The sequence below is a fragment of the Pseudomonas sp. FP1154 genome (genome assembly GCF_030687245.1).
Lineage (GTDB): Bacteria > Pseudomonadota > Gammaproteobacteria > Pseudomonadales > Pseudomonadaceae > Aquipseudomonas > Aquipseudomonas rhizophila.
Genome location: NZ_CP117465.1, coordinates 2,812,790 through 3,043,475, shown reverse-complemented (window position 1 = coordinate 3,043,475; position 230,686 = coordinate 2,812,790). Strand labels below are relative to the sequence as shown.

Genomic DNA, 230,686 nt, shown 5'->3' with positions numbered 1-230,686 from the left:
GATCGCCAAGCGTTCGCGGCAGGTGTTGCACGGGGTGGTGCTGGTGCTTTACAGCGCCGGCATCGCGCTGGCCTGGCAGCATCGCGGTGCATTGAGCCAACCGTTGAGCAACAGCTTCGGCCTGTTGCTGAGCCTGAAGATCCTCCTGGCCTTGAGCATCATCGGCCATTATTTGTGGCTGGCGTACTGGCTCAAGAGCGGGCGGCTGACCCCGGACCGCGCCTGCTGGCTGCGTCGCAGTATCCTGGGACACATGGTGCTGATTGTGGTGTTGGCCAAGGCGATGTTCTATTGGCAGTTTTGAGCAGGAATGAGAGCCACAAACGGCTGTGGGAGCAAAGCTTGCTCGCGATGGCGCAATGTCAGTCGGTATCAATGTTGACTGATCCAGCGCTATCGCGAGCAAGCTTTGCTCCCACAGGGGTAATGGCAATGTTTGAGAGTCAGCGAACGGGTTTCATCGCATTGACGAACAACACATTGTTTTCCAGATGGATGTGCTGCATCAGGTCATCACGAAACTCCACCAGCCCGCGATACAGGGCGCGCCAGGTGTTGCAGGCATCGGAGGGCGGGGTGATCTGGTCGGTCAGGGCAAGCATGGTTTCCAGCGCTTCACCGTGCTGGTCGTGTTCGTAGCGCAGTACCTGGATGGGGGCCGAGGCCCGATCACCCAGGCCCTGTTGCAGCATCGGGAACAGCACCTGCTCCTCCTTGAGCATGTGGCCTTCGAGTTCCTGATACATGTCCTGCAAGTGATCGGCCAGGCCGACGGGGCAACTGGCCCGGGCGCCATGGACCATCTCGACGCGGCGGGCCAGACGGATCAATTCCGGCAGCTGTTCGCGGTGACGGGCGTGGTAGCGTTCCAGGATGTGGGCGATCAACAGCGCCTGGGGTTCGTCGCGCCAGTCATGGCCCAGTTCCCCAGCGGCCTGCAGGGTGCGCAGGGCATCGGCGATCAGCAGTGGGTTCAGGCCCTTGCCCAGCGCTGCTTCGCGCAAGGATTTTTGCCCGCCACAACAGAAGTCGAGGTTGTAGTGATGGAAGGTACGGGTGGCACCGGGAATGTCGCAGGCCAATTGGCCGAGGCTTTGTTCCAGCAGATCGAGGCTCATCATGTTTCCTTGGGTTGAATCCCGGGAGGGACAGATGAGCGAACTTTGCAGCCGACGTGCCAGAATTAACTGTCTGAAAATTAACGGATAAATATTTACCAGGGTGATTCTCACCCTGGCTGCAAGGGGTCAAACGAACCCTGGAGGGTAATCACTACCATGCTGCGTGAAAGCCTGGCCGCCGACCTGATCGTCGAGTTGCCCAATGCCGTTCGATTGCAACGCCTGGTACAGACCCTGCGCGAATACTTCAACAGTGGCGCCGTAGGCTTGTTGCGCCTGGACGATGACAGCCTCAGGCCCGTCGCCACTGTAGGCCTGGTGCATGAAGCGCTCGGCCGTCGGTTCGTGATCGCCCAGCATCCGCGTCTGGCGGCGATCATGGCGTCGCGCGAACCTACCTGGTTCGAGCCCGACAGCCGCTTGCCCGACCCTTATGACGGCTTGCTCGATAACCACGTCGGCGAACCGCTGCCGGTGCACGACTGCATGGGCGTGAGCCTGTACGTGGAAGGGCGGCTCTGGGGTGCGATCACCCTGGATGCCTTGCACGCCGGCACCTTCGACAGCCGCGCAAGGGAAGAACTCAAACGGTGCACCTTGCAGATCGAAGCGGCGGTGCGGGTGACCCGGCTCGAGCAGGAAAACCGCAGCCTGCGCGCCTCGCGCAGTGATCTGCCGGATGTCCGTCGGCCGGCCGAGGAGGGCGAGATCCTTGGGCGCAGCGAGGTGCTGGATCAACTGCTCAACGAGCTGGACGTATTGGCCGACTCCGAACTGCCGGTGCTGCTGCTGGGAGAAACCGGTGTCGGCAAGGAGTTGTTTGCGCGTCGTTTGCATCGCTTGTCCCGGCGCAGTCACAAGCCGCTGGTGCAGGTCAATTGCGCAGCCTTGCCCGAGTCCCTGGCCGAAAGCGAACTGTTCGGCCACGTCAAAGGGGCATTCTCCGGCGCTACGACTGACCGCGCGGGGCGTTTCGACGCGGCCAATGGCGGCACGCTGTTTCTCGACGAGGTGGGTGAATTGCCGTTGAGTGTGCAGGCCAAGTTGCTGCGCACCCTGCAAAACGGCGAGATCCAGCGCCTGGGTGCTGACAAGCCGCTGCACGTCGATGTGCGGATCATCGCCGCCACCAACCGCCACCTGCCGGACAGCATTCGCGATGGGCTATTTCGCGCCGACCTGTATCACCGGCTCTCGGTCTACCCGGTGCCGATCCCGCCGTTGCGCGAACGCGGTAGCGATGTGCTGATGCTCGCCGGGCATTTCCTCGAGTTGAACCGCACGCGCCTGGGCTTGCGCGGCTTGCGCCTGTCACCGGCCGCTGAACAGGCGCTGCTGGCGTACTCCTGGCCGGGCAATGTGCGGGAGCTGGAGCACGTGATCAGTCGCGCGGCGTTGAAGCAACTCAGCCGCGGGGCCAGTCGCAGCCTGATCATGACCCTGGAGCCGCAGGTGCTGGATCTGGACGTCAATGCCAGCGCAGCCTCGGCCCAGGCACTGCCGGACCAAGCCCTGGAGGCTCTGGATGCGCCCGTGCAACCCTTGAGCGAAGCCGTCGATGGTTGTCAGCGCCAGGCGATCCTCAAGGCCCTGGAGCATTGCGGGCAGAACTGGGCCGGTGCGGCGCGGCTGTTGGAGGTTGATCCGAGCAATCTGCATAAGCTGGCGCGGCGGTTGGGGCTCAAGTAGCCGGCGACCTATTAGACCGAGTCGTCTTCATCGCGAGCAGGCTCGCTCCCACAGGGAACTCCATAGGCCCAATGTGGGAGCGAGCCTGCTCGCGATGGCATCGGCACGTTCAACACAAGATCCGCCATTGACAACGATCAAGGCCTGCCCGCGCGACAGAACCCACACTGGAGCAAATCCATCGTGGAGATCATCGTCATGCCCCTTTCCCTGGCCAAAATGCGTCGTCAGTACACCCTGGACGGGTTGGATGAAGCCCAGGCACCGGACGATCCGATGGTTCTGTTCGGGTTATGGATGCAACAAGCCCGCGACACCGAAAGCCCTCCGGTGGAAGCCAACAGCATGACCCTGGCGACCGTGGACGAGCAGGGCCGGCCGCACTGTCGGGTGCTGCTGCTCAAGGGGTTCAGCGATGAAGGTTTCACATTTTTCGGCAACTACGACAGTGGCAAGGGACGGGACCTGGCGATCAATCCGTGGGCGGCCATGACGTTTTTCTGGCCGGGGCTGGAACGGCAAGTGCGGGTTGAAGGGCAGGTCCACAAGCTCGATTCCGGGCTATCGGATGCCTATTTCATTTCCCGCCCCCTGGCCAGTCGTCTTGGTGCCTGGGCCTCGCCGCAAAGCCGTGAGCTGGAGGATCGGGCCGTCCTTGAGGCGTTGCTGACGCAGACCGAACGACGGTTTATCAATCAGCCAGTGCCGCGTCCCGAACACTGGGGCGGCTACTGCCTGAGGCCTGAACGGCTGGAGTTCTGGCAAGGCCGCGCCGACCGTCTGCACGATCGCCTCGACTACCGCCTGCAAGAAGGCGCCTGGCAGCGTAGCCGACTGGCACCGTAAACGCCGAGGGAGGTACCTCTATCGGGGAATAGGCCCGGCCCCGATTGCGGTTCAGGCTGGGCCATCTTTTTTTAAAGGACGGCTGACCATGGCCCATCTGACGCAACGCCACTTTCAACCGCTGAATATTGCGGTGCTGACCATCAGCGATACCCGTAGCTCCGAAACCGATACCTCCGGGAAAACCCTCGCCGATCTGCTGCAAACCGCCGGGCATGTGCTGATCGACCGTGGGCTGGTGAAGGACGATATCTACCAGATCCGCGCCCAGGTCTCGCAGTGGATCGCCGACCCTGAAGTGCAAGTGGTGCTGATGACCGGCGGCACCGGTTTTACCCCCCGCGATAACACTCCCCAGGCGGTGCTGCCGCTGCTGGACAAGCAGGTGGACGGGTTCGGCGAACTGTTCCGGCAGGTGTCACTGGCAGAGATCGGCATGTCCAGCCTGCAATCAAGGGCATTGGCGGGTATGAGCAACGGCGTATTGGTGTGCTGCCTGCCGGGTTCGCCGGGCGCGTGTCGCACCGGTTGGGAACAGATCCTGGTCGGTCAACTGGACAACCGCACCGGCCCGTGCAACTTCACTCCCCACCTCAAGCCGCAGCCCGGCGTTGTCGTTGAGCCTTGCGGGACGCGCTCATGAGCAGCGGCGCGTGTGGCAGCGTCTGTGAGAGCGGCGCGCTGATGCCGGTGGATGAAGCCATCCGCTACCTGCTGGATCAGGCACCGCTGCCGCCTCCGGTGCAACGGGTGGCGCTGGACCAGGCCCTGGGTCGGGTGCTGGCGACAGACATCCGCAGCCCCATGAACTTGCCTGCGTGGGACAACAGCGCCATGGACGGTTATGCCCTGCGGGCCGCTGACCTGCCAGCCGGCGGAGGTTATCTGACCCTGGCCGGGCGCATTGCCGCCGGACAGGCATCCAATAATCCGCTGCAGCCCGGGCAGGCGGTACGGATTTTCACGGGCGCGCCGCTGCCGCCGGGGGCAGACACCGTGGTGCCCCAGGAAAGCTGTCAGGTAGCAGGTGAGCGGGTCTGGTTGCCACCGGTCAATGACGGCGACCATGTGCGCAAGGAAGGCGAGGAAGTGCGCCGAGGAGACCTGTTGCTTCGTGCCGGCAAGCGCTTGCGGGCCCAGGAGCTGGGGTTGCTGGCCGGTGCCGGGATTGACCGAATGGAGGTCTATCGGCCGTTGCAGGTCGGTCTGCTCAGCAGCGGCGATGAACTGCGCGAACCGGGCGAAGCATTGGCGCCGGGGCAGATCTACAACAGCAATCGCCATAGCCTCGCGGCACTGCTGCGCGGCTGGGGCATGGAGGTGCATGACTACGGCGCCATGCCCGACAAGCTGCTCGCCAGTCGCCAGGCCTTGAGCCTGGCGGCGGCCGAGTGTGATGTGCTGCTGACCTCCGGCGGCGTTTCGGTGGGCGAGGAGGATCATCTCAAACAAGCCATCGAAGCGCTGGGCAGCGTTGACCTGTGGCGCCTGGCAATCCAGCCGGGCAAACCGCTGGCCTTTGGCGAAGTGGCCGGCAAACCCTGGATCGGTTTGCCAGGTAACCCATCGGCGGCGCTGATTACCGCGTTGATCGTCGTGCGCCCGTTCCTGTTCCGGGCCCAAGGCATGGACGAAGTAATACCGGTCCCGTTGCAGTTGCCGGCCGGGTTTGACTGGCCAAAGCCCAACCGGCGGCGGCAGTACCTGCGGGCGAAACTGGTCCCCGGTGCCGATGGTTCGCTGTGTGTCGAGCTGCATCCCCAGCAAAGTTCGGCCATGTTGGCTGCCGCATGCTGGGCCGACGGTCTGGCCGTGGTCGAGTGCCAGGCGCACGTGCGCATGCTCGACAAGGTGATGTACTTGCCGTTCGCGAGCCTGATGCATTAACGGCAATTGATTGTCGTCAAGGTCGCCGCCGATGAGCTGACTAGACTGGCGGCGCTCCGAGTTTTCTCATGAGGATGCCCCATGCAACTGGTTTGCCCGGCAGGGAATCTGCCTGCCCTCAAAGCGGCGGTGCGCCAAGGCGCCGATGCCGTCTATGTCGGCTTTCGCGATGACACCAACGCCCGGCATTTCGCCGGGCTGAACATGGACGACAAACAGTTCGACGCGGCGGTCGCGCACATCCGCCAGCACCAACGCAAACTCTATGTGGCGGTCAACACCTACCCACAACCCAAGGGCTGGGAGCGTTGGCAGCGCGCGGTGGATCGCGCCGCCGATCTGGGCGTCGACGCCCTGATCGCCGCCGACCCCGGGGTGCTCGGCTACGCCAGCCAGCGCCACCCACAACTGGCCCTGCATCTTTCGGTACAAGGTTCGGCGACCCATGCCGCGGCGCTGGCTTTTTACGCCGAGCGCTACGGCATTCGGCGTGCGGTGCTGCCACGGGTGCTGTCCCTGGCCCAGGTGCGGCAGGTAGCAGCAGCGAGCCCAGTGCCGATCGAAGTCTTCGGTTTCGGCAGCCTGTGCATCATGGCCGAGGGCCGTTGTCACTTGTCCTCTTACATCACCGGTGAGTCGCCGAACCTGTGCGGCGTGTGCTCACCGGCCAAGGCAGTGCGCTGGAGCGAAGACGCCGACGGCCTGAGCGCACGCTTGAGCGAGGTGCTGATCGATCGCTACACCCCTGACGAGCCGGCCGGTTACCCGACCCTGTGCAAGGGCCGCTTCCTGGTCGGCGGCAAGCGCTTCCATGCCCTGGAAGAACCCACCAGCCTCGACACCCTGGACCTGCTGCCGGAGCTGGCGGCCATCGGCGTCGAGGCAGTGAAGATTGAGGGCCGCCAGCGCAGCCCGGCCTACGTTGAACAAGTGACCCGGGTCTGGCGCGCCGCACTGGATGCCCACCGGGCTGCGCCGCAACGATTCCGGGTGCGGGAAGAATGGCGCCAGGTGTTGGCCGGTTTGTCGGAAGGCAGCCAGACCACCCTGGGCGCTTACCATCGATCATGGCAATGAGGGAGGCCAGATGAAACTCAGCCTGGGACCGGTCCTGTTTTACTGGGACAAAGCGCAACTGGGGAATTTCTACGCCGAGATGTCGGCCTTGCCGCTGGATGTGATTTACCTGGGGGAAACCGTGTGCTCAAAGCGCCGGGCATTCTCCCTGGATCAATGGCTGGGCCTGGGGCGCGAACTGCAAGCGTGCAGCCAGGCACAGATTGTGTTGTCGAGCCTGACGCTGATCGAAGCGGCCTCGGAGCTGTCATCCTTGCGTCGGCTGTGTGACAACGGCCAATTGTTGGTGGAAGCCAATGACATGGGCGCGGTGCAGTTTCTCGCTGAACGCAAGTTGCCTTTCGTGGGCGGCCCGGCGTTGAACCTGTACAACGGCCATGCGCTGGGGCAATTGCTCGACAGCGGCATGATTCGCTGGGTGCCACCTGTGGAATGCTCGGCGGCGCTGATCGGCGATGTGCTGGAGCAGGTGCGGGAAATGGAACGCGAGGTCCCCGAGGTGGAGATTTTTGCCTACGGCCACTTGCCCCTGGCTTATTCGGCACGCTGCTTCACCGCCCGGGCCGAAAACCGGCCCAAGGACGACTGTCAGTTCTGTTGCATCAACTATCCCGACGGCCTGGCGTTGAGCAGTCAGGAGGGCCAGCAACTGTTCACCCTCAATGGCATTCAGACGATGTCCGGTGAGGTGACCAATCTGTTGGCCGATTACCCCGCGCTGATGGCCAGTGGCGCCGACGTGCTGCGTCTGAGCCCGCGCGCCCAGGGCATGGCCGAGGTGGTCAGGGCCTTCGACAACGTTCGCCAGGGCGAGGCACCACCGCTGTTTGTGGCCGGTTGCAACGGCTATTGGCACGGTCATGCCGGTATGTTGAAAGTTGAGGAGGCGGGCCTGTGCTGAGTCGAAAAAAATGGTTGCTCAAAGGCGCTGACCGGGTGCTCCCGCTGGTGGGCAAGGTGCCCTTTGTCGTACAGCGCCTGGCGTTGCAGCAGGCGCTCAACCGTTGCCTGGCCGAGCCGCTGCGCGATGGCGGGTTCGAGGTGTTGCGCGGGCGTTGGCTATGCCTGCGGGTACCGGACCTGAAGTTGTGCTGGTACCTGACGCTGTCGCGGGACGGACTGCGCATTGCCGAACAAGCCGAAGCCCAGGTCAGCATCAGCGGTAACTGGCGTGAATTTCTCTTGCTCGCCAGTCGGCAGGAAGATCCCGACACGTTGTTCTTCCGGCGACGCCTGGTGATTGAGGGCGACACCGAATTGGGGCTGGCGCTGAAGAACCTGATCGACAGCCTCGACCCGGAGGTCTTGCCGCCCTGGTTATGGCGCAATCTGGAACGGGCGGGCAAGGGATTGGCGGCGGCCTGATGAAAGCTCCAGGCTCACTGCCCCTGGTGTACTCCTGTTCCGGTTGTTCCAACGTGGCGCAACTGGCCAACACCGTCGCCCTGCGCCTGGACCGCGCCGGCCTGGCCGAGATGTCCTGCATCGTCGGGGTCGGCGGGCATGTGCCGGCACTGGTCAACAAAGCGCGCTCGGGGCGGCGGATCATCGCGCTGGACGGTTGTCCGTTGCAGTGCGTCCAGGCGTGTTTGCAGCAGCATGATCTGGAAGCGGATGTGCATGTGATTTTGAGCCAGTTGGGCTGGCGCAAGCGTTTCGGCGTCGATTGCACGCAAGAGGAGGGGGACGCGTTGTTTGAGCGGTTGATACCGATGATCGTTGAAAATGACACAGCAGATAGTGAGTCTGGCTGAGCCTGTGGCGAGGGGATTTATCCCCGCTGGACTGCGAAGCAGTCCCAATGCGCTGTGTCAGACAGTTTGAATAGGGGCCGCTTCGCGCCCCAGCGGGGATAAATCCCCTCGCCACAAGGGAATTGGGGCTGCGCGGGTTATTGCTGGTAAGCGTCCAGCTCATCTTCGGCCAGGATGCGAATGTTGCGCCGCTCCATGGCAATCAGGCCACCGTCTACCAGGCGATGGAGAATGCGCGAAAAAGTCTCTGGCTGGATTCCCAGCTTGGAGGCCACCAGGCGTTTGGACACCTGTAGCACCACCTGGCCGTCGCGCGGGTCGCGTTCCTGAAGCAGAAAGTTGATGACCCGCCGGCTGGCGCTGGCCAGGGTCAGGTTGTCGATGTCCTTGAGGCGCTGGTGCAAATGGATACTCATGCTCGCCAGGATCGCCAGGCAGACCTTCGGCTGGTCTTCCAGGGCCTTGCGGTAATGAGTGCCTTCGATACTCACCAGTACGCTGTCCTTGAGCGCCGACGCACTGACCGGGTAGCACCGGGCCTGGCTGAACAGCAGAGCCTCGGCGAAGGTCTGTCCGGGCTGGATGATTTCCACCAGGTTTTCCTGACCTTCACCGGTGACCCGGAACAGCTTGATCTGACCGCTGACCAGCAGGAAAAACCGCTTGGCCGGGTCGCCCTGGTGCATGAGCGTGCTGTTGCACTCCAGGCGTTTGAGCACGGCCAGGTTGCACACGTCTTCGAAGACCCGCTCCGGTAACTGGCTGAACAGGTGATGACGACGCAACAGTAAAACGATGGAAGGATGAGTCAGCATGGCGTACCTCCGCGTGCCGTCATGGTAGAACCCCACGCGCCCCCGGCCTATGCCTCCGCAGGCCTACCTCGGAAGAGGGAGGTGCGTCCCCGCTCAAACACAAACCCTGTGGGAGCGAGCCTGCTCGCGATAGCGGAGGGTCGGCTTGCAGGGATGTTGAACGTGCCGCCGTCATCGCGAGCAAGCTCGCTCCCACAGTTTTTCGGGCCGTGCGCAGACGCTGTATTCGCCTGAAACACCCTGTGGGAGCAAAGCTTGCTCGCGATAGCGGAGGGTCGGCTTGCAGGGATGTTGAATGCGCCGCCGTCATCGCGAGCAGGCTCGCTCCCACAGTTTTTTCGAGTCGTGCGCAGGCGCTGTATTCGCCTGAAACACCCTGTGGAAGCAAAGCTTGCTCGCGATAGCGGAGGGTCAGCTTGCAGGAATGTTGAATGTGCCGCCGTCATCGCGAGCAAGCTTTGCTCCCACAGGAGGTTTGGTTTGCCGGGCTAGCCCACTCCGCGCAGATGCTCCATGGCCCACACGGCGGCTTCGACCCGTGAGCGCAACCCCAGTTTGTGCAGCAGGTTCTTCACATGGACCTTGACCGTGCCTTCGGTGATGCCCAGCTTGTGGCCGATGACTTTGTTGCTGCAGCCGCCGGCGATGGTCTTGAGCACCTGGCGTTCGCGTTCGGTCAGTTCCACGTCGGCCTGGCGGGGAGGGGAGCGCAAGGCCTGGGCCATGACGCGGGTCAGGCCGGGGCTGATCACCAGCGCGCCGTTGAGGGCATCGCGGATGTACTGCACCAGCAACTCCGGCTCCATGTCCTTGAGCAGGTAACCGTTGGCATCCAGGCGCAGGGCATCGCGAATGTCGTCCTCGGCGTCGGATACGGTGAACAGCAATACCTTGCCGGTGTAATGCATGGCCCGCAGCCGGCGCAGGGTTTCGATGCCGTTCATTTGCGGCATGTTGTTGTCCAGCAGGACCAGGTCAGGTTTGAGCGGTTCGATCAGTGTCAGGGCTTCTTCGCCGTGGCTGGCTTCGCCGACGATGTGCAAGTCGTCTTCGAGTTCGAGCATTTGGCGGATCCCTCGACGCATCATTGGATGGTCGTCGACCAGCAGGAGGGTGTGACGCAGGGGGGCGTTCATGTTGCGAGACCTTCGCTGTGTTGGCCCAGGAATTCCGGTTGGAAATGCACCTGGATACGGGTGCCCTGGGGCGTTCGGGAGATAATTTGCAGTTGGCCGCGCAAGCTGCGGGCCCGTTCGTTCATGATGTTCAGGCCGTGGTGTTCGCGCTGGTCCACTTCGCCACTGAAGCCCCGGCCATCGTCTTCGACCGACAGTCGCACGGTTTCGCCTTCCTGGCGCAGTTCGAGCCAGGCGTTCTCTGCGTGGGCATGGCGCAGGCAGTTGGAGAGCGCCTCGCGGGTGATCTGCAGGATATGGATCTGCTCACTGGCCGACAGCTCGAAGGCCAGGGTGTCGACGAACAGATGCACCCGGAAATCGCCCCGGCGGGAGAACTCTTCAGCGGTGTCCTTGAGTTCCTGGACCAGCCCGTCGTCGTGGATCTGCAAGCGGAACGTGGTGAGCAGTTCGCGCAACTGCCGGTAGGCATTGTTCAGGCCTTCGCGCAGTTCGGCGGTGACGGTTTCCAGGGTTTGCACCGGTTCGCCGCGACGCATCAGGGTTTGCATGCGGCTGACTTGCAGCTTCATGTACGACAAGGCCTGGGCCAGGGAGTCATGCAGTTCGCGGGCGATGATCGTGCGCTCATCGAGCAACAGCAGGCGATGGTCCTGTTCGCGCTGGCGCTTGAGAGACAGCGAGGTGCCGATCAGGTTTGCCAGGGCCTGGATCAGTGCGGTTTCCCAGGGTTGCGCCGCGTGACCGTCGACAAAATGCGCCTTGAGTTCACCCAGTTCCGTGCCCTGGTTACTGATGCTGAACGTCTGCGGCCGGGCGCTGTGGTGTTTCTGGCAGGTGGCGCAATCGCTGCTGGCGCAGACCTCGCGGCTGTTGGCGCCATGCAGCGACAGCAGTTGCCGGGCGGGCGCCTGCAACTGGCCTTGCAGACACAGCGACAGGCGCAGGCCCGGCAGTCGCTGCTGGAACCGGCTGATCAGTTCATCCAGCCCTTCGGCATTGGCCTGCCGCGTGGCCAGGCTGCGGCTGCTCTGGTACAGCAGTTCCAGGGCGGCATTGGCCTGTTGCAGGTTCAGGGTCTTTTGCTGGACCTGATTCTCCAGGGTGCGATGGGATTGCTCGATGGTCTCGGCCATGGTGTTGAAGCTGGTCGCCAACTGGCCCAGTTCATCCTCGGACTGATGGTTGACCCGCACCTGGAATTCGCCACGGCGAAAGCGCTGGGTGGCGTCCACCAGTTCCTGCAAGGGCGTGACCACACCGTACTGCAATTCATACAGACCGATCAGCAGGATGATCATGGTGGTGAACAGCGCCATGCCCTGGATCGTCTGTTGCCAGGCTTGCTTGTGCTCGCTCTGGCGTTGCAACAGGGTGACGAACTGGTCCAGTTGCGCAACGAAGGAAGCGGCACTGGCCTGGAAGAACGCCGAATCGCCGCGTTCGATCGCCGGGCGCAAGGTCTGGTTCCAACGCTGCATGAGGCTCTGATAACTCTGATGCAGGGAGGTCGCCGGTCCGTCTTCCAGCACGGCGCGCAAGGACGGGCTTTCGAGACGTCGTTGCAGGCTGTCGATGATCGCCGGGACATCGTCGCTGGCCCCGGCTGCCAGTTTCCAGCTCAGGTGATAGGTCTCCATACGCACGGAACCGGCGGTGTTGATGGCGGCCGCGTCGCCCTGGCTGAACCAGGCAATCAGACCTGCGCTCAAGGAACTGGCCAGGGCGAGGATGGCGATCAGGATCACCGCCAGCCCGGCGCGAGCGGGCAGGGAACTGCGCAGCCACCGCATCATCGAGACTGGCCCTGGAGGAAATTCTGCAAACCGAACATGGGGACGCCCTGGCGTTGGGGGGGTATAGCAGCCGATCCCGGGCGCACTACCTCTAAAGAGTTGTCGGCCGCTACGTTTCGATAAAAGCCACGGCCGAAATGTTCAAAGCCTTGATAAATAAAGGTTCTTATCAACTTCAGGCTCTACCCCCTAAGAGGTAGACGGGCCCAGCATAGGCCAGTACCGCCGGGACGCACGTTGACCCAGGTCAAGTTTTTACGGGGTACGCATCACTAGGCTGCGCTCATCGAACTGACGGGGAGTGCATCGAGATGCGAGCGCAAGTGCAACAAGGGTTGGTGCTGGGGATGAGTACCCTGGCCTTCACCGTGTGCTTCATGGTCTGGATGATGTTTGCCGTGCTCGGTGTTCCGATCAAGGAAATGCTGGCGCTCAACGAAACCCAATTCGGTCTGCTGGCCGCCACGCCGGTGCTGACCGGTTCCCTGGTGCGCTTGCCCCTGGGCCTGCTGACCGACCGCTTCGGCGGGCGCATCGTGTTCTTCCTGCTGATGCTCTCCTGTGTGCTGCCGTTGTACCTGATCACCCTGGCCACGGCTTTCTGGCAGTTCCTGGTGCTGGGCCTGTTTGTCGGGCTGGCCGGTGGATCGTTCTCGGTGGGCATCGCTTATGTGGCCAAGTGGTTCGACAAGCAGAATCAAGGCTTCGCCATGGGTGTGTTCGGCGCGGGCAACGCCGGCGCCGCGCTGACCAAATTCCTCGCTCCGGCCTTGATCGCCTTCGGTTCCTGGCACCTGGTGCCGAAGGTGTTCAGCGCCATTCTGTTCATCACCGCGCTGCTGTTCTGGTTTCTCACAACCGAGAAGAAGGAGCACAGCGGCACCGGCGGCGCCACGTTGCGCGAGCAACTGAAAACCCTGAAAGAACCAGCGGTGTGGCGCTACTGCCAGTACTACTCGATCGTGTTCGGCGGCTATGTAGCCCTGGCCCTGTGGATGACCAAATACTACGTGCAGGAATACGGCTTCAGCCTGCAAAGCGCGGCGCTGCTGGCGGCCTGCTTCTCCCTGCCCGGTGGCGTATTGCGGGCCGTCGGTGGCTGGATGTCCGACCGCTGGGGCGCCCAGAGCGTGACCTGGTGGGTGTTGTGGGTCAGCTGGATCTGCCTGTTCCTGCTCTCGTACCCACAGACCCAACTGCAAGTGCAGACCGTCAACGGCACGGTGGATTTTCACATCGGCCTCAACGCCACGCTGTTCACCGTGCTGCTGTTCGTGATGGGCATCGCCTTCGCGTTCGGCAAGGCCTCGGTCTTCAAGTACATCGCCAACGACTACCCGAAAAACATGGGCGCGGTGTCCGGCATCGTCGGCCTGGCCGGCGGCCTGGGCGGGTTCGTGTTGCCGATCATGTTCGGCGCCCTGGTGGACCTCACCGGCGTGCGCTCGTCCTGCTTCATGTTGATGTACGGCGTGGTCTGGGTCTCCCTGACCTGGATGTACTTCAGCGAAGTTCGCAAGCGCCCGCTGCTGGGTAAACAGCCGCCGGCCAGCCAATCCCCGTTTTCCAGCATTGCCCAAGGAGAAGAACATGTCCGTTCTGCAAACGCCTGAAAAGGGCCCGGTCATTCATGACTGGCGTCCGGAAGACCCCGCGTTCTGGGGCAAGAGTGGCAAACAGACTGCCCGGCGTAACCTGTGGATTTCCATCCCGGCGCTGCTGTTGGCCTTCGCGGTGTGGATGGTCTGGAGCACGGTGATCGTGCGCCTGAACGCCATCGGTTTCAGTTTCAGCACCGACCAGTTGTTCTGGCTCGCGGCGTTGCCGGGCCTGTCCGGCGCGACCTTGCGCATCTTCTATTCGTTCATGGTGCCGATCTTCGGCGGTCGTCGCTGGACGGCCCTGAGCACTGCGTCGCTGCTGTTGCCGGCGCTGTGGATGGGCTTTGCCGTGCAGGATCCGGCCACGCCTTACAGCGTGTTCGTGCTGATCGCGCTGCTCTGCGGCTTTGGCGGCGGTAACTTCGCCTCGAGCATGTCCAACATCAGCTTCTTTTACCCCAAGTCCCAGCAGGGCACGGCCCTGGGCCTGAACGCCGGGCTGGGCAACCTGGGCGTGTCGGTGATGCAGTTCAGCGTGCCGCTGGTGATTTCCTTCGGCGTGTTCGGCTTCATGGGCGGCCAGCCGCAGGTACTGGCTGACGGCAGCTCGCTGTGGCTGCAAAACGCCGGTTTTATCTGGGTGCCGTTCATCCTCGCCGTGACCGTGATTGCCTGGTTCGGCATGAACGACCTGTCCAGCGCCCGCGCTTCGTTCAGTGAGCAGGCAGTGATTTTCAAGCGCAAGCACAACTGGCTGATGTGCTGGCTGTACCTGGCGACCTTCGGCTCGTTCATCGGCTTCTCCGCCGCGTTTCCGCTGCTGATCAAAACCTCGTTCCCGGAAGTCATCGCCCTGAAATTCGCTTTCCTCGGTCCGCTGGTCGGTGCCCTGGTGCGGCCACTGGGTGGCTGGCTGGCGGACAAGCTCGGCGGCGCGAAGGTTACGTTGTGGAACTTCGTGCTGATGATCGCGATGGTGTTCGGGGTCCTTCATTTCCTGCCCCAAGGCGGCCAGGGCGGCAGCTTCTACGGCTTCCTGGGGATGTTCATGTTGCTGTTCGTCACCACTGGCGTGGGCAACGGTTCGACCTTCCGCATGATCCCGGTGATCTTCCGCACCCTGCATGAAAAAGCCAGCCGCGGCCAAAAGCCCGAGCTACGCGAACAAGCACTCAAGAACGCCGGCAAGGAATCGGCCGCAGTGCTGGGTTTCAGCTCGGCCATGGGCGCCTTCGGCGCGTTCTTCATCCCCAAATCATTCGGCACTTCGATGGCCCTGACCGGCGGCCCGGAGATGGCCTTCTACATGTTCGTCGGCTTTTACCTGAGCTGCATCGTGGTGACCTGGTGGTGGTATGCCCGCAAGGGCGCCGCAACACCGTGCTAAGCCGAACCTAAACCTGCGTGGGCGGGGCGCAGACCCCGCGGAGCAAGCCTGAGAGGAACACACTGTGAGTCATTTACTGGATCAACTGCGGTTTTTCAACCGCAAGCAAGGCGAGTTTTCCGAGGGGCACGGCGAGACCCGCAAGGAGTCCCGCGACTGGGAGAACGTCTACCGCAACCGCTGGCAGTACGACAAGATCGTGCGCTCCACCCATGGGGTGAACTGCACCGGCTCGTGCTCGTGGAAAATCTACGTCAAGAACGGCCTGATCACCTGGGAAACCCAGCAGACCGACTACCCGCGCACCCGTAACGACCTGCCCAACCACGAGCCGCGTGGCTGCCCTCGTGGCGCCAGCTACAGCTGGTACATCTACAGCGCCAACCGGCTCAAGTATCCGAAGATCCGCAAGCCATTGCTCAAGCTGTGGCGCGAAGCCCGGTTGACCCTGCCGCCCGTGGAAGCGTGGGCCAGCATCGTCGAAAACAAGGCCAAGGCCGACTCGTATAAAAGCAAGCGCGGCATGGGCGGTTTCATCCGTTCCAACTGGGAAGAAGTCAACGAGATCATCGCCGCCGCCAACGTCTACACCGTCAAGCAATACGGCCCGGATCGGGTGGTTGGCTTCTCGCCGATCCCGGCGATGTCGATGGTCAGCTACGCCGCGGGTTCGCGTTACCTGTCGCTGATCGGTGGCGTGTGCCTGAGCTTCTACGACTGGTACTGCGACCTGCCGCCAGCCTCACCGATGGTCTGGGGCGAGCAGACCGACGTGCCGGAATCGGCCGACTGGTACAACTCCAACTACATCATTGCCTGGGGCTCCAACGTCCCGCAGACCCGTACCCCCGACGCGCACTTTTTCACCGAGGTGCGTTACAAGGGCACCAAGACCGTGGCGATCACCCCGGACTATTCGGAAGTCGCCAAACTCACCGACCTGTGGCTCAACCCCAAGCAGGGCACCGACGCGGCACTGGCCCAGGCTTTCAACCATGTGATCTTCAAAGAGTTTCACCTGGACAAGCCCAGCGCCTACTTCACCGAGTACGCCAAGCGCTACACCGACCTGCCGGTGCTGGTGATGCTCAAGCCGATGCTCGGCGTGGCGCCGGGCTCCGGCTACCAGCCTGATCGCTTCCTGCGCGCCAGCGACCTGACCAACAACCTCGGCCAGGACAATAACCCGGAGTGGAAAACCATCGCCCTGGATGCCAGCGGTGAACTGGTTTCTCCCCAAGGCTCCATAGGCTATCGCTGGGGCGAAGAGGGCAAATGGAACATCCTGGCCCGTGAAGGCGGCGAGGGCCGTGAGATCGACCTCAAGCTCAGCCTGATTGGCGATGACGTAGCTGAAGTGGCCTTCCCGTATTTTGCCGGTGAAGCCCAGGAGTACTTCCAGCATGTGGCCGGTGACGCGGTGCAGTACCGCCGGGTGCCGGTGCACAACGTGGTGCTGGCCGACGGCAGCGTGGTGAAAGTCGCCACGGTGTTTGACCTGTCGGCGGCCAACCTGGCCATCGACCGTGGCCTGGGCGGCGCCAACGTCGCCAAGGACTACGACGACGCCTCGGTGCCCGGCACCCCGGCCTGGCAGGAGCAGATCACCGGTGTGAGCCGCGAGAAAGCGATCCAGATCGCCCGCGAATTCGCCGACAACGCCGACAAGACCCGTGGCCGTTCGATGATCATCGTCGGCGCGGCGATGAACCACTGGTACCACATGGACATGAACTACCGTGGGCTGATCAACATGCTCATGCTGTGTGGTTGTGTCGGCCAGACCGGCGGCGGTTGGGCCCACTATGTCGGCCAGGAAAAACTCCGTCCGCAATGTGGCTGGCTGCCCCTGGCCTTCGGCCTGGACTGGAACCGTCCGCCACGGCAGATGAACGGCACCAGCTTCTTCTACGGCCACAGCTCGCAATGGCGCCACGAGAAGATGAGCATGCACGACGTGCTGTCGCCTCTGGCGGATAAGTCGCAGTTCCCTGAGCATGCCCTGGACTACAACATCCGCGCCGAACGCGCCGGCTGGTTGCCCAGCGCGCCACAATTGAACACCAACCCGCTGAACATTTGCCGCGATGCTGCCGCCGCCGGCATGGACCCGAAAGACTACGTGGTCAAGTCCTGGCAGGACGGCAGCCTGCGGTTTGCCTGCGAACAACCCGACAGCCCGGAAAACTTCCCGCGCAACATGTTCATCTGGCGCTCCAACCTGCTGGGCTCCTCGGGCAAAGGCCACGAGTACATGCTCAAGTACCTGCTGGGCACCAAGAACGGCGTGATGAACGAAGACATCGGCTTTGGTGGCGAATCCAAGCCGACCGAGGCTGAATGGGTCGACAACGGTGCCATCGGCAAACTGGACCTGGTGACCACCCTGGACTTCCGCATGTCCTCGACCTGCGTGTATTCCGACATCGTCTTGCCGACCGCGACCTGGTACGAAAAAGACGACATGAACACCTCGGACATGCACCCGTTCATTCACCCGCTGTCAGCGGCTATCGACCCGGCCTGGGAGTCGCGTTCGGACTGGGAAATCTACAAGGGCATCGCCAAGGCGTTCTCCGCCATGTCGGTCGGGCACCTGGGTGTCGAGAAAGACCTGGTCACCGTGCCGTTGATGCATGACAGCGTCGGTGAACTGGCCCAGCCGTTTGGCGGCACTGACTGGAAAAGTGCCGGCGTGGCGCCGCAACCGGGCAAGAACGCACCGAACCTGCAAGTGGTGGAGCGCGATTACCCCAACATCTACAAGCAGTTCACCTCCCTGGGCCCGATGTTGGAGAAACTCGGCAACGGCGGCAAGGGCATCAACTGGAACACCGACGATGAAGTGAAATTCCTCGGTGAACTCAATCACCATGAAGTCGACGCCGGTATCAGCCAGGGTCGGCCGAAGATCGACAGCGCCATTGACGCGGCCGAAGTGATTCTGTCCCTGGCCCCGGAAACCAACGGCCAGGTGGCCGTCAAGGCCTGGGCGGCCCTGTCGAAATTCACCGGCATCGATCACAGCCACCTGGCGCTGTCCAAGGCCCACGAGGCGATTCGCTTCCGCGACATCCAGGCGCAGCCGCGCAAGATCATTTCCAGCCCGACCTGGTCTGGCCTGGAAGACGATCACGTCAGCTACAACGCCGGTTACACCAACGTTCACGAAGCGATTCCATGGCGCACCATCACCGGCCGCCAGCAGTTCTACCAGGATCACCCGTGGATGCAGGCGTTCGGCGAGCAATTGATGAGTTATCGGCCGCCGGTCAACACCCGCACCATCGAAGGCGTGAAGGGCAAGCGCAGCAATGGCGAGACCGAAATCGTCCTGAACTGGATCACCCCGCACCAGAAGTGGGGCATCCACAGCACCTACAGCGACAACCTGCTGATGCTCACCTTGAGCCGCGGCGGGCCGATTGTCTGGCTCTCTGAAATCGACGCCAAGCGCGCCGGTATCGAGGACAACGACTGGATTGAATGCTTCAACGTCAACGGTGCGCTGACCGCCCGTGCGGTGGTCAGCCAGCGGGTCAAGGAAGGCATGGTGATGATGTACCACGCCCAGGAACGGATCGTGAACGTGCCCGGCTCGGAAACCACCAAGACCCGTGGCGGCCACCACAACTCGGTGACCCGCGTGGTGCTCAAGCCCACTCATATGATCGGTGGCTACGCGCAACAGGCCTACGGTTTCAACTATTACGGCACGGTCGGTTGCAACCGCGACGAGTTCGTCGTGGTGCGCAAGATGTCCAAGGTCGATTGGCTCGACGGTTCCAGTGGCGATGATCTGCCGCGTCCACTGCCAACCGATATCGAGGAGAACTGAGATGAAAATTCGCTCACAAATCGGCATGGTCCTGAACCTGGACAAATGCATCGGCTGTCACACCTGCTCGATTACCTGCAAGAACGTCTGGACCAGCCGCGAAGGCATGGAATACGCCTGGTTCAACAACGTCGAATCCAAGCCTGGCATCGGCTACCCCAAAGAGTGGGAAAACCAGGACAAGTGGAAGGGCGGCTGGATCCGTAACGCCGACGGTTCGATCAACCCACGCATCGGCGGCAAGTTCCGCGTGCTGGCGAACATCTTCGCCAACCCGGACTTGCCGAGCCTGGACGATTACTACGAACCGTTCGACTTCGACTACCAGCACCTGCACACCGCGCCTTTGGGCGAGCATCAGCCCACCGCACGGCCGCGCTCGCTGGTGTCCGGCAAGCGCATGGAGAAAATCGAGTGGGGCCCGAACTGGGAGGAGATCCTGGGCACCGAGTTTGCCAAGCGGCGCAAGGACAAGAACTTCGACCAGATCCAGGCGGACATTTACGGCGAGTACGAAAACACCTTCATGATGTACCTGCCGCGCCTGTGCGAGCACTGCCTGAACCCGGCGTGCGCGGCGTCCTGCCCGAGCGGGGCGATCTACAAGCGCGAGGAGGACGGCATCGTCCTGATTGACCAGGAGAAATGCCGCGGCTGGCGCATGTGCATCAGCGGCTGCCCGTACAAGAAAATCTATTTCAACTGGAAGAGCGGCAAATCGGAGAAATGCATTTTCTGCTACCCGCGCATCGAAGCCGGGATGCCGACGGTTTGCGCTGAAACCTGCGTCGGCCGCATCCGCTACCTCGGGGTGTTGCTGTACGACGCCGACCGCATCAGCGAAGTGGCGAGCACCGCCAACGAGCACGATCTGTATGAGAAGCAACTGGAGATCTTCCTCGACCCGAACGACCCGGCGGTGATTCGCCAGGCCCTGGCCGACGGCGTGCCGCAGTCGGTGATCGACTCGGCGCAACGCTCGCCGGTCTACAAAATGGCCGTGGACTGGAAACTCGCGCTGCCGTTGCACCCGGAATACCGCACCTTGCCAATGGTCTGGTACGTGCCGCCACTGTCGCCGATCCAGAACGCTGCGGCGGCCGGCACCGTGGGCATGAACGGGGTGATCCCGGACGTCGACAGCCTGCGCATTCCGCTGCGCTACCTGGCCAACATGCTCACCGCCGGCGATGAAAAACCGGTCAAGCGCGCCCTCAAGCGCCTGCTGGCGATGCGTGCCTACAAGCGTTCCGAACAGGTGGACGGCGTGCAGGACCTGCAAGTGCTGGCCGATGTCGGCCTGAGCGTGAACCAGGTGGAAGAGATGTACCGCTATCTGGCCATCGCCAACTACGAAGACCGTTTTGTCGTACCAAGCGCCCACCGCGAAGACGCCATGAGCGATGCGTTCGCCGAACGCTCCGGTTGTGGTTTCAGTTTCGGCAGCGGTTGCAGCGGCAGTACCGACACCAACATGTTCGGCGCCAAGAAGGCCAACCGCCGCGACGTCATCAAAACCGTGCAGTTGTGGGAGGAATGAACATGCGCATTCTCAAGGTGATTTCGTTGCTGCTCGATTATCCGACCGAAACCCTGGTGGCCGGTCGCGACGAGCTGGAGCAGGCGATTGTGCAGGCACGGGAAATCAGCCCGAAGCAGCGCGCTGCGCTGTTCGAGTTGCTGGAACTGATCTGTGGCCAGGACCTGATGGACGGCCAGGAGCACTACGGCGCGCTGTTCGGCCGTGGGCGCTCGCTGTCGCTGCTGCTGTTCGAACACGTCCATGGCGAGTCCCGCGACCGGGGCCAGGCCATGGTGGACATGATGGCCCAGTACGAAGAGGCCGGTTTTGCCATCGGCGTGAAGGAACTGCCCGATTACATCCCGCTGTACCTGGAGTTTCTCTCCACCCGCGAAGACATCGAGGCCCGCGAAGGACTGGCCGATGTGGCGCATCTGCTGGCCTTGCTGGCGGCGCGTCTGGAAGAGCGCGAGAGTGCCTACGCCAGTTGTTTCCGGGCCTTGCTGCAAATCGCTGGGGCCGAGCCCCAGGTGGCGGTGGCCGAGTTGCGTGAGCAGGTCAAGGCCGAGCCACGCGACGACTCCCTCGAAGCCCTGGACAGGATCTGGGAAGAGGAAGCGGTGGATTTCATGAAGGCCGAGCAGCAGGACCGTTGCAGTTCGCTGCCGAGTGCGCCGGGCAAGGCCCGGGACGAAAGCGCGGTGCCGTTGCATTGGGTGGATTTTCAGCATGAAGGACGGGCCGCTGCGCCCGCCGGGGAGGTGGGCAATGTCTAAATGGGATCTGTTGATGTTCGGGGTCTACCCCTATGTCGCCTTGGCGATTTGCCTGATCGGCAGTTGGGCGCGGTTTGACCTGTCCCAGTACACCTGGAAGGCCGGCTCCAGCCAGATGCTGAGCAACCGTGGCATGCGCGTGGCGAGCAACCTGTTCCATGTCGGTGTGTTGTTCGTCCTGGCCGGCCACTTTGTCGGCCTGCTGACGCCGGCGGCGATCTATCACCATGTGTTGAGCACTGAGAACAAACAGTTGCTGGCGATGGTGTCCGGCGGGTTCTTTGGAGTGCTGGGTCTGATCGGTCTGGTGATGCTGCTCAACCGGCGGCTGAGCGACCCGCGAGTGCGCGCCACGTCCAGCACGTCGGACATCCTGGTGTTGGTGGTGCTGCTGGTGCAACTGGTGTTGGGGTTGATGACCATTGTGGCATCCACCGCCCATATGGACGGTTCGGTGATGGTGATGCTGGCCGACTGGGCACAGAACACTGTGCTGTTGCGTCCGGTGGAGGCGGCCGCGGCCATTGCGCCGGTGGGCTTGGTCTACAAGCTTCATGTGGTACTGGGCCTGACCCTGTTCGTGCTGTTCCCGTTTACCCGTCTCGTCCATATCGTCAGTGCGCCGGTCTGGTACCTGGGGCGTCGTTATCAAATCGTGCGGCAGAAGTTCTAAGGAGACGATCATGGCTAGTGGATGCGGATGTGGCGGCGGTAACGGGGGCAGCGGCGGCTGCGGTTCTTCAGCGAAAGCAGCGCCAGTGACCCCGCCGCTCAGCGATATCGAGCCGGCGGGCGCGGTGCAGTTCGAACCGGCCCAGGCCGGGCCGGTGGCCGGTGAGGAAGCCCCGGCACAATTGATTGCCAGCAGTGAGCAGGAGTGGCCGATCATCAGCGTCAACGGGGTGTCGATCACACCCCAGGCGATGGCCCAGGAGCTGCAGTATCACCCGGCTGAGAGCCGCGAGGATGCGGTCTACCAGGCGGCCCGGGCGTTGGTGATCCGGGAGTTGCTCCAGCAACGCATTGCCGAGCTGGGGCTGGCGTTGCAGGTGGGCGCCGGTGAAAACGAAGAGGAGGCGGCCACGCGGCTGTTGCTCGAGCGTGAGGTGCAGGTGCCGCAATGTGATGAGGCGACCTGTCTGCGCTACTACGAAAGCAATCGGGCGCGCTTTCACAGCGCCCCCTTGCTGGCGGTGCGGCACATTCTGCTCGAATGCGCACCGGACGACGCCGAAGCGCGCGACCAGGCTCACGGCCAGGCCGAAACCCTGCTGCAACGCCTGGACGAGTTCCCCGGTAGCTTTGCCGAACTGGCGTTGAACCACTCGGCCTGCCCGTCCAAGGCTCAGGGCGGCTCGCTGGGGCAGATCAGTAAGGGCCAGACCGTGCCCGAACTGGAGCGCCAGTTGTTTGCCTTGCCGGCGGGCCTGGTGGGCAAACCGCTGGAAAGCCGCTACGGCTGGCATGTGATCAGCATCGATCAGCGTGTCGAAGGCCAACCGTTGCCTTATGAGGCGGTGGCGACGGCGATTCGCACCCAGCTGCAACAAGGCGTGTGGCAGAAGGCGCTGGTGCAGTACCTGCAAACCCTGATCGGTGCGGCGGACATTCGCGGCATTCATCTTCAGGGCGCCGACTCGCCGCTGGTGCAGTGAGCACCGGCTCAATCAGGGGACAGACATGAACGCCGTGTTGCAGGACGGATTTGGGCGCCAGATCGATTATCTGCGGATGTCGGTGACCGATCGTTGTGATTTTCGCTGTGTGTATTGCATGGCGAAAAACATGACCTTCCTGCCGCGCCAGCAGGTGTTGACCCTGGAGGAACTGCACCGATTGGCGCGGTTGTTCGTGGGGCTGGGGGTCAAGAAAATCCGCCTGACCGGTGGCGAACCGCTGATCCGTCCGGGCATCGTCGGGTTGTGTCGCGACATCGCGGCATTGCCCGGCCTGCGGGAACTGGTGATGACCAGCAACGGTTCGCAGCTGGGGCGACTGGCCCGGCCGCTGGTCGATGCCGGGGTCAAGCGCATGAACATCAGCCTGGACAGTCTGGATGGCGAGCGCTTTCGGGCGATCACCCGCAACGGCGATCTGGATCGGGTGCTGGCGGGCATTGAAGCGGCGAAGGGCGCAGGGTTCGAGCGGATCAAGCTCAACTGCGTGGTGATGAAAGGGCGCAACTTCGATGAAGTCCCGGCGCTGGTGCAGTACGCCATCGAGCAACGCATCGACATCAGCTTCATCGAGGAAATGCCCTTGGGTGAGGTCGGGCGTGCCCGGGGCGAGTCGTTCTGTTCCAGCGATGAGGTGCGGGCGGTCATTGCCAATCATCACCGCTTGCTCGACAGCACCGAAAACAGCGGCGGCCCGGCGCGTTATGTGCGCCTGGAGCAGCACGCGCAGACCCGGATCGGTTTCATTTCCCCCAATACCCACAACTTTTGCGCCAGTTGCAACCGGGTGCGCATGACCGTTGAAGGGCGGTTGCTGCTGTGCCTGGGACAGGAAGATTCTCTGGACCTGCGCAGTTTGTTGCGGCGCTATCCGCTGGACGATCAACCGCTGATCCAGGCGGTACAACAGGCGCTGCGCGGCAAACCCCTGCGTCACGACTTCAACCCTGGCGGGGAAGTGCAGATTGTGCGGTTCATGAACATGAGTGGTGGGTGAGCCTCAGCGCAGATGTTGAATGGACCGCCGTTATCGCGAGCAGGCTCGCTCCCACAGGGATTTGTGGTGTACGCAGAAAGAGCAGACACCTGAAAACCCATGTGGGAGCGAGCCTGCTCGCGATGGGTTATACCGGTCGACATCTCAAGGGCTGATCCACCCTCGATTCTTGATATCGATCAATTGCAACCCTGACTTTTGGCCGTACTCTCCACTGCATATTGTGTTTGAAGATTGTTAATTATCTATATGTAGTGTCTGGAGCCAAAATGCAGAGCACGTTGATCTCAGTAGGCTGTAACCGCTTGCACAAGCGCGATGGCAGTGTGGTTGCCTTCGACGCGGACAAGATCCGCCAGGCGCTGATCGCCGCCGGCAAGGCCACCGGCGAATACGCTGAGGGGGAGGCTGAAGGGCTGCTGGAAGCGGTGCTGACGCGATTGGAAGGACAGACGCGCTTGAGCGTCGAGCAGATCCAGGACCGTGTCGAGCGAGTGCTGATGGACGCCGGTTTCTTTCTGGCCATGCGTGCCTATATCGTCTACCGCGAGCAACATGGACGCCTGCGCCGGGATCGTCGCACCCTGGTGGAAGTCGCCACCTCGATGAACGAATACCTGGACCGCGAAGACTGGCGCGTACAGGCCAATGCCAACCAGGGTTACTCCCTCGGTGGGCTGATCCTCAACGTATCGGGCAAGGTCACCGCCAACTATTGGCTCGACGAGGTCTACAGCCAGGCCATCGGCCAGGCGCACCGCGAGGCCGACCTGCATATCCCCGACCTCGACATGCTCGCCGGTTACTGCGCCGGCTGGTCGCTGCGCACGCTGCTGCACGAAGGCCTCAATGGGGTGCCGGGACGGGTTGAGGCCGGGCCGCCCAAACATTTGAGCAGCGCCTTGGGGCAGATGGTGAATTTCCTCGGCACGCTGCAAAACGAATGGGCCGGTGCCCAGGCGTTCAGCTCGTTCGACACCTACCTGGCGCCGTATGTGCGCAAGGACAGACTCAGCTATGACGAGGTCCGCCAGTCGTTGCAGGAGTTCATCTACAACCTCAACGTCCCGTCACGCTGGGGTACGCAAACACCTTTTACCAACCTTACGTTCGACTGGGTCTGCCCGGAGGATCTGCGTGAACAGATTCCGGTGATCGGTGGCGAGGAGATGCCGTTCGCCTACGGTGATCTGCAAGTGGAAATGGAATTGATCAATCGCGCCTACATCGAGGTGATGCAGGCCGGTGATGCAAAGGGCCGGGTGTTCACTTTCCCGATCCCGACCTACAACATCACCCATGACTTCCCGTGGGACAGCGAGAACGCCGACCGCTTGTTCGAGATGACCGCCCGCTACGGTCTGCCGTATTTCCAGAACTTCCTCAACTCGGACATGCAACCCAACCAGGTGCGCTCGATGTGCTGCCGCCTGCAACTGGATGTGCGCGAGTTGCTCAAGCGCGGAGGAGGCCTGTTCGGCTCGGCGGAACAGACCGGCTCACTAGGTGTGGTGACGATCAACTGCGCACGACTGGGCTACCTGTACAAAGGCGATACCAGCGCATTGCTGCAACGCATCGATACGCTGATGGAACTGGCGAAGGAGAGCCTGGAGGTCAAGCGCAAGGTCATCCAGCACCACATGGACGCCGGGCTGTACCCGTACACCAAGCGCTACCTGGGCACCCTGCGTAATCACTTCTCCACCATCGGCGTGAACGGCCTGCACGAAATGCTGCGCAATTTCACCGATGACCAGCAAGGCCTGCATACCGAGCAAGGCCGGGCATTCGCCCTGAAACTGCTGGATCACGTGCGCGCCACGCTGCTGCGCTTTCAGGAAGAAACCGGCCACCTCTACAACCTGGAAGCCACCCCTGCCGAGGGCACCACCTACCGTTTCGCCAAGGAAGACCTCAAGCGTTACCCCGATATCTTGCAGGCCGGCAGCCCGATCGCCCCGTATTACACCAACTCGTCGCAGTTGCCGGTGGGCTTCACCGACGATCCGTTCGAAGCCTTGGAGCTGCAAGACGAACTGCAATGCAAATACACCGGCGGCACCGTGCTGCACCTGTACATGGCCGAGCAGATTTCCTCCACACAGGCCTGCAAGCAGCTGGTGCGCAAGGCCCTGGGACGCTTCCGGCTGCCGTACCTGACCATCACGCCGACGTTTTCCATCTGCCCGGTCCACGGCTACCTGGCCGGCGAACATGAGTTTTGCCCCAAATGCGACGAGGCCTTGCTGTTGCAACAGCAGTTGGCAGGCAGCGTTCACTGATCCGATCCATCGACCGCAAGGAGCTTCATCCATGAACGCATCACAATCTCTTCCGCAGGCACAGCGTCAACGTTGCGAAGTCTGGACCCGCGTGATGGGTTATCACCGTCCGGTGGCGGCCTTCAACCCAGGCAAACAGTCCGAGCATCGCGAACGGGTTCACTTCACTGAAAGCGCGGCCGGGCGTCCATGAGTCGAGCGCTACGGGTTGGGGGCATGGTGCCCCTGACCACCCTCGATTATCCGGGCCAACTGGCTTGCGTACTGTTTTGCCAGGGCTGCGCCTGGCGTTGTCGTTATTGCCACAACCCGCAACTGATCCCGCCGCGCGGCAGCGAAGAGGTGGATTGGTGTCGGGTGTTGGCATTTTTGCAACGTCGCCAGGATCTGCTTGACGCCGTGGTGTTCAGCGGTGGTGAGCCGACCCTGCAGGAGGGCCTGGCGCCAGCCATGGAGCAAGTGCGGCAGATGGGTTTTCGCATCGGCCTGCACAGCGCCGGCATCAAACCGGCGGCCTTCGCCAAAGTGGTCGGGCAAGCCGACTGGGTTGGCTTCGACATCAAGGCCTTGCCCGAAGACGCCCTGGACGTGACTCGGGTTCATGGCAGCGGTGCCGCCAACTGGCGCAGCCTCGACTATCTGCTGGCCAGCGGCGTGGATTATGAATGCCGGACCACCGTGCATTGGCATTTGTTCGATCCCGAACGGTTGTTGACCCTGGCTCGCCGCCTGAGCGAGCAGGGCGTCACGCGTTTCGCTGTGCAACTGGTGCGCACGGCCCGGATGCTCGACCCCCATCTTTCCAGTGTTTCGGCACAGGCCTTGCAGCCGGAGTTGTGGGCCGCCATGCGCGAGTTGTTTCCCTCGTTCGTTTTACGCAGTTGACCGTCCCCGGGGATGAACGACCGGCAGCGGTTCGGGATCGCCGGGCCGCCCTTTTTTATGGCTTTTTTTATGGTTTTCAAATGCGCTGCCAATCGGCAGGTAGTTGAACAGGGAGCATTTGATATGACCAGACTCACCACTGCCCACCGTATCGTGATCGGTTTTGCCATCGCGCCACTGGCGTTGATCGCCCTGGCGTTATACGCCTTGAACGACCTGGCCACGCTGCGCGACCAGGCGGTGCAAATCGTCAGACAGGATTGGCCGAAGATCGACCCGATCATGGTGATCGCCACGGGTGTGCGCGATAACGCCAGGAACACCCGGGACCTGTTGATCGACAAGAACAACGCGCAGGTCCAGCAATCGATCGACATGACCCGGCAACGTATTACCCAGGCCTTTACCACGCTGGAGCCGCTGTTCGATCAGCCGGAAGGCAAAGCGGCGTATGCGGCACTGAAGAAGCACCGTGAGGCGTACGTGGCCGCGTTCGTTCAGGTGCAGGCGCTGATTCGCCAGGGTGCGATGGACGACGCGATGACACAACTCAAGCAGGGCGTGATGCCGGCCGAGCTTGAGGTCTACAAAAGCCTGGAAGGGTTGATGGCGATGCAGGGCCGGTTGTTTGTCGAGCGTGAACAGCTGGCCCAGGCGCGCTACAGCGACGCGCGGCGCAACATGCTGACACTGGTGCTGGCCTGCCTGGCCCTGGTCAGTACCGTTGCGGTCCTGGTGACCCGCAGCGTGACCCGTCCGCTGGGTGGCGAGCCCGATGATGCGGCGCGGGTGCTGAGCCAGATTGCCCAAGGCGACTTGACGATCCGCGTGCCGCTGGACGCCGGGAGTGCAAACGACAGCGTAATGAGCAACATGCATGACATGCAGCAGAGCCTCAACAGCATGGTCCGGCACATTGCGGCTTCGGTGGATCGGGTGGCCAGTTCCTCCGAAGAGCTGAGTGCGGTGAGCAGTCAGACCAACAGCACCCTGGAACTGCAAGGCCAGGAAATCGAACAGGCCGCGGCGGCCGTGAACCAGATGACGGCGGCGGTGGACGAAGTGGCGCGCAATGCGGTGAGTACCAGCGAAGCCTCGCGGATTTCCGAGCAAACCGCCCAGCGTGGTCGTGAGCAGGTTCAGGAGACCGTTGCTTCGATCAGCGCATTGGCGCTTGGGGTGACGGACTCTTCGGGACGCATCCAGCAGTTGGCAGGCAGGGTCGAGCACATCAGTTCGGTGTTGGACGTGATCCGCGGCATTGCCGATCAAACCAATCTGCTGGCCTTGAACGCCGCCATTGAAGCAGCCCGCGCTGGCGATGCCGGGCGTGGTTTTGCCGTGGTGGCCGACGAAGTCCGGGCACTGGCCCATCGCACCCAGGATTCGACTCGGGAAATCGAGGAGATGATCGGCAACATCCGCCAGGACAGCGAGCACGCCGTGACCGCCATGCAAAGCAACAGCGAACTGGTGCAGACCACTTTGCAAGTGGCCCGCCGCTCCGGCGATGCCCTGGATGAAATCGCCCGTTCGATCTCGCAGATCAACGAGCGCAACCTGATGATCGCCAGCGCCACCGAAGAACAGGCGCTGGTAGCCCGGGAAGTGGACCGTAACCTGGTGGGTATTCGCAACCTGTCCGAACAGGTATTGCTCGGGGCCCGGCATACCGATACCGCCGGTCAGGACCTGGCGCAGATGGCCGGCTCACTGCATGAGACCGTGGCGCGGTTCAAGGTCTAGGCCAGCCCCGCGTCAGATGTTGTGAACCACACAAATCCACCGTGGGAGCAACGCTTGCACTGCGTGTTCACCATCCCCAGAACTGCAACCACCAGCCATAACCCACCAGGCCATTGGCTAATACCAGGCAGGCCATTGCGAGGGGCCTGCGGGCTGCATGTTCCAGGCGCTTGTAGCCCAGCCACAGACTCCAGGCGATTGCCGCGACCAGCAGCGCGGCCCGAGCCGGTTGTACCCAGTCGAGCAACAACCCTTCATAGCGCAGCAGTTTGACGGTGGTGGCCGACAAGCCGAGGAACAACCCTGCACCGGCGAGGGGCGTCAGGGTGATGGCCAAGGGCCAATACTGTGCAGGATCGCCCGAGAGTCTTGCCGCCAGGCGCATCAACAGCAGCAGCGACGTGCCCAACAGCAAGGCACTCATGCCCAGATAAGCGACGATGCAAAAGCCATCGAGCCAACTGAAACTGTCATTAAGCTGCGGATAGTGGGTCAGCAACCACCAAGGGGCGTTGTCTTGCAACGGCCAGAACAGCTCATGGGCGACCAGCCATTGGGCCAGGCTCTGCTTCATGGCAATGAACCAGGGGCTGACGGTCCACTGAAAAGCTCCCATGGCCAGGCCAATGACGCCGAACAACAACAAGCGCGCGTCCCAAGGCGAAAGGGTGGTTGCGCTCGAGTGAAGGATTTCCTCGTTACTGGAACGGGCTATCAGGCGTACCGCATCGCGCTGGCCGCTGCAGCGACCACAGGCGTGGCAATCGGCGGCACCGCGCATCCGGCGAATGTCCAGCAATGGCGCGCAGTTGGGAGGCGGGCGGCGCGGCGCGGGGTTTTCCAGCCAGCGTTGCTCGTCCACCTGGAAGTGCACCGGTGCCAGGCGAGCAAGCAGGGCGAAGACGCCACTGACTGGACACAGGTAGCGGCACCACACTCGCTTGCGTCGGGCGAACAGCAGGCCAACGATCACCGCTGCGACCGTCGAGCCCCCCAGGATCAACAGCGCCGCCTGGGCATAGTCATAGACGCTGATCAACTGCCCATAGATCGTGGTCAGGCAGAACGCCAGGGTCGGCCAGCCGGCCCAGCGCACCCCGCGTGGCACGCCCAGGCCTTTGCCATACTGGCTGGCCCATTCACTCAAGGCACCTTCAGGACACAGCACGCCACACCAGAGTCGACCGAACAGCACAATCGACAGCAACACGAAAGGCCACCAGATGCCCCAGAACATAAACTGCGCCAGCAGCGTGAGGTTGTCCAACAGCCGAGCCTGGCTGCTGGGCAATGGCAACAGCGCCGGCACCACCAGCAGCACCGCATAGAACAGCACCACCGCCCATTGCACGGCGCGAATGGTTGCGCCGTGGCGCCGCATGCCGTCGCCCAGACGTTGCAGCCAGAGGTTCAAGTCGGACATGGCAGCGTTTGCGCTTTGCGTGGCCGCAGCCAGCCGGCAACCCCCAGCCAGTAGCCGAGCCACACCAACAAGGTCATGGCACTGGGACTGGCTCGATAGCCGGTGAAATCCGCCAGGAAACCGCCCAGGCCATGGCCGTCATCCAATATCGCGCTGCTGTCCCAGAGCGCGTCGCCGATGCCTTGGTAGACCACTTCGGGCCAGTCCATCGCCAGCAACTGACCGCTGATCCGCTCAATGCCGTTGACCAGCAGCGCTGCCCCCAATAACAACAGAATGGTTTCGCTGATGGCAAAGAAACGCGGCCATGAGATGAACCGTCGACTGCCGTGCAGCAAGACGATGGTCAGCAGCGCCAGCAGCAGGCCGGCCACCGCGCCCACGGCGAACAAGCCCAGTGGCGCCCCTTGCAGACGCGCCCCGGCGCCATACAGGAAGACCACGGTTTCACTGCCTTCGCGGCTGACGGCCAGCAGCGCCAACACCATCAGCCCCCATCCACCCTGGCGGCTGAAACGATGGTCGGCGTGACGCGTCAGATCCTGTTTCAACGTCCCGGCGTTTCGGTGCATCCAACCGACCATTTGCACGATCAGCAGACTGGCGACCAGCGCCAACGCCGCCTGGAACCATTCATTGGCCGCGCCGCTCATGGCTTCGCCGACCAACAGAATCAGACCGGCCAAGATGCCCGACAACAGCAAACCCAGCGCCACGCCAGCCCACACGAACTGCAACAAGCGACCGGCCTGTTGCTGCCGGCTGACCCAGGCCTGGAGTATGCCGATTACCAACAGCGCCTCGACGCTTTCGCGCCAGACAATAAACATGGATTGAGTCATGCAAACACCTCCTGTTCGCCGACTACTGGGCGAGGATGCCGGCCTCGGGCAGTTGCGGGTTGAATTCATCGAAAAACGGATAGTGCCCGGGGCGCAGCGGGTGAATGACGACAAACGTGGTAACGCCGGGCGACAGGACCTTTTCCACCCGCAGGGGCGTGCTCTCGAATTCCGCCGGACCCTGGCCGACGTTTTTCAGCACGATCTTGAAGCGCTGCCCGGCCGGTACTTCCAGCAGCGGCGGGGTGAAATGGCCGTCGCGCATGCTCAACTCGTAAGTAAGCAGTTGGGCATGGGCGATTGAAGGCAACAGCAATCCGGCCAGCATCCACCCGGCCAGCTGTCGCGCTGTTCGGCTCGTTGAACGACGCATCTTCAATACCCGCCTTTTTTGCCAATCCCGGCGTAGACGAATTCGTAATGCAGTTCACAGCGCTCGAACCACGGTGCCACGCCGGTTTCCTTGTCGGTATGACGGCCGAGGGAGCCATGGCCGCCGGGCGGCAGGACGGTGAAGGTCAATTGGTATTTGCCGGGGCCCAGCAGCTTGACGTTGTCGCCATAGTGCGGCCCGTCATTGGCCACCATGGCGTGGAAGTCGCCCTTGAGCGGGGTGTCGTTGCCTTGTTTTTTCAGTTGGAACGACACGTTGAGGTAGGGCACGAAGCTGCCTTCCTGGAAACCTTGCTGGTTGTCGGCCGTGGCCCTGATATCGGCCTCCAGGTGAACGTCAGACTCGGCGGTTGGGCGCATCATGCCGGCCGGGGCCATTTCGATCGGTTGCAGGTACACCGCGCCGACCTCCAGACCCGGGCACATTTGAGGTTCGCCAATGGGGTATTCCTTGGCCTGGGACAGAGGGGCGAGAAACAGCAGGGCGAGAGACAGCGGAGCGAGGGTACGCATGGGAAGACTTCCTGAGGACTAAGGGATGGCCGAGTCTAGGAAGCTTTGCTGCGAATAATAATGATTCTTGTCAATTTTCGGGGCATTTAACCCGCCAGGAACGCCGATACCGTCATGCCGGTGGTTCTTGATCGATATCAAGGGCACTTCGGCCCTGACACGCTAGGGTACAGGCACACCCATCGGCTATACGGGGGCGTCATGGCAAAGCCTTTTCCAATCAGTCCGAAACATCCCGAGCGCATTTGCTGGGGCTGCGACCGTTATTGCCCGGCCAGTGCCCTGGCGTGTGGCAACGGTGCGGATCGAACCATGCACCCGGCCGAAATGATCGGGGAGGATTGGTACCTGCATGGTGATTGGGGGGTGGAGTTGGTGGACATTAGCGCCAAGGTCATCGATCCAAGCGCCACTCACCCGAAGGAATGAAGTGAACCTGTGGCGAGGGGATTTATCCCCGCTGGGCTGCGTAGCGGCCCCAAGATTTGCGGTCGCTGCGCAACCGAGCGGGGATAAATCCCCTCGCCACATTAACGCCCATTTTCCCGGACAGGGGATCACAACTTCGGCAACTGTCCGATCCGCCCCATCATCTCGGTCACGATCTGCAGGTCCAGCAAAAACTGCTCGACGGTCTTGAACTCGTTGTCGTTATGCCCGGTGTACTTGACGTCGGGCATGGCCAGGCCGAACTGCACGCCGTTGGGCAAGTCATGAACCGAAGTGGCGCCAGCGGAGGTGCCGTACTTGTGCTCCATGCCGAGGTTTTCGCTGGCCACGGCCAACAGTGCCTTGACCCATTCACCGTCCGGGTTGCGATACATCGGCTCATCGATTGAATAATCGAACGCCACGGTGACCTCCGTCTTCTTGCTCCAGGCGGCCAGTTTGTCGGTGATTTCAGCCTTGATCGCTTCCGTCGGCTTGCCCACCGGCACGCGCAGATTGACGGCCAGCTTGAAGGCTTTGTCATCCATGCCGACATACGTCAGGGAAGCGGTCAGCGGCCCCATGAAGGCGTCGGAAAAGCCAATCCCCAGTTTGCTTCCCAGGTAGTCCAGGCCCCAGTTGTCGGCGGCATAGCGGGCGGCATCGGTGATGTGGTTGTGCTTGAGCGCAACCTTGCCCTCGAGGCTGTTGATGAAGTCCAGCATCCTCGCCACCGGGTTGACCCCGGACTCTGGTTCTGAGGAATGGGCGGAGACGCCGGTGAAGGTCAGTTTGACGTCTTTACCGACGACCGCGGTGGTCACCTGGAAGTCGCCGCCATTGCCCTTGGCATACGCGGAAGCGGCTTTTTGCAGCGTCGCGGCCAGTTCAGCAGGCTGATCGCCCACGAAGGTAGCGACCGATGTGGACGGAATCTGATTGGTGGCCAGGCCACCGGTCATCGCCGTGATCTCAGCGCCTTTGCCCTGGGCCGCACGCCGGGCGAAGTTGGCCATGACGGTGCCATAGCCTTTTTCGGCAATCACCACCGGGTAGCCGCCATCCAGCGCCAGGTTGTAGTTGGGGGTTGGGTTGCGCTCGAAGTAATAGGGGATGGCGTCGCCGGTGGTTTCCTCGGTGGTGTCTACCAGCAGTTTGAAATTCCTCGCCAGCGGCAGCTTTTCTTCCTTGATGATCTTCATGGCGTACAGCGCCACGACAATGCCGTTCTTATCATCTTCGGTGCCCCGGCCGTACATGCGGTCGCCCACCAAGGTGACCTTGAACGGATCCAGACGTGTGCCGTCTTTCAATACCCAGTTTTCCGGGGTCACCGGCACGACGTCGGCATGGGCGTGAATGCCCACGACTTCGTCGCCACTGCCATGCAGTGAAATCTCGTAGACGCGGTTGTCGATGTTGCGAAAGTCCAGGTTGAAGGCTAGGGCAAGGCGCTTGATCTTGTCCGCGATCTTGAGGAACTCGGGGTTCTCGTGCTGGGCAACACCGTCCTTGCGAAAGGTCGGGATCGCCACCAGTTCGCTCAGGGTTTCGGTGGCGGCGTTGCCGTATTTCACCCGTGCATAGAGGCCGAGCAGACGATGAATTTCGTTCTGCTGCTCAGCCGTAAGGGGTTTGTTGTCGAGGAACGTGCTGATGGCCGGGCCGAGCTTGGCGGTTTCGGCCAACTCGCTTCTGGCCACGTTTCCCAGGAACTGCCTGAAGTCGGTGACGGAGGTGTCAGCGAGGGTTTTGACAAGGGCCGAACTCTGTTGCGCAGTGATGTTGGCCAAGGCGGGTGGAGTGATCGACGCCAGGCTGGACAGCAGCAGGGTGCTCACGGCCAGGTGCTTGAGGGATAAGTTCATTGGTAGAGGCATTCCTTTGCAGACGGTGGGAAAGAAGTGACTGATTGATGGAACACTCACTTACAACCTAGCACCGAGAAGGACCTGCCGGGAGTTTTGTAATCAACATTAATGCATGCCGATCCATTGCTATCGCGAGCAGGCTCGCTCCCACAAGGGATTAGGGGTGGTCACACGATCTTGTGTCCACTTTGCAATCCCTGTGGGAGCGAGCCTGCTCGCGATTGCTTAATGCGGCGCGCGAGGGATCGTCTTGAGCAGGTCTTCCGGGCTGATGTGACCGACGATGGGCTCCGCGCTGCTGCCCGGCAGCGGCAGGTCGAGGATGTGCCCCTTGATCTTGCCGACCACATGCATCTCGCAGGGTTTGCAGTCGAACTTCAGCGTCAGCACCTCGTCACCATGGATCAACTGCATCGGCGCAACCTTGGTGCGCACGCCGGTGACGCCCTTGGCCTGCTTGGGACAGAGGTTGAACGAGAAACGCAGACAGTGCTTGGTGATCATCACCGGCACTTCACCGGTTTCTTCGTGGGCTTCGAACGCCGCATCGATCAGTTTCACACCGTGGCGATGATAAAAATCCCGGGCCTTCTGGTTGTAGACGTTGGCCAGGAACGACAGGTGCGACTCCGGGTACACCGGCGGAGGATTGGTCTCGGCCTTGCGCCCCCCTCGGGGATGGGCCTCGACACGGGCGGTGGTCAGGGCTTCGATGACTTCGCGGCGCACTGCCTTGAGCTGCGAGTTGGGAATGAAATACGCCTGGGGCGCATCCAGCTTGATGGCGGTGGCGTGGTACTCGGTGGTGCCCAGTTGGCCGAGCAGGTCGTGCAGTTGCTCCAGCGCCTGCTCCGGCTTGTTCGCCAGGCCGAATGGCCCGTCCAGGCTGACGCTGGCGCTGACGCCTTCCTCGCTGGTAGCAGTCAGCTCCAGGCGCTCTTCACGCAGGCGTGCGACCCAGGCAACGCCCACCCGGCGCTCGGCGGAGGTCTTGAGCAGCGCTTGCTGCCAGTTGTGGTCCAGGTTACGACTCAGCGGGTGGTTGGGGCGTAATGTGTGCAACCCTGCCGGCATTTCATTGGGCTCGACGCGGTAGCGGTAACGCTTCTGGCCGTCTTCCTCGAATTCGCCCTTGGGCTCGGCGATGTTGGCGCGAAAACCCACCACTTCACGCTTGACCAGCACGTTGAGGCCATCGCCGTTGGACAGCGGATCAAAGGTCACGACTTGCAGGTCGCGCTTGCCGACTTTCTCCACCACGCCCACCGGCACGCCGGTAAAGGTCGGGGAATCGAAGGCGCCGATGTCGATCTTGCGCTCGCTGACGAAGTAGTCGGTGCTGCCGCGGTGGAACGTCTTCTCCGGGTCGGGCAGGAAGAAGTGCGCGGTGCGACCGCTGGAGGCGCGGGCCAGGTCCGGACGGTCTTCGAGGACATCGTCCAGGCGCTGGCGGTAGTAGGCGGTGATGTTCTTCACATAGCCCATGTCCTTGTAGCGTCCTTCGATCTTGAACGAACGCACACCGGCTTCCACCAGGGCGCGGATGTTGGCGCTCTGGTTGTTGTCCTTCATCGACAGCAGGTGCTTCTCATAGGCAACCACCCGGCCCTGATCATCCTTGAGGGTGTAGGGCAGGCGACAGGCCTGGGAGCAATCGCCACGGTTGGCGCTGCGGCCGTTCTGGGCGTGGGAGATATTGCACTGGCCGGAAAACGCCACGCACAGCGCGCCGTGGATAAAGAACTCGATGGCCGCGTCGGTTTCGTCGGCGATGGCGCGGATTTCCTGCAGGTTCAACTCCCGTGCCAGTACCAGTTGGGAGAAACCGGCCTGATCAAGGAACTTTGCCCGTGCCAGGGTACGGATGTCGGTCTGGGTGCTGGCGTGCAGTTCGATCGGCGGGATGTCCAGCTCCATCACCCCTAAATCCTGGACGATCAACGCATCGACACCCGCATCGTACAACTGGTGGATCAACTGGCGGGCCGGCTCCAGTTCGTTGTCATGCAGGATGGTGTTGATCGTGGTGAACACCCGGGCGTGGTAGCGATGGGCGAACTCCACCAACCGGGCGATATCACTCACCTCGTTACAGGCGTTGTGACGCGCGCCGAAACTCGGGCCACCGATGTACACGGCGTCAGCGCCATGCAGGATGGCCTCGCGGGCGATGGTCACGTCGCGGGCGGGGCTGAGCAATTCCAGATGATGTTTGGGCAAGGACATTTGTTTTTAGTCAGGCTGATCACGGTCGAAGCGCGCATTGTAGCCGCCAGGCGCCCGGCCGGCACCTGTGGACTTGGATTTGCGCGATATGACCGATATGCGGCTTCGCCCCGTGGGTCATCCCGGCGAAGCATCAGGGCTGCACCAGCGGTTTCTCCCGGTGTTTTTTGCCAGATACAAGAACGCATCAGCGGCCTTGATCAGCATGGCCGGGGTCACGTCCTCGGTGCTTGGCCGGCAGGTGGTGATGCCCGCGCTGGCGGTGACCAGGCCCAAGGGATGGTCGCCGTGTTCGATGTTCAGCGCCCTGATGGACTCCAGAATCTCTTGTGCGATCGTGGCGGCCCCCGCGCTGTGGGTGTCGGGCAGCAAAATGGTGAATTCTTCACCCCCGTAGCGCACCGCCAGGTCGCCGGGCCGTTTGATCGCTTGCTGGATCGCCCCCGCGATCGCGCGCAGACAGTCGTCCCCGGCAGCATGGCCGTATTTGTCGTTGTAGCGTTTGAAGTAATCGACATCAAGCATGATCAAGGCCAAGGAGGCGTGCTGACGCCTGGCCCGGCGAATCTCATCGGCCAATGCAATGTCCAGCCGTCTGCGGTTGCCCAAACCGGTCAGGCTGTCGGTCAGTGCCATGTCCCGCATGGTTTGGTGGGCGCTGCGAATCTGTTTCTCCATGGTCATTCTGTAGCGCAACTGGCTCAACACAATCAGCCCGAAGCCGACGAGTATCACGATCAGGAATATCAGTACGAAGCCGGTCTTGAGCAGATCGTGACGCCAGGGGGTGATGATCGATTCGCGAGACAATCCGGCCTCGACCACCAGCGGATAAGTGGTCAAGGCTCGGTAGCCATAAATGCGTTCAGTGCCGTCGACGACGGCCCTGGCCTCGGCGACGCCCTGATTGGAGTTGGGCAAGTGGTCACGGAAGATCACGCTATTGACCAGGCTCTTGCCGACCACCGAGGCGACGAAGGGCCGCCGGACCAGAATCGTGCCATCTCGAAGGGCCAGGACCAGGGCTCCCTTGTCGTCGATCTTGAAGTCGCCGTAGTAGTCCACGAAATAGCTGACCTTGACCGTTCCCAGCAACACACCGGCGAACGAGCCGTCAGGATTGTTCAAGCGGCGGGAGATGGGGATGATCAGGTCATTGGTGGATCGGCTCCTGATCACTTCGCCGATCCGCACGCTTCGGTCCTCGTGGGTGCGGTGATACTGGAAGTAGTCGCGGTCGGCATTGTTTGCCGAGTCTGGCGTTGTTTGCTTGTCTGTCACTATCCACTGCCCGTCGGGGCCGTAGATAAACAAACCGTGCAACTGCGGCATGATGGCCGACTGTTGCACCAGCAGTTTATGGATGCGCGGGATGTCGATGTTCTGCAGGCCATCGCCTTCCACTCGCTCGCTGAGTGCTGCGGTCACCACGTCCACTTGCCGGATGGTGTCTTCGGCGTGCTGGGCCGTCGCTCGCGCCAGGTTTGTCACCGAATCGCGGGCCGAGGCAAAGGCAGAGCGATAGTCACGCCATGTTCTCCAGCCTTCAACGGCCAGGAACACCATCACCACCACCAGCATGAAAGTGATGGTGAGCCGCAGGGCAGCTCCGGCCCGCGCTACCTGAGGGGGAAAGGATTCGTCAGCACTTTCTTTCTTTAGCTGCGGCCGTTCACGTCCGAGCATTAACATTTCCTTCTACAGCAGCGCGACTGCGCATTATTAGGGCGCAGGCTACCTTATCCGATAACAGCACGTTAGCTGAAGGATTCGAGGCAGGCACAGATCGCCAAAGCACGGGTGGATATAAAAGGCCATAACTCGCGAACCCACTCAAAAAAGCTGTACAAATCATACTTCATGTACAACTATTGAGCGACCTTCGGCAATCCAGTGATGTTTTTTCAATGGCAAGGTCGTTTGCGTTCAAGAAAAGCCTGAGCCGGTTCATGGCCTGCGTTTTGGTGCTTTACGCCAGCCAAGCTCTGTGCGACTGGCGCACGGTACTGCCTGACGCCCGTCTGGTGGGGCAAGCCGATTATTCCTGGTACGGGTTCGATCTCTACCAGGCCAGGTTATGGAGTGCGACCTTGCAACCCAGCCTGGAAACGCCGCTGGCACTTGAGCTGAATTACCGCCGCACGATCAGCAAGCAAACCTTGGTGCAAGCGAGCATCGAGGAGATGCGCCGAATCGCGGGTAAATCCCTGGACCCAGTACAGCTCGACAGCTGGAGCGATGACATGCGGCGGTCCTTCGTCGACGTCAGGCCAGGCAGTCAAATCACCGGGCTTTACCTGCCCGGCAAGGGTTGCCGCTTTTATGTCGACGGGCGCTTGACCCATGAAGTCGCCGACTCATCGTTCGCTCGAAGTTTCTTCGCCATCTGGCTCGATCCCCGCACCCGGCATCCGGAGTTGCGGCAACAGCTGTTGGGGCTCAATAACGCGCGCGTAGGGGGGCAAACACCATGACTCGGTTAATGGTTGGACTGCTTTTAATGATGAGTTTGACCAGTTGCGGGAACGTGAATGTCGATCGTTATGCCGACCAGCAACCGCAGCTGGATCTGGTGCGCTTCTTCAGTCAGCCAATCAAGGCCTGGGGCATCTATCAAAAACGTTCCGGCGAGGTCATCAAGCGTTTCGAGGTTGAGATATTGAGTCACCGTGAAGGTGAACAGCTGATTCTCGATGAGCGCTTTCTCTACAGTGATGGCAGCCGACAACGGCGCGTATGGACGCTGACCCCCGATGGCCCGGGGCTCTGGCGCGGTCGCGCCGACGATGTGATCGGCGAGGCGCGGGGAGAGGTGGCCGGCAACGCGCTGCGCTGGCGCTATCGATTGAACCTGCCAGTAGACGGATCGACTTACGAAGTGACTTTTGACGACTGGATGTACTTGATGGACGAAGACACGATGATCAACCGCTCGAGCATGAGCAAGTTTGGCGTCGAGTTGGGCCAGGTCACGCTGTTTTTCCGTCGTCAGGGCGGGGGCGCGCCATGAACCTGCAAACCCTGATCGAGCTGGCCATCGAAGGCCGGGTACACGAGCTGGAGTTATGGTCGCTGGAGGGCGGTATCTACGTGTTGCGTGCGCGACTGGACCGCGGGTTTCGTACGTTGCTCGACGACTCCGGACGAACATTGCATTTGCGATCCACCACCCATTTGCGTGAGTTGCTGCGTGACGCGCCGCGGTTACCCTGCATGTTGGTACAGCATGTCGTTCACGACGAAATGTGTGGCCAGCGCGAGGGGCCGATAGAGCCTTTGCGTGTGCCACTTTTTCTGGATGAACCTTGGTAATAATGTTCGCCTGGCGCGGGTTCTGACCTCAGTGGGGATCAGCCAGGCGCAACGCCAACGGCAGCCAGAGTGCCCACAGGGGCGCCAACACCAGAGCGGTTCCCACGATGCCAAGCGGCAGCGCAACGCCGGCCAGTGGAGCGCCTGCGCAATAGGCTAGCGGACCGCCGACCATGCCCACCAACGCACCGCGCCAAACAGGCTGTACGGCCCAGGCCAGGCTGTGCCGCAAGCTTGTGGCAAACACCAGCCAGAGCAGCGCAAGCCAGAGGGGCAGGGCGGTCTGAGCGAATCCGAACAGACCCAGCACACCCAGGCTCCAGTCCAGCACCATGCCGCACAGCCCCACGCGCATCACTGCACGCAACTCGGCCCGGGGCTGTGGGCAGAAGCTCAGGTGAGCCAGCAATCCTGCCGCCACAGCCAGGAGCCACCAGGCATTCTGTGCGCCCAGTACACAACCCCACCAGCCCAACTGGACCCAGAGTGCGTTGACGATCAGGCCCGCGCGACTCATCAAGCCTCCCGCCGCTCCAGCAAAGAGAGCTGACGCGCCCCGGGAGCGGCAAAGAGCAGTTGCGCGACGCCGATGGCACGCTCCTGGAATCCGCCTTCGCAGTAACACAGGTAGAACTCCCACAGGCGTTGGAAGGTTTCGTCGTAACCCAGCTCCAGCAGCGCTTGGCGTGATTGCCGGAAGTTCTCGTGCCAGTGCTTCAGCGTGCGGGCGTAGTGCGCGCCGAAGTCTTCCAGGTGCAGCAGGTTGAGCGGTGTTTGACGGCTGGCGGTGTTTAGCAGAACGGACAACGATGGCAGCGCGCCGCCGGGAAAAATATGCCGCTGGATGAAGTCCACCGAGCGGCGTGCCTGCTCATAACGCTGGTCGCGAATGGTGATGGCTTGCAGCAACATCAGGCCGTCATCCTTGAGCAGAGCGCAGCAGCGCCGGAAGTATTCGGGTAAATAGCGATGACCGACAGCTTCGATCATTTCGATCGAGACCAGCTTGTCGTAGCGCCCCTCCAGATCGCGATAGTCCTTGCACAGCACCTCAATGCGCTGCTGCAGACCCAGTGCCTCGACGCGCCGGCAGGTATGGGCGTACTGCTCGTGCGACAACGTTGTGGTGGTCACCTTGCAGCCATATTGGCTGGCAGCATAAATCGCCAGGCTGCCCCAGCCGGTGCCGATTTCCAGTAGGTGGTCGCCGGGGCGCAGGTCGAGCTTGCGACAGATGCGTTCGAGCTTGTTGAGCTGGGCTTCTTCCAGGCTTTGTTCGGGGCTTTCGAACATGGCGGCCGAGTACATCATGGTGGGATCGAGCAAACGCTCGAACAAGTCATTGCCCAAGTCGTAATGGGCAATGATGTTGCGCCGAGAGCCGCGCCGGCTGTTACGGTTGAGCCAGTGCAGCCAACGCAGCACCGGGCGGCCGAGGCGAGCCAGACCACTGTCCATCGCATCGAGCACGTCCAGGTTGGCGACGAACACGCGGGTCACCGCCGTCAGGTCGTTGCTGCGCCAGTACCCCTGGATATAGGCCTCACCGGCGCCGATCGAACCGTTACTGGCGAGCATGCCCCAGACGGCGTCGTCAAGAATTTCGACTTCGGCCTGTAGAGCACTGGCCGGATCGCCGAAGTTTAGCGATTCTCCATCGAGCAGCAGGCGCAAGTGGCCTTGGCGCAGGTGTCGTAATTGGCCGAGAACGACTTGCTTGAAGACGCCGCCGTTGAACAGGCGAAAGCTGCCGGCCTTAGTAACGCTCATGGTGGGTTCGGGCATGGTCGGGGTCCTTGTGGGCGGTTTCGCCGACACTCAGGCCGTTTTGGCTGGCCTGATGGTCGTGCAGGGGCGTGCGTTTGAAGAGCAGGCGCAGGGCCTGCCAGTAAATGGCGCTCAAGGTGCGCAGGCTCATCCACGGGAAGGCCAGGAAGTGACGACGCACAGCCGCGGCATCGAGAGGTTGGCGCTTGAGCGCAAGGTCGGCCTCGAACACCTTGCTGCCATCGCGCCAGTTCTCCATATGCACCCGGATATGTGAGTCCGCGATCAGAAAGCGCATGCGGTAGTCCATGTCCCGAGGCAGGAACGGTGATACATGGAACGCCTTGGCCACCCGGAACGCATGGGGTTCACCGGGGCTTACCGGCAACACATAGTGATAGCGCTCGCGCCATGGGGTGTTGCGGACCTCACAGAGAATGGCCGCCAGACGCCCATCGGTTTCGTGGCAGAAATAGAAACTCACCGGATTGAAGGACAGCCCCCAACTGCGCGGTTGGGTCAGCAGCTGGATTGCGCCTTGGGGCGCGGTGCCCAGGGCCTGGGCAAGCAATTCGCGCACCGCGTCGACCAAGGGGACGCCCAGACGTGTGCGAGCGGGCAGGTAATCGCGCTCGCGCCAGCACAGCGGTGCCAAGGGCCACCCCCGCAGCAGGCGGGACAGACCCAGCACCTGGCTTTGTTCGGCGAGGTCCAGATAAAGCATGCCGATGGGGTATCGGAATCCATGGGCGCGGGGTGAATAGCGGCGATGGTCGATCCAGCCGCGGCACAGGCTGCTATTCAAAGGTATTCTCCAAAATGCCCGGCCACATCCAGCCCACTGACCACACCGTCTTCGTGGAAACCATTGGCCCAATAGGCGCCGCAGAAATAACTGTGCTGACGCCCTTGCAGATCACCCTGGCGAGCCTGGGCGGCGACGCCGGCGAGGCTGTATTGCGGATGCGCATACTCGAAGCGAGCCAGGACCTTGGCCGGATCCACCACGTCACTCTGATTGAGGCTCACGCAGAAGGTCACCGGGGCGTCCAGACCCTGGAGGATGTTCATGTTGTAGGTCAGCGCAGCAGGCGCTCGCACCGAACCACCCAGTCGGTAATTCCAACTCGCCCAGGCCTGGCGGCGCTGCGGCAAGACACCGGTGTCGGTATGCAGCAGTACTTCGTTGCTGGCGTAGGCCAGGGCACCGAGCACCTCACGCTCTGCTTTGCTTGGCGTTTCAAGCAGCGCCAGGGCCTGGTCGCTGTGGCAGGCAAACACCACTTTGTCGAAACGCTCAAGTCCCGCCGCGCTGAGTATGTTCACGCCTGTCGCGTCGCGGCTCACGCGCTGCACCGGGCAGTTGAGCCGGATATGCTGGCGAAAGTGCGCGCATAACGGGTCGATATAACCCCGCGAGCCGCCCTCGATCACTCGCCATTGTGGGCGTCGGTTGACCGATAGCAGGCCGTGGTTATGGCAGAAGCGCACGAAGAACTGCAGCGGAAACTCCAGCATTCCGGCAGGCGACATCGACCAGATCGCCGAGCCCATGGGCACGATGTAGTGGTCGATGAACCGTTGTCCATAATTGTGGACATGCAGGTAATCGCCCAGCCGGGTGGTGCTGTCGATGCGCTGCGCCTTCAAGTCGGCCGTGGCCTGCCGGTTGAATCTGAGGATGTCCTGCAACATGCCCCAGAAGCTCGGCGACAGCAGGTTGCGTCGTCGGGCGAAAAGGCTGCGCAGGGTATGCCCCTTGTACTCTTGGCCAGTGGCCGGGTCATGCACCGAAAAGCTCATTTCAGTGGCACGGGAAGTCACGCCCAACTGGTCCAGCAAGCGGATGAAGTTCGGATAGGTCCAGTCGTTGTAGACAATGAAACCGGTGTCCACCCCATAACGCTGGCCTTGCCATTCCACGTCCACGGTGTGGGTGTGGCCGCCGATCCGCTCGTCGGCTTCGAACAGGGTGATCTGGTGCTGGCGAGCCAGCAGGTACGCGCATGTCAGCCCCGATATGCCGCTGCCGATGATTGCGATGCGCATGTTTCAAGACTCCTGGGAAGAGCGTGCCAGACGCCGGCCAAGGGCCAGGCGCCAACGGGCGGGCAAGCGTCCGAGCGAACGCAGGACGAAGGTGAAAAACCATGGAAAAGCGATGTCCAGCGGTCGCGCGGGCAGGCGCTGGGTGATATGCCGCGCTGCGCGCTGGGCCGACCAGCGCATGGGCATCGGAAAGTCATTGCGGCGGGTCAGCGGGGTGTCGACGAAACCGGGGCTTACCAAGGTGACATCGATACCCTCGGCGGCCAGATCGATGCGCAACGACTCAAACAAATAACGCAGCGCCGCCTTGGACGCGCCATACGCGCCGGCACGCGGCAAAGCCAGCCAGGTCACTGCGCTGCACACCCCCACCAAATGCGGGCGTTGGCCTCTGCGCAGCAAGGGCAGGGCGGCTTCCAGGCAGTGGCTGGTGCCCAGCAGGTTGGTGGTCAATACCCGTTCGACCAGTCGCGTGTCGAAGTGCCCAGGCTCCAGGTATTCGCAGGTTCCGGCATTGAGAATCACCAGGTCCAGCGCCCCCCATCGAGCGTCGATGGTCCGGCAGATATCGGCCACTTGCGCTGGATCGGTCAGGTCTCCCGGCAGCACCAGGACCTGATCCTCATAGCGAGTCGCTAACGCTTGAAGGGGTGCGACCTGGCGCGCACTCAGCGCCAGACGGTGTCCTTGCTCAAGAAGCTGCGAGGCCAATGCTGCACCGATACCGCTACTGGCGCCGGTCAACCAGATGCGACTCATGCCAGCCTCCGCTTCAGCCAGCCGATCACCGAGCCAAACAGTGGAAGGTGCTCGTAGAGCAGGGCACCCGCGTCGAAGAAGTCCTGGTGCAGGTAGACCCGTTCGTTCCAGCGCAAATAACTGCAGCCTTGCAGGGAGATAAGTGCGCCGCCGGCCAGACGTGGGTGGCTGTAATGCAGCGTCCAGCGTAGATAGCCCTCGCCGGGGCCGACCTCATCAAAGCCATGAAAGTCGTAGCGCACCTGATCGACGTTGGCATACATCTGCGCGAAGTAGTTGCGCAGGGCAGGCAGGCCTTCGATCCGATGCAATGGGTCCTGGAACTTAATGTCAGCGCTGTAGAGGGTATCGAGCTCGGCCAGGTGACTGGCGTCCAGCTCGGCGAAGGCGCGGGCAAAACGCTGGAGGTAGGCAGACATGTCAGGCTCCGAATTATTGTACAGGTAGTTATTCCTGTACAAGTTTTCGAAGCCTACTGCACGACCTGTACGTTTTAAAGTGTTTTGTATAGGTATTTGTAAATTTGTATAACTTTGCTGCTGAACGAGCCCGGTCATGATCGGGCTAGGCTGGTTCAGTGCAACGGCTGAATGTCAGTCAAGTGCGTTGCAGAAACCACGAATCGCTTCGCAGGCCTGGCGCAAAGACGCATCGTCCAGGGCGTAGGCGATACAGCAGTTTTTTCCTTGCCTGCAACGATAAAAACCCTCGTTTCGCAAATTCCCGCCTGCCGACAGAATCGCTTCGACACCTCTTGTCGATCGTCGCAAACGCAGAACTACAAAAAATCCAAACCCGAGGCGGCGTCATGCCGGCCTGAACCATCCCACTGCCGGAAGTGCACAGACATGCCCGTTGAGACCCTACAGATAGATACGCTTGTTATAGGCGCCGGCCAGGCCGGCGTGGCCATGAGTGAACATTTGAGTCGCCAGGGAGTGCCTCATCTTGTGGTGGAGCGCAACCGCATTGCCGAGGCCTGGCGCACCGCGCGTTGGGATTCGCTGGTGGCTAACGGCCCGGCCTGGCATGACCGCTTTCCGGGGCTGCAATTCCAGGGGCTCGACCCTGATGCCTTCGCCACCAAGGATCAAGTGGCCGATTACTTCCAAACCTATGCCAATACAATCAACGCACCGATCCGCACCGGTGTGGAAGTCAGGGAGGTACAGCGTAATGTCGGCCGCCCAGGCTTCAGCATTGAAACCAGCGAGGGCCCGATCGAGGCCATCCACGTGGTGGTCGCCACCGGGCCCTTTCAACGGCCGGTGATTCCACCTATCGCCGCGGATATGGCGCAAGTCACCCAGATGCACTCCGCCCAATACCGCAATCCCCGGCAGCTGGCCGAGGGCGCTGTACTGGTGGTCGGGGCGGGCTCGTCGGGGGTACAGATCGCCGATGAGTTACAGCGCGCTGGCAAGCAGGTCTACCTCTCGGTGGGCGCCCATGATCGCCCGCCTCGGGCCTATCGCAACCGGGATTTCTGCTGGTGGCTGGGTGTGCTCGGCGAGTGGGATGCGGAGGCCTTCCAGCCGGGCAGGGAGCATGTGACCATCGCCGTGAGCGGTGCCCGCGGCGGCTATACAGTGGACTTTCGCAGGCTGGCCCATGAGGGCATCACCCTGGTGGGCCTGACGAAGTCGTTCAACGGTAGCGTCGTGACGTTTGAACCCAACCTTGCCGAAAACATTGCCCGTGGCGATGAAAACTACCTGGCGCTGCTGGATGCCGCCGATGCCTACATTGCCCGCAACGGCCTGGACCTGCCGCCGGAGCCAGAAGCCCGCCGGCTGTTGCCTGACCCGCACTGCCTGACCCATCCGATCCTGGAACTGGATCTGGTGGACGCTGGGGTGACCACCGTGATCTGGGCCACTGGCTACTCGGTGGATTACAGCTGGCTGAAGGTCGACGCGCTGGACGCTAACGGCAAGCCACGGCACCAGCGGGGTGTTTCCAGCGAACCGGGTGTGTATTTCGTCGGCCTGCCCTGGCTGTCACGGCGCGGGTCGGCGTTCATCTGGGGCGTGTGGCACGACGCCCGGCATATCGCTGACCACATCGTGAAACAGCATACCTATCTCAACTATCGAGACGCTTCGCAGCGCCAGAACGACGACGTTCAAGCCCCGGCGCTCGATAGCGATTCGAACAGTTCGAAAACCAGCCTCATGGGAGTCCGTTGATGCCTACCCACACTCGCATCCGCATGTTCAACACCAAAGACACCTATCCCAACCAGACGCTGGACAACGACTTGTGCCAGGCCGTGCGCGCCGGCAATACCGTCTACGTGCGCGGTCAGGTTGGCACTGATTTCAACGGCCAGTTGGTAGGTCTGGGCGATCCGCGTGCCCAGGCTGAACAGGCCATGCGCAACGTCAAGCAATTGCTGGAAGAGGCCGGCAGCGACCTGAGCCACATCGTCAAGACCACCACTTACCTGATCGACCCGCGCTATCGCGAGCCGGTGTACCAGGAGGTGGGCAAATGGCTCAAAGGGGTGTTCCCGATTTCCACCGGGCTGGTGGTCAGCGCCCTCGGCCAGCCGCAATGGCTGATGGAAATCGACGTGATCGCAGTGATCCCCGAATAAGGAGAGTGGAGCATGACTTTTTCCATTGTCGGGCGCTGCGCCGAGACGGGCCAGTTGGGCATCGCCATCAGTTCCTCGAGTATTGCCGTCGGCGCCCGTTGCCCCTGGTTGCGGGCCGGTGTCGGCGCGGTGTCGAGCCAGAACATCACGCTGCCGGCCCTGGGTCCGCAGATCCTCGACGAACTGGCCGGCGGCCTGGCCGCCCAAGAGGCTGTCGACCGCGCCCTGGCGCGCAATGGCTACAGCCAGTACCGCCAGGTGGCGGTGGTGGATGCCCACGGGGGCACGGCGATTTTCAGCGGCAGCCACGCCTTGGGCACCCATCGCGCGCTGGCCGGTGAGCAATGCGTGGCGGCCGGCAATCTGCTGGCCAGTGTGGACGTGATCGACGCCATGGTTGCCGCATTCGAACACAGCGAAGGTTGCCTTGCCGCGCGCCTGCTGAGTGCGTTGCAGGCCGGGCAGAGCGCAGGTGGTGAAGCCGGAGCGGTGCATTCTGCGGCGCTGTCGGTGGTGGATGAACTCACCTGGCCGATCGTCGATTTGCGTGTCGACTGGGCCGAGGAAAACCCCATTGGTGAGCTGGAAAAACTGTGGCTGGCCTATCAACCGCAACTGCAGGACTACCTGACCCGCGCCCTCGATCCGACCCTGGCCCCCAGCTACGGAGTGCCGGGTGATGAGTGAGCTGCGCAGCCGCGCACTGCTCGCCAGCCTCGTGGGCTTTGCCACGGTCAGTCGCGAGTCGAACCTGGCGCTGATCGAGTTCGTGCGTGGCTACCTCCACGATCTGGGCGTGAGTTGCGAACTGATCTACAACCCCGAGCGGACCAAGGCCAACCTGTTGGCGAGCATCGGCCCAGCGGTGCCCGGTGGAGTCGTGCTGTCCGGTCATACCGATGTAGTGCCGGTGGACGGACAGCACTGGACGGTCGATCCGTTTTGCCTGAGCGAGGTCGGCGGCAAGCTGTACGGCCGGGGCACCGCCGACATGAAAGGCTATTTGGCTTCAGTGCTGGCGGCGGTGCCGATGTTCCTCGCCAGCCCGCTTCGCCGGCCCGTGCATCTGGCGTTCTCCTATGACGAAGAGGTCGGTTGCCTGGGCGTGCGCAGTCTGCTGCAAGTGCTGGCGCAACGCATTCCCCAGCCTGCGTTGTGCCTGATCGGCGAGCCCACCCAACTCCAACCGGTGTTGGGCCACAAGGGCAAGTTGGCGATGCGTTGCCATGTCAAAGGGGCGGCCTGTCATTCGGCCTATGCGCCCTACGGGGTGAACGCCATCGAGCAGGCAGTGCGCCTGATCGGTCGGTTGGGGGAGATCGGCGCGAATCTGGCCGAACCTTCACAGCACGATGCGCGCTTCGATCCGGCGTACTCCACGGTGCAGGTGGGCGTGATCCAGGGCGGTACCGCGTTGAACATCGTCCCGGCCGATTGCCGCTTCGATTTCGAAGTGCGCGCCTTGCCGGATTTCGCCCCAGAAGTCGTCGTCGAGCAATTGCGCGATTACGCCGAGCAGGCGTTGCTGCCGGCGATGCGGGCCGTGCAGGGCGACACCGCGATCCGGTTTGAACCACTGTCCGCCTACCCGGGCCTGGCAACCCGACCTGACAGCGCCGCTGCGCGTCTGGTGGCCGAGCTGTGCGGCAGTGATGCCTTCAGCACCGTGGCATTCGGCACCGAAGGCGGCCTGTTTGATCAGGCCGGAATCCCGGCGGTGGTCTGCGGCCCCGGCAGCATGGATCAGGGGCACAAAGCCGATGAATACGTGAGCGTTGAACAGATGGCGGCCTGCGACCGATTGATGGATCGCCTGGCGAGCCATCTCAGCGAACCCAACGACTTCTGAGACAAGGAATTTGCGGTGAACGATTTCAATGTTTGGAAAACCCGGGCCGCGCAACTGCGCCTGAAGGATAACGCCCTGATTGACGGCCTGCCTCGTGAGGCCGGCACTCTGGGCCGGATGATCATGGCCCCGGCGCTGGTAGCCAGCCATGCCGACATCAACGAACTGGTCGACAAGACCCGTATTGCTGTAGATCGCACCGCCCGCGCTTACGGTCGCCTCTGAGTCCCGTCGCCGGCTCGTGCGGGCGAGCCGGCCTTTCGAGGAACCGCTTCATGTCCAGATCCTTGCGTTGCAATATCGCGTGTGCCCTGGTGCTGCTGAGTAGCAGCGTCCTGGCCGCGCCACAGAGCCTCACCGTGATCTCCTTTGGTGGCGCCACCAAGCAGGCCCAGGACAAGGCCTACTTCCAACCCTTCAACGCCAGCGGTGCAGGAAGCATTGTCGCCGGCGAATACAATGGCGAGTTATCGAAGATCAAGGCCATGGTCGCGGCCGGCCACACCAGTTGGGATGTGGTCGAAGTCGAAAGCCCCGAGCTGTTGCGCGGTTGTGAGGAGGGCCTGTTCGAAAGGCTCGATTTGAGCGCCTTGGGTGATCCGGCGAATTTTGTGCCGGGAACACTCACTGAATGTGGCGTGGCCACGTATGTCTGGTCGATGGTCCTGGCCTATGACCAGAGCAAGTTGGCCAAGGCCCCCAAGTCCTGGGCGGATTTCTGGAACGTCACCGAATACCCGGGCAAGCGCGGGTTGCGCAAGGGGGCCAAGTACACCCTGGAAATTGCCTTGCTGGCCGACGGGGTCGAGGCGCAGGAGTTGTACAAGGTGCTCAACACCCCCGAAGGCGTGTCGCGGGCGTTCGCCAAGCTGGATCAGATCAAGCCGAACATCCAGTGGTGGGAGGCCGGTGCGCAACCGGCACAGTGGCTAGTGGCGGGGGACGTGGCGATGAGCGCTGCCTACAACGGTCGCATCGCTTCGGCGCAAAAGGAAGGCATGAAGCTGAGTATCGTCTGGCCGCAAAGCCTGTATGACCCGGAGTACTGGGCGGTGGTCAAGGGCACGCCGAACAAGGTCCTGGCCGAGCAATTCATTGCCTTTGCCAGCCAGCCGCAGGCGCAGAAGGTGTTCTCGGAAAACATCCCTTATGGGCCGGTGCATCGCAAGGCGCTGGCGTTGTTGCCTGGAGCGGTCCAGGAGCAGTTGCCTACCGCCGAGGCCAACCTGGCCGAAGCCCGGGCCGTGGATGCCGAGTTCTGGGTTGACCATGGTGAGGAACTGGAGCAGCGCTTCAACGCCTGGGCCGCTCGCTAGTCACAACGTTCCATATCAATGGCTGGCTCAGGCCAGCCATTGTTTGAACTGCTCTTTGCAGTAATCCACGAACAACTGCGCAGGTTTGGTCAGGTGCGCGCGCTTGAGCCATCCTGCCACCAGGGCCGAACCGGTGACGTCCTCGGCGATGTTGACGCACACCACTTGCTGCCCATCGTAGGTGCAGGTGGAATGTGGCCGGGTTACCAGCAGCGCAAAGCCGAACGATTGCCCGACCATGCCGCGCACCATTTCGATCGAGGGTGAGCTGAATACAATGTTCGGTGTCAGGCCCAACTCCTCGAATATGCTCACGAAATAGGTCCGGCTGGGTTGCACGTCCAACAGAATCATCGGCTCCAGCGCCAGATCGCGCAGGGACACCTGAGCCTGGCTGGCAAAGCGGTGCTCCGCCGGCAGCAGCGCGTATGGTTGTTGAGGCGCCATCAGCGCCTCGGTCTCGATGGTGCCGTCGAGGTCGTGCTCATAAAAAATCGCCAGATCAAAACGGCCCCCCGTCAAACCTTGCACCAGTTCCTGTTGCTCGCCGTCCTGTAGACGGATCTCCACGCCTGGATAACGCTGGCGAAAACCGGCGATCAATCGTGGCAAGTACAGGGGCGCGACAGTCTCGAAACAGCCAATGTCGATCTGACCGCTGACCACGTCGTTGTCGGCCAGTGCGTTCTGCTCGAACTCTCGCGCCATGCGCAGCAGTTCCTGGGCTTTGCGATAGAAGCGAGCGCCGCTGGGGGTTAGCGACACACCCTGGGCGTGGTGACGGATGAGCAACTGCACGCCGAAACTGTCTTCCAGCCCTTTGACGGCGGTCGCAATCGAGGGCTGGGCGATGTACAGCTTGCGGGAGGCTTCGGCGACGCTGCCACATTCGACGGTGGTGACGAAGTACTTCAGCTGACGCAAGGAATAGGACGCCACGGCACACCTCGATCCGGATGATTTTTGCCTACCTTACCTTGTGCACAGAGGGCAGTGGGCGGGCATTGCGACGGATTTTACTGGGCAGTGACGATATTCAGACTGGCTTGGGGACGAGCGCCTGAAAAAAAACGCCTGCCCAAGCATCATCGGCAGGCGTCTGGGAAAGACCGGCGCAGAAAGGAGGGACTGGCCGGGGTCGGAAACGGACTCAGGCCACCGGGATCAACGGGTCGGCGGCGGCCAGTGCGGTCGCGCGATCAGCCGCGGGCGGATAGATCCACACGGTGTTGATCTGGGTCTTGAGCTCCTTGGCTTCCTGCCCGACCAACTTGAGCTGGCGATCCCAACCCTCGGTATACACCGCGCCCCAGGCACCCAGGTCCAGACAGGTCACGTACTTGGGTTGGCTGTAGGCCATCGGCGCGACGCCCAACAAGTCGGCCGCGACGTTGTTGCCGGCATAGCGGCCCAGGGCGATGGCGTGCTGGCAGGACATGGCCGCGTAGTTACCCAGGGTGTCGGTGGCGGCATAGGCCACGTCGCCGGTGGCAAATATGTCGTTCTGGCCCAGGACTTTCAGGTTGGCATCGACGTGCAGGCGACCCTGGCGATCGCGAGTGCCGGGTATCTGTTGGGTCAACGGACTGGCGCGGAACCCCACGGTCCAGATCACAGTATGGGACTCGATACGCTGGCCGCTCGACAGGGTGACGCCACCGGCATCCACCGATTCGACCGAGTCGTTGACGATCCACTCGATACCCAGATGCTCGGACGCTTGGACAATGGACGGACGAATGCCGTCGCCCAACGCTGCGCCGATCTGCGACCCGCGATCCACCACGATGACCCGGATGTTAGCGTCTTCACCCAGGACCGCGCGCAGGCGTGCCGGCATTTCGGTGGCGGTTTCGATCCCGGTAAAGCCTCCGCCGGCCACCACCAAGGTGTTGCGGGCCGGGCTGTCCGGAAGATTTTTCAGGGACTTGATATGGGCTTCGAGGCGGGTTGCCTGTTCGATTTCATCAACGTCGAAGGCATGCTCGATCATGCCTTCAAGGTCTGGGCGGACCAGTTGGCTGCCCGCCGCGAGCACCAGGCGGTCGTAGCCCAGGCTGCCCTCGGTGCCGAACACATCCACGTAGCCAACCTGTTTGTTGTCGACATCGATACGGCTCGCCGAACCTTGTACGAATTTCACGCCCACCGCGTCGAACAGGCCACCCAGCGGGGCGGCCATGGTGTGGACGTCCGGCTCATAGAAACGAGGACGGATGCGCAGCTCAGCCTGGGGGGCCAGGACGCTGATCTGCACGTCATTACGATCGTGTTGGTCCAGCAGCCGGGCGGCGCTCAATGCACTCCAGACCCCGCCGAAACCTGCGCCAACAACCAGAATATGTTGTTTCATGATGAGCTCCCGAAGACAAAATCGATACGTTGAATTGTTTAACTGTTTCAGCGTGACCGTGTCGCGAACTACTCCAAAAGCGCCTGGCTGCAATGAGTTGCCATCGAGCACATTCAATTTCAGTTCGCTGTAGGGAAGCTTATTGGCAGGGCCTGTGTTTAACACTTCTACATAAGGTCATCCGGCCTATGCCTGGGTAGGGGGGATCTATACAAAGGTATGAGGTCGCGACGATGGCGCGGCATCAGGAAGGCCGGCCAACTACCGATTCGATGCAGGCGATCAATTGAGCGCAGTCGAAGGGCTTCGGGAAAAACGCCACCGGCTCGGGCGCCCCGGCGCTGACACGGGGTGGCACGCCAGGGTATCCGCTAATGAAAATGATCGGGATATGAATGCCCAGGGTCGACAGTCGATCGTACATCTGAATACCGGTCATGCCAGGCATTTGAATATCCGATATCAGGCACGCTGTGTTTTCAAGTTCACAAGAAGATAAAAAGTCCAAGGCGCCCGCGTATGTTGTAACCCGATATCCATGGGAACGTAACAAGCCATCCAGTGCAATTCGAACTGACTCGTCATCATCAACAATTGAAATAGTTGCGGTATTGGACATGTCGATACCTGGGGTGATATCAGGTAGCCATAAAGGCGCCTGTATCACTGCAAGATACGCCGTCCAATAGTCCCGCCAAGTATACGTGTGTATGAACTTTCTACTGCTCGCCGCGCCATTCCAGCACCTGGGCCATGCGGACCAGATCGGCAAACGAGCCTGCGCACATTTTGCGCATGGCTTGGCCGCGGTGAATCTTGACCGTGATTTCGCTCAAGCCCAGTTCCCCGGCGATCTGCTTGTTCATCAGGCCTGACGCCGCCAGCGCCATGACCTGTTGCTCGCGCGGGGTCAATGTGGTGTAACGGTCAAGCACTTGCTGATGGCTGCGTTCGGCGTCGCGCCGCCGACAGTCCTGTTGATGGGCGGCGGTCACGGCGTCGATCAGGTCTTGTTCGCGAAACGGCTTGGCGAGGAAATCCACGGCACCGGCCTTCATCGCCCGCACGGTCATGGCGATGTCACCGTGGCCGGTCATGAACACGATGGGCAGATGGACGTTGGCCGCGACCAGCGCCCGTTGGCACTCCAGGCCGCTGGTGCCTTGCAGCCGTACATCCAGAACCAGGCAACTGGGCAGGTCGGGCCTGGAATGGTTCATGAACTGTGCGACCGAATCGAACAGATGCACCTGCAGGCCGATGGAACGCAGGAGGCTGCCGAGGGCTTGGCGCAGCGGTGCGTCGTCGTCAACGATATAAACGATGGGCTCGTTGCCGAGGACCGGTTTCGTGGGCTGCATGGCGTTCATTGCCCGCTCCCCGACACAGCGGTGCAAGTGAGCCGCGGCAGCGCGAACCTGAATGAGGTGCCTTGGCCGGCCTCGCTGGTCGCCCAGATCCTGCCGTCATGGAAGTCGATGATGGACCGGCAGATGGAAAGGCCCATGCCCAGACCGTTTTCCTTGGTGGTAAAAAACGCATTGAACAAGGACGGCAGGACCTCGGGGGCAATGCCGGTTCCGTGGTCAGTCACCTCCAGCAGCACTTCGTCATCCTCCATCCAGGTGCGTATGTGCAGGGTTCGTTCGTGTACCTTGACTGCGTCCATGGCGTGACAGGCATTGATGATCAGGTTGATGATCACTTGCTGCAGTTGCACCCGGTCTGCGCTGACCTGGCTGTCGGTCGCTGTCAGCTCCACCTTCGCCCGGACTTTATGATGAGCCAGTTGCTGCTGGACCAGGTTCAGGGTCTCGCGGACGATGTCGTCCAGCCGCTCGGGCTGGCGCACCGGGTCGCATTTGCGCGACAGCGCTCTGATACCGCTGATGACCTCGCTGGCGCGACAGCCGTTGGCGACGATTCGGTCGAGGCAATCCAGGGCTTCCCCGAGATCGGGCTCCGGACGTTTGAGCCAGCGGCGGCAGGCCTCGCCACTGCTGGTGATGGCCGTCAGTGGCTGATTGACCTCGTGGGCGATGGACGCGGCCATTTCCCCCAGGGAGGTCAAGCGCGTGACGTGGGCCAATTGGCTCTGGGCGCGGAACAATGCGTCTTCGGCCTGCTTGCTGGCGGTGACGTCCATGAGCGCGCCCAAGTACTGGAAACGGCCATGCTGGACGAGCAGGGGGCTGGCGATCATGTGGATGTGCTTGATGCGCCCATCAGGCATCAGCAGGCGCAGCTTGACCTCGATCTGCGGTTCACCAGCGGCGGCCTGTTGGAAAACCCCGCGTGCCAACTCCAGGTCTTCGGGGTGAGTGCGCGCCAGCATCATCGACACCGTCGGTGTCTTGTTGGGCGAGTACTCGAAAATCCGTGCCGACTCCTGCGACCAGGTCAACGCTTGGCGATCGCCGCGAAAGCCCACGCTGCCGGTCTGGCTCAGGCGCTGGGCGCCGATCAGGTAAGCCTCGTTGTGCCGCAGGCTGTCGGAAGCCTGCTTGCTGCGCAGCGCCAGGAACGCAATGGCGGACAATGCGGTCAGGCAGCGAAAGAAACCGGTGGTCGATTCCCAGCGGTGATAGCCGCCGTTGTACAAGAACATCGCGGTGAGCAAGCCCATGCACATCAGCGCGACGGTGATCACCAGATTGATGGAGAACAGGTTGGCCGCCATCAATAACAAGGTGATGTACAGCAGGGTCGGCGCCAGGTCGGAATGGGTCTCGGAGTTGATGATGACAATCCCGCAAGCCACCACCAGGCCTACCAGCCAGCCGAGGGCGTTGACCAGCGGATGGGTACTGATTCCCATCGACAGTCGCGGCCCCTTCTGGCATGGGGCGTATCGCAGGCTGTCATAGACGTTCTTGAGCATCGCGGAGGGTAGGGGCACGCTGGCAGACCTTTTGTTTTTACGTGGTCTCGCTCTGGGATGTCGGGGGACAGAGCATCGGTTCGTATCTTAGAAGCGCCGCTTGGGCTGAGGTAGGACATAAAACCCTGAAATTCCGCCAGGCCGTGCCAACACTTTATTTGTGGCGAGGGGATTTATCCCCGTTGGGCTGCGCAGCAGCCCTAAAGCAGTGAACTCAATCTTCCTGGCACACCGAGTTGCCTGGTTTGGGGGCTGCTGCGCAGCCCAACGGGGATAAATCCCCTCGCCACTAAGGCAGTGTTCGCCACAGGGCTTGGTATATACCGAAGTATCGATGAAGCCGCCCAAAGGGTGGGTGGAGTGTCCCCACGTACAACAGACACTGGCTTGCCTCGGGGATTACGCTTTCAACACCTCGTCGCCGTAGGCCTTGATGGAGGGCGCAGGCGATGATCTTGTCCACTCCTGACTCAATGGCCTGGCGCCTGGGGCGACGACGATGATGAACAGAAATGACCTGCGTCGTGCTGACATCAATTTGCTGGTGGTCTTCGAAACCATGATGCACGAGCGAAACGTGACCCGCGTCAGCGAAAAGCTGTTCCTCGGCCAGCCAACGATCAGCAGTGCCCTGGCACGCCTGCGGTTGATGTTCGATGATCCCTTGTTCATCCGTTCGGGGCGGTTGATGGAACCGACCTCCCGGGCGCGGGAAATCTTCTCCAATCTGTCACCGGCGCTGGACGGCATCGCCGCAGCCTTGAGCCGCTGCCAGGCGTTCGAGCCAGCCACCAGCGAGGCGACCTTCCATATCGGCCTTTGCGATGACGTCGAGTACGCACTGCTGCCGGAGTTGTTGCGGCGCCTGCGGATCGAGGCACCGGGCACCACCTTGGTGGTGCGCCGGGCCGATCAATGGCAGGTGTCCCAGCTGTTGGCCAGCGGCGAGATATCCCTGGGCATCAGCCCGACCCTGGAGCTGCCGGCCAATGCCCGGCGCAAGACGCTGCGGCCGATTCGACCGATGCTGCTGCGCGCCGATTCGCAGCCCGGCGAACTGACCCTGGATGAATTCTGCCGTCGGCCCCATGCCATCGTGTCGTCCATGGGCAATGTCATCGATGATTCGGACCGGGCGTTATGCCTGATGGGCCGACAGCGCCGGGTGGTGTTGACCGTGCCGCAGTTCAGCGCCTTGCCCATGCTGTTGGCCGGGAGCGACATGATTGCTATCGTGCCGGATTACGTTGCCCTGGCGATGGCCGTGGTGGCTGGTATGCGGGCTCAAGCGGCCCCGATCTGTTTGCCCCAGCACGAGCTTTCCATGGTCTGGCGCGGTGCTTCGCACAATGATCCGGGGGAGCGTTGGCTGCGCTCCCGTTGCAGCGCACTCCTGGCTGAGCAGGGCGACTCGCAGGCGCGATCCTGGAAAGTGGCCTGACAGGCCAGTAGCGCAAGTTTCGCGCTTAACGGGAAAACCGGCTGCGATACTCGCGGGGGGAAATCGACAGGTGACGCTGAAATGTGTGACGCATTCGTTCCTCGTCACCGAAACCGCAGGCGCGGGCGATCTGGTCGATGTTGCGCTGAGAGTCTTCCAGCATTCGCCGCGCCGCCTCAAGGCGGAACATCTCGATGGCTTTGGCCGGGGTGCGGCCGGTCTGGCGTTTGTAGACCCGGGCAAAATTGCGCGGGCTCATCCTGGCCTCGCGGGCCAGTCGCTCGACGGTGAGGTTGTTGTCGTCCAGATGTGCGCAAATCCACACGTGCAGTTCATCGAAGCCGGCGCTCTCCTGCATCTGCAATTGCAACAGTTGGCTGAACTGCGCCTGACCGCCGGGGCGTTTGAGAAACACCACCAGCTCACGGGCCACCTGCAGGGCCACGTCGCGACCGCAATCGGCTTCGACCAATGCCAGGGCCATGTCGATGCCCGCGCTGACACCGGCCGAGGTCCAGACGTTGTCCTGCTGGATGAAGATCGCATCAAGATCCACCTCAACCGACGGGAAACCACTCTTGAGCATCTCGCACATGGCCCAATGGGTGGCGGCCCGGCGTCCGTCCAGCAAGCCGGCCTGGGCCATGAGGAAAGTGCCGCTGCACACCGATGCGGTGCGCCTGGCCTGGACCGAGGCAATGCGCAGCCATTGCACCAGATCGACACAGTCGATCATCGCCTGCCGAATGTCCGGTGCGCCGGGGACAATCAGCGTATCGATGAGCGTCCCGTCGAGCTCCCGCAGGGCACGGGTATCCACGACCAGGCCTTCGGCGCTTTGCATCAATCCGCCTGCCAGACTGGCGGTGTGCATGGCGTAGCCGGGCAGGCCGCGTTCGGTCATGGCCTTGGTGGCGGCCCAGAACACTGTTTGGGCGCCGGTCAGGTCCAGCAAGCCCATCTGCGGATAGGCCAGGAATACCAGGGTGCGCGGTTGGGAAATGGACTCGGCGGCGAGGCCGACATCCAGGGTCATCTCGTTCATGATCGTTTCGCGCGGGGTGTTTGTCAGGGCCGGTGAAAGAGTCTATCCGTTTTCGGCACAATTGAACGAATGGCCTACCCAGCGGAATGGAACTTGCCTGAGCTTTGATCCATAAGCCCTGGAATCATCAAAGGTCGGGTCAATGAACAATGACAACATGGCGCAACCAGCGGTCTCGTCGGAGGGACTGCCGATGCTGCCGATCAATCGGTTCCGCACCACAGACATCGACGAGCACGCCCGGAACATGGGCGGTTGGCAGGTTTGCTACGACCAGTTGACCCCCGGGCGCTTCGACGGCGAGTTGATCGAGTTCCGCTCGGAGTGGATGCAACTGGTGCGCGACCGCTCTAATCAGGCTCTGACCAAGCAAGGCACGGCCTGGGAGGGCGCCATCACCTTCAGCGTGCCGCTGAGTGCGGACGGGCCGGTCTTTTGCTCCGGGCACCCGATTGTCGAGCCCAGCCTGTTGGTCGCCCGTGGGCATAACCTGCCCGAGCTGCGCACGCCCCAACATCTGGATCTGCTCGGTGTCGCCATCGACGAGCAGGCGTTGGAGCATGTGCTGGAACGTCAAGGCAGCCGCTTTCGAATTACCGATCTTCCCAAGTGTTACCGTCTCGGCAACTCGACGCTGCCCGCCGAGCTTGCGGCGTTATTCGATGAGCTTGAAGGGGGCGAGCAGGGGCGTGACTCGTTGCTGGGTTACGAGTCGATTCGTCGTGGCCTGCGTGACACGGTGATGCTGCACATACTGGAACTGGTGGCACCGGACGAGGCACCGCCGCTCAATCCCACGGCGCGCAAGCGCATGGTCGACCGCGCCCGGGAGTACGCCTTGGCCCATGTCGATGAGCCGCTGTCGATCCTCGACCTGTGCAACCACATCGGGGCCAGCCGACGCAAACTGCAGTATTGCTTCCAGGAAACCCTGGGTATCAATCCGGTGGCCTATTTACGGGCGTTGCGCCTCAATGCCGTGCGTCGTGAACTGCGCAACGGGGATCAGGCCCTGGGCGTCCAGGAGGTGGCGGCACGCTGGGGCTTCTGGCACTTGAGCCGCTTTTCCAGCGATTATCGGGTGCTGTTCGGCGAGACACCTTCCCAAACCCTGCGTCGCACGCATCTGTGCTGAAAACGGATAACGGCTGACCGGCCGGCTCCCTAGGATGACCCCAACACCACAGGGTTGGAGGGGCATTCGATGAATCAAAATAAAAAAGCAAACGCCTGGCGCTGTACTTGGTTGACCTTGGGGCTGATCGGTATGGGGGGCGCTGCCCATGGCACCGAAAACGGCGCGCCGACCACGGCGGTCGGGGTCTATGATTTCGGCGTGGGCATGATGCCGCCGGCCACGCCCTTTGGCACCGTCGGCCTGCGCACCGCGTTCTATTCGGCCAACGTGCAGAAGGACCGCCACGGCAAGTCCGTGGACAACAATTTCTCTCTGGATGTGCTGTCCATCGGCGTCGCCTATATGCGCATGACCGATTACACCGTGCTGGGCGCCAAATATGGCTTCGGCGCCGTGGTGCCGTTCTTCCAGATGGACGCTTCGGTACAGGTGCAGACGCCTATCGGTCCGCTGGACCTTGCGGCCGATCCGTTTCGCATGGCCGACATCCAGTTGTTGCCGCTGATCCTGCAGTGGACCCTATCGCCCAACCTGTTCGTCAACACCCAGTTCCAGATCCAGGCACCGACTGGCGACTATGACAAGAACCGGCTGATTTCACCGGGGCTCAACCACTGGACCTTTTCGCCGATCCTCAACGCCACTTACATCTCCGACAGCGGCTTCGAAGTGTCTTCCAGTTTCGAAGTCGACATCAACACACGCAACCCGGCCACTGACTACAAGAGCGGCGTCGAGTACCGCCACGAATTCGCGGTGGGCCAACACGTCGGGCCCTGGACCGTGGGCGTGGGCGGGTATTACTACCGCCAGTTCAGCGATGACGATGCGCCAGGGCTGCAATCGGGCAATCGCGCCCGGGTGATGGCCGTCGGGCCGGCGGTGAGCTACTTCAAGCCCGGGATGCCGCCGGTATGGCTGCACGTCTACAAGGAGTTCGACGCGCGTAACCGTGCCGAGGGCTATACCACGGCACTGCGCATTTCTCACAGTTTCTAAAGGGGCTCCCATGAACCAATCAAGTTCCATTTCAACGGCCGCAGCCCCGTCACGCCAGGCCACGGGTCGGCGTGAAGGGCTGGTGCTGATGCTCGGCAGCAGCCTGACCATCATGGGCTCGGTGATGGTCGCACCCATCTTGCCCCGTTTGGGCGCCGAATTCGGTCCCATGGAGCCGCGAGCCGATCTGCTGGTGCCGCTGGCGATCACCGGGCCGGCCCTGACCATTGCCCTGTGCGCGCCGTTGGCCGGTTGGCTGGCGGACCGGGTCGGGCGCAAGGCGCTGCTGGTGATTGCCACGTTGCTCTACGCAGTGCTCGGCGCGCTGCCGGCGATGCTCGATAACCTGCCGGCGATTGTCGGCACCCGGCTGCTGTTCGGCTGCGCCGAAGCGGCGGTGATGACCTGTTGCGCGGCCCTCATTGCTGACTACTGGCACGGCGAAGAGCGCTTGCGCTACGTCAACCGGCAAGTGGTGACCATCGGCCTGGTGGGGGCGCTGTTTTTTGTGGTGGGTGGGGCGCTCGGGGAGCATTCGTGGCGCTCGCCGTTCCTTTTGTACCTGCTGCCATTGTTGCTGGTGCCCGCCATGATGAAGGTGCTGTGGGAGCCGTCGATGGCCAAGCGGCCAAGGGCCGAGCAGCAAGCGGACGAATCGGGTCCGGCCAAGGTCGCGGTACGGTCGCTGGTGATCGGTTACCTGATGATTCTGGGCGGCATGGTGCTGACCTTCATCGTGCCGATCCAGGCGCCGACGCTGTTGGTCAGCCTGGGCATCACCTCCAGCACGCTGATCGGCATGGCGGCAGGCTTGAGCCTGCTGGCGACCCTGGGCGGTTCGTTGATGTGGCCCTTGCTGCGCCGTCGCTTCGGCATTGCCGGTTGCAACGCGCTGTTGCTGAGTCTGATAGGGCTTGGGCTCTGGCTGCTGATGCGCGCCCAGAGCTACAACGCCGTGCTGGTGGCGGTCTTCATTCAGGGCCTGGGTTCCGGATTGCTGGTGCCCAACGTGATGGCTCCCGTGATGAATGCCTTGACCGCCAGCACCCGCGGCCGTGGCCTGGGTGGGTTCACCTCGTTTCTGTATATCGGCCAGTTCGTCAGTCCGCTGGTGGTGGCCTCTGTGGGCGCCTTCGCCAGCGATCTGCGCCAGTCGATCCAATGGCTGGCAGTCGCCAGTTTTGCCGCCGCGCTGCTGTGGATCGCTGTCGGTCTGCGTACTCGAGGCCATGGTCAGGCGACCACTCTCGGCCCCCGTCAATCGTCATGAAACAAGGAATCTGAAGCATGGGCATGCAAGACATCCACCACTTGATGGACAACGAAGACGCCAGCGCACTGGCCGAGTGGGTCAGGCGCGGCGAGATCCGCCCCGGCGAACTGCTGGAGGCGGCCATCGAACGTCTTGAACGGGTCGAACCGCAGCTCAACGCGGTGGCCGAGCGGTTATACGATTCGGCGCGGGAAGCGGCCGACACGCCTGAGGTCGGGCAAGGTCTGTTGGCGGGCGTGCCGACGTTGATCAAGGACCTGTTTTCGCCCGTTGCGGGGGCGGCAATGACCAACGGTTCACGCTCATTGGGCGATTTTCGCGCGGATTTCGAATCCGAAGTCGTCACCCGCTTGCGCCGTGCGGGCTGTCAGGTAATGGGCACCAGCACTTCACCGGAGTTTGGCACGTCGTACTCCACCGAATCTTCACGGTTTGGCGCCACCCGAAACCCTTGGAGCACCCGTCACAGCGCCGGTGGTTCCAGCGGTGGCGCAGCAGCGCTGGTGGCGGCCCGGGTCGTGCCGTTCGCCCACGGCAACGATGGCGGCGGGTCGTTGCGCGTGCCGGCGTCATGCTGTGGCGTCTTCGGGTTCAAGCCAAGCCGCGGCCTGCTGCCGTCCGGGCCGATGATCGGCGAGGGGTGGGCGGGGATGGGCACGCCCCATGCGATCACCTTGTCGGTGCGCGACAGCGCCGCGCTGTTGGACGCCACCGCCGGAATGGACCTGGGAGCGCCCTATGCCGCGCCGGTCCAGACGTTGCCCTATGTGACGGCGTTGCAGCGCGATCCGCAACCGTTGCGCATTGCCCTGGTGGAGCAACTCGGTCCCTGGCCAACATCGCCACAGAGCCTGCAGGCCGTAGGCGAGGCGGCGCGGTTGTGTGAGTCCCTCGGCCACCGTGTCGAACCGGTAAACCTACCGGTGGTATTACCGGAGTTTCTCGATCAGGTCTTCACCATCATCGGCGCAAGCACTCGCCATTACGTTGACCTGCTGGGCCAGATGCGCGGGTTCGCGGTACAGGCCGAGGAGCTGGAGGTGCGCACCCGGATCATCCTGCGGGACAAGGGCAACGTCAGCGGCGCCCAGTACGCGGCTGCAGTGGAGTGGATTCATACCCTGGGTCGACAACTGGCGACGTTCATGCACGATTACGACCTGATCCTCACCCCGGTCCTGACCCGTGAACCGGTACCGATTGGCGAGCTGGACGTTGAGGACGTGTGCATGAGCCTCGATCAACTGCTGGAGCGTTACCACAGCTACTCGCCATTCACCGCGCTGTTCAATGCCAGCGGTCAGCCGGCGATGTCCGTACCGTTGTCCTGGAGCAGCAACGGCCTGCCGATGGGCGCGCACTTCGCCGGTCGCTTTGGCGAAGAAAGCACCCTGCTGGCCCTGGCCGCGCAATTGGAACGCGCCCAGCCGTGGCGTGGCCGGGTGCCTGCGGTGAACGCCTGTCGTCGTTGAAGGCGGCGATGTCTCAATAAAGTGAAGCGGGCCGGTTCCAAGCACGGCACATCCAGCGTCGATGGAATGCCGATCTCGATGCCTGATCAGGCCCGCTTCCCACCACTCAGCCGTGCCCCTCCCTAAAACGCTGATCAAAATCCTCCGCTAACTGCGCCAGAGTGATGCTGCCCAAACGCTTGAGCAGCAACGCCTGAGCCTCATCGAACGCATCCGTCAGCGCCGCATTCACCGCTTGTTCCACCAGGCACTGCGGGTGATCGGTGGACAGGCCGATGGCAAAAATCGACGTGCTACCCAAGGCCTGATGGATGTCGAGCAGGGTCATCTCTGCCAGGGATTTGCTCAACGTCCAGCCGCCGCGATGGCCTTTCTCTGACGTGACATAGCCCTGTTCCTTGAGCAGCGCCATGGTCCGGCGCACCACCACTGGGTTGGTGCCGAGCATCTGCGCGATGGTGTCGGAGGTGGCGGATTGCTGGTGACGGTCCATGTGGATGAGTACATGAAGCATGCGGGACAGGCGCGTGTCGTTTCTCATGGTAACGGCATTGTTCTGTGGTTGAGACGGGGTGGAGTATCGCCTGTAATTGCAAAAGTTACGAGATCGTTGACAGACGCTTTTCAAGGAACTTACGATGTGTCGAGACTTTAGCGGTCCTTCGAAAACCACCCTTGGAGAAAGATCATGGGCTACGACGTCATCATTACAGGCGGCAGCTACGCGGGTATGTCGGCAGGACTTCAACTGGCACGGGCTCGGCGAAAGGTGCTGGTGATCGATGGGGGGCAACGCCGTAACCGGTTCGCCGCGACTTCCCATGGGTTTCTTGGCCAGGATGGCCGCGCACCCGCTGACATCGCCGAGGATGCCCGCGCCCAGCTCATGGCTTATCCGACGGTGGAGTGGGTGTCGGACACCGTGGTCCAGGCGCGCAAGGAGGAGGGCGGCTTCACCCTGGAAACTGCCCGTGGGCAACATTTCCAAGCCCAACGCCTGCTGCTGGCCACCGGAGTGGTCGATGATTTGCCGGCGGTGCAAGGCCTGGCTGAGCGCTGGGGCAAAAGCGTTTTCCACTGTCCTTACTGCCACGGCTATGAGTTGGACCAAGGGCCGATAGGCGTGCTGGCGACGTCGCCAATGTCGCTGCACCACGCCTTGATGCTTCCCGACTGGGGGCCGACGACGTTCTTCACCAATGGCGTATTCGAGCCCGACCCGGAGCAGCGGGCCAGCCTGGAACTACGTGGGGTGACGCTGGTAGCCGAACCGGTCGAACGCATTGAAGGCGAGCGGGCCAATGTGGTCCTGGAAGGGGTGCGCGTGGTTGCCATCGATGGCCTGTTCGTCTTGCCCCGTACCCGCGTGGGCAGCTCGTTGGCCGCATCTCTGGGGTGTGAGTTCGAGGACGGCCCGCTCGGTGCCTTCATCCAGACTGACATGACCCGCGAAACCAGCGTGCCGGGAGTGTTTGCCTGTGGTGATGCGGCCATGCCGTTCGGCTCGGTGGCACTGTCGGTGGGCGATGGTGTGCGGGCGGGATCGGGCGTGCACCGATCGTTGATCTTCGGCGCACACTGAAAACCCGATCCCCGCGCTGAACCCTAAACCTGTACCGCCCCGGTCGCCACGGCGAAGGCGAGCATCACCAGGCTGACGCCCCAGGCCCAGAAAAAGGTGTAGGCCATGTGTTTGCGCAACTCGACGCCGGACAACGCCAGGGCCAGGTACACGCTGGGCACCACCGGGCTGATGGAGAAACCGGTGTTTTCACCGATCAGCATGGCCCGGGCCACCGCTTCCAGGGGTACGCCCGCGGCGGCGGCCACATCCCTGATCACCGGCAACAGGGCAAAGTAGTAGGCGTCCGGGGAAAAGATCATCCCCAGGGGAACGCCAAAGAATCCGACGATCACATGCAGGTATTGAGCGGATCCGCCAGGCAGAAAGTCGATCAGCGCCAAGGCCATGCCGTCGGACATTTTTGCTCCGGACAGAACACCCAGCAACACGGCGGCGGCCATCATCACCAGCACCATTTGCAGGGCGTCGGATGCGTGGGCCTTGAGACGTTCGGCCTGGGCATCCAGGGACGGGAAGTTCAGCGGCAGGGCAATGCCCAATCCCACCATGAAACAGGCATAGAGCGGAAAGATACCGGTGAACAGGCAAGCCAGGATCGCGCCGGTCAGGGCCACGTTCAGCCAGTACCGCAGGTTGCGGGGCGAGAGGCCGAACTCGCGACCTTCGGTGGACAGACTGTCCAGATCGACGCTGGCGGCCGCTCCCAGTGACATTGGCCGGCGACGCTGGGCTCGCGAGCCCAGCACGGTGGCCACCAGCAACATGCAGACCAGCCCCACCAACTGCACCGGCAGTAAACCTAGCCAAAGCTCCGTGGCGTCCAGCCCGGAAACTGCGGCAGCCCGAGCGGTGGTGCCACCCCCAAGGCACCATGTTGATGACCCCGGCGGTGGTGCCCACCAGGCACAACAGCATGGCCGGGCGCTCATGTTCAGGCGCTTGTACAACGGCAACAGCGCCGGAATGGTCAGTAAAAATGTCGCGGCGCCCACCCCGTCCAGATGCACCACTGACGTCACCAGCACCGTGACCAGCGCCACAGCCAGCGGCTTGCCACCGGTACTGCGGATCAGCAGGTTGACCAGCGGGTCGAACAGCCCGCGATCACGCATGATCCCGAAGAACAGAATGGCAAACAGAAACAGCGCGGCGGTGGGCGCCACGGTGATCAGCCCGGCCTTGATGAACTCGCCGATCTGTCCGGGGTTGAAACCGGCCAGCAGGCAAGCGGCGACGGGGAGGGTGGTGAAGGCGACGACGGGGCTGATCCTGCGCAGCAATATCAGCCCGATGATGACCAGCATCATCAAAAAACCCAACGTTGTAATCATGGTGCAGCCTCTCTTTTTATTGTTGTCGACGGTACGGGCGCGTGAGTCCTTCAGCCCTGTGGTTGGGGCAGGCGCAGGGACAGCAGCAGATAACTCAAACTCTTGCCGTGGCGATCAAGGCCGCAACTGAGGTTTACGCCGCCTTCCAGGGCGTCTTCGAGGACGAAATTCAGCGCATGCAGGTTCGGCAGTTCATAGCGATGCACCTTGGCAGGCCGGCGCGTGGCGAATTGTTCGGCGACTCGTTCGCAGGTCAGTTCGCGCAGCAACCATGGGTAGTGCGCCGGATCGAGGGGGAATACCGCAATGCTGAGGATATTGCCTTTGTCTCCGGCACGAGCGTGGGCGAAGTCGGCGAGGGTGACCAGGTTCATCAGTACCACTCCAGGGTCGTGTGGATTTCGCTGCGCGGCAGCAGGAAGCTGCGGGTGGTGACGGCTTCAGCGAGGTGCCGGCGCACGCCGCCACCGCCGGCCGGACCGTTGGTGTAGAGCGATTCCACCTCGGCCAACAGCGTCTGAACCATTGCCTGGTCGGTATGGGTCAGGCCGACGCGCACACGCACATCATCAAGGGCCGGCGCCAGGGCCAGTCGTTGTTGCAGATAGCGGCCACCGTGATCATTGAACAGACTGGCGACACCCGACAAATCGATCCAGGGCTGTACGCCTGGCGCCAATCGGTCAAAACGTTGCAGCAGAATTTCCCGGGCCAGGGCGGCACGGGCCACGGCACCGGGGCCGGCATAGGAAATTTCCGCCTCGCCGAACCAGAGCCCACGCACACCGGCCAGGCCCTTGAGCGTATCGGGGCGCGGATGGCCCAGCAGGCCGCTGATCTCAACGCGGTCTTCACCCAGGTCCCGGACGCGGGCCTGCCCCAGGTCCAGCACCACGTCCGGGGTCAGGTAGCGGCGCGGATCATGCACCTCGTAAAGCAATTGTTCCTTGACCGTTTGCTCGCTGACGCGGCCCCCGCAGCCCTGGGTTTTGCCGATGATCAAACGTCCATCCTCATGGATTTCGGCAATGGGGCAACCGAGGTTCGCCGGGTCCGGGATCTCTTTGATCCCAGGGTGGGCAAAGTACCCGCCGGTGACCTGGGTGCAGCACTCCAGCAAATGCCCGGTCGCGGTGGCGATGGCCATTTTCTGCCAATCGTCGGCGGCCCAACCCAGCCCGTGGCGAATCGCGCCCACCGCCAGCGAAGGGTCGGCCACTCGCCCGCACAGCACGATACCGGCACCTTCTTGCAGCGCCGTATGAATGCCGTCGGCACCGGTGTAGACGTTGACCGAAACCACGTCTGCCGGGTCCACGGGCAGCCATTGCTTGAAGCGCGGTGTGGTTTCTTCCAGCAGGTCATCGCCCAGTACGCAGGCAATTTTCAAACTCGGATAGCGTCCTGCCAGTGTTGCTCGCAGGCGCTGCGCGGCGGCTCTGGGATTGGCTGCCCCCCCATTGGTAATGATGGGGATGCCGGCTTCGATACACACATCCAGCATCGGCTCGAGGAAATCGAACAGGCGAGAGGCATATCCGGCTTGAGGATCGAGGCCCCTGCGCAGTTGCGCTTCGGCCAGCGTCCGTTCGGCCAGCAGTTCCAGCATGATGTAGCGCTGGCCGTTTCGTTGCGCCAGGTCCTGGGCCAGGCGCAAGGCGGCGTCCGGGCGATCATTGGCAAAACCGGCGCCGCATCCGACGAGAATTGTTTTTGTCATGTCCGTTTCCACTGATGGGATGGCCCATAGTGGCGGCCATGGATTGTTCTGTGAATTTTAAAGGTAGAATCAATTGATCCATTATCTTTATAAGTACGGCCATGAACGTTTCTTTCCGACAGCTTCGTGCCTTTATCCTGATCGCTGAAACCTCAAGCTTCACGCGCACCGCTGAACAGCTTCACCTGTCCCAGCCAGCGCTGAGCTACAGCATCCGCAAACTGGAGGAGACCATGGGTCTGCAGTTGCTGGCGCGTAACACCCGCAGTGTCGAGCTGACGCTGGCCGGCGAACACTTTCTGCCCCAGGCCAGGCGCATGCTCAGGGACATGGACGATGCCGTACGGGACGCCCGCGACACCCTCAGCCTGAGTCGTGGCTCCCTTCGCCTGGCGGCACTGCCCACTGCCGCCGCTTCGTTCCTGCCTGTGGTCATCGCTTCGTTCCAGCGCAAACACCCGGGTGTAAGGGTGAGCGTACTGGATGGTCGGGCCGGGGAGATCATGGGGTGGGTGCAGCGCGGTGAGGTGGACGCGGGTATTACCTCGTTACCCGACGACCTGTCCGGGCTGAGCTTCGTGCGCCTGTTGGATGACAATCTGGTGTTGCTGACCCACAAGGATCATCAGCGCGACAGTCTGGACGACTGGAAACGCAGGCCCTACATTGCCCTGACTCCCGACACGAGCATCCGGCCCTTGGCCGACGCAGCGTTGCGCTACCTGAATGTCGAGCCTGAGCCGGCTTGGGAGGTGGCGCACATGAGTACCGCCACTGCGCTTGTACGCGAAGGGTTGGGGTTTTCCCTGCTGCCGGCCAGTTGCACGGCGGTGTTCAATATTGGCGAGCAATGCGCGGTGATTGCCATCGACCAGCCCGGAAAGCGTTCGATCGGCCTGTTGCAACGCAAGCCAGTGGCTCAGTCGCCGTCGTTGAGCCAGTTCATGCAGCATTTGCGGCAGACGCTGCGTCAGCAATGACAGTTCCATGCTTATCGCGAGCAGGCTCGCTCCCACAGTGTGTAGAACCCTTGTGGGAGCGAGCCTGCTCGCGATAGCGGGATTGCCGCCAGTGCCAAGCTATCTGATCAAACGCTATTGGGTGCCAAACATCGCTGTCCAATAAATCCCCGCATCGCTTTTCGGGTCCACCGCATAGCCGGCGCCCAGTTCCTTGAACTGCGGGTTCATCAGATTGGCGCAATGACCGGGGCTGGCCAGCCAGCCGTCCACCACTTTGAGGGCCGTATCCTGTCCGGCGGCGATGTTCTCACCGATCAATTGGCCGAGGTAACCGGCCAACTCGGCGCGGTCGCCCGGCATGCGGCTGTCGCGATCCTTGTGGTCAAAGAAGTTGTTGTTGGCCATGGCCCGAGTGTGGTTCACGGCGGCCAGGGCCAACGTAGCGTTCCAGGCCAGCGGCGTCGTCGCCGTGAAGGCTTCGGTGCCGCAGCGGCGCGGTTGGGCACGCGCACTGTTGATCAGCTTCAGTAGCTTCTGACCTTCGGCTTGCCAGTCTCCCAGACGCGCCGACAATAGCGGGCGCGCCAACACGATGCGCCATTCGCGATCCAGGCGACTGACGCCGATGTCGACGAACTGTGGATCCAGCACCACCTGGCAGAAGCTTTCCTGCACGGCCTTCATCGCGGCTTGCGCGTCCCGTGGCCCGGACAGGCTGATGGCCTGTACGTTGACCATCGGGTAGGCCGTGCGGGCCAACGCCTGCTGCAGGTCACCAATGCCGTTGGCCGACAGGATCAGCCGCGAATCCATGGCCAGCGGCGGTAGCTCCAGAGAGGCCTGATCCGCACAACTTTGCGACTGACTGCGGTAAAGGTTGATGGACTCGACCAGTTGCGTCTCTTCGGTGGCCAGGACACTGGTGGCGAAGGCCAGCCCCAGCGACAGCCCGATAAGACGCATGACGGATGAAATGGCACGCATGTAAATCTCCCTTGAGCGGACGGCGCCTATGATGCGCAATTTTTGCCCGGCTGGGGCAACGGTATTCACGCTCTCTTGAAATCCCTTGCAACGGCACCGTTGGGTACCGTTTGGGACAATCCTCAAGTAGTGGGATCAATTTTCAGGCAAATAAGTCCATATCCGTCGATTCAAGGGCAAAACTTGCGAATTATCAGCTCATCCAGTTCCCGCCATCGACGTTATATGTCTGTGCTACCACATATTCGCTTTCCGCCGAGGCCAGGAATATCGCCATCCCCACCAGGTCCTGCGCGGTGCCCATCCGGCCATAGGGCACTTGCGCGCCGACCTGACGCTTTTTCTCTCCCAGGGGCAGGTTTTCATGATGGGCGAACAGCGCATCCACACCATCCCAGTGCTCACCCTCCACCACACCAGGGGCAATGGCGTTGACGTTGATTCGATGCTTGATCAAATCAAGGCCGGCCGACTGGGTCAGACTGATCACCGCAGCCTTGGTGGCGCAATACACCGCCACCAGGGCTTCTCCACGCCGGCCGGCCTGGCTGGCCATGTTGATGATTTTGCCGCCATGCCCCTGGCGGATCATCTGCCGGGCGGCGGCCTGCAGCGTGAACAGTGTGCCGGCGACATTGATGCAAAACAGCCGTTCGTAGCTTTGGCGCGTAATCTCCACGATAGGCGCCAGGTCGAAAAGCGCTGCGTTATTGACGAGGATATCGAGCTTGCCCGTCCGGGCCACGACCGCCTCGATGGCCTGGTCAATCGAAGCTTGTTCAGTGACGTCCATTTTGACCGCGTAGGCGCTGTCGCCCAGTTCGGCGGCGGTGGCTTGGGCGCTTCCAAGATCGATATCGGCAATCGCCACAGTAGCCCCTTCGTTGATATAGGCCTGGGCGAACGTTCTGCCAATACCACGGGCAGCACCGGTGACCAGCGCGCTTTTTCCTTCCAGTCGTTTCATGGGTTGTCCTGTCTCGAATGACAAAATAAACAGCAGGGGAGCGCGGCTCACCATCAATGACGTGCCGATTACAGCAGCGCCATTGGCGCCGGACAAACGCGGGAGGGATCATCGGCTGGTACTTTTTTTAACGCCGTGACGTGTCCCTTGGCCGGGTTAAAAAAGTATCGGTGGACGATCAGGTCAGGGCTGGTGAACCGACGCGCCGCCGAGCGTAAGGTGCTGCCTACAGCGATAGAGACGCGCGACATGCCTGATCACCCAACGCCCCTGTTCGAGCAGCCACCCGCCGAACTTGAAGTCATCCTGCCTGAGCCCGAGCACAGTTTTCGCTGGTATGAGCACGACTATCCGTATCCGCTGGCGCGCTGGAACCACCATCCCGAATTCGAGATCCATCTCATTCGTCGGGGCAGCGGTAAATTGCTGGCGGGCGATTATATTGGTCCATTCGGCCCCGGCCACGTGGCGATGATCGGCCCGGGCTTGCCCCACGATTGGATGGGCGACCTGGCCCCGGGCGAGTACTTGGCTGGAAGGGACGTGGTGCTGCAATTCGATGGCGCAACGCTGTTGAGCCTGCGCCGGACGCTACCTGAACTCGGGGATTTACAGCCGCTGTTCGAAAGGGCACGACGAGGTCTGGTCTTCAGCGACGACACCGCGGTGAACGCCGCAAGGCTGTTGGAGAGCATCGGCCCGGCCCAGGGACTCGGGCGGCTGGCATTGTTTCTCCAACTGCTCAACACACTCAATCTCGCCCCGCAGGAGCAGGCCCAGTGCCTGGCCAGCCCTTGTTATGCACCCAGTCTGGATGCCCGCAGTTCCGAACGCATCCACAAGGCCTTCGAGTACCTGCAGACTGAACTCACGGGTGACCTGCGCCTGTCGGTGATTGCTCGGCAACTGGGCATGAGCGAGCCCGGTTTTTCGCGTTTCTTCAAACGCATCACCGGACACGGTTTCATTGACCTGATGCGCAAGCTCCGAGTCCAGCGAGCCTGCCGGTTGCTGTTGCACAGTGAAATGCCGGTGACCGATATCTGTTTTGAGGTGGGTTACAACAACCTGTCCAACTTCAATCGGCACTTTCGCATTGAGATGCACCAGACGCCCAGCGAGTATCGATCAGCTAGACCCTGAACTGCTTCAGCAACCCGTTCAATTGCTCACTCAGCGACTTGAGACGGGTACTCGCCAGGCTCGATTGTTCAGCCGCCAGGGCGGTGCTGTGGGAGAGGCCGGCGGCCTGGGTCACGTTCTGATTGATGTCTTCCACCACATGGGCCTGTTGCAGCGTGGCGCTGGCGATGGAGGCGTTCAGGCTGTTGAGATTGCGCAGGGCCTGACCGATGGCGTTGAGGCTGGCGCCGGCCAGCCCGGCTTGTTCAATGGTCAATTGCGAAGCACGGCTGCTGTCGCTGATGACTTTCACCGCCGCTTCGGAGTGGTTCTGCAAGCGTTCGATCATCGCCTGGATCTCGGCGGTGGACTTCTGCGTGCGCTGGGCCAGCAGCCGCACTTCATCGGCCACCACGGCAAAGCCCCGACCTTGTTCACCGGCGCGGGCCGCTTCGATCGCGGCGTTGAGGGCCAGCAGGTTGGTCTGCTCGGCAATGGAGCGGATCACCTCCAGCACACTGCCGATCTGGGTGCTTTCGCTGGCCAGGGTACGAATCACCTCGACCGCCTGATCAATGGTCTGGGACAGTCGGTCAATCTGCTGCAAGCTGCCATCGATATTCACCTGGCCCTGCTGGGCCTGGGATTCGGCGTCGCGCATTTCGCTGGCGGCGTGTTCGGCATTCTTGGCGACGTCTTGCACGCCGTAGGTCACTTCGTTGATCGCAGTCGCCACCAGTTCCATCTGTTGCGATTGTTGCTGGCTGCGCTCCTGGGCTTGGGCGGCGTCGTTACCCAGGTCGTTGGACGATTGCCCCAGGGCCCTGGCCGAGTCCTGCAACTGGCTGACTACTTCGCGCAGTTTGGCGGTAAAGGCATTGAAATGCCGGGCCAGTTGCGTCACTTCATCCTGGCCGTGGGTGTCGAGGGTGCGGGTCAGGTCGCTTTCACCGCTGGCAATGTTGGCCATGGCATTGACCGTTTCCTGCAGCGGCCGAACGATGCTGCGCACGATCAGGGTCAGGAGCAGGCCCATGAGCAGGGTGATCGCCAGGCCGATCAGCGAAGCCTTGATCACTTGAGAGCGGAATTCGGCCTCCACGTCATCCACATACACGCCTGAACCGATGATCCAGCCCCACGGCTCGAACAGTTTGACGTAAGAGGTTTTCGCCACCGGCGCCTCGGCGCCCGGTTTCGGCCAGAGGTAATCCACCATCCCGGCGCCCTTGGCCTTGGCAATGGCGACCATCTCGTTGAACAGCGCAAAACCATTCGGGTCGCGAATCGCCGAGAGGTTCTGGCCTTCGAGTTTCGGGTTGGTCGGGTGCATGACCATCACAGGCGTCAGGTCATTGATCCAGAAGTAATCACTCTGGTCATAGCGCAAGCCGCGCACCGCGCTAAGGGCCTGCTTCTGCGCAACCTCGCGAGTCAGGGTGCCAGCCGTTTCCAGACCATGGTAGTAGCTCAGCACGCCGCTGGCAGTCTGGACCACATGCTGGGTTTTCTGCACCTTGGCCTGATACAGGTCGGTGTGGATCTGCTTAAGCATGAACGCGCCTAACGTGAACAACATCACGATGGACACGACCAAGATGAGCCACAAGCGTCGGCTGATCGACACACTGCGCAAGCTATTCATACGCTGTCACTCCGGTTTCTTATTCTTGTCATCTGCGACCGCCTGAGTCTGGCGTCAGGCGGGTATGCCTTTGTGTCCTGAGTCATAACGCGGCAGCGTTATCAGGGCTTGTCTGATAGGATTTCGGCCCCGCGGCGCAAAACCTGAGCCTGTTCCGGTTTTTTCATTGGTTTTTTTGAGAAATCGCAGTCACCGTGCGCCTGCTGTTTACACCTGCATAACGCTTAAATTTTGATGAGACGTGCGCAAGCATAGTCTTTTGGGGGATGAATGGATTTGTGGACCGCCTTTCAGGCACTGATTCTTGGCGTGGTAGAAGGCTTGACGGAGTTCCTGCCGATCTCCAGTACGGGGCACCAGATCATTGTCGCGGACTTGCTCGAGTTCGGCGGCGAGCGCGCGATGGCGTTCAACATCATCATCCAGCTCGGGGCGATCCTGGCGGTGGTGTGGGAGTTTCGGCGCAAGATCTTCGACGTGGTACTGGGTTTGCGCACCCAGCCCAGCGCTCGTCGGTTTACGGCCAACCTGCTGATTGCCTTCATGCCCGCTGTGGTATTGGGCGTGTTGTTTGCAGACCTGATCCATGAATACCTGTTCAACCCGATCACGGTGGCCATGGCGTTGGTGCTGGGCGGTTTCGTGATGCTCTGGGCCGAGAAGCGCCAGCACACAGTGCACGCCGAAACGGTAGACGACATCACCTGGAAGGATGCACTGAAAGTCGGCTTCGCCCAGTGCCTTGCGATGATTCCCGGCACCTCCCGCTCAGGTTCGACCATCATCGGTGGCTTGCTGTTCGGGCTGTCGCGCAAGACCGCGACCGAGTTTTCATTCTTCCTGGCGATGCCAACCATGGTCGGCGCGGCGGTCTACTCCGGCTATAAATATCGCGAGCTGTTTGTGCCGGCGGATTTTCCGGTGTTCGCCATCGGCTTCGTCACGGCGTTCATTTTCGCCATGATCGCGGTCAGGGGCTTGTTGCTGTTCATCGCCAGCCACAGTTACGCCGTATTTGCCTGGTACCGGATCGCTTTCGGCCTGTTGATCCTGGCCACCTGGCAATTCGGTTGGGTGGACTGGACGGCGGCCCAGCCATGAGCCGTCCAGGCCGTGAGCCGGGCCCAGCCGTGCAGAGTTTGCGGCTCAAGCTCGTGGTATTTGCGCTGGTGTGCGCCTTGCCGCTGCTCGGATCACTTTTGCTCGGGTTGCGTGCGGAGTCCTGGGTGCCGCTGACGGCCTACGGGCTCGTCAGCGTGGTGGCGTTTCTGTTGTACTGGAGCGACAAGCGCAAGGCCCGCGCTGACGCCTGGCGCACCCCGGAAAACGTATTGCACGCCGTGGAGCTGGCCGGGGGCTGGCCCGGGGCGTTGTTGGCTCAGCAAGTGTTTCGCCACAAGACCCGCAAGGTGTCGTTTCAGGTGGTGTTCTGGTTCATCGTGTTGCTGCACCAGGTGTTCTGGATCGACCAGTTATTCCTGGGCAGTCATCTGCTGATGCTTTTCTGAGCTTCACGACAGCAGCAAACCCACCTGGGTGCGCTTGGGCAGCTTGCTCACCACCAGTTGGTGGGAGCGCTGCAGCAGGCCACGCAGTTCATCGGCGCCCAGCGGGTAGGGCGTCTGCATGATGACCCACTGAGCCCGCGCCAGATAGGGCGCCGGGTGGATCCCCGGGCGGTCGCAATGCCCCAGGAACAGATCCTTGTCCACCTTGAACGCCAGTGATTCGCCCCGCAGGTTCTGCAGGGCGAACATCTTGTTGCCGGCAATGGAAAATACCCGCACGCCGCCCCATTTGTAGTCCTCCCTGGCGCCCGGCAAACCCAGGCAGAACTGCGCGACATCCTCTTCGCTCAAGCTCATATTTTTCTATCTCCACAGCCATCGAATGCTTCTACCAAGTGGTCGATCCACGCGCGCACCGCTGGCAACATGCCGCGTCGATGCGGATAGACTGCCTGCAGCCAGCCGTCCGGCAGCGACCACTCGGGCAACAATTCCACCAGTGTGCCGTCCTGCAGTTCCTCCTCGCAATACATGCTCGGCAACAAGGTGAAACCCAGGCCGGCGAGGGCGCAGGCGCGGCGCACAATGAAGTCGTCGATGCCCAGCCGGGCTTCCAGGGCCAGTTCGACGGGCTCTGCGTTGGCCTTGAGCAGGCGCAGGTGGACCAGGCGATCGGCGTCCAGCGCCCCGAGTATCGGCAGTTTCTTGAGATCCTCCGGGGTATTGATCTGCCGTCCTGCGACGAACGCCGGGCTGGCGACCATGATCAGCCGCGCCTGACGCAGCCGTCGCGTCATCAGCAGCGGGTCTTCGTCCCCCAGATCGCGCACGCGCAATGCCACGTCGATGCCTTCGCTTACTAGGTCAACCCGCCGATTGACCAGCATCATTTCCAGCTGCACTTGAGGGAATTTTTCCAGGAAGCTGGCGATCACCCCGCCCAGCATCTGATGAGCCAAACCCACCGGACTGGAAACCCGCAGGCGCCCGCGCGGCTCAGTGGACATGCTCGCCACGGCTTCATCGGCCATCTCGGCTTCCAGCAGCATGGCTTGGCAATGGCGCAGATAACGCTCGCCAACGGCGGTGAGCTTCAACTGGCGGGTGGTACGTTGCAGCAGTCGGGCGCCAAGGCGCTCTTCCAGTTCAGCGATACGTCGTGACAGCCGCGACTTGGGAATACCCAACAGGCGTCCGGCCGCGGCGAAACCACCGGCTTCAACCACTTTGGCAAAGTAGTACAGATCATTGAGGTCTTGCATATCGAGTTCTATTGTCCTGTCAGTGGAACGAACTATCGCATTAATACTGACTTATCGGCTATTGGCTTCATCGATAGGATTGTTCTCAATTGATCGCTTGGTCGCGATCCTCACTTGGAGAGCACTCATATGAAACTGTTGCACATTGACTCGAGCATCCTGGGCGACAATTCCGCGTCCCGCCAACTGAGCCGTGACGTGGTTGAGGCCTGGAAAGCTGCCGAAGCGGACGTCGTCGTGACCTACCGCGACCTGGCGGCCGATGCCATCAGCCACTTTTCCGCCCAGACCCTGATCGCCGCCGGCACCAGCGCTGAACTGCGCGACGCTGCCCAGAAGCACGAGACTGATCTCAGTGCCTCGACCATGGCCGAATTCCTGGCGGCGGACGCGGTGGTCATCGCAGCGCCGATGTATAACTTCACCATTCCGACTCAACTCAAGGCCTGGATCGACCGTATCGCCGTGGCCGGCCAAACCTTCCGCTACACCGAAGCCGGCCCCGAAGGCCTGTGTGGTGGCAAGAAACTGGTGATCGTCTCCACTTCTGGCGGCCTGCATGCCGGCCAGCCAAGCGGCGTAGCGCATGAGGATTATCTGAAGGTCATGTTCGGTTTCCTCGGCATTACCGACATCGAGTTCGTTCGCGCCGAGGGCCTGGCTTACGGTGACGAAATGCGCAGCAAAGCCATGAACGAAGCCAAGCTGCAGATCAGCGAGCAATTCGCCGCAGCTTAAAGACCGCGCAAAAAAACACCAGGCCTGGGCGAACCGGCCTGGTGAGTTTGCACAAGGTCGATCAATAAGCGGCTGTTTCGGTACGGCGCCGCAGCAGTAAAGTCAGCCCCAGTCCGATGATCGACAGCAGTGCCGCACTGAAAAAGATCGAGGAATACCCCAGATTCAACGCCACCGCGCCCATCAAGGGGCCGGCAATCGCCAGCGCCAGGTCGAAGAACACCGCATAGGCGCTCAGTCCTGCGCCACGGCTGGTATTCGGGACTTGCTTGATGGCCTCCACACCCAACGCCGGATACACCAGCGACAGCCCGAAACCGGCCAGCCCCGCGCCGATCAGCGCGAACGCGGTAGAAGGTGCCAGCCACAGCAACACCAGCCCCAAGGTTTCTATACACATGCAGGCAATGGCCGTCCTGAAGCCTCCGAAGCGGGCGATGCTGGAAATGAACAACAAGCGCGACAGAATGAAACAGACGCCAAACACTGTCAGGCACCAGGCCGCCCCTGTCCAGCCGCGACTGACATAAAACAACGTGATGAAGGTGGTGAGCGTACCGTAGCCGATCGACGCCAGGCACAGGCTCGTCCCGTACGGTGCTATACGCCCGAACACCGCCCAAAAGGGCAAGCGCTCGCCTCGAATGACCGGCACCGATGGCTTGTTTCGTATCAACAGCAGCGCCGCGCCGGCCAGCAGCGACAAGGCGATCCCCAGGCTGACAAAGCCCAGCTCACTGACCATTACCACTCCCAGCGGCGCGCCGATGGCAATGGCCCCATAAGACGCGATGCCGTTCCATGAGATCGAGCGGGCCGTGTGTTCGACCCCCACCTGGCCCATGCACCAACTGATGGTGCCCACGCCAATCAGGCCCTGAGCCACCCCGAGCAGCAAACGCCCGGCGATCAGGATCAACAGGCTCAGCAGTGGAAAGCTTTGCAGCAGCGTCGAAAGCAACGTCAGCAAACCACTGAGGACGATCCCGTACAGCCCATAAACGATCGCCCGCTTGGTGCCGATACTGTCCGACAGCCGCCCGGCCATGGGCCGACTGAGCAGCGTCGCCAGATACTGGGAGCCGATGGTCAGCCCGGCCACCACGGCACTGAAGCCCAACTGTTCGTGGACATAGCCCGGCAACACGGCAATCGGCAGGCCGATGCAGAGAAAGGCGATGAAGGTATAGAAGACGATGGAGATGATCTGCCAGGTGATCGACAGGGAACTGGGGGTGGATGGGTGTGTTGGCATGAGGCTCGTTCGCGGGCAGCGGTAAGAGGGGCTCATCATGGCGCGCGGCGGGAATAAAAGAAAGCAGGCTAACGGTTTGCCCGGGTGGTGATGGTGCCGACGCTATCGCGAGCAGGCTCGCTCCCACACTGGCCGCAGGGCTTGGAAGAACATCGGTTCCTTGTGGGAGCGAGCCTGCTCGCGATGACGGTAGGTCGGCCAATACCAAGTCGACTGAAACGGCCAAATCGCAAGCAAGCTGTGCTCCCACAAGCTGTTCTACCTTGAAAACAAAAAGCCCCGTCACAACGGACAGGGCTTTTCACTTGCAGCTTGAAGCTTACAACTCAGCGCTGCTCTTAAATCAGCACACCCTGGCTGCGCAGGTAATCGTCATAGGTGCCGCTAAAGTCGATCACGCCATCGGCGCTCAACTCGATGATGCGGGTGGCCAGGGACGATACGAACTCACGGTCGTGGCTGACGAAGATCAGCGTGCCCGGGTAGTTTTCCAGCGCCAGGTTCAGCGCCTCGATGGATTCCATGTCCAAGTGGTTGGTCGGTTCGTCCATCACCAGCACGTTCGGCTTTTGCAGGATCAGCTTGCCGAACAGCATGCGACCCTGTTCACCACCGGAAATGACCTTGACCGACTTGAGGATCTCGTCGTTGGAAAACAGCATGCGGCCCAAGGTGCCACGAACCAGTTGTTCGCCGCCCTGGGTCCACTGGCCCATCCAGTCGAACAGGTTGACGTCGTCTTCGAAGTCGTGGGCGTGGTCCTGGGCGTAGTAACCCAGTTCCGCGGCGTCGGTCCATTTCACAGTACCGGCGTCCGGCTCCAGTTCATTGACCAGGGTGCGCAGCAACGTGGTCTTGCCGATGCCGTTCGGGCCAATGATCGCCACGCGCTCGCCGGCTTCGACGGTGAAGCTGAAGTCCTTGAACAACGGCTTGCCGTCAAACCCTTTGGCCATGCCTTCGACAATGACCGCCTGACGGTGCAGCTTCTTGGTCTGTTCGAAGCGAATGAACGGGCTGACACGGCTCGATGGCTTGACCTCGGCCAATTGGATCTTGTCGATCTGCTTGGCACGGGAGGTGGCTTGCTTGGCCTTCGAGGCGTTGGCCGAGAAGCGGCTGACGAACGATTGCAGTTCGGAAATCTGCGCTTTCTTCTTGGCGTTGTCCGACAGCAGTTGCTCGCGGGACTGGGTCGCCACGGTCATGTACTCGTCGTAGTTGCCCGGGAACAGGCGCAGCTCGCCGTAGTCCAGGTCCGCCATGTGGGTGCAGACACTGTTCAGGAAGTGACGGTCGTGGGAGATGATGATCATCAGGCTCGAACGCTGGGTCAGCACGTTTTCCAGCCAGCGGATGGTGTTGATATCCAGGTGGTTGGTCGGCTCGTCCAGCAGCAGCACTTCCGGGTCGGAGAACAACGCCTGGGCCAGCAGTACCCGCAGTTTCCAGCCGGGCGACACTTCGCTCATCGGGCCGAAATGCTGCTCGATGCCAATTCCCAGGCCCAGCAGCAGTTCACCGGCACGGGACTCGGCGGTGTAGCCGTCCATCTCGGCGAATTCGGTTTCCAGCTCGGCCACGGCCATGCCGTCTTCTTCGGTCATTTCCGGCAGCGAATAGATGCGGTCGCGCTCGGCCTTGACCTTCCACAGCTCTTCGTGGCCCATGATCACGGTGTCGATCACGGTGAATTCTTCGTAGGCGAACTGGTCCTGGCGCAGTTTACCCAGGCGCACGTTCGGCTCAAGCATGACCTGGCCGCCGGACGGCTCGAGGTCGCCGCCGAGGATCTTCATGAAGGTCGACTTGCCGCAACCGTTGGCGCCAATCAGACCGTAGCGGTTACCCGCGCCGAACTTGACAGAGACGTTTTCGAACAGTGGCTTGGCGCCGAACTGCATCGTGATGTTAGCTGTAGAGATCAAAGGTTTATCCTGCGGAACATTCAGAGTAGCTAAGGGTGCGGCAGTACCTGTTCAGTACCTGTTTGCGCAGGTCCCGACCGCGCGAAAGCTTCGCGGTCGCAAGCGCAAGGGTCCATCCGGCATAAGAGGACAGCAGCATACGGAGCGCCTGACCCAAATAGACGTACGCCGAAGCCGGAATCCGGTATCGGCCAAAAAGGGGGCGCGTAATGTTTGGCGGCAATTGTACTGATCTGGCCGCGTTAACGATAGGGTGTAACCCAGGCAAGACAGTTTTTCACAACGCAGGGATAACCTTTGGTTACGAGTTGTGGCTAAATTGCCATCTCACTTACGCCATTCCCCACGCTGTTCGGCTGTGCGGGAAGTGGCAGCCTGTCCACTTTTGATGTGTGCGGATACTGTGAAACTCATCATTGCCGCGATCTATCTTCTCTCTATCGGTTATGTGCACCTGCGCGGGCGCGTTCGGCACAAGCTCGGACGCCAGTTGAGCGACCATTCGTCCTTCCTCGCGCCGATCAACTGCCTGCTTTACCTGTGCTCGAAACTGCCCAACAAGCCTTTCCTGAACCCGGCGCAGTTTCCCGACCTGAGCCCGTTGCAGGCCCATTGGCAGGAGATTCGTGCCGAAGGCCTGAATTTGCTGCGAGCGGGGGAGATCAAGCGTTCCAACCAGTACGACGATGTGGGCTTCAATTCGTTCTTCAAGACCGGCTGGAAGCGTTTCTACCTGAAGTGGTACGCCGACAGTCATCCCTCGGCGATGAAACTGTGTCCGCGCACCACTGAACTGGTGCAGAGCATCGGTTCAATCAAGGCGGCGATGTTCGCCGAACTGCCACCGGGCTCCAAGCTGGTTCGTCATCGCGACCCGTATGCCGGGTCCTATCGGTATCACCTGGGCCTGGAAACGCCCAACGATGCCGGCTGCTACATCAATGTCGACGGTGAGCATTACCACTGGCGTGATGGCGAGGCGGTGATATTCGACGAGACGTTCATTCATTACGCCCAGAACACCACGCCTCACAATCGCATCATTCTCTTTTGCGACGTGGAACGCCCCATGAGATTTCGCTGGGCCAGTGCCTTCAACCGCTGGTTCAGCCGCACCGTGATGGCGGCCGCCGGAGCGCCCAATGACGCCGGAGACAAAACCGGCGGCCTGAACCGGGCGTTTTCCAGGCTTTACAGGATTCGCCTGCAAGGCAAGGCTCTGAAGAAGCGCAACCGCAAGCTGTATTACTTGCAGAAGTGGGCGTTCTTCGGCGGTCTGCTGGCGGTCTTCATCTGGATATGAGCGGGTGACTCTCCGTACCTGCGTCATTCCCCAGGTTTTTGCGCATCCAGTTGCTCCCACATCCTGGCCGTGATTCGCTGGCGATGGTTGTACCCCTCCCAAGGATCGGCGCCCAGGTTTCTGGCCCGTTCTAGGGCCGTATAGATGTCCCACTGCTGGGCGTTACGCAGACCGTCAAGCTCGGCCCGGGCAATCGGCACGGATACCGGCAGACCTGGCCGAGCGCGCACGGAATAGGCGCTGACGGTGCTGGCGCCCCGGGCGTTACGCAGGTAGTCGACAAATATCTTCCCGACACGATTCTTCGGCCCCATGGTCGCGGTGATCCGCTGCGGCATCTGCCGGGTCATGAACAGGGAGATGGCCTTGGCGAAAGCCTTGGTAATGTCCCAGCCTTCACTGCGCGCCAGCGGCACGATGACATGCATGCCTTTGCCTCCGCTGGTTTTGAGGAAGGCCTGCAAACCCAGTTCGTCGAGCACCGAGAGGGTCAGGCGAGTCGCCTCGATCATCGCGCTCCAGGGCAGCGACGGGTCGGGGTCCAGATCAAGAACGAACAGGTCCGGCGTCTCGATCCGATCATGCGTGGCGGCCCATGTGTGCAACTCCACCGTGCCCATTTGGGCCGCGCTGACCAGCGACTGCACACTGTCGATTTCCATCAGCGCGGCATGCCCGGGATCCAGTCGCGGATCCAGCTGTTTGATGTGGGGAATGTCCAGGCGATCGGCGTGTTTCTGAAAGAACTGCTCTTCGCCGATTCCCTCTGGCGCCCTGAGCAGGGCAACCGGGCGCTGCTTCAGGTGCGGCAGAATCCAGGGAGCGATGTCCTCGTAGTACTGCGCCAGTTCGACTTTCTGCACGCCGCTGACACTGTCGATGACGCGCTCAGGGTGGGAAATCTCCAGCCCTGAGACCTGTACGCTACGGGCTTTGCCGCGAGGCGTGGTTTTGGCGGGCAGGGGTTTTATCGGAACTGGCTGCTGACGCACAACCTTGCTTGCCGGTATGTCGTTCTGTAGATCCAGGAACACCGCCTGGCGCACCAGGCCGTCGCGGGTCCAATCAGCGAACTCGACTTCACAGACCTCGGTTGGCTCTACCCAATGCACGCCGCGGCTTTGCGCGCTGCTGACCGGTGCGACCAGTGGCGAATCGTCCCGCTCCAGGCTACAGAGTTGCTCGTGCAGTTGTTTGAGCCGGGCTTGTGCGAACCCTGTGCCGACACGGCCGGCATACATCAATCCCTCGGGCCCGTTGACCGCCAGCAACAGTGCACCGAAACCATTGCGCCGACCTTTGGGGCGGGTGAAGCCGACGATCACGAACGGCTGGCGCAGACGGCACTTGAGTTTGATCCAGTCGGCGCTGCGGCGCGACACATAGGGGCTGCCCAGGCGTTTGCCGATCACGCCATCGAGTGCGAGGGCGTTGGCACTTTCAAAAATGTCGTGCTGGTTGGCGGAAAACGACTCAGAGAAGCGCAGGCGCTTGCTGGCATTGTTCTTCAGCGCCTTCTTGAGGGCTGCCCGGCGTTTTTCAACCGGCGCCTGGCGCAGATCGACGCCATTTAAAAAAGGCGCATCAAACAGGACGTACACCAGGTCTACCGTGCGGCCAATCTCGAACGACTGTCGCAGGGCCACAAAGTCAGAGTGGCCGTCGTTATCGAGCGAAACGAGGCCGCCGTCGAGCCAGCTGTCACCCAGATTCAGCTCAGACAACGCATCGGCGTGCAATTGCAGTCGGTCGGTCCAGTCCTGTTGATTGCGGCTGAGCAATCGCACTTGACCCGCTTCAATGCGGGCCATCAGGCGATAGCCATCGAACTGGACTTCATAACGCCATTCACCGGCCGGGGGCTGCTCAACGGGGGTGGCGCGTTGCGGCAACAAGCGCTCGGGAAGGGCACTGCTACCGGTCTGGCTCTGCCGGGTGCGCTTGCGGCTGTGCTTGTGCTCCGGCTCGGCACCGGACAAACGGGCGTATTCACTCTCGGCCTTGGCCATGACGGATTCCCTTGTATTGCTGGCGCCCGGGGATTAGCCCCGGGAGGCCTTGGTGGCTTTTTTCGCGGGAGCGGACTTGCTGGTCTTTGCGGGCTTTGCAGCGGTTTTTCCGGCAGGCTTTTCTGGCGCCTTGCCCTTGCCGCCCAGGCTGCGTTTGAGCAGTTCGGTAAGGTCGATGACATCGGCGCTCTTGCGTTGCTCTTCACCCGGATCGGTTTCCACCGCCTCCAGGCGGCCTTCTTTGGCCTTTTTCTCCACCAGTTCCATGATCTTGTCTTCGAAGCTGTCCCGGTACTCTTGCGGTTCCCAATCGGCGCTCATGTCCTGCACCAGCCGCTTGGCCATTTCCAGCTCCCCCTTGGCCAGGGTTGGCTTGATGACTTCATCGCCCAGTTCCAGGATGTCGAGTTCGCGCACTTCGGCGGGCCAGCGCAGCATCACCAGCACCAGCGCAGACTCCAGCGGCATCAGCGCTGCCAGATGCTGGCGGGTATGCAGCACGACATGGGCCAGCGCCACCTTGTTGGTCTTGATCAGGGTTTCGCGCAGCAGGGCGTAGACCTTGCCGCCGCGTTTGTCTGGCGCCAGGAAGTAGGGCGTGTCGATGTTTTGCAGGGGAATTTTGTCGCTGTCGACGAAAGAAAAAATATCGATGGTCTGGGTGGACTTGGGGTGGGCAGAGCGAATCTCCTCTTCGCTCAGCAGGACGTATTGGCCCTTCTGGTATTGCACACCCTTGACGATATTTTCCTTGGTCACCTCCTTGCCGGTGACCTTGTTCACTCGCTTATAGCCAACCGGGTCCATGCTGCGCTTGTCCAGCCAGTCGAAATCCACCCCCTGGGAGGACGTGGCCGACACCAGCGCCACAGGAATGTGGACCAGTCCGAAGCTGATTGCGCCTTTCCAGATTGCCCGTGCCATGGAGGGGTTTTCCTTGCCGATGAATGAGTCATTCAGGTGACCTTGCGGCGTTCGCAAAAGTTTCCATGGAGCGCCGGTTGACCCGCCCCGCATTGCCTTCGAGACGCTTGGTTACATCTTCGGACGGACATTTCCCTTAACAACGGCGAACCGGCGGCGTAGCGTGCTTTCGATATGCCTGAATCCAAGAGGTGCTCCGATGAACAGGCTGCTACTCGCTCTCATGACGCTGTTGCTGACCACCGCCGCCCACTCGGCAACGCCCGACTGCGGGGCCATGGTCCTGGCCCAGAACCTGCCAGGTAACAACAATCCCTATAACAGCCCGATCCGCCGGGCCAATCCCAACAGCATGCAGGGCACCCGGCCCAACGTGCCGATGATCCATAACAACCCGACCGTTCCCGTTCCCCGGCCACCCACGCTGGAAAATGGCGGTATCGGCAACGGGTATCCCCGTTCCGGTCAGCCTGCCGGCTCGCCACGGCCTACCATCAAGCCCAATCCACCGCCGAGGGACACCTCAAACGACATTCGCTGAGTGCCGAGCCCTGGCAGTCTTTATTCACACCACAGAAGGAAGTGTGCATGTTGCGTAAAACACTCCTGGCCGCATTCTGCGCCAGCGCTGTACTGACTCTCGCCACCCCGGCGTCTGCCGCGCAAAGCCGGCAACTCAAGAGCGAGGAGGGCACGGTGGAGGTGACCACCGTGGTCAAGGGGCTCGAACATCCCTGGTCCGTGGCTTTCCTGCCTGATCAACAGGGCATGTTGGTGACAGAGCGAGCGGGCAACCTGCGTCGGGTCAGCCCTGACGGCCAGCTCTCGGCACCATTGAACGGCGTACCTGAGGTCTGGGCCAGAGGCCAGGGCGGTTTGCTGGACGTCGTGCTGTCGCCGGACTTCAAGCAGGACCGCACGGTCTACCTGTCTTACGCCGAGGCCGGCGATGACGGCAAGGCAGGCACCGCCGTGGGCCGTGGGCAATTGTCCGAAGACCTGCAGAGCCTGAAGAATTTCAATGTGATTTTCCGCCAGCAGCCCAAGCTTTCCACCGGGAACCACTTTGGGTCGCGCCTGGTGTTCGACCGGGACGGCTATCTGTTCATCACCCTGGGGGAAAACAACGAGCGGCCCACGGCCCAGGACCTGGACAAGCTCCAGGGCAAGATCGTGCGCATCTACCCCGACGGCAAGGTGCCGGACGATAACCCGTTTGTCGGTCAGGCAAACGTACGCCCCGAGATCTGGTCCTACGGCGTTCGCAACCCCCAAGGGGCGGCGCTCAATCCCTGGAACGGTACGTTGTGGGAGAACGAGCACGGTCCCAGGGGCGGCGATGAGCTGAATATCATCGAACGCAGCAAAAATTACGGCTGGCCGCTGGCGACTCACGGCATCAACTACTCTGGGGCGCCGATCCCGGAAGCCGGCGGCAAGACCGCCGAAGGCACGCTTGGCCCTTTTCATGTATGGGAAGTGTCACCCGGGCTGAGCGGCATGGCGTTCTATGACAGTGACCGCTTCAAGGCCTGGCAACACAGCGTGTTCATCGGTGCGCTGGTGTCCCGGAATCTGATCCGCCTGGAACTGGAGGGTGACAAGGTCGTGCACGAAGAACGCCTGCTGGGTGAGCTTGGCGAGCGCATCCGCGACGTGCGCCAGGGGCCGGATGGTTTCCTGTACGTACTGACAGATGATGACGATGGGGCGCTCTATAAAGTCGGGCTCAAGTGATTCGCAACAGTGCCCATTGACTTGCCAGCCAGCGGCAGGCTAATTTCCAGGCATGACCAGCACCGTATTGCGTAGCCAGCCAAGCATTATTACCGCCATTCCTTATTTGGCGGGCTAGCTGACGACTGCACCCAACCCGCCTCCGAGGCGGGTTTTTTCTTTCTGTCTCCGGAGTTTTGTCCAAACCAGGAGACCGCCATGCCTACCACCCGCCCCGAGCAAGCCCTGCTAGAACATTACGTCAAGAAGATCCTGGCCGCGCCGGTGTACGAACTGGCCGTACGCACGCCGTTGCAAGCGGCCACCGGACTGTCCGAAGCCTTGGGCAACCGGATCCTTCTCAAGCGTGAAGACCTGCAGCCGACTTTTTCTTTCAAGATCCGTGGCGCCTACAACAAACTGGTGCAACTGACCGCCGAGCAACGGGCTCGCGGTGTCATCACCGCTTCAGCGGGCAATCATGCCCAGGGCGTGGCGCTGGCCGCGCGGGAGCTGGGCATATCGGCCAGCATCGTCATGCCACTCACCACACCGCAGCTCAAGGTGCTGGGCGTGCGCAACCGGGGCGCCGAAGCAGTGCTGCACGGGGAGAGCTTTCCCTTTGCCTTGGAATACGCACTGGAGCTGGCCCGACAGACCGGACGAGAGTTCGTTTCGCCCTTCGATGATCCGGACGTGATCGCCGGGCAGGGCACCGTCGCCATGGAAATCCTGCGTCAGCACCCAGGCAGCCTGGACGCGATTTTTGTCCCGGTCGGTGGCGGGGGGCTGATTGCCGGGGTCGCGGCCTACGTCAAGTACCTGCGCCCGGAGGTTCGCATCGTCGGGGTGGAGTCACAACATTCCGCCTGTCTCCAGGCGGCGCTGGCAGTCGGTGAACGGGTCAGTCTGGCGAGCGTGGGAACCTTTGCCGATGGCGTGGCTGTCGCGCAAATAGGGGCCTACGGCTTCGACATCTGCCGTTTCTGCGTTGATGACGTGATCACCGTCACTGACGACCAATTGTGCGCAGCCATCCGAGACATCTATGACGATACCCGGTCGATAACCGAGCCCTCGGGCGCCTTGGCGGTCGCCGGCATCAAGCAGTACGTCGCCCAGACCGGCGCGCGAGGCCAAACACTGGTGGCAATCGATTCCGGCGCGAATATCAACTTCGATAGCCTGCGCCATGTGGCAGAGCGGGCTGGCGCCGAAGTCATTTGACGTTTTTTACGCGACGTCACACTTTTTTCGAAGCAGCCGACGGGTGCCCACTCACCCCCGCGCAATAGGGTCTAATCTAGCTTGCGACAGGATCACTGGCGATTGCAGTTTGCATGAGGAAAATCCCGCTTCCTTGCAATTTGCACGCGCGCTCTCACAGTCCTGGACGCTAAGTAGTTGATTTGGATCAATCGGGATTTTCTTTAAAGCAGGCATATTTTTTGCGGGATGATTAGGGAGTCGCTGCACGGGCTCATTAATTAGAAAACGCCAAGAACGAACGAACGGCACGGCATTCGTAGTCCCAGTCCGCAGGGAAGAACGGACGAAAATACCGCCGTCGTGAACATAAATTGGCCGCCTCAACAGGAGAGAGTCGCCATGTTTTTATCTGCCCTCGAAATGCGAAACATCATTGAAAGCAGCTTGCTGCCCAAGCGCTCGCAATGCACGTTGTCACCTGATTTGTCGATGACAATCAAGATCTATGACGATCATGAAACCGATCGTGTGGCATTGATCAAAACCGATATCGATGCCAATAAACTCAATGGCTGCCGGGCAATCAACGACCTGATCGCCGAGTTGCGCTCCGAACTCGACCAAAATCACCACACCGGTAATCACTTCCATCAGCAACACCGCATGACCGGGCGCTGATCACGGCCTTGTCTTCCCAGGAATCACCTCCGGGTTCGGTCATTGTCCGAACCCGGTGCCGTGCTTTTTCCCAAACAGCTCAATCCAATTGTTGCCGGTAAGGCAGATCCGGTCCGGTCCGGCCGCATGTCAGCGCAGCTGCGCGCATGGCAAAAGCGAGCATCTCGCTCACCTGCTCACGGGTCAGGGTATGCAGGCCTTCCACCGAATCCAGTTGGTGCTCGGTCAGCCAGGTAATCAACGCCGCCTGGAAGGTGTCCCCGGCGCCCACGGTATCGGCGATCTGCACCGAACATGCCGGCATTGACCAGGAACCGTGCTGGCGGCTGAATACCGTCGCGCCTTGACTGCCACGGGTAAGGAACACCAATTGGCAACGGTGCTCCATCCAACGCTCGATGATGGTCTGTGGCGGTTGGTCGGGATAAAGAAGACTCAGGTCTTCGTCGCTGACTTTGATCAAATCGGCATATTCGACCAGCGTTGCGATTCGCGAGCGCCACAGTTCGATGTCCGGTTGCGGGTTGAGTCGCACGTTCGGATCCAGGCTGACCAGGCGTTTACCGCTCTCGCGTCGCACCAAGGCCAGTAGGGTGTCGGCAATCGGCTGCACCACAAGAGAGAAGGAGCCGACATGCAGCCCCCGTACGTGCTCACCGAGCACCGGTAGGTGGTCCAGGCCTAGTTGCCGGTCCGCGCATCCTTCACCGCGAAAGCTATAGTGGGGCGAACCGTTGGCACCGACCGCCACCATTGCCAGGGTCGTAGGCGCGTCGAAGTCCAGTGCGTACTCGGTGCTGACACCTTCGGCAGCCAGGACCTGATGCAAGCGTCGGCCCAGGTAGTCCGTGGACAGCCCGCCAAACAGTGCCGATTCCACGCCCAGGCGTCGCAACCCGACTGCCACGTTGAACGGCGAGCCGCCCGCGATGGCTTTGAAGTTGACCTGCGACGCCGGACCGCCCATCTCGTTTTCGCTGAAAAAATCAAACAGTGCTTCACCACATACCAAATACATAGTTCTTTTATCTCAAAGGGTTGCGATACGTTCTTGATAGTTGGCATAAGCTTTTTGCGATGCTGCGACCTGCTCGGTAATGGGCCGGGTTTCGCTGGCTGGGTCGAGCTTGACACAGCGCTCGCACAGATCGGCCAGGCTTTGCTGTGAGCCTGAATGGCACCACGCCGCCTGAATCGCCGCACCCAGGGCGGCCGCTTCGCTCTGTTCAGTGCAAATGACCGTGGTATCCATGATGTCGGCGACGATCTGCCGCCAAACCGGGCTTTTCGAACCACCGCCGATCAAGCGGATGCTCTGGGCCTCGAGCCCGTTGGCGCGCAGCAGGTCCAGGCCATAGCGCAAACCGAAGGTGGTGCCTTCGACCACCGCCCGACACAGATTGGCCTGGGTCAGGTTGGTGGTGGTCAGCCCGAAAAGGCTGCCGGTGGCATGGGGCAGGGCGGGAACTCGCTCGCCGTTGAGAAACGGCAGCATGCACACGCCTTCGGCGCCTATCGGGGCCCTTGCCACCAAGGCGTTGAAGGCGTCGATGTCCAGCTCCAGCAGCTCGCGCATGGCCCCGGTGGCGTTGGTCAGGTTCATGGTGCAGATCAGCGGCAGCCAGCCGCCGCTGGATGAGCAGAAGGTTGCCACCGACGGCTGCGGACTGACCGCAGGTTCGGCGGCATAGGCGTAGACCGTGCCGGAGGAGCCCAGGCTCATGGTGATCACGCCGGGCTGGATGTTGCCGGTGCCGATAGCGCCCATCATGTTGTCGCCACCTCCGCTGGCCACCAGCGCGTCGGGATTGATGCCCAGGTGCGCGGCAACGGCCGGCAGGATCCGCCCGACCGGCTGATGGGCCTCGATCAGCTCCGGTAATGCCGATTGCAGCCGACCGCTGGGATCGATGTGCTGCAGCAACCGCGCGTCCCATTGACGGGTGCGTACGTTGAAATAGCCGGTGCCCGAGGCGTCGCCGTATTCGCTGCAATGGCGGCCGGTGAGCCAGTGATTGAGAAAGTCGTGGGGCAGCAGGATGCTGGCGATGCGTTCGAAAACCTGGGGATGCTGCTCCCGCGTCCAGAGCAGTTTGGAAACCGTGTAGCCCGGCGCGATCACCACGCCGAGGCGTGCGAGACTGCCGTCTTCACCCCCCAGGTAGGCCAAAAGCCGATCGTTTTCCGGCGTCGTCTCGGTGTCGCACCACAGCTTGGCCGGGCGCAAGACCTGGCCCTGGTCGTCAAGCAGCACCAAGCCGTGTTGCTGGCCGGACACGCCGATGCCGAGGATCGCCTGGCCATCGACCCCGGCGGCGGCCAGGGCTTGGTGAGTCGCCTGGGTGAACGCATCGAGCCATTGCTGGGTGTCTTGTTCACGGCGACCGTTGGCCCCGCTGATCATGCTGTGGGCAGCGGCACCCTGGCCGAGCACCTGGCCGCTGAGCGTATCCAGGATCAGTGCCTTGGTGCCTTGGGTGCCGCAGTCGATGCCCAGGAACAGTTGTTGGTTTGCCATAAAAACCCTCGGATCAAAGAACAAAACACAGAACTTGTGGCCAGGGAATACCTGTGGCGAGGGGATTTATCCCCGCTGGGCTGCGAAGCGGGCCCAATGTATCTGCGGCTTCGGTGTAGGCAGCACGTCTGGGGGCCGCTTCGCGACCCAACGGGGCGGTGCGACGTTTCGCTAAATCCCCTCGTCACAGAAGCGGATTGCGTGCGCAGTTTAGTCCGCGTCAGCCAACACTCGCTCAAGCGTCCGCGTGACCCCGTGTTCGCGCAAGCTGTTGCAGCACCACTCGAAGGCTGCCACGAACTCGGGCGAGTGGGGAATGGCCGTACCGAAAATCTCTTCGACCTCCAGCAGGCGCTGGGTCACCAACGCATCGTCGGCCACCAGCGCCTGGCAGAACGCCGCCCGCGGGTCCGGGATCGAATACGTCACGCCGTTCTCATCCACGCCCTTCAGGTACACGGCCCAGGCCGCCACCACCAGCGCCGCGCGACGGGTTTGGCCGCCGTCGGCAATCAAGCGGTTGATCGTCGGCACGGTGAATTTGGGAAACTTCGACGAGCCGTCCGAACACACCCGCTCCAACTGGTCGGCAATTGCCTGGTTGGAAAAACGCTCCACCAGCGTGTTCTTGTAGTCGGTCAGGTCGATCCCTGGCACGGGTGCCAGTTGCGGGGTCACGTCCAGGTCCATGTAGGCACGCATGTAACGCACGAACAGCGGGTCGTTCATGGTTTCGTGGACGAAGCGATAACCCTTGAGAAAACCCAGGTAGGTCAGCGCCAGGTGACTGCCGTTGAGCAATTTGATTTTCATTTCTTCATAGGGCGAGACGTCATCGGTGAACTGCACGCCGACCTTTTCCCAGGCCGGGCGACCGTTGACGAATTTGTCTTCCAGGACCCACTGCACGAAAGGCTCGCAGACCACCGGCCAGGCATCGTCGACCCCATGCTCGTCATGCAGTTGCAGCCGGTGGGCGACGCTGGTCATGGGCGTGATGCGGTCAACCATGGCGTTGGGGAAGCTCACGTGGCGATCGATCCATTGGCCCAGCTCGGCGTCGCGCAACGCGGCGAATGCCAGCAGCGCCTTGCGGGTCACGGCACCGTTGTGCGGCAGGTTATCGCAGGACATCAGGGTGAACGCCGGGGTGCCGGCGGCCCGGCGCTTGGCCAAGGCTGCGCAAAGGAAACCGAAGACGGTTTTCGGCTCGTCAGGATGGGCCAGATCGTGCTGGACCTGCGGCAGGTGGGCCATGAACTCGCCGTTACTGTCGTCGATGCAATAGCCGCCCTCGGTAATGGTCAGCGAGACGATGCGGATTTGCGGGTCGGCCAGTTTGTCGATCAGGGCCTGGGCGCCGTCTTCGGCCAGCAGCATGTCATTGATGGCTCCGATCACCCGGATTTCGGTGTCGTCGGTGTCCCCCAGCTCGTACAGGGTAAACAGGTAGTCCTGGCTGGCCAGGTCATCCCGGGCGCGGCGATCTTCGGCCCGCAAGCCCACGCCGCAGATGGCCCAGTCCAGGTCGGTGCCGGTGTTCATCAGCGCATCAGTGTAGTAAGCCTGGTGCGCGCGGTGGAAGCCGCCGACGCCGATGTGGGCGATGCCCTGGCTGATCTCGCTCAAGGAATAAGCGGGCAGGGCGACCTCAGGGCTGAGGTTGTGCAGGTTCTGTCGATTGAGTTTCATCACAAGTCTCGGTAATCAGGCGGCGATGCGCAGCGCACGGGTGACCGCCACGCCCTCGGCATCGAATAAGTGGCAGTGTTCAGCATCAAGGTGCAGGTTCAGTTGCTCACCGAAACGGCTCGCCAGGTCGCCGCGCACGCGCATGGTCAAGGCTTCACCGGAGGCGGTGACGACGTGACAGAAGGTGTCGCTGCCCAGACGTTCGCTGACATCGGCGGTGACTTGCAGCGTGCAATCGCCCGGTTGTGCCAGGTTCAAATGCTCCGGGCGAATCCCCAGGGTCACCGCGCCGCCGACGCTCAGGCTGGCCCCACTCAGGGGCAGGCTGATCCGGGTGCCGGCGTCCAGCAGGACCTCACAACCCTGGTTCTCCAGCCGTGTGACTTTGCCTTTGAGAAAGCCCATTTTTGGCGTACCGAGGAACCCGGCGACAAACAGGTTGGCCGGCTGGTGATACAGCTCCAGCGGCGAGCCGATCTGTTCGACGCGCCCGCTGTTGAGCACCACCACCTTGTCGGCCAGGGTCATGGCTTCGACCTGATCGTGGGTGACGTAGATCATCGTTGCCTGCAGCTCCTTGTGCAGGCGCGCCAGCTCCAGGCGCATCTGCACGCGCAGGGCGGCGTCGAGGTTGGACAGCGGCTCGTCGAACAGGAAAATCTTCGGGTTGCGCACGATGGCCCGGCCAATCGCCACACGCTGGCGCTGGCCGCCGGACAACTGCTTGGGCTTGCGTTCAAGCATCGGCCCCAATTCGAGGATGCGCGCCGCTTCGTTGACCTTTTTCTCGACCTCGGCCTTGGGCACGCCGGCCAGGTCCAGGGCGAAGGACATGTTCTTGCGCACACTCATGTGCGGGTAAAGCGCGTAGGTCTGGAACACCATCGCCAGGTCGCGCTTGGCCGGACTGACTTCGGTGATGTCCCGGCCGTCCAGTTCGATGGTGCCGTCGCTGACTTCTTCCAGGCCGGCGATCAACCGCAGCAGCGTGGACTTGCCACAACCCGACGGGCCGACAAAGACCACGAACTCACGGTCGTTCACTTCAAGGTCGATGCCCTTGATGATGGAGAAACCTTCGAAGCCTTTTTGCAGATTCTTGATTTTCAGGTTGGCCATGATGATGGGCCTCCACTTCTGATAATGGTGTAAGGCGCGTTATTTCACGGCGCCGAAGGACAAACCGCGTACCAGCTGTTTCTGGCTGATCCAGCCGAAAATCAGGATCGGTGCGCAGGCCAGGGTCGAAACGGCCGACAACTTGGCCCAGAACAAGCCTTCGGGGCTGGAGTAGGACGCGATCAGAGCCGTCAGCGGCGCGGCTTTGGACGAGGTGAGGTTCAGCGACCAGAACGCCTCGTTCCAGCACAGGATCAGCGACAGCAGTACGGTGGAGGCCAGGCCACCCTTGGCGATGGGCAACAGGACGCGAACCATTTCCTGCCACAGCGTGGCGCCATCCAGACGCGCGGCTTCAAGGATGTCGCGGGGAATGTCCTTGAAGTAGGTGTAAATCATCCACACCACGATCGGCAGGTTGATCAGCGTGTAGATGATGATCAACGCAGTCCGCGTGTCCAGCAGGCCAAAGCTCTTGGCCAGCAGGTAGATCGGCATCAGCACGCCCACCGGTGGCAACATTTTGGTGGAGAGCATCCACAGCAACGTGCCCTTGGTGCGCTGGGTTTCATAGAACGCCATGGAGTAGGCCGCCGGCACCGCAATCAGCAGGCAAAGGGCGGTGGCGCTGAAGGAAATCACCACCGAGTTCCAGGCGAAGCTGAAGTAGTTGCTGCGCTCGTTGATGTGCAGGTAGTTCTCCAGCGTCGGCGTGAAGATGAACTGCGGCGGCGTGGCGAACGCGTCGATTTCGGTCTTGAAGCTGGTCAGCACCATCCAGAAGATCGGGAAGAAGATCAGGATCGCGATGGCCCAGGCCAGCGTACCCAGCAGCAGGCTTTGCAGGCGACGGGATTGTTGAAGTGTCATGGCTGCGGCCTCAGTTCTTGTCGGTGAGGTTTTTGCCGATCATCCGGACCAGGATGATGGCGGCGATATTGGCAATCACCACGGCAATCAAGCCGCCGGCCGAAGCCATGCCGACGTCGAACTGCACCAGCGCCTGGTTGTAGATCAGGTAGGCGAGGTTGGTCGAGGCATAGCCGGGGCCGCCGTTGGTGGTGGTGAAAATCTCGGCGAACACCGACAGCAGGAAAATGGTTTCAATCATCAGCACCACCGCAATCGGGCGCGCCAGATGGGGCAGCGTCAGATGCCAGAAAATCGCGATGGGCCCCGCGCCATCCAGGCGGGCGGCTTCTTTCTGTTCCTGATCGAGGGACTGCATGGCCGTCATCAGGATCAGGATCGCGAAGGGCAACCATTGCCAGGACACAATGATGATGATCGACAGCAGCGGGTAGTGGGCCAACCAGTCCACCGGCTGTGCGCCGAACAGTTTCCACACCGAGGCGAGAATTCCCGAGACCGGGTGGAAAATCAGGTTCTTCCAGATCAGCGCGCCCACCGTGGGCATGATGAAGAACGGTGAAATCAGCAATACCCGCACGATGCCCCGGCCGAAAAACTCGCTGGCCTCCAGCAGCGCACTGATCAACACCCCGAACACGATGCTGATCAGCAACACGCTGCCCACCAGCAGCAGAGTGTTGGTCGCCCCGGGGACGAAGCCCGAATCGGTCAGGAAGTAAGTGAAATTCTCCAGCCCGACAAATTCGTTCTCGCCGGGGTAAAGCAGGTTGTAGCGGATCAGCGAGAAGTAGACGGTCATGCCCAGTGGCACGATCATCCACAGCAGCAGCAACCCCACCGAGGGGCTGACCAGAAACCAGCCTGGATTGGCCAAGCGGTTTTTGCGAACCGGTGGGGCAATCTCGCTGTGTGCTTTGGCGGTTGTCGTTGAACTATTCATGGCATTGAACCGATTTGTGCGGGCCTACAAAAATCCATTGTGGGAGCGAGCCTGCTCGCGATAGCGCAGGGTCAGGCAACATAGATGTTGAATGTGCCGACCTCATCGCGAGCAGGCTCGCTCCCACATTGACGTCGGGGTTACTTGGGATAACCTGCGCGTTTCATCTCGCGTTCCGTGGTGGACTGCGCTGCGGTCAACGCCTGGTCCACGGTCTGCTGGCCGGTCAACGCGCCCGAAAAGAACTTGCCGACCTGGGTGCCGATGGCCTGGAACTCAGGAATGGTCACCAACTGGATACCGATATAGGGCACAGGCTTGAGAGTGGGGGCTTTCGGGTCAGCGACTTTCAACGACTCCAGGGTCACCTTGGCAAACGGCGCGGCCTTCATGTAGTCGTCGCTATAGGTCGAGGTACGTGTGCCTGGCGGTACGTTGGCAACGCCATCGGTCTTGGCGACCAATTGGCTGTATTCCTTGGACGTCGCCCACATGGTAAAGACCTTGGCCGCTTCCTTGGCTTTGGAACTGGCGGGGATGGCCAGCGACCAGGAGTACATCCACGAGGTGCCTTTGTCAGTCGTTTCATGGGGGGCGAAGGTGAATCCGACGTGATCGGCCACCTTGCTTTGGGTCTTATCGGTGACGAACGAACCGGCGACGCTGGCATCGACCCAGATTGCACATTTGCCGCTGTTGAACAGCGCCAGGTTCTCGTTGAAACCGTTGCTGGAAGCGCCCGGCGGGCCGGATTTCTTCATGTTGTCGACGTAGAAGTTCAGGGCATTCTTCCACTCGGGGCCATTGAACTGCGGCTGCCACTTCTCATCGAACCAGCGCGCGCCAAAACCGTTGGCCAGGGTCGTGATCAGCGCCATGTTTTCGCCCCAACCAGCCTTGCCTCGCAGACACAGGCCATATTGCTCCTTGGTCTTGTCAGTGAGTTTTTCCGCGAACTCACCGATCTGGGTCCAGGTCGGGTGTTCGGGCATGGTCAGCCCGGCGTCCTTGAACAGGTCGGTGCGGTAGTAGGTGATCGAGCTTTCGGCATAGAACGGCAGGGCGTAGAGCGTGCCCTTGACCGATAGGCCTTCACGCACGGACGGAAAAATATCATCCAGGGCATAACTGGCCGGCAAATCCTTCATCGGCTCCAGCCAACCCTTGCCCCCCCAGAGTGCGGCTTCGTACATGCCGATGGTCAGCACGTCGAACTGCCCGCCCTGGGTGGCGATGTCGGTGGTCAAGCGCTGGCGCAGGACGTTTTCTTCGAGCACCACCCAATTGAGCTTGATGTCCGGGTGCTCAGCCTCGAAGGTCTTCGAGAGCTTTTGCATGCGGATCATGTCGCTGTTGTTGACGGTGGCAATGGTGAGGGTCTGTGCGCCGAAACTGACGCTGCTGAGGGTCATGCAGGTGGAGACAAGCAGAGCTTTTACCAAAGGTTTCATCGCGCACTCCTTTTCCGCGCCCAAGGGCTGCGGAAGGACAGTTATTGTTTTTGTGTCTTCCGGATGAAGGGAAGAATGTGCGCTGATTACAGCCCTCAATCGCCGGCGAGACAAATCATCCGTCGCACTTGCGCTGATACTTTTTTGCACTGGATGGGATTTGGTCTGAGAAGGGGTTAGCTGTGGCGAGGGGATTTATCCCCGCTGTGTGGGAGCAAGGCTTGCCCGCGATGAGGATGACGCGGTCTTCCGGAGAACCGAGGCGCCTGCATCGCGAGCAAGCTTTGCTCCCACATAAATCCCGCCACAGAGATAATCCGGGATTGTCAGCCCTGGTTCTGTTCGGTCAACCGCTGCACCGCCAGCCGCCGGTAATGGGAAGGGGTCATGCCCTTGAGCTGCTGAAAGCGCCGGTTGAAGTTGGATATGTTGTTGAAGCCCGATTCAAAACACACGTCCGTCACCGGTTTGTCGCCGTCGGCCAACAACTCGCAGGACTTGCTGATACGCAGGCGATTGACGAACTCGATGAAACAGCGGCCGGTGGCTTGTTTGAAGACGCGGCTGAAGTACGTCGGTTTCATGCCCAGATGGTCGGCCACTTCTTCCAGGGACAGTTCCCGTGCGTAATGGGCAAAGATGTAATCCACCGCGCGGTTGGTACGGTCAACGCTGTGCTCATCCGCCGGTTGCGCAGCGGTGGCCCCGGAAAGCAACTGATAGTCATCGGTTGCGGCCAGCAGCTCCATCAGGATGAAAAAATGCCCCAGGCGACTCATGCCTTGGGAATCGGCGATGCGCTGCATCAGGATCATGGCCTGGCGGATAGTGCGCTTGCAGCGAAATTCGATGCCGTACTGGGCGCGCTCCAGCAACGGCGCGACGGTCTTGAGCTCGGCAAACACCTGATGGCCGCTCTCGAACAGCTCGTCGGTAAAATTCACCAGCATGTCACGCTTGGGCACCACTTCGTCCTCGGCGACCTGGCTGATCCAGTTGTGGGGTAGGTTGGGGCCGGTGAGAAACAGCGATTGCGGGTAAAAGTTGCCGATATAGTCACCGATGAATACCTTGCCGGAGCTGGCGACGATCAGGTGCAACTCGTATTCCTTATGGAAATGCCAGCGCACCAGCGGGCACGGGAAACCGTGCTGGCGATAGATGATGGACAGCCCGTTATGGTCGTCCATCAGCTCATAGGAAGGGTCGGTGACTCTTGCAGTTCGGGTCATGGCCTGGCGCTTTTATTGTTATTGCCGCTGGATAATGCCCCCTTCGCCGCACGGGTGCTACCCCGTAACGCTTCCGGCCTGACTGTTGCGGTTCTTCTCCTCAATCCACTGGGACATGTATTGAGTGCTCTTGTGCTGGTGATGACGCAACATGCTGCCGGTGAAGTTATCCCGGCGCCGTTGCTCAAGGTCGGCGCGACAGGCTTCGAGGCAATCGATCAGCGCCTGGGCGTGGACCTGTCGGCGGTAACGGTCCGCCAGCAGCGCCAGGCCGTTATCCCGGGCGCGGGTCCAAAGGCTCTGCTCGCGGTACAACTGCACAGCGGCGTGGGCGATATCTTCGGCGCTTTGGGCAATCGCTCCGGGCCAGGGCATTTCACCGTGCATGGCTTCTGCGCCGATGGGTGTGGTGACATTGGGTGTGCCGCACAGCATGGCATCGATCAGCTTGCCCTTGATGCCGGCACCGAAACGCAACGGCGCCAGACAGACACGTGCCGCCGACATGACCTGCAGCGCATCCTCGGCCCAATTCATGATGTGAAACCCTTGGGCCGCGTTGTGCAGCGCCGCAGCCTTAGGCGGGGTGTAGGCGCCATACAGGTGCAGTTGCGCATCAGGCAGCTGTTGGCGGATCAATGGCCAAATGGCGTTTTTCATCCAGAGCACGGCGTCCCAGTTCGGCGCGTGGCGGAAATTGCCGATGCTGAGGAAATGCGCCCGGTCTGCGAACGGCACGCGTGCTTCGCTCGGCAGGTCCAGCATCAGTGGGCACCAATGCAAGAGGTTGCGGGGCAGTTTGAAGTGCTCTACCAGCAACTCGATCTCGACTTCGGACACCATCAGGCTCAGGTCGCACCGGTACAGGGCGGCGATTTCCCGCTTGGCCAGGTCGGTGCCGGCCATCAACTCGAACGCTTGAGGCAGGTCCTGCGCAAACAGATCGCTGAAATCCTGGGAAACGTCATCCTTCTTCAACCGATCCTTGAGCCGCTGATGCCGGGCGTGGCGCAGGCTTTGCAAATCGGACGTCTCCAGCACCCGAAGGGCGCCGGGGCAGTGTTTCTCGACCCGCCAGCCGAACTGTTCTTCCATCATGAACTGGTCGAACAACACGATATCCGGGGCCAGTTCAGCGATGAATGTATCGAAACTGCTGCTGTTGAGCTCGATCGGCACTTCGCCGATCCCCAGCGCGATCAGGTCGGCACGGTTCTCGCCAGGGCCCGCGGGACTGCTGAAGGTGATGTCCCAGCCTTGCCCAAGGAAGGCTTCGAGGATCTGCATGACGTGCCCGCTGGCAGCCGATGAACGCGGCTCGGGCCAGACATAGCCGATAACCAGGACCTTGGTGGCGGTGGGTTGACGCATGAGCGGGTGCTTCCTTGGAACGAATCGACGTGGGCGCTATCAGCGCGGGGCGCCGATAGTGACCAACAATTGCGTCAGGCTCAAGAAAGAATGCCGTTGACCTTGTCGCGCAACTGATCGATGGAAAAAGGCTTGCCAATCACCGCCATGCCTTCAGGCACATCGATGCTTTCGGCGTAACCGCTGGCAAACAGAATGGGTAACTGAGGCCGAGCCGATCGGGCCTGCTTGGCCAGCTCGCGACCGTCCATCACCGGCAGGCCGACATCGGTCATCATCAGGGCGATGGGCTGCGCATCGTTACGCAGATACGCCAAGGCCTGTTCGCAGCCGTCCGCTTCCAGTACCTGGTATTCCAGCTCTTCCAGCACGTCGACAATCAACATACGTACGATGTCGTCGTCTTCGACTACCAGAATGGTCGGCTGGGTATCAGGAGCGGGGTTGTGCATGGTAGACATTCTCAGGGGATTGGGTTGGGGAGGTGTGCCAAAAAACGGCCTTATGCATGAGTAAGTAGCGAGGGGGCACAAGTTCCCTGGGTTGTACAAGAAAGGATCTATAGTACAAGAGCTGACAAGGATCGTCGCTTCCTCAGGCTTTTCGTGGAGTTTGCGCCTTTGCCCCGTCAGAATGTGGATCCAACCGGTATTTTTCGGCAAACTCCACGGTTTTCAACTGTCCACCAAGGCTTATTCCATGACTCCTTCGTCTTCGGTTGACGAGCAAAGTTTTCGCAAGCTCCTGAGCCGCAATATCAGCCTGCCACTGGGCATGGGCGCCCTCAGCGCGGTGTTTTTCATTGTGCTGATCACCTATCTGCTGTCGGTGATCCAATGGGTCGGGCATACCGATCGGGTGATCAATAATGCCAATGAAGCGCTCAAGCTGAGCGTGGATCTGGAAACCGGCATGCGCGGCTACCTCCTGACGGGCGACGAGCATTTCCTCGACCCCTATGAAGTGGCCAAACCGCGCATTGCCGTGGCGCTGGAGACATTGTTGGAATTGACAGCCGACAACCCGATCCAGACCGACCGCCTGCATAAAGTGCAAGCGCTCCAGGTGGAGTGGGCCAACTACGCGCAAAGCATGATCGACCTGCAACGCAGCAGTGGCGATTACCGGGGAGCGGTGAAGGCCGGGCGTGGCAAGCGCTTGACCGATGAAATACGCAAGACCTACGAGGATATCGTCGAATCCGAGCAGCAGCTGCGTGCCGAACGCAACGACCAGGTGCGCACCACCACCCTCTGGAGCATCGCTCTGTACCTGTTGTTCGTGGCCGCCGTCAGCGGCTTGCTGGCCTATGTCGGGCGCCGGGATCTGTTGGGGCTGTCCAACAATTACAGCGCCAGCCTGAAGGTCCAGCAGCAGAGTGCTTTGCATCTGGAAAAACAGGCCTGGCTGCGCAATGGCCAGACGCTACTGGCCGAGCAGGTTCTGGGGCAACTGACGTTGAACCTGCTGGGACGCAACATCCTGCAGTTCTGTGCCCAATACATGGGCGCTGTAGTGGCCGCACTGTATGCGCGGGAAGAAAGCGGCCTGCTCAGGCGCGTCGCCACCTACGGCATGTCCCGAGAGGATGAAGAGCAACAGCAACAGGTGATCGTTGTCGGCGAAGGCATCGCTGGCCAGGCGGTCCAACAGGCGCGACTCATCCGCCTGGATGACGTGCCCGACGACTACCTGAAAGTCAGTTCGGGGTTGGGCCAGGGGTTGCCCAACAGCGTACTGGTCATGCCCACCAGTGACGATGACCGGATCAACGGCGTTGTCGAACTGGGCTTCCTGCGACCTGTGACCGATCGCGATATCGAACTGCTGGAACTGGTGGCCGGCAATATTGGCACCTCCATCGAAGCGGCCCGTTACCGGCAGCGTTTGCAGGAAGTCCTCGCCGAAACCCAACAGTTGAACGAAGAACTGCAAGTTCAGCAGGAAGAACTCCGGACCGCCAACGAAGAGCTGGAAGAGCAGTCACGCATCCTCAAGGAGTCCCAGGCGCATCTGGAAGCCCAACAACAGGAACTGGAGCAGACCAACGAGCAACTGGCTGAACAACGCGATGCCATGGACCAGAAGAACAGCGAGCTGAACCTGGCGCAGATCCAGTTGCAGGAACGCGCCGAAGAGTTGCAGCGTTCGAGCAAATACAAGTCCGAGTTCCTGGCGAACATGTCCCATGAACTGCGTACACCGCTCAACAGCTCACTGATCCTGTCCAAACTGCTGGCGGAGAATCCGCAGCAGAACCTCAACGAGGAACAGGTGAAATTTGCCGAGTCGATCTATTCCGCCGGTAACGATCTGCTGAACCTGATCAATGACATTCTCGACATTTCCAAGGTCGAGGCCGGGAAACTGGAAGTGCGTCCGGAGAACACCGGCGTGACGCGCCTGGTGGAAGGCTTGCGTGACATGTTCATGCCCCTGGCGACGGAAAAAGGCCTGAGCTTCGAGGTGCAACTGCTGCCCGACGCCCCGGCCATGCTGTATACCGACCGCCAGCGTCTGGAGCAGGTACTCAAGAACCTGCTGTCCAACGCCATCAAGTTCACCGAGAAAGGCACGGTATGCCTGACGGTGGCCGGCCAGGCCGGGGCGGGCATCGCGTTCATGGTGCGGGACTCAGGAATCGGCATCGCCGCCGATCAGCAACAAAGCATCTTTGAAGCCTTCCGCCAGGCCGATGGCACTACGAATCGCCGGTACGGCGGGACCGGTTTGGGCCTGTCGATTTCCCGCGACCTGGCCACCTTGCTCGGCGGCTCGATCTCTGTCTCCAGCGAGCCGGGGCAGGGCAGTGTGTTTACGCTGGTATTGCCAGAACGCTATGTCGAGTCGGGTGAGCCGCTGGTAGAACCGGGGATGTTCACTGCGACCACCACAATGGCGCCACCCGCGCCCCCTGAACCCGTCAGCGCACCGCTGATCGCCCAGGTCGATGTGCCCGTCGCCCCCTTCGCCGATGACCGCGACAAGGCACCGTTCAACACCCGCTGCATTCTGGTGATCGAAGACGAGCCCAGCTTTGCCCGGATCCTGTTCGACCTGGCCCACGAACTCGGTTACCAGTGCCTGGTGGCCCAAGGTGCCGATGAAGGCTTCGACCTGGCTTCGCAATTGAGCCCCGATGCAATCCTGCTGGACATGCGCCTGCCGGATCACTCCGGGCTGACGGTATTGCAGCGGCTCAAGGAGCAACCTGGAACCCGGCACATCCCGGTACATGTGATTTCCGTCGAGGATCGCGTAGAAGCCGCGATGCACATGGGCGCCGTCGGCTATGCGGTCAAACCGACCTCTCGCGAAGAACTCAAGGAGGTATTCGCCCGCCTGGAAGCCAAGCTGACCCAGAAGGTCAAGCGGGTGCTGCTGGTGGAGGACGATGATTTGCAACGCGACAGTATCACCCGGCTGATCGGTGACGATGACATCGAGATCACCGCTGTCGGCCTGGCGCAGCAAGCCCTGGACCTGCTGCGAAGCAACGTCTACGACTGCATGATCATCGACCTGAAGCTGCCTGACATGCTGGGCAATGACCTGCTCAAGCGCATGTCCACCGAAGATATCTGCTCATTCCCGCCCGTGATTGTCTACACCGGACGCAACCTGACCCGCGATGAAGAAGCCGAACTGCGCAAGTATTCACGCTCGATCATCATCAAGGGCGCCCGTTCGCCGGAGCGGTTGCTGGACGAAGTGACACTTTTTCTGCACAAAGTCGAATCCCGGTTGTCCCATGAACGGCAGCGGATGCTCAGGACCGCCCGCAGCCGCGACAAGGTTTTCGAGGGCCGTAAAGTGCTGCTGGTGGACGATGATGTGCGCAACATTTTCGCCCTGACCAGTGCCCTGGAGGCCAAGGGGGCGATCGTCGTCATCGGCCGTAACGGCTATGAAGCGATCGAGCGTCTGAACGAAGTCGACGACATCGACCTGGTGCTGATGGATGTGATGATGCCGGAGATGGACGGTTTCGAGGCCACCGCGCTGATCCGCAAGGACCCGCGCTGGCGCAAGCTGCCCATCATTGCCGTGACGGCCAAGGCCATGAAGGATGATCAGGAGCGCTGCCTGGCGGCCGGTTCCAACGATTACCTGGCCAAGCCGATCGATCTGGATCGTCTGTTCTCGCTGATTCGCGTGTGGTTGCCGAATATGGAAAGAATTTAGTGGAACGTAACACTGACATTGAAATCCGTTTGTTGATCGACGCGATCTACCTCAAGTACAGCTACGATTTTCGGGACTATTCCGGCGCCTCCATCAAGCGTCGGGTCCAGCACGCGCTGAGCCAGTTCGAGTGCAAGACCATCTCGGCACTGCAGGAGCGCGTGTTGCACGACCCGGGCATGTTCATGCAACTGCTGCAACTGTTGACGATCCCTGTCAGTGAGATGTTTCGCGACCCGTCGCATTTCCTGGCGATCCGCGAAGAAGTGGTGCCGCTGCTCAAGACCTATCCTTCGATCAAGATCTGGATCGCTGGTTGCAGCACCGGGGAGGAGGTCTATTCCATGGCGATCCTGCTGCGCGAGGAAGGGCTGCTGGACCGCACGCTGATTTATGCCACCGACATCAATCCGCGGTCCCTGGAAAAAGCCAAGCAGGGCATTTTTTCGCTCGAGAACGTACGGGCCTACACCCAGAATTATCAGCGCGCGGGAGGGCGGCGATCATTTGCCGATTACTACACCGCCGCCTACGATTACGCGATGTTCGACAAAACCCTGCGCGAGAACGTGACCTTTGCCGATCACAGCCTGGCGACTGATAGCGTATTCTCAGAAACTCAGTTAATTTCATGTCGTAACGTCTTGATATATTTTAACAAAAAGCTGCAAGATCGCGCGTTCGGATTGTTCCATGAGTCCCTCTGTCACCGAGGTTTCCTGGTACTGGGCAGTAAAGAGACACTGGATTTTTCGTCTTTCGGCAAGCAATTCGAGCCGTTGGTCAAACAGGAACGGATCTATCGCAAGTTATGAATCAGACGATGCACAGATCCAGATCGCCCATTCAAGCCATTGTCGTCGGTGCATCCGCCGGCGGCGTCGAAGCGCTGCTCAAAGTCTTCGGGCAACTGCCAAAGGGCTTCGGCGTACCCATTCTGGTCGTGTTGCATCTGCCCGATGAGCGTGACAGCCAGATGGCCCAGGTCTTCGGCCATCGTCTGGCGATACCGGTGCAGGAAGCTCAGGACAAGCAGAACATTCAACCGGGCACTTTGTATGTAGCCACACCCGGCTATCACCTGTCGGTCGAGGCCGACCGCAGTCTTTCGTTGAGCCTGGAGGAACCGGTGCACCATTCGCGGCCGTCGATAGATGTGCTGTTCGAATCCGCCGCCGACGCCTTCGGTCCGAACCTGCTGGCGGTCGTGCTGACCGGCGCCAACAACGACGGTGCCCAGGGCCTGGCCAAGGTCCGGGAGCTGGGTGGAATCACGGTGGTCCAGGACCCCGGCGAAGCCCAGGTTTCGACCATGCCCGAAGCAGCACTTGCCCTGCAAGAGCCCGACCATATCCTCACTTTGCAAGGCATCGGCCAATTGTTGGCCGCTCTGGAATGAACCACATGCCAAGAGATATTCAAGCAAAACTGCTGATCGTCGACGATCTGCCAGAAAATCTGTTGGCCCTGGAAGCGCTGATCAAACTCGACGGCCGCCAGGTTTTCAAAGCGCTGTCGGCCGATGAGGCGCTGTCCTTGCTGCTGCAACACGACTTTGCCCTGGCCATCATCGATGTACAGATGCCGGGAATGAACGGCTTTGAACTGGCCGAGCTGATGCGCGGCACGGAGAAGACCCGTAGCATTCCTATCATCTTTGTCAGCGCCGCCGGCCGTGAGCGCAACTATGCCTTCACCGGCTATGAAAGTGGCGCGGTGGACTTCCTGCACAAGCCGCTGGACAACCACGCCGTCAAAAGCAAGGTCAATGTGTTCGTCGAGCTGTATCGCCAGAGAAAGGCGATGAAGGAGCAGGTCATTGCATTGCAGGAGAGCCGCCGCGAGCAGGAGGCCTTGTTGCAGCAGTTGCAGGCTACTCGCAGCGAGCTGGAACAGGCGGTTCGCATGCGTGATGACTTCATGTCGATCGTTGCCCACGAGGTCCGTACGCCTCTCAACGGCCTGATTCTCGAGACGCAACTGCGCAAGATGCACCTGGCCCGGGACAACGCCGCCGCCTTCAGCCTGGATAAGGTGCAAGCGATGGTCGAGCGCGACGAGCGCCAGATCAAGAGCCTGATCCGGCTGATCGAGGACATGCTCGACGTGTCGCGGATTCGTACTGGCAAATTGTCCATTCGGCCAAGCCGCTTCAACCTGACGACACTGGTTGAAAACCTGCTGCGCAACTTCCAGCCGCAGATCGCGGCGGCCGAATGCACATTGACGTGCTCGACCGAGCCGTCGGTGGAGGGACAATGGGATGAGTTTCGTATCGAACAAGTGGTGTCGAACCTGCTGACCAACGCCTTGCGCTACGGCGGGAAAAGCCCGATCGAGGTGCGCGTCTACAAAACGCCTGACCATGCTTGCGTCGAAGTCCAGGATCACGGTATCGGCATCAGCGAGGAAAACCAGCAGCGCATCTTTCAGCAGTTCGAGCGGGTGTCGTCCAAAGCCGTCGCATCCGGTCTGGGCCTGGGGCTATTCATCTCCGAGCAGATTGTGACCGCCCATGGCGGTACTATTACGGTCAATAGCCGCCTCAATGAAGGGGCGTTGTTTCGCGTCTGCCTGCCTTTGCAGAAAACGGTCCTGGTCAAAACCGTCGAACAGACGCAACCTCTGAGTGACCCTACGGTCGTATCAGCAGCTATTGATCGAACAAAGGCTTCTCATGAGTGAAGATGCGCAAGACGTTGTACTGATCGTCGAGGATGACCCGTCGATCCTGATGGTATTGTCGGCCTACCTGTCGGGCGAGGGGTATCGAGTGCTGCAGGCCGAAAACGGTGAGCAGGCGTTCGAGATCCTCGCCAGCAAGCCCCACCTGGACATGATGATCACCGACTTCCGCCTGCCCGGGGGTATCACCGGCGTGCAGATCGCTGAACCGGCGGTCCGGTTGCGACCCGACCTGAAAGTCATCTTTATCAGCGGTTATGCCCAGGAAGTGCGCGACACCGACAGCCCCATCACCCGCAAGGCGCCGATCCTGGGCAAACCGTTCGACCTGGATGTGCTGCAGGACATGATGCGGACGATGTTGTCCTAGGCCTGTAAAAGCAGGGTGCAGGGCGGGATTTTGTGGGAGCAGGCTTTGCTGCCACAAAATCCTTGATCACGGGCGCACGCTCGGCTGATATCCGGGCATTGCCTCAAACCTTGATCATCTCCCGCACCTTGGCCGTCAACAGGTCAAAAGTGAACGGTTTGGTGATCATCTGCATGCCCGGGTCCAGGAAGCCGCCGCGCACCGCTGCATGCTCAGCATAACCGGTGATGAACAGCACCCGCAGGTCCGGGCGAATCTGCCGGCCGATTTCCGCCAGTTGCCTGCCGTTCATGCCTGGCAAGCCCACGTCACTGATCAGCAGATCGATGCGCTGGCTTGACTGAAGGATCGGCACCGCGCCGTCAGCATCGGCTGCCTCGACGAAGGCATAACCCAGCTCGCTCAGTACGGCGCTGACCAGCACCCGCACCGCCGGGTCGTCCTCGACGATCAGCACGGTCTCACCGTCTTGTGCGTACGGGGCGTGTTGTGTATCGACCCGTGGTTCGTGAACCTCTTCACCGACGAAACGCGGCAGATAGAGGCTCACGGTTGTGCCTTTGCCGACTTCACTGTCAATCGTCACGTGACCACGCGACTGCTTGCTGAACCCATAGATCATCGACAAGCCCAGCCCGGTGCCCTGGCCGATCGGCTTGGTGGTGAAAAACGGGTCGAACGCACGATTGATGACCGCTTCGGGCATTCCGCAACCGGAATCCTGCACACTCAGCACGACGTAATCGCCCGGCTCCAGGTTGGTATAAGCCTGGGTGAAGTCGGCATCCAGGTGTTGATTGAGCGTCTTGACCACCAGTTGCCCACCGTCGGGCATTGCGTCCCGAGCATTGAGTACCAGGTTGAGTAGGGCGCTTTCCAGTTGGTTTGGGTCGGCTTCGGCGATCCAGAGCTGGTCGTCCAGTTCCATGTCCAGCCGGATACTCTCGTTGAGGCTGCGCTGCAGCAGCTCGCCCATGGACAGCACCAGGGTATTCATCTGCACCGCTTTTGAGTCCAGCGATTGGCGGCGGGAGAAGGCCAGCAAACGATGCGTCAGGCCGGCTGCGCGATTGGCCGATGTCACCCCCAAGTCGATCAGGCTGTCCAGATCCTCGGTGCGGCCTCGGGCCAGGCGCCGGCGCAACAGTTCGAGGCTGCCGATGATCCCGGTGAGCATGTTGTTGAAGTCATGGGCGATCCCCCCCGTGAGTTGCCCGACCGCCTCCATTTTTTGCGACTGGCGCAAGGCCTCTTCGTTGTGGCGCAGTTGGGCCGTGCGTTCTTCCACTTGTTGCTCAAGGGTCTCAAGGGTGGTTTGCAGGCGCAGCTCGCTGTTGCTCAGGTCGATCAGCCGGTCTCGTGCTTCATATTGCCTGCGCCGGCCCCGCAGGGCGGTGGTGACCACGCTGACCAGGGTTATCGGGTGAAAAGGGCGCTCGAGGAACGTTACGTTGCCCAACTGAGTGCCGATACGCGCCGCCGGGTTCTGTTCCGGCCCGCCGTGGTGGGTCAACAATACGATTGGCAAATCCGACCAGGCCGGTTGCTCTTCTATATGTGACAACAGCGTTTCCAGCTCCGGCCCGACCAGGGCTTCGGAGGAAATCACCAACAGGCCGGCGCCGTGCTCCAGCTCTTCGCACAAGTGGGCCAGATGCTGGCAGATAAGGCCGCCGAAGCCGGCTTCGCGCAGGATCATCAGGGCGATCTGGCTGTCGCGCCCCAGCGGTGCGAGGATCAACGCCCGCTCCGACAGGGGCTCGACCAGCGTCACTGTTGATCATCCTTGAGCAACGGATTATCCGCTCCCATATAGTTCGGCACCCCACGCAATACCCCCTGGAATGCTTCCAGCGGCTCGCCGATGGTCATGCCCTCGCTGCTGATGCGGTATTCGCGAATAGTGGATTCATGGCTGCCGGTGCGTTTCTTGATGATGGAGATCGCTCGACGAACTTTGCCCAGCGCTTCGAAATAACGCAACAGAATCACCGTGTCGGCCAGGTAGGTAATGTCCACCGGGGCCTGCATATCGCCCACCAGACCGTGTTGCGCAACGGTCATGAAGGTCGCAGCGCCCCTGCGGTTCAGGTAGAGCAGCAGTTCATGTACGTGCAGCACCAAAGCGTTTTCTTCCGGCATGGCGGCCTGGTAGCCATTGATACTGTCGATCACGACCGTCTTGATGTTACCTTCATCGACGCAACGGCGTACCCGATGGGAGAACTCACCGGGAGACAGCTCAGCGGCGTCCACCTGTTCGATCACCAGGTTGCCGGTTCGTCTCAGCGCTTCCAGGTCGATACCGACGTTCCTCATGCGCTCGAACAGCAAGCCCAATTCTTCATCGAAGATGAACAGCGCGGCTTTTTCGCCACGCTGCACGGCGGCTGCAGCGAAAATCATCGAAATCAGCGACTTGCCGGTGCCGGCCGGGCCCAGGATCAAGGTGCTGGAGCCTGTCTCGATGCCGCCGCCCAGCAAGGCGTCCACGCCATCGAGGCCGCTGGACAGTTGTTGGCGCAGGTATTGCCCGCGGTGTTCGGCGGCCACCAGGCGCGGGAAGACATGAATGCCGTCGCCCATGATGGTGAAGTCGTGAAAGCCGCCACGGTATTTCTGCCCGCGATACTTGACCACCCGAATGCGTCGCCGCTCGGCGCCGTAATTGGGTGTCAGTTCTTCCAGGCGAATCACCCCATGGGCGACGCTGTGCACGGTCTTGTCCAGGGATTCGGTGGTCAGGTCATCAAGCAGCAGCACCGTGGCGTCGTAGCGCACAAAGTAATGCTTGATCGCCAGGATCTGCCGGCGATAGCGCAGTGAGCTTTGCGCCAGCAGGCGGATCTCCGACAGGCTGTCGAGCACCACCCGGGTCGGCTTGACCCGCTCGACCACCTCGAAAATCTGCCGGGTCGCTTCCCCCAGCTCCAGATCCGAGGAGTACAGCAGGCTTTGCTGATGCTCGGCGTTGAGCAGGCTTTCGGGAGGGGTCAGCTCGAAGATATGCACGTTTTCGTCGATCGTCCAACCGTGGGACGCCGCGCCCTGGCGCAACTCACGCTCGGTTTCCGACAGGGTGATGTACAAGGAACGCTCGCCGGCCTGGGCACCGGCCAAGAGGAATTGCAACGCGACCGTGGTCTTGCCGGTCCCGGGTTCCCCTTCCAGCAGGAACACATGGCCGCGGGACAAGCCACCGGAAAGGATGTCATCCAGCCCTTCGATACCGGTGGCGGCTTTAGCGCTGATCAACTCGTTAGATGTAGACAAAAAAAGCCCTCTCATGACTAGGGAAGTGGGCAGCAGGCTGGAGTACGCCTGAAAATGAACTGCCTGAACACTTGACCTTTTGCCGTGATCACGGTTCCGCTTTCGTTGATAAAACGAGGTGTACTGCTCAATTTTCTGGCAGCGGGGAAACGCCTACAGGCCTTGCTGCAGCGCCGGATCATCGGGGTTGAGTTGCTCCAGTTGCGCCAACAGGATCTGCACATTCTGCAACTGCCCGGACTCCTTCCAGTAGTTGATCAGCAGCACCCGCGCCCTGCGATCAGCCGGGTAGCGCTGGACGATTTCCTGTAACTGTTTCTGCGCCGCTTCCAGTTCCTGTTCGGCATACAAGGTGGTTGCCAGGTCATAACGGTAATGTCGGTTTTCGGGCTCAAGCTCCACGGCTTTTGCCAAACCAAGCAGCGCGTACTCCGCCTGGCCATGGTGCAGCAGCCACAGACCCAATGCATGTTGCAGATAAGCCGACTCCGGCTGGTTTTTCAACTGTTGGGCAAGCAACTGACGTGCAGCGTCGGCCTGGCCCTGTTTGTCCAGCACGTCGATCTGCATGACCAGCGCTGGCAGGTTGTCCGGTTGCAGGCGCAGGACTTGTTCCAGCGCCAACTGAGCCTTTTTCAGTTCAGCGTTATGCAGATGCAGCCGGGCCAGCTGATAGTGGGACTCGGCGGTTGGTGGACCGTCTTCAAGCATCTGCTCCCACATACCGATGACAAGCTGCATAGGCCCGAAGTACAAACCAAGCTCATCCGGCGATAGGCCCAGCAACGCGTTCACTGCGGCGAAGCGGACGCTTGGGTCTTGATCTTCGAGCAACGGCCCCAGCAACAGGCTGCGTTGGCCGGTTGGCACCAGCCCGCTGATGCTGCCGATGGCCGCTCGACGCACATCCGGCGACTCGCTGTGCAGGTCCGCGTCCGCCAGTTTCAGGGCTTGGGGGCTTGGGTAGTTCGGTAGCTCGGCGTGCAGCCATACCCGGCGCTTGGGCGACAGGTCCGGGCGACCCAATTGCTGATAGAGCATCCGCGCCGCCCCTGGCTGCCCATTGCGTGCGTGCTCAAGGGCTTCACTGTAGCCACGCTTGATTGCCTCGGGAATTTGCGGCGTGGTGCTGCGTAGCCACATTGCGACTAGACCGATTACCAACAGGACAGACAGGCTGAGCAACAGATAGCGGCGAGGCGAGGGCATGCAGGTAGTCCATAACCAGGAAGCGTGAAATGCCGCAAGCTTCGGTCAGGTGCGGGCTTGAGTCAAACCTTGAAAGAATCTGCAGATAACCCGGTGGGAGCGAGCCTGCTCGCGATAGCGGTATATCAGTTGGCATTTGAGTTGACTGACCCAGCGCCATCGCGAGCAGGCTCGCTCCCACCGGGCGTTTGCAGCAGGCAAAAAAAGCCCCGCGTCCAACATGGGAGGCGGGGCGAAAATTTGGTTGGTTGCGGCCAACCAAAGGAGCTCGGTTGAATGAGGTCGGTCAGTTGCTGGCTACGGCTTCCGGTTGCCAGCCGCCGCCCAGGGCCTTGTAGATCGCGACAATGCCGCGATACAGGTCCACTTCGGCCTGGGCCTGAGTGTCCTCGGCGGCCAGGCGCTCACGTTGGGCATCCAACAGGACGAGGAAATCCTCGGTGCCTTCGCGATAGCGGACTTCAGCCAGATCAGCGGCGGCTCGACTCGATTCGCTCTGCCGGATCAGCGAAATCAGGCGTTGCTGGCGCTTGCCGTAGTCGCTGAAGGCATTTTCCGATTCCTCCAGGGCCAGCAGCACTTGCTGTTCGTAGGTCGCCAAGGCGCCGTCCGCCTCAGCGTCGGCACCGCGCAGACGCGCCCGCACACTGCCCAAATCGAAGGCAGCCCAGGTGATGCTTGGCCCCAGCGCCCAGGCATTGGCCGCCGATGAGCCGATCTGCGAACCGCGTCCGGCGGTAAAGCCCAGGAAACCGCTGAGGCTGACCCGTGGGAACAGATCGGCCTTGGCCACGCCAATGCGCGCAGTGGCGGCAGCGAGTTGGCGCTCGGCGCTGAGAATGTCCGGGCGACGTTGCAACAGTTCACCCGGATCGCCAATCGGCAGGGCCTTGGCGATGGCCGGCAGCTGTTTGGGACTCAGGTCCACACTCAGTTTGTCCGGGCGCTCACCCAGCAAGGTAGCGATGCGGTTGCGCTGGCGTACCTGTTCGGCCTGCAACTGCGGCACGCTGGCTTCGACCGAGGCCAGGCGCGCATCGGCACGGACCACGTCGAGCTGATCGCCGACGCCGGCATCACGCAGGCTTTCGGTGATCTTGCGCGACGCCTGCTGGTTCTCGAGGTTTGCCAGGGCGATTTTTTCCCGCAGTTGGGCGCCGCGCAGTTGACCGTAGGCGTCCACCAGTTCGGCGATCATTGTCACCTGCAACTGATAGAGATCGGCTTCGACCGCCTGCTGATCGGCATCGGTGGCTTCCAGGTTGCGCTGGATGCGCCCGAACAGATCCAGCTCCCAGGCCATGTCCAGGCCCAGGTCATAGCGTTCGGTGCTGACCCGGTCGGTGGTCTGCCCCGGAATCTGGCCTTTGCCCAGGTTGCTGCTGGCGCGGCTGGTGATGGTCGGCATGACGTCATTGCTGGCGTCGTCGCGTATCGCTCGGGCCGCTCGCAAACGGGCGAACGCCACGCGTAACTCGCGGTTGCCCTCCAGGGAACGGGTGACCAGCGCGTTGAGCGTCGGGTCTTCGAACTGCTGCCACCAGATCCCTTCGAAACGGGCACGGTCGAAATTCTTCTGGCCGGCGGCACCGTCGGTGGCGGTGGTGATGTTCGCCGCCTCCGTTTGCGGTGCCTTGTAGTCCGGGCCTACGGCGCAAGCACTCAAGGCCAGTACCAGCAGGCTCGGCACAAACACTTTCAAACTCATTGTTGCGCCTCCAGTTTCAACGCCCGGGCCGCTTTGCGGGCCTCGCTGCGCTCGACGAAGTTGCGGATCAGTACATAGAACACTGGCGTGAGCAGCAGACCGAAGAAGGTCACCCCGAGCATGCCCGAGAACACCGCGACACCCATGGCATGGCGCATTTCAGCACCTGCACCGCTGGAGAAGACCAACGGCACCACGCCCATGATGAACGCGAAGGAGGTCATCAGGATCGGCCGCAGACGCAGGCGGCAGGCCTCCAGCACCGCAGCCAGGGGGTTCATGCCCTCGAGCTGTTTATCCTTGGCGAACTCAACGATCAGAATGGCGTTCTTACAGGCAAGCCCCACCAGTACGATCAATCCGATCTGGGTAAAGATGTTGTTGTCGCCGCCGGAAAGAATTACCCCGGTAATGGCCGACAGCAGGGTCATCGGTACGATCAGGATCACCGCCAGCGGCAAGCTCCAGCTTTCGTACTGTGCCGCCAGCACCAGGAACGCCAGCAGGACACAGAGCGGGAACACGAACAGCGCGGTATTGCCCGAGAGAATCTGCTGGTACGTCAGGTCGGTCCACTCGTAAGTCATGCCGTTGGGCAATTCGTCCTTGAGCAGTTTCTCGATGGCTTTTTCAGCCTGGCCGGAACTGTAGCCCGGGGCAGCGGCACCGTTGATTTCCGCAGTGATGAAGCCGTTGTAGTGCATTACGCGGTCAGGTCCCGAGGTGTCGCTGACCTTGATGAAGGTCGCCAGCGGGATCATCTCGCCACGGTTGTTGCGCACCTTGAGCTGGCCAATCTGGTCCGACTCCAGGCGGAACTGTTGCTCGGCCTGAACGTTGACCTGATAGGTGCGGCCAAAGCGGTTGAAGTCGTTGGCATACAGCGAGCCCAGGTAGATCTGCAGGGTGTCGAAGATGTCACTGACGGCCACGCCGTGGGTCTTGGCTTTTTCACGATCGATGGCGGCATCGACCTGCGGCACGTTCACCGTGTAGCTGGTGAACAGCCCGGCCAGTTCCGGCACGTTGTGGCTCTTGGTGATGATGTTCATGGTTTCTTTGTACAGCTCGTCGTAGCCCAGGTTGCCCCGGTCTTCGATTTGCAGACGGAAACCACCGATCGTGCCCAGGCCCTGTACCGGCGGCGGCGGGAAGATCGCCATGTAGGCTTCCTGGATTTCCGAGTACTGGCCGTTCAAGGCCCCGGCAATGGCCCCGGCAGACATGCTGGGGTCCTTGCGCTCGTCGAAGGGCTTGAGGGTGACGAACACGATGCCGGCGTTCGGACTATTGGTGAAGCCGTTGATCGACAGGCCAGGGAAGGCCACGGCGCTTTCGACGCCCGGCTGCTTGAGGGCCATGTCCGACATACGCTTGATCACGTCTTCGGTGCGGTCCAGGCTCGCGGCATCCGGCAGTTGGGCAAAGGCCACCAGGTATTGCTTGTCCTGGCCGGGTACGAAACCGGTCGGGGTGTTGGAGAACCCGAAGAACGTCAGCACCATCAGGCCTGCGTACACCAGCAGGGCGATGCCGCTGCTGCGGATCACGCGGCCAACTGTGCCCACGTAGCTGTGACTGGCACGGTCGAAGAAGCGGTTGAACGGACGGAACAGCCAGCCACCGAATATCTTGTCCAGGAACCTGGAAAAACGGTCCTTGGGCGCGTCATGACTCTTGAGCAGCACTGCGGCCAGGGCTGGCGACAGGGTCAGGGAGTTGAATGCCGAGATCACCGTGGAAATGGCAATGGTCAAAGCAAACTGCTTATAGAACTGCCCGGTCAAGCCACTGATGAACGCCGCCGGTACGAATACCGCGCACAACACCAGGGCGGTAGCGATGATCGGGCCGGTCACTTCGCCCATGGCGCGTTTGGTGGCTTCCACCGGAGTCAGTCCCAAGCCGATGTTGCGTTCGACGTTCTCCACCACCACGATGGCGTCGTCCACCACGATACCGATCGCCAGTACCAGCCCGAACAGCGAGAGCGCGTTCAGCGAGAAGCCGAACAGATGCATCACGGCAAACGTACCGATAAGCGACACCGGCACGGCCACCAGCGGAATGATCGAGGCGCGCCAGGTCTGCAGGAACAGGATCACCACCAGTACCACGAGGATCAGCGCTTCGAAGAGGGTGTGAACCACCGCCTCGATGGAGCCGCGCACGAAGATCGTCGGGTCATAGACGATGCTGTAATCCATTCCCGCCGGGAAGTTCTGCTTGAGTTCGTCCATCTTGGCGCGAACATCGTTGGAAATCTGGATGGCGTTGGAGCCGGGGCGCTGGAAGATCGGGATCGCCACCGCCGGCTGGTTGTCGAGCAATGAGCGCAGGGCGTATTGACTGGAGCCCAACTCCACTCGTGCGATGTCTTTGAGACGGGTGATTTCACCGTTCTCGCCGGAACGGATAATGATGTTTTCGAACTCTTCCTCATTCACCAGGCGCCCCTGGGTGTTGATCGAGAGCTGGAATGCCTGGGCATTGGGTGCCGGAGGCGCGCCCAGGGCACCGGCGGCGACCTGACGGTTCTGTTCGCGGATGGCGGTGACCACGTCGGTGGCGGTCAGGTTACGCGAAGCAGTCTTGTTCGGGTCAAGCCAGACCCGCAGGGAATAGTCCCCCATGCCGAATAGCTGCACATCACCCACACCGCCCAGGCGCGCCAGCTCATCCTTGATGTTGAGCAGGGCATAGTTGGACAGGTAAAGCATGTCGTAGCGCTGGTCCGGCGAGGTCAAGTGCACAACCATGGTCAGGTCGGGCGATGCCTTATCCACCGTGATGCCGATCCGGGTGACTTCTTCCGGCAACTTGGGTTCAGTCCGCGTGACGCGGTTCTGCACCTGCACCTGGGCGTTGTCCAGGTCGGTGCCCAGCGCGAAGGTGATGGTCAGGGTGATCTTGCCATCGGCGGTGGATTGCGAGGACATGTACAGCATGTTCTCGACGCCGGTGATGGCTTGCTCCAGGGGCGCGGCTACGGTTTCGCCGATGACCTTGGGGTTGGCGCCCGGGAAGTTGGCGCGCACGACCACGGTCGGCGGCACGACTTCCGGGTATTCGCTGATCGGCAACTGGAACAGTGAGATGGCGCCGGCGATCAGGATCAGCAGCGAAAGCACCGCTGCGAAGATCGGCCGCGAAATGAAGAACTGGGAAAATTTCATCTTGAGTTCAGTCCCTTAACCGCGTGGGGTCGCTGCGGCCAGTTTGCCTGCCGATCCGGAAGCAGCCTTGGCAGGCGCGACTTGGGGCAGGTTGCTGGCTTCGAGCGCTTTTCGTTGTTGTGCCAGGGCGGCAATGGTTTCTTCGCTGGCCATCGGCACGGTTTCAGGCGTGACTGGTGTACCGGGGCGAGCGCGTTGCAGGCCCTTGACGATGATGGTGTCGTCCTTGCTCAAGCCGTTGCGCACGATGCGCAGGCCTTCGATCTTCGGTCCCAGCTCGACAGCGCGGTAGGCCGGCTTATTGTCGGCGTCCATCACCAGCACGAATTTCTTGCCAAGGTCGGTGCCGACGGCTTCGTCGTTGATCAGCACGGCCGAGTAAGTGCCGCTGCCCACCAGTTTCAGCCGGGCATACAGCCCAGGGGTGTAGGCGCCATCCTTGTTGTCGAACACCGCGCGACCACGAATGGTACCGGTCTGTGGATTGACCTGGTTGTCGATGAAATTCATATGGCCCAGGTGCGGATTACCTTCCTCGTTGGACAGGCCCATGTAGACCGGAGTGGCCTGACCACGCTGGCCTTCGCGGGCGAGGCGGGTGTACTTGAGGAAGACGCGCTCGTCGGCATCGAAGTAGGCGTAGACCTTGTCGGTGGACACCACGCTGGTGAGCGGCGTGACATCGGCGGTCACCAGGTTGCCGGCGGTGATGTCCGCCCGGCTGACGCGACCGCTGATAGGCGAAGTGACCCGGGTGAAGCTCAGGTTCAGTTTGGCCAGGTCCAGTTGTGCCTGGATCGCCGCAGCGGCAGCGCGGGCTTCCTGGGCAGCACTGGTACGCGAATCTGCCAGCTCGGCGGAAATGGCATTGCTCAAGCGCAGGCGCTCGCCACGCTTGGCTTCGTTCTCGCTACGGGTAGCCGTCGCTCGGGCCTGGGACAACTGGGCTTCGAGGCGACGCACTTCAGCCTGGAAGGGACGCGGATCGATCTGGAACAACAGGTCGCCTTTCTTGACCAGAGCGCCTTCGGTGAACGCTACGCTATCGATCTGTCCTGAAACGCGGGGTCGGATCTCAACGGTTTCAGGTGCCTCGAGGCGCCCGGTGAATTCGTCCCACTCGTTGACCGGCTGCTCCAGCACCTTGGCCACACTGACTTTGGCCGCCGGCATGGAAGCCGCCGTATCTGGGGTCTTGCCGCATGCACTCATCACCAGCACCGCCATCAGTGCCAGGGGAAAGCGCAATTTTGAAAGTGAATATTCCATGGATAGCATCCGCCAAGAGTATTGAGATGGGCGGATGATGCGTGGGGAGGCGGTGAGGCACGAATCGAATGAAGCAAAGGTAACTATCATTCGGAATGATATAAGACATCGCCCAGCGCTCTAGCTGAGGGCTTTCGTTAGGCGGCTATCAATTGCGTTGATGTCCCTTCAGGTTGCCAGATGCACCGAATTACCTGCGTGAAGAACGCTACTGCGGCAGATAGCGGTCATGAATGCGCTGGATTTCGCCGCTGGCGCGAAGGCTTTCAACGGCCGCCCGCAGCTTCTTGACCATTTTCGGGGAGCACCGTTTGGAGCAGGCCAGATAGAGATCGGCACTGCTATTGACCGGGCTCATGAGCAGTTCGCGCTTGGACACCTTGGGCCAGATATACCGACTCTCAGGGACGCCGTTGAACCAAGCGTCGATACGTCCCATCAAGAGCATCTGGGCGGGGTTGTCGCCAATGACCAGCGGGTAGATCTGGTCGTCGCTGAACCCTTCGGTGCGCAGGATCTCCTGCTGCGCACTTCCCAGGCCGACGCCGATCTTGCGGTAGGTTTGCCGGGCTTCGGCGAAACTGCTCACTTGCCGGTCGAGGGTGAAGAAGGCGCGTTCCATGGGCATGACCGAAGCGATCCAGGTAAAGCGATCCTCGCGTTCCGGCGTGCGCGACAGGGGCGCGATCAGGTGATTGCGCTGTTCGCTGACGTGCTTCTGTGAGCGGGCCCAAGGAAGGATATGGAACTGCACGGTATACCCGGCCTTGGTCATGGCCGCGACAGCAACATCGCCGACAATTCCGTGCCCCTTGGGGTCATCGACAAACGTCAGCGGCGGCGCGTCCAGAATGTGCAGTTCAATCGTCAAAGGTGCGGCGTAGGCGCTACAGACAATCAGCGTCGGCAGCACCAGGCATAGGCGCGAGAGTGCTTTGGTACGGCCTTCCAATACGCGTTTGATCCGGCTCATGATCGATACTTCAGGCATTGAAAGTGATGCGCCATTCCAAACCCACGGCGCCAGAAACATCATCCTGCGATGTTCACCACGGCTTTTTTATTATTGCCTATCAACGCTGTCGGCCTGACTGCGTGTATCTGAAGGTATAGATCATTCGGTCGACAAAAGCTTTTTTACTCAGAACCGGTCCTGGCTTGTTCGGCAATCAGTTGAGCCAAAGTCCGCACCGGTTCGGTGAGGCTTTGTCCCGACCGATGCACCAGTCCGATATCCCGATGGAAGGTGTGCTGACCAAGGTCCAGGGCTCTGACACCCGCCGGCCAGTCATGGGCCGATGTTTGCGGGACCAATGCCACTCCCACACCGTTTTCAACCAGCTTGATGATGGCCTCCAGTTCATCCAGTTCACACACCTCGCGCACGGTGAAATGCATTTGCCGCAGGAAACGATCCACCTGCCGGCCACCGAATGAAGCACGGTCATATCGAATGAATGGAAGGCTGGAAAGGAGTGTCGCCCAATCTTCCCCTGGCACTTCGCGGGCAACGATCAATCGATACGGCTCAAGTGTCAGGGTCGTCCAGCGCAGGTCGCTCTGAAGCGAGAAGGGCGGACGGATGATGGCCGCCATGTCGATTTCGCCAGCGTCCACCAGATTGACCAGCTCCATCGACAGCCCCGGCAACACCCGAGTACGGCACTGAGGGCATTGCTGATGGAACCTGGCCAAAGCGTCCGGCAAATAGGAACGCTGAACGGACGCAATGGCGCCGATGTTCACCAGGACATTGGTCGCAAGTTCGGCGGTGCCGCAGCCCAGGTTGTCGTAGAGGCGCAGCAACTCTTGTGCCTGCAAGAGCACTTGGTGGCCCTTGCGGTTGAGGTGGGCCGAGCGTCCTTTCCTGTCGAATATTTCGAAACCCAGCTGCGCCTCCAGACGCTGGATTTGCGCGCTCACGGCGGCCTGTGTGAGGCCGATCCTGTTCCCGGCCGCAGCGAAAGTGCCTTCCCGTGCGACGGCGAGGAGAGTCTTGAGTTCTTTAATCATTCACAAATATTAATTGTGTTTCTAAGCAATATATATTGATTTTTCCGCCTGTAGCGCCGCTCTACGATGGCCTCACCCAAAAAGCACAAAAAAGGAGTCCTGATGAACCTCTCTCCCTTCCACTTGGCAATCCCGGTTTACGACCTCGCTGGCGCACGCACCTTTTATGGTGAAGTGTTTGGACTGCAAGAGGGGCGCTCCAGCGCCCACTGGGTCGATTTCAACTTTTACGGCCACCAGTTGGTGATCCATGAGCAGCCAAAAACCGCGGCTCAGGAAAGCGTTCACAGCAACCCGGTGGACGGCCATGACGTACCTGTTCCTCATTTCGGCATTATTTTGGGCTGGGAGGAATGGGAAGCACTGGCCGAACGCTTGAAATCCTTCGGTACCCAGTTTGTGATTGAACCCTACATTCGCTTCAAGGGGCAGGTGGGTGAGCAGGCGACGATGTTCCTGTTCGACCCTTGCGGTAACGCGCTTGAATTCAAGGCGTTCAAGGATATGAGCCAGTTGTTCGCAAAGTAGTCCAGCCAGAGGTGGGCAGGCGCAGAGGTGGGGCGACAAAGATGTAAGAACAGGCGATGGCGATCCTTTGAGGGTACCCTTCAGAACCGCACACACATGCCGATACAGCGCGCGTAGATCCTGATTGCGCAAGCGCTTCAGAGGGGCTCGCCCCCAATACTCAAGGCGTATGTGCGCCTGTACCCACTAGGTTTTCGCAGGTCTGCCCATCAGCGGGCCTCAGGTAAGAATCATGTCAGCCCACCCCAGGACCGAGCTGGAAGGTGCCCTTGCCCTATGCAAAGGCAGTTTTCTTTGCGTCGGTTTTTTCAGTTTTTTCGTCAATTTGCTGATGCTGGTTCCATCGTTCTACATGTTGCAGGTGTATGACCGCGCCGTAGGAAGCGCCAGCCAGTCGACTTTATTGATGCTCACGCTGATCATGTTGCTGTTGATGATCACGATGGGCGGCCTGGAGTGGGTTCGTTCGCGGATTATGGTACGAATCAGTACTCGCCTGGACACGCTGCTGGGCCAGCGTCTGTTCGACGCCAGTTTCAAGCGGGCACTCAACACCAACGGCATGAATGCCACCGCCCAGCCGTTGAGCGACCTGAACGCCTTGCGCCAGTTTCTGACCGGTAACGGCTTGTTTGCCTTTTTCGATGCTCCGTGGATTCCGATCTACCTGGCGGTGATGTTCATTTTTCATCCCTGGTACGGGTGGATGGGGGTCGTGAGTGCGGTGATGCTAGGGGCGTTGGCTTTCATCAACGAGAAGCTCACTCATGCACCGTTGCAGGCGGCCAACCGCGAGCAGATCGCAGCTACCACCTTCACTAACAAGAGCCTGCGCAATGCCGAAGTGGTCGAATCCATGGGCATGCTTGCAAGTCTGCGTCAGCACTGGAACGGGCAAATCCATAAGGTCCTGACCTTGCAAAGCCTGGCCAGCGACCGCGCCGCGACCATGATGGCGATGTCCAGGACGTTCCGCCAGATTGTTCAGTCGCTGATGTTGGGCCTGGGCGCCTACTTGACGATCAATCATGAGATTTCGCCCGGGCTGATGATTGCCGGCTCCATTTTACTGGGGCGCGCCCTGGCGCCTATCGATCAGTTGATCGGCGTCTGGAAAGGCTTTCTTGGCGCACGCTCGCAATATGCCCGATTACACGAGTTGCTGGTCAAGATCGCCGCAGAGCCTGAGCGCATGTCGTTGCCCGCACCTGAAGGGGCGATTCGCGTCGAGGGGCTTTCAGTGGGGTCCCCGGACAATCGCAAGCCGATTATTCGCGGCGTGGACTTCCAGGTGGCCGCTGGTGAAGTGGTGGGGATCATTGGTCCCAGCGGCGCAGGAAAGTCGACCCTGGCCAGGGCGTTGCTGGGGATCTGGCCAAACCTGGCCGGAACCGTGCGCCTGGACGGTGCAGACATCAGCCAATGGCGCCGGGACGAACTGGGCCAGTACATCGGCTATTTGCCCCAGGACATAGAACTGTTCGAGGGCAGCATCAGCCAGAATATCTCACGCTTCGGCCCGGTGAATGCGCCTGCAGTGGTCGCCGCCGCGCGCATGGCCGGTGTACATGACCTGGTGCTGCAACTGCCCGATGGCTACGACACCTTGATTGGCGCCAATGGCGGTGGACTCTCTGGCGGCCAGCGGCAACGCATCGGGCTGGCCCGCGCCTTGTACGGCGAGCCGCGTCTGGTGGTACTTGACGAACCGAACTCCAATCTGGATGACGCTGGAGAAAAAATGCTCGCCGAAGCGCTGCAGAAACTGCGGCAGAATCGGGCCACGGTGTTTGTCATTACCCATCGTTCCGGGGTGTTGGCGCAGGTGGACAAACTGCTGGTTCTCAATCACGGCGAGCTGAGCCTGTTCGGGCCGCGCGACAAGGTCCTGGCACGGCTACAGGGCGCGACGCCGACTGCCCACCAGGCTGCCGCGGTTGAATCGTAGGGACGGATGAACAACGTTATGCAAGACACTAAGCACTCATCCGTCGATATGTCCGGGCTGCCAATCGATGACAAACCAGTACGGCGCATCGGCTACTTGATGCTGCTGGTCACCTTTGGCCTGTTTGGCGGCTGGGCTACCCTGGCTCCGCTCGACAGTGCTGCGCTCGCGCCGGGTGTGGTCACCGTCAAGAGCTATCGCAAGACCGTACAACATCTTGAGGGCGGCATTGTGCGCGAACTGCGCGTGCATGACGGTGACCTGGTGAAAGCTGGGGATGTGTTGTTGGTACTCGACAACACCCAGGCGCGTTCGGAAATGGAAGCCATGCGTAGCCAGTTGATCGCCGCGCTCGAACTCCAGGCCCGATTGGTGGCTGAACGTGATGCGCTGCCCGAGCCACCGCTCGTGCCTACGCTGGATCCCAATGATCCCCGAGTGCGCGAGGCTCGCGACAGTGAAGGGCGGATCTTCCAGACCCGACGGACCTCGTTGCTGGGCGAAATCGGCTTGCTGGAGAAGTCCATCGGACAAATCGAAGAACAGATCCGCGGATTCAAGGCCGTCATCGCCAGCAAACAGATGCTCGCCGCTTCCTATGAAGAAGAGATTGTCGACTTGCGTGCATTGCTCGCCGAAGGCTACGTGGACAAGCAGCGTCTGCGCGAGCAAGAGCGAAGTCTTTCTCGGCTGCAGGCCGAAATTGCTGAAAGCCGCTCCGAAAGCGCGCGAGCGCGGGTTCATATCGACGAGGCGCGGTTGAAGATACTGCAACTGAAAAAGACTTTTGCCACCGAGGTCGCAGGTCTGCTGGGCGATGCGCAGACCAAGGTCTATGAATTGCGCGAGCGGCTGGCCACCCTGCAGGACCGCGACCAACGCACCGATATCCTCGCGCCCGAGTCGGGAATGGTCATGGGTATGACCGTACACACGCTGGGCGCAGTGGTCAGTCCAGGCACTGCGCTGTTGGACATCGTCCCGGCCAACGAAGAACTGATTGTTGAAGCACAGCTGTCACCGATGGACATCGACCGTGTCGCACTGGGCAAACTGGCGGACATTCGCTTCAGTGCGTTCAAGAGCAGCACCACGCCAGTCATCGAAGGGCAACTGGTGCAGATATCAGCTGATCGCCTGATCAACAAGGACACCGGTGCCGCTTATTACCTGGCACGCGTGGCCCTGACCGACAAGGGGCGTCAGGCCCTGGGCGATCTCACTCTGGTACCGGGAATGCCGGTCGAAGTGCTGATTAATACGGGCGCGCGGACGCTGTTGCAGTATTTGATGCAGCCGGCCAGCAATGCGTTTGCCCGTTCGTTGATCGAGGATTGACATGAAGCTTCTGATCGCGATGAGTCTGGCCCTCGTGCCGCTTGGCGCTCTCGCTGACGACAGCTCGGCGCTCCCTTACACAGATCTGTTGCAACTGCATCAGGAAGCCCAAGTGGCTGACCCGCGTATTTTACGGGCACAAGCGATGGTCCGTAGTGGTGAGGGCAGCGAGCGGGCGGCCTTTGGTCAACTGCTGCCACAGCTCAATGCCAGCGGCAGTGTTAACCGCAGTCGGCGCGACGACGATTTGAATCGTATCCAATACAACGGCAAACGCCTGGCGATGATGCTCAATCAGGTTATTTACGATCCGCAGGTCTGGCGCAGCTACCAAAAGTACATAGAGCTGGCCCGCCAGAGCGAGTACGAGTCCGATGACACTCAAGTGCAGGCCAGCATTGATTTGTCCGAGCGCTACTTCGCGGTTCTCGCGGCGGAGGACGAATTGGCCCTGGTACTCAGCGAGCTGGACGCGACCGAGCGCAACCTCAAACGGACCCACGCGCTGTATGCACGCAAAATGGCGATGGTGACTGATGTACTTGACCTTGAGGCGCGCGTGGATGCGCTCAGGGCGGATGAGATCGAAGCCAGCAATGAGGTCGAGGTGAGTCGTCAAGCCATGTCCGAACTGGTGGGGCGTGATATCCGTGAGCCGCTCAAACGCATGGCTGGCAATCCAGCCTTCAGTTTACCTGCGCAAGCGCAGGACCATTGGGTGCAGACGGCACTGGACAGTAACCCGGCACTGCTTGCCCGCGAGCACAGTATCCGCGCCGCCGAGGCCGCTATCGGTGAAGCCAGGGCGGGACATCTGCCACGGTTGGGGCTGAACTTGACCGCGCAACGCAGTGATATTGGCTATGAAGGCGCGTTGGCGCCTCGTTCGGACAATCTCGTCGCCTCTCTGGACTTGCAGGTGCCGCTCTATAGCGGCGGCTCCACCCGTGCCCGAGTATCAAGCTCCGAAAACGATAAGGAAGTCGCCGAGCAAGAGCTGGAAGCCTTGCGGCGTCAGGTCATCACGCAAACCCGAACGGCCTATCTTGGCGTGACAACCGGGCTCAGCCGAATCAAGGCAACACAACGCGCCTTGGAATCCGCCGAAAAATCACGGATAGGCACCGAGAAGGCCTTCGGATACGGCGTCAAGAATGCCGTCGATGTGCTGGACAGTATCAAGGAAGAGTTTCGCGCACGGCGCGACTTCAATCAGTCCCAATACAAGTTCGTGACCAGTTTGCTGGTGCTGCATCGCTGGAGCGGCAGATTGGGGGAGGAGTATATCCGCAGGGTCAACGAATGGCTCGTTGCACCGTCATCTCACTGAAGACAAAAATAGTGGCAAGATGATGTTAAATCCACTCATTCTAATGCAAAATATCCCTCTGTAATGGCCGCACCCAGGAAAGGCCACAGACTGCCCAAGGAAGCTTCACATGCCCCATCCCGTTGGTTACTCGTTTGTTTCGTCCGCAAAGCTGACCGGCAATGCGCAGGTCAATAGCTTGCTTTATGGCACCTATTGGATGGGCAACTCGTGGAGCACCGGCACGTTTACCACGCCCCTGACGTATAGCTTCGTCACGGCGGACTCACGTTTCGCCATCAATTACAGCAGTGATAGTGAATATGAGTCCATCTATCTCCTGACGTCAGCGCAGCAAAACGCCATCGTCAGCGCGCTCGGCACCTGGAGTTCGGTCGCCAACCTCAAATTCACACGGGTCAGCGAGTCCTCCACCAACGTCGGTGATCTGCGCTTCGGCGGCTATCTGGATATGGACGAAGACACCGCTGCCTGGGGCTATTTTCCCGCTCACACACCCAGTGCCGGTGATGTCTGGATCGGGCCAGTGACAAACGACCCGACTCCGGTCAAAGGTACTTACGACTATCTGACTTTTATGCATGAGATCGGCCATGCTCTGGGCCTCAAGCACCCGTTCTCGCAAAGCCTGTCAAACCCCACGGTACTGGCGCCTCAGTTCGATGATGTCCGCTATACCATCATGAGTTACGACAGTGCTTATTCCTATGAGCCAACCACGCCCATGCTGCTGGACATTGCCGCCATCCAGAGCCTCTATGGGGCCAACACTCAGTGGCAGACCGGCAACAACACATACAGTTGGGCGGCAGACCAATCGGTTTTCGAAACGATTTGGGACGCAGGCGGCAATGACACTATCGATGCCACCAATCAGCTCGCAGCGGTGCGCATCAATCTGAATGAAGGCCAGTTCAGCAAAATCGGGCAAGCGTTCATCGACCTAGACACCCAGGCGGCGTTCAACGACGGGCTGGCGATCGCCTATGGCGCAAAAATTGAAAACGCAGTCGGCTCGGCCAATGACGACACGCTCATTGGTAACGCACTAAACAACCTGCTGAATGGCCGTGCCGGCAAGGACTTGATGGTCGGCGGGGCGGGTAACGATACTTACGTCGTCGACAACAGCGGTGACGTGGTTCAGGAAAGCAGTGCCCTCAATAGCGGAATCGACAGCGTTGTTTCATCAATCAACTACATTCTTGGCAGCAACCTTGAGAACCTGACACTGAGCGGCACCGGCAACCTCGACGGTACCGGCAACGCGCTGAACAACCGCATCACCGGTAACGCTGGCGCCAACACCCTTTCAGGAGGGGCGGGCAGCGACACCCTGGATGGTGGCAGTGGTATCGACACGCTGATCGGTGGCACTGGCAACGACACCTACGTGGTCGATAACATCAGTGACTTGATCAGCGAAACCAGCACCCTGGTCAGCGAAGTGGATACGGTGCGTTCCTCGGTGAACTGGACCCTGGGCAGCAATCTGGAAAACCTCACGCTGATCGGGTCAGCCTCACTCAATGGCACCGGCAACGCGCTGGGGAACATGCTGACCGGTAACGCCGGCAGCAACCTGCTGAACGGCGGCGGCGGGATCGACACGCTGATCGGTGGCGCCGGCAACGACACCTACGTGGTCGACAACCTCAGGGACATTGTTCGTGAGACCAGCACCCTGGCCAGTGAAATCGATACGGTGCGCTCCTCGGTGAGCTGGACCCTGGGCGCTAATCTGGAAAACCTTGCCCTGACCGGCGCTGCTCACCTCAGCGGCACCGGTAATGCCCTGCGTAACGTCCTGACGGGTAATGCGGGCAATAACGTGCTCAACGCAGGAGCAGGCAACGACACACTGGACGGTGGCAGTGGTATCGACACGCTGATCGGCGGAACCGGCAATGACACCTACGTGGTCGACAACCTCAGGGACATCGTTCGTGAGACCAGCACCCTGGCCCGTGAAATCGATACGGTGCGCTCCTCGGTGAGCTGGTCTCTGGGGGCCAATCTGGAAAACCTCGCCCTGATAGGCACTGCCCACCTCAGTGGCTCCGGCAACGCCCTGAACAACGTGCTGATGGGCAACGTCGGCAACAATCTGCTGAACGGTGGCACTGGTATCGACACGCTGATCGGCGGCACCGGCAACGACACCTACGTGGTCGACAACCTCAGGGATGTCGTCCGCGAAACCAGCACGCTAGCCAGTGAAATCGATACCGTGCGCTCCTCGGTGAGCTGGACCCTGGGCGCCAATCTGGAAAACCTCATCCTGACCGGCGCTGCTCACCTCAGTGGCACCGGTAATGCCCTGCGTAACGTACTGAACGGCAATGCGGGCAATAACGTGCTCAACGCAGGAGCAGGCAACGACAGCCTGAACGGCGGCAGCGGTATCGACACGCTGATCGGCGGCACCGGCAATGACACCTACGTGGTCGACAACCTCAGGGATGTCGTCCGCGAAACCAGCACCCTGGCCAGCGAAATCGATACCGTACGCTCCTCGGTGAGCTGGTCCCTGGGTGCCAACCTGGAAAACCTCACCCTGATGGGTAGTACCCACCTCAATGGCACCGGCAACACATTGGGTAACGTGCTGATTGGCAACGTCGGCAACAATGTGCTGAACGGTGGAGCAGGTAACGACACCCTGGACGGTGGCAGTGGTATCGACACGCTGATCGGTGGCACGGGCAAGGACACTTACGTGGTCGACAACCTCAGGGACATCGTCCGCGAAACCAGCACCACGGTTAGCGAGATTGATACCGTGCGCTCCTCGGTGAGCTGGTCCCTGGGTGCCAACCTGGAAAACCTCACCCTGATCGGCAGCGCCCACCTCAATGGCAACGGCAACACGTTGGGTAACGTGCTGATTGGCAACGTTGGCAACAATGTGCTGAACGGCGGAGCAGGTAACGACACCCTGGACGGTGGCAGCGGTATCGACACGCTGATCGGCGGCACCGGCAATGACACTTATGTGGTCGACAACCTCAGGGACATCGTCATCGAAACCAGCACCACGGTTAGCGAGATCGATACCGTGCGCTCCTCGGTGAGTTGGAGCCTGGGTGCTAACCTGGAAAACCTCACCCTGGTCGGCAGCACCCACCTCAATGGTACCGGCAACGCCCTGGGCAACGTGCTGAACGGCAACACCGGCAACAACGTGCTGAACGGTGGAGCAGGCAACGATAAACTCAACGGCGGCGCAGGCGATGACACGCTGATCGGCGGCATTGGCAGTGACACGCTCACTGGCGGCACTGGAGCCGATCGATTTGTTTTCAGTGCGTTGGATGAACTGGGTAAGGGAAGCGCTCGCGACGTCATTACCGACTTCAGCAGCATTCTGGGCGATAAGATTGACCTATCGAAACTGGCTGCCGATTTCCTGACCACGCCAATCAACGGGTTCAGCTTCATCGACTCGAACGACTTCACGAGCGCGGGGCAATTGCGCTTCGTCGATCAGGTGCTTTACGGCAACATCAACGACAATCTGGATGCGGATTTCGAAATCCAGCTACTGGGCGTCAATACCTTCAGTGCCAACGATCTGATTGCTTGATAAAGCAGTGTCCGCACGCTTTGAGACAGCTCAGAGCGTGCCCACTACAGACTCGGCTTACAGCGACGCCCTGACTACCAATGGGCAATCTACTGGCTGGGCGCCCGACACCTCGAGGTTCTCGATCAGGTGCCGGGCAGCCCTGCGACCGATCTCGTAGTATGGCAGTTGGACCGTGGTCAGTGGCGGAATGAACAGCTCGGCGATGCCGATCATGTTGTCATAGCCGAGCACCGCAACATCGCTGGGAATCTTCAGGCCACGGCCCAACAACAACTGATAGGCACAGAAGGCGATACGGTCATTGCCGCAGATCAGAATGTCGAACTGCGGTCGCCCCTCGATGATGTGCCGGTCGAGAATGGCTGCGGTTTCATCGTAGGCATCGTGATCGGAAAGGTCGTATTGCAGAAGTGCTTCAGGCGCCAGCCCAAAGGCCTGGCAGGCACGTTGCAAACCTTCTTGTCGCAGGCTCCAGGCAAGGCTCTGTTTTGGCAGATTGATACACAGAGGGCGCCGATAGCCTTGGCTCAAGGCGTGATGCACCGCTCGATGCTGCCCCGTTTCATCGTCGGGCACATAGCTGACCAGGCAAGTGTCATCGGCCAGGCAATTGGCGAGTACCAGTGGTTTGCTTTTCAGGCGCTCGGGGATGCTCACCTGGCGCAATCCCATGGCACTGAAGATCAACCCGTCGGGACGGTGCGACATCATCAGGTCGATGTTCTGGTCGGTGGGCGGGTTGCTCAACAGGTTGAGGATAAACACATTCCAACCGGCTTGCTGCGCGGTCTGCTCGATGGACAGCAACAGCTCGACTGCGAAAGGTGTGGTCGCGGTATCCAGTGCGAACACACCGATGGTTCGCGCCTGGAGATTGTCCCCGCGCATCCTGCGCGCCGAAAGGCTCGGTACGAATTGCAGTTCGTCAATGGCGCGACGCACCCGCTGAAGGGTTTCGGGGCTCAGTTTTTCCGGATTGTTGAGCGCTCGAGAAACCGTCATCAGGGACACGCCGGCCAGCTGTGCAACGTCTTTCACTGAAGTCATGCGAGGTGCGGCCAGTCAGGTTGACGCCGAATCATGACACAGGCTCCGGGCTTGTCGCGACTCGAATGACATTGCTCATAGCCATGCGGAAGCCAGCGGCCATGCATTACCAATGGAGACGCGTCCGCCAGCCCCGCTTGCCAATAGTTTTACCCCCAGGCTGTCGGGCCGCGGATAGACGCGGCTGCTGAGGCTGAAGCGGCCGTCTTGCTCAAACACCTCGATGGACGAACGATCCAGAAACACCCGCAGGTGCAAGGACTTCTGGGCGTGGTCTATCGCCACGCTACGCTGACCGCTCACCTGCGCGCCCGAACGACTGCGGTCCAGTACCAGGCGCTGCAGCGAAGCGTCGTAATAGAGCAGGGTTTGTTCGTCGCCCTCGGCACTGCAACGCAAGGCGATACCCAGGTGACCTTCGGCACAGCCGAGCAAATCCAGATGCACATGGAGCTCGAGCCTGTCGCCATTGACCTGTGACACCCATTCGTAGCCCGGTCCATCCCACGCAGAGGTGTGCGGCAGCGGTGCCTTGCGTAAAGCGGTCAGTTCCCGGGCCGGAAACACCCTGAGGCGGTCGGCATGCAACTGCAGTTCCCGGGGTAGGCCGAGCATGCCGCACCAGTGATGGGCCTGGCTCGGCATCGGACTTTCCCACATGTCGAGCCACGCCCACACCAGGCGCCGACCGTCAGCAGCCACCAGCGTTTGCGCAGCATAGAAGTCATGGCCGTTATCCAGCTCGATAAACGGGTCGCCGCTGAAGTGCCATTGGCTGTCGAGTTGCCCCACGCGATAACCGGTCTGGTACTTGTTGAGCCGCTCGTAACCCTCGGGGCGCATGCCCTGGGGGGAGTACAGCAGCACGTCGCGCCCATCGAGGCGAAACAGGTCCGGGCACTCCCACATATAGCCATCGCCCTCGTTGCCGCGGGCTACATAGTCAAGGAACTCCCAGGCGCGCAGATCGATGGAGCGGTACAAGGGGAGTAAAGGCGTATCACCCAGGCGTGCGCCGGCAATCAGGTACCAATAGTCGTTGTCCTTCCAGACCTTGGGATCACGAAAATGCATGATCGTGTCTTGCGGTGCGGTCTCGATGACGACACCCTGCTTGACGAACCGGATGCCGTCAACGCTGGTGGCAAGACACTGGACCTGGCGAATCTGGCGTTCGTCACCCACTTCCCCCAGCCAGGTGTGCCCGGTGTAGATCAACGCCAACGTGTCGCCACACACCACCGCACTGCCGGAAAAACACCCGTCGCGGTCAAAGTCATCGCCTGGCGCCAGTGCGATGGGCAGGTGCTGCCAATGGACCAGGTCAGCACTCTTGGCATGCCCCCAATACATCGGGCCCCATTTCGCGTCGAAGGGGTGATGTTGATAAAACACGTGATACTCGCCGCGAAAGTACACCACTCCGTTAGGGTCGTTCATCCAGCCTGCGGGCGGGGCAAGATGATAGTCGGGGCGATAGTCATCGGTGACGCGAGACAGACCAGCGCTCAGCGCCTGTTGCGCAAGCTCAAGGGTCGCGGATATTGGAGCGTTCATGGGATTCACACACACGGTCATAGGGCGCCTGCTCGTACCGAGCGCTGGGCAATGTCATCCAACGGGGTTTCGAGGGATTGTGGGTGGCGCCTCAAGGCCGTGCCGTCGGCATCGAACAGGTGCAGATTGTCGATCTCTACCTGCAGTTCGACCCGATCACCCACTCGCCACCCGGCGTGGACCTCACAGCGACAGATCATCGGCTCATCCTGACCGGTATCGAGGTGCACATAGGTTTCGCTGCCCAGGTATTCGACCCCGATCACGGCGATGCCGGCTGTGCCCTGTGCCGCCTTGAGTGCTACATGTTCCGGGCGAATCCCCAGGCTCAGTTGGCTGTTCGCCGCCAGGCTTGAGCTCTCAAAGGGCAGGGTGGTCCTGCCCAATACCAGGCTTTCCACCAGGCTGCTTGCGCCTGGCGTATGCAGGAACGCTGCAAGAAAGTTCATCCTTGGCGAGCCGAGGAAACCGGCGACAAAACGAGTCGCCGGGCGTTCGTAGAGTTCCCGCGGCGAGCCAACCTGCTCGATACGTCCGCCATTGAGCACGACAATCTTGTCGGCCAGGGTCATCGCCTCAACCTGATCGTGGGTCACGTAGATCATGGTCGTGCCCAGTCGGGCATGCAGCCTGGCGATTTCGTTGCGCATTTGCACCCGCAAAGAGGCGTCCAGATTGGACAGGGGCTCATCGAACAACAAGATGTCCGGTTCCCGTGCCATAGCCCTGCCCATGGCCACCCGCTGACGTTGGCCACCCGATAATTCCTTGGGTTTGCGTTGCAGCAGTTTGTCCAACTGCAGGATTTGCGCGGTTTTCAGCACGCGCTCGCGCAGGCTGGTCTTTTCGGTCTTGGCCAACTTGAGACCAAAACTGATGTTGTCGTAGACGCTCATGTGCGGGTAGAGGGCATAGGACTGAAACACCATGCCGACGCCACGCTCGCGCGGCTCCAGGTCATTGACCCGACGCCCGTCGATCAACAGGTCGCCGGCGCAGATGGAATCCAGCCCGGCGATCAGTCGCAGCAGGGTGGATTTTCCGCAGCCCGAGGGGCCGACGAACACCACGAATTCACCGGCGGCGATTTCCAGGCTGACGTCGCGAAGAATGCGCATGCCGCCCAATTGTTTGTTCACGTTGTCTAGCTTCAACTTGATCACGATGCTGTTCCTTGTCTTTGTTGGGCATCAACCCTTTAACGCACCGGTAGTGAGACCGGAAACGATTCGGCGCTGGAAGATCAGCACCAGAATCACCAGTGGGACGGTGACCAGCACCGAAGCGGCCATCAACAGCCCCCAAGGCAACTCATGGGAGCTGCCGCCGGAAATCAGGGCGATGGCTACCGGCACCGTGCGCTGCGTGTCGGTGAGGGTGAAGGTCAGGGCAAACAGGAACTCGTTCCACGCAGCAATGAAAGCCAGCAGGCCGGTGGTGACTAGCGCAGGCCAGAGCAGCGGCAACAACACGCGGGTCAGGGTGACCCAGGGCGAAGCGCCGTCCATGATCGCCGCCTCTTCCAGCTCATGGGGCAGTTGGCCCATGAACGTGGTCAGCACCCAGACGGTGAAGGGCAGGGTGAAGATCGTGTAGCTCAGGATCAGCGCCCAGGGCGTGTTGTACAGGCCCAGGGCACGGATCACCTCGAACAGCCCTGACAGCACCGCGACCTGGGGAAACATCGACACGCCCAGAACCATTATCAACACCGCGCCGCGTCCACGAAACTTCACCCGGCCCAAGGCATAGGCGGCGGTCAGGCTGAGGAACAGCGCCAGCGCGACCACACTCAGGGCAACCACCAGCGAGTTACCGATTGCCCGCAGGAACGAGGCCTGGTGGAGCACGGCGGCATAGTTGGAGAAGTCGGGGTTGTCGACCCAGTAGCTCACCTGGAACAAGGCACTGGACGGCTTCAGCGACGTCACGATGGCGTAGTAGAAAGGGAACACCGCATACAGCAGCAAAATCGCGATCAGGCACCAGAATCCGACGCGCAACAGCGCTTTTTTCAGTAGGCGCGGGCTCATGAGCGAACCTCCATTTGACGGCGTCCGAGGTACAGATAAATCATGGCGATGACTGCGACGACCAGAAACAGCAAGGTCGAGGCCGCGCTGCCGTAGCCGACGTCCTGAAACTCCATCAGATGCTGGCGGGCGTACACCGACATGCTCATGGTGCTCGACGAGTTGGAGGTCAGCACATAGATGACGTCAAACACCCGCAACGAATCGAGGATGCGGAAAATCGCCGCCACCAGCAGCGCAGGCATCAGCAGCGGCAGGGTGACTCGCCAGAACACCTTCAGCGGGTGAATGCCATCGACGCGGGCGGCTTCGTAGCAATCGCCCGGCAACATCTGCAAGGCCGCCAGCATCAGCAGCGTGACGAACGGGACGGTCTTCCAGACGTCGACGATGATCACGGCCCACATCGACAAGTCGGCGTCTGCCGTCCAGGCCAGCGGCGCGTCAATCAGGCCGGCGCCCAGCATCAGATGATTGATGATGCCGAACTGGTCGTTGAGCATCCAAGACCAGATTTTCGCCGAGACAATGGTGGGGATCGCCCAGGGAATCAGAATCAATGCCCGCACCAAGGCGCGCCCGGTGAACTTGACGTTCAGCAGCAGCGCCACCAACAGCCCCAGCACCATTTCCAACCCCACTGAGACCACAGTGAAATGCAGGGTGTTGCGCACCGCGTTCCACCATTGTGGATCGACCAGGATGCCCGACCAACCGGTGCTGCTGTGCAACAGATAATTGCTCAGGCCGATAAAACTTGCGTCACCGGTGTCCGCCAGGCTGGCGTCGGTCAGGCTGAACCAGAACGTACGCAGCAGCGGCCAGGCCGCCACCAGGGCCAGGCACAGTAGCATCGGAGTCAGGAACAGCCAGGCGGCGCGAACCCGGCGGCGTTGTACCGGCGTTTCCAGAGCGGGCAGCAGCTCGTCACCGGACGCCAGGGTAGTGGAGACAGACATGGTGAATTTCCTTCCTTGTGGCTTACCAGTTCCGGCGCTTGATGCGTGTTAGTTCGCTTTCCAGCTCCGCCAGCGCCTGATCGACCGGCACCTCGCCGGCCAGCACGCCATGCACTTGATCGAAGAAGGCATTGGAGACACGTGGATAGCGATCGGCGGTAATCGAGGCGGGGCGCATGACCCCATCCTTGAGAATGCTGCGCAGTTGACTGTAATAAGGCATCGCCGCGAGCAGCTCGGGGTCTTGATAAAGTGACTCGATCACCGGGTTATAGGCGCCGACCAAGGCACGATGTTTCTGCTGCTGAGCACTGCTCAGGTAGCTCACCAGCTGCGCGGCAAGCTTTGGATTGGCGCTGTAACGCGACACCGCCAGGCCCCAGCCACCCAGCGTGGAGGCGTGGGTGCCCGTCTCGCCACCGCGGGGCAGGGGCGCCACGCCGACCTTGTCTTTTACGACACTGTCCGGGCTTTGTACCAGGGCCCAGACATACGGCCAGTTACGCATGAACAGCGCATTGCCCGACTGGAATACACCTCGTCCTTCTTCCTCGGTGTAGTTGAGTACGCCACGTGGGGAGATGTCTCCTACCCAGCTCTTGGCCAACGTCAGCGCGGTTCTTGCGGCCGGACTGTTGACCACGATGTCACCCTGTGGGTTGACCAACCCACCTTGCGGCTGGCTGCTGATCCACTCCAGTGCATTACACGTCAGGCCTTCATAGGCGCGGCCCTGAAAGACGTACCCCCAGGCATTGGCGTTCCCGGCGCTACGCTCAGCCTGTTGGACTTCCCGCGCGATTGCAGTCATTTGCTCCCAGGTCTGCGGCACCTGTTTGTGGTACTTCTCAAGCAAGTCCTTGCGGTAATAGAGCAGGCCCGAATCAGTGAACCAGGGCATCGTCACCAGCCGGCCGTTCACCGTGGCGTTATCCACCTGGGCCTGGAAGTAGCCCTCGGTCGCGTTGGCAGGGAGCACCTCGCGCAGGTCCATCAGATGGTTGGCCAGCATCCCCGGCCACACCATATCGATTTGAATGATGTCGATGTCGCTGGATCGGGCACTCAGGATTTGTTGGTAGAACGACAACCTTTCGGTGGCCGAGTTAGGCGTGGAAACCACTTCGACGCTGTTGCCGGTCTGCTTGGACCACGCCTCGACAGCCTCCTTGCACAGCTGCAATTCAGCACCTACGGCACCGCAGGAGATCGTCAGATTGGCGGCAGTCGAGAGGGATGGAAGCCCGACACAAAGGCCGAGCAGCGCAGCAGGAAGGAGCGATTTGAGCTGTTTCATAAAGCCCTCTTTATTTTTGTTTTTAGAAAAGTTAACGTTAACATCGCCAAATGTAGCAGCGTATTAGCGATGAGGCATCCTTTTTTTCACGGTCTTTGACAATTCAAAAGCCGAAGAAAAAAGACCATTGCGGGAACACAAAAATAAAAACAAAACAGGGAAATCCACATGCAGAAAGCATCAAGCTGGCTTCTCGCAGGGGTGCTCGGCACCGCGGCGGCCACCTCTCACGCTGCGACGCTGGAAGAACGCATGGCTGCGTTCGAGGCCCGTGCCAGCGCTGCGGAAAAACGCGCCGCGGCTGCCGAACAGCAAACCCAGGCCCTGGCCAGGGAACTGCAACAACTCAAACTCGCCGCTCCCGCGCTCCAACCGGTGGCATCCACTGCAAACGTTGCCACGCCGACGCTGGACACGCGGCTGGCAAAACTCGAAGCCCGGCAACAAAGCCTGGAAAAACAAGACAGTGGCGCATCCCTCACGGACGGATTCAGCTTCAAGGGCTACGCCCGCTCGGGGTTGCTGGTCAATGACGGCCTGGGTGGCGGTCGTGGCGGCCCTTATACCACCCCGGCCGGTTCCGTCGGCGGTGCCGTGGGGCGACTCGGTAACGAGGATGACACCTATATGCGGATCGACCTGTCGAAAGAGCAATACGCGCAGAACGGCACCCGCTCAAAATTCACCGTGTCCATCGCCGATGGCGTAGAAAGCTCCAATGACTGGACGGCCGACGAAAGCAACCTGAACGTGCGGCAGGTGTTTACCGAACTGGATCACATCGCGGCGTTCAAGGGGAACTCGGTGTTTGAGAATTCCACCCTCTGGGCAGGCAAGCGGTTTGACCGGGACAATTTCGATATCCACTGGTTGGACTCGGACGTCGTCTACCTGGCTGGCACCGGCGGTGGCATCTACGACGTGCAGATGAACAAGAACTGGCGCTCGAATTACTCGTTGATCGGGCGAAATTACGGGGAGTTCAGTGACGGCGGCGTCAATGCCGATGTTGAAAGCTACATCCTGACCTCCAACCAGTTCTTCGACAATGGGCAGTGGCAGTGGATGTTCAACGCCATTGGCGCTAAAGAAAACGACATCGGCACTCGCAACAATGAGGCGGGCCTGACACCTGCGGACTCCGGCCTGCACAGCATGGTGGCCAATCACCAGAAGAACTTTTTCGGCAGGGAAGGCTTCTTCAAAACGGCGTTGCTCTATGGGCAAGGCCTGGGGGCAGAGGTCAAGAACATCGGCTCGGACGGCGAACTGATCGACGACGCCCGTGCTTTGCGTCTGGCGCTCTATGGTGAGACGCCCATCGCCCCCGGCTGGCGCATCGGTCCCAGTTTACTGGCCGAACAGAGCAAGGACCGGTACGTCAAGGGCGACGACTACCGCTGGATGACACTGAACGTGCGCCTGGCCAATGAAATCAACAGCAATTTCGAGATGGCCTACGAGATGAGCTGGCAAACCATGGACCTCGATCCCAAGGGCTACCTGCAACGCAATGCAGTCGACGGCAATTTCTGGAAGTTCACGGTCGCCCCGACCTTCAAACCTGATTTTGGAGACCTTCTCACACGCCCCGAGCTGCGCGTGTTCGCCAGCGTCATGAACTGGTCCTCGGATCTGGACAGATACAGCGCCTCCGATTCCTTCGGCAAGTCTGACTTCAACGCAGGCGGCGTGTGGCAATACGGCATACAGATGGAAACCTGGTTCTAAATGGGAGGGCATCTTCTTCACAAGCAGAGGATGCCGCTCAACCCTCCATCAGCGCCAACCGGATGCAATTCATGCGATGCTTTGCTCCGGAGCGAATGCTGGATGCAGGCATCCCTATGTCGCTGCAGCTCGATGCTCAAAAGGCACACTGATCAGTTTGCCTGATGCATCTAAAAGCGGGGGCGGATAACCCGCTCATCCGAACCGGAGAAAAACAATGACATTCAAGGCTCTGCTCACCACCAAACCCGGCGATACCATCGCGACACACCTGGTCGACTTCAAGGACGAGGACCTGATGCCAGGCGACGTGACCGTAGTGATCGAGTACTCGACCGTTAACTACAAGGATGCCTTGGCCCTGAGCGGCCGTTCGCCGGTCATTCGTCAGTTTCCGTTGATCCCAGGCATTGATTTCGCCGGTATCGTCGAGACCTCCAGCAATCCCGGTTTCGCGGCCGGCGACCGAGTGCTGGTCAACGGTTGGGGGCTGAGCCAGACCCACCATGGTGGCTTCGCGCAGAAAGCCCGGGTGAGTGGCGACTGGCTGGTGAAGGTCCCAGAGGCATTTTCAACCCAGCAAGCCATGGCCATCGGCACTGCGGGCTACACGGCAATGCTCAGCGTGCTGGCGTTGGAGCATGGCGGCCTGAGCCCCGAGCGCGGCGATATCCTGGTGACTGGCGCCAGCGGCGGTGCCGGCTCGGTGGCAATTGCGCTGTTGTCGGGCCTGGGGTATCGAGTGATCGCCTCGACCGGGCGGCAAGAGGAAGCCGACTACCTGCACGAGCTCGGCGCGACACAGGTCATCGATCGCCGGACCCTGTCCGAGGCCGGCGCCCCGATTGGCAAGGAGCGCTGGGCGGGCGTTATCGATTCTGTCGGTAGTCATACCCTGGTCAATGCATTGGCTCAGACCCAATACCGGGGAGTTGTGGCCGCCTTCGGTTTGGCCCAGGGGGCAGATCTGCCAGGGTCGGTGCTGCCGTTCATCCTGCGTAACGTAACCCTGGCCGGTATCGACTCTGTCAATGCGCCCCAGAGTGCCCGCGTGCAAGCATGGTCACGACTGGCGCGTGACCTTGACGTGGACAAGCTTGCCCGCACCACCCAAGTCGTGGGCCTGGCGGAAGTTCCGGCAATCGCCGGTCGGGTGCTGGAAGGGAAGGTTCGCGGGCGCACCGTCGTGGATGTGAACGCCTGATTCTTTCGGCGAGCCGATTCCCATGAAGGCATGTCGCGGCCAGGCTCGTGCTGGCCCCGACGACAAAATCGAAATACGAACTTGGAGAACATGCACAGAGACTCTTTATTTTTAAGTCGGAGGACTGAGCGAAGGAAGTTTTCTTGCGCCTGCTGCAGAGTTTAACCAGAGCAGAATTGCGGCGAGAGAGGCGGCTAGTACCAGCGTAAGCCACATGATGACCAGCAGGGTGAATGTGACGGTATTGTTTAACTTCACGGAAAATGCCGAAGGCAAAAGCGGTGTACCAAGACACACCCGAAACTGCACCGGATGCGAGAAATAAGGCGGCTCTGCTGCGGGAGACGCCAAAGAGCAGGGGGCGACTCAAGTCGCGTAGGGCTGCTGGCAACACAAATGCGTGGATGATTATTCCATTGATGGTCAGGACGATCACCACAATGACCTTCGCCCAGAGTTTGGGGTTTTCCAACTTTTCCGGCGACTCCATCGCGTAAAGGGCCAGGAAACCAAAGCCTGAAAGCCACAGGAGGCATAACCCAGCAGTGACCGCGTCGCTGATGAAGTGAAAGGTGCGGCCGATTTCAACGGGGAGGCTGCCCCTGCGCATCCACCGCAAGATCCAGAGGTCCAGCATCGTCGCCCCGCCAAGACCGAAGCACATACCGAGCAGGTGTATACCTACCAGAAGTGTCAGAACGTTCAGCTGTGGGAGTGGATCAGGCAACGGAACGCTAAGCGCAAGTGTGTCCGCGAGTAAATGACCACTGCTGGAGAGCGCAAGCAGGCCGCCGAAAAACATAAGAGACGTTCGCATCTTCATTTATTACGACCTTAGGCTAATGTTCTTATTCAGCAGGTAGCACGGGCGTGGCCCCTCCTCAGGAAGGAACCGGTGCTTGAGCATCGATCAAGCTCTGGCTCTTGAGCTTCTCCCAGAAGGCTGCCGGTATACCGACCTTCATCGCTTGTACATTGGAAACTACCTGCCCCGGCGAACGCGCCCCCGGGATGATCGCGGACACTTGCGGATGTGCCGCCGCGAATTGCAGGGCGGCAGTATGAATGTCGATACCATGTCGGCTGGCAATCGCCATGATCCGCGCGCGTTTTTCTACCGCTCCGGCAGGTAGATCCAGGCTGAAGTTATATCGGCTGCGCCCTCCCAGAAATCCATCATTCAGAGGTGTTCCCACCACGACACTGGTGCCCTTACTTCTCAATGCCGGAAAGGTGTTGCGCAACGCATCGCTGTGGTCGAGGAGGGAGTACTGGCAGGCAAGCAACACGATGTCGGGCGTCGGGTCATTACTGGTCAGGGCCTGAACCACGGCGTTTGGTGTATTGACGCCGAAGCCCCATGCCTTGATGAGCCCTTCATTACGCATCTTTTCAAGCTCGACCATCGCCCCTGTGCGCGCAATTCGATACGCCGCTTCCCATCCACCTTCCAGCTCGGTGTTATCGGGCGAGAGGTCATGAATAAAGACGATATCGATACGGGGTAGCCCCAGACGCTGCAGGCTGTCTTCCACGGAGCGGCGCGTGCCTGCTGCGGTGTAGTCATATCGATAGTTGAAGGGCGCCGGCGACTTCCAGATAGCATGGTCCGCACGTAGGCCACCAGCGGCCGTCAATACGCGTCCGACCTTGGTAGAGACCACATAATCGTCTGGATTTTTGTCGTGCAGGAAGCGGCCTAGACGATATTCACTCAAGCCAAACCCGTAGAACGGCGACGTGTCGTAAAGCCTTACACCGGCACCCCAAGCAGCCTGTAGAACCAAAGCCGCCTGCTCGTCGCTGATTGGCGCAAAGATATTGCCAATCTGCGTCCCGCCCATACCAAAGCGTTGAGGCGTCATGTATCTCATGGCAAGCGAGGGCAAATTGAGGGGCAGGTCTGTGCGCACGAGCCGCCCTTGCGTAGGCATCACGCTTCCGCGTTCTGTCAGCGAAGAGGGCGCTGGGGCTGTAGCCAGTGAACTTGCGACACTCGATGCTGGCAGCAAAGCGGCTGCAACAGCACCCGCCGCCGAATAGGTAAGAAAATCTCGTCTGTCCATCCAGCATTCCTTTCACGACTGAGGGTTCACGGGCTCATCGAAGCCAGCATTCGTAATAGAAATTAGAACAACGAGGGTTGGCCGGGTGACCCTAATGCGCCGTATCTTTTGCACAATCCTGCCGATGCACTTGTGCTGGTCACGCACTCTCAGCAAACTCGAGCATTCCGTATATAGGGGCGCATGTGATGACGAGCGGTTCCTTCTCGCAGTTCCGTTTCAGCCATGTGCATTCGCCAAGCGTGCACGAACCCGCTCAGCCCAACGAACGCCTCCAGGCACTCAGGCGGCTTATCGAAAAAGTCACTCTGCAGATTGGGTTGAACGAGGTTTGCACAACGTCGATTCCAGGCTTGGCCTTTTATCGAGTGGCCGAACTAGGTACGCCCAAGTACTGCATTTATGAGCCTTGCGTGGCCATCATTCTGCAGGGCGCAAAGGAGATCGCGTTCGGCGAGCAAGCCTGTGAGTTTGAGCAAGGGGCGTTTTTTGTCACTTCGGTCGATATACCCACACTGGCTCGCGTTACCGCGGCTACCGAGCAAATCCCTTATTTATCAATTGTGTTGAAGCTCGATTTTGCCATGCTCAACGAGGTGATCCTGACCCTGGAACCGCCAAAGCAGGAAATGACTACTGAGGCGCGGGGCTTCGTATCCGGTGTGGCGACGAGTGAGATGCTCGATGCGTTCGCTCGACTCTCCACGCTGATCGACCGGCCGCTTGAAGCAGGCTTGATGTCCGGCCTTATCAAGCGGGAAATATACGGTAGGCTGCTGCTCAGTGAGGCGGGGAATTTGTTGCGCAGCGTCACTCGCGAGGGTTACAGAGACAAGGGCATCGTGAGAGCCATTGAATGGCTAAAATATCACTACGACAAGCCGCTGCACGTAGCCGACCTCGCCGAACGATCAGGAATGGCCAGCTCTACCCTGCATCACCGGTTTCGCAAGCTGACAGGCACCAGCCCCATCCAGTATCAAAAATCGTTACGACTGCAAGCCGCGCGCAGCCTGATGTTGACCGATAGGCTCGATGTGAACACGGCCGCCTTGCGGGTCGGCTATGAAAGTGTCGCTCAATTCAGTCGCGAATATGCCCGGCGTTTCGGAGCTCCACCCTCGAGAGACATCAAGCACGCACGGGAGAATGGTGGGCGGCTCGACTAATTAAGCGACCCAATCACCAACTTGATCAGGCGGTTGCAGATAAACCTAGAGTCAATTAGGCACTTAATGTGGCGTTGCTAGGCTTACCTGCGCAGCCTCGTCAAACTTCAACCGGGCCGCTTCAACTTCAGGCAATTTGTCGAGCGTCCATTTATGCAATTCGCGAAATGGCTGCTGCAGTGTTCGACCCAGTTGGGTGATCTCATACTGGACTGCCACGGGCGAGAACGAAATGACCTTGCGCGAGACGAGACCATTTCGTTCCAGCCGCCGCAGGCACTGTGTCAGTGCCTTCTGAGTGACGCCCTCCAGGCGACGCTTGATGGCATTAAAACGGTGCGGGCCATCATCCAGCACCGCCAGAACCATCATTGACCACTTATCTGCGATCTGGTCGAACAGCGCCCGGCTTGGGCACTCCGACGAAAAACATTGCGGCTTTAATTCCAGCATCGAAGTTTCCTCATATATACCTAGGCGACTCTAGGTGCCTAATTGACATTTGGTTTACAAAATATACTTATATGGCTTCCAAAAGCAAACGGAGTCCATCCAATGTCAAACCTTGATACCAGCATTTTATTCCGCCCTTTTTCCATCCGATCGCTTGAACTGAAAAACCGGATTGTCATGTCGCCGATGACCAGACAATTTTCGCCGGAGGGCATCCCCGGTGACGGGAGCGCTGCCTACTACCGGCGGCGGGCCGAGGGGCGGGTCGGGTTGATCTTGTCAGAAGGGACCGTCGTTGATCGTCCCGCTTCACGTAACGGTTCCGGCATTCCTTTTTTCCACGGTGAAGCAGCGTTAGCTGGATGGAAGAACGTGATTGATTCTGTTCACAACGCGGGTGGCCGTATGGGGCCGCAACTCTGGCACACCGGTGCTGTGCGTGACGTCAGCGGCTGGGAGCCTGATGCGCCGGTTGAAAGCCCATCAGGCCTCGATTCGCCAAACGACCCGCGCGGTGTGGCAATGAGCGAAGAGGATATTGCGGACACGGTTGCTGCTTTTGCCAAGGCAGCGGCGGATGCCAAACGCCTGGGTTTCGACACAGTCGAGATCCATGGGGCTCATGGTTATTTGATCGATCAGTTCTTCTGGGCCGGCACCAATCAGCGCACCGATCGTTATGGCGGACTGACGATCAAAGAGCGCTCGCGCTTTGCCGCTGAGATAGTGTCTGCCGTTCGTCATGCCGTTGGGCCCGAATTCCCTATCATCATGCGCGTCAGCCAGTGGAAACAGCAGGACTTTGGAGTGCGCCTCGCCGAGACCCCAGCATTAATGGAAGCGTGGCTGCTACCGTTGGTTGAGGCAGGTGTTGATGTTCTGCACTGTTCGCAGCGACGTTTCTGGGATCCTGAGTTTCCCGAAATTGATGGTGAGAACGGGCTGAACTGCGCGGGCTGGGCGAAGAAAGTCACTGGAGCGACAACCATTAGCGTTGGCTCGGTCGGGCTGGACAATGACGTTACTCACGCATTCGCCGGCCAGGGCTCAACCCCTGCGAGCCTGGATCGGCTCGTCGAGCGTATGGAGCGCGAAGAGTTTGATCTGATCGCCGTAGGACGTGTTCTGCTGAGTGACAAGGATTGGGTCGCCAAAGTGGAAAATGGCGATTACGCGGAGCTGAAAGGCTTCAATCCGGCGTCTTTAGCCGAATTGGTTTGAGCCTTACAGCGGAGTGGAGAGTGTGATACCACACAGGTTTTAGTCTGAAGAAATCAGAGCTCTAGCCTAGGATTTTGCGAGGTCGAGAGCGTAATCCGTTGTTGAGTGCGCCATGACTGTTTCAACGACTGAAGCTGTTAAGGCCACTCAACACCTGTGTAAATAGGACCGCGTTGCGGTGCAGTCGTATTAAACGTTTTTCGAAACTCGGTGGAGTTCTGTTACAGGCTTTCCGGATCGCCAAAAAACATCTGAATCCGCGAACGCAACCAGCGCTCACCCGGGTCGTTGTCCTGGGAGCCGCGCCAGGCCATGTGCAGTTCGAAGCTGCGCACCGGAATCGGTGGGTCTTCGGCGCGAACGCCGCCAGCGGCGGTCAGTGCGTCGGCGGTGTAGTCGGGCACGATGGCGATAATGTCAGTGCCCGCCAGCAGCGTGCTCAGGCCATTGAACTGCGGTACGGCCAATACCACGTGACGCTTGCGGTCCAGTTTCTCCAGTTCTTCATCGATGAAACCGCTCAGGTCCCCGGCGAAGGACACCAGCGCATGGGGCCGGGCACAGAATTCGTCCAGGGTCAGCCGGCCCGGCGCGGTGTCGGCCCGCAGCACTTTGGGCATGCTGCGCCGCAAGACTTTACGCTTGGCGTTGGCCGGCAGATCCTCGGTGTAGCTGACGCCGATGGAGATTTCACCGGACGCCAGCAAGCCCGGCATCAGAATGTAGTTGACCCGGCGCACGACCAGGACAATGCCCGGGGCTTCGGCCCGCAGACGTTTGAGCAGCATCGGCAACAGCGCGAACTCGGCGTCGTCCGACAGGCCGATGCGGAACACCGAGGTGCTGGTGGCCGGGTCGAACTCCGCCGCGCGGCTGACCGCCGTGGAGATCGAATCCAAGGCTGGGGAGAGCAGGGCGAAGATTTCGACCGCCCGGGCCGACGGTTCCATGCTGCGACCGGTGCGCACGAACAGCGGGTCATCGAACAGGTTGCGCAGCCGTGACAGCGCGGCACTGATGGCTGGCTGGCCGAGGAACAGCTTCTCGGCGGCTCGGGTCACACTGCGTTCATGCATCAATGTTTCGAACACGATCAACAGGTTCAGGTCGACACGACGCAGGTCATTACGATTCATCTGGGGTCCTGGCAGATTCAGCAAGCTTGACGTGAGCGGCCATATGAGAACAATGACCGGCATGAATCTTACGGGGAAAGACTGGTACTCTGCACCGGCTAATTGCTTTTTCTTAGGGATAGGCCCTACAAGACTGGGTTCATTTTCTTGCTGCGGAATCAATGACAGGCATGTCGACTATTAATAGCCACTGATGGTCTTGGGTACAAAGCCCGGATAGAGTTCATGGCATTAGAGGTTACTTTGACGAGGTTTGCGATGTCCCGCACGATCCGTTTTCACAAGTTTGGTGGTGCCGAGGTGCTCAAATGCGAAGAGCATGCGGCGGCTCTTCCTGCGCCAGGAGAAGTGCAGGTCCGTGTCGAAGCGATCGGCATCAGCTGGTATGACACCCTGTGGCGCCAGAATCTGGCGTCGTCCCAGGCGCGCCTGCCGTCGGGCCTTGGTCATGAAATGGCTGGGGTGGTGACGGCTGTCGGAGACGGTGTCGACGACCTGGCTGTAGGCGACAAAGTTGCCAGTTTCCCTGCCGAGAGCCCTAACGATTACCCGGTGTACGGTGAGATCATCGTGTTGCCGCGTACCGCGCTGACCCGTTATCCCGACGTGCTCACCCCGATCGAAGCCGCTGTGCACTACACGCCACTGCTGATCGCCTATTTCGCCTACGTGGACCTGGCAAGGGTCAAGCCGGGGCAGTTTGCCCTGGTCACTGATGCCAGTCATTGCGCCGGACCATCCTTCGTGCAACTGGGCAAGGCCTTGGGTGTACGGGTGATCGCGGCCACCAAGACCGCTGATGAGCGTGAGTACCTGCTGTCGCTCGGCGCCGAAAAAGTCATCGTCACCGAAGAGCAGGACTTGTTGATGCAAATCAACAAGCTCACTGATAACCGTGGCGTCGATGTGGTGTTCGATGGCCTCGGCGGGCCGCAAATGTCGCTGCTCGGTGATGTGCTGGCGCCGCGGGGCAGCCTGGTGCTGTATGGCTTGCAAGGCGGCAACCAGACGCCGTTCCCGGCCTGTGCGGCGTTCCAGAAGAACATTCAGTTCTTTGTGCACTGCATCGGCAATTTTACCGGCAAGCCGGAACTGGGCATCATCCAGGATCAGGTTGCATTGCAGCGGGCGCTGCGTGATATCAATCAACTGACCGCCGATCGCGTGCTGTTGCCCCTCAAGACCCGGGTGTTTCCATTCTCCGAGTTTGTCGAAGCCCACCGTTACATGGGCGAATGCCCCTGCCGTGAACGCGTTGCCCTTCAGGTAGTCGACCCCGCCTGATTCCTCCTCCGCGCAAGAGTCAGCATGGCGACTCTTGCGCTGCCTTCGGCCTGAACCTGCTTTCCTTCCTTTCTTCTGCCATTGCCGCTCCGTTCGGCAATGACGCCATGGTGCGCGGCAATCACGCCTTCGCCTGGGCGGTCCAGTTCACTCAACACCCAAAAAGCGTTTAATCCCCAGAGAACTGAACTGGTTTTTGCCCTCAATCTGTATCTTCTAATCGTTATTTAAGTCCTGATAATTGAACGCTGATTTCCATCTCAAGGAAGAAGTCGTGGCGCAGTACAAGTTTCTAGAGAATCGTCATCCTTCGGGCAAAGGTGCATCAAGCGTTAATTGTTTTAACGCCATCAATCGACTGTGGGAAAAACTGACTGGGGCAGGGGGACAATTGAAGTTAGGCATGTTCTTTGTTTTTCGTACTCGTTGTCTGAAGGATGCTGTCGGAATCTTCCTAGGACGCAGGGCGGAATCGCTGAAACCCAATGCCTCAGGGGCTTGCAGGCACGTACCAAGGCGAAGCGGGCGAACTCCACAGCTTATGTATCAAATAATTACGACAAGCAAAGCTTGAGCGTATTACCAATACTCTTTGCAGTACTAGAACAACCTTCCAGATCAACCCGTCGCCCGGTCACGCTATGCCGGTGCGACGCCGATATTTGAATTTCCAGGTATATGGCTATGAGTTCAATTCATGAGCAGGCAATGAATCACGTGTATCAACAGATATTGCAGCGACTGTCAGGTTTTTATTCCCGCGCGGAACGGACGGCGTTGCAGCTTTTGATCCAGCGTTTAATTGTCGCCGCTGGCGGCATCGACCGGATCGGCGACTATCGTGTGTTGACGGTCCAGAACGGCAGCCGGGACAGTTTTTATGTCCTGACCGCCTTGCGGGCCGCACAGTTGAGCATCGCCGGCAGGCATCCGGTGACCTTCGACTTGCGTGTCGCCACGCCACGCCTGAGCGAAACCACCCAGGCGACCCTGGAAAACATCCACCGCTGTTACAGCGCGCTGTTCGTCTACGACGACCCCCGGGTGGAACTGCTGATGGCGGATAACCGCGAGGTGGTGCCGTTCAATCACAAGCAGCCATTGTCGGCGGCCGGGCATGAGGCCAATCGCATGGACACGCTGGTTCTGGGCCACCTTCGCTCGATCGACAGCCCCTTGGAAGTAGGCGATCACGGCTACCTGGCGATGGCGGAGTTCTATCGGCATATGGCTCGCTGGGAGCGCGGCGTGGACTCGTTAGTCAGCAGTGATACGCCTCGCGAGCAAAAACAGTTCATGTCGGGCCTTCGACGTGCCGCCCGCAAGGTCGGCCTGGCGACTGACCCGTCCAGCGGTTTCGACAGTCTCTTCGCGCAACTCGATACCTTGGGCGCTAATCCCTACCTGGGCTTCTATGGTCAGGACCACGAGGGCGCGTGGAAACCCGAGGGGCATTTCGAGGCGTGTCGGCGCGTGAGTCACATCGGTATCGACGACCTGATCGTCGACAGTTCGCAAGAAACCAACTGGCCGCTGTTCAGTGAATTCCTTCGGGTGCGGACCGATGAACTCGTCGCATCGGCGCCGGAAAACGAATACCTGAGCCCACTGCTGTCAGCTCACCTGCATGGCCTGCGGGCCTGTTATCTGCAGGGGCGCAGCTATGAGGCAGGTTATGGCGACTATGTACAACGAGCGATCATGATCATGCATCGCAAGCAGTTGCCCGAGCACGTCTGCGAGCAGGCACGCATGCTGTTCGGCCCACCCACGGCCATCCCCGAGCGGCGCGCCCAGGCCGCCAGCGACGCGCACAAGACCCTGGGGCTCAACGAAACGCAACTGGTGTGCATGTTGTTCGCGCCCTTCGTGGAGCAAGGCGCTGGCCTGGAGCACTTCCTGCGCTGCTGTCATCCCGGCATGCTGGTGGCGATGCCCGATCTGCACAAGGCCATGCAGGGCGCGGCCATTGCCGATCAGGTGGCGCAATGGATGGTCGACGTCAGTGGCCTGTCCATCGATATGCTCGGCAAGCTGTATCGGGCGAGTATCACGCCGCCGGAGCAGGAGCAGGCATCGGGGATGGATGCGCAGCAACCTGTCGATGACATTGACATTGAAGAAGCCGGGCAGGGCGACGATGCCATGCGCGAACGTGCGGCACGGCATTGAGGGGCAGGATTTGACGGATTCATTCGCCACGTCGCCTGGCCCAAACCCATGAAAGGTTGCCGGGAAACAGACTTCGCGTATCAGGCGGTTTATCGTTACCTCACCACCCTGATCAACGAACTGGGCGCCGACGCCCGAGTGCGTTTGCCGTCGTTACGGCAACTGGCCGAGCGCCTGAACGTGTCGATCTCTACCATCCAGTACGCTTATTCGTTGCTGGAGAAGGAAGGGCGGGTCTATTCGGTCGCCAAATCCGGTTATTACGCGTTGCCAGTACCCTGCGTCGCGACGCTGGGCGGCGGTGATGATTTGCTCGAGACCCTGTATGTCAATGCACGACGACCGGGAATGCTGGTACTCAGCGCTGACGAGCCTGCGTCGATGCAACCGCTGGACAGCCCGCTGTTGTTACTGGAGCGTGAGCTGCTGCGTCAGTATCCGCGCTCTTCACAAATGCCCTCGCAGCCTTGGGGCGAGCTGGAACTGCGCACCGCGCTGGCGGCTCGCTACACGTCTTCGCCGGCCCGGTGCTGGAACGCCGACGATGTTTATATCGGCGCTGATCTGCGCGGTGTATTGGAGATTCTGATCGCCGTGCTGGCGCTCAAGGGCGCCACGGTGCTGATCGAATCACCCTGCGACTGGACCGTCCTGCGCTTGCTGCAGGCGGCCGATATCGACGTAATCGAACTGCCACTGCTGGCGGATGGGGAGATCAATGTCGAGCAACTGGAACAATTACTGACGAGTAAAGCGGTCCGCCTGGTCATCCTGTCCTCGGTCCTGAACATGCCCAGGGGCACGCTCGCTCCTGAAAACAACCGTCGCGCCGTCGCGCGCTTACTGGATCTGCACGGCACATGGGTGCTGGAGAACGACAGCTATACAGACCTGGCGTTCGAAGCCGGGGTGACGCCTTTTCGAGACTTGCTCGACCCCGACCGGCTGATCGTCTATTCCACTTTCGAAAAAACCATCGGCCCCGAGGCCCCCTACGGCTATGTGTTGTCGCGACAGCTGACGCTGGAGTTGCAGCGACATTTCCTGCTGCGCGCGTTTCGTCTGTCACCGATTCGCCAGAAGGCCATCGCCCGTTTGTACAGCAACGGACGGATCGATCAGCACTTGCTGGTGTTGCGACGATTGTTGCGTGAAGGTGCGCTATCGACAACGCAAATGCTGCGCGAGCGGCTGGGGGACAGCCTGCAATGGCTGGAGCCCCAAGGGGGCGCAACGATCTGGACCCGATCTTCGCGACGCGTCGATCTGCGACGGGTGTTCCAGCGGCTGCTTGCGCAACGAATCGTCATTGCGCCGGGGGAACTGTTCAGTTTGCAAGGGCTGTACGCACAACATCTGCGCCTGACCCACGCCTTGAGCGGTTCACACGATCTGGATACTGCACTCTGTGCGCTGGCCGATGCCTTGAGACTTGAGCAATCGTAATGGAGGGCGATGGATCGAACCCATCGCGCCACGGTCGAACTGTCAGTAAACTGCATCCATTTTATCGAGCCACTCCATTCAGAGGTTTTGCATGACAGTCAGTCCATTTGCGGGCAAGCCGGCACCGGCAGAGTTGTTGATCGATATCCCGCGACTGGTGACGGCCTATTACACCGGCCGACCCGACGCCTCGGTTTCGACCCAACGGGTGGCTTTCGGCACCTCCGGTCACCGTGGCAGTTCCTTCGACCTGGGGTTCAACGAATGGCATGTGCTGGCTATCAGCCAAGCGATCTGCTTGTACCGTGAAGCCCAGGGCATCAACGGCCCCTTGTTCCTGGGGATCGATACCCATGCGCTGTCTACCCCGGCAGGCGCCAGCGCGCTGGAGGTATTCGCTGCCAACGGGGTCACCGTGATGATCGCCGAGGCCGATGAATACACGCCCACGCCGGCGATCTCCCACGCCATTCTTTGCTACAACCGTGGGCGCACCACCGGTCTGGCGGACGGCATCGTCATCACCCCGTCCCACAATCCGCCGCAGAGTGGTGGCTACAAGTACAACCCCACCAACGGCGGCCCGGCCGATACCCATATCACCAAATGGATCGAAGCCAAGGCCAACGAGCTGCTGGCAAGCCAGTTGGCCGGCGTTAAGCGCATCAGCTATGAGCAGGCCCTGAAGGCCGACACCACTCACCGTCACGACTACGTCAACACCTACGTGGCGGACCTGATCAATGTCATCGACTTCGATGCCATTCGCGCTGCCGGCTTGCGCCTGGGCGTGGACCCGCTGGGCGGAGCGGGGGTGCGCTACTGGCCCGCCATTGCCGAGCATTACCGCCTGGACCTGGACGTGGTCAACACCCAGGTGGATTCCACCTTCCGCTTCATGACCGTCGACTGGGACGGACAGATCCGCATGGACCCATCCTCCAGCCATGCCATGCAGGGGTTGATTGGCCTCAAAGAGCGTTTCGATGTGGCCTTCGCCTGCGACCCGGACCATGATCGCCACGGCATCGTGACGCCATCCGGCGGCTTGCTGGCGCCGAACAACTATCTGGCGGTGTCCATCGACTACTTGTTCCAGAACCGGCCGCAGTGGCGTGCCGATGCCGCCGTGGGCAAGACGGTGGTCAGCAGCGGTCTGATCGATCGCGTGGCCCAGCGTCTGGGTCGGCGTCTGTATGAAGTGCCGGTAGGCTTCAAGTGGTTTGCCGACGGCTTGTTCGACGGTTCCTTGGGCTTTGGTGGCGAAGAAAGCGCCGGCGCCTCGTTCCTGCGCAAGGACGGCGGTGTGTGGAGTACAGACAAGGACGGCCTGATCCCGGCGTTGCTGGCGGCCGAAATGACCGCGCGCACCGGTCGCGACCCAAGCCAGGCCTACCGTGCCCTGACGGATGAACTGGGTGAGCCGTTCTCCGTGCGCGTCGATGCCAAGGCCAGCCCGCAACAGAAGGCGCTGCTGAGCAAGCTGGCACCGGAGCAGGTTGCATCCACTGAGTTGGCCGGGGAGACCATCCAGAGCATCCTCAGCCATGCACCGGGCAATGACCAGGCCATTGGCGGCCTGAAGGTCATGACTGAAAACGGCTGGTTCGCCGCGCGGCCATCAGGCACTGAAGACATCTACAAGATCTACGCCGAAAGCTTCATCGGTGATGAGCACCTCAAGCAATTGGTGGTCGAGGCGCAGGCATTGGTCGATGGAGCCATTTCCAGTCAGTGACTCAAAACCCATCGCGAGCAGGCTCGCCCCACATTGGCGCTACGGTGCACGCCGGCCTCTGCGGGAGCGAGCCTGCTTAAGGTGGGTCGGGCGACACTGATGGCCATGTGCGACAGCACTTTCACTTCATCGCCTAAATCCATGACTTAAAAGCTTTTGGGTGGAATCCGCTGGCAAATACAGACACCATAGCCGCCATGGTTCTGAACACCGGAGTCCCCCAGCGTGTCGCAACACACTCCCGATCTTCCCCCCGAACTTCTGCCCCTGGCCCAGATGCCTTTGCTCAAGCGCCTGGCCGCGCGTTTTCTGGGTCATGGCCTGACGCGACTTCGAGCCCAGCATCGGGCTTCCTGGCTACACGGCCAGGCCGATGGCTTTCGCAGCGGGCATAGCGCCGGTTTTGACTACGGCTATAAGGAAGGCAAGGCCGATGGACTGGAAGAGGGCCGGCAGGTCCTGCTGATCCGAGATTTCCGAAGCACTGAGCACCCGGCACCGAAAGTCGATGAGCTGTTGTTCGATGACTGGCGCCTGCCGTTGACCGCCGAACTCAAGAAACGCATCAAGGCCGATGTTGCCCGATTGCTTCCCGCTCACGCCCAGCCGAGCGCCGCGCAGTGGAAAATGATCCTGAGCGATACGCCGTCTACCTCGGTCGTCGCGGGCGCAGGCGCCGGGAAATCCACGACCCTGGTGCTACGCCTTGTGCTGCTGTCCCACTACCTGGGTTTTGAGTTGGATTCGATGACCGTGGTGACCTTCACGCGGGAATCGCGCAAGGACTTCATTCACAAGCTCATTGAAGTTTTTGCCCTGTGGGGGCGGACAATCAGCCTTAAGGAAGCTCGCGATCTGGTGCGGACCTTCCATTCACGCATCTTGCCCATGGTGCGCAGTCTGCCCGGGTTTGAGCGGCTCCAGGCGTTTGAAACCCTGAGCCATCGTAACGAAACGGCTGATGATGACGCCCAGGGCAATCCCTTTGAGCTGCGCATCAACGATGCTCAGCGCCAACAGCTCAATGCCTGCTATCACGGTCTTTATCAACGCGATGAGCGTTTTCGCGAACTGATCAAACCGATGTCCCGGCACGCCTTGCAGCTCAGGGAGCTGGAACGCGACCATCCCGATGTGCAGAAACGGGTGGCCGTGACCGAACTGGCCGCCCAGCGCGATGAAGAGTTGTGCGATACGATCGAAGACCTGTGGTTTCGCGCCGGTGCCTGGCCGATCAAGGGCATCGAGCCAAAGCGTCAGGCCTTCCAGATCAACGGTGCGACGTTTCATTGCCACGGCTACGTTCCAACTCTGGACGCCTGGGTGATGCTGGGTTTCGACCCGCGGGAAGATGCCCGGATCAGCCGGCCCGGCGCCAAGCTGAGTATCCGCGCAGAGTGGGCAGTAAAGCGCACCCTGTTTCAAGCTTTCTGCTCTAAGCCATTGATATGGCTAGATAGTTATGAGGCGTCAAAGCGTGTACTGAGCGTGTTGGCCGGGGATGCCAGCGCAGGCCCGGGGTTCGACTACAAGGTAAAAGGCGAACTGGGTTCGGCACCGTTGCTGGATTGTTTCGTTGCGGCTGCCGGCTTTATCGAGAACCTGGGTCTGGACGTCCCGGACGCCGTGGGCCGGATGTGTTTTGCCCAGGATGACCCGGATCGTTATTTCTTTGAGGCCCTGAGTCGCTACTGGCGAGCATTTGAAGACCACCTGCTGGACCAGTCGCCGCCCGTCATGACCTATAACCGAATGTTCGCGTTGTTCAGTGAGCACTCCCCAGAGAACTTCAAGCTGCTGAGCGATGCGACATTGCGTCCTCTGTCACACCTGATGATCGACGAGTTTCAGGATGTCTCGCCGCAGATTGTTTCCTGGCTTCGCGCCAGCCTGCGGGAAGTGCGCAGCCGCGGCCCTGCCATGCATGTCGGCCGGGGCGCCCAGCGTTCCTCCTTGCTGTGCGTGGGTGATGACTGGCAATCGATCTACGGCTGGCGCGGCAGTTCACCCAGTTATTTCATGGCGTTCAACAAACAGTTTCCTTCACCGGCAAACACCCGGGTCATGCTCACCGATAACTACCGCAGCCACCAGCACATCATTGACGCCGCCGAACACGTGGTGCGTGCGGCTGCGGCGATTCCCGGCAAAAAGGCCAAGGCCAGCGGCACGCCTCGAACCTTGAGCCCGGTCAATGTGTTGGACAGAGACGACGAAGGCTTGGCCAAGCGCCTGGACGAGCACTACCGCAAGGGCGATTCAATCTTGATGCTCTATCGAAAAAGCAGCGATAAGTTATTGATTGAACAGCATATCCAACCAACAGTTAATGTGGATTCTAGCTTGCCGTACCCGGCAAGACGCCTCCGGCAGATGACCTACCATAGCGCCAAGGGGCTTCAGGCCGACGCGGTGTTTTTGCTCGGTGACTGCCAGCACTCCACCAGTTCCCCCTACAAGAATCAGGTCTACCGAATGGCCGGGCTTGGCCAGGAGGGCGATGCCGAGCCGTACGACACGGCACAGAAAGACGAGATTCTGCGCCTGGCCTATGTCGGCATTACCCGGGCGGTGCAGCATTGCTATTGGTATGTCGATGGGCAGGACACCCAGGTCAACAAGGCGCCCAAGGCGTCGGATCGGATAGGGACCGGCAAACCGTTCTTTATCGATCATCGCCGCGCCCGCAGTTGAGAACTTCGGGGCACGAACAACACCGTCAGCCAAAAAGAAGCCCACTGCTGTGGGCTTCATTTTTCAGGAGGCAAATCGTCGCAAGCCAACCGGTGGCACGAAAGCTTCCAGCTCGGCTTCCACCGCTTCGATTATTCGCTCCACGTCAGGGGCGTTCATCACTGTCGCGCAGGGGATGCCCGCAATCGCGATCATAGTCTCGCCGCTGGCACGGTCAAACAGCCGGGCGACCATACTGCCCGGTGCGTCCATGCTGGCCTCGAATCCCATGGGATGAAAATGCCAGCGCATCAACTGGCAGGCGTTGGGAAACGTAACCTTGCTGAAAGATCCTCTATTCATCTGTTGCCCACCTTCTTCATCAAGCGCTTCCGTTTGCTCATAGTCAGGAAGGAAGAGCCATCATGGCTCTACCAGTGAGAACTAAAAATAGCACCTGAAAATGAATGTCATGTGGCTTTTTTCAGGTCGTTTGGCGATTGGTTCACTTTTTTTGATCTGCATCACGACTTATGCCGTTTTGATCCTGGCCTCACTTTCTCTGGGCAAAGATGTCATCACGCCCATCCAGGGGCTCTGGTTCACGGCATTTCAAGACGACGACCCAAGCCAGTAACATCAAAAACGTGGCAACAGAGAAGGTGAGATGCAAGCCATTTACCACTGCTTCGGGAGCTGCCTGGGCGATACCATTCGTCGGTACAGAGAGCGCAAACACTGCGCCGAGCGCCGATGCACCGGTCAAGAAACCCAGATTACGCGACAGATTGAGCAGCCCTGAGATGACGCCACGCTTGCCCGCGGGCACATCCGCCATCACCGCTGTGTTGTTGGCCGTCTGGAACAGCGCATAGCCAAGAGTCGTTACCGCGATAGCGGCGACATAGCCGCCCACACCGAGGGTCGGTGACATCAGCGACAGCATCAGGCAGCCGAGAATCATGATCAGCAGCCCAACGAGTCGCACGGGGCGCACGCCAAAGCGGTCCACTAGGCGCCCGGCAGGCACCCCCGTCAGCGCGGCGACCGACGGTCCCGCCGCCAACGCCAGCCCCACCAGCACCGCCGGCAATCCAAGGGCGACGGACAGGTAGAAGGGCCCCACCAGCAGCGTCGCCATCATGACCGTTGCCACCAGAGCACTGGTCACCAGCCCGGCAACCAGCCGCTGGTCCTCCAGCAACGCCAAGGGGATCAATGGCCACGCGACCCGCCGCTGGGCCAGGACAAACAGGCCGCCACCCAGGATCGCTATCAGCAACAGCGCAATATTCGGCCAGCCGAAGTCACCACGGCCCAACGTCGTGGCGAGGGCATAGGCGCCAAGCGTTATCGCCAATAGCAGCGTACCCAGGGTGTCGAAGCGGGGGCGCGCGACCGATCCCTCCGGTTGCCGAGCCGGCAGTGAACGCCAGGCCAGTCCGAACGCCAGCAGTCCAAGCGGAACGTTAATCAAAAATAGCGCCTGCCAACCGAAACCGCTGATAAGTGCACCACCCAGAGAGGGGCCAAGGGCGGTGCCCACCGCAGATAGGGTGCCCAACAGCCCCATCGCGCTACCGGTCTTTTCCTTGCTAACGGTTTCACCCACCAGGGCCAAAGTCAGCGTCATCATGATCGCCGCTCCAAGGCCCTGTAACGCCCGACCAGCGACCAACAGCCAAAGCGAGGGCGCCATGCCGCAAAGCGCCGACGCGAGGGTGAACAGCACGATCCCGGCCAATAGCAACCTGCCACGCCCGAGCAAATCGCCCAATTTTCCGAGACTGACAATCAGCGTGGTAATCGCCAGTAAATAGGCGAGAACCACCCACTGAACCTGCTGGAAGGAGGCCTCGAACGCATGGGCCAGCGTCGGCAAACCGACCGTCACCACGCTGGCGCCCAAGGAGGCCAGCAAGGTCGACAGTGACAGGCTGGCCAAGGCCCAGCGCGGTGAAAAGACCCGTTGGGTGCCCGTCGCGCTCGACAGGCTGGATTGGGTATTGGCTGGTTTCATCATGTCCTCTGGCTCTGCCGCTCTGAAATGGAGCTGTCAGAACGTTACGCCTGGGCATAACATGGCGGAAGACGCATGGATTGCACTTTATAACTGCATGCAGCGCCACCTATTCCAACCCAGGACTGCGCCATGTCCACACCCGACCTCAATCTGCTGATTACCCTCGACGTCTTGCTGGCAGAAGGCAGCGTGGCCCGAGCCGCTCGGCGACTGCGACTCAGCCCCTCGGCCATGAGCCGGGCGCTGGCGCGGTTGCGCGAAACCACGGGTGATCCGCTGCTGGTGCGGGCTGGGCGTGGCCTGGTGCCCACACCCCGCGCCTTGGCGTTACGCGAGCAGGTCAGCCAACTGGTGCAGGATGCCCAAGCGGCGCTGCGGCCGTCCCAGGTGCCGGATCTGCGCCGGCTGAGCCGCACCTTCACGCTGCGCACCCGGGAAGGGCTTGTTGAAAACTTCGCCATCGATTTGATTGCCCGTATCAGCGAACAGGCGCCCGGTGTACGCCTGCATTTCCTGGACAAGGCCGACAAGGACAGTACGGCGTTGCGAGAGGGCACCGTGGACCTGGAAACGGCCGTCGTGGACAAGGACACCAGCCCGGAGCTACGAACCCAGGCGTTATTCACTGATCGCCTCATTGGCGTGGTGCGCGCGGATCACCCGCTGAGCCAGGCCGAGGTGTGTGCCGCCGGTTATGCAGCGGGCGAGCACATCGGCGATTCCTTGCGGGGCCTGGACCACAGCGCCCTCGATCAAGCCTTGCGGTCCTTGAACCTGACACGGCAGATCGCGATCACCGTCCCCGGCTTCTCCACTGCGCTGGGCCTTGCCCGGTCCAGTGACCTGATCGCCAGCGTGCCTGAGCGCTATACCACCCGCCTGCGTGCCGGCATGCACAGCTTTGCGCTGCCGTTTGCGGTGCCGACATTCACGATTTCCATGCTTTGGCACCCCCGAATGGATGCTGATCCTGTGCACCGCTGGTTTCGTGGTTGTCTGCGGGAAGTGTGTTCAGGCAAAACCATAGATATCTAGCCGCCATTAATTAGTAGCGTTTCGCTGGCACTTAGTTGCTAGAAGTGCGACGTGATTGGCAAATAGGTGGTTAACCTCATTTAATATTTAAATAGAGTTTTGTCCTACAATCTTTAATGTCGCCGGCGAAATACCTGTACTAACGGGGCGCCGTGTATCTTTTGCCGTTGTTGGAAGGCGTGAGTGTGAAAATGGGGCAAAAAAATTCGCTGGACGTTTGATTTCCAATTGTGTCAGTTTTCTTGCGTCCTCAATTGGGCGAGTGATAGGACGCTCTCGCCAGAGATTGTTCTATCTGACAAAAACTGTTCCATTGCAAACAAGGAAGTGTGTTTATGTCGAAAGTCAAAACCAGCGCTATTGATTCTGCCGAACAAATGCTCTGGGCGCCGCAGTCACTGGCGGCGGCCAGCAGTGCATTCAATCAGATCAATAGTTTCAGCCACCAATACGATCGGGGTGGCAACCTGACCGTCAACGGCAAACCGTCGTACTCGGTGGACGAAGCTGCCACCCAGTTGCTGCGCGACGGTGCGGCTTACCAGGACCGGGACGCCAGCGGCAAGATTGAGTTGACCTACACGTTCCTGACCTCTGCCTCCTCGAGCACCATGAACAAGCACGGCATCAGCGGTTTCAGCCAGTTCAGCGCGCAACAGAAAGGCCAAGCGGTCCTGGCCATGCAGTCCTGGGCGGACGTGGCCAATGTCACGTTCACTGAAAGGGCCAGCGGTGGCGACGGCCACATGACCTTCGGCAACTACAGCAGCGGCCAGGACGGCGCCGCGGCATTTGCCTATCTGCCGGGCACGGGCGCCGGTTATGACGGAACCTCCTGGTACCTGATCAACAGCCGCTACACCCAGAACAAGAATCCGGAACTGAACAATTATGGCCGCCAGACCCTGACCCATGAAATCGGTCACAGCCTGGGCCTGGCGCATCCTGGCGACTATAACGCCGGTGAAGGCAGCCCGACCTACGATGACGCCACCTACGGTCAGGACACCCGTGGCTACAGCCTCATGAGTTACTGGAGTGAAACCAACACCAGCCAGGACTTCAGCAAGGGCGGCGTCGAAGCCTATGCCTCGGGTCCGCTGATGGATGACATTGCGGCCATTCAGAAGCTCTACGGTGCCAACACCAGCACCCGGACCGGCGACTCGACCTACGGCTTCAACTCCAACACCGGTCGCGACTTCTACAGCGCATCCTCGTCTTCGGACAAAGTGGTGTTCTCGGTATGGGACGCCGGCGGCCGCGATACCCTGGATTTTTCAGGCTTCACGCAGAACCAGAAGATCAACCTCAATGGCGCCTCGTTTTCCGACGTTGGCGGCATGGTGGGTAACGTTTCCATCGCTCAGGGGGTGACCATCGAGAATGCCATTGGCGGCTCGGGCAGTGACTTGCTCATCGGCAACTCCGTGGCCAACGAACTCAAGGGCGGCGCCGGCAACGACATCCTCTGGGGCGCGGGCGGTGCCGACAAGCTGTGGGGCGGTTCGGGCTCGGACACCTTCGTGTTCGCGGCCAGTTCTGACTCACGGCCAGGTGCGGTCGATCAGATCCTCGATTTTGTCAGCGGCCTGGACAAGATCGACCTGACCGGCATCACCCAGGGCGCGGGCCTGCACTTCGTGAATGCGTTCACCGGTGCGGCGGGTGATGCGGTGCTGTCGACATCGGGTGGCAACAGCCTGCTGTCGGTGGACTTCTCCGGGCACGGCGTGGCTGACTTCCTGGTCAGTACCGTCGGCCAGGCGGCTGTCTCGGATATCGTGGCCTGATGTCCCCGATCCCGTGGGAGCGGCCAGCGCTCTTGCGGGATCCTTCAGGATTGACAGATGTGCAGAAATCCCCAGCCCCAAGGCGTCCAGGCAAGTGCCTGGTTACTCGCTACGCTGATGATGTTTACCGGAGAAGCCGCCATGGCGCGCAGCCTGTTGTTAGCAGAACCTTCCCAGTTGGCCGGTCAGTGGCAGGCTGTTCTGTCGGGGCCGCAGGAGCCTGCGCAAACCCCGCCGTCCAGCATCTGCCTTGTCGAGCTCAGGGCAGATCAAACCCTGGTCGGGCAAACCGCCTGCCTGGGACAGTGGCTGGGCGATGAGCCGGTCCATTGGTTCACCGAACCAGACGGTCTGTCACTGATTGGCAAACAGAACAGCCGGATTCACTTGCAACTGCGTCAAGAACAACACTATCAAGTCACCTTGAAATCAGGTCAGGTAGTGACACTCGAACGGAGCCCACCCCAAACCATTCCTTAACACGTTAGTACAGTTTGCGAATGCCCCAGGCGCGCCTGTTTAAACAGGCGTGCAGCGCACCGCGGCCCGATGTAAATCATTTAAAGATTGGCAAGTTGAATAACCTGGCAAAGCCAACAGCAAGGATATCTTCATGAACATGACAAGGCGCGCTGCGACGGTGCCGCTGTTTAGAGCGCTGGGCGACTATAAAAATATTCTGATCAGCGTCGGTTGTTTTACCGCACTGATTAATGTCCTGATGTTGGCGCCTTCGATTTATATGCTCCAAGTGTATGACCGGGGCCTGTCATCACAAAACGAAACCACGCTGTGGATGTTGTCGTTGATGGTGGTGGGCTTCTTCATATTTATCGGGCTGCTGGAAATGGTGCGCAGCTTCATTGTCATCCGCATCGGCAGCCAACTGGAAAGGCGCTTGAACCTTCAGGTGTACAAGGCCGCGTTCGAGCGCAACCTGCGCCAGGGCGAGGGCAACGCCGGGCAGTCGCTGGGTGACCTTACCCACATCCGCCAGTTCGTCACCGGACCTGCGCTGTTCGCATTCTTCGACGCCCCGTGGTTTCCCGTGTATTTGCTGGTGATCTACCTGTTCAACGTGTGGCTCGGCGTGTTCGCCAGCGTTGGCACCTTGCTACTCATTGGCTTGGCCTGTCTGAACGAAGCCATGACCAAAAAGCCGTTGGGGCAGGCCAGTGTCTACTCGCAACAGTCCAGCCAACTGGCGACCAGCCACTTGCACAACGCCGAGACCATCCAGGCCATGGGCATGCTCGGCGCGTTGCGCGGGCGCTGGTTTGCCGTGCATTCGCGCTTTCTCGGCCTGCAAAACCAGGCCAGTGATACCGGCGCGGTGCTCAGTTCCCTGAGCAAAACCCTGCGCCTGTGTCTGCAATCGCTGGTGCTGGGGTTGGGCGCGTTGCTGGTGATCAAGGGCGACATGACCGCCGGAATGATGATTGCCGGCTCGATCCTGATGGGTCGGGTGTTGAGCCCCATCGACCAGTTGATCGCCGTGTGGAAGCAGTGGAGCGGGGCCAAACTGGCTTATCGCCGTCTCGATGCGCTGTTGCAGGCTTACCCAGCCCAGGACGAAGCGATGACATTGCCGTCGCCCAAGGGCCAGGTGAGCTTCGAACAGGTCAGCGCCGGCCCGCCGGGGCAGCGCAACGCGACGCTGCATCAGCTCGGTTTCAGCCTGAGCGCCGGGGAAGTGCTCGGGGTGCTGGGGGCGTCGGGGTCCGGCAAATCCACCCTGGCCCGTGTGCTGGTGGGGGTGTGGCCTACGCTCGGAGGCACAGTGCGGCTCGACGGGGCCGACATCCATCGCTGGAATCGCGACCAGCTCGGTCCGCACATCGGTTATCTGCCCCAGGACATTGAGTTGTTCAGCGGCAGCATTGCCGAGAACATTGCCCGTTTCCGCCAGGCCGATCCGCAAAAGGTCGTCGCCGCCGCGCAACAGGCCGGCGTGCATGAACTGATCCTGCGCATGCCGCAAGGCTACGACACCGTGCTGGGAGAGGATGGCAGCGGTTTGTCCGGCGGCCAGAAACAGCGCGTCGCCCTGGCCCGGGCCATGTACGACCAACCGAGGCTGGTGGTGCTCGATGAACCCAATTCCAATCTCGACACGGTCGGTGAAGCGGCACTGGCCGGCGCCATCGCACAGATGAAAGCCCAGGGCACCACGGTCGTGCTGGTGACCCATCGCTCCTCGGCACTGGCTCAGGCCGACAAGCTGCTGGTGCTCAATGAAGGCCACCTACAAGCGTTCGGTCCAAGTCAGGAGGTGCTGCGGGCATTGTCCGGCCAGCCGCCATCGCAACGCGACAAACCCCAGGCAGCCCCCAACGGACTGAGCATGAGTCGCCAGTATTCGGCTGCCAGCAAACCCAGCGGCGCATGAGCAAGGATCGCGACATGAATCTGCAACACTCTCAAGACCTCGAACATCCCGAGCGCGATGCCCGTTTCTTCACCCGCCTGGGGTGGGCACTGGCGCTCATTGGCGCTGGCAGTTTTTTCACCTGGGCCAGCCTGGCGCCGCTGGACCAAGGTATTGCGGTGCAAGGCACCGTGGTGGTGTCCGGCAAGCGCAAGGCCGTGCAATCGATGAGCAGCGGGGTGATCAGCCGGATCCTGGTGCGTGAAGGCGAGGCAGTGAAACAGGGCCAGCCGCTGTTCCGCCTGGACCAGACTCAGACAGCCGCCGATGTGCAAGCACTGCAGGCCCAGTACCGCATGGCCTGGGCTAGCCTGGCACGTTGGCAAAGCGAGCGGGACAACCTCCCACAGGTCAGCTTTCCGGCCGAACTGAGCCACGACCCCGACCCGCGCCTGGCGCTGGTGCTCGAAGGCCAGCGGCAGTTGTTCAGCAGCCGCCGCGAAGCGGTGGCCCGGGAGCAGGCCGCGTTGCGCGCCAATATCGAAGGTGCCACGGCGCAACTGGCGGGCATGCGCCGGGCTCGCAATGACCTCAATGCCCAGGCCCAGTCCCTGCGCCAGCAGCTAAGCAACCTGCAACCGTTGGCAGACAACGGCTACATCCCGCGCAATCGTCTGCTCGATTATCAACGGCAACTGTCGCAAGTGCAGCAGGAACTGGCGCAGAACAGTGGCGAAAGCGGCCGGGTGGAGCAGGGCATCGTCGAGTCCCGCCTCACGCTTGAGCAACACAACGAGGAATACCAGAAGGAGGTGCGCAGTCAGTTGGCCGAAGCGCAGCTCAAGAGCGAAACCCTGCAACAGCAACTCAAGTCTGCCGCGTTCGAGCTGCAACACAGCGAGATCCTCGCCACCGCCGACGGCATCGCCGTGAACCTGGGCGTACACACCGAAGGCGCCGTGGTCCGTCAAGGCGATACCTTGCTGGAAATCGTGCCCCAAGGCACGCGACTGGAAGTGGAAGGGCGCCTGCCGGTCCACCTGATCGACAAGGTGGGCAGCCATTTGCCAGTGGACATCCTCTTCACCGCCTTCAACCAGAACCGCACGCCGAGGGTGCCGGGGGAGGTCAGCCTGATTTCCGCCGACCAGATGATCGATGACAAGACCGCCGAGCCGTATTACGTCCTGCGCAGCAGCGTCAGCGAAGTGGCGATGGAAAAACTCAACGGACTGGTGATCAAGCCCGGAATGCCGGCGCAAATGTTCGTGCGCACCGGCGAGCGCTCGCTCATGAACTACCTGTTCAAACCGCTGCTCGACCGAGCCGGCTCCGCGTTGACCGAAGAATGAGGATGTTCGGGGGTATGAAGGGACGTAACTGGCTCGCCGCGCTAGCGGCGGTTATCTGCAACAGTGCCTGGGCCATGGGCCCATTCGAGTTCTATGAACAAGCCCTGCGCAATGACCCGGCCTACCTGGGCGCGATCAAGGAGCGCGATGCCGGCCTGGAGAACCGCGCCATTGGCCGCGCCGGGCTGCTGCCGCACCTGGGCTACAGCTACAACAAGGGCCGCAACCAGTCCAAGGTCACCTACCTCAACGACCGCGGCGCCAGCCAGCATGACGACCGCAACTACAGCAGCTATGGCTCCAGCCTGACCCTGCAACAACCGCTGTTGGACTACGAGGCCTACGCCGCCTATCGCAAAGGCGTGGCCCAGGCGCTGTTTGCCGACGAAAACTTTCGTGGCAAGAGCCAGGAGTTGCTGGTGCGGGTGTTGAGCGCCTACACCCAGGCGTTGTTCGCCCAGGATCAGATCGACATTGCCCAGGCCAGGAAGAAGGCTTTCGAACAGCAGTTTCATCAGAACGAGCATCTGTTTGCCCAAGGCGAAGGTACGCGCACCGACATCCTTGAAGCCGAGTCGCGCTATGAGTTGGCGATTGCCGAAGAGATCGAGGCCCGCAACGAGCAGGACGCATCCTTGCGCGAACTTGGCTCGTTGATTGGCGTCCCGACCCTGAACATCGGCGACCTGACGCCCCTGAGCGAAACGTTCCAGACCTTCACCCTGCAACCGGCCAGTTTTCAGACATGGCACGAACTGGCCGTGAGCAACAACCCGACCCTGGCATCCCAGCGCCAGGCCGTGGACGTGGCGCGCTACGAGGTCGAACGCAACCGCGCCGGACACCTGCCCAAGGTCAGCGCCTACGCGACGATGCGCCAGAACGAGTCGGAAAGCGGCAACACCTACAACCAGCGCTACGACACCAACACCATTGGACTTGAGATCAGCGTGCCGTTGTACGCCGGTGGCGGGGTCTCGGCGTCGACCCGTCAGGCCAGCCGCAACATGGAGCGGGCCGAATATGAACTGGACGCCAAAACCCGGGAAACCCTGATCGAGCTGCGCCGCCAGTTCAGCGCCTGCCTGTCGGGGGTGAACAAATTGCGGGCATACCGCAAAGCCCTCAGCGCCGCCGAGGCGCTGGTGGTGTCGACCCGGCAAAGCATCCTCGGCGGCGAACGGGTCAACCTCGATGCCCTGAACGCCGAAGAACAGCTCTACACCACCCGACGCGACCTGGCCCAGGCCCGTTATGACTACCTCATGGCCTGGACAAAGTTGCACTACTACGCCGGCACCTTGGGCGCGCAAGACCTGGCCCAGGTGGATGAGGCATTTGTGGCCCCGGCGCTGACCCAATGACGGGCAGTGCCCAAGAACTTCGCCTGTATCGACAACCTTTCCAACAACAAAAAAAGAGGTCATCACGATGGGTATCTACGACTATAAAAACCTCGGCACCACCGAGTCCAAGGCGCTGGTCAGCGATGCAATGGCGATCATGCTGTATTCCTACCACAATCTGGACCACGGCTTTGCCGCCGGCTACCAGCAGAACGGCTTCGGCGCGGGACTGCCCGCCACGCTGGTGACGGCGCTGCTGGGCAGCACCGATTCGCAAGGGGTGATCCCAGGTGTGCCGTGGAATCCCGACTCGGAGCAGCTCGCCCTGGAGGCGGTGCAAAAGGCCGGCTGGACCCCGATCAGCGCATCGCAACTGGGCTACACCGGCAAGGTGGATGAGCGTGGAACGTTTTTTGGTGAGAAGGCCGGCTACACCACCGCGCAGGTGGAAATTCTCGGCAAGTACGACGCCGATGGGCAGCTGACGCAAATCGGGGTGTCGTTTCGTGGCACCAGCGGCCCACGGGAGACGCTGATCAGCGACTCCATTGGTGACGTCATCAGCGATCTGATGGCGGCTTTCGGCCCCCAGGACTACGCGAAAAACTACGTCGGCCAGGCTTTTGGCAACTTGCTCGGGGACGTCGCGGCGTTCGCCCAGGCCCACGGCCTGACGGGCCAGGACGTGCTGGTCAGTGGCCACAGCCTCGGTGGGCTGGCGGTCAACAGCCTGGCGGACTTGAGCACCAGCCAATGGTCGGGGTTCTACAGCAGCGCCAATTACATCGCCTACGCCTCGCCAACCCAAAGCAGCACCGACAAAGTGCTGAACATCGGTTATGAAAACGACCCGGTGTTCCGGGCGCTGGACGGCTCCACGTTCACCCCTGCGTCGGTGGGCGTGCATGATGCTCCGCAGGAGTCAGCCACCAACAACATCGTCAGCTTCAACGACCACTATGCCTCGGCGGCCTGGAACGTGTTGCCGTTTTCCATCCTCAACATTCCCACCTGGATATCCCACCTGCCCACCGGTTACGGCGATGGCATGGGCCGGATCCTCGATTCGGCGTTCTACGACCTCACCGAGAAAGACTCCACCATCATCGTCGCCAACCTGTCGGATCCCGCACGCAGCAATACGTGGGTCCAGGACCTCAATCGCAACGCTGAAACCCACACCGGCAGCACGTTCATCATCGGCAGCGAGCGTGATGACCTGATCCAGGGCGGGCAGGGCAATGACTATCTGGAGGGGCGCGCCGGCAACGACACCTTTCGCGACGAGGGTGGGTACAACGTGATATTGGGCGGGCAGGGCAGCAACACCCTGCTGCTGCAGTCCTCGGTGAAAGATGCAAGCTTCGTCCAGGACGGCGCCGGGACCTTGTACGTGCGCGATGCCCAGGGTGCAATCAGCATGACCCGAGACATCGACACGCTCGTCAGCAAAGAGCCCGGTTTGTTCTGGGGCCTGCTCAAAGACGAGGTGAGCCACAGTGTCACGGCCAACGGCTTGGTGGCGGGGGGCAAGCTGACGGCGTATGCATCGTCGACCGCAGGCACCTCGGCAGACGACACCTTGACCGCGCGATCATCGGGGGACTGGCTGTTCGGCCATGACGGCAACGACGTGCTGTTGGGCGGTACGGGTAACGACACCTTTGTCGGCGGTTCGGGCAATGACTGGCTGCAATCGGGCGGCGGATCTGACACGTTCGTTTTCAATGGCGCGTTCGGCCATGACCAGATCAGCGGTTATGATGCCGGCGACACACTGGTGTTCCTTGGCGTGCAGGGCGCCGGGGAAGGTTTCGACTACCGCCAGCACCTGTCTCAGGTCGGCAGTGACACGCTGCTTGAGGTCGGTGACAGTTCCGTGACCCTGGTGGGGGTCAATCCGGGCCAGGTAGGAGGCGAATTTGTGTTCGCCTGATCCAAGGTTGTTTTGAGTACGTGGTGCCGAGGGGATGCGTGTGTCCTCTCGGCACAAGAGGGAGTGAAGCAGTGAGCAGTAAACAAGCCTCAATCATCGGCCTGATGTGGGGACTGGCCTCGGCTGGCGCCTTGGCCGAATTGCCGGATCAATCGATTCTGACCCGCTACGGCGTCACCTCGGAGCAATTGCCCGCCGCCCAGGCAGGCGCCCCTGTCGAGGCGACGTCGCCCCGACCGCGCTTCGACGTGCAGGCAGAAAAGCCCTGGGTATCGGTGAGTCTCGGGGAAGTGAACAAACCGGCCACGACCGGAAACATCAGCATCGATCACGCCATTGAACAGGAATACAACCGCTGCCTGCGATTGAGGGATCAGATGATGCGGCGAAAAGGTGGGCTGATCAGTTGCCAAGAGGGTAGTCCGACACCCGGGATGGACATCGGATTGAGCCGATGACATGAGATCAGGCCCTCTCCGGGGGAGAGGGCCTCAATAAACTCAGTCTTCCTTGCGTACTGTCGCCACTTCATCGGCGCGAACCCGCACTTTCTTGCCGGAAATGTCTTCGAATTCATAGAAGCCGTCGGCGGTACGGGTGTTAGGGGCATCCTTGGTCAAATACTGGGTACCGTTCTGCAGGGTCACCACCGTGGGTGACGAGCAGCCGGCCAGAGCCAGGAACGCAGCGGCGACCAGGGGCAGACCCAGAATCCTGATGTTCATATCCGTAACCTCTCAATCAAAAAGACGCCGTTCAGTTGATTAGAACGCGCCATCACTGTAGTTAACCGCCATTGGTCTCGCTTGCCGTAGGAAAGTTCATCGCCGACTGCAGGATTTCCCTCCTGAATGCGGGCGACCGCTCATCTTTTGCAGTTGCCTGGGCCCGCCGCAGCTGATATCTGTACGCATAACCAGTATTCCAGCAGGCATGGCACCTCTTTCCGTGACAAATAACCCCCTCGACGACCCTTTCTACTACCTGAACAACTTTCAGCAGGTGCTCGCCTGGTTGGCAACGCGCTATGCCGATGTGCTCAGCCCTGAGGAGCAACGCTTCATCGACGAGTTCGCCAGCTTGCCCCGTGCATCCCAGGGATTGCTGGTGCGCATGGTGATGCGCAAGGGGCTGCATTTTCGCCAAAGCAAGCTGCATTACCCTGAGATCGGTGATATTGGCAGCGCCATCGAGCCGTTGCTGGCGCGGGGCTGGGTCGAGGATCAAGCGCCTCTTGGCCTTGGCGAGCTGTTCGAGGTGCTGCTCAAACAGGAAATCATCCTGTGCCTGGGTCACCTGATCGAACACCCCAAGGCGACAAAGGGCCAGTGGCTGGAGTCCTTGCAGGATCATTTCAATCAACCACAGCCTTTTCGCAGCTGGTGCCCGTTGCTGGAAGACCGACTCTTCAGCCTGACGATCATGAACCTCTGCGATCGGTTGCGGTTGCTGTTTTTCGGCAATCTCTATCAGGACTGGTCGGAGTTCGTGCTGGCGGACCTGGGCATCTTCACCTATGAAACCGTCGAGTTCAGTGCCCAATCCCGTGGCCTGCGCAGCCGCCAGGATGTGGATGCCTGCCTCTTCCTGCACGAATGTCAGCAGCGTTTCGAAGCCGGCGAGCCTCTTGAAGAGATCGTTGCCCAAGCCCATGCCCTGAGCCTGGACAATCCGTGGCTGGAGCGACGCCGAGGCAAGCTGCTGTTCCAGATCGGCCAGCACGCTGAGCGTATCGGCGATCACCCTGGCCTTGCGCATTTATCAGGATTGCAACTACCCCGGCGCACGGCTGCGGATGATTCGGGTGCTGGAGCGCATCGGCGAGTACGCCCAGGCCCTTGAATGGGGTGAAGCGGCCGCACAATCGCCGCAAAGCGCCGCCGAAACCCAGGCACTGCTCAGGATCCTGCCCCGGCTGCGCCGCAAGCTGGGCGGGCCGCCGGTGCCGCGGCCCCTGGCGCGCAAGGTAGAGCGGCTGGACCTGCACCTGCCTCGTGTCGATCCGGCCTTGTCGGTGGAGTATCACGTGCAGGCCCATCTGCACGATGAAACCGCGCCGGTGCACTACGTGGAGAACAGCCTGATCAATTCGCTATTTGGCCTGCTGTGCTGGCCGGTGATTTTTGCGCCGTTGCCGGGGGCGTTTTTCCACCCGTTCCAGCGCGGGCCGGTGGACCTGCTCAACGAAGACTTTCACGACCGACGCGCCGAGCTGTTCGCGGCCTGTTTCGCGCAGCTCGACGATGGCCGCTACCGGGACACCATTGTCCGTCGTTACACCGAAAAATGGGGCGTGCAGTCGCCTTTCGTGTTCTGGGGCGCGCTGTCCGAAGAGTTGCTCCATCAGGCCCTCGACTGCCTGCCTGCCGAACACCTCAAGCACTGGTTCAGCCGCCTGCTGCTGGATATCAAGGCCAACCGCGCCGGCATGCCGGACCTGATCCAGTTCTGGCCGCAGCACAAGACCTACCGCATGATCGAAGTCAAAGGCCCCGGCGACCGCCTGCAAGACAATCAACTGCGCTGGCTGGAGTTCTGTCACGAACACCAGATGCCCGTTGCCGTCTGCTATGTGCAGTGGGTGGAGCAGGGCGCATGACCCAGGAACCTGGCTACAGCATCGCCGTTCGGGCACTGTGCGAGTTCACCGCCAAGACCGGCGACCTGGACCTGCGCTTCACGCCGTCACCCACGGCCATGGAAGGGATCGTCGGCCATCGCACCGTGGCCTCGCGGCGTAGCGAGGGTTACCAGGCCGAAGTGAGCCTGGAGGGCCGCTACCAGACGCTGAAGATCAAAGGCCGGGCGGATGGCTACGACCCGGCCTGCAACCGCATCGAAGAAGTGAAGACCTACCGGGGCGACCTGGACAAGCAACCGGCCAATCATCGCCAGTTGCATTGGGCCCAGGCGAAAATCTACGGCTGGTTGATGTGCCAGAAGTTGCAATTGCCGCGGATCGACGTGGCGCTGGTCTACTTCGACATCGTCAGCGAAAAGGAAACCTGCCTCACGCATAGCTTTGAAGCGGCGCAGCTTGAGGTTTTCTTTGAACAACAGTGCGCGCTGTTCCTCGCCTGGGCCGAACAGGAGATGGCTCACCGACAGGCGCGCAACCTCGGCGCTCAGACGCTGGCATTTCCTCACGCCGGCTTTAGGACCGGGCAACGCCACCTGGCTGAGTCGGTGTTCAAGGCCATCAGCACCGGCCGCTGCCTGATGGCCCAGGCGCCCACCGGCATTGGCAAAACCGTTGGCACCTTGTTTCCGATGCTCAAGGCACTGGCGCCACAGCGACTGGACAAGGTGTTCTTCCTCACGGCCAAGACCCCAGGGCGCAAACTGGCGCTGGATGCGGCCCGAGTGATTACCCAAAGCGCGCCCTCGATGCCGTTGCGGGTGCTGGAGATGATCGCTCGGGACAAAGCCTGCGAGCACCCGGACAAGGCCTGCCATGGCGAAGCCTGCCCGTTGGCCCGCGGGTTCTACGATCGGCTGCCGCACGCCCGTGCGGCGGCGAGCCAGATCACGCTGCTCGATCAGGCGGCGTTGCGCGATATTGCTCTGGCCCATGATATCTGCCCGTACTACCTGAGCCAGGAAATGGCCCGCTGGGCAGACGTGGTGGTCGCTGACTACAACTATTACTTTGACTTCAGCGCCTTGCTCTTTGGTCTGGCCCAGGCCAATGGCTGGACCGTCGCGACCCTGGTGGACGAAGCCCACAATCTGGTGGAGCGAGGGCGGCAGATGTACAGCGCGACCCTCGATCAGTCCGCTTTGGCGGCAGTGCGCAAAACCGCGCCCGAGACGTTGAAGAAGGCCTTGCAGCGGGTCAATCGCCAGTGGAACGCGTTGCATGAGCCCCAGGTTGCGGTCTATCAGGCGTATGAAAAACCACCGGAGAAACTGCTCCAGGCCCTGTCGCTGTGCACCACGGCTATCAGCGATTACCTCAATGACCATCCCCAGGGCCTGGACAGCGCTTTACAGGCGTTCTACTTCGATGCCTTGCAGTTTGCCCGGGTGGCGGAGTCCTTTGACGAGCACTTTTTGTTCGACATACACAAGCGTGAATACGGCCGCCAGCGAAGCGCATCGACCCTGTGCCTGCGCAATGTAGTGCCGGCCGCCTTCCTGCGACCCAGGCTGACGGCGGCCCGCAGCAGCGTGCTGTTTTCCGCCACCCTGAGTCCGCGGCATTATTATGCTGACCTGTTGGGCACCCCGACGGACACGGTCTGGATCGACGTGGAGTCGCCATTCCAGGCGCAACAGCTTGATGTACAGGTTGTCAGCCGGATCTCCACCCGCTTTGCCCACCGCCAGGCGTCCCTGGAACCTATCGTCGCGTTGATGGCCCGCCAGTTCAGCGAGCGCCCGGGCAATTACCTGGCCTTCTTCAGCAGTTTTGACTACTTGCAGCAAGTGGCCGGACTGTTTGCCGAGCGCCATCCGCAGATTGCCACCTGGTCGCAATCACGCGGCATGGGCGAAGCACCCCGGCAGGCGTTCCTTGAACGATTCATGGAACACAGCCAGGGGATTGGGTTTGCGGTGTTGGGCGGTGCATTCGGGGAGGGCATCGATTTACCGGGTTCGCGCCTGATCGGGGCGTTCATCGCGACCCTGGGGCTGGCGCAGTTCAACCCGGTCAACGAGCAGATGAAGCTGCGCATGGCGGCTATTTTCGGCGATGGCTACGACTACACTTACCTGTATCCCGGCCTGCAAAAAGTGGTGCAGGCTGCGGGGCGTGTCATTCGTACACAGCAGGATCGTGGGATGGTGATGTTGATCGACGATCGATTTGCTGAGGCGAGGGTGCAGCACTTGTTGCCGCGTTGGTGGTCAGTTAGTCAAGAGCAGCACAACTGCTGTGGGAGTGAGCTTGCTCCCACACAGGATCTGTGGTGAATCTCATATCGCGACCAAGCTGCTGATTCCCACGGATTTAATCACTATTTCCGATGCCGCACTTGCTCCATACTTCGCAAAAAATCCTTCTGGATGCCTTGGCCAAAAAAATGCTCGAAGACGCCCCCAAGACCGCACTCATCAATCAGGAACAGCGTTTTCGCCTGCTCATCGACGCCGTGGTCGACTACGCCATCTACATGACCGACCCCTCCGGCATCATCACCAGTTGGAACTCCGGTGCCAGGCGTTTCAAAGGCTATGAAGAATCCGAGATCCTAGGCCAGCACTTCTCACGCTTCTACACTGACCAGGATCGCGCCGACGGTCTTCCGCAACGGGCGCTGGACACGGCCCTGCGCGAGGGGCGTTTCGAAGGCGAGGGCTGGCGGGTGCGCAAGGACGGAACGTTGTTCTGGTCCCATGTCGTCATTGATCCGATCATCGATAGCCAGAGCGGCGACTTGCTTGGCTTTGCCAAGATCACCCGGGACCTGACCGATCGCAAGATGGCCGAGGAAACCCTCAAGCAAAGCGAACAGCAGTTTCGCCTGTTGGTGCAAAGCGTCACCGATTACGCCATCTACATGCTCGATCCAGACGGCCAGGTGACCAACTGGAACCTGGGCGCGCAACGGATCAAGGGCTATCTTCCGGCGGAAGCCATCGGCCGGCATTTTTCGATGTTCTATACCCCTGAGGACCGTGACGCCGGTGAGCCTCAACGGGCCTTGAGCATCGCCGCCAGTGAAGGGCGCTTTGAAAAAAGGGGCTGGCGGTTACGCAAGGATGGCACCCGCTTCATGGCTCACGTGGTCATTGACGCGATCCGCAACGACACGGGCACGCTACTGGGTTTTGCCAAGATCACCCGCGACATCACCGATGCCACCCGTGCGCAGCAAGCCTTGGAACAGGCTCGCGAGGCGCTGTTCCAGTCACAGAAACTGCAAGCCATCGGCCAGCTCACCGGAGGCATCGCCCATGACTTCAATAACCTGCTGACGGTGATCCTCGGCAACCTGGAAATTGTGCGCAAGCGCATGCCCAGCGATCCGAAACTCATCCAACTGCTGGATAACGCCACCCAGGGCGCGCTGCGCGGTGTCTCGCTGACGCAACGGATGCTCGCGTTCGCCCGCAGACAGAAACTGTCCTCCGAATCGGTCGAGCTGTCGGCACTGGTGCAGGGCATCAGTGGTTTGTTGCAAAGCTCCATCGGCCCTTCGATACACATTCAGACCGACTTTGCCCAGGCGCTTTCGCCGGTGTTGGCCGATGTCAACCAACTGGAACTGGCCATCCTGAACCTGGCGACCAACGCTCGGGATGCCATGCCGCAGGGGGGGCGGATCCTGATCTCGGCCCAGGAACGCTCCGACACCGAGGCCGGCAAGGACGCGCCGATGGCACCAGGGCGATACATTTGCCTGTCCATCACCGACGAGGGCGAGGGCATGGACGAGGCGACGCTGGCTTCGGCCGTGGACCCGTTTTTCACCACCAAAGGGGTAGGCAAGGGCACTGGCCTGGGCCTGTCCATGGTGCATGGCTTGGCCGAGCAATTGGGTGGCCGCCTGATACTCAAGAGCCGCAAAGGCGAGGGCACTACCGCTGAGCTGTGGTTGCCGATAGCCGACAACTCCGCGCCAGACAAAGTGCCGGCCCAGGCCACGACGACACCCTCGGTGAACGAGCTACGGGTGTTGGTCGTGGACGATGACAGCCTGGTACTGACCAGCACCCGGCTGCTGATCGAAGACCTGGGCCACCGCGTGCTTTGCGCCCCATCGGCGGCTCAGGCGCTACAGATGTATGAGCTCAATCCGGACATCGACCTGGTGATCACCGACATGGCCATGCCGCAGATGGACGGTGCGCAATTGGCGAAACTGTTGCGTGATCGTCATCCGACCTTGCCCATTATCCTGGCCACCGGCTACGCCGAACGCCTGGAAGGGTTCGCCACGCAACTGCCGCGCCTGACCAAGCCGTTCAAGCAGATTGACCTGGTGCAGGTCATTGGGCAGGCGATGAAGTAACTCCAGGCATGGCGCTGCCACAGGTTCATTCAGTATTTTTCCTGAACCCTCGCAAGTTCATCGCACACAGGCAGAACTGCAGCACGATCAACGCATAGGCGTCTGAATGCAGCCCCCAGATGACCCATAGAATATTGCTCGCGATAAAACAACTGAACCCGGCCACCCGCCGTCGGGGCTGACGTGAGCCGATCAGCCAGGCGGCCAGCACCGTCACCACCATCGCCGGCCATTGCACCCATCCAAGATAATCCACAGAGCCCTCCTCAAGCTTTCGGTGATCTAGAGACCGTGACGATCACTGAGCGTTTCGTTGAGCCCGGGTCGCACCTCTGGTCCGGTGGCCGGAACTTGCCTGTCCCTCATTTCTTCTAACAAGTCCCAAACCCACACCCGAGGCGCAGCCTGCGCAATGCCCAGAATACTCACCAGCCATACCCCGGATGAAGAACTGACGGAACACAATGCCAAGCTGTTCGGCTCGCCCAAGGAACGCCTGGATTTTTATCGCCGGGAGATCCAGTACGAAACCAGTATTCTGGCCAATCGAACCGATGCCTACCTGGCCGCCCAGTCCTTCCTGGTGATCGCCTTTGCCTCATGCATGGCCAACCTGAACCCGGAGTGGGGCAAGTTGTTCACATTGATCGTCCCGCCGTTCCTGGCTCTGCTGGGCTTCCTGAGCTCGCTCAACGCCTGGCCAGGAATTCGCGCGGCTTACGAGATCATCGACCATTGGCATTTCAAGCAAAGCGAGTTGCTGCGCGCAGAGCCGTTGATGGGACTGGCCTACGACGAATCCCCGCTGTTCAGCAAACAGGAATCGACTCACAAGGGCTATCGCAAGTCGTTGCTGTTTTCGGTGCGTACGCCATGGATCTTTGCCGCGTTCTGGGTCTTGCTGGGGGCATACTCGGTTTATATCCAGGTGAGTGATCCAGGGGGCTGAAGCCTTAGCTCGATTTTTTGTGGCGCTCATACCAGGCCAGTATGGGTTGGGTACTCAAGCCATGGACCAAAATGCTCAGGGCCACCACCGACAGCGTGATATTGATGCACAACTGGACCATCTCTGGCTGTAAATCATGGTTCACCGCATAGAACAGATAAAACAGACTGCCGATGCCACGTATGCCGAACCAGCCAATCAGCAACCGTTGTGGCGTGTCCAGCAGCCGTCCCCAAGGCATCACCAGCAAGCTCAACGGGCGAATCACGGCAAACAGCAGACCACCGATGACCAAGGCCCGCCAGTCCCAATGAGTGGCAAGCGCCACCCCCAACAGCGTCACCAGAAACACTTCCATGGAACGCTCCACCAGACTGCCGAAGGCGAGCATGTCACTCATCATGACCCCCGCGGCCACCTGACCCTCTTCCATAGTCTCGGCGTCACCCCGGACCGCGTCCCGGGGGGTGACCGCTTCGTGCCCCACCACCGGTTGCACCAGGTGTTCTGCCGGGAGTGAGTGTTCATCCGTCGATTGCACCTCGGCTTGGCGCAGGCCCAGGCCAGCGGCGAACACCGAAAGAAAGCCATAACCCTGGAGGGCTTCGGCCACGACATAGGCCAGGGCAATCAGCGCCAGGGCCAGGTAATCGTTGGGCGAGAGGGTGCTGTCGGCGTTCTTGATGCGCATCGACAGGGTCAACCAGCCGATACCGCGGCCCATCCAGTAACCGGTGAGCAAACCGACCGGCACTGCCCACAGCACATCCTGCAGCATCCAGTCACCGAGAAAGCCAAGGTCGTCCTCGCGCAGCAACAACAAGCCCAGAATCACAAAGGGGAAGGCCGTGCCGTCGTTCAAGCCGGCTTCCCCCGACAGGCCAAACCGTACCTGGTCATCATCCCGGGCATCGTTGACCTGCACCAACGCCGCGAGCACCGGATCGGTTGGCGCGAGGATTGCGCCAATCAACAACGACACGCCCCAACCGAGACCAAACAGGTAATGCAGGGTCAAGGTCAGGCCCGCGATGGTCAGGATCATCACCGGGCCGGCCAGTGTGTAGGCCACGCGCCAACTTCGGTCCTTGAGGGGCAAACGTAACTTGAGGCCGCTGACGAACAGCGAAAACACTACCGCGACTTCGGTGAGGTGCTCCATCCAGGCTGAGGCATCGGCAATGTCCAGCCTCAACAACTCCAGGCCCGCCGGCCCGATGGCAACGCCCAAACCCAGGCATATTGCCGAGGTGGTTACCGGCATCCAGCGCAGGTAGGAGGACGTCAGAGCCAAGGTCAGCAATACGGCGCCGAGCACCGCTACCCATACTGTGAAAATCATTGCTGCTCCTTGGATAGCTCGTAGGCATAGCTCGTAGGCATAGCCCCGAGTGAAACAGACACCGTCAAGCCACTATCCGGCTCCTGTCGTTCATTCGAGGGTCTGAGCCAAGCGCCGGTTCCGTCAAAGCGATACGGCTCCGTTTATCCGGAGGACTTTCATCTGAAGGGAATTTTTCGTCATTCCCGGCGCTCTGCCAAAGTAGAGACGTGTTGATTCAGCGTCCTGCCGAGAACCCAAGAGGCCCTTATGACTGCGCTGACACCCCTCCAATCCCGGCCTGCCACCGTGCATTCATTCATGGATGCCGGGAGCGTGCGCCAATGCTATGAACGGCTGCTCCATGGCCCTGACGATGCTGACAAGCAAGCCGTCGCCCAGGCCTTCCTTCAGCAATGCGTGGGGCAGGCCGCGGCACTGCCCCTGGAACTGCCCGACACCCCCACGGCTCTGCAAGCCTGGGTCGAGCAACACAGTGCCGGTGTAGCCCGCCAGTACGCCGAGTATCTGGAGCGGCGCAAAAACGCCGGTCCACGAGAGTTTTTCACTTGCAAGGCCCACGCCTTGTATTTCCTGCAGGCGGTGGCGCCCACCAAACTGGTGGACGGCGCGTGGCTGTATGGCGTGCTCAAGCATTGGCACGACCACCGTTTCGAAGGGCTGCTGAGCACTTATCTGGAAGAGTTGGGCGACGGCAATCCCTCGCAAAACCATGTGGTGATATACCGCAAGCTGCTCGCCGAACACGACCTGTCGGACGCGCCAGACATTGAAGACGAGCGCTACCTGCAAGGTGCTGTGCAATTGGCCCTGGGCTATGGCGGCGATGAATACCTGCCTGAAGTGATCGGCTACAACCTGGGTTACGAACAACTGCCCCTGCACCTGTTGATCAGCGCTTATGAGCTGACTGAGCTGGACATCGACCCTTACTACTTCACCCTCCACGTGACGATCGACAACGCGAGCACCGGTCATGCCCACAAGGCCATCCAGGCGCTGCTGCAACTGATGCCGATGGAGGCGGATCGCGAAGCGTTTTGGCACCGGGTCACCCTGGGTTATCGCCTCAATGATCTGGGCCAAGGCAGCCGGACCATCATCGAGTCATTCGACCTGTATCGCGAAGTGCTGGACATGCTCGAACGCAAACGTCCGTTCGGCCAACACATGCATTCCGATTACTGCAAGTTCGAAGGCAAGACCGTCAATCAATGGCTGGCAGCACCGGGACAGCTGGAGGGCTTCCTGACGGCGATGCAAAACAAAGGCTGGATCAAACGTCATGAAGATCCGCAGAACAGCCGGTTCTGGACGCTGATCGAAGGGGCGGGCGCGGCCATGTTCGGGGTGTTCAGCCCCTATGAAAAACAGTTGCTGCACGACTGGATCGCCGGTGACTGGACGCAGGAGGGCACTAAAAAAACTCCGCGCCGCGCCCACGGTGCAGCGTGCGAGCCGCAGATGCCGATCGAGGACCCCGATGTACAGAGCCTGCAACAGACCCTGCGAGGCCAGACGCCCGATGCGCAGATGCAGACCCTGATGCCGTGGCTCTCGGCGCGCTGCCACAGCCATCCGGCCGGACTGCTGGCGACTCGTCGCTTCATCGAACTCAAATCCGCGCTGCGCTAGGAGCCCGCATGAATCAGGAAGAACGCCTATCCGAAACTGACCTGGCGCTATTGCAATTGGGCCGACGCCTGCAAGCCGACGGCTATCGCTTCATTACCCCGACACCCCTGACCCACGAACGCGTCAACCAACGACCTGGCAATGAACGCTCCAGGACCCTGAGGGATGTGTTCGGCTGGTCGCGCCCGTTTGCCCCGGGGCTGATCAGCGCCGATGAGCAGCGCCAGTTGCAGGAAGCCGAGGTGCTGCAAGCGCGCGACGGCCTGTTGCATAGCCGCGTGCGTTGGTCGAGCCTGGACGGCCTGCTGTTCGCTCATTCGCAATTTCCCACCCAAGCCAACGACGCGGTGTTTTTCGGCCCCGACAGCTATCGTTTCGCCCAACTGATCCATACTTATCTGCAGCAGAACTTCACGGCAATACATCGGGCCGTGGACATCGGCTGTGGCGCCGGTGTCGGGGCGCTGGTCATTGCCCGCGCCCGGCGCGAGGCACAGGTGCTGGCCGTGGATATCAATCCGATGGCTCTGCGCCTGAGCGCGGTCAACGCGGCGCTGGCCGAGGTGTCCAACGTCGAGATCGCCCGCAGCGATGTACTCCAGGATGTGGAGGGCGACTTCGACCTGATCGTCGCCAATCCGCCGTACATGGCCGACCCCAGCGAACGGGCCTACCGCCATGGCGGTGGCGCACTGGGCGCCGGGCTGTCGCTGCGCATTGTCGAACAGGCCCTGCCACGGCTTACGCCCGGTGGCTCGCTGGTGCTCTACACCGGCGTGGCGATGGTCGATGGGCGTGATCCGTTTCTCGAGGCGCTTGAGCCTTGGCGCGACTCGCCGGACTTCGGCTGGACTTACAAGGAATTGGACCCGGACGTGTTTGGTGAAGAACTGCTCACCCCGGGTTACCAGGACGTAGAAAGGATCGCCGTGGTGGCGTTGGTTGTAACCCGCATCGGCGCGGGTATCGGAGGGACTATCGATGAACAGGCGACTGAAGTTCGGCATTGAAGAGGAGTATTTCATCACCGATCTGCAAACCCGTTGTATGCCGGATCAACCCTCAGCAGAGGTTGTCACGGCGTGCCAGGCGCTACTGGGCAAGCATTTCGCCCATGAAATGTTCCAGTGTCAGATCGAGATGGCGTCGCCTATTTTCCGCAACTTGCCCGAGGCGGCCGATTATCTGGCCCAGGTCCGCACAGGCCTGACCCAGCGCCTGGCCGCCCATGGCCTGGGCCTGCTCAGCGCCGGCTCGCATCCCATGGCGACCCAGGGTCTGCAGCCCACCGACGAACTGCACTTTCAGCAGCTGTTCGACGATTACCAGCGGGTGGCCCGACGGAGCGTGCTTTCGGGCCTGCATGTGCACGTGGAGGTGCCGGCCCATAAGGACCGTGTCCGGGTCATGAACGAGGTGCTGCCCTGGCTGCCGATGTTCCTGGCGCTGAGTGCTTCGTCGCCGTTCTGGAACGGCGCCTACAGCGGGTTCAGCAGCTACCGTCAGGTCGCTTGCGATGAATGGCCGCGCATGGGCGTGCCGGAGTTCTTCGAGGATGAGTCGGCGTTTGCCGGCTACGTGGACATGCTCATGCGCACCGGATCCATTCGCCAGCCCAGCGATTGCTGGTGGGTGATGCGGCCTTCGTCGCGTTATCCCACGCTGGAGCTGCGAATCTGCGATGCCTGTCCGCGTGTTGAAGATGTCCTGTGCCTGGTCTCGCTGTTTCGGTTGATGGTGGCCCATGCCATTGCACTACCCAAGCCCGGCGCGCACTTCAGCCTGACCTCCCACTGGATCCTCAAGGAAAATCGCTGGCGGGCCAAGCGTCATGGAATCCTGGCCGAGTTCATCCTGGAGGGGCAGGAGCAGCCGATGATGATCGGGGAGTGGATCACGCTGGCGGAGCAGACTTTTGGCGAAACGGCCGCCGCACTGGGCGTTGAGGATGTGTTCAAGCAGGCACGTCGTATCGTCCAGGAAGGCACCAGTTCCGATCGGCAAATCGTGCTCTACGAACAAGGGCTGCTGCTGGGCGACTCCACCGAGCACGCCTTGAGCAGGGTGGTTGATCAGTTGTTGGCGGAAACCGCTGGGATGCCCGTGGCCGACCCGTCACTGTTGCAAGTGGCAGGTGGTCCATGAGCAGCAAGACCCTGGAGGATTACAACCGGATGCGTGACTTCGCCGCCACCCCGGAGCCGGCGGCCAAGCGTTCACGCAAATCGGCGAAAACCGCCCATGCCTTGCAGTTCTGCATTCAGAAGCACGACGCTTCACGGCTGCATTATGACTTCCGGCTGGAGCTGGACGGTGCGCTCAAGAGTTGGGCGGTGCCCAAGGGGCCGTCCCTGGACCCCAAGGTCAAGCGCCTGGCGGTGCATGTCGAAGACCATCCGCTGGATTACGCGACCTTCGAAGGCAGCATTCCCGAAGGCCATTATGGCGCTGGCGACGTCATTGTCTGGGATCGAGGCGTGTGGATTCCCCAGGGCGATGCCCATGAGGCCTATGAAAAAGGCCGGCTCAAGTTCGAGCTGCAAGGGGAAAAACTCAGTGGCCTGTGGAACTTGGTACGCACCCACATGCCCGGCAAGCAGGAGCAGTGGTTCCTGATCAAGCACCAGGACGCAGCGGCACGTCCCGAAAGCGAGTACGACGTGGTCCAGGCCGAGCCGGACAGCGTGCTCAGCGAGCGCACCCTTGTACCCAAGCGCCGTGGCAAGGCTGCCGCCCAGGTCAAGGCAGTGCAGCAACCGAAAAAAGCCACCACGCCCAAACCGTCCAGAAAAACCTCGACCACGACCCTCAGCGGCGCGGTGGCCGGGGCGATTCCCAAGACGCTCAAACCGGAATTGGCCACGTTGGTAGAGCGCGCGCCTGAAGGCGAATGGCTCTATGAAATCAAGTTCGACGGTTACCGCGTCATGGCCCGCATTGAAAACGACGATGTCAGGCTGATCACCCGCAATGGCCATGACTGGACCCACAAGCTGCCCAAGCAGGCCGAAGCGCTGGCCGGATTAGGGCTGGAGTCCGCCTGGCTGGACGGTGAGATGGTGGTGGCCAACGAGCACGGCGTACCGGACTTCCAGGCCCTGCAGAACGCTTTCGACGCCGGCAGCAGCAACAAGATTGCCTACTACCTGTTCGACCTGCCTTACCTCAATGGCATGGACCTGCGCGAGGTGCCCGTGCAAGAGCGGCGGGCCGCGTTGGCGGCAGTGCTTGCGAGCAACAAGAATCCGCTGTTGCGCTTCTCCGATGCCTTCGAAGAAACCCCTGAAGCCTTGCTCAACAGTGCATGCCAAATGCAGATGGAAGGACTGATTGGTAAACGCATGGGCAGCGCCTACGTTTCCCGGCGCAGCAACGACTGGATCAAGCTCAAGTGCAAGAATCGCCAGGAGTTCGTCGTAGTCGGTTTCAGCGAGCCCAAGGGCGCCCGCAACGGCTTCGGCGCCTTGTTGCTGGGGCTGCACGATGCCGACAGCGGGCAACTGCGCTATGCCGGCAAGGTCGGCACAGGGTTCAACGAGCAAACCCTCACAAGCATTCACCAGCAATTGTTGCCCCTGGAAAGAAAAAAAGCCGCGGTGGTCAACCCACCCACCGGATACGAGGCCAAAGGAGTGCATTGGCTGGAACCGACGCTACTGGCTGAAGTGGCGTTTGCCGAGATGACCAAGGAAGGCTCGGTGCGCCATGCCGTGTTTCATGGTTTGCGCAACGATAAACCGGCCAAGGCGATCACCCAGGAGCTGGCCAAACCCGTGAAAAAGACTGCGGAAAAAACCAAAGCCAAAACCAAAACCAAAACCACTCAGGCGCCAGCCATGGACGGTAAGGTGCGCATCACCCACCCTGAGCGAGTCATTGATCCCAGCAGCGGCACGACCAAGCTGCAACTGGCCGAGTACTACGCCAGCGTCGCCGAGTTCATCCTGCCGGAACTGGCCGACCGCCCGGTGGCACTGGTCAGGGCGCCGGATGGCATTGCCGGTGAGTTGTTTTTCCAGAAAAACGCCGAGCGCCTGGCGATTCCTGGTATCACCACCCTGGACAAATCATTGACCGGGCAGCCGGTAATGATCATCAACAATCCCGAAGCGTTGATCGGCGCGGTGCAAATGAGCACGGTGGAGTTACACACCTGGAATGCCACGTCGGTGAACCTGGACAAGCCTGATCGCTTTGTTCTCGACCTTGACCCGGATCCGGCCCTGCCTTGGAAAAGCATGGTGGAAGCGACGCATCTGACCTTGTCGGTACTCGATGAACTAGGGCTCAAGGCGTTTCTCAAGACCAGCGGCGGCAAAGGCATCCACATTGTCGTGCCCTTGACCCGCAAGTTGGGTTGGGACGAGGTCAAGGGCTTCAGCCATGCGATTGTCAGCCACATGGCCAAGCTGTTGCCGGATCGATTCTCGGCGGTCTCCGGGCCAAAGAACCGGGTAGGGCGGATCTTCATCGACTACCTGCGTAACGGCCTGGGCGCCACCACCATCTGCGCCTATGCCGCCCGTACCCGTGAAGGGTTGCCGGTGTCGGTGCCGATCTTTCGCGAGGAAGTGGCCGAACTCAAAGGCGCAAACCTGTGGACCGTGCACAACGTCCATGAGCGTTTGGCGCAAGTGGGTCACGAGCCTTGGGCGGGCCTGAAGAAGACCCGCCAAAGCATCACCGCCGACATGCGTCGACGCATTGGTATGAAAAAGACCGATAAATAGCTTGGTTCGATGCCTCCCGGACTCATCCACTTATCGGAACGCGCAGATATTCCGGCTGCAGGACGTTGAACCATAGCAGAATCATTTCCACCAGAATGGTCACCAGCACCAAGAGTCCTACGCCCCATACGCTGGCCGAGTACAACAGACCTTGTTCCTTCTTGAGATTCATGAACTTGGGCAGGCCCACAAACAGCAAAAAGGTCGAGTAGGCCGACGCCATTGCCAGCGCGATCACCGCCAGCCAGCGGTTGGGGTAGAGCCCGAAAATCCCGGCCAGGAAGTAGGGCGTGGCGGTGTAGGCGGCAAAACCAATGCACTGGTTGACCGTAGGGCGGGCATCGAAGGTGCGCGACATCCAGCGGATGAACAGCCCCATGAGCATCACGCCGGCCACGATGGTCAGGTACAGCAGCACACTCAGTTGAAGTGCGCTGGCAGTGCTGAGCCGTACCGTTTCGTTTTCAGCCAGGCTCCAGCCGGTCCAGGTGGTCCCAATGAACAGGCACACCACGGGAATCAGGGCGAGCAACAACAGGTGAGCCAGATAGTGGCGCGGATGAGCTTGTTCCTGTTCGCGGATGTCTTTCCAGGCAAACTCGGGGTGGGTGAACAGTTTGACGAAAGGGGCGGACATGACGACCTCCTGATCAGTACAGCCTCTGGTGAGGCCCATACGAATTTGAGGTACAGGATCGGTCGGGGGTTCATTTATTTGGAGTGCCCGAGGAGGGCCGTGATCAGAGGGAATGAATCCATACGGCCGGGGTCAATCCATCAGCATCCCTGAAGGACTGTATGCCATGACCATTGCTTGCTCCCTGGTTGATTACTTGCGTGAACACGAGCTGCGCCTGACGACGGCCGAGTCCTGTACCGCCGGCAAGATCGTCACCTTGCTGGCCGAAGTGCCCGGCAGTGGTTCGCTGATTGAAAGCGGTTACGTGGTGTATTCCCCGGAGGCTAAGCAACGATTGCTGGGGGTCAACCCATGCACCATCGACACCTTCAATCTCACCAGCCGTGAGGTGGCCGAGGAAATGGCCCTCGGTGCCCTGCGCGACGCCAATGCCAACGTCGCCGTGGCCACCACCGGCATTCTCGGGCCGGATGACATGGACGGCATTCCGGCCGGCACCGTCTGTTTTGCCTGGGCGTTCGATTTGGGTGGCGATCTGGCGCTGTTCAGTCGCCTGGAAAGGTTTTTCGGGACTCGCCACCAGGTCCAACTGTGGGCCGCCGAACATGCGCTCGTGCAGTTGCGGCACTTTCATCAACGCGCGCTGGCGGGTGAGCGCAGATAGGGGATCACCATGACCCATCCCACTGATCCCGAGGAATTGCGCAGCCGCCAGTTCCCGGTCCGCGAAGACATGGCCTACCAGCTCAAGGTCTGGCGTTTCGAGCGGGTGGGTTGGTACGTGTTGGTATTGCTGGTGATCCTGACGTTGCTTGGATTGTTCTCTCGTGGCCCGTTGAGCACCCGAAATGTACACAGCGCAGATGGCCGACTCGGCGTCGAGTACGAAATGTTCCACCGCAACGGTTCTACCAACCCCATGGTCATCCATCTGATGGGGCAGCCCAATGCCGTGCTGGAGGTGGAACTGGTCGGCCAGTGGCTGGAGGGTTTCGAGGTGCAAACCCTCCAGCCCCAGCCCGTGCGCTCGGCGAGTGCGGAGCGGGGCCTGAAGCTGTGGGTCCAGGCGGATGCCAAGGGAGAGGCCAGCCTTTATCTGTCACTGCTGGGTGATGGGCTGGGGCTCTATCACAGCCGTATCGACACGCCCGATGGCGCCACGGTCAGGTTCAATCAATTCATTTTTCCCTAGGTGACGTATGGACTCTGTGCTGCGGGCTGCCGCGATCTATGTGGCGTTGCTGGTACTGTTCAAGATCGCCGGGCGACGCTCCCTGGCAGAAATCACCACGTTTGATTTTGTCCTGCTGATGATCATCGGCGAGGCCACCCAGCAGGCGTTGCTGGGGGATGATTTCTCGTTGACCAATTCGTTGATGGTGATCGTGACGCTGATTGCCATCGATGTGGGCTTGTCGTTGCTCAAGCAACGCTCCCAATGGGTCTCGCAACTGATTGACGGCGGCCCGACCATTATTGTGGAGGATGGGCGAATACTGAAGGCGCGCCTGCGCCATGCCCGCTTGATAGAAGAAGACATCATGGAAGCGGCACGGTCGAGCCAGGGAATCGAGACACTGGAACAGATCAAGTTCGCGATTATCGAACGTAACGGCAAGATTTCGGTGATTGCCAAGGAGCCGTGAAGCCCTTCACATGATTCATGGCGAGGGCTACATCCCCTCGCCACAACAGTTGCCTATCATCGCTTGACTCACAGGATCGGCTTGCCGCCCGTAATCCCATACCGGGAACCGGAAATGTAGCTCGCCTCATCCGAAGCCAGCAGTACATAGATCGGCGCCACTTCCACCGGCTGGCCAGGACGACCAAGGGGCGTCTGGGAGCCGAAGTTCTGTACTTCTTCCTCAGGCATGGTGGCGACAATCAGCGGTGTCCAGATCGGCCCTGGCGCCACGCTGTTCACCCGGATGCCCTTGGGGCCGAGCATCTGCGCCAGACCGCCGGTGAAGTTGGCGATGGCGCCTTTGGTGGTGGCGTAGGCCAGCAGAGTCGGCTTGGGCATGTCGGAGTTGACCGAACTGGTGTTGATGATCGAGCCACCCGCCTTCATATGCGGGACGGCGGCCTGGCAGATCCTGAACATCGAGGTGATGTTGATATCAAACGTCCGCACCCACTCTTCGTCGGGGATGTCTTCCAGGTTTTCGTGGGTCATCTGGAACGCGGCGTTGTTGACCAGAATGTCGATATGCCCGAAACGGGCGACGGTTTCGTCGACGATCTTGCGGCATTGGGCCTTGTCAGCCAGATCGCCGGGCAGCAACAGGCATTGGCGGCCGGCCTGTTCTACCCAGCGGGCAGTCTCCCTGGCGTCTTCATGCTCGTCCAGGTAGGAAATGGCCACGTCGGCGCCCTCACGGGCGAAGGCAATCGCCACGGCACGGCCGATGCCGCTGTCGGCGCCCGTGATCAAGGCGATCTTGCTTTCCAGGCGTCCGGAACCGGTGTAGCTCTGTTCTCCGCAGTCTGGATACGGGTCCATCTTGCGTTGAGTGCCGGGCACCGGTTGGCTTTGTTTTGGGAACGGCGGGGTAGGGTAGTCAGTCATGACATTCTCCATGCTGGATGTGTAGTCGATGGAGGGTGGACTGTGAGCCTTCAGGCAGAGTTCGCTCGGATTCCGGGGCCGAGCGATGAGCGTGGTCCGAGCCCTTTTGCCAATCGCGAATCAGCATCGGCTAATGTTGGACGAATGCAGATAAGGAGCCGGACAGATGTTCAGTCACATACAGATCGGTGCGCGGGACCTGCCAGCAATGGTCGCGTTTTATGATGCTGTGCTGGGCTGCCTGGGGTTGGTGCGCCTGCCCAGCGAAAACGACTCGGGCCCGCCGGGAGAAGGCTGGCATCAACCCGGCAAGCGTTGGCCCCAGGTATTCGTGCAATTACCGTTCAATGGTTTGCCCGCGACCTGGGGCAATGGCATGCAAGTGAGTTTCGCCGCCGATTCGCCGCACACCGTACAGGCCGCCTGGGCGCAGGCCATCGCCCTGGGCGGCACCGACGAAGGCCCGCCGGGCCCGCGGCCCCAGTATTCAGAAGGGTATTTCGGGGCCTATTGCCGCGATCCGGAGGGGAACAAGTTGTGCTTTGTTTATGCGCCGGATATGGATGAGTAACTGAGCACTCTGTTTCTGGAGTGGACCTATTTGTGGCGAGGGGATTTATCCCCTCGCCACAGATGAGCTCCGGTCACCTGGAGAAATCAGCCCCTGGCCTTCAAGCTTCGCTCCATCCGCGCAATTCCTTCCCCCAGCAGCTTGCGTGGGCAGCCGAAGTTCAAGCGCACGAACTGCCCGGCATCGTCACCGAAATCCAGTCCGGCACTCAGACCTACCTTGGCTTGCTTCAGGAAAAAGCCCTGCGGGTCGTCCAGCCCCAATCCCGAGCAATCCAGCCAGGCCAGGTAAGTGCCCTGGGGCACGGTCATGGTGATGCCCGGCAGGCGGGTCTTTACGGCGTCGACCAGATAGTCGCGGTTGGCTTGCAGGTAAGCCTTCAATTCTTCCAGCCACGGGCCAGCTTCGCTGTAGGCCGCGCGGGTCGCTTCAAGGCCCAGGGCGTTGACGCTGTCGACCATGCCGGCCCGGGCACTGTTAACCCGCTCGCGGACCTTGGCGTTCTGGATGATGGCGAATGAAGTTTTCAGCCCGGCAATGTTGTAGGCCTTGCTGGCCGACATCAGGGTGATGGTGCGCTCGGCAATCTCCGGGCTGAGGGTGGCGGTGGGGATGTGCACACGACCGTCGAAGCACAGCTCGGCATGGATTTCGTCAGAGATGATCCAGGCATTCTGTTCCAGGCAGATATCTGCCACGGCCTTGAGTTCTTCCCGGGCAAACACCTTGCCCAGCGGGTTGTGAGGGTTGCTCAGCAACAACGCACCGCCCCCCTGCAACGCGTCACGCAGCGCGGCCAGGGGCGTGTGGAACTCGCCGTTGAGCGGGTTGAACGGCAGTTCAACCTTGTTCAGTTGCCAGTGAGCAGGGGCATTGCGCAGCGGCGGGTAATTGGGCACCTGTACCACAACGTTCTGCGCAGGCTCCACCAAGGCGTGCAGCGCCATGTTGAAGCCTGGTTCGACACCCGGCAGGAAGACGATCTGCTGAGGCTCGACGCGCCAGGCGTACTTGTTCCAGAGGTCCGCAACGATGGCGGCGCGCAGCGAGTCCTGGGCCACGCTGTAGCCGAGCATGGGGTGTTCGAGGCGTTTGTGCAGTGCGTCGATGACCACCGGCGGAGCAGGGAAGTCCATATCAGCCACCCACATGGGCAACACGTCAGCGGGGTAGCGACTCCACTTGGTGCTACCGGTACCGTGGCGCTCCAATACCGTGTCGAAATCGAAAGTCATGGGGGTTCCATCAGGTCTGGGAATGAGATGGCGAACATCATAAAGCAAAGATCAGTGAAAAAAGGAAGATGGCGTAGTGCCACTAACCAGGAGGAATCGGCTACAGTTCGATTCCGACACGCCGATAAGGCTTGAAGCCAGCATTGGTAACGGACCCTCCAAGCCCCCCGAAAAGGACAGCCCCCATGACATCGCCCGTGCGCTTTAACGATCACTACCGTAAAGCTGATCGCATCATGCTGGGGTTACTCTGGCTCACTTTTGTCTACTCCCTGTGCCTGGCCTTCCTGCACTCCACCTTCAGCCAGGCGCTGCTGATAGGGGCGACGACCTGTCTGCTGACCACCGTGCTTTATCGCGGCCTGGGCGGCACCCGGGCCATGCGCTGTGTCATCGCCGTGGCGCTGATGGTCATGGCCGCCTTGCACATCAATCAGACCCGTGGCGTGATCGAGTTCCACTTCGGGATTTTCGTACTGTTGGCGGTGCTGACGTTCTACCGTGACTGGCTGCCGATCATCGTGGCCGCCGCCACTATCGCTATTCACCACGTCGGTTTTCACTGGCTTCAGCACCAGGGTTATCCGGTGTTCGTCATGGCCAACCATGGCGGCTGGACAATGATTTTCATCCACGCCTTCTACGTGGTGGTGGAAAGCGTGATCCTGATTTACCTGGCGAACCAGAGCCTGGCCGATGCCACGGAAAACCAGGATGTGCTCGACAAAGTGCTGGCCGCCGCCATGCAGTTGAGCAGTGACACCCAGACCCAGCGCAACCGGGGGGACAAAGTCTCTTCGTCCGAGCGTTTCGATCATTTCCTGCAGCAGATCACCAACCTGGTAGACGGCGTGGTTCGCGATACCCGCAACCTTTCGGACTTGGGTCAGGACCTTTCTCAAGTCGGCCAGACACTGGAGCACGGCGCCAGGCATCAGCTCAATGAAGTGGCACAGATGAGCGGCGCGATTGGCCATCTGGTCCAGGCCATGGACAGCATTGCCGGGCATGTCGGCCAGACGGTACAACGGGCCGGCCAAGCCAGTGAACAGGTCAGCCGCGGACGCAGCACCGTTGACCAGAGCCGCGAGGAGATTGTCGAGTTGGCCGGTCGCCTCAACCTGACCAACGAAACCGTGCAAGGCCTGGCCGAGCAGGCGCAACAGATCGGCCAGGTGCTGGACGTCATTAACAGCATCGCCGAACAAACCAACCTGCTGGCCCTCAACGCCGCCATCGAGGCCGCCCGGGCCGGGGAGCAGGGACGCGGCTTTGCGGTAGTGGCGGACGAAGTCCGGACCCTGTCGCAAAAGACCTCGACGTCCACCACGGAAATCCAGCAGATCATCGCCAAGCTGCAACAGGGCAGCCGTCAGGCAGCCCTCGCCATGCAAGACAGCCAGGAAGGGGTACAACGCTGCGTATCGGCCAGCCAACTCGCCTCGCAACTGCTGCATGCAGTGGTAGAGGACATCGCGGCGATCAACCACTTCAACGACCTGATCGCCAGCACCACCCAGGAACAGTCCGAGGCCTCGAAGGGCATCAATGAGCGCTTGCAAAGTGTCCAGGCCGTCGCTGAGCGCAACGCCGATAACATTGGCATTCTGACTCGGAGCAGCCAGTGCCTGCCACCGTTGGCCGAACGCTTGGCGGTGTTGGGGCAGGCGTTTCATCGTAAAGGTGAGGCGGTTTGAGGTTCCACCAGCACACACAAGGAAGTTAGTTATGAGCCGCAATGCCCTTTACTACCCCTACATTAATTTGCCTCAGGATGCATGGAGTACTCGAGCGCTCCTGTACTGGGATGGTTTAGCCACCATCGTGCCCATGGAACACTTGAGAAATCCCGATGAGATGAGCTATTTCATGCAGGCCTTACTCGCAGAGGAGCTTGTTCGGCCGGTGGTTCCCGCACATCACCTCTATGGTTGCCCGGACTTCGCCCAAAATTTCATCACCTTCATGCAACGGCGGCATGAGGTCAGGAGACCGTGGCATCGTGAGGAACATCCCTACAGGTCTGTACGTATTCACGCTGAGAAGTTGGCAGACGTAACTGACTATCTGGTTCAGGCCGGACTGGCATCCGAAGTGGATTGGGGATGGTTCGATGTAAGGGAGGATGTAGCGAGGCAGTTCATGTTCTATCTCGCCGCATCGCTTGGGGCTGTGGAGGATGTAGATGCCGTACCTGTTACTGACAGTGTCGCTCACTTAGGACGCTACTTCTCAAGATTCAGTACCGACCGAAGACCGCATGTGCAAAAGGCTCGAGAGGTGATTCTGAACCATTTGTTGCCCATGCCCGCCGGGACGGTTTCTGTCGAACAGCTGTTGCTGTTCAAGAGGCGCTACGGGCATCTGCTTCCAAGATTTCGTTTAACAGTGGAACAGCACTGCGTGCAAGTTGCTAGTGTGGTAGATCCTCAGGAGCGAATCGAAAAGACTCGACTATTCATCCAGGAATGTCAGGAACAGCTTAGAGAAATCGAAGCAGCGATGAGACCCAGTTTCGGCGATATAGTTTTCACCTCTATTATCCCGTTAGTGGTGGCAGGCCTGAACATTTCCAATGAGGACAATGCACGCGGCTACGTAGCCGGCGCACTGAGTGTCGTAGCAGCAGCCTACGGATCGGTTTCAGCAATCCGCAAAGCGCGAGGGCTGGACGTACGCTTGCCTCTTGCGTACGTAGCCCATGCAAAGCGTTTCCCGCCGTTCGATCAACACTTCATTGAGTAAGCTGAACAACCTCTATCTGTCCCATCACGTCATCTTGAAAGGCAACTCACGCATTGGCTTGCCTGTCAGGCTGGCAATGGCATTGGCAAAAGCCGGAGCCAACGCCGGCAGGCCGGGCTCGCCCATCCCGGTGGGTGGTTCGGCGCTTGGCACGATGTGCACGGCAAACTCCGGCATGTCGGTAATGCGTGGAACGCTGAAGTCAGCAAAGTTGCTCTGCTGCACGACGCCGTCTTTCAAGGTGATGGCGCCGCCCGGCAGGCACATCGACAATCCCATCAGCGCGGCGCCTTGCACCTGAGCTTCAACACTGCGCGGGTTGACCACCAGGTTGCAGTGCACACCCGCAGTCACTTGGTGCAGCACCGGACGGCCACTCTGCACCGACGCCTCAACGACGTAAGCCACCACCGAACTGAACGACTCGTGCACCGCCACGCCCCAGGCATGGCCAGCCGGTAGCGGGCGTTTACCATATTCGCTCTTGTCCACCGCCAATTGCAGCGCTGCGCGATGGCGCGGGCTTTGATCGGCGAACAGCTTCATCCGATAGGCCACCGGATCCTGCTTGGTTGTACGGGCGATCTCATCGATCAAGGTTTCCATCACAAAAGCCGTATGGGTGGAGCCTACGCTGCGCCACCAGAGGATGGGGACGTTGACTTTCGGGTGATGGACCGTCAGGCGCATCGGCAGCGGATAAGGATCACGCATACCTTCCGTGGCGGTGGGGTCGATGCCGTTCTTCACTTGGCCACCAAACACGGTGCCGGTAAGAATGGATTGCCCGACCAGGGCGTGATCCCAGGCCAGTACCTTGCCGGCGTCGTCAAAACCGATGCGCGCGCGATGCAGGTGCATGGGGCGATAGTAGCCGCCCTTGATGTCGTCTTCCCGGCTCCAGAGCGTGCGCACAGGCGCGTCAAGCCCCTCAGCGCGGGCGGCTTTGGCCACTTCGCAAGCCAGCACGACAAAGTCGCTGGTGGGCACGCCGCGCCGGCCAAAACCACCGCCGGCCGTCTGCACGTTCAGCTGGATTTGCTCGGGCTTGAGATTCAATACCTTGGCGGCCGCCGCACTGTCGCCGCCGGGAAACTGCGTGCCGACCCACAGTTCGGCGCGTTCTTCGCCGAGCTGGACAGTACAGTTCAACGGCTCCATGGGGGCGTGGGCGAGGTAGGGGAATACGAACTCAGCTTCCAGTTGATGCGGCGCGGTTGCCAGCGGCGTCATGTCGGCATCGAAGCGCAGTGGACCAGGCTGGCCGGCCAGCTCCCGGTACTGGAGCAGTTGTTTTTCGCTGTCCACCTTTTCGACGGACGCCAGGTCCCACTCCAGCTTCAAGGCATCGCGCGCGAGCTTCGCCTGCCAGTAGCTATCGGCGACTACCGCGACACCTTCGGCGCCGCCGTCCAACGGCACGCGCAATACCGCTTTCACGCCCCGGGTGGCGCGTGCCGCGCTGTCATCCAACGAAGCGATTCTGGCACCGAACACCGGCGGGTGGGCGACCACGGCAGTGAGTTGCCCTGGCAGATGCATATCGATGCCGAAGTCCTGCTGGCCGCTGCTCTTGGCCTTGGCATCGATGCGCGTGGTGGCATGGCCAATGATGCGAAAGTCCTTGGGGTCCTTGAGTGTCACCTTTTCCGGCACAGGCAGCGCCATAGCGGCCTCGGCCAATTCGCCGTAGCTTGCCTTACGGCCCGCCGGGCCGAGCACCATGCCGGCTTGGGTGCTCAGGCTGGCCACGTCCACGTTCCAGCGTGCTGCCGCCGCCGAGAGCAGCATGGCACGAGCACGGGCGCCAAGTTCGCGGTACTGGGTATAGCTGTTCTTGATCGAATTGGAGCCGCCAGTGAGGTGTATACCAAAGATCGGATCCTGATAAGCAGCATCACCGCTGCCGTTGCGGGCTCGCACCAGACTCCAGTCGGCATCGAGCTCTTCGGCAAGAATCATCGGCAGGCTGGTTTGCACGCCCTGGCCGAATTCCAACCGGTTGATCGTCACGGTGACTTCGCCGTTGGGCGCGATCTGTACGAATGCCGAAGGTTGCTGATTCGGCTTGAGTGGTACTGCGGCGTCGCCGTTGGCCTCTTGCGCCAAGGCAAGATGAGGAAAAGCGCCCAAGGCCAGACCGCCGATGCCGACAATCTTGAGGAAACTGCGGCGGGGAAGGGTGGTAGGGCCGTCAGCCTGATCGCGCTCAAGCATGTGCTGTAAAGCGCGGGGAATCTCGTCTGGAAAAATCTCGTTCAACATGGCGAACTCCGGTCAGGCAAGGGTTTTGGCGGCATCTGCCACGGCAGCGCGGATGCGCGCGTAAGTGCCACAGCGGCAAATGTTGCCGGCCATCGCCGAGTCGATTTCGGCCGCCGTAGGCTGCTTGCCCTTGGGCTGGGCTTTGAGAAACGCTGTCGCGCTCATGATCTGGCCGCTCTGGCAGTAACCGCACTGCGCCACGTCGTGTTTGACCCAAGCCTCATGCACGGCGGTGCCGACCGGGTCGCTGCCATCTGTGGCCGCCTCGATGGTGGTGATCTTCTTGCCTTGGGCGGCGGCGATTGGCGTCACGCAGGAACGAATGGCCTGACCATCCAGGTGAACGGTGCAGGCGCCACACAGGGCTGCACCACAACCAAATTTGGTGCCGGTCATGCCCAGCGCATCGCGCAGGGTCCAGAGAATCGGGGTGCCTGGGTCTACGTCGACCGTATACTCACGGCCATTGATGTTGAGGGCGCTCATAGCGATTCCAGCTCCAGAAGGTTTGACTCTGGATAACTATAGGAAGCAATTCTGGGGGCTGGTTGCATAATCCGCGCGGATGATTGCCCAATCGTGCGAATCTGCCGACGTTGGGCAAGCGCTGATAAAGAGCCAGGAGCGTTTCACGCGAGTTCGACGCCCTGGCCCTGAATTGCGCTGGATGCTTACATCAAGGGAATGCTGTAACTCACGATCAGGCGATTCTGGTCCTGGTCGCGAGCCACTTCGCTTCGGGACATCGCGTTGCGCCAGCCAAAACCCAGGTTCTTCAGCGTACCGCTCTGGATCACATAGTCCAGGGAGATATCGCGCTCCCACTCACTGGCGTCCTGACCGCTGGCGGTCTGGATATTGTCGCCCTTGAGGTACATCACCGACGCCTTCAATCCCGGCACGCCAAGCGCGGCGAAGTCGTAGGCATACTGGGCGAACGCCGTGCGCTCACCCGCCTGGATGAACGTCTGAATAGTGCGGTCGGTGTAGAGATAAAGGCTGGCGCCGGCTTCGCCTTTACCCACCAAGCCACCCTGGTTGAGTTGAGCAAAGTTGCTGTCTTCGGAAACGCTTTGATAACCCGCGGTAATGGCATGGCCACCCAACGAGTAAATGAACGCCGCACTCCAGGTGTCGTTGTCGATTTCCCCGCTACCGTCCTTGGTGTAGCCGCCCAGTTTGTAACCACTGGCGCGACCGGCGGCGCTGCTGTTCTTGCCATCGGACGTGGTCTTGAAGTAGCGCAAGTCGGTTTTCAGCGAGCCGTATTCGCCCAGCGGCAATACATGCAACAAACCGGCGAAGTGCTGTTGGTAATAGTCTTCAAGATTGGCGTAGTAATACTGTGCAGTCAGGTCCTTGGTCAGTTTGTAGTCGCCACCGGCAAAGGTGAATTTGTTGCTTTCCTGGCTGCCGCCCGCAACGGCCAGCCCGGCGCGGTCACTCGATGCACGCCCGGTGGCGTGTTCCAGTTGGCCGGCGGTGAACGTCAGGTTGTCGATTTCATTGCTGGTGACTTGGCCACCTTCGAAAGTTTGCGGCAACAGACGGCCATCGTTGGACACCAGGATCGGCAGTTTCGGTTGCAAGGTGCCGTAACGCAGTTCGGTCTTGGAGACGCGCATCTTCGCCGTTGCGCCGAGACGAGCCCATTGGTCGGCAGCCTTGTCACCGTCGTTGGGAAACATCGAGCTGCCAACATGGCGACCCGCGCCGCTGTCGAGTTTCAAACCCAGCAGGCCGATGGCATCCAGACCAAACCCCACAGTGCCGTCGGTAAACCCGGACTGATAATTGAGCATGAAGGCCTGTCCCCATTCCTCAGTCTTCGAGGGCGCGGCGGTACCGTCACGGTTATCGTTGTTGAAGTAGAAATTGCGCAAGTTCAAGTTGGCTTTACTGTCGCTGACAAAATCAGCAGACGCCAACGGGCTCAAGACAATACACACGCCGCCGGTTAATAAACTCAGTACGTTGAATACAGCTTTCATCAGGACGAACTCCAGCGCGGAATCTTTGTTCCGGGCACAGTGAAAAGGCAGCAGGAAGCCCTCGGCCGATCACATGATTGGCCGATGCGTTCAATAACTCGTTAGAAAATCTTCAATGAATAGAGTGGGGTAGGGATTAAATCTCCAAAGCAGGTCATCAGTGAAAGTCCCTGGGTTATCAGTCGATCAATCCATGAGCGTCATAAAACGGATACGGTCCGGGATACTCGCCAAACACGCCGTTATGGGTCACCAGTGCCTGCCCATGCCAGTGATGCAGCAGATACCCCGGCGGTTCCAGATTGAAATGCGCGGGAGCGGTTGGCTGTAGATCCAGGACGATCTGATGTGAGGTACCGGGGCACACGCAACTCAGGCTGCCGCCGAAACGCCGTTGCATCGACCGATGCAAATGCCCGCACAGCAAGCGCTCCACCTGCGGGTGTCGGGCAATGACCTGCTCCAGTGCCGCCGCGTTGATGAAGGGTTCACGGTCCATATGGCCAATACCGCTTACAAACGGCGGGTGATGCAGCACCAATAGCGTCGGCGCATCGGGGCGACAGGCCAGTTGTTCATCGAGCCAGCGCAACTGGCTGTCCAGGAGCTGACCGCCATGGGCACCGGGGATGGTGGTGTCCAGGCCAATAAGACGTATCGGATGCTCCTCCACCACCCAGTCCAGGGGGGCGTCAGCCCGTATCGGCAGGTAGCTGTGGTCGGCAAATGCCGCCCGCAAATGCTCGCGATTGTCGTGGTTACCCGGCACCAGGTAGCAAGGCATGTGCAGGCGCGCCAGCTCAGGGTGCAGCGCGGCATATTCATCAGGGCGACCGAAGTCCACCAGGTCGCCACTGACCACCACGATGTCGGGACGCGGCACCTGGGTGTTCAAATGATCCACCGCACGACGCAATGCAGCGAGGGTATCGACAACGCCGTAAGTCAGTTTTTGTCCGGCTTTAAGGTGCAGATCGCTGATCTGCGCGATGAGAAACGGATGATTCAAAATAAGCCCTCTGCAAACACAAAGATCACGATGACAGGGTGAACAGCACTTGTGGCTCGACGGCCAGGGCAATCAGGGCACCGGGGGCATGGATAGCGCTATCGGTGCTGTCCACCAGCAAAGGCTGAGCCGCACCGACATCCACCAGCAGACGGCTTTGAGCCCCCTGGAAAAACTGGCCCACCAGACGCCCGTGCAGATGGCCCTCACTGTCCATCACCCGCAAATGCTCGGGGCGGCAATAGACAGTGGCGGGTAGGTCGGCGCCATTCCATGGCAACTCACCGCCACTGACCTTCAAGCCATGGGGCGTGTGCTCGATCACCGAAAAAGCATTGAGATTGCCGACAAAACGGGCGACGAACGCGTTGGCAGGTTGCTGATAGATGTCCCGCGGGCTAGCCAGTTGCGCGACGCGGCCATGCTCCATGACCAGGATGCGATCCCCCAGCGCCATGGCTTCACCCTGATCGTGGGTGACGAACACGGCGGTAATGCCCAAACCGCGTAGCAACTGGGCCAATTCGCTGCGCAGGCGTTCTCGTAGTTGCGCATCCAGCGCCGCCAACGGTTCGTCGAGCAGCAATACCCGGGGCCTGGGTGCCAGGGCGCGGGCAAGGGCGACTCGCTGGCGCTGACCGCCGGACAACTCGTGGATACTGCGCTTGCCGTGATCCTGCAAGCCGACAAGTTCCAGCAACTCCAAACAGCGCTTGTTGCGCTCGGCGGGTGACACACCGCGAACTTTCAGGCCGTAAACAATGTTGCCGGCCACATCCAGATTGGGAAACAGCGCATAGTTCTGGAACACCATGCCCACGTCGCGACGTTCGATGGGGAGGCGGGTGACGTCACTGTCGCCAAAAAACACCTGGCCCACGTCCGGACGCTCCAGACCTGCGATCAGGCGCAGGGTGGTGGTTTTACCGCAACCGGACGGGCCGAGGATCGCCAGGGTTTCTCCAGCCTCAATGGTCAGGTCCAGGTCATGTACGGCAACGGTGCCGTCAGAGAACGCCTTGCGACAACCCTTCAGGCGAATAGTGGTTCCGCTCATCGATTTGCTCCACGGGAAAGGCGCGCGCTGATGGCCTGCAATGCAACAAGCAGCGGCACAATCATCAACAGGAATATAAGGGTGTAGGCGCTGGCGACTTCCAGCCTGGCCGAGGCATAGCTGTCGGCCAGGCCCACCGGCAAGGTTTTGGTCATCGGGGTATGGAGCATCCAGGTCAGGTTGAACTCACCCAACGACAGGGTGACGACCATCAAGACCCCGGCGAGAATCCCCGCCCGACAGTTGGGCACCACCACGCTGAAGAAGCGCCGGACCGGCCCGGCACCCAGGCTCGCGGCGGCTTCTTCCAGGATCGGCAGGTGCTGGCGTTGCATCACCGCCATCACCGGGCGCACCAGAAATGGCAGAGTGAACAGCACGTGGCCGACGAGAATGAATAACCAACTGCTGCGAAACCCGCCGAACTGACCATAGGTGAGCAGCAATGCCAAGGCACTGGCCAGACCGGGCATCGCCACCGGCAACACCATCAGTTCCTCGAACGCGCGGCTAAAGCGGTTGTTCATCCGTACCAGGGCGTAAGCCGCCGGCACACCCACCACACAGACACACAGCGCACAGGCGGCGGCCAGTTGCAGGGACAGCCAGACCGTCGGCGAATACGCCTGCCAGACCTGCAGCAGCCAGTCGAACGTCAGGCCGCTGGACAGCCCTTGGAAGTAATTGCGCGTCAGCCCGGCGAGCAGTGACATCACCACAGGCACCAACATGAAAGCGCACACCAGCAAGGTAAACACCAGTTGCCCGACAAACAGCGTTGAGCGTTTCACAAGACTGTCCTCGAATCTTTGGCCAGCCGCCGGGCCAGCAACAGAACCGCCCAGGTCACCAGCCCCAACACCACCGACAGCGCAGCGGCCACGGCGAAATTGGCGTAATTGGTAAACACGTTGTAGATCGCCACCGGCGTCACGTTGAGCCGGGTACCCAGGGTGAAGGCGGTACCGAACGCGCCCATGGAGGTGGCAAAGCAAATCGCCCCGCAGGAGACCAATGCCGGCGCCAGGCCAGGAACAATGACATCACAGAGCACACGCCAATGACTGGCCCCCAGTGAACGAGCGGCCTCTTCCAGGCTGCGATCCAGGCTTTCACAGGCAGCCATCACCGTAAGAATCACCCGCGGAATCGAGAAGTACAGGTAGCCGATGCACAACCCCATCAACGAGTAGGCAAAAATCCAGCGCTCACCCACCAGGCCGAGACCCAGGGTGGCGAACAAGCCTTGGCGGCCGGCCAGCAGGATCACCAGAAAACCAACGACCACGCCGGGAAATGCCAGCGGGAAGGTCAACAAGGCGACAAGTACCGAACGGCCGAAGAAACGTTGGCGACTGAGAAAAAAACCACTGAAGCCGCCCACTAACAATGCCGCGAGGGTCGTTGCCAGTGCCAGCAGGCAGGTCTGCGCCAGACTGCCCAGGTATTGCGCGCTGCTCAGCACCTGCCAATAGCCGCTGTCGCTGCCATCGCGACTTTGCCCACCGAGCAAGACCAGGTGCGCCAGCGGCAACAACCAGAAGGCGAACAGCACCGCCGCCGCGGGCGCAAGCGCCCAGGCAGCGGTCGGCCGCAAGCGCGGCACCATGGCCCAGCCCGACCGTACGTCTCGGGCTTTTACTGCCGAGACGGTCACTTACTTGACCTCGCTCAGATAACGTGCGGAAAAGGCTTCCTGCGCCGCGGCCATCTGCTCGTAGTTGACCACACCGGCCCGGGCGTAATCGCTGTCGGGCAGGAACTGCGCGGCGACATCGGCAGGCATTTTCATTGCCCGCACCGGTCGCAGGTACGCCTTGGCCCAGAGCGCCTGGCCTTGCTCGGACAAAACGAAATCCAGGACCTTCTCGGCGTTGGCCCGATGGGGGGCGTTGTCGACGATGCTCATCACGTAAGGCACGCTGATGCTGCCTTCCTTGGGAATCACAAAGGCAACGTTGGCCTTGTCTTTGTAACGAGCCCGATAGGCGTTGAAGTCGTAGTCCACCAGAATCGGCAACTCCCCGGACAGCACCCGCGCATAAGCCGTCTGCTTGGGCACGATCGGTGAGTTTTTCGCCAGCTTTTTGAAGTAGTCGATGGCTGGGGCGAAGTTATCCAGATTGCCGCCCATGGCCTGGTTGATCGCTACCGCCGAGACGTACCCAACGAAAGCACTGGACGGGTCAAGGTAGCCGACCATGCCTTTGTACTCAGGCTTGAGCAGGTCGGCCCAGCTTTGCGGCACGGGCAGACCGCCCAGCGCATCGACGTTGACCATGATGCCCAGGGTGCCGGAGTGAATGGCAAACCAGTGTCCCTCGGGGTCCTTCAAACCCGCCGGGATCTGCTCCCAACCCTTGGGTTTGTACGTGCCGACCACCTCGGCTTTTTGCGCCTGCAAACCGAACGTCACGCCGTAATACACCACGTCCGCCACCGGCGCGGCCTTCTCGGCGACCAGTTGCGCCAATGCCTGTCCAGAGTTCTTGTTGTCCAGCGGAACCTGGACGCCAGTGGTATCGGCAATCGCCTTGAGCTGCGTGCCCCAATCGGCCCATTCTGGTGGACAGTTGTAGCAAATCGCCGTTTCGCCGGCCTGGACCAAGGTGGCCGCGCCGCATAACAGCAGTGTCGCCAGGGTTTTACGCAAGTGGAACATCAAGCGTCTCCTCGTAGGGTTGAGTGCTTTCGCCCGGCCGGATATGACAAGGCAGGCAATGGGAAACCGGGGTGGCGCCAGCGATCTGCGCCAACAATTGATCAATCACGGTGCAGGCCAGTGCCTCGATGGGCTGAACAACACTGCACAGCGTCGGATGCATCTGGGTGCCGAGGGCGATGCCGTCAAAGCCGATGACCGAGAGTTGCCGGGGCACTTGCCAGCCGTTGCGGCGCAGTTCGGCGATCAAGCTGATGGCCAGCAAATCGTTGGAACAAACCAGCGCACTGAGCGCCTGGGGGCCATGCAACAACGGCTCGATGGCGGCGAAGTCAGCCTGGGTATGGGCGGGCATTTCAATCACCGGCAGGCTGGCGAGACCGGCTCCATGCATTGCCTCGCAATAACCGGCATAACGCAGGCGAGCGCGGTCCGATTGCAGGGCAGGGCCGGCGACCATGCCAATCCGAGTGTGCCCGGCGTCCAGCAGATAACGGGTGGCGAGCGCCATGCCGGCGCGGTTGTCCACCGACACCGCGCTGTAATCCGGATTACCCGGCTGGTGATAAGCCAGCACAAAAGGCGTGTCCTCGCTGTCCAGGCTTTGCAGCACCCGGTTGCTCTCGGCGTCGGTTACCGTGAGGACCAGCCCATCGACACGCTGTCGCAGCAACTCCTCGACGACCGCGCTTTCGCGCTCGCTGCTGTAATCGGTGGTTGCCAACAACAGGTTGTAACCATGCACGCGTGCAGCACGCTCCATCGCCTGAAACTGTTCGGCGAACACCGGATTGAGCAGGTTGGGCACCACGACACCGATCAGCTTGGTCACTTGCAGGCGCAGTTGGCGACCAAGACGGTTGGGCCGAAACCCCAGTTGGCGCGCTGCGGCGAAGACCTGTTCACGGGTAGCCGGACGGACCACTTCAGGGGAGGCAAAGGCTCGCGCCGCGGTTGCCCGCGAAACCCCTGCCAGCCGTGCAACTTCTTTCAAATCAGTCATTGTCACTCGCTTGAGATCGATCTCATTGGCGAGGACAGTACTCAGGATGTATGGCGTTTCGACGACGCAGTGATGACGATTTGATGTCAGTTGCTGCTATCTATCGTTGAGGGTCTGCTGCAAACCCATACTGCCGGGCGGACCACACCACCGCCAACGTCAGCAGCAAGAGCGCGACCAGCACAGGCGCAAACGCAACGACACCCAGATGATCGAGCAGGATGCCCCCCACGATCCCGCCGCCGGCAATGGCGACGTTCCAGGCCGTGACCAGCATCGACTGGGCGAGATCCGCCGCGTCTCCGGCCGTCTTGGCAATTGCCGTTTGGAACAACGTCCCGGCCCCGCCAAAAGCGACTCCCCAGGCCGCCACGGCGGTGTAGATCGCAGCAAGGCTGTCGCTCATGGCCCCCAGTGTCAGGGCCGAGATGGCGAAAAGTGCCGTGCTGGCAAGGGTCAATGCCCGTAGATGGCGATCGATCAGCACGCCGACGCCCCAGATGCCCAGCAACGAGGCGCCCCCGAAGACCAGCAGCACCAGGTCGATCCGCTCGCCCAGGCCTGCCGCCATCAGGAACGGGGCGATATAGGTAAAGAGAATGTTGTGCGCCAAGACAAAGGCCAGCACCACACACAGCACCGAGCGAACGCCTGGCAGGGTGAAAACCTGGCGCAAGGCAAGGCGTTTGTCGGTGGTTTGCCCGGGAAAGTCAGGCACTTTGAGTCGCACCCAGACCATCAAGGCGACGGCGAACAAACTCATGATGGCGAAGCTCATCCGCCAGCCGATCAAATTACCGAGCAAGGTGCCGGCCGGTACGCCCAAGGATAACGCCAAGGGTGCGCCGACCATGGCAATTGCAATCGCCCGACCTTTCTGGCTCTCGGGCACCATGCGGGCGGCATACCCGGCCAACAAGGCCCAGAGCAGCCCGGCCGATACGCCACCCAGCAAGCGGGCAACGATCGTCAAGCCGTAATGGGACGAAAACGTTGTGACCGTATTGGCCACGGCAAAACCGGCAATCGCCAGCAGCAAGAGCGACCGGCGCCGCATGCCTTGGGTCGCGGCCGTCAAGGGAATGGCCGCCAGCAAGGACCCTATCGCATAGACCGTGACCAACTGGCCGGCGAGGGCTTCGGAGATCGCCAGCCCTTCGCTGATCTGGGAGAGAAGGCCGGCGGGCAAGGCTTCGGTGAGAATGGTCACGAACGCCGCCAACGCGAGGGCGAACAGTGAACCGATGGGGAGCGGCGCAGCGTCTTGAACGACCTCGGCATCGGCGTCGATATGGGTATTGGCAATCGTCATGTGTCACCCTGCTTGGCGCGCTTCTGACGCGCCGGATGGCGGCGTCAATCGCAGATTGATAAGTGTCGACTACGGTAAGTGCCGCTCTTTGGCGAGACAAGAATGCTAGAGTGCGCAACACATCGGAAAAAATGTCCGCAATGGGAGCCTGGCGTGGAATCACTGAGCGGGATTGATTTTTTTGTTCGCGCGGCCGAAACCCGCAGCTTTTCAGAGGCGGGCAGGGCGCTTGGCATTTCGTCTTCGGCGGTGGGTAAAAGCGTGGCCCGGCTCGAGGAAAGGCTGGGGGTGCGGCTGTTTCATCGCAGCACGCGCAGTATCACGCTGACGGCAGAAGGGACGCTTTTCCTCGAGCGTTGCCGACGCATTCTCTGCGAAGTCGAAGCGGCCGAACTGGAACTGTCGGAAACCCGCAAAGCGCCGCGGGGCAAATTGCGCGTGAGCTTGCCTCTGGTTGCAGATTTGGTCATGCCGACGCTGATGGCTTTCATGCGCCGCTACCCCAGTATCGAATTGGACCTGGATTTCTCCGACAGGCTGGTGGACATCATTGAGGAAGGTTTTGATGCCGTCATTCGGACCGGAGAGCCAAACGACTCCCGGCTGATGTCCCGCCCGTTAGGCGCGTTCAAGCTCGTCGTGGTCGGTTCGCCCCGGTACTTCGCCGAACACGGCACACCGCAGGTGCCGGCGGATCTGCTGCGCCATGCCTGCCTGCTATACAAATTCCCCAGCACTGGCAGGCTGCAGGTCTGGCCGGTGAACGGGGAAGGGCAGTCCGATCTCAACCTGCCGGCCACCCTGGTCTGCAACACCACCGAGGCGTTGCTGTACGTCGTGCGCGATGCATTGGGGATTGCCTGCGTACCGGATTTCACCGTGCGCGATGCCATCGTCGCCGGTGAGCTGGTTACCGTCCTTGACGAGTTCAATCGGCATCAGAGCACCTTCCGCATGCTCTGGCCTTCAAGCAAGCATCTGGCGCCAAAACTGCGGGTGTTCATTGATTTCATGAGCAGCGAATTGTTCAAGTGACTCACGGGGATATGTCCCAACCCTGTAGGAGCCTGTTCAGATCAAGGGGCCTTGTTCTCGACCAAACAGTTTCCGCCATCCACCACGATGACTTCGCCAGTGAGGTAGCTCGCCTCTGAAGACGCCAGGAAAGCAACCACTGCAGCCACCTCTTCGGGACGTCCGGCCCGGCCCATCGGCGTATAACCTGCCGCCTTGGCTTCCTCGGCAGTGGTCGACCCTGTGGTGATCCAGCCGGGAGCGACGCTGTTTACAGTGATCCCTTGCTGGGCGACTTCAAGCGCCAGGCTCATGCTCATTCCAACCATCGCGGCCTTTGCGGCGCTGTAAGCCGCTTCACCGGGGTTACTGCAGCGGGTGCCGGTAGTGGAACTGATGTTTACGATGCGCCCGTAACGGCGCGCCCGCATGCCGGGCAGAACGGCCTGTGTAAGCAGGAAAGCCGTGGTCAGATTTCGCGCCAGGGTAAGGTTCCAGGTGTGCAGATCCATGGTTTCCAAGTCGGAAAATAACTCCGGGCTTCCTTGCATGGCCATGCCCGCGTTGTTGACCAGAATATCGATCTGCCCCCAGAGGGACTCTGCCCATGGGATAAACTCACGCACCTGATGCTCATCGGTAAGATCGATGGCCCGCCCTTGGACGTCGAATCCTTCGGCACGCAGTTCTGCGACCCGATCATTGATTCGCGCACTGCTGGCGGTGACGATCAGTCTGGCACCTGCAGTCCCCAGTCTGCGCGCGATGGCCATGCCGATCCCAATCTCACTTCCAACCCCGCTGACAAGGGCCACAGGGTTCTGTCCGGTTGCGTTTGGCATGGTGTCTCCAGAGGGGTGTAAGTAATGATCAGGAGTCGGAGCCTGATTTGCGTTTGAGCTATATAACCACCCTGATCAACGCCCGAACACCCCCGTCCTCCCCAACAACTGCTGTTGCCGCCAGGCCGGTGCGCTGGTGGGAAAAAGCACTTCGTTTGGTCGAAAACGGGCGACACCGCAGGCGGCAGCGATGCGCTGGCGTTGCTGGCCGTGGGCAAGGGCCTGCCGAAAACTGGCTTCGCTCTGCATTTGTCCCAGCACATAACCGACGCCTGCCTGGAAATCACCGCCATGGGCCTGCCACCAAGCGGTGATGAGCTGCGGGTCGGGCCAGGGTAGATTTTCGTCGGGGTCCATTGCCACGTTGGTGTCTTGCGGGTCATCGTTCGGGCCGGCGTCGAAATCGGGCAGGTCCTGCAACTCCAGATCAAGCAACGCCAGGTCAGCGCCGGTGATCAGGCTGAAGGCTTCACCGGCGACCCGGGCATAGGGCAGGTCGCTCATTTGCTGGATCAACCACGGTACACAGACCGGGTCGCCCAGCAGCCCAAGGGCCTGGATGCCGATGCGCCGGTCCCTGGGATCCTGTACCAACTGGCGTATCCAGGCGATGCTGGGCTCGCGTTCCTGCCAGGCCAGCAATACGCAGAGCGCGCGATACTGGAACTGGTCCGGTTGCCCGGCGAATTGTCGCAATGGCTCCAGGGCTTGCGCGTCGCCCATCTGTGCGGTGGCCCAGTTGGTCCAGAAGCGCGTGGCGGCATCTTCATGCTGGCAGTGGGTACGAATCGCCGGGAGCAGGTCACGCCGGCGCAGCTCGCCCGCCGTGCGGGCGGCACGTGCCAGCACGCTGGGGTCGGCGTGGGACAGTTCGGCCAGCAGGGTAGGGCCGGGATCATGGCGATGCATCCCGCAGGCCGCCAGGCCGAGGCGGTGAAACAACGGCTCAGGGGAGGCGAACATGCGCTCGATCCAGGGCGATATACGCTCCCAGTCGAGCCACCCCAGGGCCATCAGATAACCGCGCTCCGTTTCTGACGCGCTTCGCAAATGATCGCTGAGTCGCGACAACATCTTCGCATCGGCCGCCTCGAAGGCCAGCAACACACTGGCGAACGTCTCGCCGACGGCGTGCGGACCGAGCTGGGCCAGCAGGATTTCCAGGCCCGTTGAGCCGGCGATGCGCAGGCCATCGAGATGGGCATCGATGCGCTCGTCCAGTTTGCTGAGATCATCAAGGTCGTAGTGGGGGGCGCGCACGGCGTGATCGTGCAGGAGGATGAGGAAGCAAGCTTCTTCGGCATGTTGCTCGATCATTGAGGAGATGGGGAGCATGACGTCTCTGTCTTGTTACGGCACCAGGTTTCCGAAGAAGTAACGTTTACCGACTTCGAACTGCAGGGGAGAGGCCATGTATCGGTCCAGGACAGCGGCCGCATTCAGCGGTTGAAAGTCGCCATTTTTCCCATAGAAACTGGAGCAGTCGACGCCGGAATACACCTCGAATTTACGCCTCCAGATGAGAAAGTTGCTCCAGTCGATCCATTCATCAGTGCCTGAAGGAACCAGGGACTTTCTCATGATCCAGACTTGTTTGTTCATGTCGACGGGCATGCCACCGGAGATCGAGCAGCGATCGCTGCCATAAGCGTTCTGCAGTTCGCTCAGTCGTGAATCGACAGCCGCTTTGTATTCGATTTCGTTCAAGCCACTGTCAAAGAACTCGGGTTCGTTTTCGATGGGGTCAAGAAGATTGCTTAAATTGGCTTCCACGGCGGCTCGGTCGGCCCGACGGGCAAACGTGCGCCATGCCTCAACCATGAAAGGTATCAGCCACAGCACACCAGACCACTGCGCTGCCAGGCACGCCTCGATACGCAGGTAGGTGGGGCCTTCGAGTATGAGCTCGGCAAGGAAATCCAGGTCGGTGTCGAGTCCTGCATCAGCGGTCAGACCGAGGCAAGCCGATACCAGCGTTGGATCGCAATCAGGGTCCACTATCCATTTGCGCAGTTGGGATACATGGCTGTAATCGCCATGCTTGGCTTGCTCCAGAATCGCAGCAAGTGCCATCCACGGGTCGTCTTTCTTCCAGCCGTCAGGCGACATTACTTCTGCCGGAGCGCAGCCGCAGTAGTGATAGCCACGCCCCTTCCAATAGAAGCTGTCTTGAAGAAAACCGGGTCTTTGAGTGTGCTTGTAATTAGAGGTTTTCATCATTCAGGCCTTGGAAAACTATTGATGCGTGTCTCTTGAAGTGAACTGAGCTCTCCTTCGAGCTTCTCACACTTCTTGCCAGTCGGGGCGAGATTCCCTTGCCCGGCCGGACAACCTCCGGCCGCCTTGGGGACTCTATGCGCCACCGGTTCTCCCTGACCCACTTCGGTTTTCCAACGCATATAGCCTGGCCTGTTAATCGCCCAATCATTTTCAATGTTGGCTTTCTCTCGTTTGCTCGTTACGTAGTACTTATTGCATCCGCTCGGTTGCTTTCCGGCAGGTGGCAACAAGTGCCTGCACTTGGGGTTTGCCCGGACTTTGGCGAGGACGGCGGCGTTCTGAGGATTTTGTGCGGTGCCGTAGAATTCGTCTTCCGTCATGTACTCCCCGTTCGCTTGAGCCTTGGAGTGCGCCGCGCCGCCACAACATTCACATTTGTGTTTGCCTGGCACCTTGGCGTCTTGTTGCACCGGACTGTATTTGGCGGTGTTGACCATGGGGACGGCCGCATTCGCTGCGGGACTGGCATGATTCGATGTGGTGAGGTCGGTATGTCGGTCTACGTTCTGGCCTTCGAAAAGAACATCCATTGACCATGAAACAAAATAGGTCTTACCGGTGATGACGTGAGTGATGACACCGGCACCCTGGCTTCTTGTGGCGGCTTCATCGCCCAGTGGGGAGGTTTTATAGAAGGAGCGATTTTTTAACATGATCTCCTTGTTTTCGATCTTGACGGTCTTGCTGCCTTTCTTCATGTCCTTGGAAAACGAGGTGTCCGGATAGGGCACCGGGATGGGTCCTGCGGGAGGCGGTGGTGGCGTCAGGCAGACATCCGGGAATGCCGCGATGACCTTGCCGCCACCCGCTTTGCATGCAATCTCATCGCCATTTGCATAAACGTCGCAGCTCATAGGGGCCCCTGGGGTCGACTGAGGTCGCGCACGACGGCGGCGGCGCGTGCACCGGCCAGGGCACTGCTCAGACAGATCGCGGTGGTTCCCGGTGCATAGCCTTTGCGAAACGCCTGGTCGGCGAGTATCAACTGGACGATTCCAGCAATGGCCCCGGTGTCACCCATGGCCTCTGCCCAATGCCACAGTGGCTGATCCTCTTTTCGGACGGTCCGAAAAAGCCGGGCCTCCATCAGCGGAAGTTCCTTGAAGCCGTATTGCTCGCCCGTGACATCGGACAGGCGCAGATCAATTTCATGCAAACCCAGTCTGGCCTGTGCGAGCGCCGTGCGGGCGGCGTCGGTCAGCCCGCCTGCTCGCAGGGGTTTGTTCGACAAAAGCGGTGCCTCTTCTTGCCCGAATCCCAGGCCTGAGATTTCCAAGCAGGTGCCAGGTTGCCGATAGGCCTGAATCAAGATGGCCGCGGCCCCTTCGCCAGGAAACAAGCCGTCATTGTGAGTGGCCGTTTTCAGCCGGCGATGCTGGTCCAGCCATTGCAGCGTCAAGGCGCTGAGCAGCGAGTCGACACCCGCCACCACGCAGGCAGGCGCACGGGTTTCTTGCATCAATCGACTGGCTTCATGAAGGGCATGCATGCCGGCAACCTGGCCGGAGGGGATGACCCTGGAGTGGGTTGGGTGGAACTGTATGCCCAACTTGGAAGATGCGTCGTGTATGACGGTCTGGGCTATTCCCCTGATATCGATTCCGGGGCGCTCCGGTTCAGCCAGGCACAGGAGAAAGGGCACTTCTGTCCAATCCAGCTTCGGCGCACCCTGTATCAACTCCACCAGTGCATGCAGCATGAGCCCGGACATACGCGATGCTGCCGGCAGCGCCAGGTCGAGACTGGACACCGTCGCGCCGATGATGGGTTCGCAAGCGTTGTCAAAAAACGGCAGCTCCTGGAGCGCTGACAGTCCGGCGCGCTTGGCAGCACAGGCACTGGCGACGCATAGGCCCACAGGGCAAGCCATGCCCATGCTGGTGATGAAAAGGGCCGGCGTCATAACGCCTCTTCTGCGGGAGGATAAGCTTCCTTAGTCCACGCGATGAGTTGAGCCAATGACTTGAAGTGTTGCTTTCCTCGCATGCGTTCTTCGTTGGCCTTGGCCTGTTCGAACTGATCGGCGCTTTGCCCGACGATGACCTTGGCCACTTCCTTGATGTTGCGCCCGAGCGGCGCAGAAGCTCGCCATGTCAGGAGCAGCCGATTCGCGTCCGGCTCCAGAATCACGGTGTCGACAACGGCTGCCGTTTCCCGCGTGCTGTCATCGTGAAAAACCAGGAGCACCGGCAGTTTCAAGTTTGTCGGAAGCCTGAATGCCGTCCGGCCTTTATCGTTGAGATTGAGCAGCGCAACTTCTTCGCCACCTTGCGGGTAGTCAATTTGCTGATCCTCTGGTGCGCACTGGAAATAACGCAGGTCAAAATCTTCCGGCAGAAATGGAAACTGATGATCAAGCCACGCCTGATCATAAGTGCCGGCCCATCGGATCCGCTGTTGCCAGGCTCGACCGATCGGGCCGAATGCCATCGGTTTGTAATTCCCATCGGGCGTGGTGACGGGCCTGTCCAGTTCTTCGGTATTGGGCAGCGGCAGACCATTTATCCGGGCAGTGTTTGCACTTGGGTAAAATCCGACCCCTACAGGGTTCCAGGGGTACCACTGATGTTGAGTGGCGTCGGCATGCGTGCGGTCCACCCCGCCAAAAGCCTGGGCATAGGAAACAGGCATTCTTGTGAAGGGAACAGGCCTGGTTGTCGAGTGTGAGAGGGCGCCCTCCACATAGACTCGTGCCCCCACGATTTTGAATGCTTTTACCAGCGTCCCGACTTTCAGGGCTACGTTCAGCTCTGTTACCGGCTCTCCATTGGGTGCGTAGCAGTGTCCATTGAGCAGGACATCGCAGCGTGGCTTGTGCAGTGCAAAATCGTTTTCGTATAACGCAGCTGATTCGCCCGGTTCCCCTGGGTACACATCAGCCATGATCAGCGGAGCCTGTTGTTCCAGCAGGCGAGGTTCATGTCCAGGATGATCAGCAATGCCGTAGGTTCCTTTCGCCACCACGACCAGCCATTCACGGCCGGTTTTATCGGTTGAGGTGGTAAAGCCGCCGACGAGGCGGGTCTTGTTTATCAATTCCATGGCGTCACTGCCTCAGTTGATCTGTACCGAGCCGCCCTTGATCCGGTTCACTCCAGATGATCGGCTCGAGAGGTAGGCGCCTCGGATCAGTACCTTGCCTTCACGGGTAAGAGTGATGCTGGCCTTGCCGCAACGCAGGACGATTTCCCGTTCTGCGGTGAACTCCAAACGCTCGCCGTCCAGGTTCGCGACGGCGCGGGGCGTGGTTTGCGGCAGGCGCTGGATGCGACCGATCACCAGCGGCCGGGCCGGGTCGCCGGCCTCGAACATCAGCGCGACCTGGGCGCCGATGTCTTCGCGACTGAGCGGTGTGGTGGTGCGCGCGGCGAGCCCCGCGTCATCGGGGCAACCGGGAAAAGCCACCACTGGAGCGTCGGCCAGGGGCACATCCAGCAGCACACCAATCACGACGCCCCCCACGCGCACGGGCGTGGAGGAGGGGGCGAGGTGGTATTCGACGGTCATAGCGCACACTCCATGGCTAGTTCTGCAGGATTTTCTGGCCTTTGACGACAACGTTCTTGTTCGCCTTGATGTTGATGGCGCCGGAGCCGTCGATGGTGATGTTCTTGCCGCTGATCACGATGGTGCCGTCCTTCTTCATGGTGATGCTGGCCGCGCCCGTGGTCAGGCTGATGGAGTCGCCGGCGTTGAGGACAAAGTTCTTGCCAACGTCCAGGCTGTCGTTTTGCTTGATGTCAGTGGTGCGGCTCTGGGCGACGTCACGGGATTCGTTCTGGCCGATCTGGGTACTCTGGTTGCCATTGATCTCGATACCTTCGTTGCCTTTGACCGTTTCGTTGCGGTTGCCGGTGATGCCGATGGTCTCGTTACCGCCCACGTCCTCGGTGCGGTTGCTGACGATGGTGATGCTTTCGTTGGCACCGACCTTTTCCGTGCGGTCCGCGCCTATGGTGATGGTCTCGTTGCTGCCCACCTTTTCGGTGCGGTTGGCGCCGATGGTGATTTTCTCGTCGCTGCCCACATCTTCGGTGCGGTTCACGCCGATGGAGATGGTTTCGTTGTTGCCGACGGTTTCCTTGCGGTCGACACCGATCTTGATGGTTTCGTTGTTGTCCACGGTCTCAGTGCGGTCGTGTTTGACGTGCACGGTTTCGTCGTTGTCGATGGTCTTGCTGCGGTCGTGGCCGACCCAATGGGTCTCGTCGTTCTCGACCTCGATGTCCTGATTCTTCTCGGCGTGGATAAACAGTTGCTCCGCGCCTTTCTTGTCCTCCATGCGGATCTCATTGAAGTTGGCCTGTGAGCCGTCCTTGCTTGAACGACTTTTCACGCCACTCTGAGTGGCATTGGCTGGCAGCTTGTAGGGCACGGTCTGTTCGGCGTTGTAGACGCGACCGGTGATGATCGGCCGGTCGGGGTCGCCTTCGAGGAAGCTGACGATCACTTCCTGACCGATCCGCGGGATCTGCACCGCCCCCCAGTTTTTGCCAGCCCAGGCTTGGGACACGCGAATCCAGCAGGAGCTGTTTTCGTTGGATTGGTCATGGCGATCCCAGTGGAAATGCACCTTGACCCGGCCATACTGGTCGGTCCAGATCTCCTCGCCACTGGGGCCAACCACCACGGCGGTCTGTGGCCCGCGGACAATGGGCATGGGCGTCAGAGGGAGAGGGCGGAAGGCTTGGCTGGCATCCATGCAGTCCAGCTCGCTGACGAACTGTTCGGCTAAATCTGACTGTCCGCTTTCATAGATTTCCTGACGGATCTGATAGCGCGCGACCACCACCAGGTATTCGCGATTCTGGTCCGCACGGTCGTAACCCGTCAGCGTGAACAAATGACCGGAGCCCAACCCGCGGGCCCGGCCGCGCAACTGCACGCGCTCGAACTGGCTGTGAATGGCTTCGATGCGGGTGCGTGCGTAGTGATCGCCATCGTTGCTCTGCAGGTATTCACCGGGGTAGTCATAAAGCGGGTGGTCACCGTTGCTGTGGTTGCGTACCACGCTGGAGCGCACCTCAAGGCTGGCGCGCGGGCGCAGGAAGTCATAGTCGTTCAGCGCCAGCGAACCCGGCTGGACTTCCCGCGCCAGTTGCCAGTCATAGAAATGATCGCGTTCGCGCATCTGCCGATCGGGCGGATAGAAGGGCACCGAGTCGTAGTCCGCTGGCGTGGAGTGAGCACCATAGGCGTCGGCCAGCACCAGGACATGACGCTCCTTTTCATGGCGGAAGTAGTAATAGATGCCTTCCTGTTCCATCAGCCGACTGACGAAATCGAAGCTGCTTTCGCGGTACTGAACGCAGTATTCCCACTCACGGTAGCTGGCGCTGAGGCTGTCTTCAAAATCAGAGAAACCGAGGTCGCGAAACACCTGCTTGATGATGTCCGGCACGGTCTTGTTCTGGAAAATCCGACAGTCCGAGGTCCGCGTGAGTAGCCAGAACCATGGCCGCAAACTGACGCGGTAACCCGCGAACTGGCCGTGACCGGTCAGTTGCCGGCAGCTGCTGATAATGCCGTGGAAATAGCGTTTGCCTCCGTTGTACAACTCCAGGGTCAAACCCATCGGTTTGCCCAGCAACTGATCGAACTTGATCGCCCGGTCTTCGGAGGTAAGGTCCAATTCGTAGTGAAACAAGCGCCCCAACTCTTCGCTGCCATCCATGCTCTGCAACAACAAGACTTCACCACCGAGAGGACTGTCGACCTGTACCAGACGGTTGTTTTGGGTGATTGCCATCTACAGCTTCCTTGGCTCGTGTTCGGGCATCCGTTGGCCGTAAGGAAGGCAGCGGCGTATCAGCAATACCGGCCAATGACGGCCCCTCAGATGTTCAAGATAGGTGACCGGTGGTCGCTGATTTAGGTTATTTGGTTATAGTTTTTATTCTAAAACCGCACCAACGGTGATGATCACCAGCAACTAAGGCTCCAGACAGGAGGAGGGGCTCGACGGCAAGGGGCGGGCGATTATCGTGTGTTTGCCACAGTGGAATGTTCTTGAGCCCCGGCCTCCAGCACCTGCACCATCACCTCGGATTGCCAGGCGAAGTACGGGTTGTAGGTCAACCGTGCATGGACTTTGCCGGGCTCACGATAACCCCAGTCCGAATACCAGACAGGGCCACCTGCCTGGCATTGTTGGTAAGCCGTGTCGCTCTGGCCGTTCCAGCACAGACGCTGGTTACCCTGGCGACCATATTGCGGATTATCGGGGGAGAACAGCACGCCCATATGGGAAAACTGACTGATCTGCTCGGCCGGCAACTGGTCGCTGCGCACCAACAGGCGCGGACTTTGCAATTCGTTGGCGAGGTTGCCATACCAGATCATCCGCGACCCCGGGTTGGGGAAACGCCGATTGAAGGCGTCCCGTACAAACTCCACATCCACCACCGAGTCATGGGCCGCACTGACCACCAGCACCGGGCGGTCGAACGCCTGCGATGCCAGCTTGCTGCGCACGGCCGTACTGCTCAGGTAAAACTGGGCGAAGCCATTGGTTGGCACGTTCTGGTAGCGCAGCGACGTCTGCTGCGGGGCCGCGCTGGTCGGCTGCCGTAGCCACGGTTTGACCTTCGCCAGCCATGGCAGCACCCAATCAAACCCAACATTGGACTTGAACGCCGGGGAAAACAGCAGCAGCCCAGCGATCGACTGATCGTCCATGGCGTACGCCACAACCAGGTTGGCACCGGTGGAGAAACCACCCAGGTAAACGTGGCCGACATCCTTGCGTAGCAGCGCCACCTGTTGTTCCACGGTTCGACGCCAATCATTGATGTCAACGTCGAGCATATCGGCCGGCCGAGTGCCGTGGCCGGGCAGCAGCACGGTGCGTACCCGATATCCCTGGCTGGCCAGTTGTGTCGCGACATCTACGAATGAGCCGGGCGAATCGCCAAGGCCGTGAACCAGAAGAACGCCTCTACCATTGGGCTGCGCGGGTACCCATTCACGGGGAGCGTTCCAGGCCAGCTCCAAGGTGTGGTCGGGATTCTGAAACTGCCGATTACGCTCAATCTGCGCCAGGGTTTGCAGGCGGTAGTCGCCAAAGCTGACCGGCGCCGGCTGGGCGACCTCAACCGGAGCGCGCGCGCAGCCGGCAAGGCCGATCATCAAGAGCGCGTAGAGTGCTTTCATTGGGGTTTCCATATGTCCATTTGATGTCCTATCGAGAGCGATAGATGTACCACGCGGGTCGCAGTGCACAAAACCCGGAAGAGTTACTTTAGGTGGGGGGAGCTGACGTCAGGGTGACGGGTGGCTGACAGGGATGCGAGTAAACGCGCTCTGCAGTAGTTTGTCCTCGGTCAACCACTATACAAGGGCTCGACCCAGGACAACCTCGACCCCGTGGCGATCCACTGATAGCGACAAATACGCAGGGCTGAAAATTGAGTTTGGGCAAGGCTGTTCCAAGCGGATCGCATGTCTGTTGAGATCCGTCGTTTCTGCAACGGCTGAGGAATCACAGCAGTTTGAAGTTGTACTCAAGGACAAAGTAAATGCGGTCGATGTCCGGCCCGCCTTGTGCTTCGTTCGCCCGATGAGAAACGTGGGTGAAATGCACTAAAAGATCTTTCGCCGGCCCGGACTGGACGGTGTAGCTTAGATCGATGTCGCGCTCCCAATGCTTCCCGCCTTTGCCTTGCTGAGGGACATACTCCTGTTCGCCAGGATCAAAAGGGAAGTAAGCCCCTCCTTGCGGCGCATGAGTACCGTCGATATCACGTCCAGTCACATACCGTGACATGAACGTGAGCCCAGGCAATCCCATGGATGCGAAATCCAGGTCGTAGCGGGCTTGGTAGGAACGCTCATGGGGGCCATTGAAATCGGCGAACTTGATGGAGTTGGCTAGGTATATGGAGTCACCCCCTACGAAATCGAAAGGCGTGTCACCACGATTTTTTTGGACCGCCAGGGTAAAGGCTTGGTTGCCAATATTGTGTTTGGCAGAAAGGCTATAAGCTGTTGTGTTGATGCCTCCCGCAACTGAGCGCCCGTAGTCAATCGTATGGTAGATGTTGAAATCTACAAACGTATCCCCGCGACGGACATACGCGTTCGCGTAATACTGTCGCCAAGTGTCTGTTAGCTGGGATGAGTACAGCCTGGCGCCTAGGTTCTTGTTGGATGTGAAGTCAGCCCCAACGAAGCTGATTGAGCCCATATCGGTGTTAACGCCATACCCGGAAAAATCCCCTTTAGAAGAGGAGGAGTCCTGGTTTTTGAATGCCGTGAATTTGCCACCGACCAAGTGTATGCCAGTAAGCTCGTCACTTTCTAATAGCCATCCCGTTGCGTATTCGGGTTGCAGACGTTTGTCGGAGGTGTCGAAGACTGGGGTTTCTACTTCCATCTCGCCGAACTTGATAGAGGTCTGCGAGAGGCGAGTCTTGATCACGCCGCCGCCGTCGCTGAAGTTTTGTGCGGACTCTCCATCACTGTCGACGGGTAAAAGCCCGGTTCCTGAGTGTCCCTTACCGCCATCGAGTTTTTGCCCGACAAAAGCATGCACATCCACACCAAAACCAAATGTTCCGGGCGTGAAGCCTGACTCAAACGTCGTGATGAAGCCCTGTGCCCATTCTCGCTGGTAATTTTTCGCGGCGTTTTCGGAGCGGTTATCATTGTTTAAGAAGAAATTTCGGCTGATAACGTTGAGCGTTGCGTCCTCTAGAAAGTCCGAGGTTCTGGGCTCTGTCGAGTCTGCTGCCATAACCTTTCCAACAAACAACAGGCAGCAGCAAAGCACCGGGTTCTTCATGTTCTGGATCAGTTGCTTGACCAGGTTTTCCCGCCAAGGCGTGAGGCCACCAGTAGTGGTCTTTCGCGTTTGTGTGGCTGATGCGCGGGCGACGTTGTGCTGAACGTGGGCCATAACAATGTCCTTGAAACGATGGTAATGCGCCAGCGCATTACACGAAGGGTCAGCACCACCTCCTTTGGATAAACAGGTATGCGCAGAGGGTTTCATTCTTGGTTGCAGGGCCGTGGCTTGCGAGTTAAATGTTGTTAATTCCACTCACCCAAGGCGATAGACACCCTCTCGGGAGCAGTCAGCAGTGCCCAGGGGGCGAGTCGGCCGGTGCGCAACAGGTGAACAGGTTCTCGAACAGGAAGGCCGGCGCCACGAATGGCCTGAATGCCCGCTCGCGCGGGCATTTTTACGTGGCATTGTTCAACGCTTCTGCAACCACCCAAGCAAACCTCCTTTTTTGATCGGCGCTGGTTTGGCCATCAACGTCAGTCGGCTGTTCTGTTGCCGCACCGCTTGCAGCTTGTTCAATGCCTGGCCGACTTCGCTGCGTTGCTCCATGCAACTGCGTGTAAGAGACTTGTCGATGCGGTAAATGATGCAGGACGTCAGTGTGGTGAAAGTGGCCTGGGACGGTGTGTCGGCGAGGATGCTCTGTTCGCCCATGACTTCGCTCGGCCCCATGCGACCTACTTCAGTTTGCTGGGTGTCGTCGGGCACTGTGGCGCTGACCACTCCGGTGGCAATCACGAACAGATTGTCAGGCACTTCACCCAGTTCCAGCACCACTTGTCCCGCCGCGTATTGCTGCGGAGTCATGGCCAGAGCCAACCGATCGCGTTCGTCCTCGCCCAGGGAGCGGAAGATTTTTACCTCGTCCAGCAACGCTCGCGCTCGGGTAGTGGGTTCAACCGCACCATCGAGTTGCCGGGAAATACCAGCCGCTTCCAAGTGCCGATGGGCCAGGTCGAACAACTGATTGCGCACTTCACTTTTTCTGCCCAGCTCGGCGATAAAAAACCGCTGGCCACGTATTCGGACATGTTTTCACCTGCCTCCTTGAGCAGAGCTTTAGGTGCAGGGGAGAGGAGCAGGCTGCTGCTACCTTGCAGGGTGCGATCCAGTGCGTCTAACACCCGACGCGGACGGATGTGGTTGGGCACCTGAATACTAATGGATACGCCATGCATGTTGCTCGGTCGGCTCAGGTTGACGATCTTCGCCTTGGCCGCCACCGAGTTCGGTACCACCGCAGTACTGCCGGCGCTGGTGAGCAGGTGGGTGGCACGCCAGTCGATGTCCAGCACCTTGCCTTCGGTGCCGTCGATCATGATCCAGTCATCCACCTGATAGGGTTTGGTGGTGTTGAGCACAATGCCGGAAAACACGTCGCTCAACGTGCTTTGCAACGCCAGCCCGACGACGATCGCCACGACTCCGGAGGTCGCCAGCAAGCCTTTGACTGGCAGCTCCAGCACATAACCAGCCGCGGCGACGATCGCGATCAAAAATACCAGCGCGCCTATGACATCCTGCAGCAACCGCCCACTGTGACCAATGCGTCGTATCAGCACCAGACCGATGATTTCCGTGAGCACCCGCGCGGCATATAGCCACCAGAGAATCCCAAGAGCCGTTGCCCCCAGTTGCACAGCGCGATCACCGGCAAACACGGGAGCCTGCAGCGGGCTGACGTCGGCATTGATGATGATTGCACTGAAGATCAGGAACAGGCCCAGACGCAACCCGATCCGGGTGACGCGGTGCTTGAACGGCGCGAGATGCCAGATCAGCGCATCGATCACCAGCAGCAGGGCACTCCACGACAAGGGATGACCGTAGACAATGGGCATGTGATCTCCGGGTAAAAAAAGTGGGTAGCGCGCGCTCCCTTGAATCAAGGTTCGGCAGCACCGTGAATACAGATTAATAGGGGGCCTAAAAAGGAAAAAGCAGCTATAAAGCGTCTAACTGTCAACCTAGTCGTGACAATGAACCCATTGGAAGAGCGCCTCGGTGTGCGGCTGCAGCAGGCTGATCGGGATCGATGCGAATGCGCACAGGCAGGCGCTGGACAATCTTCGTGACGTTGCCAGTGCAGTGGCGACATAGACTGATGTGGTGGAAAGAGTTTCTGGTTTCCAAGTCTGAGGGACCGGTGGCCGAAGCCGACGGCAAGCTCGAAGGCTCTGGAGGCAGGGAGCATAGGTCGTTGATTTCGGAGGATTCTGGTAATTCGTGGCAAAGCCCGGTTTTAGGGTGCAGGTGACACTATGAGTAAACACCTTCATACATCGCGTTTAACATAATATACATTACACGTAACAAAGTATGTCGCTACCAGCCGGACTATCCAGCAGATTTTCCACCAGACGCTTCCCCTCACCATCACCCCAAGCATCACTGAAAACCAATTCACCGCGCACCAATCCCTTGGCGAGCGTCATCACGGCAACCACCAAACTACCAGCGCGTGCGCAACGTCATGCCCATGCTGCGCGGGTCGCCGGTAAGCACTCCGTAATCACCTGCACCAAGCCGAGGGTAAACGGCGGTGATGTAGTTCTCGTCGAACAGATTGCGCGCCCACAGTTCGGCTTCCCAACGCCTGTTGCTGCGGCGCAGTCCAAGACGCAGGTTGGTCAGCCCATAGGATGGCTGGTAGCTGCCCTGGCCACCTTCGAGCGTGCCGTAGTAACCGCTGCGGAATTTGTAGTCCAGGGCGCTGAACAGCTCCAGGCCATGCTCCAGTGGGTAGCGATAGTCGATTCCGGCGTTGGCGTTCCACTCTGGAGCGTTGAACACGCGTTGACCTCCCAAATCGCACGACCACTGCGCGCTGGTTGGCGAGCACGGTGCGTTGGGGAAATCCCGGTACCGTGCGTCACTCCAGGCGATCCCCAGCCTCAGGTCAACCCGTTCGCTGGCACGTAGCTGCGCGTCCAGTTCGATCCCGCGCAGGCGCACTTTGCCGACATTGATCAGGTTGTCGCGGATCGGCGGCGAGAACTGGTCCGCCGGCGCACGGTTGGTCAATGCCTGGTAGTCGTCGACATCGGCCTGGTACACAGCCAGATCGAGCACGCCTCGTTCGTTCCAGAAGCTGCGCTTGAGGCCCACCTCGACCGAAGTGACCCGCTCCGCATCGAATGTCGATGAGACATTGGGGCCGATTACGTCGAGATTGATTCCACCGGCCTTATAACCGCGTGACCAACTGGCATAGCCGAGCAGGTCATCGGCAAACTGGTAGCTGAACGTCAATTGTCCGGAAAGATTGCTCTCCTCGATCGCATCACGTCGGTAGTACTCGCCGCCGAGTGCGACGCTGCGCAGCAACGGGCCCGCCAACTGCGAGATCAGGTCAGGGCCCAGTGGCGCCAACCCCGAAACGCTGCGCGACAGCCAGCCCTGCTTGCGCTCGCGGGTGTAACGCAGCCCTGGTGTGATCGCCAGGCGGTCCGTGGCATGCCAGGTGAGTTGACCGAACACGGCGCGGCTGTCGGTGCGCTGCTGACCGTCGAAGTCCTGCTGCGCGCCATCGAGCAATGACGGGGCAATCATTCCGGGCGTAATGCCCAGCCAGTCGATTTCCGGGCGATCCCCCAGAAAATAAGCGGCCGCGTCCTCGCCGAAACGCACGCCCACCTCGCGGTTCAACTTCTGCCGCAAATAATAAAGGCCCACCACGTAGTCGAAGTGTTCGTTGGGCGAATCGGCCAGGCGCAACTCCTGGCTGAATTGATGGTGATCGAGTTTCACGGCGGCGTTTTCGGCGACCGACAGCGGCATGCCATCGCCGTCCTGGTCCGCATCATAGGTCCAGTCGCGGTAACCGCTGATGCTGGTCAGCGTGGCGCCGCTGTCGAGCAGCCAGTTCAACTCCAGCGTAGTGCCGGTCTGCAGCGTCTTCACCGTGTTCGGTTCGTCTTGCTGCACGCGACGCGCATAAGGATCTATCGGCAGTTGGCGGTAGCCAACGAAGGCGGCTCGATCAATGCTCGTCTGGCTGTAGTTGCTGGCCGCAAAGACATTGCCCTGCTCGTCCTGCCAACCATATTCACCGATCAGTCGCGCGCTGAATGTTTCGCTCGGCGTCCACAGCAACTGTCCCCGCAGGCCCTGGCGGTTCTGGTCACCCAGGTGGCTGCCGTCGTAAGTGTTCTCTATGAGCCCATCGCGCTCTACGTCGTAGCCGGTCAGGCGCCCTGCCAATACACCATCGATCAGCGCGCCTGAAACCGTACCGCGATACTGACGCAGGCCATCACTGCCGACCGACACCTCGCCATTGCCTTGCGGCTCGAAGGTGGGCGCGCGACTGCTGATGTTGATCGCACCTGCCGTGGTGTTTTTGCCATATAGGGTGCCCTGTGGCCCCCGCAACACCTCGACCCGCTCGATATCGACAAGGTCGACCAGCGACATGCCTTGGCGCCCGAGGTAAACCCCATCGAGAAACACCCCGACACTGCCGTCCAGGCCATCGTTGTAGGAGCTCGAACCGAGTCCGCGAATACCGTAGCTGGCGTAACGCGCACTGGGCACGGCCACCAACAGACTCGGCACGCGCTGCTGCAGGTCCTCGGTACGGTAGATGCCGGCATCGTTCAATTGCTCGCCATTGAGCACGTTCATGGCAATCGGCACGGCCTGCACGCGCTCCTCGCGGTGGCGGGCAGTGACCTTCACCTCGTCGAGTACCAAGACCGAAGGCCGGCCAGCCTCCGCCTGTTCAGCACCAGGATCCTGATCATCGGCCTGGGCCCCACTCAGATAGAACCAACATACAACATGAAGCAGGCATCCATAGCGCACTCGGGGCTCGATCATCCTGGACACAGCAAACCTCTGATAGCGAACTGACATATAGCCGCTGCGAGGCTACATCATTCAGACTATGGAAAAAATCGTAAACGCTCGGGACAATCCAGTCCCAGGGGGCGGTAACAGCCAAGAACTGTTTGCATCGCGCGTTCGAGCTTGTAGGATCCGCGCATTGTGACTGGATGGCCGAGATTCACCAGGGCCAAAAACGACCGTTATCACACTCATTCGTCTACCCTCACAAAGCGCCATGCGGTTGTTCGCGAGTGCCTGGCGCTTCAATATTCCTGCGTTAACGTACCGGAGATTTTCCATGCTCAAGCGTTCCCTGGCATTGGCCGTCGGCTTGACCCTGTCTTTCAGCGCCTTGCTGGCCCAGGCCGCCGACACCCTGAAAGTCAGCGCGATTCCCGATGAAGCCCCTACCGAACTGCTGCGCAAGTTCAAGCCCTTGGGCGCTTATCTGGAACAACAGACCGGCATGAAAGTCGAGTTCATTCCCGTAAGCGACTACCCCGCGGTGGTCGAGGCGCTGGCGACCGACCGCATCGACCTGGCCTGGCTGGGTGGTTTCACGTTCGTGCAAGCACGCTTGAAAACCGGTAATGCGATCCCGCTGGTGCAGCGCGAGCAGGACGCCCAATTCACCAGTAAATTCATCACCGCCGACCCTGCGGTCAAATCCCTCGCCGACCTCAAGGGCAAGACCTTTGCATTCGGTTCAGTGTCTTCCACCTCTGGCAGCCTGATGCCGCGATATTTCATGCTCCAGGACGGCATCAAGCCGGAAAGCTACTTCAGCCGCGTAGGTTACTCGGGCGCCCATGACGCCACCGTCGCCTGGGTCCAGGCCGGCAAAGTGGACGCTGGGGTACTGAACGCCAGCGTCTGGGAAAAACTGGTCGCCGCCGGCAAGGTCGACACCGCCAAGGTCAAGGTGTTTGCCACCACCCCGGCCTACTTCGACTACAACTGGACGGTGCGCGGAACGCTCGATCCGGCGCTGGCAGCCAAGATCAAGGCAGCCTTCCTCGCACTCGACCCGGCAAATCCGAAGGACAAGGAAATCCTCGATCTGCAGGCTGCCAGCCGCTTCATCGAAACCAAGCCTGAGAACTACAAGGGCATCGAGGAAGCCGCACGCGCCGCCGAATTGCTCAAATGACATTACATCTGACCCAGGTCAGCCTTACCCACGCCAACGGTGTCCAGGCGCTACGTGGCGTGGAGCTGCACATCGGTGCCGGCGAACAGGTCGCCATCATCGGTCCGTCCGGTGCGGGTAAATCGAGCCTGCTCAATCTGCTGGGCACGGCCCTGCGACCGGGTCAGGGCGAAATGCAGGTGCTCGGTGAAACGGCCTGGCAGTTATCTGCCCGCCAACGACAGCGCCTGCGCGCGCGCATCGGCTTGATCCACCAAGCGCCGCCCCTGCCACCGCGCCAGCGCGTAATCACTGCGGTGCTGGCCGGCAAACTGGGTCAGTGGGGCATGGGCAAGAGCCTGCTGAATCTGCTGCACCCGCTGGATGTTCCCGGCGCACGGGCGGCATTGGCCAGGCTGGATCTGAGCGACAAGCTGTTCGCGCAATGCCAGCAACTCTCCGGCGGGCAGTTACAACGCGTTGGCATTGCCCGGGTGCTGTATCAGGCACCCGAGGTGTTGTTGGCCGATGAACCTGTTTCGGCCATGGATCCGGTGCTGGCCGAGCACACCCTTTCAGTGCTCTGTCGCCATGCCCGGGAGCACAACGTCACCCTGGTCGCCAGCCTGCATGCGGTGGACCTGGCCCTGGCGCACTTTTCGCGGATCATCGGCCTGCGTGACGGACAGATCCTGTTCGATCTGCCGACCGATGCCGTCGACCGTGAGCGGCTCGACAAGCTCTACGCCAATGAGCAGTTGATACCCTCGCCTCCACCGCCCTCCCCCTTGAGTGTGCAAATCCCGCGATGCTGACACGCGATACCCGAGACCCCGCCAGCGGCCCTCGCCTGCTGCTCTGCCTGTTGGCGCTTGTCCTGCTGTGGCCGGGCATCCACTTCAGCGAGCTGGACCTTGGCGAGCTGGTGACGAGCGACAGTCAAAGCGAGATGGGCCGGTTTGTCTCGGCCTTCTGGCCACCGGCCCATGGCGAAGCGTTCATTGAGCTGCTATTGCAAGCCACCTTGCAGACCTTGGCCATTGCCACGGCGGGTATGGCTTTGGCATTGCTGTTCGCCGTTCCCGCCAGCCTGCTGGCCAGCCGTGCGCTTTCGCTGTCTGCGGCCTCCCGGGGTGGCCAACCGAGCTATTGGGGGCAACTGCTGCGCTGGCCGGTACGCGGTCTGCTGATCTTCCTGCGCAGCGTGCCGGAAATCGTCTGGGCCCTGCTCTTCGTCCGCGCCGTCGGTCTGGGTCCGACTGCCGGGGTATTGGCCATCGCCATTACCTACAGCGGCATGTTGGGCAAGGTCTACGCGGAAATCTACGAGTCGGTCGACCAGCGTCCGGCACATGCACTGTTGCAGGCTGGCAGCGGCCGACTGACAGCCTTCTGCTACGGGATCCTGCCCAATGTCGCAGCGGAGCTGCTGTCCTACACGGTGTACCGCTGGGAGTGCGCCATCCGCGCCTCGGTGGTGATGGGCTTCGTCGGTGCCGGTGGCCTGGGCCAACAAATGGACCTGTCATTGCGCATGTTCGCCGGCGGTGAAGTGGCCAGCATGCTGTTGACGTTCCTCGTCCTGGTCCTGCTGGCCGATCAACTCAGTCGCCTGCTGCGCTGGAGGCTGGCATGAACCGCCTGTTCAACGCGATATTGCTCCTGTGCATCGGTGCAGCCGTCGTCGCCTCGTTCGCCTATCTGGGCATCGACCTCGGCCAGCTTGGCGACAGCGGCAACCTGAACCGGATGGGCGCTTATGCCCAGCGTTTCCTCAGCCCGGACCTGAGCCCGAGCCATCTGAAAGCAATCGGCCACGGTGCCCTGGAAACCATCGCCATGTCCGCCCTTGGCACCCTGCTCGCCGCTGTGTTCGGCCTGGTCCTGGCCCTGCCCGCCGCCGGGCGCTTCGGTTGGCCGATGCAAAGCGCCTCGCGCCTGGTACTCAACGCCTTGCGCGCGGTTCCCGAACTGGTGTGGGCGGCGCTCATGGTCTTGGCTGCTGGGCTGGGCCCCAATGCCGGCACCCTGGCATTGGCGCTGCACACCACCGGCGTGCTCGGCCGGCTGTTCGCCGAAGCGCTGGAAAACACCCCACCCGAACCGGCCGAAGCCATTCGCCTGCAAGGCGGCAATGCCGTGTGGGCGTTCTGTTACGGCACCCTGCCCAACCTGATGCCGCAGCTGTTGGCCTACATCCTGTACCGCTGGGAAAACAACATCCGCATGGCCAGCGTGCTGGGCTTCGTCGGCGCCGGCGGATTGGGGCAAATGCTCTATGTCAGCCTCAGCCTGTTCCAGGAGGCGCAGGCCAGCACGGTGATTCTGGCGATGCTGCTGCTGGTCCTCGCGGTCGACTCGCTGAGCAGTTGGAGTCGTCAACGCTGGGTCAAGGCCTGAAAACTGCCGCGTAGCGGCGAGTTTGACACCACACGTTCAGACCAGGGTGGCTTCCCCTCTCTTGCCCACGGGTTGACCGCAACCGCTGCAGCCTGTCAGCGAACTGAAATATCCCCGACTTATTCTGCTGATGCGCGCATTGCGGCGATGTGCGGGTTGTACGTGCCTGCCCGTTCGGAAATGATCCAGGGAGTCCGCCATGAAAATCAGTGTATTTGGTAGTGGTTACGTGGGATTGGTGCAAGCGGCGGTGTTGGCCGAGGTGGGCCATGACGTGGTGTGCATGGACATAGACGAACAGAAAGTCGAAAGCCTGCGCCAGGGCCAGGTGAGTATTTTCGAACCTGGTCTGGCCGCGCTGGTGCGTGAGGGGCTGGAGGCCGGACGTCTGCATTTCACCCACGATGAAAAGCTCGCGGTGCAGCACGGCCAGGTGCTGTTCATCGCTGTGGGTACGCCTTCCAGGGAAGATGGCTCGGCCGATTTGAGTCAGGTCCTGGCCGTCGGTGAGGCGGTCGCTCGTTACCGCGAGCAACCGGTCCTTGTCGTGGAGAAATCCACTGTACCGGTGGGCACCGGCGACGCCCTGCGGGCGCACATCGACAAATGCCTGCTCAAGGCCGGCCGTTTGTTGCAGTTCGATATCGTGTCCAACCCCGAGTTTCTCAAGGAAGGCTCGGCGGTGGCCGATTGTCGCCGCCCGGATCGCATTGTGATCGGCTGCGAACGCGATGAAGTGCGCGACACCATGCGCGACTTGTACGCGCCCTTCAATCGCAACCACGACCGGATCCTGTTCATGGATCTGCGCAGCGCCGAGCTGACCAAGTACGCAGCCAACGGCATGCTGGCGACGAAGATCAGCTTCATCAACCAGATCGCGGAGCTGGCGGAACACCTGGGTGCTGACATCGAAGCCGTGCGCCTGGGCATCGGCGCGGACTCGCGCATCGGTTATCACTTCATTTACCCGGGTTGCGGCTACGGTGGCTCGTGTTTTCCCAAGGACATGCGCGCACTGATCCACACGGCCGAGCAAGCCCACTGCTCCAGCGATCTGTTGCAAGCGGTGGAAACCATCAACCAGCGGCAGAAACACAAGCTGTTCGAACGCATCCAGGCGTTCTACAAAGGCGATTTGCGCGGTAGAACCTTCGCGGTGTGGGGCTTGGCCTTCAAGCCCAACACTGACGACATGCGCGACGCACCGAGTCGTACCCTGCTGGAGGCGTTGTGGGGTGCCGGTGCCAGTGTCCGCGCCTTTGACCCCGAGGCCATGCAGCAGACCCAGCAGCTGTATCCCGACGAATCGAAGCTGATGTTGATGGGCACGCCGGAATCGGTTTTGCCGGGGGCCGATGCACTGGTGATCTGCACTGAATGGCAACCGTTCAAGGCGCCGGATTTCGACCTGATCCAGCAACGGCTCAAGGCTGCGGTGATTTTCGATGGCCGCAACCTGTATGACCCGGACCGCATGGCAGACAAGGGCTTTACCTATTTCCCCATAGGGCGCGGGCAATCGTGCAACCTGCCTATCGCTCAGCAAACCTGGTTTCAAGCGTCCAGAAGCGCATGATCTTCTTTACCTCAAAATAAGTGCACTCAAACAGCATTAATATGAATTTGTAAGCAAGGGCCGCGAACGGCACACTGTGCATCGTTCCTCCCCCAACTGTTGGAACACTTAAAGGGCTTTCAGGGATTCTCCCGTAAGCCCCTTTTTTTGTTCGTTTTTTGGATTTTCGCTTAATGCTTTCTCGCTGGTTCCCCGCTGCTATCAATACCCGCCCCACCGAATGGAGCCGGGCCGCCATCGGTATGGCCCTGGGTACGATGTTCAGTGTCTGGCTGTGTGGCCAGTTTTTTGGCCTTGAGGTGGCGCAACACTTGATTGGCCCACTCGGCGCCTCGGCCGTGCTGTTGTTTGCCGTCTCCTCAGGCGCCCTCGCCCAGCCCTGGTCGATCTTCGGCGGTTACTTGTGCGCCTCGGTGGTGGCATTGCTGGTGGCCCATGTCCTGGGCCGTACCCTGGGGAGCGCCTGTCTGGCGGCCGGCATGGCGCTGGTGTTGATGTGCTGGCTGCGTTGCCTGCACCCTCCGGCGGGTGCCCTGGCGGCGACGATGGTATTGGCCGACCCGTCGATCATCGCCCTGGACTGGCAAGCTGTCGGTGCCGCGATGCTGGCCGGTTCCACCCTGCTCTTGAGTGCATTGGCCTACAACAACCTGACGCGCGTGCGCTATCCCAAGCGCGCCAGCGAGCCGACGCCGATCATTCCCGCCGACCATTCGCCCGTCGACCGTCAGGCCATTACGGCTGAGGACTTGAAGCTCGCTCTTGAGCAAATGGAAGCATTCTTTGACGTAACCCCCGAAGATCTCGAGCAATTGATCCACGCCAGCGAACGCAATGCCAGGCGTCGCAGCATCACGGAAGTCCTCTCGGGTCGCGGCTGAGCCTGAGGCTGCTATAAATATGCAGACAGGACCTGCACGTATCCCGGTTGTGCAAGGCAAATTTGCACTGGTACGATCCTGACCGGGTACGCGCGACACAATTCATAAAGAACAATAAAAGCAGGGAGTTAGCGATGACAGCTCAGGTTTCATCACAAGCCTCGGGACCCATCGGAGCCGTGGCTCATGAAGTGCTGGTCGAAGTACGCAACCATATCGGCCACTTGACCCTGAACCGCCCCGCCGGCCTCAATGCCCTGACGCTGGAAATGGTGCGCAGCTTGCAACAACAGCTCGATACCTGGGCTATGGACCCACAGATCCGCGCCGTGGTACTGCGTGGTGCCGGCGAGAAAGCGTTTTGCGCCGGCGGCGATATCCGCTCGCTGTACGACAGCCACAAGCAGGGCGACAACCTGCACCAAGACTTTTTCGTCGAGGAATACGCCCTCGACCTGACGATTCATCACTACCGCAAACCCATCCTCGCCTTGATGGACGGTTTCGTCCTGGGCGGCGGCATGGGCTTGGCGCAAGGTGCCGACCTGCGGGTGGTGACCGAACGCAGCCGCCTGGGCATGCCGGAAGTCGCCATCGGTTACTTCCCCGACGTCGGGGGCAGCTATTTCCTGCCGCGTATTTCTGGCGAACTGGGCATCTACCTGGGAGTCAGTGGCGTACAGATCCGTGCTGCCGACGCGCTGTATTGCGGGCTGGCCGACTGGTATCTGGACAGCGACAAGCTCGATCGGCTCGATGAACGTCTCGACCGCCTGGAATGGCACGACACGCCCCTCAAGGACCTGCAAGGCCTGCTGGCGAAACTCGGCATGCAGCAGTTGCCTGCCCCGCCTCTGGCCGACCTGCGCCCGGCCATCGATCACTTCTTTGCCCTTGCGGACGTGCCCAGCATGGTCGAGCAGTTGCGTCAGGTCACCGTCGCCAACAGCCATGAGTGGGCGCTGAAAACCGCCGACCTGCTGGAGACCCGCTCGCCCCTGGCCATGGCCGTAACCCTGGAAATGCTGCGTCGCGGCCGGCATTTGAGCCTGGAAGACTGTTTTGCCCTGGAACTGCACCTGGACCGTCAATGGTTCGAGCGCGGCGACCTGATCGAAGGCGTGCGCGCCTTGCTCATCGACAAAGACAAGAACCCGCAGTGGAACCCGCCGACCCTGGAGGCGCTGGACAAGCGCCACGTGGCGAGTTTCTTCGACGGCTTCGACGACCACGGGAACTGAACCATGCACGACCTTGAGCTGACCGAAGAGCAAGTAATGATCCGCGACATGGCCCGGGATTTTGCCCGCGGCGAGATCGCCCCTCATGCCCAGGCCTGGGAAAAAGCCGGCTGGATCGACGACGCCCTGGTGGCGAAGATGGGTGAGTTGGGCCTGCTGGGCATGGTGGTGCCCGAGGAATGGGGCGGTACCTACGTCGATTACGTGGCCTATGCCCTCGCGGTGGAAGAAATCTCCGCGGGCGATGGCGCCACCGGGGCGCTGATGAGCATTCACAACTCGGTGGGTTGCGGGCCGGTCCTCAATTTCGGCACCGACGAACAGAAACAGACCTGGCTGGCCGATCTGGCCAGCGGCCAGGCCATTGGCTGCTTCTGCCTCACCGAACCCCAAGCCGGGTCCGAAGCCCACAACCTGCGCACCCGCGCCGAACTGCGGGACGGCCATTGGGTGATCAATGGCGCCAAGCAATTCGTCAGCAACGGCAAGCGGGCGAAACTGGCGATTGTTTTTGCGGTGACGGATCCTGAGCTGGGCAAGAAAGGCATTTCGGCGTTTCTGGTGCCGACCGACACGCCGGGCTTCATCGTCGATCGCACGGAACACAAGATGGGCATCCGCGCTTCGGATACCTGCGCCGTGACCTTGAACAACTGCACCATCCCCGAAGCCAACCTGTTGGGGGCTCGCGGCAAAGGCCTGGCGATTGCCCTCTCCAACCTGGAAGGCGGCCGCATCGGCATCGCGGCGCAGGCCTTGGGCATCGCCCGTGCGGCGTTTGAAGCGGCCCTGGCTTACGCGCGGGACCGGGTGCAGTTCGACAAGCCGATCATCGAACACCAGAGCATCGCCAACCTGCTGGCCGACATGCACACCCGCCTGAACGCCGCCCGCCTGCTGATCCTCCACGCCGCCCGCCTGCGCAGCGCCGGCAAGCCATGCCTGTCGGAAGCCTCCCAGGCCAAGCTGTTCGCCTCGGAAATGGCCGAAAAAGTCTGCTCCTCGGCCATGCAGATTCATGGCGGGTATGGGTATCTCGAGGATTATCCGGTGGAGCGCTACTACCGCGATGCGCGGATTACCCAGATCTATGAAGGGTCGAGCGAGATACAGCGGATGGTGATTGCCCGGGAGTTAAAGAACTACCTGGTGTGATGGCTGAAAAAGCATCGCGAGCAGGCTCGCTCCCACATGGGATCTTTGGTGTACGCAATCTCTGTGTACACCTCCGAACCCTGTGGGAGCGAGCCTGCTCGCGATGGCGTCAGTCAGGACGCCGCATTACTTGTCCTGAAACTCCGCCGCCCGCTTGGCCACGAATGCCGCCATGCCTTCCTTCTGATCCTGCGTCGCAAATGCCGCATGGAAGACCCGGCGCTCGAAACGCACACCTTCGGACAGGCTGACTTCAAAGGCGCGGTTGACGCTTTCCTTGACCATCATGCTGATGGGCACCGACTTGGAGGCAATCAGAGCGGCGGTTTTCAGCGCGTCGTCGAGCAATTCATCAGCCGGCACGATGCGCGCAACGATGCCGCAACGCTCCGCTTCCACTGCATCGATGAAACGGCCGGTCAGGCACATTTCCATGGCCTTGGCCTTGCCCACTGCACGAGTCAGCCGCTGGGTGCCGCCCATGCCCGGCAGTACGCCCAGGTTGATCTCCGGCTGACCGAACTTGGCATTGTCACCGGCCAGGATAAAGTCGCACATCAACGCCAGTTCGCAACCACCGCCCAAGGCAAACCCGTTCACTGCCGCGATGATCGGCTTGCGCCGGTTAGCCACGCGGTCGCTGTCGCTGAACAAGTCATCGAGGTAGATCTGCGGGTATGTCAGCTCGGCCATTTCCTTGATGTCCGCACCGGCGGCAAAGGCTTTTTTCGAGCCGGTCAGCACGATGCAGCCAATCTTTGGATCAGCCTCCAATGCATCCAGCGCCTGGTTCAGCTCGCTGACGATCTGCGCGTTCAAGGCGTTCAACGCCTGGGGACGGTTGAGGGTGATCAGGCCAACGCGGTCCTTGATCTCCAATAAAATCGTTTCGTAGCTCATGCAGGACTCCTGTTCAAAGATTGCGCGAAATGACCATGCGCTGAATGTCGCTGGTGCCTTCGTAGATCTGGCAGACCCGCACGTCGCGGTAGATGCGCTCCAGCGGGAAATCGTTGAGGTAACCGTAACCGCCCAGGGTTTGCAACGCCATGGAGCAGACTTTTTCGGCCATTTCCGAGGCGAACAGCTTGGCCATGGACGCTTGCACCAACGCCGGCTGCCCGTTGTCGCGCAAAGCAGCGGCGTAATGGACCATTTGCCGCGCCACGGCGATCTGGGTGGCCATGTCCGCCAGACGGAACGCCACGGCTTGGTGTTCGATAATCGGCTTGCCGAAACTTTGCCGCTCGCGAGCATAGTCGCGGGCCGCTTCGAACGCCGCGCGGGCCATGCCCACGGACTGCGCCGCGATACCGACCCGCCCGCCTTCCAGGTTCGCCAGGGCGATCTTGTAGCCCTCGCCCTCCTCCCCCAAACGGTTGCCCACCGGAACACGGACATCCTCGAACAGGATCTGGCAGGTGTCGGAGGCGTGCTGGCCCAGTTTGTCTTCGACCCGCGCCACGCTGTAGCCCGGCGAATCGGTAGGCACGATGAACGCACTGATGCCACGTTTGCCGGCGCTCGGATCGGTCACCGCAAACACAATCACCACCCCGGCGTTCTGCCCGGAGGTGATGAACTGCTTGCAACCATTGAGCACGTAGTGATCGCCCTCCAACCGTGCCCGGGTCTTGAGGCTACTGGCGTCCGAACCGGCCTGGGGCTCGGTCAATGCAAAGGCACCGAGCATCGCACCGCTGGCCAGGGGGGTGAGGAATTTGGCCTTCTGTTCATCGTTGCCGAACTTGAGGATCGGCACGCAGCCCACCGAGTTGTGCACGCTCATGATGGTCGAGCACGCCCCATCGCCGGCGGCGATCTCTTCCAGTGCCATGGCATACGTCAGGTAACCGGTGTCGCAACCGCCCCACTGCTCCGGCACGAGCATGCCGAAGAAACCCAGTTCGGCCATTGCAGCAATGGCTTCCTTAGGGAAGCGGTGCTCGCGGTCCCACTCAGCGGCGAACGGTTTCAAGCGCTCCTGAGCGAACTGCCGGGCCACGTCGCTGATTTGAGTCTGTTCTTCAGTCGGGAGCATGGTGATTCCTTAATACAGGCATTCAACGGCCATGGCCGTGGCTTCGCCGCCACCGATGCAGATGGCCGCGACGCCACGCTTGAGGCCTTTCTGGCGCAGGGCCGAAAGCAGCGTCACCAGGATCCGCGCGCCCGACGCACCGATGGGGTGGCCCAGCGCGCAGGCGCCGCCATGGACGTTGACCTTGTCGTGGGGGATCTCCAGCGCGCCCATGGTCGCCAACGCCACCACTGCGAAAGCCTCGTTGATTTCAAACAGCTCCACGTCGTCGAGCGACCAACCGGTTTTGTCCATCAGTTTCTTCACCGCGCCGATGGGGGCGGTGGGGAACAGGCTCGGCGTGTCGGCAAACGCAGCGTGACCGTGAATCACCGCCAACGGCTTCAAGCCTCGCTCCCGAGCCTGGCTCTGGCGCATCAGCACCAGGGCTGCGGCACCGTCAGAGATGGAACTGGCATTGGCTGCGGTGACCGTTCCGCCCTCACGGAACGCCGGTTTGAGCGAGGCGATCTTGTCCAGACGAGCCTTGGGCGGCTGCTCATCGTGGCGCACGGTGACCTGTTCCTTGCCGACCATGACCTGTAACGGCACGATCTCGGCGTCGAAGCTGCCGTCCTTGATCGCCTGTTGGGCTCGGGTGGTGGAAGCGATGGCGAAAGCATCCTGGGCTTCGCGGCTGAAACCATTGGCTTCAGCGCAATCTTCGGCAAAGGTGCCCATCAGGCGGCCCTTGTCGTAGGCATCTTCCAGGCCATCGAGGAACATGTGGTCAAGCACCTTGCCGTGACCCATGCGCAAACCGCTGCGGGCGCGGTCGAGCAGATACGGGGCGTTGGACATGCTTTCCATGCCGCCAGCCACCACCACCTCGGCGCTGCCGGCGATCAGCATGTCATGGGCAAGAATTGCCGCCTCCATGCCCGAACCACACATCTTGTTGAGCGTGGTGCAGCGGGTCGATTTATCGAGCCCGGCCCCCAGTGCGGCCTGGCGCGCCGGAGCCTGGCCCTGGCCTGCCGCGAGCACACAGCCAAACAGCACTTCTTCAACCGCATCAGGGGCAATGCCGGCCCGCTCCACGGCAGCTTTAATGGCGGCGGCTCCCAGTTGCGGAGCGCTGAGGCTTTTCAGTTCACCTTGAAAGCCGCCCATGGGGGTGCGGACGGCGCTGACGATAACAATCGGATCGTTGGACATGACAATTGCTCCTACTTGGCAGCCATACGCAAGGCGCCGTCGAGACGGATCACCTCACCGTTGAGCATGGTGTTTTCAATGATATGCCTGACCAGCGCCGCGTACTCGGCCGGTTTGCCCAGGCGCGGTGGAAAAGGCACGCCGGCGGCCAGGGAGTCGCGGACTTCGGGTGTCATGCCGGCCATCATCGGGGTTTCGAAAATACCCGGGGCGATGGTCATCACACGGATGCCGAAGCGCGCCAGTTCCCGGGCGGCCGGCAGGGTCAGGCTGGCGATAGCGCCTTTGGAGGCCGCGTAGGCTGCCTGGCCGATCTGGCCGTCGAAAGCCGCCACCGAAGCGGTATTGATGATCACGCCACGCTCACCCCCGGCATCGGCCTCGGTTTCACTGATGGCGGCGGCGGCCAGACGCAACAGATTGAAGCTACCGATCAAGTTGACGTTGATCACCTGGCTGAAGCTGGCCAGCGCGTGCGGGCCGTTCTTGCCGAGGATCTTCTCGCCGCGCACGATGCCGGCGCAGTTCACCAGGCCATTGAGGCCACCGAACGCCGCGACAGTGGCCTTGACCGCCGCGTCAGCCGCCGCTTCGTTGCTGATGTCCGCCACCACGCTCTGGCAGCCCAGCTTCTGCGCCTGGGCAGCCACGGCTTCGGCGTTGAGGTCCACCAGCATCACCTTGGCACCGGCCTTGACCAGCATCTCGCCGGTGGCCGCGCCGAGGCCGGACGCGCCGCCGCTGACGAGGAAAATCTTGTTGTCGATCTGCATCATGGTTTCCTTGGATTCAAGCTGAAACGTTAGGCGCCGCGGCCTCTTGAGCCTTGGCGATCTCCTGGTTGCGCAAGATAAAGCGCTGCAACTTGCCGCTTGGGGTTTTCGGCAAGTCGCTGACAAATTCGATTTCACGGGGATAGGCGTGAGCGGCCAAGCGCTTACGCACGTGCTGGCGCAACTCTTCGGCCAGCTCTGGCGCGGCGCGGTATTGGGCGCTGAGCACCACGAAGGCTTTCACCAGTTCGGTGCGTTCGGGATCGGGCTTGCCGACCACCGCAGCCTCGACGACGGCGGGGTGTTCGATCAGTGCGCTTTCCACGTCGAACGGGCCGACGCGATAGCCGGAGGTGGTAATCACGTCGTCGCTGCGGCCGACGAAGCTGATGCTGCCGTCCGGGTTGAATTCAACGGTGTCGCCGCTCAGGTAATAATCGCCGACGAAAGCCTTGGTTGGCCCGCCCTCATAACCGGCGAACCAGCACATCGGTGACTGGCTACGATCGACGGCGAGAATGCCCGGCTGGCCCACGCCCAATTCACGGTTATTTTCATCCAGCACCACGATCCGGTGGCCCGGCGAGGCAAAACCGGCCGCGCCCATGTGCACCGGATGTTCCAGAGCGTGGTGATTGCACAGCACCATGCCCAGCTCGGTCTGGCCGTAGTGATCGTGGATCACCACGTTCAGGTTGTCGGCAAACCAGCGGATGACCTCCGGGTTCAGCGGCTCGCCGGCGCTGCTGACCGCGCGCAGCGTGCCCTTGATCGAGCGGGCGAACTGATCGCCCCCGGCGATCAACAAACGATAGGCAGTGGGTGAACCGGCGAGGTTGGTGATGCCGTACTTGTTGATGACTCGGCAAGTGCTTTCCAGGGTAAACGGCCCATCGTAGAACGTGATGGGATGCCCCATGGCCAGAGGGCCGGTCACACCGAAGTAGATGCCGTAGGCCCAGCCCGGGTCAGCGACGTTCCAGAAGGCGTCTTCGGGACGCAGGTCCACGGCGTCACGCATGTAGCTCTGGAATGCGACGATGGCCTTGAGCGGCACCGACAGCGCCTTGGCCGGTCCAGTGGTGCCGGAGGTAAACATCAGCAGGAACGGGTCTTCGCCACTGAGCATCACCGGTTCGCACTGGTTTGCATGGTTCGCCACTTCTGCCCAGAAACTGTAATCGCCGCGAACGATGCCCTGGCCTTTTGCGCCGCCGACCGTGACCACTGTGGGGCAACCGGCTACATCGTTGAGTTTGGGGCGATTGACCGCGTCGGTGACCACAACACGCGCGCCTGAGCTGCCCAGACGGTGTTCGATGGCCTTGGGGCCGAACGCGGTGAACAACGGCTGATACACCGCGCCGATGCGCCAC

The 230,686-nt window shown here is 60.8% G+C and carries 192 protein-coding genes and 3 pseudogenes (2 of these 195 cut by a window edge); 97 read left to right on the top strand and 98 right to left on the bottom strand.

The window, feature by feature from the left end; all coding sequences use genetic code 11:
* On the top strand, window positions 1-304 hold the 3' portion of the coding sequence (locus PSH91_RS13725) for a hypothetical protein (protein ID WP_107322426.1). 137 nt of this gene lie to the left of the window's left edge; the window shows 304 of its 441 coding nt (coding positions 138-441); the start codon falls outside the window, past its left edge; its stop codon occupies window positions 302-304.
* A gap of 139 nt (window positions 305-443) precedes the next feature.
* Here PSH91_RS13725 and ytfE read toward each other — a convergent pair whose 3' ends face one another.
* On the bottom strand, window positions 444-1,118 hold the full coding sequence (gene ytfE, locus PSH91_RS13720) for an iron-sulfur cluster repair protein YtfE (protein ID WP_047225844.1): 675 nt from the start codon (window positions 1,116-1,118) through the stop codon (window positions 444-446).
* A gap of 159 nt (window positions 1,119-1,277) precedes the next feature.
* Here ytfE and norR point away from each other — a divergent pair, with 159 nt between their 5' ends.
* The 8 genes from norR (at window position 1,278) to PSH91_RS13680 (ending at window position 8,374) form a co-directional block, all read left to right on the top strand.
* The gene (gene norR / locus PSH91_RS13715; RefSeq protein ID WP_305465902.1) at window positions 1,278-2,810 is read left to right on the top strand and encodes a nitric oxide reductase transcriptional regulator NorR; all 1,533 of its coding nucleotides are present in this window, start codon (window positions 1,278-1,280) and stop codon (window positions 2,808-2,810) included.
* Between the two features lie 198 nt (window positions 2,811-3,008).
* Window positions 3,009-3,656, top strand: coding sequence for a pyridoxamine 5'-phosphate oxidase (gene pdxH, locus PSH91_RS13710; protein ID WP_305465900.1), 648 nt, complete (start codon window positions 3,009-3,011; stop codon window positions 3,654-3,656).
* An 88-nt stretch (window positions 3,657-3,744) separates the two neighbouring features.
* On the top strand, window positions 3,745-4,299 hold the full coding sequence (gene moaB / locus PSH91_RS13705; RefSeq protein ID WP_305465899.1) for a molybdenum cofactor biosynthesis protein B: 555 nt from the start codon (window positions 3,745-3,747) through the stop codon (window positions 4,297-4,299).
* On the top strand, window positions 4,296-5,543 hold the full coding sequence (gene glp / locus PSH91_RS13700; protein WP_305465897.1) for a gephyrin-like molybdotransferase Glp: 1,248 nt from the start codon (window positions 4,296-4,298) through the stop codon (window positions 5,541-5,543). Before moaB ends, glp begins: the two co-directional genes overlap by 4 nt.
* A gap of 81 nt (window positions 5,544-5,624) precedes the next feature.
* Window positions 5,625-6,620, top strand: coding sequence for a peptidase U32 family protein (locus PSH91_RS13695; RefSeq protein ID WP_047225848.1), 996 nt, complete (start codon window positions 5,625-5,627; stop codon window positions 6,618-6,620).
* A gap of 10 nt (window positions 6,621-6,630) precedes the next feature.
* Complete coding sequence (locus PSH91_RS13690; protein ID WP_305465895.1) at window positions 6,631-7,521, top strand: U32 family peptidase; 891 nt, start codon at window positions 6,631-6,633, stop codon at window positions 7,519-7,521.
* Complete coding sequence (locus PSH91_RS13685) at window positions 7,515-7,985, top strand: SCP2 domain-containing protein (RefSeq protein WP_047225850.1); 471 nt, start codon at window positions 7,515-7,517, stop codon at window positions 7,983-7,985. The genes PSH91_RS13690 and PSH91_RS13685 overlap by 7 nt, the downstream gene beginning before the upstream one ends.
* Window positions 7,985-8,374: a putative zinc-binding protein gene (locus PSH91_RS13680; RefSeq protein WP_076384509.1), complete on the top strand. Its 390-nt coding sequence runs from the start codon at window positions 7,985-7,987 to the stop codon at window positions 8,372-8,374. The genes PSH91_RS13685 and PSH91_RS13680 overlap by 1 nt, the downstream gene beginning before the upstream one ends.
* A gap of 137 nt (window positions 8,375-8,511) precedes the next feature.
* Here PSH91_RS13680 and PSH91_RS13675 read toward each other — a convergent pair whose 3' ends face one another.
* The 3 genes from PSH91_RS13675 to PSH91_RS13665 all read right to left on the bottom strand — a co-directional run bounded on the left by PSH91_RS13675 (window position 8,512) and on the right by PSH91_RS13665 (window position 12,121).
* A complete protein-coding gene (locus PSH91_RS13675; protein ID WP_047225852.1) occupies window positions 8,512-9,189 on the bottom strand; it encodes a Crp/Fnr family transcriptional regulator in 678 nt (225 codons plus the stop codon).
* A 488-nt stretch (window positions 9,190-9,677) separates the two neighbouring features.
* Complete coding sequence (gene narL, locus PSH91_RS13670) at window positions 9,678-10,325, bottom strand: two-component system response regulator NarL (protein ID WP_047229176.1); 648 nt, start codon at window positions 10,323-10,325, stop codon at window positions 9,678-9,680.
* Window positions 10,322-12,121 carry a HAMP domain-containing protein gene (locus tag PSH91_RS13665; RefSeq protein WP_076384511.1) on the bottom strand — a complete coding sequence of 600 codons (1,800 nt, stop codon included), beginning with the start codon at window positions 12,119-12,121 and terminating at the stop codon, window positions 10,322-10,324. The genes narL and PSH91_RS13665 overlap by 4 nt, the downstream gene beginning before the upstream one ends.
* 311 nt (window positions 12,122-12,432) lie before the next feature.
* On the opposite strand from PSH91_RS13665, the gene PSH91_RS13660 reads away from it, so the two are divergent.
* The 12 genes from PSH91_RS13660 to PSH91_RS13605 all read left to right on the top strand — a co-directional run bounded on the left by PSH91_RS13660 (window position 12,433) and on the right by PSH91_RS13605 (window position 28,834).
* Window positions 12,433-13,734, top strand: a complete 1,302-nt coding sequence (locus tag PSH91_RS13660) for a nitrate/nitrite transporter (RefSeq protein ID WP_047229174.1) — start codon at window positions 12,433-12,435, stop codon at window positions 13,732-13,734.
* Window positions 13,712-15,109: a NarK family nitrate/nitrite MFS transporter gene (locus tag PSH91_RS13655; protein ID WP_047229173.1), complete on the top strand. Its 1,398-nt coding sequence runs from the start codon at window positions 13,712-13,714 to the stop codon at window positions 15,107-15,109. Before PSH91_RS13660 ends, PSH91_RS13655 begins: the two co-directional genes overlap by 23 nt.
* A 64-nt stretch (window positions 15,110-15,173) precedes the next feature.
* Window positions 15,174-18,947 carry a nitrate reductase subunit alpha gene (locus tag PSH91_RS13650; RefSeq protein ID WP_305465890.1) on the top strand — a complete coding sequence of 1,258 codons (3,774 nt, stop codon included), beginning with the start codon at window positions 15,174-15,176 and terminating at the stop codon, window positions 18,945-18,947.
* 1 nt (window position 18,948) lies between these two features.
* Window positions 18,949-20,487 carry a nitrate reductase subunit beta gene (gene narH, locus PSH91_RS13645; RefSeq protein WP_047229171.1) on the top strand — a complete coding sequence of 513 codons (1,539 nt, stop codon included), beginning with the start codon at window positions 18,949-18,951 and terminating at the stop codon, window positions 20,485-20,487.
* Window positions 20,488-20,489: 2 nt separating this feature from the next.
* Window positions 20,490-21,245: a nitrate reductase molybdenum cofactor assembly chaperone gene (narJ, locus tag PSH91_RS13640; RefSeq protein ID WP_047229170.1), complete on the top strand. Its 756-nt coding sequence runs from the start codon at window positions 20,490-20,492 to the stop codon at window positions 21,243-21,245.
* Window positions 21,238-21,918 (top strand): respiratory nitrate reductase subunit gamma, encoded by a 681-nt coding sequence (gene narI / locus PSH91_RS13635; protein ID WP_047229169.1) that lies wholly within the window; start codon window positions 21,238-21,240, stop codon window positions 21,916-21,918. Before narJ ends, narI begins: the two co-directional genes overlap by 8 nt.
* Window positions 21,919-21,928: 10 nt before the next feature.
* Window positions 21,929-22,900 carry a peptidylprolyl isomerase gene (locus PSH91_RS13630; RefSeq protein WP_076384519.1) on the top strand — a complete coding sequence of 324 codons (972 nt, stop codon included), beginning with the start codon at window positions 21,929-21,931 and terminating at the stop codon, window positions 22,898-22,900.
* A gap of 25 nt (window positions 22,901-22,925) precedes the next feature.
* Window positions 22,926-23,918, top strand: coding sequence for a GTP 3',8-cyclase MoaA (gene moaA, locus PSH91_RS13625; RefSeq protein WP_305465887.1), 993 nt, complete (start codon window positions 22,926-22,928; stop codon window positions 23,916-23,918).
* 269 nt (window positions 23,919-24,187) lie between these two features.
* Entirely contained in the window at window positions 24,188-26,203 is a 2,016-nt protein-coding gene (locus tag PSH91_RS13620; RefSeq protein WP_305465886.1) for a ribonucleoside triphosphate reductase, read from the top strand.
* A 31-nt stretch (window positions 26,204-26,234) separates the two neighbouring features.
* On the top strand, window positions 26,235-26,396 hold the full coding sequence (nrdD, locus tag PSH91_RS13615; RefSeq protein WP_003182303.1) for an anaerobic ribonucleoside-triphosphate reductase: 162 nt from the start codon (window positions 26,235-26,237) through the stop codon (window positions 26,394-26,396).
* The gene (locus tag PSH91_RS13610; protein ID WP_305465884.1) at window positions 26,393-27,088 is read left to right on the top strand and encodes an anaerobic ribonucleoside-triphosphate reductase activating protein; all 696 of its coding nucleotides are present in this window, start codon (window positions 26,393-26,395) and stop codon (window positions 27,086-27,088) included. The genes nrdD and PSH91_RS13610 overlap by 4 nt, the downstream gene beginning before the upstream one ends.
* A 123-nt stretch (window positions 27,089-27,211) precedes the next feature.
* On the top strand, window positions 27,212-28,834 hold the full coding sequence (locus PSH91_RS13605; protein WP_305465882.1) for a methyl-accepting chemotaxis protein: 1,623 nt from the start codon (window positions 27,212-27,214) through the stop codon (window positions 28,832-28,834).
* 67 nt (window positions 28,835-28,901) lie between these two features.
* Here the strand turns inward: PSH91_RS13605 and PSH91_RS13600 are convergent, their stop codons facing one another.
* From PSH91_RS13600 to PSH91_RS13585, 4 genes are read right to left on the bottom strand one after another with little or no spacing between them, the layout of a single operon-like run.
* Window positions 28,902-30,257 carry a 4Fe-4S binding protein gene (locus tag PSH91_RS13600; RefSeq protein ID WP_305465880.1) on the bottom strand — a complete coding sequence of 452 codons (1,356 nt, stop codon included), beginning with the start codon at window positions 30,255-30,257 and terminating at the stop codon, window positions 28,902-28,904.
* Window positions 30,245-31,099 (bottom strand): FTR1 family protein, encoded by an 855-nt coding sequence (locus PSH91_RS13595; RefSeq protein WP_305465879.1) that lies wholly within the window; start codon window positions 31,097-31,099, stop codon window positions 30,245-30,247. The genes PSH91_RS13600 and PSH91_RS13595 overlap by 13 nt, the downstream gene beginning before the upstream one ends.
* A gap of 22 nt (window positions 31,100-31,121) precedes the next feature.
* A complete protein-coding gene (locus PSH91_RS13590; RefSeq protein WP_370695158.1) occupies window positions 31,122-31,472 on the bottom strand; it encodes a cupredoxin domain-containing protein in 351 nt (116 codons plus the stop codon).
* A gap of 2 nt (window positions 31,473-31,474) precedes the next feature.
* Entirely contained in the window at window positions 31,475-32,005 is a 531-nt protein-coding gene (locus tag PSH91_RS13585; protein ID WP_047229160.1) for an iron transporter, read from the bottom strand.
* Between the two features lie 201 nt (window positions 32,006-32,206).
* On the opposite strand from PSH91_RS13585, the gene PSH91_RS13580 reads away from it, so the two are divergent.
* Window positions 32,207-32,434 (top strand): DUF3079 domain-containing protein, encoded by a 228-nt coding sequence (locus PSH91_RS13580; RefSeq protein ID WP_076384533.1) that lies wholly within the window; start codon window positions 32,207-32,209, stop codon window positions 32,432-32,434.
* 128 nt (window positions 32,435-32,562) lie between these two features.
* Here PSH91_RS13580 and PSH91_RS13575 read toward each other — a convergent pair whose 3' ends face one another.
* The 3 genes from PSH91_RS13575 to PSH91_RS13565 form a co-directional block, all read right to left on the bottom strand.
* Window positions 32,563-34,302 carry a dipeptidase gene (locus PSH91_RS13575; protein WP_305465877.1) on the bottom strand — a complete coding sequence of 580 codons (1,740 nt, stop codon included), beginning with the start codon at window positions 34,300-34,302 and terminating at the stop codon, window positions 32,563-32,565.
* 228 nt (window positions 34,303-34,530) lie between these two features.
* Complete coding sequence (locus PSH91_RS13570) at window positions 34,531-36,531, bottom strand: U32 family peptidase (protein WP_305465875.1); 2,001 nt, start codon at window positions 36,529-36,531, stop codon at window positions 34,531-34,533.
* A 117-nt stretch (window positions 36,532-36,648) separates the two neighbouring features.
* Complete coding sequence (locus PSH91_RS13565) at window positions 36,649-38,217, bottom strand: sensor domain-containing diguanylate cyclase (protein WP_139050017.1); 1,569 nt, start codon at window positions 38,215-38,217, stop codon at window positions 36,649-36,651.
* Between the two features lie 221 nt (window positions 38,218-38,438).
* On the opposite strand from PSH91_RS13565, the gene PSH91_RS13560 reads away from it, so the two are divergent.
* Genes PSH91_RS13560 through PSH91_RS13550 form a run of 3 tightly spaced genes read left to right on the top strand, consistent with a single transcriptional unit; the run spans window position 38,439 to window position 39,843 of the window.
* Window positions 38,439-39,005, top strand: a complete 567-nt coding sequence (locus PSH91_RS13560) for a chalcone isomerase family protein (protein WP_047229156.1) — start codon at window positions 38,439-38,441, stop codon at window positions 39,003-39,005.
* Window positions 39,002-39,541, top strand: coding sequence for a DUF3833 domain-containing protein (locus tag PSH91_RS13555; RefSeq protein ID WP_047229155.1), 540 nt, complete (start codon window positions 39,002-39,004; stop codon window positions 39,539-39,541). The genes PSH91_RS13560 and PSH91_RS13555 overlap by 4 nt, the downstream gene beginning before the upstream one ends.
* The gene (locus tag PSH91_RS13550) at window positions 39,538-39,843 is read left to right on the top strand and encodes a DUF6482 family protein (RefSeq protein WP_047229154.1); all 306 of its coding nucleotides are present in this window, start codon (window positions 39,538-39,540) and stop codon (window positions 39,841-39,843) included. Before PSH91_RS13555 ends, PSH91_RS13550 begins: the two co-directional genes overlap by 4 nt.
* Before the next feature lie 28 nt (window positions 39,844-39,871).
* Here PSH91_RS13550 and PSH91_RS13545 read toward each other — a convergent pair whose 3' ends face one another.
* Genes PSH91_RS13545 through PSH91_RS13520 form a run of 6 tightly spaced genes read right to left on the bottom strand, consistent with a single transcriptional unit; the run spans window position 39,872 to window position 44,837 of the window.
* The gene (locus tag PSH91_RS13545) at window positions 39,872-40,360 is read right to left on the bottom strand and encodes a DUF2878 domain-containing protein (RefSeq protein WP_047229153.1); all 489 of its coding nucleotides are present in this window, start codon (window positions 40,358-40,360) and stop codon (window positions 39,872-39,874) included.
* Window positions 40,360-41,628 (bottom strand): cyclopropane-fatty-acyl-phospholipid synthase family protein, encoded by a 1,269-nt coding sequence (locus tag PSH91_RS13540; protein ID WP_281459200.1) that lies wholly within the window; start codon window positions 41,626-41,628, stop codon window positions 40,360-40,362. Before PSH91_RS13540 ends, PSH91_RS13545 begins: the two co-directional genes overlap by 1 nt.
* Complete coding sequence (locus PSH91_RS13535; protein WP_281459201.1) at window positions 41,600-42,415, bottom strand: DUF1365 domain-containing protein; 816 nt, start codon at window positions 42,413-42,415, stop codon at window positions 41,600-41,602. Before PSH91_RS13535 ends, PSH91_RS13540 begins: the two co-directional genes overlap by 29 nt.
* Complete coding sequence (locus tag PSH91_RS13530; protein WP_047229151.1) at window positions 42,412-43,659, bottom strand: NAD(P)/FAD-dependent oxidoreductase; 1,248 nt, start codon at window positions 43,657-43,659, stop codon at window positions 42,412-42,414. Before PSH91_RS13530 ends, PSH91_RS13535 begins: the two co-directional genes overlap by 4 nt.
* 3 nt (window positions 43,660-43,662) lie before the next feature.
* On the bottom strand, window positions 43,663-44,418 hold the full coding sequence (locus tag PSH91_RS13525; protein WP_047229150.1) for an SDR family oxidoreductase: 756 nt from the start codon (window positions 44,416-44,418) through the stop codon (window positions 43,663-43,665).
* Window positions 44,415-44,837 (bottom strand): nuclear transport factor 2 family protein, encoded by a 423-nt coding sequence (locus tag PSH91_RS13520; protein WP_047229149.1) that lies wholly within the window; start codon window positions 44,835-44,837, stop codon window positions 44,415-44,417. Before PSH91_RS13520 ends, PSH91_RS13525 begins: the two co-directional genes overlap by 4 nt.
* A gap of 429 nt (window positions 44,838-45,266) precedes the next feature.
* On the opposite strand from PSH91_RS13520, the gene PSH91_RS13515 reads away from it, so the two are divergent.
* From PSH91_RS13515 to PSH91_RS13490, 6 genes and pseudogenes are all read left to right on the top strand, one after another.
* Window positions 45,267-46,607 carry an NAD(P)/FAD-dependent oxidoreductase gene (locus tag PSH91_RS13515; protein WP_305465868.1) on the top strand — a complete coding sequence of 447 codons (1,341 nt, stop codon included), beginning with the start codon at window positions 45,267-45,269 and terminating at the stop codon, window positions 46,605-46,607.
* Window positions 46,607-47,017 (top strand): RidA family protein, encoded by a 411-nt coding sequence (locus PSH91_RS13510; protein ID WP_003201555.1) that lies wholly within the window; start codon window positions 46,607-46,609, stop codon window positions 47,015-47,017. Before PSH91_RS13515 ends, PSH91_RS13510 begins: the two co-directional genes overlap by 1 nt.
* 12 nt (window positions 47,018-47,029) lie before the next feature.
* Window positions 47,030-47,704 (top strand): DUF1028 domain-containing protein, encoded by a 675-nt coding sequence (locus tag PSH91_RS13505; protein ID WP_305465867.1) that lies wholly within the window; start codon window positions 47,030-47,032, stop codon window positions 47,702-47,704.
* The gene (argE, locus tag PSH91_RS13500) at window positions 47,697-48,866 is read left to right on the top strand and encodes an acetylornithine deacetylase (RefSeq protein WP_076384553.1); all 1,170 of its coding nucleotides are present in this window, start codon (window positions 47,697-47,699) and stop codon (window positions 48,864-48,866) included. Before PSH91_RS13505 ends, argE begins: the two co-directional genes overlap by 8 nt.
* Window positions 48,867-48,968: 102 nt before the next feature.
* Window positions 48,969-49,091 (top strand): annotated as a pseudogene (locus PSH91_RS13495) (hypothetical protein); the annotation flags it as partial.
* Window positions 49,092-49,141: 50 nt separating this feature from the next.
* Window positions 49,142-50,182: an ABC transporter substrate-binding protein gene (locus tag PSH91_RS13490; protein ID WP_139050023.1), complete on the top strand. Its 1,041-nt coding sequence runs from the start codon at window positions 49,142-49,144 to the stop codon at window positions 50,180-50,182.
* Between the two features lie 27 nt (window positions 50,183-50,209).
* Here PSH91_RS13490 and PSH91_RS13485 read toward each other — a convergent pair whose 3' ends face one another.
* The 5 genes from PSH91_RS13485 to PSH91_RS13465 form a co-directional block, all read right to left on the bottom strand.
* Window positions 50,210-51,121, bottom strand: a complete 912-nt coding sequence (locus PSH91_RS13485; protein WP_076384559.1) for a LysR substrate-binding domain-containing protein — start codon at window positions 51,119-51,121, stop codon at window positions 50,210-50,212.
* A gap of 211 nt (window positions 51,122-51,332) precedes the next feature.
* Window positions 51,333-52,535 carry an NAD(P)/FAD-dependent oxidoreductase gene (locus PSH91_RS13480; protein WP_305465863.1) on the bottom strand — a complete coding sequence of 401 codons (1,203 nt, stop codon included), beginning with the start codon at window positions 52,533-52,535 and terminating at the stop codon, window positions 51,333-51,335.
* Between the two features lie 244 nt (window positions 52,536-52,779).
* On the bottom strand, window positions 52,780-53,154 hold the full coding sequence (locus PSH91_RS13475; protein WP_139050024.1) for a response regulator transcription factor: 375 nt from the start codon (window positions 53,152-53,154) through the stop codon (window positions 52,780-52,782).
* Window positions 53,155-53,254: 100 nt separating this feature from the next.
* On the bottom strand, window positions 53,255-53,905 hold the full coding sequence (locus PSH91_RS13470; protein ID WP_139050025.1) for a response regulator transcription factor: 651 nt from the start codon (window positions 53,903-53,905) through the stop codon (window positions 53,255-53,257).
* Window positions 53,902-55,353, bottom strand: coding sequence for a sensor histidine kinase (locus tag PSH91_RS13465; RefSeq protein ID WP_139050074.1), 1,452 nt, complete (start codon window positions 55,351-55,353; stop codon window positions 53,902-53,904). Before PSH91_RS13465 ends, PSH91_RS13470 begins: the two co-directional genes overlap by 4 nt.
* Before the next feature lie 562 nt (window positions 55,354-55,915).
* On the opposite strand from PSH91_RS13465, the gene PSH91_RS13460 reads away from it, so the two are divergent.
* Window positions 55,916-56,857 carry a LysR substrate-binding domain-containing protein gene (locus PSH91_RS13460; RefSeq protein ID WP_047229140.1) on the top strand — a complete coding sequence of 314 codons (942 nt, stop codon included), beginning with the start codon at window positions 55,916-55,918 and terminating at the stop codon, window positions 56,855-56,857.
* Between the two features lie 25 nt (window positions 56,858-56,882).
* On the opposite strand, the gene PSH91_RS13455 is transcribed toward PSH91_RS13460, so the two are convergent.
* A complete protein-coding gene (locus PSH91_RS13455; RefSeq protein WP_047229184.1) occupies window positions 56,883-57,893 on the bottom strand; it encodes a GlxA family transcriptional regulator in 1,011 nt (336 codons plus the stop codon).
* Window positions 57,894-58,044: 151 nt separating this feature from the next.
* Between PSH91_RS13455 and PSH91_RS13450 the strand changes: the two genes are divergently transcribed.
* The 4 genes from PSH91_RS13450 (at window position 58,045) to PSH91_RS13435 (ending at window position 62,784) form a co-directional block, all read left to right on the top strand.
* Window positions 58,045-59,037: a helix-turn-helix domain-containing protein gene (locus PSH91_RS13450; RefSeq protein ID WP_076384565.1), complete on the top strand. Its 993-nt coding sequence runs from the start codon at window positions 58,045-58,047 to the stop codon at window positions 59,035-59,037.
* A 69-nt stretch (window positions 59,038-59,106) separates the two neighbouring features.
* Window positions 59,107-60,039 (top strand): transporter, encoded by a 933-nt coding sequence (locus tag PSH91_RS13445; RefSeq protein ID WP_305465862.1) that lies wholly within the window; start codon window positions 59,107-59,109, stop codon window positions 60,037-60,039.
* A 10-nt stretch (window positions 60,040-60,049) separates the two neighbouring features.
* Window positions 60,050-61,309 (top strand): MFS transporter, encoded by a 1,260-nt coding sequence (locus PSH91_RS13440; protein ID WP_305465860.1) that lies wholly within the window; start codon window positions 60,050-60,052, stop codon window positions 61,307-61,309.
* Between the two features lie 17 nt (window positions 61,310-61,326).
* Window positions 61,327-62,784 carry an amidase gene (locus PSH91_RS13435; protein WP_173406932.1) on the top strand — a complete coding sequence of 486 codons (1,458 nt, stop codon included), beginning with the start codon at window positions 61,327-61,329 and terminating at the stop codon, window positions 62,782-62,784.
* A gap of 106 nt (window positions 62,785-62,890) precedes the next feature.
* On the opposite strand, the gene PSH91_RS13430 is transcribed toward PSH91_RS13435, so the two are convergent.
* A complete protein-coding gene (locus tag PSH91_RS13430; RefSeq protein ID WP_047229136.1) occupies window positions 62,891-63,325 on the bottom strand; it encodes an Rrf2 family transcriptional regulator in 435 nt (144 codons plus the stop codon).
* Window positions 63,326-63,472: 147 nt separating this feature from the next.
* Between PSH91_RS13430 and PSH91_RS13425 the strand changes: the two genes are divergently transcribed.
* Window positions 63,473-64,366, top strand: a complete 894-nt coding sequence (locus tag PSH91_RS13425) for an NAD(P)/FAD-dependent oxidoreductase (protein ID WP_305465859.1) — start codon at window positions 63,473-63,475, stop codon at window positions 64,364-64,366.
* 23 nt (window positions 64,367-64,389) lie between these two features.
* Here PSH91_RS13425 and PSH91_RS13420 read toward each other — a convergent pair whose 3' ends face one another.
* The 3 genes from PSH91_RS13420 to PSH91_RS13410 are packed head-to-tail and all read right to left on the bottom strand — an operon-like array spanning window position 64,390 to window position 67,420.
* Entirely contained in the window at window positions 64,390-65,700 is a 1,311-nt protein-coding gene (locus PSH91_RS13420; RefSeq protein ID WP_305468479.1) for a CitMHS family transporter, read from the bottom strand.
* Window positions 65,701-65,750: 50 nt separating this feature from the next.
* Complete coding sequence (locus PSH91_RS13415; RefSeq protein ID WP_171061361.1) at window positions 65,751-66,074, bottom strand: hypothetical protein; 324 nt, start codon at window positions 66,072-66,074, stop codon at window positions 65,751-65,753.
* Window positions 66,074-67,420: an acyclic terpene utilization AtuA family protein gene (locus tag PSH91_RS13410; protein WP_305468477.1), complete on the bottom strand. Its 1,347-nt coding sequence runs from the start codon at window positions 67,418-67,420 to the stop codon at window positions 66,074-66,076. The genes PSH91_RS13415 and PSH91_RS13410 overlap by 1 nt, the downstream gene beginning before the upstream one ends.
* A gap of 101 nt (window positions 67,421-67,521) precedes the next feature.
* On the opposite strand from PSH91_RS13410, the gene PSH91_RS13405 reads away from it, so the two are divergent.
* Window positions 67,522-68,400, top strand: a complete 879-nt coding sequence (locus PSH91_RS13405; RefSeq protein WP_047229131.1) for a LysR family transcriptional regulator — start codon at window positions 67,522-67,524, stop codon at window positions 68,398-68,400.
* A gap of 114 nt (window positions 68,401-68,514) precedes the next feature.
* Here PSH91_RS13405 and PSH91_RS13400 read toward each other — a convergent pair whose 3' ends face one another.
* Window positions 68,515-69,366, bottom strand: a complete 852-nt coding sequence (locus PSH91_RS13400) for a CAP domain-containing protein (protein ID WP_047229130.1) — start codon at window positions 69,364-69,366, stop codon at window positions 68,515-68,517.
* A gap of 193 nt (window positions 69,367-69,559) precedes the next feature.
* A complete protein-coding gene (locus PSH91_RS13395; RefSeq protein ID WP_047229129.1) occupies window positions 69,560-70,333 on the bottom strand; it encodes an L-iditol 2-dehydrogenase in 774 nt (257 codons plus the stop codon).
* A 249-nt stretch (window positions 70,334-70,582) separates the two neighbouring features.
* Between PSH91_RS13395 and PSH91_RS13390 the strand changes: the two genes are divergently transcribed.
* Window positions 70,583-71,476: an AraC family transcriptional regulator gene (locus PSH91_RS13390; RefSeq protein ID WP_047229128.1), complete on the top strand. Its 894-nt coding sequence runs from the start codon at window positions 70,583-70,585 to the stop codon at window positions 71,474-71,476.
* Here PSH91_RS13390 and PSH91_RS13385 read toward each other — a convergent pair.
* On the bottom strand, window positions 71,466-73,100 hold the full coding sequence (locus PSH91_RS13385; protein WP_047229127.1) for a methyl-accepting chemotaxis protein: 1,635 nt from the start codon (window positions 73,098-73,100) through the stop codon (window positions 71,466-71,468). The genes PSH91_RS13390 and PSH91_RS13385 overlap by 11 nt on opposite strands.
* A gap of 270 nt (window positions 73,101-73,370) precedes the next feature.
* Between PSH91_RS13385 and PSH91_RS13380 the strand changes: the two genes are divergently transcribed.
* Together PSH91_RS13380 and PSH91_RS13375 are read left to right on the top strand one after the other, a co-directional pair.
* On the top strand, window positions 73,371-74,201 hold the full coding sequence (locus PSH91_RS13380; protein WP_047229126.1) for an undecaprenyl-diphosphate phosphatase: 831 nt from the start codon (window positions 73,371-73,373) through the stop codon (window positions 74,199-74,201).
* Window positions 74,198-74,608: a DUF1294 domain-containing protein gene (locus PSH91_RS13375; protein WP_076384581.1), complete on the top strand. Its 411-nt coding sequence runs from the start codon at window positions 74,198-74,200 to the stop codon at window positions 74,606-74,608. Before PSH91_RS13380 ends, PSH91_RS13375 begins: the two co-directional genes overlap by 4 nt.
* Before the next feature lie 3 nt (window positions 74,609-74,611).
* Here the strand turns inward: PSH91_RS13375 and PSH91_RS13370 are convergent, their stop codons facing one another.
* A complete protein-coding gene (locus PSH91_RS13370; RefSeq protein ID WP_047229124.1) occupies window positions 74,612-74,965 on the bottom strand; it encodes an MmcQ/YjbR family DNA-binding protein in 354 nt (117 codons plus the stop codon).
* Entirely contained in the window at window positions 74,962-75,870 is a 909-nt protein-coding gene (locus tag PSH91_RS13365) for a LysR substrate-binding domain-containing protein (protein WP_047229123.1), read from the bottom strand. Before PSH91_RS13365 ends, PSH91_RS13370 begins: the two co-directional genes overlap by 4 nt.
* Before the next feature lie 129 nt (window positions 75,871-75,999).
* On the opposite strand from PSH91_RS13365, the gene PSH91_RS13360 reads away from it, so the two are divergent.
* Window positions 76,000-76,608 (top strand): FMN-dependent NADH-azoreductase, encoded by a 609-nt coding sequence (locus PSH91_RS13360; protein ID WP_139050035.1) that lies wholly within the window; start codon window positions 76,000-76,002, stop codon window positions 76,606-76,608.
* A 61-nt stretch (window positions 76,609-76,669) separates the two neighbouring features.
* Here PSH91_RS13360 and PSH91_RS13355 read toward each other — a convergent pair whose 3' ends face one another.
* Both PSH91_RS13355 and PSH91_RS13350 read right to left on the bottom strand, forming a co-directional pair.
* Complete coding sequence (locus PSH91_RS13355; protein ID WP_047229121.1) at window positions 76,670-77,863, bottom strand: MFS transporter; 1,194 nt, start codon at window positions 77,861-77,863, stop codon at window positions 76,670-76,672.
* Between the two features lie 338 nt (window positions 77,864-78,201).
* Window positions 78,202-79,791, bottom strand: coding sequence for an ABC-F family ATPase (locus PSH91_RS13350; RefSeq protein WP_076384583.1), 1,590 nt, complete (start codon window positions 79,789-79,791; stop codon window positions 78,202-78,204).
* 403 nt (window positions 79,792-80,194) lie between these two features.
* Here PSH91_RS13350 and lpxO point away from each other — a divergent pair, with 403 nt between their 5' ends.
* Window positions 80,195-81,094, top strand: coding sequence for a lipid A hydroxylase LpxO (lpxO, locus tag PSH91_RS13345; RefSeq protein ID WP_076386642.1), 900 nt, complete (start codon window positions 80,195-80,197; stop codon window positions 81,092-81,094).
* 23 nt (window positions 81,095-81,117) lie between these two features.
* On the opposite strand, the gene ligD (PSH91_RS13340) is transcribed toward lpxO, so the two are convergent.
* Both ligD (PSH91_RS13340) and PSH91_RS13335 read right to left on the bottom strand, forming a co-directional pair.
* Complete coding sequence (gene ligD, locus PSH91_RS13340) at window positions 81,118-83,103, bottom strand: DNA ligase D (RefSeq protein WP_305468468.1); 1,986 nt, start codon at window positions 83,101-83,103, stop codon at window positions 81,118-81,120.
* A 33-nt stretch (window positions 83,104-83,136) separates the two neighbouring features.
* Window positions 83,137-84,027, bottom strand: a complete 891-nt coding sequence (locus PSH91_RS13335; protein ID WP_076384587.1) for a Ku protein — start codon at window positions 84,025-84,027, stop codon at window positions 83,137-83,139.
* A 199-nt stretch (window positions 84,028-84,226) separates the two neighbouring features.
* Here PSH91_RS13335 and PSH91_RS13330 point away from each other — a divergent pair, with 199 nt between their 5' ends.
* From PSH91_RS13330 to PSH91_RS13315, 4 genes are all read left to right on the top strand, one after another.
* Complete coding sequence (locus PSH91_RS13330; protein ID WP_188250837.1) at window positions 84,227-84,568, top strand: hypothetical protein; 342 nt, start codon at window positions 84,227-84,229, stop codon at window positions 84,566-84,568.
* 47 nt (window positions 84,569-84,615) lie between these two features.
* A complete protein-coding gene (locus tag PSH91_RS13325) occupies window positions 84,616-85,764 on the top strand; it encodes a PQQ-dependent sugar dehydrogenase (protein WP_305468466.1) in 1,149 nt (382 codons plus the stop codon).
* A gap of 198 nt (window positions 85,765-85,962) precedes the next feature.
* Complete coding sequence (ilvA, locus tag PSH91_RS13320; RefSeq protein ID WP_080962918.1) at window positions 85,963-86,970, top strand: threonine ammonia-lyase, biosynthetic; 1,008 nt, start codon at window positions 85,963-85,965, stop codon at window positions 86,968-86,970.
* Window positions 86,971-87,351: 381 nt separating this feature from the next.
* On the top strand, window positions 87,352-87,630 hold the full coding sequence (locus tag PSH91_RS13315; protein WP_047229116.1) for a DUF1652 domain-containing protein: 279 nt from the start codon (window positions 87,352-87,354) through the stop codon (window positions 87,628-87,630).
* A gap of 79 nt (window positions 87,631-87,709) precedes the next feature.
* On the opposite strand, the gene PSH91_RS13310 is transcribed toward PSH91_RS13315, so the two are convergent.
* From PSH91_RS13310 to PSH91_RS13265, 10 genes are all read right to left on the bottom strand, one after another.
* Window positions 87,710-88,648: a carbohydrate kinase gene (locus PSH91_RS13310; RefSeq protein ID WP_047229115.1), complete on the bottom strand. Its 939-nt coding sequence runs from the start codon at window positions 88,646-88,648 to the stop codon at window positions 87,710-87,712.
* A gap of 12 nt (window positions 88,649-88,660) precedes the next feature.
* Window positions 88,661-90,148, bottom strand: coding sequence for a xylulokinase (xylB, locus tag PSH91_RS13305; protein WP_305468465.1), 1,488 nt, complete (start codon window positions 90,146-90,148; stop codon window positions 88,661-88,663).
* A gap of 210 nt (window positions 90,149-90,358) precedes the next feature.
* On the bottom strand, window positions 90,359-91,840 hold the full coding sequence (locus PSH91_RS13300; RefSeq protein WP_076384597.1) for a mannitol dehydrogenase family protein: 1,482 nt from the start codon (window positions 91,838-91,840) through the stop codon (window positions 90,359-90,361).
* Window positions 91,841-91,855: 15 nt separating this feature from the next.
* Window positions 91,856-92,959, bottom strand: coding sequence for an ABC transporter ATP-binding protein (locus tag PSH91_RS13295; protein ID WP_047229112.1), 1,104 nt, complete (start codon window positions 92,957-92,959; stop codon window positions 91,856-91,858).
* 39 nt (window positions 92,960-92,998) lie between these two features.
* A complete protein-coding gene (locus tag PSH91_RS13290; RefSeq protein ID WP_047229111.1) occupies window positions 92,999-93,829 on the bottom strand; it encodes a carbohydrate ABC transporter permease in 831 nt (276 codons plus the stop codon).
* 10 nt (window positions 93,830-93,839) lie between these two features.
* Complete coding sequence (locus tag PSH91_RS13285; protein ID WP_139050046.1) at window positions 93,840-94,772, bottom strand: carbohydrate ABC transporter permease; 933 nt, start codon at window positions 94,770-94,772, stop codon at window positions 93,840-93,842.
* A gap of 140 nt (window positions 94,773-94,912) precedes the next feature.
* Window positions 94,913-96,184 (bottom strand): sugar ABC transporter substrate-binding protein, encoded by a 1,272-nt coding sequence (locus tag PSH91_RS13280; RefSeq protein ID WP_370695195.1) that lies wholly within the window; start codon window positions 96,182-96,184, stop codon window positions 94,913-94,915.
* A 365-nt stretch (window positions 96,185-96,549) separates the two neighbouring features.
* Window positions 96,550-97,455 carry an AraC family transcriptional regulator gene (locus tag PSH91_RS13275; protein ID WP_047229108.1) on the bottom strand — a complete coding sequence of 302 codons (906 nt, stop codon included), beginning with the start codon at window positions 97,453-97,455 and terminating at the stop codon, window positions 96,550-96,552.
* A gap of 57 nt (window positions 97,456-97,512) precedes the next feature.
* Window positions 97,513-98,826 (bottom strand): glycosyltransferase, encoded by a 1,314-nt coding sequence (locus PSH91_RS13270; RefSeq protein ID WP_047229107.1) that lies wholly within the window; start codon window positions 98,824-98,826, stop codon window positions 97,513-97,515.
* An 80-nt stretch (window positions 98,827-98,906) separates the two neighbouring features.
* Window positions 98,907-99,212: a response regulator gene (locus PSH91_RS13265; RefSeq protein ID WP_370695194.1), complete on the bottom strand. Its 306-nt coding sequence runs from the start codon at window positions 99,210-99,212 to the stop codon at window positions 98,907-98,909.
* A 313-nt stretch (window positions 99,213-99,525) separates the two neighbouring features.
* Here PSH91_RS13265 and PSH91_RS13260 point away from each other — a divergent pair, with 313 nt between their 5' ends.
* From PSH91_RS13260 to PSH91_RS13240, 5 genes are read left to right on the top strand one after another with little or no spacing between them, the layout of a single operon-like run.
* Window positions 99,526-103,011, top strand: a complete 3,486-nt coding sequence (locus PSH91_RS13260; protein WP_047229179.1) for a response regulator — start codon at window positions 99,526-99,528, stop codon at window positions 103,009-103,011.
* On the top strand, window positions 103,011-103,826 hold the full coding sequence (locus tag PSH91_RS13255) for a protein-glutamate O-methyltransferase CheR (RefSeq protein WP_047229105.1): 816 nt from the start codon (window positions 103,011-103,013) through the stop codon (window positions 103,824-103,826). Before PSH91_RS13260 ends, PSH91_RS13255 begins: the two co-directional genes overlap by 1 nt.
* The gene (locus PSH91_RS13250) at window positions 103,823-104,410 is read left to right on the top strand and encodes a chemotaxis protein CheB (protein ID WP_047229104.1); all 588 of its coding nucleotides are present in this window, start codon (window positions 103,823-103,825) and stop codon (window positions 104,408-104,410) included. Before PSH91_RS13255 ends, PSH91_RS13250 begins: the two co-directional genes overlap by 4 nt.
* Window positions 104,411-104,415: 5 nt before the next feature.
* Entirely contained in the window at window positions 104,416-105,696 is a 1,281-nt protein-coding gene (locus PSH91_RS13245) for a hybrid sensor histidine kinase/response regulator (protein WP_305468458.1), read from the top strand.
* Window positions 105,689-106,066: a response regulator gene (locus tag PSH91_RS13240; protein ID WP_047229102.1), complete on the top strand. Its 378-nt coding sequence runs from the start codon at window positions 105,689-105,691 to the stop codon at window positions 106,064-106,066. The genes PSH91_RS13245 and PSH91_RS13240 overlap by 8 nt, the downstream gene beginning before the upstream one ends.
* A 103-nt stretch (window positions 106,067-106,169) precedes the next feature.
* On the opposite strand, the gene PSH91_RS13235 is transcribed toward PSH91_RS13240, so the two are convergent.
* The 8 genes from PSH91_RS13235 to PSH91_RS13200 form a co-directional block, all read right to left on the bottom strand.
* On the bottom strand, window positions 106,170-107,840 hold the full coding sequence (locus tag PSH91_RS13235) for a response regulator (protein ID WP_305468456.1): 1,671 nt from the start codon (window positions 107,838-107,840) through the stop codon (window positions 106,170-106,172).
* Entirely contained in the window at window positions 107,837-109,339 is a 1,503-nt protein-coding gene (locus PSH91_RS13230) for an ATPase domain-containing protein (RefSeq protein ID WP_160892396.1), read from the bottom strand. Before PSH91_RS13230 ends, PSH91_RS13235 begins: the two co-directional genes overlap by 4 nt.
* A 153-nt stretch (window positions 109,340-109,492) precedes the next feature.
* Window positions 109,493-110,548: a HEAT repeat domain-containing protein gene (locus tag PSH91_RS13225; RefSeq protein ID WP_076384605.1), complete on the bottom strand. Its 1,056-nt coding sequence runs from the start codon at window positions 110,546-110,548 to the stop codon at window positions 109,493-109,495.
* 286 nt (window positions 110,549-110,834) lie between these two features.
* Entirely contained in the window at window positions 110,835-112,256 is a 1,422-nt protein-coding gene (locus PSH91_RS13220) for an efflux transporter outer membrane subunit (protein ID WP_047229098.1), read from the bottom strand.
* Window positions 112,253-115,432 carry an efflux RND transporter permease subunit gene (locus PSH91_RS13215; RefSeq protein ID WP_139050054.1) on the bottom strand — a complete coding sequence of 1,060 codons (3,180 nt, stop codon included), beginning with the start codon at window positions 115,430-115,432 and terminating at the stop codon, window positions 112,253-112,255. The genes PSH91_RS13220 and PSH91_RS13215 overlap by 4 nt, the downstream gene beginning before the upstream one ends.
* A 15-nt stretch (window positions 115,433-115,447) precedes the next feature.
* Window positions 115,448-116,701, bottom strand: coding sequence for a multidrug efflux RND transporter periplasmic adaptor subunit MexE (gene mexE / locus PSH91_RS13210; RefSeq protein WP_047229096.1), 1,254 nt, complete (start codon window positions 116,699-116,701; stop codon window positions 115,448-115,450).
* A gap of 208 nt (window positions 116,702-116,909) precedes the next feature.
* A complete protein-coding gene (locus PSH91_RS13205; protein WP_160892398.1) occupies window positions 116,910-117,674 on the bottom strand; it encodes an ABC transporter substrate-binding protein in 765 nt (254 codons plus the stop codon).
* A 164-nt stretch (window positions 117,675-117,838) separates the two neighbouring features.
* A complete protein-coding gene (locus tag PSH91_RS13200; RefSeq protein ID WP_076384611.1) occupies window positions 117,839-118,714 on the bottom strand; it encodes a LysR family transcriptional regulator in 876 nt (291 codons plus the stop codon).
* Window positions 118,715-118,816: 102 nt separating this feature from the next.
* On the opposite strand from PSH91_RS13200, the gene PSH91_RS13195 reads away from it, so the two are divergent.
* The 5 genes from PSH91_RS13195 (at window position 118,817) to PSH91_RS13175 (ending at window position 127,444) form a co-directional block, all read left to right on the top strand.
* A complete protein-coding gene (locus PSH91_RS13195) occupies window positions 118,817-119,242 on the top strand; it encodes a VOC family protein (RefSeq protein WP_076384613.1) in 426 nt (141 codons plus the stop codon).
* A 232-nt stretch (window positions 119,243-119,474) separates the two neighbouring features.
* A complete protein-coding gene (locus PSH91_RS13190) occupies window positions 119,475-121,190 on the top strand; it encodes a type I secretion system permease/ATPase (RefSeq protein ID WP_047229093.1) in 1,716 nt (571 codons plus the stop codon).
* An 18-nt stretch (window positions 121,191-121,208) separates the two neighbouring features.
* A complete protein-coding gene (locus PSH91_RS13185) occupies window positions 121,209-122,528 on the top strand; it encodes an HlyD family type I secretion periplasmic adaptor subunit (RefSeq protein ID WP_305468454.1) in 1,320 nt (439 codons plus the stop codon).
* Between the two features lies 1 nt (window position 122,529).
* Window positions 122,530-123,858 carry a TolC family protein gene (locus PSH91_RS13180; RefSeq protein ID WP_305468453.1) on the top strand — a complete coding sequence of 443 codons (1,329 nt, stop codon included), beginning with the start codon at window positions 122,530-122,532 and terminating at the stop codon, window positions 123,856-123,858.
* A 109-nt stretch (window positions 123,859-123,967) separates the two neighbouring features.
* Complete coding sequence (locus PSH91_RS13175) at window positions 123,968-127,444, top strand: M10 family metallopeptidase (RefSeq protein WP_305468452.1); 3,477 nt, start codon at window positions 123,968-123,970, stop codon at window positions 127,442-127,444.
* A 57-nt stretch (window positions 127,445-127,501) separates the two neighbouring features.
* Here the strand turns inward: PSH91_RS13175 and PSH91_RS13170 are convergent, their stop codons facing one another.
* The 6 genes from PSH91_RS13170 to PSH91_RS13145 form a co-directional block, all read right to left on the bottom strand.
* Window positions 127,502-128,494 carry a LacI family DNA-binding transcriptional regulator gene (locus tag PSH91_RS13170; protein WP_305468451.1) on the bottom strand — a complete coding sequence of 331 codons (993 nt, stop codon included), beginning with the start codon at window positions 128,492-128,494 and terminating at the stop codon, window positions 127,502-127,504.
* 75 nt (window positions 128,495-128,569) lie between these two features.
* The gene (locus tag PSH91_RS13165; RefSeq protein WP_305468450.1) at window positions 128,570-130,072 is read right to left on the bottom strand and encodes a glycoside hydrolase family 32 protein; all 1,503 of its coding nucleotides are present in this window, start codon (window positions 130,070-130,072) and stop codon (window positions 128,570-128,572) included.
* Window positions 130,069-131,214 carry an ABC transporter ATP-binding protein gene (locus tag PSH91_RS13160; RefSeq protein WP_305468448.1) on the bottom strand — a complete coding sequence of 382 codons (1,146 nt, stop codon included), beginning with the start codon at window positions 131,212-131,214 and terminating at the stop codon, window positions 130,069-130,071. The genes PSH91_RS13165 and PSH91_RS13160 overlap by 4 nt, the downstream gene beginning before the upstream one ends.
* A gap of 27 nt (window positions 131,215-131,241) precedes the next feature.
* Window positions 131,242-132,084: a carbohydrate ABC transporter permease gene (locus tag PSH91_RS13155; protein ID WP_047226425.1), complete on the bottom strand. Its 843-nt coding sequence runs from the start codon at window positions 132,082-132,084 to the stop codon at window positions 131,242-131,244.
* A complete protein-coding gene (locus PSH91_RS13150; RefSeq protein ID WP_139050078.1) occupies window positions 132,081-133,043 on the bottom strand; it encodes a carbohydrate ABC transporter permease in 963 nt (320 codons plus the stop codon). The genes PSH91_RS13155 and PSH91_RS13150 overlap by 4 nt, the downstream gene beginning before the upstream one ends.
* A 22-nt stretch (window positions 133,044-133,065) precedes the next feature.
* The gene (locus tag PSH91_RS13145; RefSeq protein WP_047226427.1) at window positions 133,066-134,340 is read right to left on the bottom strand and encodes an ABC transporter substrate-binding protein; all 1,275 of its coding nucleotides are present in this window, start codon (window positions 134,338-134,340) and stop codon (window positions 133,066-133,068) included.
* 168 nt (window positions 134,341-134,508) lie between these two features.
* On the opposite strand from PSH91_RS13145, the gene PSH91_RS13140 reads away from it, so the two are divergent.
* Window positions 134,509-136,071, top strand: a complete 1,563-nt coding sequence (locus tag PSH91_RS13140; protein ID WP_281459216.1) for a carbohydrate porin — start codon at window positions 134,509-134,511, stop codon at window positions 136,069-136,071.
* A gap of 217 nt (window positions 136,072-136,288) precedes the next feature.
* On the top strand, window positions 136,289-137,275 hold the full coding sequence (locus tag PSH91_RS13135) for an MDR family oxidoreductase (protein WP_305468444.1): 987 nt from the start codon (window positions 136,289-136,291) through the stop codon (window positions 137,273-137,275).
* A gap of 881 nt (window positions 137,276-138,156) precedes the next feature.
* On the opposite strand, the gene PSH91_RS13130 is transcribed toward PSH91_RS13135, so the two are convergent.
* Window positions 138,157-139,341 (bottom strand): aldo/keto reductase, encoded by a 1,185-nt coding sequence (locus tag PSH91_RS13130; protein WP_305468443.1) that lies wholly within the window; start codon window positions 139,339-139,341, stop codon window positions 138,157-138,159.
* A 188-nt stretch (window positions 139,342-139,529) separates the two neighbouring features.
* On the opposite strand from PSH91_RS13130, the gene PSH91_RS13125 reads away from it, so the two are divergent.
* Window positions 139,530-140,510, top strand: coding sequence for an AraC family transcriptional regulator (locus tag PSH91_RS13125; RefSeq protein ID WP_160892792.1), 981 nt, complete (start codon window positions 139,530-139,532; stop codon window positions 140,508-140,510).
* 63 nt (window positions 140,511-140,573) lie between these two features.
* Here the strand turns inward: PSH91_RS13125 and PSH91_RS13120 are convergent, their stop codons facing one another.
* The gene (locus tag PSH91_RS13120) at window positions 140,574-140,963 is read right to left on the bottom strand and encodes a helix-turn-helix domain-containing protein (RefSeq protein ID WP_305468442.1); all 390 of its coding nucleotides are present in this window, start codon (window positions 140,961-140,963) and stop codon (window positions 140,574-140,576) included.
* A gap of 102 nt (window positions 140,964-141,065) precedes the next feature.
* Here PSH91_RS13120 and PSH91_RS13115 point away from each other — a divergent pair, with 102 nt between their 5' ends.
* Window positions 141,066-142,184 carry an NADH:flavin oxidoreductase gene (locus PSH91_RS13115; RefSeq protein WP_288910847.1) on the top strand — a complete coding sequence of 373 codons (1,119 nt, stop codon included), beginning with the start codon at window positions 141,066-141,068 and terminating at the stop codon, window positions 142,182-142,184.
* Between the two features lie 221 nt (window positions 142,185-142,405).
* Here PSH91_RS13115 and PSH91_RS13110 read toward each other — a convergent pair whose 3' ends face one another.
* Window positions 142,406-143,320 (bottom strand): LysR family transcriptional regulator, encoded by a 915-nt coding sequence (locus PSH91_RS13110; RefSeq protein WP_160892762.1) that lies wholly within the window; start codon window positions 143,318-143,320, stop codon window positions 142,406-142,408.
* A 258-nt stretch (window positions 143,321-143,578) separates the two neighbouring features.
* Here PSH91_RS13110 and PSH91_RS13105 point away from each other — a divergent pair, with 258 nt between their 5' ends.
* From PSH91_RS13105 to PSH91_RS13085, 5 genes are all read left to right on the top strand, one after another.
* Entirely contained in the window at window positions 143,579-144,604 is a 1,026-nt protein-coding gene (locus PSH91_RS13105; protein WP_047226435.1) for a zinc-dependent alcohol dehydrogenase family protein, read from the top strand.
* A gap of 684 nt (window positions 144,605-145,288) precedes the next feature.
* A complete protein-coding gene (locus tag PSH91_RS13100) occupies window positions 145,289-146,776 on the top strand; it encodes a hypothetical protein (RefSeq protein WP_139050292.1) in 1,488 nt (495 codons plus the stop codon).
* A 48-nt stretch (window positions 146,777-146,824) separates the two neighbouring features.
* Window positions 146,825-148,222: a PLP-dependent aminotransferase family protein gene (locus PSH91_RS13095; RefSeq protein ID WP_047226437.1), complete on the top strand. Its 1,398-nt coding sequence runs from the start codon at window positions 146,825-146,827 to the stop codon at window positions 148,220-148,222.
* Between the two features lie 91 nt (window positions 148,223-148,313).
* Window positions 148,314-149,960, top strand: a complete 1,647-nt coding sequence (gene pgm, locus PSH91_RS13090; RefSeq protein ID WP_107322469.1) for a phosphoglucomutase (alpha-D-glucose-1,6-bisphosphate-dependent) — start codon at window positions 148,314-148,316, stop codon at window positions 149,958-149,960.
* 225 nt (window positions 149,961-150,185) lie between these two features.
* Entirely contained in the window at window positions 150,186-152,654 is a 2,469-nt protein-coding gene (locus PSH91_RS13085; RefSeq protein ID WP_305468440.1) for a UvrD-helicase domain-containing protein, read from the top strand.
* A gap of 63 nt (window positions 152,655-152,717) precedes the next feature.
* Here the strand turns inward: PSH91_RS13085 and PSH91_RS13080 are convergent, their stop codons facing one another.
* The gene (locus PSH91_RS13080; RefSeq protein WP_047226440.1) at window positions 152,718-152,996 is read right to left on the bottom strand and encodes a DUF1652 domain-containing protein; all 279 of its coding nucleotides are present in this window, start codon (window positions 152,994-152,996) and stop codon (window positions 152,718-152,720) included.
* Window positions 152,997-153,186: 190 nt separating this feature from the next.
* Window positions 153,187-154,653, bottom strand: a complete 1,467-nt coding sequence (locus PSH91_RS13075; RefSeq protein ID WP_305468536.1) for an MFS transporter — start codon at window positions 154,651-154,653, stop codon at window positions 153,187-153,189.
* 132 nt (window positions 154,654-154,785) lie between these two features.
* On the opposite strand from PSH91_RS13075, the gene PSH91_RS13070 reads away from it, so the two are divergent.
* From PSH91_RS13070 to PSH91_RS13035, 8 genes are all read left to right on the top strand, one after another.
* Window positions 154,786-155,691: a LysR family transcriptional regulator gene (locus PSH91_RS13070; protein ID WP_305468439.1), complete on the top strand. Its 906-nt coding sequence runs from the start codon at window positions 154,786-154,788 to the stop codon at window positions 155,689-155,691.
* Window positions 155,692-156,026: 335 nt separating this feature from the next.
* Window positions 156,027-157,484 carry a serralysin family metalloprotease gene (locus PSH91_RS13065; RefSeq protein WP_076384645.1) on the top strand — a complete coding sequence of 486 codons (1,458 nt, stop codon included), beginning with the start codon at window positions 156,027-156,029 and terminating at the stop codon, window positions 157,482-157,484.
* A gap of 57 nt (window positions 157,485-157,541) precedes the next feature.
* Window positions 157,542-157,964, top strand: coding sequence for an AprI/Inh family metalloprotease inhibitor (locus PSH91_RS13060; protein ID WP_080962867.1), 423 nt, complete (start codon window positions 157,542-157,544; stop codon window positions 157,962-157,964).
* 133 nt (window positions 157,965-158,097) lie between these two features.
* Window positions 158,098-159,873, top strand: a complete 1,776-nt coding sequence (locus PSH91_RS13055; RefSeq protein ID WP_288910832.1) for a type I secretion system permease/ATPase — start codon at window positions 158,098-158,100, stop codon at window positions 159,871-159,873.
* Window positions 159,870-161,204 carry an HlyD family type I secretion periplasmic adaptor subunit gene (locus PSH91_RS13050; protein ID WP_305468436.1) on the top strand — a complete coding sequence of 445 codons (1,335 nt, stop codon included), beginning with the start codon at window positions 159,870-159,872 and terminating at the stop codon, window positions 161,202-161,204. Before PSH91_RS13055 ends, PSH91_RS13050 begins: the two co-directional genes overlap by 4 nt.
* Before the next feature lie 14 nt (window positions 161,205-161,218).
* The gene (locus PSH91_RS13045; protein WP_305468434.1) at window positions 161,219-162,568 is read left to right on the top strand and encodes a TolC family outer membrane protein; all 1,350 of its coding nucleotides are present in this window, start codon (window positions 161,219-161,221) and stop codon (window positions 162,566-162,568) included.
* 67 nt (window positions 162,569-162,635) lie between these two features.
* Window positions 162,636-164,486 carry a polyurethanase gene (locus PSH91_RS13040; protein WP_173406953.1) on the top strand — a complete coding sequence of 617 codons (1,851 nt, stop codon included), beginning with the start codon at window positions 162,636-162,638 and terminating at the stop codon, window positions 164,484-164,486.
* Between the two features lie 71 nt (window positions 164,487-164,557).
* Entirely contained in the window at window positions 164,558-164,944 is a 387-nt protein-coding gene (locus PSH91_RS13035) for a hypothetical protein (RefSeq protein WP_316913193.1), read from the top strand.
* Window positions 164,945-164,986: 42 nt separating this feature from the next.
* Here the strand turns inward: PSH91_RS13035 and PSH91_RS13030 are convergent, their stop codons facing one another.
* On the bottom strand, window positions 164,987-165,211 hold the full coding sequence (locus PSH91_RS13030; protein WP_047226447.1) for a YgdI/YgdR family lipoprotein: 225 nt from the start codon (window positions 165,209-165,211) through the stop codon (window positions 164,987-164,989).
* Between the two features lie 208 nt (window positions 165,212-165,419).
* Between PSH91_RS13030 and PSH91_RS13025 the strand changes: the two are divergent.
* From PSH91_RS13025 to PSH91_RS13015, 3 genes and pseudogenes are all read left to right on the top strand, one after another.
* Window positions 165,420-167,085 (top strand): annotated as a pseudogene (locus PSH91_RS13025) (VRR-NUC domain-containing protein).
* A complete protein-coding gene (locus tag PSH91_RS13020; protein ID WP_305468431.1) occupies window positions 167,082-169,403 on the top strand; it encodes an ATP-dependent DNA helicase in 2,322 nt (773 codons plus the stop codon). The pseudogene PSH91_RS13025 and the gene PSH91_RS13020 overlap by 4 nt, the downstream one beginning before the upstream one ends.
* Window positions 169,404-169,513: 110 nt before the next feature.
* Complete coding sequence (locus PSH91_RS13015; protein ID WP_047226631.1) at window positions 169,514-171,445, top strand: PAS domain-containing sensor histidine kinase; 1,932 nt, start codon at window positions 169,514-169,516, stop codon at window positions 171,443-171,445.
* Window positions 171,446-171,470: 25 nt separating this feature from the next.
* On the opposite strand, the gene PSH91_RS13010 is transcribed toward PSH91_RS13015, so the two are convergent.
* Window positions 171,471-171,701 (bottom strand): hypothetical protein, encoded by a 231-nt coding sequence (locus PSH91_RS13010; RefSeq protein ID WP_047226450.1) that lies wholly within the window; start codon window positions 171,699-171,701, stop codon window positions 171,471-171,473.
* 156 nt (window positions 171,702-171,857) lie between these two features.
* Between PSH91_RS13010 and PSH91_RS13005 the strand changes: the two genes are divergently transcribed.
* Window positions 171,858-172,394: a hypothetical protein gene (locus PSH91_RS13005; RefSeq protein WP_047226451.1), complete on the top strand. Its 537-nt coding sequence runs from the start codon at window positions 171,858-171,860 to the stop codon at window positions 172,392-172,394.
* Between the two features lie 4 nt (window positions 172,395-172,398).
* Here the strand turns inward: PSH91_RS13005 and PSH91_RS13000 are convergent, their stop codons facing one another.
* Complete coding sequence (locus PSH91_RS13000; RefSeq protein WP_076384661.1) at window positions 172,399-173,736, bottom strand: sodium:proton antiporter; 1,338 nt, start codon at window positions 173,734-173,736, stop codon at window positions 172,399-172,401.
* Between the two features lie 249 nt (window positions 173,737-173,985).
* Between PSH91_RS13000 and PSH91_RS12995 the strand changes: the two genes are divergently transcribed.
* Genes PSH91_RS12995 through ligD (PSH91_RS12980) form a run of 4 tightly spaced genes read left to right on the top strand, consistent with a single transcriptional unit; the run spans window position 173,986 to window position 180,101 of the window.
* Complete coding sequence (locus PSH91_RS12995; RefSeq protein WP_305468427.1) at window positions 173,986-175,371, top strand: iron-containing redox enzyme family protein; 1,386 nt, start codon at window positions 173,986-173,988, stop codon at window positions 175,369-175,371.
* An 8-nt stretch (window positions 175,372-175,379) separates the two neighbouring features.
* Window positions 175,380-176,381, top strand: a complete 1,002-nt coding sequence (locus tag PSH91_RS12990) for a class I SAM-dependent methyltransferase (protein ID WP_047226454.1) — start codon at window positions 175,380-175,382, stop codon at window positions 176,379-176,381.
* Complete coding sequence (locus tag PSH91_RS12985; RefSeq protein WP_047226455.1) at window positions 176,353-177,516, top strand: carboxylate-amine ligase; 1,164 nt, start codon at window positions 176,353-176,355, stop codon at window positions 177,514-177,516. The genes PSH91_RS12990 and PSH91_RS12985 overlap by 29 nt, the downstream gene beginning before the upstream one ends.
* Entirely contained in the window at window positions 177,513-180,101 is a 2,589-nt protein-coding gene (gene ligD / locus PSH91_RS12980; protein ID WP_047226456.1) for a DNA ligase D, read from the top strand. Before PSH91_RS12985 ends, ligD (PSH91_RS12980) begins: the two co-directional genes overlap by 4 nt.
* A gap of 22 nt (window positions 180,102-180,123) precedes the next feature.
* Here the strand turns inward: ligD (PSH91_RS12980) and PSH91_RS12975 are convergent, their stop codons facing one another.
* Window positions 180,124-180,738, bottom strand: a complete 615-nt coding sequence (locus PSH91_RS12975) for a Yip1 family protein (protein WP_160892738.1) — start codon at window positions 180,736-180,738, stop codon at window positions 180,124-180,126.
* A 166-nt stretch (window positions 180,739-180,904) separates the two neighbouring features.
* Between PSH91_RS12975 and PSH91_RS12970 the strand changes: the two genes are divergently transcribed.
* The 3 genes from PSH91_RS12970 to PSH91_RS12960 are packed head-to-tail and all read left to right on the top strand — an operon-like array spanning window position 180,905 to window position 182,387.
* Window positions 180,905-181,405: a CinA family protein gene (locus PSH91_RS12970; protein ID WP_305468425.1), complete on the top strand. Its 501-nt coding sequence runs from the start codon at window positions 180,905-180,907 to the stop codon at window positions 181,403-181,405.
* 9 nt (window positions 181,406-181,414) lie between these two features.
* Window positions 181,415-181,933, top strand: a complete 519-nt coding sequence (locus PSH91_RS12965; RefSeq protein ID WP_047226458.1) for a hypothetical protein — start codon at window positions 181,415-181,417, stop codon at window positions 181,931-181,933.
* A 7-nt stretch (window positions 181,934-181,940) separates the two neighbouring features.
* On the top strand, window positions 181,941-182,387 hold the full coding sequence (locus PSH91_RS12960) for a DUF421 domain-containing protein (RefSeq protein ID WP_047226459.1): 447 nt from the start codon (window positions 181,941-181,943) through the stop codon (window positions 182,385-182,387).
* 68 nt (window positions 182,388-182,455) lie between these two features.
* Here PSH91_RS12960 and PSH91_RS12955 read toward each other — a convergent pair whose 3' ends face one another.
* Window positions 182,456-183,313: an SDR family oxidoreductase gene (locus PSH91_RS12955; RefSeq protein WP_047226460.1), complete on the bottom strand. Its 858-nt coding sequence runs from the start codon at window positions 183,311-183,313 to the stop codon at window positions 182,456-182,458.
* Window positions 183,314-183,479: 166 nt separating this feature from the next.
* Between PSH91_RS12955 and PSH91_RS12950 the strand changes: the two genes are divergently transcribed.
* Window positions 183,480-183,884, top strand: a complete 405-nt coding sequence (locus PSH91_RS12950) for a VOC family protein (RefSeq protein ID WP_139050310.1) — start codon at window positions 183,480-183,482, stop codon at window positions 183,882-183,884.
* Between the two features lie 86 nt (window positions 183,885-183,970).
* Here the strand turns inward: PSH91_RS12950 and PSH91_RS12945 are convergent, their stop codons facing one another.
* Entirely contained in the window at window positions 183,971-185,119 is a 1,149-nt protein-coding gene (locus PSH91_RS12945; protein WP_305468422.1) for a MalY/PatB family protein, read from the bottom strand.
* Window positions 185,120-185,304: 185 nt separating this feature from the next.
* On the opposite strand from PSH91_RS12945, the gene PSH91_RS12940 reads away from it, so the two are divergent.
* Together PSH91_RS12940 and PSH91_RS12935 are read left to right on the top strand one after the other, a co-directional pair.
* On the top strand, window positions 185,305-186,816 hold the full coding sequence (locus PSH91_RS12940; protein WP_305468420.1) for a methyl-accepting chemotaxis protein: 1,512 nt from the start codon (window positions 185,305-185,307) through the stop codon (window positions 186,814-186,816).
* Window positions 186,817-186,847: 31 nt separating this feature from the next.
* Complete coding sequence (locus tag PSH91_RS12935) at window positions 186,848-187,864, top strand: hypothetical protein (RefSeq protein WP_305468418.1); 1,017 nt, start codon at window positions 186,848-186,850, stop codon at window positions 187,862-187,864.
* A 24-nt stretch (window positions 187,865-187,888) separates the two neighbouring features.
* On the opposite strand, the gene PSH91_RS12930 is transcribed toward PSH91_RS12935, so the two are convergent.
* The 10 genes from PSH91_RS12930 to PSH91_RS12885 all read right to left on the bottom strand — a co-directional run bounded on the left by PSH91_RS12930 (window position 187,889) and on the right by PSH91_RS12885 (window position 199,163).
* On the bottom strand, window positions 187,889-190,129 hold the full coding sequence (locus PSH91_RS12930; RefSeq protein WP_305468415.1) for a xanthine dehydrogenase family protein molybdopterin-binding subunit: 2,241 nt from the start codon (window positions 190,127-190,129) through the stop codon (window positions 187,889-187,891).
* A 12-nt stretch (window positions 190,130-190,141) separates the two neighbouring features.
* The gene (locus PSH91_RS12925; RefSeq protein WP_047226466.1) at window positions 190,142-190,615 is read right to left on the bottom strand and encodes a (2Fe-2S)-binding protein; all 474 of its coding nucleotides are present in this window, start codon (window positions 190,613-190,615) and stop codon (window positions 190,142-190,144) included.
* 185 nt (window positions 190,616-190,800) lie between these two features.
* Entirely contained in the window at window positions 190,801-192,120 is a 1,320-nt protein-coding gene (locus PSH91_RS12920; protein ID WP_305468413.1) for an OprD family porin, read from the bottom strand.
* A 178-nt stretch (window positions 192,121-192,298) separates the two neighbouring features.
* Entirely contained in the window at window positions 192,299-193,129 is an 831-nt protein-coding gene (locus PSH91_RS12915) for a phosphodiesterase (protein ID WP_305468411.1), read from the bottom strand.
* Between the two features lie 25 nt (window positions 193,130-193,154).
* On the bottom strand, window positions 193,155-194,186 hold the full coding sequence (locus PSH91_RS12910; protein WP_047226469.1) for an ABC transporter ATP-binding protein: 1,032 nt from the start codon (window positions 194,184-194,186) through the stop codon (window positions 193,155-193,157).
* The gene (locus PSH91_RS12905) at window positions 194,183-194,977 is read right to left on the bottom strand and encodes an ABC transporter permease (RefSeq protein ID WP_047226470.1); all 795 of its coding nucleotides are present in this window, start codon (window positions 194,975-194,977) and stop codon (window positions 194,183-194,185) included. The genes PSH91_RS12910 and PSH91_RS12905 overlap by 4 nt, the downstream gene beginning before the upstream one ends.
* Complete coding sequence (locus tag PSH91_RS12900) at window positions 194,974-195,795, bottom strand: iron ABC transporter permease (RefSeq protein ID WP_047226471.1); 822 nt, start codon at window positions 195,793-195,795, stop codon at window positions 194,974-194,976. Before PSH91_RS12900 ends, PSH91_RS12905 begins: the two co-directional genes overlap by 4 nt.
* Before the next feature lie 48 nt (window positions 195,796-195,843).
* Complete coding sequence (locus PSH91_RS12895) at window positions 195,844-196,848, bottom strand: ABC transporter substrate-binding protein (protein ID WP_107322481.1); 1,005 nt, start codon at window positions 196,846-196,848, stop codon at window positions 195,844-195,846.
* A complete protein-coding gene (locus tag PSH91_RS12890) occupies window positions 196,832-197,851 on the bottom strand; it encodes a LacI family DNA-binding transcriptional regulator (RefSeq protein WP_047226473.1) in 1,020 nt (339 codons plus the stop codon). The genes PSH91_RS12895 and PSH91_RS12890 overlap by 17 nt, the downstream gene beginning before the upstream one ends.
* Before the next feature lie 100 nt (window positions 197,852-197,951).
* Entirely contained in the window at window positions 197,952-199,163 is a 1,212-nt protein-coding gene (locus PSH91_RS12885; protein ID WP_305468408.1) for an MFS transporter, read from the bottom strand.
* Window positions 199,164-199,316: 153 nt separating this feature from the next.
* On the opposite strand from PSH91_RS12885, the gene PSH91_RS12880 reads away from it, so the two are divergent.
* Complete coding sequence (locus PSH91_RS12880) at window positions 199,317-200,198, top strand: LysR family transcriptional regulator (RefSeq protein ID WP_047226475.1); 882 nt, start codon at window positions 199,317-199,319, stop codon at window positions 200,196-200,198.
* A gap of 41 nt (window positions 200,199-200,239) precedes the next feature.
* Here PSH91_RS12880 and PSH91_RS12875 read toward each other — a convergent pair whose 3' ends face one another.
* The 12 genes and pseudogenes from PSH91_RS12875 to PSH91_RS12815 form a co-directional block, all read right to left on the bottom strand.
* Window positions 200,240-201,019: an SDR family NAD(P)-dependent oxidoreductase gene (locus tag PSH91_RS12875; RefSeq protein ID WP_139050320.1), complete on the bottom strand. Its 780-nt coding sequence runs from the start codon at window positions 201,017-201,019 to the stop codon at window positions 200,240-200,242.
* A gap of 75 nt (window positions 201,020-201,094) precedes the next feature.
* Window positions 201,095-202,354, bottom strand: coding sequence for a TIGR02270 family protein (locus PSH91_RS12870; RefSeq protein WP_274090446.1), 1,260 nt, complete (start codon window positions 202,352-202,354; stop codon window positions 201,095-201,097).
* A 15-nt stretch (window positions 202,355-202,369) separates the two neighbouring features.
* Complete coding sequence (locus PSH91_RS12865; protein WP_274090445.1) at window positions 202,370-203,239, bottom strand: hypothetical protein; 870 nt, start codon at window positions 203,237-203,239, stop codon at window positions 202,370-202,372.
* Window positions 203,236-204,153 (bottom strand): DUF4150 domain-containing protein, encoded by a 918-nt coding sequence (locus tag PSH91_RS12860; protein ID WP_047226479.1) that lies wholly within the window; start codon window positions 204,151-204,153, stop codon window positions 203,236-203,238. The genes PSH91_RS12865 and PSH91_RS12860 overlap by 4 nt, the downstream gene beginning before the upstream one ends.
* Window positions 204,150-205,202 (bottom strand): beta-ketoacyl synthase N-terminal-like domain-containing protein, encoded by a 1,053-nt coding sequence (locus PSH91_RS12855; RefSeq protein WP_047226480.1) that lies wholly within the window; start codon window positions 205,200-205,202, stop codon window positions 204,150-204,152. Before PSH91_RS12855 ends, PSH91_RS12860 begins: the two co-directional genes overlap by 4 nt.
* On the bottom strand, window positions 205,199-206,341 hold the full coding sequence (locus tag PSH91_RS12850; protein ID WP_305468403.1) for a DUF2169 domain-containing protein: 1,143 nt from the start codon (window positions 206,339-206,341) through the stop codon (window positions 205,199-205,201). Before PSH91_RS12850 ends, PSH91_RS12855 begins: the two co-directional genes overlap by 4 nt.
* 12 nt (window positions 206,342-206,353) lie before the next feature.
* On the bottom strand, window positions 206,354-206,806 hold the full coding sequence (locus tag PSH91_RS12845) for a DUF6484 domain-containing protein (protein ID WP_305468401.1): 453 nt from the start codon (window positions 206,804-206,806) through the stop codon (window positions 206,354-206,356).
* Window positions 206,807-206,822: 16 nt separating this feature from the next.
* Entirely contained in the window at window positions 206,823-209,048 is a 2,226-nt protein-coding gene (locus PSH91_RS12840) for a type VI secretion system Vgr family protein (RefSeq protein WP_305468399.1), read from the bottom strand.
* A gap of 230 nt (window positions 209,049-209,278) precedes the next feature.
* Window positions 209,279-210,427, bottom strand: coding sequence for an alpha/beta fold hydrolase (locus PSH91_RS12835; protein ID WP_316913232.1), 1,149 nt, complete (start codon window positions 210,425-210,427; stop codon window positions 209,279-209,281).
* Between the two features lie 352 nt (window positions 210,428-210,779).
* Window positions 210,780-212,033, bottom strand: coding sequence for an OprD family porin (locus PSH91_RS12830; protein WP_305468534.1), 1,254 nt, complete (start codon window positions 212,031-212,033; stop codon window positions 210,780-210,782).
* Window positions 212,034-212,495: 462 nt separating this feature from the next.
* Window positions 212,496-213,925, bottom strand: a pseudogene (locus PSH91_RS12825) (mechanosensitive ion channel domain-containing protein).
* 610 nt (window positions 213,926-214,535) lie between these two features.
* Window positions 214,536-216,779 (bottom strand): TonB-dependent receptor, encoded by a 2,244-nt coding sequence (locus tag PSH91_RS12815; RefSeq protein WP_240539545.1) that lies wholly within the window; start codon window positions 216,777-216,779, stop codon window positions 214,536-214,538.
* A gap of 433 nt (window positions 216,780-217,212) precedes the next feature.
* Between PSH91_RS12815 and PSH91_RS12810 the strand changes: the two genes are divergently transcribed.
* From PSH91_RS12810 to PSH91_RS12775, 8 genes are all read left to right on the top strand, one after another.
* Window positions 217,213-218,064: a putative selenate ABC transporter substrate-binding protein gene (locus PSH91_RS12810; protein ID WP_107322490.1), complete on the top strand. Its 852-nt coding sequence runs from the start codon at window positions 217,213-217,215 to the stop codon at window positions 218,062-218,064.
* On the top strand, window positions 218,061-218,858 hold the full coding sequence (locus PSH91_RS12805; RefSeq protein ID WP_047226487.1) for a phosphonate ABC transporter ATP-binding protein: 798 nt from the start codon (window positions 218,061-218,063) through the stop codon (window positions 218,856-218,858). Before PSH91_RS12810 ends, PSH91_RS12805 begins: the two co-directional genes overlap by 4 nt.
* Window positions 218,852-219,679, top strand: coding sequence for an ABC transporter permease (locus tag PSH91_RS12800; RefSeq protein WP_305468393.1), 828 nt, complete (start codon window positions 218,852-218,854; stop codon window positions 219,677-219,679). The genes PSH91_RS12805 and PSH91_RS12800 overlap by 7 nt, the downstream gene beginning before the upstream one ends.
* Window positions 219,676-220,443: a phosphonate ABC transporter, permease protein PhnE gene (phnE, locus tag PSH91_RS12795; protein WP_305468392.1), complete on the top strand. Its 768-nt coding sequence runs from the start codon at window positions 219,676-219,678 to the stop codon at window positions 220,441-220,443. The genes PSH91_RS12800 and phnE overlap by 4 nt, the downstream gene beginning before the upstream one ends.
* A gap of 199 nt (window positions 220,444-220,642) precedes the next feature.
* Window positions 220,643-222,022: a UDP-glucose/GDP-mannose dehydrogenase family protein gene (locus PSH91_RS12790; protein ID WP_305468391.1), complete on the top strand. Its 1,380-nt coding sequence runs from the start codon at window positions 220,643-220,645 to the stop codon at window positions 222,020-222,022.
* A gap of 173 nt (window positions 222,023-222,195) precedes the next feature.
* Window positions 222,196-222,903 (top strand): HPP family protein, encoded by a 708-nt coding sequence (locus PSH91_RS12785; protein WP_305468389.1) that lies wholly within the window; start codon window positions 222,196-222,198, stop codon window positions 222,901-222,903.
* Between the two features lie 134 nt (window positions 222,904-223,037).
* Window positions 223,038-224,144, top strand: a complete 1,107-nt coding sequence (locus PSH91_RS12780) for an enoyl-CoA hydratase/isomerase family protein (RefSeq protein ID WP_160892691.1) — start codon at window positions 223,038-223,040, stop codon at window positions 224,142-224,144.
* A gap of 3 nt (window positions 224,145-224,147) precedes the next feature.
* Complete coding sequence (locus tag PSH91_RS12775; RefSeq protein ID WP_047226493.1) at window positions 224,148-225,299, top strand: acyl-CoA dehydrogenase family protein; 1,152 nt, start codon at window positions 224,148-224,150, stop codon at window positions 225,297-225,299.
* Between the two features lie 126 nt (window positions 225,300-225,425).
* Here PSH91_RS12775 and PSH91_RS12770 read toward each other — a convergent pair whose 3' ends face one another.
* The 5 genes in view from PSH91_RS12770 to PSH91_RS12750 are tightly spaced (at most 16 nt apart) and all read right to left on the bottom strand, a layout consistent with a single transcriptional unit that may run on beyond the window.
* Complete coding sequence (locus PSH91_RS12770) at window positions 225,426-226,199, bottom strand: enoyl-CoA hydratase (RefSeq protein WP_047226494.1); 774 nt, start codon at window positions 226,197-226,199, stop codon at window positions 225,426-225,428.
* Between the two features lie 13 nt (window positions 226,200-226,212).
* Complete coding sequence (locus PSH91_RS12765; protein WP_305468388.1) at window positions 226,213-227,340, bottom strand: acyl-CoA dehydrogenase; 1,128 nt, start codon at window positions 227,338-227,340, stop codon at window positions 226,213-226,215.
* A 9-nt stretch (window positions 227,341-227,349) separates the two neighbouring features.
* Window positions 227,350-228,537 carry an acetyl-CoA C-acyltransferase gene (locus tag PSH91_RS12760; RefSeq protein WP_160892687.1) on the bottom strand — a complete coding sequence of 396 codons (1,188 nt, stop codon included), beginning with the start codon at window positions 228,535-228,537 and terminating at the stop codon, window positions 227,350-227,352.
* A gap of 11 nt (window positions 228,538-228,548) precedes the next feature.
* Window positions 228,549-229,310, bottom strand: a complete 762-nt coding sequence (locus PSH91_RS12755; protein ID WP_305468533.1) for an SDR family NAD(P)-dependent oxidoreductase — start codon at window positions 229,308-229,310, stop codon at window positions 228,549-228,551.
* Between the two features lie 16 nt (window positions 229,311-229,326).
* Window positions 229,327-230,686, bottom strand: partial view of an AMP-binding protein gene (locus PSH91_RS12750; RefSeq protein ID WP_305468385.1) — the 3' portion only. Its footprint extends 305 nt past the window's final position; the window shows 1,360 of its 1,665 coding nt (coding positions 306-1,665); the start codon falls outside the window, past its right edge; it ends in the stop codon at window positions 229,327-229,329.

What these genes read in the sequence shown, in the direction of transcription:
- PSH91_RS12935 (WP_305468418.1), top strand. Translation starts at nt 186,848, where the DNA reads ATGAGCCGCAATGCCCTTTACTACCCCTACATTAATTTGCCTCAGGAT.
- pgm (WP_107322469.1), top strand. Translation starts at nt 148,314, where the DNA reads ATGACAGTCAGTCCATTTGCGGGCAAGCCGGCACCGGCAGAGTTGTTG.
- PSH91_RS13100 (WP_139050292.1), top strand. Translation starts at nt 145,289, where the DNA reads ATGAGTTCAATTCATGAGCAGGCAATGAATCACGTGTATCAACAGATA.
- PSH91_RS12760 (WP_160892687.1), bottom strand. Translation starts at nt 228,537, where the DNA reads ATGTCCAACGATCCGATTGTTATCGTCAGCGCCGTCCGCACCCCCATG.
- PSH91_RS13520 (WP_047229149.1), bottom strand. Translation starts at nt 44,837, where the DNA reads ATGTCTGCCTACCTCCAGCGTTTTGCCCGCGCCTTCGCCGAGCTGGAC.
- PSH91_RS13580 (WP_076384533.1), top strand. Translation starts at nt 32,207, where the DNA reads ATGGCAAAGCCTTTTCCAATCAGTCCGAAACATCCCGAGCGCATTTGC.
- PSH91_RS13565 (WP_139050017.1), bottom strand. Translation starts at nt 38,217, where the DNA reads ATGCTCGGACGTGAACGGCCGCAGCTAAAGAAAGAAAGTGCTGACGAA.
- glp (WP_305465897.1), top strand. Translation starts at nt 4,296, where the DNA reads ATGAGCAGCGGCGCGTGTGGCAGCGTCTGTGAGAGCGGCGCGCTGATG.
- PSH91_RS12955 (WP_047226460.1), bottom strand. Translation starts at nt 183,313, where the DNA reads ATGACTGACTACCCTACCCCGCCGTTCCCAAAACAAAGCCAACCGGTG.
- PSH91_RS13610 (WP_305465884.1), top strand. Translation starts at nt 26,393, where the DNA reads ATGAGTCGAGCGCTACGGGTTGGGGGCATGGTGCCCCTGACCACCCTC.
- narJ (WP_047229170.1), top strand. Translation starts at nt 20,490, where the DNA reads ATGCGCATTCTCAAGGTGATTTCGTTGCTGCTCGATTATCCGACCGAA.
- PSH91_RS13145 (WP_047226427.1), bottom strand. Translation starts at nt 134,340, where the DNA reads ATGAAACAGCTCAAATCGCTCCTTCCTGCTGCGCTGCTCGGCCTTTGT.
- PSH91_RS13570 (WP_305465875.1), bottom strand. Translation starts at nt 36,531, where the DNA reads ATGTCCTTGCCCAAACATCATCTGGAATTGCTCAGCCCCGCCCGCGAC.
- PSH91_RS13030 (WP_047226447.1), bottom strand. Translation starts at nt 165,211, where the DNA reads ATGAACATCAGGATTCTGGGTCTGCCCCTGGTCGCCGCTGCGTTCCTG.
- PSH91_RS13095 (WP_047226437.1), top strand. Translation starts at nt 146,825, where the DNA reads ATGAAAGGTTGCCGGGAAACAGACTTCGCGTATCAGGCGGTTTATCGT.
- norR (WP_305465902.1), top strand. Translation starts at nt 1,278, where the DNA reads ATGCTGCGTGAAAGCCTGGCCGCCGACCTGATCGTCGAGTTGCCCAAT.
- PSH91_RS13435 (WP_173406932.1), top strand. Translation starts at nt 61,327, where the DNA reads ATGGGCATGCAAGACATCCACCACTTGATGGACAACGAAGACGCCAGC.
- PSH91_RS13265 (WP_370695194.1), bottom strand. Translation starts at nt 99,212, where the DNA reads ATGTTGATTGTCGACGTGCTGGAAGAGCTGGAATACCAGGTACTGGAA.
- PSH91_RS13410 (WP_305468477.1), bottom strand. Translation starts at nt 67,420, where the DNA reads ATGACAAAAACAATTCTCGTCGGATGCGGCGCCGGTTTTGCCAATGAT.
- PSH91_RS12940 (WP_305468420.1), top strand. Translation starts at nt 185,305, where the DNA reads ATGACATCGCCCGTGCGCTTTAACGATCACTACCGTAAAGCTGATCGC.
- PSH91_RS13195 (WP_076384613.1), top strand. Translation starts at nt 118,817, where the DNA reads ATGAACCTCTCTCCCTTCCACTTGGCAATCCCGGTTTACGACCTCGCT.
- PSH91_RS13595 (WP_305465879.1), bottom strand. Translation starts at nt 31,099, where the DNA reads ATGACTCAATCCATGTTTATTGTCTGGCGCGAAAGCGTCGAGGCGCTG.
- PSH91_RS13130 (WP_305468443.1), bottom strand. Translation starts at nt 139,341, where the DNA reads ATGGACAGACGAGATTTTCTTACCTATTCGGCGGCGGGTGCTGTTGCA.
- PSH91_RS13525 (WP_047229150.1), bottom strand. Translation starts at nt 44,418, where the DNA reads ATGAGTCGCATCTGGTTGACCGGCGCCAGTAGCGGTATCGGTGCAGCA.
- PSH91_RS13395 (WP_047229129.1), bottom strand. Translation starts at nt 70,333, where the DNA reads ATGAAACGACTGGAAGGAAAAAGCGCGCTGGTCACCGGTGCTGCCCGT.
- PSH91_RS12990 (WP_047226454.1), top strand. Translation starts at nt 175,380, where the DNA reads ATGAATCAGGAAGAACGCCTATCCGAAACTGACCTGGCGCTATTGCAA.
- PSH91_RS12995 (WP_305468427.1), top strand. Translation starts at nt 173,986, where the DNA reads ATGACTGCGCTGACACCCCTCCAATCCCGGCCTGCCACCGTGCATTCA.
- PSH91_RS12860 (WP_047226479.1), bottom strand. Translation starts at nt 204,153, where the DNA reads ATGAGCTGCGACGTTTATGCAAATGGCGATGAGATTGCATGCAAAGCG.
- PSH91_RS13605 (WP_305465882.1), top strand. Translation starts at nt 27,212, where the DNA reads ATGACCAGACTCACCACTGCCCACCGTATCGTGATCGGTTTTGCCATC.
- argE (WP_076384553.1), top strand. Translation starts at nt 47,697, where the DNA reads ATGAGTGAGCTGCGCAGCCGCGCACTGCTCGCCAGCCTCGTGGGCTTT.
- PSH91_RS12885 (WP_305468408.1), bottom strand. Translation starts at nt 199,163, where the DNA reads ATGACGATTGCCAATACCCATATCGACGCCGATGCCGAGGTCGTTCAA.
- PSH91_RS13330 (WP_188250837.1), top strand. Translation starts at nt 84,227, where the DNA reads ATGAACAGGCTGCTACTCGCTCTCATGACGCTGTTGCTGACCACCGCC.
- PSH91_RS13055 (WP_288910832.1), top strand. Translation starts at nt 158,098, where the DNA reads ATGAACATGACAAGGCGCGCTGCGACGGTGCCGCTGTTTAGAGCGCTG.
- PSH91_RS13380 (WP_047229126.1), top strand. Translation starts at nt 73,371, where the DNA reads ATGGATTTGTGGACCGCCTTTCAGGCACTGATTCTTGGCGTGGTAGAA.
- PSH91_RS13660 (WP_047229174.1), top strand. Translation starts at nt 12,433, where the DNA reads ATGCGAGCGCAAGTGCAACAAGGGTTGGTGCTGGGGATGAGTACCCTG.
- PSH91_RS13250 (WP_047229104.1), top strand. Translation starts at nt 103,823, where the DNA reads ATGAATCAGACGATGCACAGATCCAGATCGCCCATTCAAGCCATTGTC.
- PSH91_RS12875 (WP_139050320.1), bottom strand. Translation starts at nt 201,019, where the DNA reads ATGCCAAACGCAACCGGACAGAACCCTGTGGCCCTTGTCAGCGGGGTT.
- PSH91_RS13450 (WP_076384565.1), top strand. Translation starts at nt 58,045, where the DNA reads ATGAACAATGACAACATGGCGCAACCAGCGGTCTCGTCGGAGGGACTG.
- PSH91_RS13040 (WP_173406953.1), top strand. Translation starts at nt 162,636, where the DNA reads ATGGGTATCTACGACTATAAAAACCTCGGCACCACCGAGTCCAAGGCG.
- PSH91_RS13075 (WP_305468536.1), bottom strand. Translation starts at nt 154,653, where the DNA reads ATGAAACCAGCCAATACCCAATCCAGCCTGTCGAGCGCGACGGGCACC.
- PSH91_RS12920 (WP_305468413.1), bottom strand. Translation starts at nt 192,120, where the DNA reads ATGAAAGCTGTATTCAACGTACTGAGTTTATTAACCGGCGGCGTGTGT.
- PSH91_RS12985 (WP_047226455.1), top strand. Translation starts at nt 176,353, where the DNA reads ATGAACAGGCGACTGAAGTTCGGCATTGAAGAGGAGTATTTCATCACC.
- PSH91_RS13680 (WP_076384509.1), top strand. Translation starts at nt 7,985, where the DNA reads ATGAAAGCTCCAGGCTCACTGCCCCTGGTGTACTCCTGTTCCGGTTGT.
- PSH91_RS13185 (WP_305468454.1), top strand. Translation starts at nt 121,209, where the DNA reads ATGCAAGACACTAAGCACTCATCCGTCGATATGTCCGGGCTGCCAATC.
- PSH91_RS12775 (WP_047226493.1), top strand. Translation starts at nt 224,148, where the DNA reads ATGCACGACCTTGAGCTGACCGAAGAGCAAGTAATGATCCGCGACATG.
- PSH91_RS13675 (WP_047225852.1), bottom strand. Translation starts at nt 9,189, where the DNA reads ATGCTGACTCATCCTTCCATCGTTTTACTGTTGCGTCGTCATCACCTG.
- PSH91_RS13225 (WP_076384605.1), bottom strand. Translation starts at nt 110,548, where the DNA reads ATGCCCTCGCCTCGCCGCTATCTGTTGCTCAGCCTGTCTGTCCTGTTG.
- PSH91_RS13155 (WP_047226425.1), bottom strand. Translation starts at nt 132,084, where the DNA reads ATGAGCCCGCGCCTACTGAAAAAAGCGCTGTTGCGCGTCGGATTCTGG.
- PSH91_RS13385 (WP_047229127.1), bottom strand. Translation starts at nt 73,100, where the DNA reads ATGAATAGCTTGCGCAGTGTGTCGATCAGCCGACGCTTGTGGCTCATC.
- moaB (WP_305465899.1), top strand. Translation starts at nt 3,745, where the DNA reads ATGGCCCATCTGACGCAACGCCACTTTCAACCGCTGAATATTGCGGTG.
- PSH91_RS13460 (WP_047229140.1), top strand. Translation starts at nt 55,916, where the DNA reads ATGATGAACAGAAATGACCTGCGTCGTGCTGACATCAATTTGCTGGTG.
- PSH91_RS12865 (WP_274090445.1), bottom strand. Translation starts at nt 203,239, where the DNA reads ATGATGAAAACCTCTAATTACAAGCACACTCAAAGACCCGGTTTTCTT.
- PSH91_RS13465 (WP_139050074.1), bottom strand. Translation starts at nt 55,353, where the DNA reads ATGGGAATCAGTACCCATCCGCTGGTCAACGCCCTCGGCTGGCTGGTA.
- PSH91_RS13400 (WP_047229130.1), bottom strand. Translation starts at nt 69,366, where the DNA reads ATGCGTGCCATTTCATCCGTCATGCGTCTTATCGGGCTGTCGCTGGGG.
- PSH91_RS13190 (WP_047229093.1), top strand. Translation starts at nt 119,475, where the DNA reads ATGTCAGCCCACCCCAGGACCGAGCTGGAAGGTGCCCTTGCCCTATGC.
- PSH91_RS12830 (WP_305468534.1), bottom strand. Translation starts at nt 212,033, where the DNA reads ATGGCAGCAGACTCGACAGAGCCCAGAACCTCGGACTTTCTAGAGGAC.
- PSH91_RS13630 (WP_076384519.1), top strand. Translation starts at nt 21,929, where the DNA reads ATGGCTAGTGGATGCGGATGTGGCGGCGGTAACGGGGGCAGCGGCGGC.
- PSH91_RS13620 (WP_305465886.1), top strand. Translation starts at nt 24,188, where the DNA reads ATGCAGAGCACGTTGATCTCAGTAGGCTGTAACCGCTTGCACAAGCGC.
- PSH91_RS13585 (WP_047229160.1), bottom strand. Translation starts at nt 32,005, where the DNA reads ATGCGTACCCTCGCTCCGCTGTCTCTCGCCCTGCTGTTTCTCGCCCCT.
- PSH91_RS13545 (WP_047229153.1), bottom strand. Translation starts at nt 40,360, where the DNA reads ATGAGTCGCGCGGGCCTGATCGTCAACGCACTCTGGGTCCAGTTGGGC.
- PSH91_RS13070 (WP_305468439.1), top strand. Translation starts at nt 154,786, where the DNA reads ATGTCCACACCCGACCTCAATCTGCTGATTACCCTCGACGTCTTGCTG.
- PSH91_RS12845 (WP_305468401.1), bottom strand. Translation starts at nt 206,806, where the DNA reads ATGACCGTCGAATACCACCTCGCCCCCTCCTCCACGCCCGTGCGCGTG.
- PSH91_RS13240 (WP_047229102.1), top strand. Translation starts at nt 105,689, where the DNA reads ATGAGTGAAGATGCGCAAGACGTTGTACTGATCGTCGAGGATGACCCG.
- PSH91_RS13315 (WP_047229116.1), top strand. Translation starts at nt 87,352, where the DNA reads ATGTTTTTATCTGCCCTCGAAATGCGAAACATCATTGAAAGCAGCTTG.
- PSH91_RS12910 (WP_047226469.1), bottom strand. Translation starts at nt 194,186, where the DNA reads ATGAGCGGAACCACTATTCGCCTGAAGGGTTGTCGCAAGGCGTTCTCT.
- PSH91_RS13140 (WP_281459216.1), top strand. Translation starts at nt 134,509, where the DNA reads ATGCAGAAAGCATCAAGCTGGCTTCTCGCAGGGGTGCTCGGCACCGCG.
- PSH91_RS12755 (WP_305468533.1), bottom strand. Translation starts at nt 229,310, where the DNA reads ATGCAGATCGACAACAAGATTTTCCTCGTCAGCGGCGGCGCGTCCGGC.
- PSH91_RS12890 (WP_047226473.1), bottom strand. Translation starts at nt 197,851, where the DNA reads ATGACTGATTTGAAAGAAGTTGCACGGCTGGCAGGGGTTTCGCGGGCA.
- narL (WP_047229176.1), bottom strand. Translation starts at nt 10,325, where the DNA reads ATGAACGCCCCCCTGCGTCACACCCTCCTGCTGGTCGACGACCATCCA.
- PSH91_RS13355 (WP_047229121.1), bottom strand. Translation starts at nt 77,863, where the DNA reads ATGCCAACACACCCATCCACCCCCAGTTCCCTGTCGATCACCTGGCAG.
- PSH91_RS13455 (WP_047229184.1), bottom strand. Translation starts at nt 57,893, where the DNA reads ATGACCCTGGATGTCGGCCTCGCCGCCGAGTCCATTTCCCAACCGCGC.
- PSH91_RS13165 (WP_305468450.1), bottom strand. Translation starts at nt 130,072, where the DNA reads ATGACCGTGTGTGTGAATCCCATGAACGCTCCAATATCCGCGACCCTT.
- PSH91_RS13060 (WP_080962867.1), top strand. Translation starts at nt 157,542, where the DNA reads ATGTGCAGAAATCCCCAGCCCCAAGGCGTCCAGGCAAGTGCCTGGTTA.
- PSH91_RS13275 (WP_047229108.1), bottom strand. Translation starts at nt 97,455, where the DNA reads ATGACCCGAACTGCAAGAGTCACCGACCCTTCCTATGAGCTGATGGAC.
- PSH91_RS13175 (WP_305468452.1), top strand. Translation starts at nt 123,968, where the DNA reads ATGCCCCATCCCGTTGGTTACTCGTTTGTTTCGTCCGCAAAGCTGACC.
- PSH91_RS13470 (WP_139050025.1), bottom strand. Translation starts at nt 53,905, where the DNA reads ATGAACGCCATGCAGCCCACGAAACCGGTCCTCGGCAACGAGCCCATC.
- PSH91_RS13120 (WP_305468442.1), bottom strand. Translation starts at nt 140,963, where the DNA reads ATGCTGGAATTAAAGCCGCAATGTTTTTCGTCGGAGTGCCCAAGCCGG.
- PSH91_RS13150 (WP_139050078.1), bottom strand. Translation starts at nt 133,043, where the DNA reads ATGTCTGTCTCCACTACCCTGGCGTCCGGTGACGAGCTGCTGCCCGCT.
- PSH91_RS13020 (WP_305468431.1), top strand. Translation starts at nt 167,082, where the DNA reads ATGACCCAGGAACCTGGCTACAGCATCGCCGTTCGGGCACTGTGCGAG.
- PSH91_RS13245 (WP_305468458.1), top strand. Translation starts at nt 104,416, where the DNA reads ATGCCAAGAGATATTCAAGCAAAACTGCTGATCGTCGACGATCTGCCA.
- PSH91_RS13285 (WP_139050046.1), bottom strand. Translation starts at nt 94,772, where the DNA reads ATGAATAGTTCAACGACAACCGCCAAAGCACACAGCGAGATTGCCCCA.
- PSH91_RS13375 (WP_076384581.1), top strand. Translation starts at nt 74,198, where the DNA reads ATGAGCCGTCCAGGCCGTGAGCCGGGCCCAGCCGTGCAGAGTTTGCGG.
- PSH91_RS12960 (WP_047226459.1), top strand. Translation starts at nt 181,941, where the DNA reads ATGGACTCTGTGCTGCGGGCTGCCGCGATCTATGTGGCGTTGCTGGTA.
- PSH91_RS12870 (WP_274090446.1), bottom strand. Translation starts at nt 202,354, where the DNA reads ATGCTCCCCATCTCCTCAATGATCGAGCAACATGCCGAAGAAGCTTGC.
- PSH91_RS13560 (WP_047229156.1), top strand. Translation starts at nt 38,439, where the DNA reads ATGGCAAGGTCGTTTGCGTTCAAGAAAAGCCTGAGCCGGTTCATGGCC.
- PSH91_RS13440 (WP_305465860.1), top strand. Translation starts at nt 60,050, where the DNA reads ATGAACCAATCAAGTTCCATTTCAACGGCCGCAGCCCCGTCACGCCAG.
- PSH91_RS13280 (WP_370695195.1), bottom strand. Translation starts at nt 96,184, where the DNA reads ATGACCCTCAGCAGCGTCAGTTTCGGCGCACAGACCCTCACCATTGCC.
- PSH91_RS12780 (WP_160892691.1), top strand. Translation starts at nt 223,038, where the DNA reads ATGACAGCTCAGGTTTCATCACAAGCCTCGGGACCCATCGGAGCCGTG.
- PSH91_RS13045 (WP_305468434.1), top strand. Translation starts at nt 161,219, where the DNA reads ATGAAGGGACGTAACTGGCTCGCCGCGCTAGCGGCGGTTATCTGCAAC.
- PSH91_RS12800 (WP_305468393.1), top strand. Translation starts at nt 218,852, where the DNA reads ATGCTGACACGCGATACCCGAGACCCCGCCAGCGGCCCTCGCCTGCTG.
- PSH91_RS12835 (WP_316913232.1), bottom strand. Translation starts at nt 210,427, where the DNA reads ATGATCGGCCTTGCCGGCTGCGCGCGCGCTCCGGTTGAGGTCGCCCAG.
- PSH91_RS13205 (WP_160892398.1), bottom strand. Translation starts at nt 117,674, where the DNA reads ATGAGCCGGATCAAACGCGTATTGGAAGGCCGTACCAAAGCACTCTCG.
- PSH91_RS13290 (WP_047229111.1), bottom strand. Translation starts at nt 93,829, where the DNA reads ATGACACTTCAACAATCCCGTCGCCTGCAAAGCCTGCTGCTGGGTACG.
- PSH91_RS13425 (WP_305465859.1), top strand. Translation starts at nt 63,473, where the DNA reads ATGGGCTACGACGTCATCATTACAGGCGGCAGCTACGCGGGTATGTCG.
- PSH91_RS13510 (WP_003201555.1), top strand. Translation starts at nt 46,607, where the DNA reads ATGCCTACCCACACTCGCATCCGCATGTTCAACACCAAAGACACCTAT.
- PSH91_RS13360 (WP_139050035.1), top strand. Translation starts at nt 76,000, where the DNA reads ATGAAACTGTTGCACATTGACTCGAGCATCCTGGGCGACAATTCCGCG.
- PSH91_RS13215 (WP_139050054.1), bottom strand. Translation starts at nt 115,432, where the DNA reads ATGAAATTTTCCCAGTTCTTCATTTCGCGGCCGATCTTCGCAGCGGTG.
- PSH91_RS13000 (WP_076384661.1), bottom strand. Translation starts at nt 173,736, where the DNA reads ATGATTTTCACAGTATGGGTAGCGGTGCTCGGCGCCGTATTGCTGACC.
- PSH91_RS12785 (WP_305468389.1), top strand. Translation starts at nt 222,196, where the DNA reads ATGCTTTCTCGCTGGTTCCCCGCTGCTATCAATACCCGCCCCACCGAA.
- PSH91_RS13550 (WP_047229154.1), top strand. Translation starts at nt 39,538, where the DNA reads ATGAACCTGCAAACCCTGATCGAGCTGGCCATCGAAGGCCGGGTACAC.
- PSH91_RS12930 (WP_305468415.1), bottom strand. Translation starts at nt 190,129, where the DNA reads ATGTTGAACGAGATTTTTCCAGACGAGATTCCCCGCGCTTTACAGCAC.
- PSH91_RS12900 (WP_047226471.1), bottom strand. Translation starts at nt 195,795, where the DNA reads ATGGTGCCGCGCTTGCGGCCGACCGCTGCCTGGGCGCTTGCGCCCGCG.
- PSH91_RS13335 (WP_076384587.1), bottom strand. Translation starts at nt 84,027, where the DNA reads ATGGCACGGGCAATCTGGAAAGGCGCAATCAGCTTCGGACTGGTCCAC.
- PSH91_RS13690 (WP_305465895.1), top strand. Translation starts at nt 6,631, where the DNA reads ATGAAACTCAGCCTGGGACCGGTCCTGTTTTACTGGGACAAAGCGCAA.
- PSH91_RS13220 (WP_047229098.1), bottom strand. Translation starts at nt 112,256, where the DNA reads ATGAGTTTGAAAGTGTTTGTGCCGAGCCTGCTGGTACTGGCCTTGAGT.
- PSH91_RS12965 (WP_047226458.1), top strand. Translation starts at nt 181,415, where the DNA reads ATGACCCATCCCACTGATCCCGAGGAATTGCGCAGCCGCCAGTTCCCG.
- PSH91_RS13005 (WP_047226451.1), top strand. Translation starts at nt 171,858, where the DNA reads ATGCCCAGAATACTCACCAGCCATACCCCGGATGAAGAACTGACGGAA.
- ligD (WP_047226456.1), top strand. Translation starts at nt 177,513, where the DNA reads ATGAGCAGCAAGACCCTGGAGGATTACAACCGGATGCGTGACTTCGCC.
- PSH91_RS13170 (WP_305468451.1), bottom strand. Translation starts at nt 128,494, where the DNA reads ATGACTTCAGTGAAAGACGTTGCACAGCTGGCCGGCGTGTCCCTGATG.
- nrdD (WP_003182303.1), top strand. Translation starts at nt 26,235, where the DNA reads ATGAACGCATCACAATCTCTTCCGCAGGCACAGCGTCAACGTTGCGAA.
- PSH91_RS13390 (WP_047229128.1), top strand. Translation starts at nt 70,583, where the DNA reads ATGCCTGATCACCCAACGCCCCTGTTCGAGCAGCCACCCGCCGAACTT.
- phnE (WP_305468392.1), top strand. Translation starts at nt 219,676, where the DNA reads ATGAACCGCCTGTTCAACGCGATATTGCTCCTGTGCATCGGTGCAGCC.
- PSH91_RS13260 (WP_047229179.1), top strand. Translation starts at nt 99,526, where the DNA reads ATGACTCCTTCGTCTTCGGTTGACGAGCAAAGTTTTCGCAAGCTCCTG.
- PSH91_RS13050 (WP_305468436.1), top strand. Translation starts at nt 159,870, where the DNA reads ATGAGCAAGGATCGCGACATGAATCTGCAACACTCTCAAGACCTCGAA.
- PSH91_RS12945 (WP_305468422.1), bottom strand. Translation starts at nt 185,119, where the DNA reads ATGACTTTCGATTTCGACACGGTATTGGAGCGCCACGGTACCGGTAGC.
- pdxH (WP_305465900.1), top strand. Translation starts at nt 3,009, where the DNA reads ATGCCCCTTTCCCTGGCCAAAATGCGTCGTCAGTACACCCTGGACGGG.
- PSH91_RS13665 (WP_076384511.1), bottom strand. Translation starts at nt 12,121, where the DNA reads ATGATGCGGTGGCTGCGCAGTTCCCTGCCCGCTCGCGCCGGGCTGGCG.
- PSH91_RS13430 (WP_047229136.1), bottom strand. Translation starts at nt 63,325, where the DNA reads ATGAGAAACGACACGCGCCTGTCCCGCATGCTTCATGTACTCATCCAC.
- PSH91_RS12790 (WP_305468391.1), top strand. Translation starts at nt 220,643, where the DNA reads ATGAAAATCAGTGTATTTGGTAGTGGTTACGTGGGATTGGTGCAAGCG.
- PSH91_RS13555 (WP_047229155.1), top strand. Translation starts at nt 39,002, where the DNA reads ATGACTCGGTTAATGGTTGGACTGCTTTTAATGATGAGTTTGACCAGT.
- PSH91_RS13270 (WP_047229107.1), bottom strand. Translation starts at nt 98,826, where the DNA reads ATGCGTCAACCCACCGCCACCAAGGTCCTGGTTATCGGCTATGTCTGG.
- ligD (WP_305468468.1), bottom strand. Translation starts at nt 83,103, where the DNA reads ATGGCCAAGGCCGAGAGTGAATACGCCCGTTTGTCCGGTGCCGAGCCG.
- PSH91_RS13135 (WP_305468444.1), top strand. Translation starts at nt 136,289, where the DNA reads ATGACATTCAAGGCTCTGCTCACCACCAAACCCGGCGATACCATCGCG.
- PSH91_RS12850 (WP_305468403.1), bottom strand. Translation starts at nt 206,341, where the DNA reads ATGGAATTGATAAACAAGACCCGCCTCGTCGGCGGCTTTACCACCTCA.
- PSH91_RS13310 (WP_047229115.1), bottom strand. Translation starts at nt 88,648, where the DNA reads ATGTATTTGGTATGTGGTGAAGCACTGTTTGATTTTTTCAGCGAAAAC.
- PSH91_RS13505 (WP_305465867.1), top strand. Translation starts at nt 47,030, where the DNA reads ATGACTTTTTCCATTGTCGGGCGCTGCGCCGAGACGGGCCAGTTGGGC.
- ytfE (WP_047225844.1), bottom strand. Translation starts at nt 1,118, where the DNA reads ATGAGCCTCGATCTGCTGGAACAAAGCCTCGGCCAATTGGCCTGCGAC.
- PSH91_RS12855 (WP_047226480.1), bottom strand. Translation starts at nt 205,202, where the DNA reads ATGACGCCGGCCCTTTTCATCACCAGCATGGGCATGGCTTGCCCTGTG.
- PSH91_RS13540 (WP_281459200.1), bottom strand. Translation starts at nt 41,628, where the DNA reads ATGCCCGAACCCACCATGAGCGTTACTAAGGCCGGCAGCTTTCGCCTG.
- PSH91_RS13295 (WP_047229112.1), bottom strand. Translation starts at nt 92,959, where the DNA reads ATGGCCAACCTGAAAATCAAGAATCTGCAAAAAGGCTTCGAAGGTTTC.
- PSH91_RS12975 (WP_160892738.1), bottom strand. Translation starts at nt 180,738, where the DNA reads ATGTCCGCCCCTTTCGTCAAACTGTTCACCCACCCCGAGTTTGCCTGG.
- PSH91_RS12840 (WP_305468399.1), bottom strand. Translation starts at nt 209,048, where the DNA reads ATGGCAATCACCCAAAACAACCGTCTGGTACAGGTCGACAGTCCTCTC.
- xylB (WP_305468465.1), bottom strand. Translation starts at nt 90,148, where the DNA reads ATGGCAAACCAACAACTGTTCCTGGGCATCGACTGCGGCACCCAAGGC.
- PSH91_RS13115 (WP_288910847.1), top strand. Translation starts at nt 141,066, where the DNA reads ATGTCAAACCTTGATACCAGCATTTTATTCCGCCCTTTTTCCATCCGA.
- PSH91_RS13370 (WP_047229124.1), bottom strand. Translation starts at nt 74,965, where the DNA reads ATGAGCTTGAGCGAAGAGGATGTCGCGCAGTTCTGCCTGGGTTTGCCG.
- PSH91_RS12970 (WP_305468425.1), top strand. Translation starts at nt 180,905, where the DNA reads ATGACCATTGCTTGCTCCCTGGTTGATTACTTGCGTGAACACGAGCTG.
- PSH91_RS13015 (WP_047226631.1), top strand. Translation starts at nt 169,514, where the DNA reads ATGCTCGAAGACGCCCCCAAGACCGCACTCATCAATCAGGAACAGCGT.
- PSH91_RS13180 (WP_305468453.1), top strand. Translation starts at nt 122,530, where the DNA reads ATGAAGCTTCTGATCGCGATGAGTCTGGCCCTCGTGCCGCTTGGCGCT.
- PSH91_RS13365 (WP_047229123.1), bottom strand. Translation starts at nt 75,870, where the DNA reads ATGCAAGACCTCAATGATCTGTACTACTTTGCCAAAGTGGTTGAAGCC.
- PSH91_RS13105 (WP_047226435.1), top strand. Translation starts at nt 143,579, where the DNA reads ATGTCCCGCACGATCCGTTTTCACAAGTTTGGTGGTGCCGAGGTGCTC.
- PSH91_RS12805 (WP_047226487.1), top strand. Translation starts at nt 218,061, where the DNA reads ATGACATTACATCTGACCCAGGTCAGCCTTACCCACGCCAACGGTGTC.
- ilvA (WP_080962918.1), top strand. Translation starts at nt 85,963, where the DNA reads ATGCCTACCACCCGCCCCGAGCAAGCCCTGCTAGAACATTACGTCAAG.
- PSH91_RS12925 (WP_047226466.1), bottom strand. Translation starts at nt 190,615, where the DNA reads ATGAGCGCCCTCAACATCAATGGCCGTGAGTATACGGTCGACGTAGAC.
- PSH91_RS13065 (WP_076384645.1), top strand. Translation starts at nt 156,027, where the DNA reads ATGTCGAAAGTCAAAACCAGCGCTATTGATTCTGCCGAACAAATGCTC.
- PSH91_RS13655 (WP_047229173.1), top strand. Translation starts at nt 13,712, where the DNA reads ATGTCCGTTCTGCAAACGCCTGAAAAGGGCCCGGTCATTCATGACTGG.
- PSH91_RS13300 (WP_076384597.1), bottom strand. Translation starts at nt 91,840, where the DNA reads ATGAAACTCAATCGACAGAACCTGCACAACCTCAGCCCTGAGGTCGCC.
- PSH91_RS13590 (WP_370695158.1), bottom strand. Translation starts at nt 31,472, where the DNA reads ATGCGTCGTTCAACGAGCCGAACAGCGCGACAGCTGGCCGGGTGGATG.
- PSH91_RS13420 (WP_305468479.1), bottom strand. Translation starts at nt 65,700, where the DNA reads ATGATTACAACGTTGGGTTTTTTGATGATGCTGGTCATCATCGGGCTG.
- PSH91_RS12810 (WP_107322490.1), top strand. Translation starts at nt 217,213, where the DNA reads ATGCTCAAGCGTTCCCTGGCATTGGCCGTCGGCTTGACCCTGTCTTTC.
- PSH91_RS13125 (WP_160892792.1), top strand. Translation starts at nt 139,530, where the DNA reads ATGACGAGCGGTTCCTTCTCGCAGTTCCGTTTCAGCCATGTGCATTCG.
- PSH91_RS13325 (WP_305468466.1), top strand. Translation starts at nt 84,616, where the DNA reads ATGTTGCGTAAAACACTCCTGGCCGCATTCTGCGCCAGCGCTGTACTG.
- mexE (WP_047229096.1), bottom strand. Translation starts at nt 116,701, where the DNA reads ATGGAATATTCACTTTCAAAATTGCGCTTTCCCCTGGCACTGATGGCG.
- PSH91_RS13600 (WP_305465880.1), bottom strand. Translation starts at nt 30,257, where the DNA reads ATGTCCGACTTGAACCTCTGGCTGCAACGTCTGGGCGACGGCATGCGG.
- PSH91_RS12895 (WP_107322481.1), bottom strand. Translation starts at nt 196,848, where the DNA reads ATGTTCCACTTGCGTAAAACCCTGGCGACACTGCTGTTATGCGGCGCG.
- PSH91_RS13405 (WP_047229131.1), top strand. Translation starts at nt 67,522, where the DNA reads ATGAACGTTTCTTTCCGACAGCTTCGTGCCTTTATCCTGATCGCTGAA.
- PSH91_RS13475 (WP_139050024.1), bottom strand. Translation starts at nt 53,154, where the DNA reads ATGTCCAATACCGCAACTATTTCAATTGTTGATGATGACGAGTCAGTT.
- PSH91_RS13515 (WP_305465868.1), top strand. Translation starts at nt 45,267, where the DNA reads ATGCCCGTTGAGACCCTACAGATAGATACGCTTGTTATAGGCGCCGGC.
- moaA (WP_305465887.1), top strand. Translation starts at nt 22,926, where the DNA reads ATGAACGCCGTGTTGCAGGACGGATTTGGGCGCCAGATCGATTATCTG.
- PSH91_RS13445 (WP_305465862.1), top strand. Translation starts at nt 59,107, where the DNA reads ATGAATCAAAATAAAAAAGCAAACGCCTGGCGCTGTACTTGGTTGACC.
- PSH91_RS13490 (WP_139050023.1), top strand. Translation starts at nt 49,142, where the DNA reads ATGTCCAGATCCTTGCGTTGCAATATCGCGTGTGCCCTGGTGCTGCTG.
- narH (WP_047229171.1), top strand. Translation starts at nt 18,949, where the DNA reads ATGAAAATTCGCTCACAAATCGGCATGGTCCTGAACCTGGACAAATGC.
- PSH91_RS13200 (WP_076384611.1), bottom strand. Translation starts at nt 118,714, where the DNA reads ATGATTAAAGAACTCAAGACTCTCCTCGCCGTCGCACGGGAAGGCACT.
- PSH91_RS12770 (WP_047226494.1), bottom strand. Translation starts at nt 226,199, where the DNA reads ATGAGCTACGAAACGATTTTATTGGAGATCAAGGACCGCGTTGGCCTG.
- PSH91_RS12950 (WP_139050310.1), top strand. Translation starts at nt 183,480, where the DNA reads ATGTTCAGTCACATACAGATCGGTGCGCGGGACCTGCCAGCAATGGTC.
- PSH91_RS13080 (WP_047226440.1), bottom strand. Translation starts at nt 152,996, where the DNA reads ATGAATAGAGGATCTTTCAGCAAGGTTACGTTTCCCAACGCCTGCCAG.
- PSH91_RS13110 (WP_160892762.1), bottom strand. Translation starts at nt 143,320, where the DNA reads ATGAATCGTAATGACCTGCGTCGTGTCGACCTGAACCTGTTGATCGTG.
- PSH91_RS13575 (WP_305465877.1), bottom strand. Translation starts at nt 34,302, where the DNA reads ATGAACTTATCCCTCAAGCACCTGGCCGTGAGCACCCTGCTGCTGTCC.
- narI (WP_047229169.1), top strand. Translation starts at nt 21,238, where the DNA reads ATGTCTAAATGGGATCTGTTGATGTTCGGGGTCTACCCCTATGTCGCC.
- PSH91_RS13415 (WP_171061361.1), bottom strand. Translation starts at nt 66,074, where the DNA reads ATGAACCTGGTCACCCTCGCCGACTTCGCCCACGCTCGTGCCGGAGAC.
- PSH91_RS12765 (WP_305468388.1), bottom strand. Translation starts at nt 227,340, where the DNA reads ATGCTCCCGACTGAAGAACAGACTCAAATCAGCGACGTGGCCCGGCAG.
- PSH91_RS13530 (WP_047229151.1), bottom strand. Translation starts at nt 43,659, where the DNA reads ATGCGCATCGCAATCATCGGCAGCGGCATATCGGGGCTGACATGCGCG.
- PSH91_RS13480 (WP_305465863.1), bottom strand. Translation starts at nt 52,535, where the DNA reads ATGAAACAACATATTCTGGTTGTTGGCGCAGGTTTCGGCGGGGTCTGG.
- PSH91_RS13695 (WP_047225848.1), top strand. Translation starts at nt 5,625, where the DNA reads ATGCAACTGGTTTGCCCGGCAGGGAATCTGCCTGCCCTCAAAGCGGCG.